Below are 230,686 nucleotides of genomic sequence, written 5' to 3'. Positions count from 1 at the left end.
CGGTTAAATTTTAGCTGCACTTTTGGAAAATTAAAAAAAGAAGAGATAAATATTTTTTTCCAAACACTAAACCCATAAGCAACATATGATGAACTTAAGATTTTTTGATTCTCTATGTTTGGAATAAGTAATTGAATAATATCTTCTAATTCACACTTACTTCCTGTCACAGGATTGACATAACGTGCATATTTTAAATATGCACAAGCAAATAAATGCTCCAAGCTTTTGTGAGTATTTCTCCTTTGATTTAACAAGCTTAATGGTGCGTAAATATCATCTGTTAACCCCCACCCTGCATACCAAGAAACGCCAAAACAATGAACTTTTTTCTCGCAAAGTAGTGCCTCAAAGCCCATTTGAGAACTAACAACATAAACTTCATCGACCTGCTGCAACAATTCAATTGGATTGAAATTATTGGTAAGCACCTTAATTCTTGGATGATTCAGATCTTGTTTTGAGTAATGGGATTTTGCTTTTCCTGCAAGTACATCTGGATGTGTTTTCACCCAAATTTGCGCCTCTGGATGATCGACACACGCACGCTTCAACATACTCTGAAACGTATTTTCATTTGCACCAGCATATTTAATCGATTGATCGCCATAAGTTTGATCAATAACTAAAATATTTTTAACGTGATTAGAAAATTGAGATAAGTCTATGGCTTCAAATTTTTGATTATATTTAGTAATCCCATGCTTGATTATATTATTAATCGCACTTTTGGCACGTGTATTAAATTCATCATCTTCATTACAAGAAATTAAATTTTCTAGTTTTGATTGCTGTGTGGCATCAAAATAAATCCCAACATCATCAACAACAAGAGATAAAGGAGGATAACCATCTTTACCTAAGCCTAAAGAACGAATAAAACCATCTTCCAAACAAATAGCATCAAGCCCATGCTCTTGCGCGTAGGCTTGTGCTTTGAAAAAGCTTTTTTTTCGCCCCCAACCAATAGACTGAAAATTTATGCATTTTTCATTTATTAAAAAATGCATAATATAGGGAATACTTAAAATACCTGTAGGCGATACTAATTCTTTTAGATTACTATTCATAATTAACTATAAAAAGTGGAAAGCCTGCTTAGCAGGCTCTCCATTGAAAATCGTCACACTCTCTTCGAAAAAAAATCTAAAAAGAACTGGTTTGGATCTCTAACTAACTTCTCTACTTTCTTTTTCAAAATGCCTTTTTTTCCAATACTTTCTTCTTTTATTAAATCATTTTTAGAAACTTTCTTTGTATTACCGACAGCCTCCTTAGACCTAACAATCGATTTAGTCTCTTTATTTTTTTCACGAGATAAGTAATCCTCTAATCTATATCTATCAAAAAGATGGCTTGATTTTAGATCAATGAATCGACCATTTTCAGCAAACACTTCATATACTTTCGAATCATCCCATATTCTTATTTCCGTATATTTAATGTCTTTAGAAATAGATAGTTTAGCTTCCTTAGTGTGGTTACGTTCTTCACGAGTCCATGTTGCAAATGAATAAAAATCATTAATTAAAAAAGAAATGAATTTTAGTGATAATTCCTTGTTAAATTGTTCATTATTATTGATTAACAACTTAACAAGACCTTTAGCATCATGAACATTATAACTTAATGGCTCTAATTGATAAAAAGCCTGTCCAAAACAATAAACTGGTTTCCCGTAAGCAGCAGCCAAAACTCCAACACCACTATTAATTAGAGCAACACTATCACATGCTTCCAATATATCCCCAATATGGTACTTATCAACATTAATCGCACCAGGAACTTCCACTTTAGATAAAGAAAGCGGATGATTTTTATAGATAATTTTCCACTCAGTATCCTCCAGCAACACAGACAACATCATGACTTGATTCACAAAATTATCGTACGTTCCGACCTGATTACAGAAGAAATTTGTTATTGTATCACTCGGAGATTGAAATGCAATAAATAATACCTTGTATCCCTTTGTTGAACCAAATACCTCTCTTTTTAAATTATCGCTTCCAATCATTCCAGATTGAGGCTCTAGAGATGCACCTTTAGTTTTCAACTCATTAACATAGTCGACAGTTTTTAAATAGTTTTCTTCAGAAAAATCATGATTTACAAAGTTTAAGTAAGACTTACTTTCAGCACAAAATCCTCCCTGATCTATATATATAGATCCAGGTAAAGCACCTCTCTCAACAACAAAGCATTTTATATTTCTTTCTCTGAAGGCTTCATAAATTGCAAGTCTCTTAATATTTCCATAAGGGTTATTAAATACAACATTTGTTATATTATATTTTAAAATAACATCATCAATATCATTAACCACAAAATCTTTTTCTTCAATTAATAAAGGGTTATCGAATTTTTTAAACACATACTCATTAAATGAATGAGGATTTCTACTTAAAAATAAAGTTGTTTCTTTATTCTGATTCCACAAAGGTGTTAATGCATAATTATTCTTCGAATAATTAATACTATTTTTTAAAAATATTTTATGGTTTTTAGCTCTAATATAATCTGAACGGTGCTCCGCTATAGGATGCCATTTATGGAAGCTATATATCCCTTTTTGAGCACAAACATCAGCAAAAATTCTAAATAAAGTTCTCCAACCTCTCCACTCAACTTGATTATTGTATGGTCTAGTATCTAATTTATAAAAATCTTTCGGTTTTTCAATATCGATATCTCTTAACAGTTTTACCCAAAAATCTGAGTCTTCAAACCCCCAACCTTCAAATGATTCATCATAACCACCAACAAATATTGCTTTGTCTCGTCTACATACCAATAGGGACGATGCCGGTGCATAAAAATCAATTATATCCGAATGATTTGAATCAAAAATTTCAGTTGTAAATAGATCATATTCATATTCATCTAATGGCGACATTAAATCTAAAGATGCTTCTTCTGATAAATATGCAACAGGAACAGCAAAAAAAGGCCATTTTTTTTGAACTAATAGCGTATATATTTGTTTCTTTATTTTATGGTAAAAATCATAATCTGAAACTAAATCTACATCTTCAAATAAAACATAGTCTGCCTCTGAATGTAATAATGCAGCATTTCGTGCTTTCGATGCATTCCATAAACTATTCCTAGCATCTATATATAAATATTTAAACTTATTACTTTCACAAATATTTCTTATTTTTTCACTTTCTTCTTTTTCAGAACCATAATCTACTATTAAATAATTAACTCCTTTAGGCAGTTTATATTCACTTCGTATTAATATTCGCTCACAAACATTATATTCAAGACGGCTTCTCACAGGAACGATTACATCTAAGGAAATGTTATCTATACTTTTTTTCATCATAAAACCCATTTTTTTTAAAAATCCAATGCTACTTTTGCGACTACAGCTATTTGATACAGAATTTGAGAAATACCTCGAACTAACTCAATTCCTTTCGTTTGAATTTTAGGTAAAACTAAAATCTCATCCCCTTGCTGAATTTTTGAACTCTTGCTTACAAGTTCTGCTTTACCATTTTGGTGAATGACAATCACTTTTGACTTATTAGATTTTTGACTAAAACCACCAGCCTGTTCTATATAATCATTTGCCCTCATTCCTTGCTGGTATTCAATACCATTCGGAAATGCGACTTCACCATGTACCATCACTACAGATGTTTTTTCTGGAATATAAAACACATCACCTTGTTCTAAAATGACGTCTTGGAATGTATTTGGATTTAAAACGACTTGCCCTTTCGGCTCAACTAAACGTGCTTTAGCAATAAATTGCTTCACAAGCTCTGCATCTTTTAAACGTAAATTTGCTTCTTCTTGTGTACTTGAACGTGCATTAAGCGTAGCTTCTTCTAACTTATCTAAAGATACGTTAAGCATTTCTTTTTGACGCTTTGCAACAGATGGGCGGAAAAGTTGTAATGACTCTACTTCAGCCAATACGTTCGGTTGTAACTGAACCAACACTTCACTCAGTTTTGTCCCATAAGGTAATACAATGGCATGAGCACCATTATGTGCACCATCTACTCGTACCTGTATGGTTCCTGCATAACGATCTGCCGTAACTGTAACAAGATCGCCATCCTCGACAACAACGCTATTTGCCTGACTTAATGGATAGTACTCACTACGATATTCTGTACCCTGCCTACGTTGAATACTTACATTCGTAGCGCCAGGTTTTAATTTTGCGAAAGATAGTGCTTGTGAAAGCATCATTGTGGACGAGCTGAATTCAAAATTGTTCTGGTTGTAAACCTCACCCATAACATTAAAGGTATGTTTACGTGGTCCAACAACAATGACATCACCATCTCTGAAAGAAAATGGAGCAATACGACCTTGTATTAAAAATTCATATAAATCTACATGTTTTAAAAGTGAGCCATTACGTAGAATTTGAATATCGACATAACTACCTCTTTCGGCATCTACACCACCAGCTCTGTCTAAATATGCAATTGCTGTATCATTTGCCACACCACCATAATTACCTGGTTGATTTACAAAACCTGTAACTAAAACTTTAACTGGTTGTGCCTGCTCTAATGCTGCATAAACACCAACATTGGCAACATAAACTTTACGAACTTGTGACTCAATAAAGCCTTGTAAACTCCCATTGGTCACGCCCAATACATTAATTGGACCAACATTTGGAATGAAAATATTACCTTGTGGATCTACATTCTGAGTGCCAGAATATTGATATGCCCCCCACATCCGCAAATTGATACTATCGCCAGGATTTACGCGATAACTACTATTAAATGTAGATCCTGCTGTACTTGCAAAAGCCCCTTTAAAAAGTTGCGAACCAAACATATTGAATTTAGCTTGAGAGGCATACTTCAAGGAGCTGCTTGGAGATAACTCTGCTACAGACTGACTTGGCAAAATTGTTTGGTCTACATTTTGGGTTTGCTGAGAGTAAGACTGAGTACTATCAAGTCCCATAAAATCTTGTGGAATTGGCTGATTGACATTACTCGCATACGTAAAAGTTGTCGCGACTATAGGCACTAACATAAATATATACTTCATCGCTTATTCCTTATGCTCACGAATAACGGACTGAATCAACAAACCAATACCAAACAAAATATTTAATAAAATAAATGATGTTACTGTGATATAAAATTTGCGTGGATATAACGCATTTTCAGCTAACTGTGGCGATGAAATAACGACTACTTTTTTAATTTTCTAGACGCTTCCAGTCGAGCTTTCTCTAAAGAGGCGATCGAAATTTTGTAAACATCTGTCGCAAATGTGACTTGTGCTTTTAGTTCCTCAAAATCTGCAACATTTTTATTGAGCTTCTTATTGCTAGGTGATGTTAGCTTAGAATTTTCATTGGCAATTTGAGTTTCAACCGATTCAATTTGACTACGAATCGCAATTGCTTGCGGTGCGCTTGAATTTAAATAACTCAATAATGTTCGCTCTTCAGTTCTTAATTGAGCCAAATTACCTTGCAAACCTGCAATAATTGTTGCGACAGCTTTTGCTTGAATTTCAGGGTCATAAATTTCATTTTTATTTTGATAAGCAAGCAATTGATCACGTGCTTTCTTCAACTCTATAGTTGATTCAGCCAATTGTTTTTCAGCAAATTTTTGCTGTTCATACGCAAGACTTTGTGAAATACCATTAATAAATGTTTCACTATTTTTAAGAATCGCTTTATTTAGAGTTAATGAGAACTCAGGACTAAAACCCTGTGATGAAATATCTAGCATCATGGTCTTTTCATCGAGCTCTACTTTTACAGCACGATTAAAATAATCAACAACATCTTCAATTGCAGCATCGTCCGAAAGTGAAAATATTGGATCCTTTGATACAGCAAAAGCATGCCTTAAATTCAATTCCTTATTTAGCTTTTCAATCATATCTCGCGAATGAATATATTCTTTAAGAATATTGGCATCTTCACCACTGGTATTTGCAGTACCAAATAGTGCAGCTATTCCCGATGAATTCATTACAGTTGCATCACCTACCTGCTTCACCAATAAAATTGATGTAGACACATATCTGTCTTTGGCAAAAACCACCAAATACAAAAGAATGATCACAAATGGAAGTAAAACAAAACCACCATATATTTTTGCTAATTTTTTATTAATTTTTATATTCTTTATTTTAGTTTGCATAAGCTTTATAAACCTCTACAGCTTCTTTTACATCATCAAAATATTCGACCTGACTATCTCTAACCAAAAAAGCGACATCACAATTATTTGTTAAGTCATTTAAGTCATGTGAAACCATAATGATGTTCGAGCTTTCCTTTAATTCATTTAATATTTTTTGACTTTTCTTACGGAATGATGCGTCCCCAACAGCACCTACTTCATCTAATAGGTAGTAATCAAAATTAAATGCCATACTCATTCCAAAACCAATTCGACTTCTCATACCACTTGAATAGCTTTTCATTGGCATATCAAAATATTTTCCAATCTCGGCAAATTCTTCGACGTAATTCACAACGTATTCAATCTCTTCAAGTGTATTTACATATAAGCGGGCAACAAACCGAACATTCTGGCGTGCTGTTAAGCTGCTCTGAAAACCACCAGATAAAGCAACAGGCCAAGAAATTGTTTTATCTGTAACTACTTTCCCAGTGTCGGCATAATCCACTCCACCAATAATTCGAAGTAGCGTGCTTTTGCCTGCACCATTTTTACCTAGCAAGGCAACACTCTTATTTTCAGGTAAAATTGCATTTAAATTTTTAAACACATAATGTCGCCCTTTAGGCGTTGCATAAGACTTTGTTAACCCTTTTAGTTCTATCATTTCGACCTCATCATGCGTTTTTCAAAACGCTTATAAAGAAGAAGTCCAATAAACAAAGTCACAATTACCCAACAGATCACATAACCAATGTTAATCCCTGGAACCAAATCATAAGTTGGAGCGACAGCATGTCTCATGAGCTCAAAAACATGGATTAAAGGGTTCCACAGCAAATATTCTCGATACTGAGGTGCAATAATATGAATGGAGTAAAGAACACCTGAAAGTAAATATAAGATTAAGAATAAAACTGAAAAAAACTTTTCTATTTCTTTTGAAAAATCAGTCAAAACCATAAAGATCAGACTAAATGCAACCATAAAAACAAATAAGATGACCCAATAAGCGAGAAGCTCAGGAATCTCACTAAAATTGATGTCGTACCCAAACCAAAGAAAGCTAAAACTAAATGAAATATACGCAATAAATTTAAGAAGTAGTTCTAAAATATTTCGTGCCAACATTGCATCTATTGGCCTAACAGGCTTATAACTAAAAAGTCCTTGGTTAGAACGAACAGCACTCATTGCTTGAGTAACACCCGTTCTAAACATGAAAAATGGAATAATCCCATTAATCAAAAAAACAACGTAATCTATGCCTGGTAAAATTCTTTGCATGATTGCACCAAACAAAAATACCATCACCCCTATTGTGAATAGTGGCTCCAGAAAAACCCATAAGTATCCCAAGCGATATTGACCAAATCTTGTTTGTAATTCGCGCAAAAATAAAGCACGGATAGATGCACTCATTACGCGTGTACTAGATCTAGGCTTTAACCTTGGCAACTTCTGCATATTTATAATTTCTTGTGAATTGTTCATAATTTTTCGACGATATATAAGTTATATTTCAATCAAAAAATCTTCTAAACAATTACATTCGAACACGGGCTTTCATGATTGGATTACACATTAATTATATAGACTTAAAAATGATGTTAGAAATTGTTTACTATTTGTTGTTTTTTGATTTCCAATCAAAAAATAGATCACATTTAAATGAAATTTCAATAAATAAGTCACAATTAGAATAAAAACAAACTTGCAATAACTTATAATTAGTAGTAGCTATTCCTTTTAATTTTTTAATAATATTATTCAAGTGCCTAAACTTTCCTCACAATCATCCTTTTTTCAAACTAAGTCTTCTTCCCTATGTTTTCTATACTGTGTATAACAATGAACCAGTAAGTAAAAACCAGAAGCATAGGCAAAACACGTTAAAAAGCGTTAAACTATGCAACCATTTAATGAATTAAATGTCGTTAATGACTAACAAAAAGGTGAAGGTTGATGCCGCTCAATACAGTTGAAGAGCTTGTAGCAGACATCCGTGCAGGAAAAATGGTTATCCTAATGGATGACGAAGATCGTGAAAATGAAGGTGATTTAGTCATTGCTGCTACACACGTTCGTCCAGAAGATATCAACTTCATGATTACACATGCACGCGGTTTAGTATGTCTAACATTAAGTAAAGAGCGTTGCCAACAGTTAAATTTACCACTAATGGTCGATGCAAATGGTGCTCAACACGGTACAAACTTCACGCTTTCAATTGAAGCTGCGCAAGGTATTTCAACAGGAATTTCGCCTGCAGAGCGTGCACATACAATTCAAACAGCTGTTGCTGCACATGCAAAACCTGCTGACATTGTTCAACCAGGTCACATCTTCCCATTAATGGCACAACCTGGTGGTGTTTTACACCGTGCAGGTCATACGGAAGCAGGATGTGATTTATCACGTTTAGCGGGTTTAGAACCAGCATCTGTTATTTGTGAAATCATTAATGAAGATGGCACGATGGCGCGTCGTCCAGATCTTGAAGTTTTTGCAGAGAAACATGGTTTAAAAATTGGTACAATTGCCGATCTTATTCATTACCGTATGACCAACGAGCAAACGGTAGAACGTATCGACCAACAAACACTTGATACTGAATATGGCACTTTTGAATTATTCCGTTACCGCGAACTAGGTAATCCAGATATTCATCTAGCTTTAGTAAAAGGTGAACCCAAAGAAGGTGTAACAACCGTTCGTGTTCATGGTTTCAACCCTGCACGTGACTTGCTCAAAATTAATAAGCAAGATGGTGAACCTGCTTGGAACCTAGACCGTGCTTTAAAAGAAATTTCGAAGAGCGATCGTGGTGTTTTAGTTTGGATTGGTCAACGTCATTTACAAGACTTAGGTCCTGCTCTTGATGCTTTAACTACACCTAAAAATGTAAAATCGAATTCTGCACTTTCACAGCAATATCAAACGATTGGTGTTGGTGCACAAATTTTACGTGATTTAGGTGTAGAAAAAATGAAGCTTTTAAGCTCACCTTTACGTTTTAATGCATTATCAGGTTTTAATTTAGAAGTGGTGGAATACATCACTGCACAACAAACATCTTAAAAAATAATCGAGGTTGTTATGGCTATTCGCCGTATTGAAGGTATGTTACATCTCGCTAGCGAAGGTCGTTACGCGATTTTAGTTGGTCGTTTTAACAGTTTTGTTGTAGAACATCTGTTAGAAGGTGCAATTGATACATTGAAACGTCATGGCGTATCAGAGGATAATATCACTGTTGTTCATGCCCCTGGTGCTTGGGAACTTCCTGTAGTTGCAAAAAAACTTGCAGCTTCAAATGGTTTCGATGCAATCATTGCATTAGGCGCAGTGATTCGTGGTAGCACGCCTCACTTCGATTTTGTTGCTGGTGAATGTGCCAAAGGTTTAGGCGTTGTTGGTCTAGACACAGGCTTACCAGTAATTAATGGTGTACTCACTACGGATAGTATTGAACAAGCGATTGAACGCTCTGGTACAAAAGCAGGTAATAAAGGTGGCGAAGCTGCCCTTACTGCGATTGAAATGGTTAACTTGTTAAAGGCTATTTAACGCTATGTCGCAAACACTTCAAGCTACTTATGCAGCAAAACGTAAAGCACGTCGCTTTGCTGTACAAGGAATTTATGAATGGCAAATGAGCCACAATCCAGTGCATGAAATTGAAGCACGTACACGTGTTGAAAATGCAATGCACAAAGTGGATCTTAGCTATTATCATGAATTGTTAACTCAAGTGGTTGCCAATCATGAAGCATTGGATGCGCTCTTAATTCCAGTATTGGATCGTGAACTTAACGCATTAGATGGCGTTGAGCGTGCGACCCTTCGTCTTGGCGCATATGAATTGAAAGAACATCTTGAAATTCCATATCGTGTTCTTTTAGATGAAGCAATTGAGCTTGCTAAACACTTTGGTGGTGCAGACAGTCATAAATACATCAATGGTGTATTAGACCGTTTAGCAACTACTTTACGTGCAGCAGAAAAGCAACAATCTTCTAATTAATTTGAAGTAGTTTTGTTGTATGGCTGAGTTTTCCATCATTGACACTTATTTTAATCGAAAGGCTTCTTCGTCTGTCGATTTAGGTGTGGGTGATGACTCAGCCTTGCTCACCCCTCCTCCCCAGCAACAGTTGGTCATTTGTGCCGATACCCTCGTTGCAAGAAGACATTTCCCTCTAGATACAGATCCACATGCTATTGGTTGGAAATCTGTCGCAGTAAACTTATCCGATATTGCTGCAATGGGTGCAAAACCACACAGCATCTTACTCGCATTGAGCCTACCCCAAATTGATCATGACTGGCTAAAAGCTTTTAGTCAGGGTTTATACGATTGTTGCGATCAATTTGGCGTGAGTTTAATTGGTGGTGATACCACTCAAAGTCCTCATTTAACAATTTCAGTTACAGCACTTGGCTGGGTTGATATCGGTCAGGGTGTTCTGCGTTCTGGCGCGCAAGTGGGTGACTATATTTGTGTGAGTGGTCAAGTTGGCGATGCTGCTTTTGGCTTAAATCATCGCGATCATCCACTTAAAAAACGTTTAGATTACCCAACACCACGCTGTGCCTTAGGACAAAATCTTAAAGGTTTAGCAAATAGTATGATTGATGTTTCAGATGGTCTTGCTCAAGATCTTGGACACATCTTAAAAGCATCTAATGTTGGGGCTAAAATTGAACTAAATCAATTGCCTATTGATAGCGCATTAAACGAATTGCCTTTAGAACAACAATGGCAATATGCACTTGCAGGTGGTGATGATTATGAATTGTGCTTTACAATCAGCCCACAGAATCATGCTAAACTTCTGCAACAACAATTAGATATAAACATCAGTACAATTGGACAAATTACAGAAAATAAAGAATTACACTTTGTTCAAAATGGTCAAAACCAACTACTAAAATTTAATGGATATCAACATTTTGCATAAACCTGCAATCAACTTCAAAGAAATGAGTTGGGCAAACCGTATTATCGTCTTCTGTGGCGTAGGTTTTGGCTCAGGCTTAGCTCCAAAAGCACCAGGGACTTTCGGATCTGCTTTTGCTTTGTTATTTGTTCCTATTTGGCTTGCAATTGGTTTTTTTAACTCCATTTTAGCCATGCTAGTGATGTCTTTAATTGGTATCTATATTTGCGGACAAACAGCAAAAGTCATGAATGTTCATGATGATGGTCGTATTGTTTGGGATGAATTTGCAGGACAATCGATTACATTTTTACCGCTTATTTATTTTGGACAAATGAGTTGGTTATGGGTATTAATTGGTTTCGCACTTTTCCGCTTATTTGATATTTGGAAACCATGGCCCATACGTGTTATTGATCGCCAAGTGGGTGGTGGTTTCGGTATAATGTTCGACGATATTATTGCTGGTCTATGGGCTGCAATTTGTATTCTTGTGTACCTCTATATTTCAATGGCTTAAGCCAAATTTTCAAGGTGTATTATGTCAACTTCTGTGATTATTCTTGCTGCAGGTAAAGGAACTCGAATGCGTTCGAGCTTGCCTAAAGTATTGCAGCCACTCGCAGGACGCCCTTTACTTGGTCATGTCATTGAAACTGCAAAAAAATTAGATGCGAAAAATATCATTACTATTTATGGTCATGGTGGCGACTTAGTTCAACAGGCTTTTGCTCAAGAAAATGTGCAATGGGTTGAGCAAACGGAACAACTCGGTACAGGTCATGCAGTTAAAGTGACTTTACCTGTACTACCAAAAGATGGTGTTTCCCTCATTCTTTCAGGCGATGTACCTTGTATTACTCAAGAAACACTTGAAAACCTTCTTACTGTTTCACGTGAAACAGGTATTGGGCTTGTAACACTGACTCTTGCCGATGCGAGTGGTTATGGTCGTATCGTACGTGAAAATAATAAAATTCAAGCTATTGTTGAGCATAAAGATGCCAATGATCTGCAACGTCAAATTAAAGAAATTAACACAGGTATTTACTGTGTAAGCAATGCCAAATTACATGAATGGTTGCCAAAACTAAGCAACAACAATGCGCAAGGCGAATATTACCTGACTGATATCGTTGCGATGGCCATTTCCGATGGTTTAGAAGTTTCTTCTGTTGAACCACAAATGCCATTTGAAGTTGAAGGCGTAAATGATCGTGTTCAACTTGCTGCTTTAGAACGTGAATTCCAAACATTCCAAGCAAAAAAACTCATGCAACAAGGTGTTCATCTAATTGACCCTTCACGCTTTGACTTACGTGGTTCACTGACTGTAGGTCAAGATGTTCGCATTGATATTAATGTGATTATTGAAGGTGACTGCGAGCTTGGCAACAATGTAGAAATTGGTGCAGGCTGTGTGATTAAAAACACAAAAATTGCTGCAGGTACAAAAGTTCAGCCTTATAGCGTGTTCGATAATGCTGTTGTCGGCGAAGATGCACAAATTGGTCCATTTGCACGTTTACGTCCAGGCGCAAAACTTGCTGCCGAAGTTCATATTGGTAACTTCGTTGAAGTGAAAAATTCAAGTATTGGCTTAGGCTCTAAAGCAAATCACTTTACATACCTTGGCGATGCCGAAGTTGGCGCAGGTTCAAACATTGGCGCAGGTACAATTACTTGTAACTATGATGGTGCAAATAAGTTTAAAACTATTATTGGTGATCATGCCTTTATCGGCTCAAACAGCTCGCTTGTTGCCCCTGTTCACATTGGCAATGGTGCAACTATTGGCGCAGGCTCTACCATCACCCGTGATGTTGCAGAAAATAGCTTGGCGGTAGAACGTTCTAAGCAATTTGCGAAAGAAAATTATCAACGTCCACAAAAAATTAAGAAATAAGAGGAATTCACTATGTGTGGTATTGTCGGTGGCGTTGCAGAACGTAATATTAGTAATATCCTCATTGAAGGTTTAAAGCGCTTAGAATACCGTGGCTACGATTCAGCAGGTTTAGCTTTAATTAATCAAGGGCAAGTTCTACGTGAACGTCGTGTTGGTAAAGTGGCAAATCTTGAACAAGCCGTTTTAGCATCACAAGTATCGGGTTCACTTGGTATTGCACACACACGTTGGGCAACCCATGGTAAACCAACTGAAGAAAATGCCCATCCTCATATTTCAGGCAATGTTGCAGTTGTCCATAACGGTATTATCGAAAATTACCAAGAACTTAAAGATGATTTAGAAGCTTTAGGTTATGTATTTACGTCACAAACAGATACTGAAGTTGTTGCTCATTTAATCAATGATGCACTCAAAACAACACCAAGTTTATTAGAAGCAACACGCCAAGTTGTACCTCAACTTAAAGGTGCTTATGCGCTTGGTATCGTTCATACAGATCATCCTGATGAGTTAATTACGGTTCGTGAAGGTTCTCCGCTTGTGATTGGTGTGGGTATTGGTGAGAACTTTATTAGTTCGGATCAATTGGCGCTTCTTCCAATTACCAACCGTTTTATTTACCTTGAAGAAGGTGATATTGCACGTTTAACCCGTAATAGCATTGAAGTTTTTATAGATGGTCAATTGATTGATCGCCCTGTAAAAGAGCTTGATGCGACCGTAAGTAATGCATCTAAAGGCGAATATAAGCATTACATGCTCAAAGAAATTTATGAGCAACCTGAAGCCATTAAACAAACGATTTCTCAAGCTTTAAATGGCAATGCACTACGTGAAGATTTCTTAGCTTCTGCTATTCAAGATTTTGCCAATATTCAACAAGTTCAAATTATTGCATGTGGTACAAGCTACCATGCAGGCATGATTGCAAAATATTGGTTCGAGCAACTGATTGATCTACCTTGCCAAGTTGAAATTGCAAGTGAATTCCGCTATCGCTCACCTGTGATTGTAAACAATACGCTTTATGTATGTATCTCTCAATCAGGTGAAACTGCCGATACTTTAGCAGCACTTCGTGATACGCAAAAACGTGCAGCTGCAAAAAGCTTAAACATCACAACGATGACGATTTGCAACGTCGCAACATCTTCAATGGTTCGTGAAACAAATCATAGTTTATTGACGCTTGCAGGCCCTGAAATTGGTGTTGCATCAACCAAAGCATTTACTACTCAGCTTGCGGCTTTAATGCTTTTAGTGTTGAAAATTGGTCAAATTAAACAAACCATTTCTGATACTCAAATTGCTGAAATTGTGGCTGAGCTTTGGCATACACCAAAAGTTATTTTAGATACATTGCAAAATGATAAAGAAATTTTACGCTTATCTGAACTCTTTGTTGAGAAGCAACATTGCCTATTCTTAGGTCGTGGTACGCACTTCCCTATTGCGCTGGAAGGTGCTTTAAAACTCAAAGAAATTTCATATATTCATGCTGAAGGTTATGCAGCAGGTGAACTTAAACATGGTCCACTTGCACTTGTAGATAACGACATGCCTGTTGTTATTCTTGCACCTCAAGATGACATGCTCGACAAACTCAAATCGAATATGGAAGAAGTTCAAGCACGTGGCGGTGAACTGTTCGTCTTTGCCGATGAAAATAGCGGTATTAAAGCTAAAGATCGTCAGCATGTGGTTTATGTACCAAGCGTAAATGCCATTCTTGCGCCTATTGTTTATAGTGTTCCTGTTCAATTGCTGTCTTATCATGTTGCTGTATTGCGTGGTACAGATGTCGATCAGCCACGTAACTTAGCGAAGTCTGTCACTGTAGAATAATCATTGAATCAAAAGGCTGGAAATTCCAGCCTTTTTTCACATCACTTGGAAATGAAAATGACTAAACTTACTTGCTTTAAAGCCTATGATATTCGTGGCAAGCTTGGCACAGAACTCAATGAAGAAATCGCCTATAAAATTGGTCGTGCTTATGGTCAAATCTATCACCCCAAAACGGTTGTGGTTGGTTGCGATGTCCGCTTAACAAGTGAAGATTTAAAACAAGCAACCATTAAAGGCTTAAATGATGCTGGTGTTGATGTTTTAGATTTAGGTATGACAGGCACAGAAGAAGTCTATTTCGGTGCTTTCCATTTAGATGTACAAGGTGGTATTGAAATCACCGCAAGTCACAATCCAATGGATTATAACGGTATGAAATTGGTGCGTGATAATGCACGTCCAATTAGTGCCGATACTGGTTTAAAAGAAATCCAACTTCTTGCAGAATCGGGCGAATTTAAAGATGTTGCTGAAAAAGGCACATCTAAAAAATATAATATTTTGCCCGAATTCATCGAACATCTGATGACGTACATTGCCCCTGCAAAAATCAGCCCATTAAAGTTGGTTGTGAATGCAGGCAATGGCGCAGCAGGTCATGTTATTGATGCCATTGAAGATAAATTCAAAGCACTTAATATTCCTGTTGAATTTATTAAAATTCACCACGAAGCTGATGGCACTTTCCCAAATGGTATTCCTAACCCAATTTTAGTTGAAAACCGCGATAGCACTCGTGATGTAGTACTTGCACATAAAGCGGATATGGGGATTGCTTGGGATGGTGACTTTGATCGCTGCTTCTTATTCGATGAAAAAGGTCAATTCATTGAAGGCTATTATATTGTCGGCTTATTGGCTCAAGCATTTTTATTGAAACAATCAGGCGAAAAAATTGTGCATGACCCTCGCCTTGTTTGGAATACTTTTGATGTTGTTGAGCAATATAAAGGTGAAGCGATTCAATCAAAATCGGGGCATTCATTTATTAAAGAAAAAATGCGTGAACACAATGCAGTGTATGGCGGAGAAATGAGTGCTCATCATTATTTCCGTGACTTCGCTTACTGCGATAGCGGTATGATCCCTTGGTTACTCGCAGCTTCTGTTTTATCTGAAACTCAAAAGCCACTATCTTCTCTTGTTGAAGAAATGATTGAAAAATTCCCTTGTTCAGGTGAAATCAACTTTAAAGTTACAGATACTCAAGTGACTATTCAAAAGATTTTCGATCACTTTGCAGATCAAAATCCATCTATTGATAAGACTGATGGCGTAAGTTTAGATTTTGGTGCTTGGCGTTTAAATGTTCGTGCTTCAAATACCGAACCCCTTTTACGTTTAAATATTGAAAGCCGTAAAGATAAAAACCCGAAACCGATACAAGCTTATGTTGATGAGCTGACACAATTGATTCAAGCTTAATTTTTAGATTGATCTATCCAATAAAAAAGAGCCTTAAGGCTCTTTTTTATATTTCAAATTTAACGATATCCATTCGGATTTTGCTTTTGCCAATTCCAACTATCGACAAGCATATCTTCCAAAGCAAATTTTGGTGTCCAACCTAACTCTTTCACAGCACGAGCATTATCTGCAAAAGATGTTGCAACATCGCCTTCACGGCGTGGTGCAAATTCAAAAGGAATATGAATACCATTCACTTTTTCAAAAGTTTGTGCAATTTCAAGCACTGAACAACCATTGCCTGTACCAATATTCCAAGCACGGCAACCTTGAGTATTTAAGCGATTATTCAAAGCACATAAATGCGCATTGGCTAAATCGACCACATGGATATAATCACGCACGCCTGTACCATCTACAGTATCGTAATCATTACCAAATATTGATAATTTTTCACGACGACCAACCGCCACTTGAGTGACATAAGGCATTAAGTTATTTGGAATACCTTGCGGATCTTCACCCATTAAGCCACTTTTATGCGCACCAACAGGGTTGAAATAACGTAATAATGCAACTGACCAACGCTCATCTGCAATAGATAGTTTTTGCAATAATTGCTCAACAATAAGTTTGGTATAACCATAGTTATTCGTTGGCATACCCGTTGGCATATCTTCATTGAGTGGTGAAACATTTGCTTCATCATAAACCGTAGCAGATGAGCTAAAAACCAATTTAAATACTTCAGCACGTTCCATGGCTTTTACTAAGCTAATCGAGCCTGAAATGTTATTTTCAAAGTACTTTAACGGCTCTTGCTGACTTTCACCTACAGCCTTCAAACCTGCAAAGTGGATGACGGCATCTATTTGATGTGTTTTAAAAATTTGATCTAAAATTGCATCATCTAAAATATCGCCTTCTACAAAATCGAGTGTTTTAGATGTCAATGTCTGAACACGATTTAAAGACTCTTCAGAACTGTTCGATAAGTTATCGAGTACGACAACTTTATGTCCTGCATTCAGTAATTCGACACAAGTATGCGAACCAATATAGCCTGCACCACCTGTCACTAAAATTTTAGACATGATCCTTTCCCATTAAAATATGAATTAATCCCTGTGTAGAAGCATCTAATACTGATAAATCTGTTTGCTCACCATTTAAAATAGGAAGCAATTGATTGGCAATTTCTTTGCCTTTTTCAACGCCCCACTGATCAAATGGATTGATATTCCAAAGTACAGATTGTACAAACACTTTATGTTCATACATGGCGATCAACATACCTAAACTGTAAGGATTTAGCTCTTGCATCAAGATTGTGGTACTTGGCTGATTGCCATCATATTTTTTATATTCAGGTAAATCTGAAACTTCATTTTGATCCAAAGCTTGATTACCAAAAGCAAGTAAGCGCGATTGCGCCAAGCAATTTGATAATGCCAAATGATGTTGTTCTATTAGCGCATCTGCATTATCGACATAGGTAAATTGCTTAGCATTATAACGGTGTACAGGCGCAATAAAGTCACTACTCACCGACTGTGTACCCTGATGTAACAATTGATAAAAGGCATGTTGAGCATTGGGACCAACCTCACCCCAAACAATTGGGCAGGTATCCCAATCGACCTTTTCACCATTACGCTGAATCGACTTACCATTCGATTCCATTTCTAATTGCTGTAAATACGATGCAAAGTATTTTAAACGACCATCGTAAGGCAATACTGCATGGGTTTGAATGTCTAAGAAATTATTATTCCAAGCACCCAATAAGCCCATAAGCACAGGAATATTTTTCTCAAATGGTGCAGTTTGAAAGTGTTGATCTATTGCATGTGCGCCTGCTAGAAATTGTTTAAAGCCATCGACACCAATGGTTAACGCAACAGGTAAACCAATACATGACCATAATGAATAACGACCACCTACCCAATCCCAAAGTAGAAATTGATTTTCGGGTGCAATTCCCCAAGCGGTCATTTTCTCAGGTTTGGTCGAAACACCAATAAAATGATGTTTTAGAATATGCTGATCTTGCCCAAGCGCTTTTTCTAGCCAAAGGCGAACGGTTTGCGCATTAGATAAAGTATCAATTGTGCCAAACGACTTCGATGAAATAATAAAAAGTGTCGTTTCAGGACGTAATTTGTGCAATAAATCTGAAAGTTGACTACCATCAATGGTTGAAACAAAGTGCGTATTTAAAGGCTTTTGCGTACTCTTTTTAAAGTCCGATAAAGCATGACTCACCATTAAAGGACCTAAGTCTGAACCACCAACACCAATATTCACCACATCTTGAATGACTTCACCTGTTGCACCACGATATTGACCATCATGAATTTTATTCACGAGGCTAAACATACGTTCTAATTGTGCATGTACATGTTCTGCAACTTTTGGATGTTGTTGATCATTTTTAGGTAAACGCAAAGCCCAATGCATCGCTGCACGTTGTTCTGTGTAATTAATTTCTTCACATGAAAATAAGCGTTTGATCCATGGTGAAAGTTCTTGTGCATGCACCCATTGAACTAAATTTTTAATCACCTTTTGATCAACACGATGCTTACTAAAATCATAGACGATAGGATCGAGAGCCACTGAGAAATTTTGAAATCTTTGCTGATCTTCTGCGAATAATTCAGTCAGATGCTTATTTTCAAATTCATCTTTCAACGAATTTAACTGCACGATCACTGAACCTAAATCCTCTATAGGATAAGGATGAACCTTTGCAACCATTATCGCCCTACCCCCATATAAGCAAACCCTTGAGCTTTGACATAACTCGGGTCATAAATATTGCGACCATCTAAAATAAGTGGATGGTTCATTGTTTTTAATAGTTCAACATAATTTGGGCTCCAATATTGCTTCCACGCTGTCAATAAACATAAGGCGTGTGCATCTTTGACAGCTTCATATTGGTCTGTGCAGTAAATCAAATCTGCTCGGTGTCCATATTCTTTTTCTATTTCAGCAAGCGCTTGAGGATCATGCAGTTTAACCGTTACACCTTGCGCCCAGAGTGCTTTCAACATGGCATGAATAGGTGACTGTTGAATACGTGCGGTATTTTCTTTAAACGCAGCACCCCAAATTGCCACAGTTTTACCTGCTAAATTACCATGGTAATAATTCCACAGTTTGCGAAATAAAATCTCTTTCTGCTGTTCGTTAATATCCCAAACTTGCGAGAGCAATTGGCTTTTTGTTCCTGTATCAGAAACCGTATTGGAAAGCGTTAAAATATCGTGAGAGAAGTTTTCACCACCAAAACCTGCCCCTGGATATAAATATGATGCGCCAATTCTACTATCAGCCGCCATACCCTGACGCACATGTTCAATATCAATCCCTAACTTTTCCGCAACAACGGCTAAATCGTTGATATAACTAATGCGCGTTGCCAACATTCCTGAAACACTCAGTTTCGTGAATTCAGCATCCAATACAGGCATAAACAAATATTGCTGTTCACGTGGAAACAGTGGGCGAAGTAATTCTTTAATTTTAATTTGACTAGATTCGGATGAGCTTCCGACAATAAGTTGCTTGGTTTGAACTAAACTTTGTAATGCATTTCCTTCCTGAATGATGTCAGGTAAATACACCCAATCATCTTCAGATAAAATATTTTCAAATTTTTCTGTACCGTGTAAACCTAAGGTCGATGCATTGATCATCAATTTTGGATGAATAATGGTTCGTTGTTTTAATTCTTTTAAAATCTCAATGCCTTGTGCTTCTTCAGTCGGATTAAAACTAAAGAAATAAGCATCTGTGTCTAAAGGAATATCTTTAAAGTTGCAGTATGTTAAAAAACCATTTTTTTGCTGTTTATCTAGCAATTGCTTCACAGCTTCATCTTGAGTATAGGCTTGTTCTAATGTTGGTTTTTTAAGAAGTTCGCACCAAAAAACTTGATGTCCACATTCTGCCAACAAAGCTGCCAATACACCTGAATATAAGGTTTGTCCAAATACTGCAACTTTCATATAAATTCCTAATTTTATAATTCGAGTTCTTTAATCAAATCTTTAAATGCATCACCCAATTTTGGATGATCTAGACCATAATGCAATACCGCTTTTAAGTAACCAAGCTTACTACCACAGTCAAATGTTTGACCTTTCATACGATAAGCTTCAACGGTATCTGTGTCCTGAAGCATGGCAATAGCATCAGTCAATTGAATTTCGTTGCCCGCACCTTTAGGGGTATTTTCTAATAACTGCATAATTTTTGCAGGTAAAATATAACGACCAACTACAGAAAGATTCGATGGTGCAGCATCAATAGCAGGCTTTTCTACAATGCCTTGCATTTGAATACTATGACCCTCTGCAGGCGTCGATGCAACATCAACAATACCGTATTGGTCTACAAGATGATCTGACACAGCTTCAACCATAATCTGTGCCGATTGAGTGTTGTTAAAGCGTTGAATCATCAAACTTAAATCGTTAGTTTCTGATGGATCTTTTACCAATACATCTGGAAGTAATACTGCAAAATCTTCATCACCAACAACTGCTTTTGCACATAAAACAGCATGTCCTAAACCTAAAGGTTGTGGCTGACGTACGCTAATCACGCTGACATGTGGCGGTAAAATTTCAGTAATTTCTTTCAGAAGATCAAATTTCTTTTTATTTTCTAATGTCGTTTCAAGTTCAAAATTACGGTCAAAATAATTTTCAATTGATGCTTTTGAAGAATGAGTTACTAGAATAATTTGTTCAATACCCGCAGCAACAGCCTCACGAACAACATATTCAATTGCAGGACGGTCAACAACTGTAACCATCTCTTTTGGAATTGATTTACTTGCAGGTAAAAAACGTGTCCCTAAACCTGCAACTGGAAGAATTGCTTTTTTAATACTCATAATTTAACTCAAATTTAGTGCTGTAATTAGTTTACCTGAATCCGATCGCCACGTTGATAGCCATCTACATAATGTTCTAATTGGCTGAGTACCCAATTCACATCTTCTTCAACTGCTGTTAATTCGTTGATGTGATCGAACGTTTTAAGAATATCTTCTAAAGGATAATGCTTTTCATAAGATCTTAAAATACGGCTATGCTCTGTTGTTTCCGTGTTTTCTTGGTCAATCAATAGCTCTTCATATAACTTTTCGCCTGGACGCAAACCGGTATACTTAATTTCAATATCACCATCTTCCAATGCTTGATCTTTCACTTTTAAGCCACTGAGTGAAATCATTTGACGAGCTAAATCTTGAATGCGAACAGGTTGTCCCATATCGAGCAAAAATACATCTCCGCCCTTGCCCATTGCACCCGCTTGAATCACCAACTGAGATGCTTCAGGAATGGTCATAAAATAGCGTGTCACCTCAGGATGCGTTACGGTAATTGGACCACCTTTGGCAATTTGCTGTCTAAATAATGGTACAACTGAACCTGATGAACCTAAAACATTACCAAAACGTACAATGCTAATTTGCGTTTGATTTTGCGCTTCTGCCATTGCCTGACAATACAACTCAGCTAAACGCTTTGAAGCTCCCATCACATTGGTCGGGCGAACGGCTTTATCTGTCGAAATTAAAACAAATGTTTCAACACTTTGTTTAACTGCGGCATTTAAGCTATATGCTGTACCCACTGCATTATTTTTCAAGCCTGCAATGGGGTTACATTCAACAAGCGGTACATGTTTATAAGCTGCTGCGTGATACACCGTTTGAACTTGATATTGCTGAATCACACGCTCAAGTTTCATTTGGTCTAATACGGTTCCTAAAATTGGAACGACTTTATCTTGTGAAATTAAACGTAATTCTTTATCTATTTGATATAAAGCAAACTCTGTCATTTCATACACAATCAACAATTTCGGTTGATTTTTAATGATTTGACGACACAATTCAGAACCAATTGAACCACCTGCACCCGTCACCATCACCACTTTATTATGGATATTCTTGGCGAGTAATTCAGGAATGGGTGGAATTGGATCGCGCCCAAGTAAATCGATAATATCAACTTCTTGGATATCTGAGATGCGAACTTCACCATCTACAAGGCGAGTTAAACTTGGTAATTCTGTAATTTTTAAATGTGTAGGTTCTAAGAATTTAATAATTTCGCTTTTACGTTCACGTCCAACTGAAGGTAATGCAATTAAGATTTCATCAACCGTATCTTTTTTTAATATTTTTAAAGCGTGTTTGGCATTATGTACTTTTAAACGCCCAATCATTTGCCCCGATAAAGATGCATTATCATCAATAAAAAATACAGGTAAATGTTCATCCGATTTATTTAACAGTGCCGCTATTTGCTGACCTGCAAAACCTGCACCATAAATCGCAACACGTTTACGCAGTACATCCGACAAAAATTGTGAACGTACGACAAAACGAATCACCCCACGACTAAACCAAATCCATGCAAACATCATGAAACCAAACATGAGTGGAATAGACATTGGAATAAATGCAGGCGTTAAATATGCTAGCAAATACAAAGCAAAAACAGTCACTGATGTTGCAAGCGCTAGTTTTACAATTAATGCTTCGTTAAAAGTACGAACAATAAATTTATAAACGCCACATGCGACCAAAATTAAACTTGCAATCGCAGCCACCCAAAGTGGACCAAATGGAATATTTGGTACAGCATCTACGCCTAAATTCACCAAACGAATGGCATAACACAGCCAAATAAGTACGGGGAAAATTAGAAAATCCATCAACACCAAGAAGCTTTGCTTCACAATACGAGGCGCTGTAGATAATGGCAAAATGATTGATTTCACAGAGTAAGATTCGATCCAAGCATGTGTTGTTCTCATTAAAATGTTCATTCGAATGAAAACAATATTTTAAATGTTATACGCCAAATGATTATACCTGAGTTCATCATTTGGCGAGTTGATTTAGAGTTGAGTAAGTACCTGCTGAATCGCATCTAGCGTTTTTTGAATGCTTTGTTCCGACAAAGTTGGATGTACCAAGAACATTAAGCTTGTTCCACCTAATGCTTTTGCATTTTCTAAAGCTTTTTCAGGACGCCAATGTGTACCATCAAATGCTTTTTCTAAATACACTTCAGAACAAGAACCACTAAAACAAGGCACGCCTAAAGCATTAATTTCCGCCATAATGCGATCACGCGACCAAGCTTCAGGCAAAGCACCTATATTCACTTGCACATAACATTTATAGGCTGCGTGTACATAATCTGAAGATGGTTTTGTGACTGTAAAATACGGACTATTTTCAAATACAGATTGAATACGTGCCATATTGGCATTACGTTTTTCAGTCCAATCAGGCATCTCAATCAGCTGTAAACGACCTATCACCGCTTGCATTTCCATCATGCGCCAGTTGGTACCAAAACTGTCATGCAACCAACGGAAACCTGGTGGATGTTGTTTGTTATAAATGCTGTCGTAGTTTTTACCATGGTCTTTATACGACCACATTTTTTTCCAAAGATTCTCATCATTGGTGGTGACCATACCGCCTTCACCACCCGTGGTCATAATCTTATCTTGGCAGAAAGACCACGCACCAATATGACCAATTGAACCTGCTGGTTTACCTTTGTACATCGCACCATGCGCTTGGGCACAATCTTCAATTACATATATGCCTTTTTCTTCAGCCAATTGCATGATTGGATCCATATCACACATCCAACCTGCCAAATGCACACAAATAATAGCCTTTGTATTTGGTGTAAGAACCTCTTCAATAGTACGACGTGAAATATTTTGTGAATCAAGTTCAACATCGGCAAAAACTGGATTTGCCCCTGCTGTCACAATTGAACTTGCCGATGCTAAGAATGTACGTGATGTGACAATGACATCATCACCTGCACCAATGTTTAGAGCTTTTAGTGCAACATCCAATGATACCGTACCATTCGCTACGGCTACTGCATGTTTTGTCCCTGCAAATTGTGCAAATTCTTTTTCAAATTCACGACATTCTTGACCTGTCCAATAATTCACTTTATTCGACAATAGAACTTTTGATACCGCGTCTGCTTCAGCTTGCGTAAAGCTTGGCCACGGCTCAAATGCAGTATTTAACATGGATTTTTCCTAGTTTGAAATTTATTTCGGCTCGATAATTCGAGCTGGATTGCCCACAACAGTTACACCTGCAGGTACGCTTTTAGTCACAACAGCCCCCATACCCACAATAGCACCTTTGCCAATCACTAAAGGCTGATCTGGAGTACCTTGTTTAATCACGGCGCCTGCACCTATATAGGCATGATCTTCAATATGAATATTGCCGTTACATTTTACGCCTGGTGCAAACGTAACGAAATCACCAATAACACAATCATGTTCAACATAACTGTATAAATTAGCGTGGAAGCATTTTCCAATTTTAATATTTGAGGTAATGCTCACAAAGGGACTAATGGCACAACCTTCCGCTATTTGAGCACCATCCATTAGAACAACATTATCTGCATATACAGACCATAGTGAAATATGATCTTGCACTAATTGGTTTGCTAATTTTTCACGAACTTGACTGTTGGCGATGGCAATGAGTACCGATTTTTGTGATGCATCTTCTTGTAAAAATTGTGCATAGTTCATTGCTCGATGACCATTCACCATCGCAATTTCAGTCAATGCATCATCAATAAATACAATTTCTGATGTCGGATTTTCTGAAACATCTTGTTCACGTGACAGTTGTTGACGTGCTACGGGCATCAAGCTACGCCCGCATCCTGAGACACCATAAACTGCATATAGTTTAGTCATTTTTATGTTCCACAGTGCCCGTGAATTTTGTCATGGTGACTTCACCTTCGGCACTAATATCATCTTTTGCGAGTACTTTTTTGACTGTTTTTAGCATAATTTTAAAATCAAGCCAAAGTGACTGATGTTCAACATACCATGTATCTAGCTCAAATTTCTTTTCCCAAGAAATGGCATTGCGCCCATTTACTTGCGCATAGCCTGTAATGCCGGGACGCACGTTATGACGTTTGGCTTGCTCTTCATTATATAAAGGCAAATACTCCACAAGTAATGGACGTGGCCCAACTATACTCATGTCGCCTTTAATCACGTTCCAAAGTTCAGGCATTTCATCCAAACTTGTTGCGCGAAGCATTTTCCCAAATGGCGTTAATCTTTCGCTATCAGGCAATGGATTACCCTCTGCATCGACTGCATCTTTCATAGTTCGAAACTTAATCATTTCGAAAGGTTTACCATGCAAACCCGGACGTACTTGACGAAATAGCACAGGCGAACCTAAGTTCTTTTTCACCTTGCGAACAACAATAAAATACACAGGTGACAATAAAACCAATGCAATTGATGCAATCACAATATCGAATAATCGTTTGATCATGGCAACATTCCCATCTCTGTCATCATATGCTTATTCACTTGATGTACATCATATTTATTGAGTGCAATTTCACGTGAACGCTGTCCCATATAGCGAATGAGTTTAGGGTCTTCAATGAAATACTGCATGGTTTGAACCAAGTCATCTACCGATTTTACCGCAACCAAATAACCATTTTGTCCATTGATTACCGTTTCACGACAACCCGGTGCATCTGTGGTAATAATGGCACGCCCCATTGCCATTGCTTCCAATACAGTACGTGGCGTACCTTCTCTGTAAGATGGCAAAACGTACACCGAACTTGCTTGAATTGCAGGACGTACATCACTGAGTTTACCCCAATAATTCACGGTTTTATCTGCCACCCAAGTATCTAATTCTGCCTGAGAAATCGCAGATGGATTGTCGTCAATCCAACCCACCAAGTGGAATTCAGCTTCAGGATTTTTTTCTTTCACGATACCTGCAGCTTGTGCATATTCACGTACGCCTTTATCACCCAACAAACGTGCAATCAGTAAAAATGATGCCTTTGCTTCACCTTCGTTATTTTCAGGTAATGGCATTACATCAAAATCTTGAACATTTACACCTGAGCCATTCACCACAACCGCAGGTTTTTTCGCATCGAGTAAATGCATATCTCGAAATAGTTTCAAATCGTCAGGATTTTGGAAAAATACTTTATTGGCATGTTTTAAAGCTTGCGCATACAAACCGTGTACTAATTTCTGGAAGATGCTTCGTTTGCCCGATTCCACATTTTGAAAGGCATAACCCAAACCTGTAATAAGCGCGAATTTGTTCGGAACACCTGCAATCCAAGCGGCTAAAGTGCCATAAATGACAGGCTTAATCGTATAAGACAACACGTAATCAGGCTGAATTTGACGCATCAATGCAACCAAAGCCAATAAGGTTTTCAAGTCCTGAATAGGGTTTGTTCCTGTACGTTGCATAGGTACAGAATGAACGTGATAGCCCAAATTTTGTAATTGATTTAATTCATCTGAAAATTCATTTAAATCTGGTGCGCAAATATGAATTTCAAAGCCCTTAGTATGAATAGCTTCCAATAATTTGCCACGGAAATTCAATACAGATGGCAGAAAACTGCTGATCATTAAAAACTTCATCTGTGTTGTCTCCACATTGCCAAATATTGTTGGCTCACACGTTCAATACCAAAATTTTGTTCTACACGTAAACGTGTCGAGTGTTTTAATTGTTGCTTATCTTCAATAGATGAATTTACATAAGCCAAAATCGCCTGTGCCAAAGCATCGGCATTGCGTGGTGGAACAATCCAACCCTGTTCATTCACAATATATTTTGCATCACCAACATCTGTACTGATACAAGGCAAACCTGAAGCCATGGCTTCAACTAAAACATTCGGAAAACCTTCTGTAATTGATGTCATTAAAAAGGCATCAATTGACCGATAAAACTCAGGCATATCTGATACTTGATCGAGCAATTGAACTTGCTTTTCATCTAAGTTGTACTGTTCAAAATACTGTTTGATTTCGGGGTTTTCTAAATTTGCCCCTGCACCTGCAATTTTAAAAATAATCGGCTGATCTTTTAGTTTTGCAATCGTTTCAAATAAATATAAATAGCCTTTCGCAGGGTGATAACGCCCCGCAAAACCAATCACAATAGGCTCATGAATTTTTAGATTAGACTGATATTTTTCTAGTACCACACCATTGGCAATCACAGTTGAATTGTTATTTTTAAAACCAAATTTTTGATGCTGTTCTAAAGACGAATGCGCACAATAAATAATACCTTCGGGCTTTTTCGACAAAAACTTACTGAATGCCAAAGCCACTTTAGTGCTGATCGATTCATCTTTTGGCGATGCCAATGAATGATGAATTCCCCAAAATATTTGAAGTTTATTCTTCATCTTTAATGTCGCAAGAGAAGTCAACACATTGGCGTGATACATCCAACATTGCACGGTTTGAGGTGCTAATGTTTCTAGTAATTCTCTCAATTTACGCAGTACCGAAAAACTATTTAAACCATTCCATCCCAAAGCATAATGTGATGAACATAAAGCCAAAGCATCTGCATAAACCTCTGATGTTTTCATTAGAGAGATGATGATGTGTTCACATTCATGCTGTGTTTGCTGAATAAGGCGTGACAACATCATTTCTGCACCGCCCACGCCTGCAAAATTGGTAATCACATGAACCACTTTTTGCTTGTTCAAGATGGATTCTCCATCATCTTCAAATAGCTTTTAAGCACATTTTTCTTGTGAAATTGACTACAATGTTGTTCAAACTCAGCATCACTATAATCCACATAATCTTCAAATAAAGCCTTTTGCATGGCAGATGTCATCGCAGTTTCATCATTACATTCGACCAATAAGCCAAACTTAGAATTCACTAAAATTTCCATTGGACCACTTGGACAATTGGTACTTACCACTTTAATTTTTGATGCCAATGCTTGAATTAACACACCCGGCAAACCTTCCCAATTTGAGCTTAAAACAAAAAGATCTGCATACTTAAAATAAGCATAAGGATTTGGATCGAATCCTGCTAAATCAACCATATCTACCAAGTTTAAATCTTGAATTAATTGTTCAAGTTCAGCTCGTAACTCACCCTCACCTAAAATAAGCAATCGAGTTTCAGAATGTGCTTGATGTAGTTTTGCAAATGATTGAATAAGAAAACTAAAGTTTTTCGCTTCAGTTAAACGACCAACTGCCATCACCACTTTCGTGTTTGCTTGATTGTCTGCTTCGAAAAAGCGATGAGATGTCGGTGCTTTTAATTTTTCAAAATAAGCATCATCAATAACAGGGTTATAAATAGTGATGAGATTTTGTTTTTTATAGCTGTAATATTCACGAAAATCTTCTTGCACACCGTTCGACACACAAACAATTTGATCTGCCATTGGATACGTAAAATTGACTAAGCTTTTTAAGATGAATTTCGACAATCCTTCATTTTTCATATTTTTTGAAGGTGTAGATACTTCACGAAAAATCATCTTGGTTTTTACACCTGCTAATTTTTTAGCAAAGGCGCAAATAATATTGGTATGGGTTTGAGTCGCAACGACACAATCATATTGCTGTTTTTTTAGCTGATTTTTTAATGGAAATATGGCATTTGCAACACGTCCACAATCAAAATTGATCAGCTGAATTTTAGAGTTCACTTCAGGCAGTAACTTACCCTTTTCACCATGAATATTACAGACAGCTAAATCAATGTTTAAGCCTTGTTCAACAAAACTGTTGGCAAGTTGAATGACCGTACGCTCTGCCCCACCACCACCAAGCGTTGGTAAAAAGAACATCACTTTATTCAGCATAAAAAGACCTAAAATTTGGGAGATTAAGATTGTTTTTGATTTTGCAGTTCAATGGCACGTTGCACTCGCTCTACATAGCCTTGAACATTAGCTAAGTCTGTATCATTTGCACATGTGGCTTTAATTTTGGCTTGGTAATCTTCAAAGCTAGAAACGACCTTAGCAGGCACACCAATAGCAACAGAATTGTCTGGAATGTCTTTTGTAACGACTGAACCTGCGCCAATCACCACATCAGAACCAATCGTTACACCCGGCATAATGATGCTATTCACACCAATAAATACACGAGAACCAACTGTAATTGGGGCAAATTTTTGATAGCGTTTTCCATGTTCATCTTTGACTAAACACGTACTGCCATCATGCGTGATAAATTTCACACCCGATGTGACTGTGACATCATCGCCAATACTGACCAGAAAAGGCTCTGAACCCCAACTCTTAATGTAGATGCGACAATTATTACCCACATTCACCCCTTTTTTTCTTGCATAAGCAACGCTGCCTTTAGCAAAAAAATAAGCCAAATCAAAAATATGACATAAAATAGCTTTTATAAACTTCATGACAAAAACCTTTGATTTATGGATGGAAAAATAAGAAATTGAAGCTAACTTATTTGTTTAGAATTACGCTATTTTAACTGAAAATGCATCTTTCAGATACGATCTAAACATGGATGAATACACTGTTCAGTAGATTGAGAATCGACTTATTCTTTTAATTTTATGGCAACTCTTTTGGTTTCATCGTTAATTTTTTAACAGGTATTCCCACATAAACACCCGCTTCATTTAAATTTTTAGTCACTAAAGAACATGCACCTACCACCACGTTATCTGTGATTGTTACACCATCTAATACTGTAACTCGTGCACCGAACCAATTATTTTGACCGATCTCAATGCCTTCTTTGGTAATTGCATCTTTAAATAAAATATCAGGATCATCAAACTTATGGTTGCTAGCAATCATAATACTTTGTGTGCCAATACGCGTGTTATCACCAATTTTTAGCCCACCACAACCATTTAAAAATGATTTTGAATTGATGCTGACATCACATCCAATTTCAACTTTTCCACCAAAGCATTTGATATAGCAAGATTCACCAATAAAGCTATTATCTCCAATAATCAGCGATGCACCATTTTCAACAATTAGCGTAACATCATCACCAATATAGACGTTTTTACCAATGTGAACGTGTCCCGAAATATCAAGTTTTGTACGTTTTCCAAAGTATTTAAACTTCGTACCAAATGCCATGTTATATAAGCTTTTTCGACATGCTACAGAAAACCAATTGAGTACTTTTAAGCATTTAAAAAAGATCACTTTGGGTTTCTCCATACCACATATAAAATGGCAAAATTATAGAAAATTAAGGATGCAGGCACAGCCAACAACATATACATTTTATTGTCTATCAACATATACAATGCTGCAAATAATGCAAATTTTATAATAAGTTCAATAATTTGTAATTTAAACAATTGCTGACTATTACGTTTTGCAATCAAATATGCCGAACTTGGGGGATTACAAAATACAGCCCAATATCCCAAGGCTAAAATTTGGAAATATAATGATATACCCACCCAATGCTGTCCAAAAATCATGAGATATAAAGATTCTGGCAACACAAAAAACAGTGCGAAAAATGGCAGTGATATCACACTTAAAAACACACTGCTCTTTAACGCTTCACGCGGTGAATTTGCATGTTTAAATTTGCGAATGAAGAACTGGCGAATAGTTTGCGACATTAAATTAATGGGTACACGCAACGTCCGTTCAACAATGGAATAAAAACCAACGGCTTGATAACCAATAAAATGTGACACGACATAATAAGGTAAATTATGTGAAAAGCTGTTTAATAATGCATGTGGCGTATTTGAAAAAATGAAATCTTTATAATTTTTATAACTGCTCCAACTCACTTGATATAAGCCGTGAATCACAATATAAAACAGCACTGTACATAGCATAATGACTGAACTGACAGCATAGCTATTCACCAAGCTGATGCTCATCAGCAGTGGTAAACCAAGCTGTACAATGACCACAATTAAACTACGATAAATATTTAAAGTGGCACAAGAAAATTCTGCTTCATGCGCAAATTTATAGTTATATAAGCTTTGTAAAACCGTATTTGATAACACGCCAAAACAAATGGCTAGAATCATCGAAATATCAAAAAAGAAACTTAAAACAACTGCCGATAACGTACAGAAAATAAGGGAAAAAACAGATCCTTCGAAGATTAAACTTTTTTGATCTGCATCATCTGCAACAAGTTGTGCTTGGTCTAACCGTAAATTGGCAATGGTCGAAAGTACGCTGACAATTGCAAGTGCAACGCCATATTGACCAAAGTCATGTACAGAATATAAGCGCGTTAAAAAAGGAAGTGCGATAAATGTAATTATCGCACCAACTAATAAACTGGATGTGATTAATCCAATTGACTGATATTTTGAAACAAGCGTTCGAATGCTCATGTCAGATTTTTAACGTACCACTGCATCGCAAGTTGAATACCTTCATCAATTTTGAATTTCGGGTCATAAGCTAAATGATTTTGGATTTTCGCAATACTCGCTTGAGAATGGCGTACATCCCCTGCTCGGAAATCACGATAAACCACATCTTTATGATAATTCACTGAATTTTCAGCCAATGCAACTTTAATTGCATTAAACAAATTATTCAAAGTTGTGCGGTCACCAACAGCCACGTTATACACTTGATTTTTCGCATCATCATTTGTCGTGGTTGCTGCCAAAATATTGGCTTGAACGGTATTGTTGATGAAGCAGAAATCTCGACTTGTTTCGCCATCACCATTAATGAAAACATCATCGCCTGCAATCATAGAAGCAGTCCATTTTGGAATCACCGCAGCGTATGCACCATTTGGATCTTGGCGTTGACCGAATACATTAAAGTAGCGTAAGCCAATAGTTTTAAAACCATATGTGCGTGCAAATACATCGGCATAAAGCTCGTTGACGTATTTGGTTACGGCATATGGAGATAGCGGATTACCAATATGTTCTTCTACTTTTGGCAATGCAGGATGATCGCCATAAGTTGAGCTACTTGCTGCATAAGTAAAGCTTGAAACGCCTGCATCACGTGCAGCAGTCAACATATTTAAGAAACCGCTAATATTGGTTTCATTGGTTGCAATTGGGTCTGCAATTGAGCGAGGAACAGAACCTAAAGCAGCTTCATGTAGAACATAATCCACACCTGCGCATGCTTTTTGGCAATCTTCAAATTTACGAATATCACCTTCTTGGAAAGTGAAATTTTCCCATTGCTCGGCAGAAACCAAACTTTGAACTTCGTCTAAATTGTGCTGATGACCTGTTGCAAAGTTATCTAAACCCACCACTTTTTGGTTCAGTTTCAATAAAGTTTCTAAGAGGTTTGAACCAATGAAACCTGCAACACCCGTCACTAACCAGATTTTTGGTGTTTGTTTTAATTGGTCACAAACAACATCAAATTGGTTCATTTTTAAATTCCTAATTCTTTCAATTACAGACGAATATCTGATTCTGTTTGTGGCAATACATATTTCAAATCATATAAAACATGATTTTCTTTACCTAAAGCACGAATTTTTTCTGCACCTAAAGCCACAAATTGCTCATGTGCTACTGCTAAAATAACAGCATCATATACGCCATTTTGTAGTTCTTGAGTGGTACGAATACCGTACTCATGTTCAGCTTCGTCTGCATCAACCCAAGGATCATAAATATTTACATCAATATGATATTCTTGAAGTTCTTTCACAATATCAATAATTTTCGTATTACGAATATCTGGGCAGTTTTCTTTAAAACTCAAACCAAGTACTAAAACTTTCGCACCTTCAACCTGAATTTTTTTCTTAATCATGCTCTTCACAAGTTGAGTCACAACATAAGCACCCATCGCGTCATTTAAACGACGACCTGCCAAGATAATTTCAGGATGATAACCAATCGCTTGTGCTTTATACGTCAGATAATACGGGTCTACACCAATACAGTGACCACCCACTAAACCCGGACGAAATGGAAGAAAGTTCCATTTTGTGCCCGCAGCTTTTAACACGGACTCTGTATCGATGCCCATTTTATTGAAGATAAGTGCAAGCTCATTAATCAGGGCAATATTCACATCACGCTGTGTGTTTTCAATCACTTTTGCAGCTTCAGCTACTTTAATGCTTTCCGCTTTGTGCGTGCCTGCTTCGATCACCAATTTATAAACTTGATCAACAAATTCAGCCACCTCAGGCGTAGAACCTGATGTCACTTTTAGAATATTGCTTACACGGTGCAGTTTATCGCCCGGATTAATACGTTCTGGGCTATAACCTGCGTAGAAATCTTGGTTGAATGTTAAACCTGATACTTTTTCTAATACAGGAATACATACTTCTTCTGTGGCACCCGGATATACCGTAGATTCGTACACCACGATATCACCTGCATTTAACACCTGACCAATGCTTGTTGAAGCTTTGACTAACGGTGTTAAATCGGGTTGTTTGAATTCATCGATAGGGGTTGGAACTGTAACAATAAAAAAGTTACAGCTTTTTAAATCTTCTAAATTTGCGGTATAACTTAATTGAGTTGCTTGTGCTAACTCTTCAGGTGACACTTCTAATGTATGGTCATGTCCTGATTTTAATTCATCAATTCGTTTTTGATGGATATCAAAACCTACAACGGGCACTTTCTTGCCGAACTCAACGGCCAAAGGAAGACCAACATAACCCAATCCAATAATTGCGATTTTTAGTTCAGCGAGTTGCAACATTACAGAGCCTTATCGTGTTGTGCATATAATAAAAAAGAGCCGTTTTATAGGCTCTATGTATTATAACAGAAATCAGAATTTTCCCGTTATTAAAAGCTTTTGTAAAATTGTGATCAATAAGATAAATATCCGATTGATCACGTTCCTTTTACAAAGCCTATTTGGTTTTAAACTTAAATATCATTAAGACCTAATACATCTTTCATATCATATTTACGCGCTTCACGACCTACAACCCAAGCTGCTGCACGTACTGCACCCGATGCAAAGTTCATACGGTTGGTTGCTTTGTGCGTAATTTCAACACGTTCACCATCTGCAATAAACATTGCTGTGTGTTCACCTACAATGTCACCACCACGAATAGTTTGGAAGCCAATGCTTTGTCGTTCACGTGGCCCTGTATGTCCTTCACGGCAGTACACAGCATCTTCTTTTAAGTCACGACCTAAAGTGTCTGCAATTGCTTCGCCCCACATTAAAGCTGTGCCTGATGGTGCATCCACTTTATGGCGGTGATGTGCTTCAATAATTTCAATATCAACGGTATCGCCAAATACTTTTGAAGCAAGTTCTAATAGTTTGATTGATACGTTTACACCCACTGAATAGTTTGCAGCGTAAACTACGGGTGTTTCTGTTGATGTTTCTTCTAAATATGCTTTTTGTTCGTCATTCATACCTGTGGTACCAATGACAATGGCAACGCCTGCTTCACGGCAAAGTTTAAGATGGTTTGCTGTTGCAACAGGTGCTGTAAAGTCGATGACCACATCGCAGTCTTTGAGTACTTCTTCTAGGCTTCCAACAACTTTTACGCCAACTGCTCCAATGCCTGCAAGTTCGCCTGCGTCTGAACCAATCAAACTGCTTTCAGGGCGTTCTACGGCTGCTGCAAGTTGGTAACCTGCTTGTTGAACGGCTTGAATTAGAATGCGTCCCATACGACCGCCTGCACCTAATACACCAATGCGTGGAGCTGCTGACATATCATTTCCCTAAATTTGATTCTAAATTGTTCTTACTATATCAAATGTGGAGATGAACTCTAAGATGCTGACTATAAAAATGTGTGCTATTTGAAATTTGTTTTGCTGATGATTTTCTATTTTTACTTATTAAATTCGTGGAACATGAAGAATCAACTAAAAAGCCCAAACGGTGAGAATTGGGCTTTTTGATATACGATAAAATCATGATTTATATCAAATAAAAAATAGCATTTCGTATAAGGTGTATTATGTTAATTTTAGGAAAACTAAAAGCTCATGCTGCTAAGAATTCCTTTAAACAGTGTGGCGTATCTGCATACTGGCTTAATTCAGACAGAGTGTTAGCCTTAGTTAACTGTAATTTAATTTTTCCACTTTCTAAAAATACCTCTCTATCAGACTTTTTCCCTCGATCTTGTCTTAAAAGTAATATAAAAGTTCTGAAAAAGTCTAAGTTTTGTTTACCTCTAAAAATCATCTCACTATTCCCTCTAATCAAATAAGACTCTGATATATCCAAATTTATTTCAAAATCTTCAGGTAGTTCAGGGAATAATTCTCGATATTTTTCCAATGAATAAATTTTCTTAACTTCAGTTAAACTAATAGAAACCAACTTATCTATATCAATATTATTAAGATTAAGTTTTGTCTTTAATTCCCCTGAAGCCTCTTTCATCCTTAAATAATGAATCAGTGAATTGAAGTCTGTAATTGCTTCAAGAAACTCTCTCTTTCTATCTTTGAAACATTGAATTGCTCTTAAATAACAATCTGGACTTTCATCATATTCACTTATATTAAATTCTGATCTTAAAATTTTAATAAAAGCACTATCTGATATATATAAGTTTTCAACTGAATAGCAGGGGGTAAGATATACATCAGTTAGTTTCTTAATTTCTTCATTTTGATCAAAGTCAGAATCAATAAAAAATAAAGATTTTTTATCATGATAAGCTTCACTAATTCTGATTTTATCTCTAAGAGAGATCACCTTCTTTTTTCCACCACAGTTTATTCCTACCCACTCAACATTCATTAAATTATCTAGTCTGATGGAATAGTATTTTTCATCTTCGCCTTCAAAAAAAATGGGTAATTTATTATTTGAACAGATTCTCATAAACTCATGATACTTAACCGAAATATTATCTCTAGCCTGAGCCATGTTGTGCACTCTAGACATTTAAATTTCCTTAATATATTCGGCTAAATCAACTGTAAATTCTTCAAGATTATTTTCAAAAATGAATGGTGAATGTGTGGTCGCAAATAAAAATTTACATTTCCCTGAAGCTAGAATGTCAGGTAATAAAGTTTTTTGCCATTCAATAGATAGTGATAACTCTGGCTCATCAAAAAATATTGCCACATCATCTCTTTTTTCTAAATACAGCATTGTGAACAAAGAAATAATCTGTTTCTCTCCAGAAGAAAGAGTATCTATATCTACTTGATTTTTATTTTTTTCTTACAATATTAATTGGGCTATTTGCATTACATGGTTGAAATTAATTCTTCATCCAAATCTTCATCATCACCATATAACTCAACCAAGGTTGGAATATAAGCACCATATTCCAACTTAATTTTATCTTGCTTGGTTGGAAATGTACTTAAACCTTCATCACCTTTGGTTTGTTTTGATGAAGAAGATGGAGTCGTTAAGGTCGTAATAGATCGGGCTACTTTGTTATACAACATTTTTGCTCGAAGTACTTCAAAGGTATAACCACGCCCCATTCGGTTCGCTACTCTTGTAATACCATTATGTCCCTCAGTATAAGCATTCGTAATTCTGACGGGTGCATCCCAATACGTAAATATATCTTCAAAGTTATTATTAACAGTTTTAGCAACATCGCGGAAAGATTTTAAGTGCTTGGGAATATCACTTTCCCAATTGTTAAATCTCTGTATTGCATCGTCTTTAGTCGTTGCTTCATAAATATTATAAAACTGCTCTTTGAGGTCATAGGCTTCCTTAAACTCAGGATGAAGTTTTTCAAGTTGAGCCAAGACTTCTAATTGTTCTTCGGTTAAAGAATTCGGGCGTCTTAATAACAACCATCGTAAATTCTTTTTCATATTCAATCGAGCATAGCGGTTCATTCCACTCTGTAAACTTTTTCGCTCAGTGTCTAAAGCTGCACTAGCCATTCTAACCACATGAAATTTATCAATGACCAATTTAGCATTAGGTAAATGTAGACGAAACGATTTTTTAAATGGTCGCCACATATCACTGCAAATCCATTCTACCTTATCAGCGTCAGGCATATTGGCGAAGTATGGCATCAAGGTATCTTGAGTTCTTTCAGGCAGCATGTCAAACAAGCTATTCATTGCAAGGTTGGTGATGACACAACGATATGTCCCCATCAATTTAAGTTCATCAATACCCATGATTGTTGGGGTTTCAAACTTAACATCTCGCTCTAATTCCTCCACGAAATCGAGCGTAATATTTTTAATGGTATTCACCACCACACCCGTATCTTCGGCAAGCTGTGTAAACGTTCGATCTAAGCAACGCTTGCGTACTTGCTGAATCAGTCGATTGGTCGCTCTACGTTTTTCATCCAAGAAGCTAAGTTGAGGGGTAATCATGCTTTTACATTCAGAACAACGATAGCGTGTTCGCACCACCTCAATTTTAACAGGCTGCATCTGTAACGGGGTATCTGCAAAATGATTGATACGCTGACCGTGCTTGTACAAGCGTCCACCGCATTCAGGGCACGTTTCTAAATGATCTCCGCTTGGCTGTACGGTAATCACAATACAGCCATCTTCATTACGGTAATCTATAGGTTGAACACCATCCAATTGCAGAATATCAATCATACGAATACTCCCTTATGTCAGATGATGTGCATCAATAGTTTCACCGTCTTTCAGTAACTTATACAACACTTTGATCACATTCTGCATCGCTTGAGCATCTGTCTTGAGTAACAATGCTGATAGGTCTTGATGTGATGTAAGGGCTTGGATAATTGCACCTTTTGTTGCAGATGGTAAATTACCTTGCAAAGCCGTTGATTCAGGATTATTTTCAATCTGAGCCATAACGACATCATTGTTGCGTAGAATCGTCACTAAATGGTTGATATAAACAACCTGTTCTTGACGGGTAGATATATCGCCAAAAGTCTGTGCAATCAGATCAATGACTTCTTTGAGATAAGTCATTTTAGTGGGTTGTAAATCACCATTGGTTGTGCCTTTGATGGGTGCTAAAGGGCGTGGATCATCTGCATCAGGATGGTCTGTATCATCATCTGTTTTAAGTTTCTTTTTAAAGATGCCAAAACCCGTTAAGACTAAACCTGAAATATCAATTTCTTTGGCTGACATGCCGTTTAAGCGTTTAGATAATAGCTTGGTAAATGCTGAAAAGTTTTCAAGCTCTGGGTCGCCAAAGTCAATGAGCTGTGCAACATAGGAATATGTACGGCTAAACTTATCTAAATTACCTTTAAAGCGCATTAAGGTTTGCAACTCTACGTCAAGTTGCTTACGTTCAAATTCGGCTTTTTCAGCACCCTCATCATTGCCATCTGCTTTGCCTTGATCGTAAGTGATTTCTTGCAATTCAATTGCTTGTTTCAGCATTTTTAGCTTTTGGTTAAACAATCGGGCGACACGATCTGTTGCTTTGAATAGGTCAGGATGCGTGGTTTCTTTAAAATCATGATTACTAATATCACGGATGGTTTTAAAACGTGCCGCTTTAAATTCTTCCAAATCATCTTCGGTAATCAGGTCTAGTTCTTCGATATTATCTTTGTTGGTATAAACCACATTCGGGTCTTGTACATCAACGATTTTTGCCCCGTTATCGTATTTTTTAAAGCATTCTAAAATCCATTCAGGGTCGTTCACAAAGTCAATCACAAAAGTTTGATCTTTCCCTGTGGTCGTGCGGTTTAAGCGTGACAGGGTTTGTACCACTTCAACCTCATTGGCAATGACCTTATCGAGATACATCGCACAGAGTTTGGGTTGGTCAAAGCCTGTTTGGAATTTATTCGCCACAACCATTAAACGGTATTCAGGACGGTCAAATGCAATGCGTAAATCAGAATTAGGTGCATCGGCATTCATGTTAGCTTCGGTAAATTCAGCTTCATCACCGACCTGAAATAGCATACCGTTTTCGGTATCACCATCAGCTTCATGGCTAATCTGTTTGCCCGTTAACTTACCTGAGAATGCCACTAAGACGCGATAAGCACTATATTCAGGGTTATCTTCAATATATTTTTCTAGGGCAATTTTATAACGTGCTGCCGCAGGGCGTGAACTGGTCACAATCATTGCTTTAGCTTGACCATTCAGTAAGTTGGCAACATTGTAGTGAAAGTGCTGAATAATAAACTGCACTTTTTGCGTGACATTGGTGGCATGTAAAGCCATCCAACGGGCTAAGGCTTTCTTTGCGGCTTTAGAGTTGACTCGTTTATCATCATCTACAGCATCACCGCCGAGTTTAAAAGCAGTTTTATAAGGCACATAGCCTTGTAGTACATCTAAAATAAAGCCTTCGTCAATCGCTTGGCGTTGTGGGTACAAGTGGAAAGATTCGGGTAAATTTTCATCACTTGCAGGCTCCCCATTTTTTGTGCGCCCAAACAGCATTTTTGTAGAATGTTTCGGTGTTGCAGTAAAGGCAAAATGGCTAACATTTTTTGATTGCACACGGGCTTTTTGAATCTGCTCAAGCAATTCCTCAACCGTCAGGTTTGCCATCGCTTCACCCGACTGTAGTGCTAATGTCGCTTGCAGTTTCGATGCCGTTGAGCCTGTTTGAGAAGTGTGCGCTTCATCAATCACAATACCGTAGTTACGGTCACTTAAACTGGTGTTGGTTAGAATCGCTTCCATCACATGCGGGAAGGTCTGAATCGTTACAATAATGATCTGTTTATTGGACAATAGCGCATCTTCAAGCTGTTTGCTTTTCGACTTGCCTGCATGTTCTTTGTCATCACGGTTAATCGCAGCAATTAAGCCTTTTTGATGATCGAGTTGTTGTATGGCTTCCTGTAGCTGATCGTCCAGTACCGTTCGGTCAGTTACCACAATGATGGAGTTATAAAACGGTGTACCGTCCTTGTGACGCAAACGTACCAGTGAATGACACACCCAAGAAATCGTAGAGGTTTTACCTGAGCCTGCACTATGTTCACACAGATAATTCAATCCAACGCCTTTTTCTTGCACATCTACAATGATTTTATTGACTGCATCAAATTGATGGTAACGTGGAAAGATCAGGCGCTCTTGTACTGCCCAATTACCATATAGATCAACTTTGTTTTTCTTTTCCACATAGACAAAGTTATGGAAGATTTTCAGCCAATTATCCCGTTGACAAACATAATCCCAAAAATACGCTACGGGATAGTCTTCACCTTTTGATTTATCCGCTTCGGGGTTGCCCGCTTGACCATTATTGCCTTTGTTAAATGGCAAGAAATAGGTACTTTCACCATCTAAAGCCGTGGTCATGGCAATTTCAGATTCACACAAAGCGAAATGCACAATCGCACCACGTTTCGGGGTCAATAACGGTTCTTTGCGTCTTGTTTTAGGGTCTATCGGCTTACGGTCATTTTTATACTGCTCAATGGCATCTTCTAAAGACTGGTTAAACTCGGTTTTAATCTCAACCGTTGCCATCGGTAAACCGTTAATAAAGAATACGAGGTCTAAAATCCCTGCATCTTTGGATGGATGATATTTGAGCTGTGGTACAACCCGTAAAATATTCGCGTTATAACGCTCAATCACCGCCTGATTTCGCCCATCTTCGGGTGCGCTTTCACTGAGGTCGATTGTGCCTGCACCCGCCATGCTAAAGCCGTTACGGAAGATATGAATTGTACCTTTCTTATTCAGCTCATCATCCAAGCGGTCAATGATGCGTTTTTCGGTATTGCTGCCATTGAGGGCTTGCAGTTTTTCCCATTTTTCAGGCTGAGTGGCTTGAATCCATGTGATTAAATCTTCGGGGTAGAGTGCATACTCAGTGTGATAATTTTTACTTTGTCCAACCACCCAACCTTGTGCTTGTAGTTTTTGCACAATGTAATTTTCTAAATGACTTTCGTAATGGGCTTTATTTGCCAAAATATTCATCCTATTCTCCTTATTCTTAATACTGTTGTAATGCGCTTTGCCAAAAAGGGTCTTGATGCCATTGTTCAGGCATTCCCATATTGGCTTTTGATAGTAATGGATACTGCGCAATTAAATCTTTGAGTCGTTTTGCCCATGTTGAATTTGGACTAATCTTAAAAAGTAGTGTTTGTATTGCCACTAGAACCATGTAGGTACGTTTTTCATAGCGAATAGCTGTATTGGTTAAAATGACTGGTTGTTGAAGCCATTGAATTGTATTTGAGGTTGGAATCTTGATGCTGCGACCATGTTCTTTATTCCACAGTCGGCTATGGTGGGCGCATAAGTTACGCACATCATTGAGGCTTTTTAACCATGACTCTAAGACTTCGGCATGTATCCCCAAGTTCTGAGCAATTTGTTTTTTAGCTTGGTTTGATTTTAGTCCGACATACAAATGACTGAGTTCACCCCAAGTCAGCATTTCGATCATCATCCATGAAGGCAGTAATTTAGGGCTGTCGTATTTAGATAAATAATGACGTAAGAAATTTTCTTTCCGCACTTTATCTTTCAGGACATCTTTGTCAGCTTGTGATAATGGTCGTTTATCAATGGCTTTTTCATCACGTTCTAAACGGCTTTTTTCATCCATCAATTGCCGTTCAATACTGGCAAGCAAGCGCATGTGGGCATAGTTATGGCTAAAATGCTGTTCATCGGTATACCAAAAGGCATTACCCGATTGATCGCACAACACATTGCAAATTTGCGCCCGTATTGCAACTTCAATACGCTCAATCGCATCCATGATCAGAAGCCTGAGTTCCCGATCAAAGATATACAGGTTGAGTACATCATCAAATGTAGTATTGGCTTTAAATTGATGCAATATGCTTGAATGAGCTGTAATCGTTTGCTGAAAAGGAATGGTATATGCAGATAGGCGATAGTAGCCAATAAAGCTCAGGTAACGGTCTGCGCGTACAAAATCAGGAATGATCAAGCCACGGTCTTGCCATGTTTGAAGATGCGCTTGGTTGCTTTTTGCCTGTTTCGTAAATTGAACCATAGTCATTTCTCAGGCAAAAAAAACCTGCCGATTTGTGCGTGAACAAGTGAACTTGAACCTAGGCATGGCAGGTATGTTGGTGAGAATAATGCAATATTTATGCACAGAAGTACATAAATATTGAGTCATGATCGAAAAATCCATTAACAAAACTCCCGTATGTCAATTTTGCCTGTAACAACATGGGAGATAATTGAAGAACGGTATTCTTTGAGTTTTTCGATTAATGTTTTTTGTTTAGTAACTAACGTGTCAATTTTTGAGGTTTCTTGGTCGAGAAACGTTGCTATTAGATTTTGATCAATTAGAGATAAATTGGGAATATAAATATTCTTTAAGTCATCTAACTTGAATCGAAAAACTTTTAGACCAGTCGCATATCTTTGTAAATGTTGGGAGAATGCTTTTGTTGCATAATATAAATACTTGCCATCAGTATTGCGATTAGGCTTTAGTAAAAATTGCTCCCCACCAATTAACCCTAGATCATGGCGAGTATAAAAACATGAATGCCCTAAATCTTCTAATGTTTCTGAGGTTGAAATAAGTACAACATCTTTAAATTCTGCAACCTGAGTATCTTTAAAAAACTCTTGATTGACATAAGAGTTATATGAATTATTGATTTCATCAACTTTATATGTTTTTCCATATTGCAGTGCCACATATTGACCAACAGCTAATAAGTCGCCTTTGGCAAAGGTAGAATTTCCTCTGACTATCTTTGTAATACCATCTAATCTATTAAAGTCCCAATGCTCAGGTACATCACCCAACCATTCCACACCACTATCTTTCATCGGTGTATTTGGATTTAAACCTTTAGTTACTGTATGAGAAATCACAGATTTACGCTGTTCTTCCAAAAGTTTGATTAACTTTTCTTGTTTGCTAATCAGGTTGTCAATTCGGGCTGTTTCGGTGTCCAAAAACTGACTTATAACATCTTGTTCCACTTTTGGAGGAAATGGCACATGAATTTTTAAAAACTCAGGGGGACGAACCGTCTTACGAAGACCTTTGTAATAAGGCTTAAGGGCTTTAGCATCATCTAAACTTTCAAAAAAATAATACAAGTATTGAGTATTAATATTTTTTTTCGATTTAAATGCTGTGTAGGCACTTGTTATCATTCCTTGCTTTGTTGATAGTCCAATAGTACGAGGGGTTTCATCAATATCAAATAAGCAAAATACTAAATCACCAATATCAATAGCTTGATATGTTGAATAGTCAGAATGGGTTTTCCCTTTACCATCGTTGATATCTTTTTCGATAATTCCTTTTTGTGTTAATGAAAGGAGTTGCGTTGAATCCCATAAATCACCGATATTTTCATCTTTTTTAATCAAATATTGTTCAACTCGAACCTGTTTCCAACTCTGAGGAATCTCATTGAACCAATGAATATCACATGGTATATATAAAGGATAAGGCTTAAATTCCATATTTAAATATCCCCAAGCAATTGCGCAACTTCGGTAGATAGTTCTTTAATTTCAGCCATAATCTCATTTGGGTGGCGTGGCTGTTCAAACACATAGAAATAACGGTTAAAGTTAATTTCATAACCCACCACACCGACTTGACCATCTTTGGCATCAGTATAACTTGTATCAATCACAGCATCAGGTGCATGAGGCAACACTTCTTTTGCCATATACGCAGTAATATCTTGATTTAGGGGGATGTTTTCATAGTCAGTAAGCTCACTGTCTATTTGTACTTCACCGTTAATGCTGACCGTTTCAGCATCAGGATTTTGCACACCAAACGCAGCGATTAAGGCATTTTTAAAACCCTTACTGATTTTGCTAAGTGGTAGGCTTTTTAGGAATGTACTCTCAAACCAAGCATAGTCTTTGCTTTCACCAAACTGCTGTTCGATATAAACCGATACTGCATTTTGGTCAGTGTCCGATAACTTTCCAAATTCTTTCGATACTTTAAACGATTCCAGTTTTTCCGCATCAAATTGAATATCAATGCGTAGAGGGCGTAACACTTTAACTCTGCGATAACCAAAATCGGTATAGTCAAAAATCTTGCTCACCGAACTTTCTTCAAAGTCGGCATAGATGCGGCTAATCGCATTAATCGAATCTTGGTCAACAAATTTACGCTTGTTACCTTCATTCTTACGCATTGATGCACCCATACCAGTCGCATCAATAAGTTGTACTTTGCCTTTGCGTTGATCAGGTTTACGGTTCGAGATCAACCAAATATATGTACCAATACCCGTACGGAAGAAAATATCTGTTGGTAAGGCAACAATCGCTTCAAGATAATCATTTTCTAAAATAAAGCGTCTAATTTCCGATTCGCCTGAGCCTGCACTACCGTTAAATAATGGCGAACCCGATAGCACAATCGCACCACGACCACCACCATTTTCAGGAAGTTCTAGCTTAGAAATCAGGTTTTGTAAAAATAACATTGAACCGTCACTGGCTTTAGGCAAGCCTGCACCAAAACGTCCGCTTAAACCCTTTTCTTTATGTTCTAACTGTACGGCTTGAGCATCGTTTGCCCAAGACAGTCCAAAAGGCGGATTGGAACATTGGTAATGAAAACGATGATTTAAGAAATGGTCTTTGCTTAATGTACTGCCTAATTTAATATTTTTAGAAAGATCACGACTTGGGTCAGATTCTAATTTTTTGAGTAACATTGAACCCAATGCGACAGCATGTGTTTCTTCTATCAGTTCTTGACCATAAGGCACAAGTACGGGAGCGACACTATATCTGTCTTTATAACCTTCTACATAGTTCATCATATCGGTTAAAAAACCCGAAGTACCACAGGTTTGATCGTAGATGGTACGGATTAAACCATTCTTTTGCTCAAACAATTCATTATCAGCTTCAAGTAATAGTGTGGCAGCCAAATGCACAATATCACGCGGAGTCATGAAGTCCTCAGACCCCGTACCGACTTCTGCACCGAACTTCGCAATTAAATGCTCATATACATTACTCATAGTACGGTCAGGTACAACACTTGGATGCAAGTCGATGGCAGTGAAATTATTGCAAATACGCAGTAACAGATTGGCTTTGGCTAATTTATTAATTGTGGTATTGAAATCAAACTGTTCAAAGATGATACGTACATTTTCAGAAAAATTGGCGATGTAATCTTCAAGATTAGCTTTGGTTTTTGTACCGCCTAAATTGGAAAGGTTATAGGTTGATTTGTTATAGAACGGATTCGCACTAACATTAGTTAGAATGTCATCAATGGCTAAACCTTGATCTTTAAATTGCGCATAAGTGTTGAGTACAGCTTCTTTAGTTGGCTCAAGTACACACTCCAACCGTCTTAAAATAGTAAAAGGAAAATCACCTTAGCGAAATCTATATGCTGAAAACCACCTCCACGAAGGTCATTGGCATTACTCCAAATAAAACTTGCCAGTGTAGATTCAGTATTGTTTGGTGCAGAAGCCATTTTGTTTTTCAACCTTATTTTGCAATAGCTAAATATTATGCAATTAATGCAAATTTTTCAACCTTGAAATGCAAAATTTAAAATTGATTGGCTTAAAGAGTTTCAACCTTAGATTGCAAAAATTAGAATTTGTTGAGTGAAAAAATAAGGTGAGATTTATTAAAATCCCACCTTAGAATGCAAATAGCCATTAATTGTTACATTACTTTCATCATATATAACTTCTTTATCTCTTAAATATTTGTTACTAACCTTAGTAAAATTCTGAATGGCTTTATCGTTTTCTCTTTGTTGCTCATAAACTTTTAGAAGGTTACTCACGAAGTACAATAATGGATCATGCCCTTCAAAAATATTTTCCGACTTTACCAGCTCTAAAATTTGCTCTTTATGTTTAAGAGAAATATTACTACCTATCCGTTCTAAAACGATTTCAACAGCTTTAGGTTGAGAAATAGATTGCTTCATTTCTTCAGAAATAACAAATCCATTAACTAATTGAGCTAACATTTCTCCATTAATTTTTGAAAACCAAATTGATGAAGAAGTCAAAATCTCATTAGTTATTTTATCAATACTTTTCTTAACATCTGTCATTCCAAAGTTTATAGAGAATTTACCTAAAACAGCTTCACTATCTCCTGTATAAAAACTTCTAATATCTTCCTCAACACGCCTATATGTTGGTAAGTACAAATCTAAGTAAGGGAAATTTTTACGAATATTCTGTAATTTTTGTCTTGTCTTTTGATTTAATTTTATAAATTCTGAAGAATAAATATCTGAAATATAATCTTTCAAAAGGCTACTAGGCATTCTTGATTTTCTTTTTACATCCTGAAAAACTTCTTTTTTTCAATTGTTTCTAAAGGAAATATAGAAGCTGTATTTACTAATTCTTCTAATAATTTACGACCAATTCTCATTTCTAAGTGAGATGCCATAGTATTTTTTGAAAGAACATTAAAATCTAAATTAAAATCTTTTTTATTAAATGAATAATCTTCTCCATTAGCAAACTTAACACCCAATGAGTTAAAAGAAATTTTTCTTAATTTATCTATATCAGAAAACATTAATGCGTAAAAAGCATTCAAAATTGATGTTTTGCCATATCCATTTTCAGCAACAATAATTTTACATTCTGAACTGAAAGATATACTTACATCCTTTCACCATGTAAACCATTTATATAAAATTCTTTTATCATAATAAATACCATTTAAAATTCTTTGTAATTCTAACTTTTTTATGAAAAATAAGCACTTATAGTTAATTTAAAAGCAGACTGCAAAATGATCTCAACTCTCTCAAATTCCCCACAGCCGTCGGGCTGATAGAGCCACGCATCGGTCATCCACGACAGTAGGTAATTGTGCTTTCCTAAACAGGCTGAGATTACGGATTCACACATCGTATCCAGCAGGTTCTATCACATTAAGCTTCTTATGATTTAACATAAAATCTCTTATGCGAAACCTAATTGTAAGTCCCAAATAGAAATGTCCGGTTTCTCCAAAGTAGAAATGTCCGCTTTTAGAATACTCAACTAGAGATTTTCTTAGCGGACGATTTAATATGTTGGTGTCTATGTCGGATAAAGAACTTAAACGATTGTCAGTCTTACAAGAAGTCTGTGATCGACGCATAACGCAATCTAAAGCTTCAGAGCTTTTACAACTCTCAGAACGCCAGATCCGGCGCTTAATTCAAGCCTATAAAGCTCACGGTCCCGCAGCATTGGCTCATGCCGGTCGTGGTCAATCGAGTAATTCTAAGCGATCAGAAGAACTAAGATTACACTGCCTGACTATCATTGCAGAACAACTCTATGGTTTCGGGCCGACCCTAGCACATGAAAAGCTTAGCACTGTACATGGGTTGGATATTTCAGTGGAAACGCTACGTTGCTGGATGATTGCAGCTGGCTTATGGATTCCACGCTCCAAACGCATGAAACGCCCATATCAACCCCGCTATAACCGTGATTGCTTGGGTGAACTCATTCAAATCGATGGCTCATATCATGACTGGTTTGAAGGAAGAGCCGCTAAATGCTGTTTACTGGTTTATATTGATGATGCGACCAGTAAATTACAGCACTTACGTTTCTGTGAAACAGAATCAACCTTTGATTATATGCTTTCGACACGCTGCTATATCGAACAACATGGCAAGCCTTTGGCTTTTTATAGTGATAAACATTCAGTATTTAGAGTGAATCAGAGCAGTAAACAAGAAACTAAAATAACGCAGTTTGGACGTGTGCTGAGTAGATTGAATATTGATATTATCTTTGCCAACTCCCCACAGGCCAAGGGTCGTGTAGAACGCGCCAATAGAACCCTTCAGGATCGTCTGATTAAAGAGATGCGCCTAGAAGGTATCAATAGCATTGCAGAGGCGAACGCCTGGTTGCCCTGCTTTATTGAGCAATTTAATCGTAAGTTTGCCAAAGTGGCATCGAATCCCAAAGACCTACATCGCTGCAGCACTGAAACCCCTCAGGAATTAGATAGTATTTTTACTTGGCGGGAACCACGTAAAGTCAGTAAAAGCCTCACCATTACCTACGATAAGTGCATTTATATTTTAGAAAATATTGAACAAAACCATACTTTGATGGGTAAATATATTGAGTTCTTAGAATATCCAGATGGTACGGTTGGCATTGAGTATCAAGCAAGAAAGATCAATTACAGCATCTTTGATAAATTAAGTCAGCTGAATCAGCGAGAAGTAGTTGAGAACAAGCGTTTAGGGTCTGTCTTAGCGCATATTCAACAACAGCATGAGGAATTAGAACAACAAAACAAACGTAATCGCTCTCAAAAAATGCCAAGCAGACGTGCACAGAAAACAGTAATTCAACAACGAAATATAAATCCTGCGCTTGACTTAGAAATGTCCTTATAGGACATTTCTATTTGGTTATTAGGTAGGACATTTCTACTTTGGAATAACACTAATTTAGCATCCAATTCTATATTTATACCATCCTCCAAACATAAAAAAGGACGCCTCAGCGTCCTTTTTTACAAAACCGAATTAGTCAAAAATACGGTCAAAGAAAGACTTTTTCTTAGGAGAAGATTTATTGTCATCTCCATCCATAGAGGCTTGAAGCTCTTGCAATAATTCACGTTGACGCGAAGTTAAATTCACAGGCGTTTCAACCACAATACGGCAAAGTAAATCACCCGTCATACTCGTACGTACAGGTTTTACACCCTTACCACGTAAACGGAATAATTTACCAGTTTGCGTACCTTCAGGCACTTTCAAACTTACACGACCCTCAAGTGTAGGAATTTCAATTTCTTTACCCAAAGCGGCATCGGCAATTGAAACAGGCACATCCATATAAAGATCTGCACCATCGCGTTGGAAAATAGCATGTTCGCGTACTTGTACTTCAACGTACAAATCACCCGATTGACCATCACGAATCGCTTCACCTTTACCAGATAAACGAACGCGATCACCATTATCTACACCCGCAGGAATAGTCACTTCAAGTGTTTGTTGACGGTCTGCTACGCCAGAACCATGACAAGACTTACATGGGTTCTTAATGGTTTTACCTTGACCGCGACATGTACTACATGTTTGCTGAACAGAGAAGAAACCTTGTTGCATGCGTACTTGACCAGCACCATGACAGGTTTTACAGGTTTCAACATCTTTCGGATCTTTAGCGCCCTTGCCGTCACATGATTCACATGGTGCAGGAGCAGTAAATGTAATGGTCTTTTTAACGCCTTTAACTGCTTCTTCTAGCGTAAGATCCATAACATAACGTAAGTCGGAACCACGGCGCGCACGTTGTTGCTGACGACCACCGCCGCCAAATGCTCCACCGAAAATATCACCAAACTGACTGAAAATATCTTCCGCACTGAAACCACCGTGACCACCGCCACCGCCCATACCACCCTCAAAGGCTTGATGCCCCATACGGTCGTACATACTACGTTTTTCGCCATCAGATAAAATTTCATAAGCTTCGGCAGCTTCTTTGAATTTGTCTTCAGCTTCAGGGTTATCTGGGTTTCTATCTGGATGATATTTCATCGCCAACTTACGGTAGGCTTTCTTAATTTCATCATCACTAGCAGTTTTAGATACGCCTAAAACCTCATAATAATCACGTTTAGCCATGTCAGGCGATGCTCCTCACGGAATTTTATTAATACTTAACTGTGGTCTGAATTGGGGGTCAAACCAAATTTTACAAGAGGAAGTTTGAAAAAAATTACATCTAATTTAGAAAACGGCTTTATTTTTGAAAAACTTAGAAAGACCTTTCAACCATGCATTGAGTAAAAATAGAAATGCAACAATGGCAAAAACCACACCAATGACGGTACAAGCAGTTACCCACATGTAGGTATCCCAATAATAGAAATACAATGGAATAAACCAAACCGAGGCAAATAAAGAAAGGAATATATAAATAACGATGTTACGCATTACCCAAAAAGAATGTGTTTGCAACCAAACTTCTAGGTCTGCGATAACTGACACTTTACGGGCAAACAAATAGGCAAATAGACCAAATACAATTGTAAATAAAGTGAGAAACATAAACACATATGAAATCGTAATATATCGACGACTCTTCGTTATGCTATCCTTTGCCATGTTGGTTATTACCCCATTCTATACATATTTTGTTTTGTAATTTTTAGCAAAATTATGTATTAAATATCCTAAAAATATTAAGGCACTACTATAGTTAATTTTACAATTTTTATCACCTTATATTGACAGAAAATTATGTAGTAATGTTGTTTTTTTTACTTTAAATATTTGTTTGTACATTCATTACAAGAAAACTACGCTAAAAATAACGTAACTTGGTTTTTGTACTAAATGCGTTCATCAAAAAATCAAAATAAAATTGACTTTAAAGATAGTTTTTTATCTCATCAGAACTTCAGTCATGAAATTTTAATTCTTTAGCTTGCGCAATTATCCAAGTATTTTTTATTGAATTATCACAAAAGATATTCTTTAAAATTTTGCTTTCTTTATTTAAAAATTAGCCTTACTAAGCAAAAAATAGACATATGTTCCACGTGAAGTCACGCTTTCTTGCTTCAGCCCACTTAAAGTCATTTCGGTCCAATAATTTTTTTATAACTGCTATTTATGAATCAGCTATTTAAAACATTATTTTTAGCTGAAATGGCACATCAATTGCAGAATTTATCGCCAGTATTTGTGCTACTTTTGTCTGTAGACACCTAGAAATGTCATGTATTCACGGTATATTCAAATTAAGAACAAGCGGGGAATGATTAAAATGATTCAACAAATTGCTGCTCCATTACGCGAAGACGTACGTTTACTTGGGAATTTATTGGGTGAAACCCTCAAGGAGCAAGCAGGACAAGATTTGTTTAATCAAGTCGAGCAAATTCGTGCATTGTCTAAAGGTGCGCGAGATGGACAAATTGAAGCCGAAAGAGAACTCGAAAAACTATTATCTAGCTTAGGCGATGCCGAAATTCTGCCTTTAACTCGAGCATTTACCCATTTTCTTAATTTTTCCAATATTGCCGAACAATATCATGTGGTTCGTAGCCGTCGCCAAAGTGAATTTGATGAAACACTACCATCACCAAATCCACTCGATCATTTATTTGAAAAATTTAAACAAAACCAAATTTCATCAGATGTGCTTTATCAACAAATTTGTGATTTAAAAATTGAATTGGTTTTAACAGCTCATCCAACAGAAGTTAGCCGTCGTACACTCATTCAAAAATATGATGGTATTAATGACTGTCTACATAAGTTTGATCAACAAAAATTAACACCACGTGAACGCCAAACTGTTTTAGCAGATTTAAAACAATTGATTTGTTCCGCTTGGCAAACCGATGAAATTCGTCAAAACAAGCCAACTCCAATTGATGAAGCAAAATGGGGCTTCACAACCATTGAGCAAACGTTATGGAATGCTGTTCCAAAGTTTATTCGTGAACTCAATGGAATGGTGCAAGAACAATGCGGTAAAGACTTACCTTTAACTGTTGCACCTGTTCGTTTTGCGTCTTGGATGGGCGGTGACCGAGACGGGAACCCAAATGTGACGCATAACATCACCCAAGAAGTACTTTGGCTTTCTCGTTGGCAAGCCGCAGATTTATATTTACGTGATATTGAAGATTTACGTTGGGAACTTTCAATTCAGCAATGTTCAGATGAATTAAAACAAGCTCTAGGCAAAGATCATGCAGAGCCGTATCGTGAATATTTACGCGATACACGTGAACGCTTAAAAGCAACACGCTATTGGTTAGCAGAAAAACTTGCAGGTCGTGATGCAGATGAAAGCCTCGTTATTAAAAGTAAAGATGAACTCCTACAACCCCTCCTTCTCTGTTATCGATCATTACTCGAGTCGAATTTACCTGCAATTGCCAATGGTAAATTGCTCGATTACATTCACCGGGTAAATTGTTTTGGTATTGAGCTTTTAAAACTCGATATTCGCCAAGAATCTGGTCGTCATCGCCAAGCCATTTCAGCTATTACGGAATATTTAGGCTTAGGTAATTTTGAAACGTGGACGGAACAAGCGCGTCAAAATTTCTTACTACAAGAATTGCAAAGTAAACGCCCTCTTTTACCAAAACACTTAAATGAGCCTGCAGGAAGCCTAATTGAGCATCCCGATGTTCAAGAAGTATTTGCAACTATGCGTACTTTGGCAGAACAACCGCAAGAGAGTTTAGGTGCTTATATTATTTCAATGGCGGAATATCCAAGTGATGTTTTGGCTGTTCTTCTTCTGCAAAAAGAAGCCGATATTAAGCACCCTTTACGTGTTGTGCCGTTATTTGAAACATTAAAAGATTTAGATGGTGCAGCAGAAACTATGAATACCTTATTTGGTATGCATTGGTATAAACAACATATTCATGGCAAACATGAAGTGATGATTGGCTATTCAGACTCTGCAAAAGATGCAGGCTTTATGTCTGCAAACTGGGCGCAATATCGTGCCCAAGAAGAGTTAACTGCTGTTGCGCAAAAGCATGGCGTACAACTGACCCTCTTCCATGGTCGTGGTGGCTCAATTAGTCGTGGCGGTGCGCCAACACAACAAGCTTTGTTCTCGCAACCACCTGGTTCAATTTCAGGTGCCATTCGTGTGACTGAACAAGGTGAAATGATTCGCTTCAAGTTTGGTTTAGAAGGCATTGCACTACAGAACTTAGAGATTTATACCGCAGCAACTTTGGAAGCAACGCTTTTACCACCGCCTGTTCCGAAAGATGAATGGCGTGAGTTAATGCATCAAATGACCGATTTATCTGTTCAGGTATATCGTAAAACGGTTCGCGATAATGCTCATTTCGTAAAATATCTACGCACAGTAACGCCTGAACTTGAATTGCAAATGCTGCCATTGGGTTCACGTCCTGCAAAGCGTAAAGTTAGCGGTGGTATTGAATCTTTACGTGCAATTCCTTGGGTTTTTGCTTGGACACAAATTCGCTTGATGCTACCTGCTTGGTTGGGAACAGGCGCAGCAATTAATCAAGTCATCGCCAATGATCAGAAAGATCTTTTAGATGAAATGCTAAAAGAATGGCCTTACTTCCAAACGCTCATTGATATGTTGGAAATGGTACTTTCAAAAGCAGATAGTCACGTGGCTTTATATTACGAAGCGCATTTAACACAAGATGAAGATTTGAAAATTTTAGGTGAGGAATTACGCCAACGTCTAAAAGATGCAGTAAAAACTTTGTTAGCACTTAAAGGTGAATCTAAACTTTTAAGCAGCAATGATGTTTTAGATCAGTCGATGAAAGTGCGTAAGCCTTACTTACTCCCTCTACATTTATTGCAAGCTGAATTGATGAAACGTCGTCGTGCATATATGGGGGAAAATCAAGCTGAAGTTACCCCTGTAGATCATGCATTAATGGTGAGCATTGCGGGTATTGCAGCAGGATTACGCAATACAGGTTAATTAATAATCACCTATAAAAAAGCACACTTTAACGTGTGCTTTTTTAATGAACGTTCATTAAAAAAAATTATTAGTGATATCAGTAAAATCACAATGATTACAGACAGAAACAAAACTCTCCTTGTACTCATTAAGTGCTGATTTAATGCTGTTTTTCTACTTAAAAACTTTTATCAGTCGGTAAAAACACATGTAAAGTCAGGTAATTAGTTTGAATCTTTTTTTTGTTAAAGACATTAAAACTTTTTTACAACAAGAGTATGATGTGTTCAATTTATCTTTTGAGTGCACATTTTATGTCCAACTGGTTTCCAAAATGGCGTCCATATGAAGGCAGTATTGATGCACGCCCTGTAGGTACAAATGAATATTTACCTCCAGTACAAAGCGTTGTATTAGGTATACAACATGCTTTCGCTATGTTCGGTGCGACAGTTTTAGCTCCATTCTTAATGGGTTTCGACGCTAACCTTGCCATTTTAATGTCAGGTATTTGTACCATCTTGTTCTTCTTTATCACGGGTGGTCGCGTTCCTAGTTATTTAGGTTCTAGTTTTGCATTTATTGGGGTTGTGATTGCAGCAACAGGTTATGCTGCTTCGGGTACAGGTGCTCCAAATACCAATATTGCGCTAGCCGCAGGCGGAATTATTGCGTGTGGTATTTTATATACCATCTTCGGTTTCATTGTGATGGCAACGGGAACTCGTTGGATCGAAAAACTGATGCCACCTGTAGTCACAGGGGCTGTCGTAATGATTATTGGTCTGAATTTAGCACCAGTGACCATTAAAGGCGTCGCAGGCAATAACTTTAATATGTGGATGGCTTTAGTGACTGTGCTTTGCATGGGTTCAATTGCCGTATTTACCAAAGGCTTGTTACAACGTTTATTACTACTGGTGGGTTTATTACTCGCTTATTTAACGTATTACATTATTTCTAATGTTATGGGTTACGGTACGCCAATTAACTTTGCACCTATTCAACAAGCTTCTTGGTTTGGTTTACCAAGCTTCCATGCTCCAGAATTTAGTGCAAATGCAATGCTAATCATCGCACCAATCGCACTTATTTTAGTGGCTGAAAACTTAGGTCATATTAAAGCTGTAGGTGCAATGACAGGTGAAAACCTTGACCCACATATTGGTAAGGCCTTTGTTGCAGATGGTATTGCAACCACTTTATCTGGTGGTGTTGGTGGCCCAGGTATGACCACTTATGGCGAAAACATTGGTGTGATGGCGGTGACTCGCGTTTACTCAACCATCGTGTTTGTATTCGCAGGGATCTTTGCCATTTTCTTAGGTTTTTCTCCTAAGTTTGGTGCCATTATTCATACCATTCCAACTGCAATTTTAACGGGTGCATCTATTGTTGTATTCGGTTTAATTACTATTGCAGGTGCAAAAATCTGGATTGAAAACAAAGTCGATTTCTCGAAAAACAAAAACTTAATGGTTGCTGCTGTAACTATTATTTTAGGTACAGGTGACTTTGCTCTTCAATTTGGTAGTTTTAACTTAGGTGGTATTGGTACCGCTACATTTGCAGCACTTATTCTGAACTGGTTCTTCAGTTTGGGCGATAAATCTTAATTATTAAATATAAATTTTATAGCAGTCTTCGGACTGCTTTTTTTATGTCTCATTTTTTCATAAGATGAAGCTACATATAAAATGATGATTCGCCATGCGCTTAGATTTGTTCGACCTGCAACTTGTCCTTCATATTGTAGATACAGGAAGTCTCACCAAAGGTGCTGAACGCTCTGCTATTTCTTTGCAAGCGTGTAGCGAACGTATTAAAAAGCTTGAACAATTATTGTCGGTCAGTTTATTTACTCGTTATTCTTCTGGGGTAAAACTTACGCTTGCAGGACAAACTTTTGTAGAACATGCACAACAAATTTTGCAGCAAACAAAACAATTACAACAAGCAATGGCGCCCTTTTCTGAAGGATTAAGCTCAAGTATTACTTTATGGTGTAATTCATCTGCACAAAGTGAATATTTACCCCTATTGTTACCGCAATATTTAGTGGAAAATCCCAATACGCAAATCGATTTAAAAGAAGCTGAATCGAATGATATTGTTCATGCCATTGAAAATGGTTCTGCCAAATTGGGGTTAATTTCGAGTTTTTTTAAGTCACATCAATTACAAACTTTAGAATTTTCAGATGATCCTTTGGTGCTCATTTGCCCTCAAAATCATGAGTTGGCGACACAGAAAAATTTAAAACTTTCGGACATTTTATCGCATGCTTTTGTGGGTTTAATGCAGCATCATTCCTTACAACAATCTATTGAAACTCAGGCAAAATTATTGGGTTGTGCTATTCAATATCGTTTACGTTTACCGAATTTTGCAGCTATTGCACAGGTGATTGCCAATGGTGTGGGTATTGCGATTATGCTGAAACGTGCTGCTTTGCGTTTAAAGGATTTTTATAGTTTTCAACAAGTGGAATTGACAGGTGAATGGGCAAACCGAAAGCTTTTACTAACTGCGAAAAATTTTGATGATTTGCCTGTAGCCTATCAGCACTTTGCGCAGTTTTTAATATCGCAGAATAGTCAGTTGAAGTTAGGATGAACCTACTTTTAACACTAAATCTCACTCAACAGTCATTGTTTCCCATCAAAAAATGAATCACGGTATTATGGCTCTATCTTGAATTTTTAGAGCCTTACTCATGAGCCTACTTGATAACTTAACTAAAAAATTTAGTGTCGATAAAAACACAGTCACATTAAGTGTTCGTGTTACTAATGAAGAAAATGCTGTTCTTCAAGAAATTGCAGATGTAGTAGGTTGCAACCGCCAAGATGTGATTTATCAATTGATTCAGGACTATGCTATTCCTGCATGGCAACAAATGAAAATAGAGAGTGATCTAGATGCTATAGACCCTGAAGACTATTCAGGAACTTCCTATTTTTTGCTAAATACTAATAAAACAAATAGTATTATTGACCATAATATAATATTAGAAAAAGGGATTGCTGCTACATTTGAAGATGATTACATTAATAAAATGAATCGTATAAAGAAAGATGATGTAGTTTTTTTATATGAATCAGGCTCTGGTATCGTAGCTTATGGTATTGCTAATGGTCAGAATATTGATGAACAACATCCTGAAAAAATCAATCATAAATCTATGCGTTATCAAACACTTTCTGATTTTACCCTACTGAAAAAACCATTATCAGCTAGAGATATAAAAAATATATTAAGTAAAGATATTCCTTTTGCTCAAACTTTAAGTAAAGTGAAAGAGGGTTCTCTCCTTTATTCCCACATTTCTAACCTCTAAATTTTTAACTATAATTCTAATTTTTACGTTTTAAGCCTAGAGATGACTCCTAGGCTTTTTATTCCTCATTTAACCATACTGTGTGATACATGACATTTTCCCATCACCGCAAAATCATATAGCTACCCAAAGCAATTAAGCCAAAGAAGAATACTTTACGAAATTTTTGCTCAGAAATACGATAACGAATTTTTGTCCCTAACCACATTCCCACCAAAGCAGGAATCAATGCAATGGCAGACATTCCGTAATCAATAGGCATGTTTTCTACAGGGTTTTGGTGCAAAAATACTGCCAAACAAATGGTCGAAGTTGTAAATGCCAAACCAAGCGATTGAACCAAATCATCACGTTGCAAATTCAAGGTCTGCAAATACGGTACAACGGGAATCACCACCACCCCTGTCGCCACCGTTAAAGCACCGCCCAAATACCCCATAATGGGTGATAACCATGTTTCATGCTTCGACAAATTTGGCATGCTTTTCGCAAACAAACCATACACACCATAAAGCGCGAGCATGCCACCTAAAAGTGCCTCGCTATGAAAATCTGTATGACCTAAAGTTGGAAAAACACTCCAAATAGAACCCACAATAATGCCAAGCAATAACAACCAAAAACGTTTGATTAGTTGTAAAACTCTCCCCTCGGCAAAAAGTTGCCAAAAATTTGTCACCATAGAAGGAATAATCAACAAAGTTGCCGCTTGAAACGGGCTAATCACCATGGTCAACAAACCCATAGACACAGCAGGTAAACCTAAACCAATCGTGCCTTTAATCATGCCTGCGAGCGCAAATACGGTAATAACAAACCAAACCATGTGATAAATCCTTCATCAAGTTTGGCTATGCTAATGAAAAATGCATCTTTTAAAAATCAGTGTTTTATGTAGTAAGCCTCAATTAAATATTGAGGCTTACTTTTAAAAGTACAGGTATAAAAAAAGGCATGCTAAACATGCCTTTTTATGGTCGTATTTCTTTTAATTCACGACGAATGAAATGCTGAATCATTTCTCTATAAATATTTTCAATTAAATCTGGATCTACACCTTGATCAGAGGCTTTAAGTCTAACTTTTTCAATTACTTCATCTACTCGTGTCGGCTTTACATCTTCAAGTGATCGTTTAAAACGAATCGCCTGATCTACATAAAACTGACGTGTCGCCATCAGTTCAATTAATGCATCGTCAATTAAATCTATTTGACTACGTGCAGCTTCCAACGATTCCACTTTTTCTTTTTTCATTTGAACTATTCACTATCCGTATTACTTTCATTTTTATACTTCTCTTCTAACACGTTACTGAAAATACTTTCAATCATCCAAACACGATATAAGCTATTAAATACATAACTTTGTCCATCAACTCTTAACTCAAGCACAGGAAAATTTGGCTGAGATTTCATTTCACAATGGATATCGTTCTGTTTAAGCTTTCCAATAACATCCAAATCCGTTAACTTTTCTAGCTCTAACTCACGCATTAATTCATTTAAATGAGGTGTATAGGATAAGTCTTTTCCTTCCGTCCACACTGCTTTCAAAATACGATGTATTACGTCTATTTGTTGTTCTTCAGGCACGCTATAAAACAGCTTTGCCATATTCACCGTAGTGATTTCGGTTGGTCTACAAAATGGTGTAAATGCAACTTCTGTACGCTTCGACAACCGTGTTGCTAAGCCCCAGTCGAAAAGGTCTCGACCATGGTAACTAAGTGGATAAACATTCAATTGAATATTGTAATAATTGGCTAATTCTTCTTTGATATAAGCAAGTAATAACCACGAAATTGGATCTTCCAAAGCAATATATAAATCTAACTCAGGATCTAGCCCCTGAATCTCATTTAACTCTTCAGCATCACTAATTAAATGCTCTCGCCAATCAATATGATTGATCAAAAATATGGGGTTGTCTGTCAGTAAATTTTGTCTTTTTAAGCGACGAGTGAGACGTAATAAATCATCTACTGCATGATATTTACGTTCACCAAATTGAAAATAGCTTGCAAGAACTTCATCATCATTAAAAATACGTTCTTCAAAGTTTTGAACTTTATGATGACGGCTTGCCATTGCAAACAGTGTCCGTAATTTTCCATTTTGCTTTTGCCAAAGCATGTGAAAAACATCTTCGAGTAAATATAAAAAATCCTGCCCTCTTAATGGGGTATTTTTCAATATAACTTCAGCCTGTTTTAGGGCTTCTTTAGTAGGCTGTTCGGGTGTTTCATGAAAGCTAAAACGATGTTGTTTCGATAAGATTTTAGCATCATTTAAGCAATAATTTTGCCACTCTTTTGCCGACATATGATTTGGGGGTTCAGCCGTCTGGCTAGAAATCACTACTTTTAATGGTTTTAATTCTTCTCTTAAAATTTCTTCTAATTGTGGTAATTGTTGTACCGCTAAATAACTATAAACATCATCTAAGCGCAAATGAATACTTAATCCTTGATCTATAGACAACACCTCTTGGCGAATCGGTTTTTGATAAAACCAACTCGATCTGATTGGATCGAACCAACGGCGCAGCAATGACATGAGATAAGCCTCGAAGAATATAGATTGCCCAATCACACGATTAGACAATCATTTAGTTTTTTAAATAATTAAAAGAGTATAAGCCCGATGAAAAACTTATAGCAATTCAAAACAAAATGTTCAATCTTTTGATAAGCCTAATTTGTTAAAAATCAGTCAGACTTCAACCACTTTAACAGTATTTTTCTCATAAAAAAGCACCCAATAAAATGAGTGCTTTTTTAACGCTAATCTAAAATGATGAGATTATTAGATGTCACGTATCGCGCCTTTCGAAGCACTCGTCGTATGCATTGCATATGCTTTTAATGCTTTTGAAATTTTACGTGGACGATCTTCAGCAGGCTGCCAACCTTTCGCTTCTTGTGCTTCACGGCGTGCTGCCATCACTGCATCTTCTACCGCCAAATGGATGGTACGGTTTGGAATATCAATTTCGATACGGTCACCATCTTCAACTAAAGCAATTGCACCACCTTCCGCAGCTTCAGGTGATACGTGACCAATTGAAAGACCTGATGAACCACCAGAGAAACGACCATCTGTTAATAAAGCACAATCTTTACCTAAACCTTTCGATTTCAAGTAACTTGTTGGATAAAGCATTTCTTGCATACCGGGACCACCACGTGGACCTTCGTAGCGGATCACCACTACATCACCTGCAGTGATTTTACCACCTAAAATCGCTTCTACTGCAGAATCTTGGCTTTCAAAGACACGTGCTACACCGTTGAATTTCAAAATTGAATCATCCACGCCCGCAGTTTTTACAATACAGCCCTCAAGCGCGATATTACCGTAAAGTACTGCTAAACCACCATCTTTAGAAAAGGCATGTTCTGCATTACGAATCACACCATTTTCACGGTCACCATCTAAACGTGTGTAGTAACGATCTTGTGAGAATGCTGTTTGTGTTGGTACGCCACCCGGCGCTGATTTGAAGAACTGATACACGTCTTCATCTTCAGTACGGATAATGTCCCATTTGTCCAAAGCATCTTTTAAAGTTGCTTCGTGAACCGTTGGTACAGACGTATCAAGTAAGCCTGCACGATCTAATTCACCTAAGATAGACATAATGCCGCCCGCGCGGTGAATATCTTCCATATGTACATTTTTTACCGCAGGTGCAACTTTGCACAGTACTGGCACTTTACGAGATAAACGGTCGATATCGTCCATTGTAAAATCAACTTCTGCTTCGTGTGCAGCTGCCAATAAATGTAGAACTGTATTGGTTGAACCACCCATCGCGATATCTAAAGTCATGGCATTTTCATACGATGCTTTAGTGGCAACATTACGTGGTAATACACTGTAGTCATTTTGCTCATAATGACGTTTGGTAATTTCAACAATCAATTGACCAGCTTTTTCGAATAATTTTTTACGGTTTGCATGCGTTGCAAGCGTAGAACCATTACCTGGAAGTGATAAGCCCAATGCTTCAGTTAAGCAGTTCATCGAGTTGGCAGTAAACATACCTGAACATGAACCACATGTTGGACATGCAGAGCGTTCATAGGCTTTTACTTCTTCATCTGTATAGTTATCATCTGCTGCCACAATCATAGCATCAACAAGGTCAATCGCTTGTTCATTACCACGGATTTGAACTTTACCTGCTTCCATTGGACCGCCTGAAACAAATACAACAGGAATGTTCAAACGCATCGATGCCATGAGCATCCCTGGAGTAATTTTGTCACAGTTTGAAATACACACCATCGCATCTGCGCAATGTGCATTTACCATGTATTCCACAGAATCTGCAATTAAGTCACGTGAAGGCAATGAATACAACATGCCATCGTGTCCCATAGCAATACCGTCATCAACGGCAATGGTATTAAATTCTTTTGCAACACCACCAGATGCCTGAATTTGTTCAGCAACCAACTGACCTAAATCTTTTAGGTGAACATGACCCGGTACAAATTGGGTAAATGAGTTGACTACAGCAATGATTGGCTTACCGAAATCTTCATCTTTCATACCTGTTGCACGCCATAAGCCACGTGCGCCGGCCATATTTCTTCCGTGAGTTGATGTTTTTGAACGATAATCTGGCATGGTGTTTTCCAACAATGTATATGCTTGAATAAGTATTTGCCTTATTCTGACGAAATATTCGTATTAATATTCAATATATCAGCCAAAGACTGAGCTTTCATACTATAACTTGTGTTTAAAGCATGATCACTGAACTTTTCATCATCTACATGAATTTTTAGTCAATCTTTAATTCAATATATGATTCTTTTCTACTATACCGCTATATGAATAGATAAAATATAAAACTTATATGAATAATTTTTCAATTTTGCATAAATAAAAGCTATAAAAAGGAGCTCCTAAGAACTCCTTTTTATCGCTTGCTTATTGCTTATTTAAAAATATACCAATACATTGTTTTGCATCTGGATCTAAACAAATTTCTGCAGACTTTTTAGTGATCCATTTTAAGGAAAATGCAGATTTTTGATTTGAATAATTCATTTTATCTCCTCCGCATCCCAATAAACCGTTATCATTTTTTACAACTAGTGAAAGAATATCTAGCTTTAAGTTATCTTGAGAACGTATAACTGCAAATTCTCCATGTAGCTTTTTTTGATTCCCTTCATAGGTAAATGTACCAGGTTTTTTAAACTCATAACTTTCTATACATGATGCTTTTTGATTTAAAATACTCCATTTCCCCCAGAACTCCTTATCTAAGTTTATGGTGTTTTTTTCCATAGCGTATACAGGTGATATGCTTAATAAACCAGCTAATACTAGTGTAATTTTTCTAATCATTAGAATTTCCTTGCTTAAACATATAAGAAAAAATTGCGGTTAAGCAACAACTAACAACCTTTTCCTTTCCAATAATATTTTTCGACTTTTTGATTTTTATCAAAATTAATTCTTAACTGACAACGTTTATACTCATTCTTTTCGATAGCCTTAATATCTAAAACATAGTTCCATTGTTTCACGTTAAAAATACCAACATTAAAATGTGGGTTACCTAAAATTGCTCGAATTTGATCTTTAGTCAAACCACTATCTAACTGCTTAATCTGTGTAATATCGTAGCGACTAATTTGTTTCAAATAACTATCTTTAACATCGGGGAATTCAACTGTATCTGATGCAACTTCCTGAGTATCCAATACCTCTTTTGCATTTACTGTACCTTGAAAAACAAATCCAAGTATTAATAACCCTAATAATTTTTTAATCATTTTACTTATCTCAATATATTCTTATTTAACCATTACTAATATTTATTAAAAAAAGGGAAACGAGTTTCCCTTTTTTATATCACTTCATAAATTAATCAATTACACCACTAATACCGATACGTACACTTGGATCACCTTGTGAAGCTGCTGCTACACCGCCTGTAATAGACCAACGTCCGCTATCTGCTGTTTTACGCAAGGTAACACCAACTGCATTTTCTCCACCATGATATGCAGCACCAACAGAGTAAGTATATTTACCAGCAATAAATGGGGCTGATTCTAAAGCCATAGCTGCAGCTATGCCTGCATTTGCTTTTTTCTCAACACTATCAATACGTTCATTTGTTGAATAAAAAGCTTGATTTAATTCGCCACGTAAATCATCTACTTTCCCGTCCAATGCTGAAATTGCACTTCCAACATCATTATGGCTACCATAACCAGCTATTTCGTATACAGGTGCATTAAAGCTCTTTGTAATGTTGTCATAACCAGCACCACCACCTAGATATTTTGCAACTTCATCAACTTGGCCAACATTTGCTGCATCATTTGGAGTTACGCCTTTTGCTACATTTGAAATAACTTTATTGCCAGCATTAATACCAGTGTCCTTATTAATGACTACATCACCAACAGTAACATTATCAGATGTAATATTCTTAATAGTTCCTTTATCAGCAATAACATCTTTTGCTGTAACTGTATCAGCGGCAACATCTTTTGCTGTAACTTTATCGACACTAATGTCTTTTGCTAATGCAATCGAAATTGTACCTCCACTTACAGTTGTAGAAATGTTGCTATCTGCTCCTTTTATTTCAACTGTAGTACCAAGTTTTGATGTATTTGACCCTGAGTTTCCTGTAAAAGTTAGACCTTTATTTGTTAAATCATTCGTCACATTTGTTACGGCAGTATTCAAATCACCTGCATTTACTGCATTCTTTTCATTAGCAGCTACAGTATAGTCTCCTGCGCTTGCAACATTAGAAAGTTGAGTTCCATTAGCACCACCAGCTAAAACAACTTTGTCCTTATTTACAATTCCATTTGGATCCTTTTCATACTGTACAGCACTATCAGATAGCTTAGTCACTCGATCACTAACACCATCAATAGCCGTTTTATTCGCTGCAATATCCGTCGTATTCTTATCAGCCGTAGTTTTTACTGCTGCAATATCCGTCGTGTTCTTATCAGCTGTAGTTTTTACCGCTGCAATATCCGTCGTATTCTTCGCAATATCTGTCGTATTTTTCGCTACTTGTACCTTCGTAACCGCTACATCAGTCTTGATATCAGAAATATCACTCGCATTTTTAGCAATATCTGTCGTGTTCTTGGCTATAGCAGTAGTATTCGAATCAGTTTGCGCTTTAGTTACCGCAATATCCGTTGTGTTCTTATCAGCTGTAGTTTTTACTGCTGTAATATCCGTCGTGTTCTTCGCAATATCTGTCGTATTTTTATCAGCTGTAGTTTTTACCGCTGCGATATCCGTCGTGTTCTTGTCAGCTTTGGCATCAACAGTTTTTAACTGCGCTAAGTTAACAGCATCTGTATTTGCAACACCAGTTGCAACATTCGAAATGACTTTGCTTCCAGCATTTATACCAGCAACTGTTACACTCGGCCCACCACTAATAGTTAAACCACTATTATTTAGAGTAGCATTCCCAATAATCACTGAACCATTAGCTGTTAAATTCAGGTCTTTTGCCAATGCAATTTTTAAACCGTCAGTTCCTGCTTCTGTTGTAATGTTGCTATTTGTACCAACAATACTCAATGTTTCATCTAATTTTTTAGTTGTTGTTCCTGTTGTACCTGTAAAGGTGATTCCTTTGTTTCCAAGGGCAGCAATGTCCGTCGTGTTCTTATCAGCTGTAGTTTTTACCGCTGTAATATCCGTCGTGTTCTTCGCAATATCTGTCGTGTTCTTATCAGCTGTAGTTTTTACCGCTGTAATATCCGTCGTGTTCTTCGCAATATCTGTCGTATTTTTATCAGCTGTAGTTTTTACCGCTGTAATATCCGTCGTGTTCTTCGCAATATCTGTCGTATTTTTATCAGCTGTAGTTTTTACCGCTGCAATATCCGTCGTGTTCTTATCAGCTTTGGCATCAACAGTTTTTAACTGCGCTAAGTTAACAGCATCTGTATTTGCAACACCAGTTGCAACATTCGAAATGACTTTGCTTCCAGCATTTATACCAGCAACTGTTACACTCGGCCCACCACTAATAGTTAAACCACTATTATTTAGAGTAGCATTCCCAATAATCACTGAACCATTAGCTGTTAAATTCAGGTCTTTTGCCAATGCAATTTTTAAACCGTCAGTTCCTGCTTCTGTTGTAATGTTGCTATTTGTACCAACAATACTCAATGTTTCATCTAATTTTTTAGTTGTTGTTCCTGTTGTACCTGTAAAGGTGATTCCTTTGTTTACAAGTGCCCCACCAGTAGAACCTGCTTCAATTTTATCTTTAAGCTCTTTGGTTAAATCGACTGTATATTCTGTATTTAATGTACTAGAGTCATATACTGAATTAACAGCAATACCAGAATCGGTTGCGGCTTTTACAGAAGAACCCTTAGAGTTTAGCGTATAAGTCATCTGACCATCCGTTGTTAAAACTCCAGAAACAGTAACATTACCTCCTATTGTTGGCTTAACAGCTGTTTGTAAATCTAAAACTTGTCCAAGATTTACACCATCCGTCGCAATCGTACCTGCAGCAACATTCGTAATTTTCTTGCTACTCATATTTAAACTGCTAGCTGTTAGGCTTGGGCCATTTGTAATAACCAAACCACTATTACTTAATGCAGTACCATTCGCAAATGTTATACCTGAATTATTTACAGTTGTACCTGTTGTACCAAACTTCAATGATCCCGCTGTTGTTAGGTCTACATTGTCGGCAAGCTTAATTTTCAAACCATCGGTAGTATTAGCTTCTGTTGTAATATTGCTATTTGCACCAACAATATTCAATGTTTCATCTAATTTTTTAGTTGTTGTGCCCGTTGTACCAGCAAATGTAATACTTTTACCTAAAACTGCCTTAAATGCATCATCGACTGTATTTGCACCTGTAATTCCACCAATATTGGTCGCAGTCATAATACCTGTATTTGCATCTACAACAGCACTTGTTCCAATCACACTTGCAACATTCGTTTGAGCTGCTGTTAACTGTTTTACATTTACAGCATCATTAGCATCTGCACCATCTGCTATATTCTGTAGACGACGTTTTATTGTATCGCTACCAAATGAAACAACTGGATCTGTTGCTGTCACATCACTATTCGTTAGTGCAGATTTCGTTGCTGTTGCTTGCAATGTTTTAGATGATGCTCCAATAGCTACACTATTTTCCAAATCAGAAATAGTGTTTGCACCTAATGCAATCGCACCAATACCTGATGCATTTGCAGAGCGACCCGTAGCAATAGCATCATCTGCAACCGCTACTGATAAAACACCCTGTGCGATTGAACTTACACCTGTTGCACTTGCAGAGCGACCCAATGCTACTGCATCCTTTACTGTTCTAGCACTTCGACCTATCGATATAGCACCAGAATCACTTGCATTCGCACCAAAACCTATAGCTACTGCAGAAGTTCCTAATGCTCTTGCACTATAACCTAATGCGACTGTGTTCGTAGCAGCTGCATTTGAGTTTGTTCCCAAAGCAGTAGCATAGTCTGCTATTGCTGAAGCATTATTACCAACAGCTGTGGTCCAGGTATTAGTACTCTTTGATGCATTACCTACAGCAACAGATGAAGCTCCAGATGCATTAGCTGATGTGCCTAGAGCTACAGCATTACTAAAACTCGCAGTAGAACCTGATCCTATTGCGATTGTATTCGTTGCAGAAGCCGTTGCAAAAGCACCATGTGCAATTGAACTCAAGCCACTTGCTGTTGATCCTGAACCTATTGCAAGTGCATTTTCAACACTTGCTCCTGCTTGTACACCAATAGCAATTGATGTTTTTCCTGATGCTGAAGATATACGACCAATTGCTAAAGCATCATCTGTACTTGCCGCAGCCAATGAACCTAAAGCCAATGAGCTAAGCCCTGTTGCATTTGCTCCAGAACCAAGTGCTGATGCACTATATCCATTTGCGACAGCACTACGACCTATTGCTACAGAGTTTTCACCCGCAGCATTTGCTCCAGTTCCCTGCTCAACGGCATTTACACCAGCTGCACAAACCTCATTCATAGAGACTACAGCACCAACAACAAGGCCAAGTTTCACTATAGACTTTGACGATTTTTTACATCCTTTTGCTAACTCGGATACAGCAACCCAAGCTCCAAGTGCTGAGTTCCACACTAATTTGTATACTTTATTCATATTTATTTATCTCTTTTTGTATTTTTAAAAACATTAATTGTTTTGATTTTTGCAATTATTCACAAAACAATATACACAATCAATACATTTATGATAATTGGATCACATTTTTATTATTGCATTATTGTAATTTCATGTTGCTTATCAAGTGATTGATGTAGCAATTAAATTCACTTAAATAATTATATTTACTTATTTTTTTATTTTTTTATTTTTTTATTTTTTTATTTTTTTATTTTTTTATTTTTTTATTTTTTTATTTTTAAAACACGGTATTACAGTGTGTTTTTTTGTAAAAATACAACTTACAAAAATCTCTAAAATGCTTTATTTTTTTTGTAACTGTGCTCCATAATTTTGGTGAAAACTTATAGCTAGGCTTCTCTTAAATAAATCAATTTCTGTATGAGCTTGTAATAAAATCACTTCCGCTAAAAATTAGACTGCACATTTCCTCCTTTGATTATTAGAGTTATTTTTCGCATATAATTATCATCAATTAAAATTTGAGATTAATCCGTGAAAATCATTTTTGCAGGAACACCTGAATTTGCAGCTTTTGCTTTGACGGCCTTAATAAATACAAATCACGAGATTGTTGCTGTATATACACAACCAGATCGAAAAGCTGGTCGTGGACAAAAATTGACAGCATCTGCCGTTAAACAACTTGCCTTAGAACACAATATTGCTGTGTATCAACCCCTTCATTTCAAGTCTTCAACTGAAGAAGGCTTAGCAGCTCAAGCAGAACTAAAAGCATTAAATGCTGATGTTATGGTGGTTGCGGCTTATGGTTTAATTTTGCCTCAAGTGGTATTAGATACGCCTAAATATGGCTGTTTGAATATTCATGGCTCATTGTTACCGCGTTGGCGTGGTGCTGCACCTATTCAACGTGCAATTGCAACGGGTGATTCTAAAACTGGCGTGACCATTATGAAAATGGCAGCAGGTTTAGACACTGGTGATATGATGTTTAAAACAGTGTGTCCAATCGAAGCAACTGATACATCTGCAAGTTTGCATGACAAATTAGCAGAGCAAGGTGCGCAAGCAATTATGGAAGTTTTAGAATCTGAAGAAAAATTACAACATTATTTAGCAACACGCGAAATTCAAGATGAAGCTTTAACGGTTTATGCACATAAGCTTTCAAAAGCAGAAGCACAAATAGATTGGGCGATTGACGCGAAGCAAATAGATTTAAATATTCGTGCTTTCAACCCATGGCCTGTCGCATTTATTGTTCTAGATGAACAAAATAACTTACGTGTTTGGCATTCACAGGTCTCTACTAGTACAACTAAAAATGCTAAAATAGGCGAAATTATTGCCATAGATAAGCACGGTGTACACATTGCCTGTGCAAATAATAGCGTAATTATTCTGACATCTCTCCAATGGCCAGGGGGTAAACCTCTAAATGCCGTGCAAATTATGCAAACCCAAAAATTGAATATTGGACAAATTTTATAATGAAGCAATCTCCCCACGCCTCAGGTAAAAACCTCAACTTACGTGCTCAGGTTGTTAAAACTTTATTGGCTGTCCAAAATGGTCAATCACTGCAGTCTGTATTGGCTCAACACATCAATATTGTGTCGGATAAAGACCGTGCGCTATATCATGAATTAGTGCTTGGATGCTTACGTCAATGGCATTCGCTTAAACAGTTAACATTACCATTGTTATCTAAACCTTTAGAAAATCAAGTAGTTGAAACTTGTCTTTATCTTGGTTTATATCAATTATTATGTACTCGTGTTGCAGCGCATGCAGCAATTTCAGAAACTGTTGAAGCAGCCAAACAACTTGGTATGGAAAGTTTAAGTGGCGTGGTGAATGCGATTTTACGTCGTGCTACACGTGAAACTGAACAATTTTATGATGTTCTAGAACAAGCACCGGGTTTACCAAGTTGGTTATCTAAGCGCTTGAAAAAAGACTGGCCAGAACAACTTGCTGAAATCAGCTATGAGTTAAAACAAGTTGCACCACTTACTTTGCGTGTAAATACACGCCAAGTTGGTCGTGATGAATACCTTGATATTTTAGAAGATGAAGGTATTGATGCCCATCGTTGTGAAATTTCAGATGTTGGTATCGTCATGGACGAAAGCTTACACATTCCAAGCCTACCAGGTTTTGAGGTGGGTGGTTTCTCTGTTCAAGATGAACATGCTCAATTATGTGCAACATTATTGCCAAACTTAGATGGTAAGTTTGTAATAGATGCTTGTGCAGCACCAGGCGGTAAAACGGCACATATTTTAGAAAGCTTTGATCCTAAAAAATTAATTGCACTTGACCAAGACGAAAAGCGTTTAAAACGTGTTTCTGAAAACTTAGAGCGTTTGCTTCTAGATGGTAAGCACGTCGAAATTATTACTGCAGATGCTGTAACTTGGACAGCTCCTGAACAAGCAGATTGTATTGTTTTGGATGCACCTTGCTCGGCAGTTGGTGTTATTCGTCGCCATCCTGATATTCGTTTACTTCGCCAATCTACAGATATTGCAAAAACTGTAGAATTACAGAAGAGAATTCTTGAAAATATGTGGCAACAACTGAAAGTTGGTGGCACTTTGCTTTACATTACTTGCTCAATTTTAAAAGCTGAAAATGAAAATCAAATGATTGAATTTTTCAACAATCATGCAGATGCTCAAGAAATTAAAATTGAGGCAGATTGGGGCATTGAGCAAATTCACGGACGTCAGCTTTTACCACAAGTTGGTCGTGGTGATGGTTTCTATTACTGCCGTATTCAAAAAGTTTAATTTAAGTTTCATCTAAGTTAAGCCATAAAAAAGGAACCTCGAAGGTTCCTTTTTTTTATTTATTTGTCATTTAATTTAGACAATTATTCTTCATCAGGATGTTTAATCAAGTGCACTGTTGCCCAAATTAAACCACCCCACAGTAAAACTGTTGAAATGACCAACATGATGATTGCTGATGTATTCATCTTAGTTCTCCTCAGAATCGTGATCTTTTAAGCAACTAAATGCAATTGCACCAATAATAAAGACTGCGAGTACCGCACCTGCAACTGGCCATAAAACTTCTGGTGCATAACCGCCATAACCTTCGGTCACAACAGCCTTAAGGGTTAAACCCAAAGCCACTAGTAATGAAAGTGGCGTAACCACTGTTAATAAGAAGTCCCAACCTTTGCCCAATTTAATGCTTGAGTATTGGTTGATATGATCTTTCAACTGAGCCAATAAAGGACGACGGAACCAAGATACCAACACAATAGAAAGTAAACCACCCAATACAATACCAATATTATTGGCAAAGTAATCAATAATATCTACGAAAGTAATTGCGCTGTTTGTAGAGAAAATAAGTGTCGAAACAATTGCAGAACCGCCACCTACAATTGTTACCGCTTTCTTACGTGACCAACCCAATTTATCTTGGAATGATGCAATTGGTACTTCCAAAATACTCACCATAGAGGTAATACCCGCTACAGCAAGTGAAGAGAAGAATAAGAAGCCAAACAAATCACCGCCTGCACCTAAACTTGAAATAATTTTAGGGAAAGCAATAAATGCTAAACCAATACCGCCAGATACCACTTCATTTACAGGAACGCCTGCACTGTGTGCCATGAAACCTAAGGCAGCAAAAATACCAATACCTGCAAGAATTTCAAACGATGAATTTGCTAATGCAACCACAACACCAGAACCCGTTAAGTTGGTTTTTACTTTTAAGTAAGATGCATAAGTCAGCATAATCCCGAAGCCAATAGACAACGAAAAGAAGATATGACCAAATGCGGCTAGCCATACTTTATAGTTAGCCATTGCTTCCCAGTTTGGTGTGAAGAATGCATTTAAGCCTTCGGTTGCACCTGGTAAGCGAACAGCCTGAATTACCATAATTGTAAATAAAACAACCAGTAATGGAATAAAGATTTTATTTGAAAGCTCTACACCTTTCTTCACGCCGCCATACAGAATGAACATGGTAATCGCCCAAACTATCACTAATCCAAAGAATAGTGTTGGTACGAAACCAAATTCTAAGCCACTACCATTTTGTAAGTAGGTATTAAAGAAGAAGCCTTGTGTATCTTCACCCCATTTTTGACCAATGGAGTAGAAAATATAACTACCTGCCCAAGACAGTACACTTGCGTAGTAAATACCAATGATGAGCGTGACCATCACTTGCCACCAACCTAAAGCCTCACTATTCATTAGCTTTTTATAAGCAGTTGGTGGAGCTTTTCTGAATTTATGCCCGACTGCATAATCTAGAAACAATAATGGTAAACCTGCTGCAAAAATTGCAACTAAATATGGAATTAAGAATGCACCGCCACCATTTTCATAAGCAACGTATGGGAAACGCCAAATATTACCAAGTCCAACAGCTGAACCGATAGCGGCAATAATGAAGCCTGATCGCGCAGACCAATTTTCACGAGAATTTGTCATAAAACACCTAAATGTTGGGTACTTCATTGCTGCTTGTTATTAGGATATATACGCAAGCAAGAAAGCTGCCAATTAAATTTTTTTGTCCGATTTAGTTTTACGCCTTTTGAGCATGTTGTTCTAAATAGCAAACAAAACACTATTGAAAATGTCTTGCTTAAAGTCCATTTTTTAATATGTGTCTTATATGAAATCCACAATAACGAGTTTTTACTTATTTTTGTGTATTTTTTGCAATTTTTTTAGTTTTTATAATCAATTCTTTAATAATAGATTAAAAATTATTCGCATTTTGAAAAAACTTTAAAAATTATAAAGTAATTTTATGATAAACCATAGTTTTTGTTATTTTTCACTTAAAGCGATAATGACCTATAATTTTATAATCATACAAAATATTTGTTTCCTGAGTCCCTAAACCAATGTTATGAATGATGAGTGGTGTATCACGAAAAAGTGCTCTTTTATTAGAAACAATACCAATATGAACTAAACCTTTTCCTAAGTCCCAAGCCACAATATCCCCAGCCATATACTTTTGATCTTTCACTTCAAGACCTTTTCTTTTTAGATAAGTTTGAATATTAGGAACGCGTCTGTGATCAATATTCTTATCAGGCGATTTCAAACCCCACTTTTGAGGATAAATTTTAAAATTCTTCTTCATATCTTCATGAATTTCTTTTTGTAAATCTACATCTTGCTTGCGTAAAGCACGAATCACCACATCTGTGCAAACACCTTTATATAAAGGAACATCGCCCATTGGATATTTAAGTTTGGTATATGCAGGATCATATAATAACGTTTTTCCTATTTGGCTTTTGGCATCTTTCACCAATTTTTCATTCGAAAAAGCCCAACTACTAATAGAAACTAAAATTGAAACTGTAAAAACTAAAATTTTATTCATTTGAATTGTCATTATTATTTCTCAATATCTGCAACTATATTTTTCATAGTTGCAGACTTAAATCCTGTAATTTAAAGATTAAAGTTTAATGGCTAATACGCGCTCTTCTTGCATATCTCGAATTGCAGATTGAATGCCTTCACGCCCTAAACCTGAATCTTTCACACCGCCATAAGGCATGCTATCTACACGAAAAGATGGAATATCATTAATAATAACGCCACCGACATGTAGGTTATTCCATGCATACATCATCTTATTCAAGTTTTGCGTATAAACGCCCGCCTGTAAACCAAAACGACTCGAGTTGATTTTATCTATACCTTGTTCAAACGATTTATATTTTTCAATAATTGCAACAGGGCCAAAAACTTCGTCTTTGTATACTTCAAGTGATTCATCTACTTTTTCAAGCAGTGTTGGCTCGAACATCACACCGTTAACATCACCACCAGACAATAATTTGGCACCTTTTTTTACCGCTTTATCGACCCATTTTTTTAAACGGTTTGCCTCTGCATCCTTAATCATCGGGCCTACCATCGTTGTTTCTAAAGATGGATCTGCTGCTTTCACTTTTTTCAATTTCGTAATGAGCTTTTTCTTCACTTCTGCATAAATATCGGCATGAATCAAAATACGTTGAACGCTAATACATACCTGCCCTGCGTGGTTATAAGCACCGCCAATTAAACGATCTATAAAGACATCGGTAATTTCAGTATCGGGTTCTATCAATACAGCTGCATTTCCGCCAAGTTCCAAAGTCACTTTTTTTCGACCTGCACGGGCTTTCATATCCCAACCGACAACATCTGAACCTGTAAAACTGAGCAATTTAAAACGATCATCTGTGACTAAAACATCTGCATGTTCACGAGGGCATGGTAAAACTGAAAATGCACCTTTTGGCAAATCTGTTTCTGCTAAAACTTCGGCGATTTTAATTGCAGAAATAGGCGTTAAACTTGCAGGTTTAAGTACAAAAGGACAGCCTGCTGCAATTGCAGGTGCAATTTTATGAGCCGTTAAATTCAATGGAAAATTAAAAGGACTAATTAACGATACTGCTCCAATTGGTACTTGTTTAATAAAACCTTGATAGCCTGAAGATGCTGCTGTTACAGCCAAAGGAATCAGTTTCCCTTCATCTAATTGCGTAACTGCATCTGCTGCAATTTGGAATGTATTAATTAAACGCTCGACTTCTGCCGCAGCTGCTTTACGTGGTTTTCCACCTTCTGCAATTAAAATTTCGGTCAGTTCATCACGCATTTCATTAAATCGTTTTACGCAATGTAATAAAATTTTTTGCTTTTGAAATGGCTCAAGTTTTGCCATTTCTTTTTCTGCTTTTACCGCAGATTGAATCGCTTTTTCTAATGTTTTTTCATCTGCCAATGCCACACGTGCAAATGTAGTTTGCTTATATTTATCTTCTACATCTAACCATTGTTCGGTTTTGTAAGCCTTACCTGCAACATAAAGTGGATAATCTTTAACGTGTTGATTGCTTTCGGTCATTACAACATCCTCTTTCTATAAAGCATTTATATTTACTTGCCTTATATAATGCGCTTAGTTGGCTCAAGCTTCATTCTTTTTAAGTAACAATTTGATGTTTCAAACATGTACGCTATTTCGTACATTTATTGAGGATAATGTCGAATATTCATTACTTTTAATTTTGTATATGTTTAAACCATACAGAGACAGGTAGGTCTCAATATAAGAAAGAATAAAAAGAAGAAGATAATAGGCAGCAGGATGCTAGGTACAACAGGAGTTTTACCTTTAATTGAATACAAAGAAACCCCGTCAGGATGATGGGGTTTTCTTTTTTTGTTTATATTTATATACATTTCTGATTAATCTAAATATATAAATAAATGACTAATCTTTAATATAGTTTTGGTCAAATTCCTTCAGAATATTTGAATTATAAAATGTCTTTTTACTACTATTAGGATTCGATGGATCTAAAAGCCGTTGATACGCATATTTTTTATCGGACTCTAATTTTTTTCTTAATTCATGATATTTATTATTAACTTTAAAATCCGAATACCTTTTTGTACATCTTGTCGTAAGTACATCATAATTCCAAGGATACTTATCACTAATATCTTCTTCAGAAAGCTGTACAAGTGTTGCTTTAGGATCATTTGTAATTGTTACAGGTAAACCAGATGTACTTTTAACTTTTTGAAATTTTAAATCTATTCTAAGCGTTAAGTTATATTCACCAAAATCTTTATCATCATATTTTTCTTCAGTTTTTTTAATGTAGTTAAGAACATTTTTTTCATTATTATTTAATATCAAACCATTAGCATTTTGAAAGTCTCTAAAAAAAGAAATAGGCATCAAATAAAAATTATATTTTGCTAAAACATTTCCAAACCATTCATTCACTAAATGAAAGTAATTCTGTAGTGCAGCCGTTCCTAGTTCTTGAATCTTAACTGCAATAGTTATGTCATCATTTATGAAATGAATCGAATTATCTCTTATTTCAGTTAAAGCTAGTAAATTATCATGTACTACCTTATTAATTTTCAGTCCAAAGTCGGCAGTAATAATTTTATAAGCTTCAAATAAATTAATGGACATCGGATTACCAGACCTATTCTTTTTAATACTAGCAGTCCCCGATCTAACACCTTTTTTTAAAGTTTTAAACTCCATTTTATATATAGATTTCAATTTATTACTAGATAGATGAAGAACCTGAGCTTTAAGTAATAATTCCCATGAATTAATACACAATACTGAAAAAGTTTCCTCTCTATATTTAAAATCTGGTTTATTGTAAATTTCTATAGCCGATAACATTGCAGCAATAGATTTTTCCAACATCATTCTTGATCGAGATTTCATAGCTTATTAATTTGTTTAATTTTTCAATTATATAAACTTTCTTTAATTTAAATAGCTTTATACGACTAAATGATAATTTTTAATTTTATATACATAAAAAAACACCCCCTGTCATAAGACAGGGGGTGTTTTAGAATTAATGAGCTGGCGATGACTTACTCTCACATGGGTAACCCCACACTACCATCAGCGCTAAGAGGTTTCACTTCTGAGTTCGGGAAGGGATCAGGTGGTTCACTCTTGCTATTGTCGCCAGCACAACTGTTTATGCTTACTCGCTATGGTCTTAATTGCTTTCGCATGCCTAGCTTTCGTCAAATGAGTTATTAACAGATATTTGAGTTAAAGTTTAAGTTCTAGCGTTCACTAAATCAAGCATTTTGCTTTGAAATCTTTCGAAACAACAACTGTTTGGGTGTTGTATAGTCAAGCCTCACGAGCAATTAGTATTGGTCAGCTTCATGCATCACTGCACTTCCACATCCAACCTATCAACGTCGTAGTCTTCAACGGCTCTTTAGAGGACATAAAGTCCTTGGGAAATCTTATCTTGAGGTAGGCTTCCCGCTTAGATGCTTTCAGCGGTTATCCCTTCCGAACATAGCTACCCGGCGATGCGACTGGCGTCACAACCGGTACACCAGAGGTTCGTCCACTCTGGTCCTCTCGTACTAGGAGCAGATCCTCTCAAATTTCCAACGCCCACGGTAGATAGGGACCGAACTGTCTCACGACGTTCTAAACCCAGCTCGCGTACCTCTTTAAATGGCGAACAGCCATACCCTTGGGACCTGCTTCAGCCCCAGGATGAGATGAGCCGACATCGAGGTGCCAAACACCGCCGTCGATATGAACTCTTGGGCGGTATCAGCCTGTTATCCCCAGAGTACCTTTTATCCGTTGAGCGATGGCCCTTCCATACAGAACCACCGGATCACTAAGACCTACTTTCGTACCTGCTCGACTTGTGGGTCTCGCAGTTAAGCGCGCTTTTGCCTTTATACTCTACGCGTGATTTCCGACCACGCTGAGCGCACCTTCGTACTCCTCCGTTACTCTTTAGGAGGAGACCGCCCCAGTCAAACTACCCACCAGACATGGTCCTCGCTCCAGATTATGGAGCAGAGTTAGAACCTCAATATTACCAGGGTGGTATTTCAAGATTGGCTCCATCGCAACTAGCGTCACGACTTCAAAGCCTCCCACCTATCCTACACAAGTAAGATCAAAGTTCAATGTCAAGCTGCAGTAAAGGTTCACGGGGTCTTTCCGTCTAGCCGCGGGTACACCGCATCTTCACGGCGAATTCGATTTCACTGAGTCTCTGCTGGAGACAGCGCCCCCATCATTATGCCATTCGTGCAGGTCGGAACTTACCCGACAAGGAATTTCGCTACCTTAGGACCGTTATAGTTACGGCCGCCGTTTACTGGGGCTTCGATCAAGAGCTTCGCTTACGCTAACCCCATCAATTAACCTTCCAGCACCGGGCAGGCATCACACCCTATACGTCCACTTTCGTGTTTGCAGAGTGCTATGTTTTTAATAAACAGTTGCAGGGGCCTGGTTTCTGTGGCTGTCAACCGCTCAGGAAGTAAATTCCGTCACCGTCGACAGCGTACCTTCTCCCGAAGTTACGGTACCATTTTGCCTAGTTCCTTCAGCAGAGTTCTCTCAAGCGCTTTGGTCTACTCGACCTGACCACCTGTGTCGGTTTCGGGTACGATTCCTGTGTAACTGAAGCTTAGAGACTTTTCCTGGAAGTATAGTATCAGCCACTTCGCTAATAAATTAGCTTGCTATCAGTTCTCAGCATAGAGTACCCCGGATTTGCCTAAGATACATGCCTACAACCTTTCACCTGGACAACCAACGCCAGGCTGACTTAACTTTCTCCGTCCTCTCATCGCATTACACAGAAGTATTGGAATATTAACCAATTTCCCATCGACTACGCCTCTCGGCCTCGCCTTAGGGGTCGACTCACCCAGCCCCGATTAACGTTGGACTGGAACCCTTGGTCTTTCAGCGAGCGAGTTTTTCACTCGCTTTGTCGTTACTCACGTCAGCATTCGCACTTCTGATACCTCCAGCATACTTCTCAATACACCTTCATCGGCTTACAGAACGCTCCCCTACCACTTGCAATAAATTGCAAATCCGCAGCTTCGGCATGTAGTTTTAGCCCCGTTACATCTTCCGCGCAGGCCGACTCGACTAGTGAGCTATTACGCTTTCTTTAAAGGGTGGCTGCTTCTAAGCCAACCTCCTAGCTGTCTATGCCTTCCCACATCGTTTCCCACTTAACTACAATTTTGGGGCCTTAGCTGGCGGTCTGGATTGTTTTCCTCTTGACTACGGACGTTAGCACCCGCAGTCTGTCTCCCGGATAGTACTCATTGGTATTCGGAGTTTGCATCGGTTTGGTAAGTCGGGATGACCCCCTAGCCGAAACAGTGCTCTACCCCCAATGGTATTCGTCCGAGGCGCTACCTAAATAGCTTTCGGGGAGAACCAGCTATCACCAAGTTTGATTAGCCTTTCACCCCTATCCACAAGTCATCCCCTGGCTTTTCAACGACAGTGGGTTCGGTCCTCCAGTTAGTGTTACCCAACCTTCAACCTGCTCATGGATAGATCACCTGGTTTCGGGTCTATGCCCAGCAACTAATTCGCCCTATTAAGACTCGATTTCTCTACGGCTCCCCTATTCGGTTAACCTCGCTACTGAACATAAGTCGCTGACCCATTATACAAAAGGTACGCAGTCACCGGACGCAATGCCGGCTCCCACTGCTTGTATGCATGCGGTTTCAGGATCTATTTCACTCCCCTCACAGGGGTTCTTTTCGCCTTTCCCTCACGGTACTGGTTCACTATCGGTCAGTCAGGAGTATTTAGCCTTGGAGGATGGTCCCCCCATATTCAGACAAGGTTTCACGTGCCCCGCCCTACTCGTCATCATCATATAAGCCCTTTCGTGTACAGGACTATCACCTACTACGGTCGCACTTCCCAGAGCGTTCCACTAAAGCTTATATGACTTAATGGGCTGTTCCCCGTTCGCTCGCCGCTACTGAGGGAATCTCAATTGATTTCTTTTCCTAAGGGTACTGAGATGTTTCACTTCCCCTCGTTCGCCTCATACACCTATGTATTCAGTGTATGATACCTAGCTTATGCTAAGTGGGTTTCCCCATTCAGAAATCTCCGGATCACAGGATATTTGCCGCCTCCCCGGAGCTTATCGCAGGCTATTACGTCTTTCATCGCCTCTGACTGCCAAGGCATCCACCACATGCACTTAATTACTTGACTATACAACCCCAAACAGTCGTTAATCCCTACAAGGAGGATAACAACAGATTGTGTCTTTCAACACACTCATACAGTTTGTTGTCCGTAGATTTAACTACAGTACAGCTTCTATTAGATTCATATACCAAAACGCTTGATTCAGTTAATCGCTAGTTTCTCAGTTCTTCATTTCACTCAACAGTAACAAGTTACTGCTAAATTCAATTCAGTTCTGAGCCTTAAACAATTTATTTCAACTCAAATTAATCTGTTAATGATTGCTCTAGCCTTCGTCAGGTCTAGAAACTGTGATAAATCACAGAGATTACCAAGTCCGCGTATATTAACGCTTATACTTGTTAATCTCTATAAGCTATCTAGCTGTTTGTATGTTTCTTAGCTCATCTTACATTCATTTGACTACCAAGTAGTCAATGATGTGATGGTGGAGACTAGGAGAGTCGAACTCCTGACCTCCTGCGTGCAAAGCAGGCGCTCTACCAACTAAGCTAAGTCCCCAGCTTATCATTAGATTCAATGTATCTTTGCTTTCTGTTTGCTCAGTACTCTCATACTGCGTTAGTCAGATTTGGTGGGTCTGACAAGACTTGAACTTGTGACCCCACGCTTATCAAGCGTGTGCTCTAACCAACTGAGCTACAGACCCTCAGATACATCTTCATGAAGAACAACTTGTTGTGGATTCTTACCAATCGTCAATCTTTCGTTAAGGAGGTGATCCAGCCGCAGGTTCCCCTACGGCTACCTTGTTACGACTTCACCCCAGTCGTCGGCCACACCGTGGTAAGCGTCCTCCTTACGGTTAGACTACCTACTTCTGGTGCAACAAACTCCCATGGTGTGACGGGCGGTGTGTACAAGGCCCGGGAACGTATTCACCGCGGCATTCTGATCCGCGATTACTAGCGATTCCGACTTCACGCAGTCGAGTTGCAGACTGCGATCCGGACTACGATCGGCTTTTTGAGATTAGCATCCTCTCGCGAGGTAGCAACCCTTTGTACCGACCATTGTAGCACGTGTGTAGCCCTGGTCGTAAGGGCCATGATGACTTGACGTCGTCCCCGCCTTCCTCCAGTTTGTCACTGGCAGTATCCTTAAAGTTCCCACCCGAAGTGCTGGCAAATAAGGAAAAGGGTTGCGCTCGTTGCGGGACTTAACCCAACATCTCACGACACGAGCTGACGACAGCCATGCAGCACCTGTATGTAAGCTCCCGAAGGCACCAATCCATCTCTGGAAAGTTCTTACTATGTCAAGACCAGGTAAGGTTCTTCGCGTTGCATCGAATTAAACCACATGCTCCACCGCTTGTGCGGGCCCCCGTCAATTCATTTGAGTTTTAGTCTTGCGACCGTACTCCCCAGGCGGTCTACTTATCGCGTTAGCTGCGCCACTAAAGTCTCAAAGACCCCAACGGCTAGTAGACATCGTTTACGGCATGGACTACCAGGGTATCTAATCCTGTTTGCTCCCCATGCTTTCGTGCCTCAGTGTCAGTATTAGGCCAGATGGCTGCCTTCGCCATCGGTATTCCTCCAGATCTCTACGCATTTCACCGCTACACCTGGAATTCTACCATCCTCTCCCATACTCTAGTCTCCCAGTATCGAATGCAATTCCTAAGTTAAGCTCAGGGATTTCACATCCGACTTAAAAGACCACCTACGCACGCTTTACGCCCAGTAAATCCGATTAACGCTCGCACCCTCTGTATTACCGCGGCTGCTGGCACAGAGTTAGCCGGTGCTTATTCTGCGAGTAACGTCCACTATCCTAGAGTATTAATCTAAGTAGCCTCCTCCTCGCTTAAAGTGCTTTACAACCAAAAGGCCTTCTTCACACACGCGGCATGGCTGGATCAGGGTTCCCCCCATTGTCCAATATTCCCCACTGCTGCCTCCCGTAGGAGTCTGGGCCGTGTCTCAGTCCCAGTGTGGCGGATCATCCTCTCAGACCCGCTACAGATCGTCGCCTTGGTAGGCCTTTACCCCACCAACTAGCTAATCTGACTTAGGCTCATCTATTAGCGCAAGGTCCGAAGATCCCCTGCTTTCCCCCGTAGGGCGTATGCGGTATTAGCAGCCGTTTCCAACTGTTGTCCCCCACTAATAGGCAGATTCCTAAGCATTACTCACCCGTCCGCCGCTAAGTTAGGTAGCAAGCTACCTTTCCCCGCTCGACTTGCATGTGTTAAGCCTGCCGCCAGCGTTCAATCTGAGCCATGATCAAACTCTTCAGTTTAATATTGCTTAGTGCCTTAAAGGGCACCAATCTTGGCTCATCAATTTTCTGACAAATATTTCTCAAATAAACTTCGAGTAATTTCTACCATTCAATCAATGAAAATAATTTCGATCGATCAACCAGTAAAAATCCACACAAGTTGTTCTTCATAATCTCTTAATGATCTTTCTAACACCTCGTCAGTGCTAGAAGCTGGACTCAATATACTCAACAACTCAGCACTTCGTGCTTCGTTCGTTTCCGTCTATCTCGTCGGTATGGGTGCATTCTAGATGATTTCAGAATCATTGCAACCCCTATTTAGCAATATTTTTCACGTATGTATTATTTTTCGGCAAAAAGTAGCATTTTTTTGTTTTTCTAGCTATTTTTTATACGTTTTAGGGTCAAAAACCGATTTTATTTTGAAATTTATTTTCATCTTCTACTTAATTTCCTACATTCTTTTCCTGTATATCCACCTTAATTTTGAAATTTCTCATCATTTTCTACATCTTTCCTAAAGATCAGGCTCAAAACATCGATCTTTCTTTAATAGTGAGAATGCTTATTTGCATATTTTTATAAGTTTGTTTCTATATGAAGGTCATTATTGATGACATTGTAGCCAAATTGCATTTTTGTCATGAAGAATGAGCCGTAATAGCTAGAATTAAGATGGCTTTTATGCAGAGAACATTAGATATATAAGTAGAATCTTAAATTTTGGATAAAAAAAAGAAAGAGATCTCTCCCAAAATCTCTCCCTATAGTTGAATCGGTTTAGGATTCATTCTGTTGTTGTTGTAGTTATCGACTAAAGTTATCTCTTTTAGGGAAGAGAAAAACTTAATAAAGCTTTTTATATTTACCCTCTAGATGTTTCATATATACGAATTTCTAGACTTCTAGAGCTTAAACATCCCTTTCATTAAAATCAACACCTTTAGGTAAATTTAAGTGTCTTTTTTATAAGGTTTTTTTGAAGTTACTTATTCAATATATAGATATAAATAAAAATAAAGCAGACACTTAGTCTGCTTTATATTCAATAGCTTAAATAGCAACACAAAAATATTTAGTCTGTGAATGTCACTTTAGCGATCGCTTTTTTACTTGCTTGGATAATTAAAGTTACATTTTCTTTTACAGAGAATGTTGTATCAATGGTTTGCCAATCGACTTTTACAGCGCCACGACCTAAAGCATCTTTTGCTTGTGCTGCATTTTTCGTTAAACCTGCTTCACGTAAAATTGACGTGATGAACATCTCACCACCAAATTCACCACGTGAAATAGTCACTTCTGGCGTACCTTCTGGTAATTCACCCTCTGTAATTAAGTTACCTGCACCTTTATGTGCATTTGCAGCAGCTTCCGCACCGTGGAAACGCTCTACTAATTCAAGAGCAAGTATCTTCTTCACTTCTTGTGGATTACGACCTTCAGCGACTTCTTTTAATAACTGTTGAATTTCTTCAATTGTTTTGAAACTTAAAAGATCAAAATAACGTTCAATTAAAGCATCTGGCATTGAAAGTACTTTTTGGTACATCGCACCTGGCGCATCAAATACACCAATATAGTTACCTAAAGATTTAGACATTTTATTTACGCCATCTAAACCTTCAAGAATTGGCACAGTAATACATACTTGCGCTTCTTGATCATAACGACCTTGTAACGTACGCCCCATGAGTAAGTTAAAGGTTTGGTCTGTACCACCAAGCTCAACATCGGCTTCTAATGCAACAGAGTCATAACCTTGTACAAGTGGATACAAGAACTCGTGAATCGCGATTGGCTGATGATTGTTATAACGCTTTGTAAAGTCATCACGTTCTAACATACGCGCAACAGTTTGTTGTGATGCTAGTTGAATTAAATCTGCTGCAGATTTTTCTGCAAACCATTCAGAGTTAAAAACAACTTTTGTTTTATTTGGATCAAGAATTTTAAAAACTTGTTCTTGATAAGTTTTGGCATTTTCTAAAACTTGTTCACGTGACAATGGCGGACGCGTAGCGCTTTTCCCAGTCGGGTCGCCAATCATCGCAGTATAGTCACCAATTAAGAACAATACTTCATGACCCAAATCTTGAAATACTTTTAACTTATTAATAAGTACAGTATGACCTAAGTGAAGGTCTGGAGCTGTAGGATCAAAACCCGCCTTAACTTTTAAAGGACGGTTCTCTTTAAGTTTCTTTAACAGATCCTCTTCAGAGATAATTTCATGAGTGCCTCGTTGGATGAGGGCAAGTTGTTCTTCAGCTGGCAGGAAATTTGACATCACAAAACCCAAATACGTCAGTTATTCAATTTGTGCGATATACTAACATTTTTTCAGCACATTGCAGGCTTAAGAATCATCATGACAGCGATCTATATTGGGGTAATGACTGGCACAAGCATGGATGGTGTCGATATTGTTGCTGCTTCTTTTGATCCTTTACAGCTTCATGCCACACTAACTTTGCCATTTGACCCAGATTTACGTGATGAACTGATGGCACTAACGCTGCCCGATGACAACGAAATTGACCGTATGGGAAAAGCAGATGTAGCACTTGCAAACATGATTGGTGCTGGAATTAACACACTTATTCAAGAAAATAATTTAGATAGAACAAAAATCAAAGCAATTGGTTCGCATGGACAAACCATTCGCCACAGACCAGAACATGGTTTTACCTTGCAAATTGGCGATCCGAACATCATTACAGAAATCACAAAAATTCCTGTCATTTCAGATTTTCGACGTCGTGATATGGCAGCAGGCGGTCAAGGTGCACCTTTAGTTCCTGCATTTCACCAAGATATTTTCCAACATGACAGCATCCATCGCGTAATTTTAAATTTGGGTGGAATTGCCAATGTCAGCATGTTACCTGCGGGCAAACCTGAAGATGTATTTGGGTTCGATACTGGGCCTGCAAATATTTTAATGGATGCGTGGTGCCATCGTTATACAGGTCAACCATACGATGAAAATGGCAATTGGGCAGCTTATGGCACGGCTATTCGTAGCTTATTAGACCGTTTACAAGCACATGAATTTTTCTCTAAAGAACCGCCAAAAAGTACAGGTCGTGAAGACTTTAATTTGGAATGGTTAGATGAACAAATTTTAGATTGGCGCAGTGATTTAGAATATAACGAATTAGAAGATACGCCTGAAAATATTCAAGCAACACTCATGAAACTTACCACCCGTGCAATTAAAAAGGCCATTTACCGTTCCGATATGGAAACAGGTGAAGTTTATGTCTGTGGTGGTGGCGCCTACAATTCACATTTACTTGAGCAACTTCGTTGGCGCTTGCGTAAACATGAATGGACTGTTCAAAGTACAGCCGATTTAGGTTTAAACCCAACTTGGGTTGAGGCAACTGCTTTTGCTTGGTTAGCAATGCGTTTTATGAACCAATTAAGCGGTAATTTACCAAGCGTAACAGGAGCTCAGGGTTACAGAGTATTAGGAACTATAACGTCCTTATAATATTAAATGTCTTAAAATAAAATTGAGATATGTAAAATAGATTATTTTATATATCTCATGTATATTTGCGACAAAATAAAACTTTATATTAATTAAAATGAAAAAATTTGTAAGTGAATACAATATTATTCAAAGCATCATCACCAACCAAATTTCAAGAGGTAACTCTCTATCACCCAAAGGTCTTGTTACTCATATTTTTGACGATAACTCTCAGGCTATTCAAGTTCTAGATATTGGCTTTGGTGATGGAAATTTAGGTCAATTAATCAAAGATAATCCTTTAATAAAACATTGGTCTGTTGATGGAATTGATGGTTTTGAGCCAAATTGTAATAATACAGACCTATTTAATAAAAGAATTTATCGCAACGTCTGGCATGGACTTGCACAGAATATTCCATCTGAGCAATTTAAAAAATATGATCTTATTTGCTTATTAGACGTTATTGAACATTTAGATATTGAAACAGCTAAATGGCTCTTACGAACACTATTATCTTCTATGAGAGACGATGCTTTTCTATTTATTAGCACACCATTATGGTTTTTCCCTCAAGACACAATACAAGATGATGACTTAGAAGAACACTTGATAGCTGTTCCTGCAACATCAATGATGGCTTTAATTCCCAAAATGTATTCGATTAACGAACCACTCATCGGAGGATTTGTTCTTGGCAAAATTAGCCTAGACTATATTGATTTTTTTCAACCGATAGCCAATAAAAATTTTAACTATCAAATGGGTTTAAATATTGCAAATCTTATTAACTGCCAATATAAACCCGGCGAATATATCAAAATTTGGTAATTCATTTTAATGATGAAAATATCCTTTTGCTTGTTAAACAGGTGCTCGGTTTAAATGGGATATGTTTTGATTCACATGAAATATTTTATATCGAATCTGATGTATCCCATTTTCATTTAACCGCTTTTCATGTCGCTCAATATAACGTTGAGCATCCACAGGATTCGTAAACAAATAAACCCCTCCTGCTTCATTTAAACTTTGATTTTCCGTCCAAATTTTCCAAATCAGACCTTTTTCTAATGCAATAGATTCTGCCAAAGGTTGCATAAATTGTTCCATATCGGAGCCCCAAGGCCCCTGATATGGAAAATCGACTTGTAAAATATATGCCATATTATTGTCCTAATTTATTCTGCTCAACTTGAGTAATTGCAGTTTCTATTGCTTTATTAATTGTTTCTATTTGCATGTAGCCACTGCCAATTGGCGTCACCTGATTACCAATTCGTAATGCAAAACTTGGAAAGCCCTTAATATTCCAACCGCGGTTTAGTTGAAACTCTTCATACGTTTTATCTTTCATTTCTTCAGATTCAAATTTTTGTGAAAATTGAGCAAAATCAACACCATGTTCTTCACAAATAGATTGATAAAAATTTAATGAAGTTGGATCCTCTCCACCCACATAAAATTTATACTGAATTGCAGAGAAAAATTCTAATAATTTCCGATCATTATCATCTTCACCTAACCATAAATCACGAGCAACATACACAGCACGACAAGAAGGTTCTGTATCGTAATTAAATTCTTCACGATCTAAAATTTTAAAACTGAATGGCTGTTTGGTTGCTTGTTGAATATTGCTCCATTCTTTACGTAAAAAGCGTTTTATTGAATCATTCCATTCATCGCCTCCACCTGGACGTAAACCACCAACAATGACAGAAAACTGAATTCCTTTATCTAATGCTAATTCACGAGCATCTTTTACAATACTTGATGAACCCCAGCACCATGAACACATTGGATCTCCAATATAAATTAAAGACATATCGTGTTTATATTCTCTTTCTTGCATTGATTTTTTAGGTGCTAAATCGCTTACGCTACAAGTACCAGTTTCAACATCACAGCTTAAAGTCATGGTGACTCTCCTTATATCATTCTATCTTTTGATCGGTACAAATGACCGTTTGACATAAGTTAGCTGTTCTATAATGATGTGCATAGACAATAAAAATGAAAGGTCTTGTTCGAAAATATGAACAGCTTACCCTACTCCATAGATGATCTATATTGGTTTGTTTTAATTGCAGAAGCAGGAAGCCTATCTGCTGCTGCAAGACGATATGATATTGCTAAATCGACTTTATCAAATCGGTTATCACGCCTTGAAAGTATTTTGGAAATTAAACTCCTCAACCGAAATACCAATGCATCTTCACTAACCGATGCAGGAAAGCTCTTTTTAAAAGAAATTTCCCCTATCTTTCAGCAAATAGAAACAGTTACTCACGATTTAACAAATTTGGAGATGCAACCCAAAGGTGGTATTCGAATCGCAGCATCGGGAACATTTGGGAAATTAGTTGTTTTACCACTTATTGCTAAATTTCTTCGCGAGTATCCACAAATTGAAATTGATATCGACTTAAATGATAAAAAGGTCGATTTAATTGCTGAAGGTTTCGATTTTGCCATTCGTATTGGTCATTTAACGGACTCTAATTTATATGCGCAACATGTGGGATCTGTTCGACGCATTTTATGCACGAGCCCTCATTATGCAGAAGTTTATGGTATTCCTAACGAACCTGAAGACTTACAAACGCATCGATTAATTTCACATAATTGAACTGTGACTAAAATAAAATTACTTCAAGAACAACAAGTTAAAATCATTCAAACACATAGTCGTTTAACTATAACACCATCTGAACATGCATTGGCTGCAGTTCAAGCCGATTTAGGCATTGCTACGGTCGCTGAAATTCAAGTTGCTACTTTATTAGCACAAAAGCAATTAATACACGTTTTACCCGACTGGCATCTATCTCAAGAAGATGTTTTTATTGTTACGCCAAGTCGTCAATATAGAACATTGGCTTTAAGATTATGCTTAGATTTTCTAAAACAGAAAATTCCAAAACAAATCAATTATTTAAAAATGAGTTAATCTATTTTTTAACTTCAAAAAAAGCCCTCAAAATTGAGGGCTTTTTGCATTTTATATATTCGTTTTTGTATTAAATCGAGAAAGAAGAACCACAACCACATGTTGTTGTTGCATTTGGGTTTTGTACCACAAAACGTGAACCTTCTAAACCTTCAATATAATCGACAACTGAACCAACCAAATATTGATAGCTCAATGAGTCTACAAGCATTTTCACATCGCCATTTAAAAATTCAGCATCATCTTCATTTTGGCTTTCTGCAAAATTAAAACCATAAGAGAAACCAGAACAACCTCCACCCGTTACATAAACACGTAGCATTAAGTCTTGGTTACCTTCACTGTCACGCAATTGGCGTACTTTATTTGCAGCGTTATCGGATAGCTCAAGTGCTTGGGCATTCATGTGGGATTCCTCAATACAATTCAAACGTCTTTAAATAAAAGACTACAAGTTAAGTATAACATACACAATATATGGTCAGTTATCTGCGATTCAATGTTAATTCAGAGTATTTTTCTCAGAATTGTTTATTTTAAGTTTTTACATCATGATTTCGCGCACATTCAAATATTAGATCTCTCCTTATTTATATTTTAGATCATCCATAAGTACATGAATTAATAAAACTTATAAAATTATTCATTGTTCTTTTTGTTTTATGCCCCGCTTCCTTTAGAATAAGCCATCTTTTCGCTTATGTTCAATCTAATCCATGATTCAGTTAGACCAACTTTCTATACGTCGTAGTGGACGTGTTTTATTTCAAAAAGCATCTATGCAACTACATCCCGGTTGGAAAATTGGCTTAACAGGTGTAAATGGTGCCGGTAAGTCGACATTATTTTCTGCATTATTGGGTGGCATGGAATCTGACGGTGGCTCTTTAACACGTCCAGCGGTTTGGACCGTTGCTCATATGGCGCAAGAAATTAAAGCCTTAGATATGAAAGCAATTGATTTTGTATTATCTGGCGATGAAGAATATTGGAGTATTCAAGAAAAATTAGATCATCCTGAAAGCTTAAATGATAATGAGCTTGCAGATTTATATGGTCGTTTTGATGAAATTAATGGTTATTCTGCACCATCAAAAGCATCTCAATTAATGGCAGGTTTAGGTTTTTTTGAACATCAATCTCAACTTGATGTTTCAAGCTTTTCTGGTGGTTGGCGTATGCGTTTGAACCTTGCTCGTACTCTTATGAGCCGTTCAGACTTATTATTACTCGATGAACCAACAAACCATTTAGATTTAGACGCAATTTTATGGCTTGAAGATTGGCTAAAAGCGTATGAAGGTACGTTAATTCTAATTTCACATGACCGCGATTTCTTAGATGCGATTACCGATCATATTTTACATATTGAAAATCAAGAGCTTATTCTTTACACAGGGAACTATTCAACATTTGAACGTACCCGTAGTGAACGTTTAGCACAACAACAACAAGCTTATGAAAAGCAGCTTGAAACACGTGCGCATTTACAAAAATATATCGACCGCTTTAAAGCTCAAGCAACCAAAGCAAAGCAAGCGCAAAGTCGTATTAAACAACTTGAACGTATGCAAGAGTTGTCTGCAGCTCATGTCGATACACCATTTACTTTCTCATTCCGTGAACCAACAAAAATGAGTTCACCACTGTTACAGTTAGAACATGCCGATATTGGTTATGGCGACAAACTAATTGTAACCAATGTGAATTTACAAATCACACCAACAAGTCGTATTGGCTTATTAGGGATGAATGGTGCGGGTAAATCTACTTTAATTAAATCTTTAGTGGCCGATTTAAAACTCATTCAAGGTGAGCGCAAAGATTCAGAACTTTTAAATATTGGTTATTTTGCTCAGCATCAAATGGATGCTTTAGATGGCAATGCGAGCCCAATGTTACAGCTTGCACGTATCGCAGATCGTAAAATTAGTGAAGCATCTTTACGTTCATTCTTAGGTAGCTTTGGCTTTAGTGGCGAACGTATGGATACGCCAAGTGAAAGTTTCTCTGGTGGTGAGCGCGCACGTTTAGCATTGGCTTTAATTGTATGGCAACGTCCAAATGTCTTAATTCTAGATGAACCAACAAACCATTTAGATTTAGATATGCGTCATGCATTAACAATGGCTCTTCAAGACTATGAAGGTGCCGTTGTTTTGGTTTCGCATGAACGTCAATTGGTGGCAAGTGTTTGTGATGAACTTATTTTAGTTCATGGCGGTCAAAGTCGTGAGTTTGAAGGTGACTTAGTTGCTTACGCAGATTGGTTACGCCAAGCTCGTATCGATATGATGAAAAATGGTCAAAAGCCTGCGACACCTGTTAAATCTCAAGTAGAAGTTAAACCTACACTTTCAAAACTCGATAAAGAAGGTCAACGTAAAGAAGCGGCACGTCGTCGTGAATTAGGTCGCCCTATTCGTAAAAATATCGAAAAGAATGAAGCTATCATTGCAAAAACGCAACCTCGTTTAGCTGAAATTGAAGTTCTACTTGGTGATACAGGTTTATATGAAGCAGGTCGTAAAAATGACTTACTTAAACTCATGAATGAACAAACTGAGTTAAAAGCAAAACTTGAAACTGCTGAAGAACTTATTTTGGAATTAATGATGGAATTAGAAGAACTTGAAAGTTCTTTTGAAGACTAAATTTTAGTAAAACTAAAAAACCGCAAAATAAACTCAATTACTTTGCGGTTTTTTATTATCTTTAATATTTACTGTGTAAGTTGATGCTTCTTTTTTAAAAATCTTAATTCTATAATTTTCCAACTACTCACATAAATCCACAGTTCTTGAATCATACTTCGATCTTGCTCAAAACCAATCAAAACAATACATTCATTTTGTTTATCATTATATTCAAATTCTTCGAACTCAATATCTGGATTCCGCGGCTTCCACACACCATTTTGAACTGCATGCGCAATTCTGTCATATCTCATATAATTGCTTTCGATACGACCCTCTTGCTCATAAATAACTTTAAAGTTTTCATCTTCATATTGAGCAAGAACTTCATAGTTTCCTGTAAAAAAAGCATTGGTCCAAGCATCACGACTTTGTTCTAATAAATAATCCACGCTAATATCCCTCCTGTTATTCAGGATTTCTTTTCATCCATCATCATTATGTTGATTAAATAAGTCAATTTTATAAAAGTACATTTTATATTTATTTTGTATTCTGTTTATTAGACATAAAAAAAGCATCCCTAAGGATGCTGTTTTTTATAAGAATATCAATTAAGCATCGATATCTGCATTTAATGCATTTTCTTCAATGAATGCACGACGTGGTTCCACATCATCACCCATTAAGCAAGAGAACATACGGTCTGCTTCAATCGCATCCTGAATAGTAACTTGTAGCATGTTACGGTTTTCAGGATCCATCGTCGTTTCCCAAAGCTGTTCAGCATTCATCTCGCCCAGACCTTTATAGCGCTGAATCATCATACCGCGACGCGAGTCTTGAATAATGTTTTGCCAAACCTGATGGAAGTTTGCGACTGGAATTTTACGCTCACCTTTTTGTAAATACGCACCATCTTCAAGCAGTGTAAACCAGCTCTTCGAATTTTTTAATAAACGAGCATATTCACCAGAACCCAACAAACCAGCATCTAGTAAATAAGAATGCGGCAAGTTATGAACGTAAATCGTAATACGAGGTAAATAAGTCGTAAATTTAGTACCGTCAGCATTTTCTTTCTCAAATGCTTCAAGTGTTAATTCTGGACGTAAGCTTGGTTGAGTTGCTTCGATATGTTGACGAAGTTGCTCACCCCATTGGTGTACATAAGCATCATCTTGAGTTTGGTCAAGCTTAAATGCATCAATTGCCAACAGACCATCAAGCAAACTTGCAGGATAACGTAAAGTTAAACGATGTAAGCTCTTTTGAGATGTTTGATAATCGGCAATCACATTGGCTAAAGCTGTGCCTCGAATTGCAGGTGCTTCACCACTAATATGTAATTCAAGCTCATCAATTGCATTTGAAATTAAGTAAGTTTCAAGCGCATCATTATCTTTAAGATATTGCTCTTGCTTACCTTTTTTCAATTTATACAACGGTGGTTGCGCAATATAAATATAACCACGTTCCACAAGCTCAGGCATTTGACGGAAGAAGAAAGTCAATAGTAGCGTACGAATGTGCGAACCATCGACGTCGGCATCGGTCATGATAATAATTTTGTGATAACGCAATTTGTCAGGATTGTATTCTTCACGACCAATACCACAACCCAATGCGGTAATGAGCGTACCCACTTCTTGCGATGAAATCATCTTATCGAAACGTGCACGTTCAACGTTTAGAATTTTACCTTTCAATGGCAAAATTGCTTGCATCTTACGGTTACGACCTTGCTTAGCAGAGCCGCCCGCAGAGTCACCTTCGACTAAGTACAGTTCAGATAATGCTGGATCTTTCTCTTGGCAATCTGCCAATTTACCCGGAAGACCTGCAATATCTAATGCACTTTTACGACGTGTCATTTCACGTGCTTTACGCGCAGCATCACGTGCACGTGCAGCATCAATAATTTTCCCTGCAATTGCTTTTGCAGCTTGCGGGTTCTCTAAAAGATATTCAGAGAACGATTTATTCATTGCTTGTTCAACAGCAGTTTTCACTTCGCTTGAAACTAATTTTTCTTTGGTTTGCGAAGAGAATTTTGGATCTGGTACTTTAACTGAAACAATTGCAGTTAAACCTTCACGAGCATCATCACCTGAAACAACCACTTTTTCTTTTTTCAGGATGTTTTCGCTATCCATGTAGTTGTTTAAACCACGAGTTAGCGCTGCACGGAAACCAGCTAAATGGGTACCACCATCTTTCTGTGGAATATTGTTTGTAAAACAACGTACATTTTCTTGATACGTATCATTCCACTGCAATGCAACTTCAACACCAATGCCGTTGTCTGCTTCCACAGTAAAATGAAAAATTTCATTTAGATGTGTTTTGCCTTGGTTAATATATTTAACAAACTCAGACAATCCACCTTCATAATCAAAAATATGTTCAAGATTGACACGCTCATCACGAATAACAATGCGAACACCCGCGTTTAAGAACGAAAGTTCACGTAAACGACGCGATAAAATATCGACATTAAAAATGGTTTGGCTAAATGTTTCAGCACTTGGATAAAAACGTACAGTTGTACCAGAAGTATCTGTTGTACCTGTTTCACGTAATTTATAAACAGGGTCGCCATGACGATATTCTTGTTCGTAGGTTTTACCTGCACGACGAATATTTAAAAGTAGTTTTTCAGATAAAGCATTTACAACTGAAACACCTACACCATGTAAACCACCAGAAACTTTATAGCTATTATCGTCAAATTTACCACCAGCATGCAGAATCGTTAAAATAACTTCTGCTGCTGAAACCCCTTCTTCAGGGTGAATATCGGTAGGAATACCACGACCATTATCAGAAACAGAAACAGATTCATCTTCATGAATCGTCACTAAAATCTCATCACAGTGACCTGCTAAAGCTTCATCGATAGAGTTATCTACAACCTCAAACACCATATGGTGTAAGCCTGTACCATCATCAGTATCACCAATGTACATCCCTGGACGCTTACGTACTGCGTCTAGGCCACGTAATACCTTGATGCTAGAGGAGTCATAAGCCTTTTCAGTGGTTTGTTCTGTTTGAGAAGCAGCTTGATCTTCTGAACTCATGGTTTCTCCCTAGTGAAAAATAGGTTTATCTAAACTTGGAAAATTAATGCACAACAACTTGAACTGTACCGTTTTCAACATTGAATAACTGATATGAGATAGACAAATCATGTAAGTGCTTTTGTACTGATTCATGGTCTAGTGTGGTAATAAAAACTTGACTACCAAGTTGGCTCAATCGCTCAATTAAACGTTGTTGTGCGGTTAAATCTAATTCTGCTGTCAGATCATCTAATAATACCACAGTTTCCTTATTGCAATCATGTAGCATTGCAATCTGCGATAGCTTCAGCGCCATAACAAGTAATTTCTTTTGTCCTCGTGAAAGAACAGCATCTGCATCGCCTGTTGGCGTCTTTAAACGTAAATCTGCTTTATGTGGACCAAACTCAGTATAGCCTCGTTCAATATCTTTGTAATGATGATTTGTCAGATCGTTCAGCAAACCTGTTTCTGCACGAAAACCCGCATTGTATTCAAGTTGAATATCTAAATGCGGTAATAATTGTTTTAAATCTTGCTCAAAATATTGCTTCCATTTTTCTACAACGCCTACTCGCTGATTATGCAGAATTTCCCCATATTCACTAAGCATTACATTCCATGGTTCTAAATCTGAAAGCGTTAAACGTCTATTGGCTTTTAATAAACTATTGCGTTGTTTTAAAGCTCTCGAATAATATTGCCACGCATGATAAAACTCAGGTTCCACGTGGAACATCATCCAATCTAAAAGTTGACGTCTTGGTTTTGCACCATAATCTATAATGTCTGAACTTTGTGGATCTATATGTTGTAAAGGTAATATTTTTGCAAGCTGACCTTGAGTTGCAACATTATCACCATTCACTTTTATAATTTGCTCACCACTCATCATTTTTTGCATCCCTATTTTTTCAGTGAGAGATTGGGCAAAAACAAGTGCATCTTGCGTGTTATTTTGAATATAGTTTTTTGGAATATGTGTTCTAAATGAACGCCCTGTTGCCAATAAATGTATGGCTTCTAAAATTGATGTCTTACCTGAACCATTTTGTCCATAAAAGACATTAAACGGCTGCAACTCGAAGAGTGCAACCGCTTTTAAGTTTCGAACACGTTCTATGTTTAAACGCGTAATATGCATAATTGATTCTTAAAAAAATTCTGCAAATTAAACACGCATTGGCATCACAACATAGGTTTGATCTTGTTGTGAAGGATCTTGTACCAATACAGATTGATTTGCTTCTGTCATGGTAATAGAAACATCATCACCATCTAGAACACTTAATACTTCAATTAAATATTGCGCATTAAATGACATTTCTAAAGAAGCATCTGTATACTGAATGGCTAAATCTTCAATGGCTTCATCTTGCTCTGGGTTATTCGCACGGAGTTGTAAAGAATCTGCATTAAAGTTTAAGAATACACCACGCAGTTTTTCATTACTTAAAATTGCCACACGTTGCAAAGACTGTTTAAATACATCATGAGCAATCATAACAATTTTGTCGCCACCACGTGGAATTACACGACGATAATCAGGGAATTTACCATCAATAAGCTTAGTCGTGAAACGAACAGTAATATCGCCCTGCTCTTTATCTCGGTTTGCGATAGTAATGGTCACATTTAATAATTCACGACCAATAAGTAAAGATAATTGCTCATCTTCAATACTTAGTAATCGTTGCAGTTCACCTACAGCTTTACGAGGAACAATCGCCTGAACAGGTTGAGTCACTGTTGAAGATGCTGCTGTTTCACATAATGCCAAACGGTGACCATCTGTTGTCACAGCACGAAGTTGTGTTTGATCAATTTCTAATAACGTACCCGTTAAATAAAAACGTACATCTTGTACTGCCATTGCAAATGCAGTTTTTTCAAATAGACGCTTTAATTCACGCTGAGTTACAGATACTTGTGTACCTTGTGCATTTTCAGTCGCTAAAAGTGGATAATCTTCTGCAGGTAATGTACCCAATACAAAACGACTATTTCCCGACTTAAGAATACAACGTTGATCTTCTGTAATTTGAAGATCGATGATTGCAGCAGTAGGTAAAGATTTACAAATATCGACTAACTTCCGTGCAGGAACAGTCGTTTCACCCACTTGCAAACAAGCACCATCAAGCAAAGGTGTACTTGCAACAAGCTCAACTTCTAAATCTGAGCCTGTAATTGTTAAAGATTCATTAGTTACTTGAACTTTCACATTAGAAAGAATGTTTAAAGTATGGCGACGTTCTACAGCTCCAACAACATGTGATAGAACATTCAATAAACTTTCTTTGGCGATTTTCAAGCGCACGATACATTCCTCTAACAACTGAAGATTAATAATAAATAAATTTTTTAGTAGTCTACTATGCGGTAGAAAATACCGCATTGCAAGAACATAATTTGAACAGATTCAATCAACTTTGCAACAAGCGTTGCAAGTTTTTATAGTCCTCGTTAAAGATCGGATCTTCCTCACGTAGACTAAGTACTTTTTCACATGCATGCATAACCGTACTGTGATCTCGACCACCAAAAGCCATCCCAATTTCAGGGAAACTATCGCCCGTTAATTCACGGGCTAAACCCATTGCTAACTGGCGTGGTCGTGCATAAATACGTGTTCGTTTTGGACCAATCATTTCTTTTAACGGAATACGGAAATATTCACTCACAACACGCTGAATATTTTCAGTACTGATTGTACGAGCTCGAATCGCTAAAACATCTTTCAAAGACTCACGCACAACATCTAAGTCGACTGGTGTTCCTTTAAAACGTGAAATAGCAACAACTTTGTTTAAAGCACCCTCCAATTCACGAACGTTAGCAACCACTTGTTGTGCGATAAATAATGCACAATTACGTGGTAAATCAACATCATTACTTTCAGCTTTTTTCAACAAAATTTCGATACGCGTTTCAATATCTGGTGGTTCAACACCAACAGACAACCCCCACGAGAAACGAGAAACTAATCGTGGATCTAACTCCGTTAATTCTTTTGGATAACGATCTGAAGTTAAAATAATTTGCTTAGATTCATCTAACAAAGCATTAAACGTATAAAAAAATTCAACGAGACTGGCTTCTTTACCTGCTAATAAATGAATATCATCGACTAACAATAAATCTAAAGAACGGCAATTCTTTTTAAACTCTTCAACTTTGCCTTGTTGCAATGACTTCACAAAATCTTGAACAAAACTTTCAGCAGTCATATACATCACACGTGCATTTGGTTTTGCTTGTAATAAAGCATTACCCACAGCATGCATTAAGTGTGTTTTACCCAATCCCGTAGGACCGTATAAAAATAATGGATTATGTTGTGATGCCCCAGGCTGAGTTAAAACCTTACGACATGTTTCAGCGGCCATTTGGTTAGAACGACCTTCAACAAAAAGTGAAAAAGTAAACAACGGGTTAAGTAACCGCTTACGGCTATTTTTACCATTTACTTCTTCTTTTTCTTTTTTAGGTTTTATCACTGGTGCTGTTTCTAAGGCAGCTGTCGTTGTTGCTGGCTGTTCATTTGCAGACAATATCGCACCAGGTCTAGAGTCAACTAAAATTTCAACCTTGCAAACACGTCCTTCAGACAATTGTTCAGCCAATATTGAAATTAACTCTAAATGATGTTCCTGAATATAACGTGTCCAATAAGGATTCGGTGCGTATAAACGTAACGTATCGTTTAGTTCTTCCGCAATTAAAGGTCGAATCCACATTGTAAAGACATTACCAGATAACTCTTGTCTTAAACGAGTTAAGCAGTCTGTCCAAAGCATGCGAACCCCCTATTCGTTCCATGATGTATTAAAAATATTCAAGACCGCAAAAGCGGGTCGCCATTCTAACGAAGTTATCCACATCTGTCATGGCAAATTAAAGTGTATTTGTTAAAAAAAGAATAAAACAAACTATATTTTTAAATTCAAACAAGGTGTGGATAAGATAATCAACAACCTGTGGATAAAATATATCACAAAGTTATCCACAAAGTTTCAGTTTTATAAAAACATAGATATCCACAACATAAATATATAATATTAAAAAAGTAAAAGCATATTTCCACAGAAAAATAAGACACTAATAGTAATAAATTTAAATTTATAAATTTGAATTTAATAATAAGAGCACACTCTTTTGTTAGTAACTTTGGTTAATTTTGAATTTAAATTTAAAACTGAATGTTCTGCTTTTAAAAATATAATCTTGTTGATAAACTTGTGATTAAACCTGTTATTAAGTTTAGTACAGTTTATTATTCAAATAGTTATCCTGTTGGTAACTTTTCATTTTTAAATTTATTTTTTATTTTTTAGTATTTCATTAAAAACATCATTTTTGTTACAAGTTTCATTTTTCATTGACAGCTCAAGCAATGAGCACTAAAATCGCGAACCTTCATAGTAAGATCATTTTTGGAGTTTCAATATGAAACGTACATTCCAACCATCAGAATTAAAGCGTAAGCGTGTTCATGGTTTCCGTGCTCGTATGGCTACTAAAGCTGGTCGTCAAGTATTAGCTCGCCGTCGTGCAAAAGGTCGTCAGAGCTTAACTGTTTAATCAGTTAAGGGATAATTACCTTGGGTGTTATAACAAAACTTTATAGCTTCAGCGCAGAGGTTCGATTACGCTGTGCTGCAGATTATAAAGGTGTGTTTGATGGTGCGCTTTTTAAAGTGCATCAGCCCCACTTCTTATTTTTAGCAAAACATTCCGAATCGCCTAATAGCCGTTTGGGTATTGTTGTTGCTAAAAAGAAAGTGCGTCGTGCACATGAAAGAAATAGAGTAAAACGTCTTGCTCGCGAAAGTTTTCGCCTGCATCAACAGCAATTAGATGATTTAGATATTGTTGTTATGCCTAAAATAGGTATTGATACAATTTCAAACGCTGAATTGCATCAGCAATTACAAAGTGCTTGGCAAAAATTGCAACGCCTTGCCAAAAAGCATTCCAAAATAGTTCCATCCCCACAAAAGTAGAGATGGCCAATGGTTCGTTTACTGCATTGGTTTATTCGTTTCTATCAGATTGCGCTTAGTCCTCTTTTAGGACCTCGCTGTCGTTATATCCCCACTTGTTCTCAATATTCATTGGAAGCAGTCCATACACATGGAGCTGTGCGTGGTGTGTGGCTGGCGACTAAACGTATTTGTCGTTGTCATCCATGGGGAGGATCGGGTTATGACCCAATCCCACCTAAGGTAATTCGTTTTATTTCATTTCAGCAAATAGATTCTCAAACGCTTCACGTTGTTGTACCCTTTCGTGATCGTTTAATGAACCAAAATCACTCTAACCACTTGGGGTAATTGATATGCAACAATGGGCCAGGATTGCCATTCTAGGAGCTATGTTTGTTGTCGCATATTTGCTCATTTTGGCTTGGCAAAAAGATTATGGACATGTGGAACCTAAAGTACAGCAAGCTGCTGTCGCTCAAGTTACACACGAAGTATCTGCAGATTTGCCAAATGGTCAAACGGCTACAGCAGCAACTGCTACTGATGTGCCACAAGCAAATATTGCTACTACGCAACAAACTTCGGATGCTACAGCACCTGTAAGTCAACAACTTATTTCAGTACAAACTGACCTTTATCATCTTTGGATTAATCCTAAGGGTGGTGATATTGTTCGTGTTGAATTACTCAATCATGACAAAAATAAAGACAGCGATGATCCGTTTGTAATGCTGGAAAGCGATGCAAAACGTACATATGTTGCGCAATCTGGATTAATTGGTCTAAATGGCCCAGATAGTAGCCGTAACGGTCGTCCTGTATATGAGTTTGAAAAAGCGTCTTATAGCTTAGCCGACGCTAAAGCAACACAAGATAAAGATGGTAAAGCAGTTAAAGTTTTAACTGTTCCTATGGTTTTCAAAACTGCTGATGGTATTGAAATCATTAAAACCTTCACGTTTAAAGAAGGTGATTACCCTGTTGTTGTTAATCATAAAGTGATTAACCGCAGTGCAAGCAATTGGCAAGGTCAAATGTTTGGTCAACTCAAACGTGACAACTCAGAAGATCCAGGTAAGTCTGACCAAGGTATTTTTACTTTAGGTACATTCTTAGGTGGAGCTTGGGGTACGCCTGAAGAGCATTACAACAAACTTAAATTTGCTAACTTCAATGAAGAAAAATTAAGTGTTGATGCGAAAGATGCTTGGGTTGCTATGGTTCAGCATTACTTTGTTAGTGCTTGGATTCCTGGTGATATCAAACTCACTCAAGGTGAAGGTCAAGCTTTCACAGCAAAACTAGAATCTCGTAAATCTTCTGATGATATGAATATCATTGGTTTTACTTCTCCAGCAATTAATGTTCCTGCGGGTACTGTTGCTGAAGTAGATGCGACTTTCTATTCAGGTCCTAAAATTCAATCTGAATTAAAAGACTTGGCAGTAGGTTTAAACCAAACTGTAGATTATGGTTGGTTGTGGCCAATTGCTAAACTTTTATTCTTAGGTTTGCAATTCTTCCACGGTATTGTTGGAAACTGGGGTTGGTCAATTATTCTATTGACAGTTCTTGTGAAACTTATTCTTTGGCCTTTATCGTCTAAGAGCTATCGCTCAATGGCGAAAATGCGTGTGATTGCACCAGAAATGCAACGCATGAAAGAAGAGTTTGGTGAAGACCGTATGCGTTTCTCTCAAGAAATGATGGCGCTTTACAAACGTGAACAAGTAAACCCTCTTTCTGGTTGTTTACCGTTATTGCTTCAAATGCCAATCTTCCTTGCGTTGTATTGGGTATTGATGGAATCTGTTGAACTTCGCCATGCGCCTTGGTTAGCTTGGATTCAAGATTTATCTGCAATGGATCCATGGTTTATCCTTCCATTGTTGATGGGTGCTACGATGTTCATTCAGCAAAGTTTAAATCCTCAGCCTGCAGATCCTATGCAAGCGAAAGTATTTAAATTTATGCCAATTATCTTCACTGTATTTATGTTGTTCTTCCCAGCAGGTCTTGTACTTTACTGGATCTGTAACAACAGTATTACTATTTTGCAGCAAAGTTTAATCAACAAATCTGTTGGTAAAGACCGTGCAAAACGTGATGAGGCAAATCCAGCAAACTAAGCATTGCTGAATAGCTGAATAAATCCGCTTAAGATGGTAATCTTAGGCGGATTTTTATTTGTCTGTACTTTGAGATTTTTAGGTGAATTTTATGCAAAACAGAACCACAATTGCTGCTATTGCCACACCACCTGGTCGTGGTGGCGTTGGTGTGATTCGCCTATCGGGTCCAAAATCATATGAAATTGCAGAAGCATTTACGCAAAAAAAACTCGATAAAGCACGTTATGCAGGTTTTCGTAAGTTTTATGATGCCAATCATGAGGTAATGGATGAAGGTTTAGCAATTTGTTTTCCAAATCCACATTCATTTACAGGTGAAGATGTTGTTGAGTTGCAAGGTCATGGTGGTCCTGTGATTCAAAATGCACTTTTGGGGCGTTTATTTGAGCTTGGTGCAATTGCTGCAAAAGCGGGTGAATTTTCAATGCGCGCATTTGAAAATGGTAAACTCGATTTAGTTCAAGCAGAAGCTATTGCAGACTTAATTGATGCAACATCGCAAGCTGCTGCACGTTCTGCTGTGCGTTCATTACAAGGTGCATTTTCAACAAAAGTGAATGCAGTTTTAGAACAGCTTATTCATTTGCGTTTACATGTTGAAGCAGCAATTGATTTTCCCGAAGAGGAAATTGATTTCTTGGCTGATGGTAAAATTTTAAATCTGTTGGATGGTGTTGCGATATCTGTAACTGCCGTTCAGCAATCTGCTCGTCAAGGTCAGTTATTGCGTGAAGGTTTACAAGTTGTTATTGCGGGTAAACCGAATGCTGGTAAATCTTCATTATTAAATGCTTTGGCGGGTATTGAACGCGCCATTGTGACGGATATTGCAGGTACAACACGTGATGTTTTACATGAAAAAATTACACTAAATGGTTTACCAATTACCTTAACAGATACAGCTGGTTTACGTGAAACAGGCGATATTGTCGAAAAAGAAGGTATTCGTCGCGCGATTAAAGAAATTGAACAAGCAGATTTATTATTGCTTGTTTATGATTTAAGCCAAGGTGAGGATCCATTAGCACTCGCACAAGAATATTTTGCCGATCATATTGAGCCAAAGCGTTTAATGTTGATTGGTAATAAGTGCGATTTAACAGGAAAATCGGCTGAAATTTTAGATTATCAAGGTTTCCGTCATATCGCTGTCTCAGCTAAACAAGAAACAGGTGTTCAGTCGCTTATAGATGCGATTACAGCACATGCAGGCTTCCAACCTGAAGAAGACACCTTTATTGCAAGAACACGTCATTTAGATGCAATGAAGCGCACTCAGGAATATTTGGCGGAAGCACGTGAGCAACTTGTTGTTTACAACGCAGGTGAATTGGTTGCTGAGTCACTTCGTTTAGCGCAAAACGCTTTAGGTGAAATTACTGGTGATTTTAGTGCAGATGATTTATTAGGGAAAATCTTTGGATCCTTCTGTATTGGAAAGTAATTAGATTTTTAAAAGCCCTCAATTGAGGGCTTTTTTTTATTTTAATAATTCGTCGACTAATTCATTTACTTTAGTTTCGGTAGATCGCCATTTATTAAAAGCGAATCCACCCTTCCCTTTTAAATGAAATTTTGCTTCAGAAACCTGTTTGTTGTCTTTATACAATGTAAATTGAGCGGAGCTTAAATAGGTCACAACATCCCATGTTCGTAAGGCTGTATATGTCATTGTGACATCACAAAATACAGGTTTTGCACTTTCAGGATAAACTTGTGCTTGAATATTATATCTTTTAAAGCTTTGAATCATGGTTGTTTCAAAGCCATCAATAATGACTTTAGGATTGTGAATAATACAAATTTTCTGAAGATGTTTTGCTTGAAAACCTTCAGTGTTATTCACTTGAATAGATGTACAGGCACTTAATCCACCGCATATTAAACTCAAAAAGGTTAGTTTCTTGACCACATTATTCCCTGTTTTTGTATTAATAGTTGAAATTTTATTATCTTAAAATAAATTATATATTTCAATTGCTTAATTTATTTTATCTTGCAATTTTAAGCTTTTATTAAGATGAAAAGTTATTGTTTCACGTGGAACAAAAAATAAATTATGCTTAATGTAGGTTGAGATAAAAAAATCAAACACAGTAGGAAGTTAGAAACGGTAAAATCAAATTAATTTAATAGATGCGAAGACCATAAAATGAAAAAAGCCATACTTCTTGCAACAGCATTCATATCGACGTTTACATTTGCTAATGTAGATACGGTTAAAACAAATTTAGCGAAGAATAATCCAGATGTGAATGTTCAAAATATTCAAGCCACAGAAATGAAAGGGATTTATAGCGGTTCTTTAAATGGGCAAATTGTGTATTTAAATGATGATGCCCAACATATTCTGGCAGGTTCAATGGTTCGTTTGAAAGATAAGCAGAATTTAACCAAAAACTTAGTGATTCAACAATCTAGTTTAGATTGGAAAAAGCTTCCATTGAATGATGCAATTAAAGTTGTGAAAGGAAATGGTAAAAGACAAATTGCTGTATTTACAGATCCAAATTGTCCTTATTGTAAAGAATTGGAAGCAGAACTTAAAAAGCTAAATAATGTCACGATTAATATTTTTGTTTTAGCATTTAAGCCACAATCTGTTGCACCGTCTAAAAAAATATTCTGTGAGAAAAATCCTGCACAAGCATGGGATGATTTAATTTCAAAAGGTTATGAACCAACAGGAAATAAATCATGTGAGAATCCTATTGACCGTAACCTTGCTTTAGCGCGTACTTTGGGTATTAGTGGTACGCCAACCATTATTTTCTCAAATGGTTTTAAAGTTTCAGGTGCTTATCCTGCGGAACAAATTGAACAAATTTTTAAAGAATTTGGTTTATAAAACCTAAATAAAAGATGTAAAAAAAAGCACCTTAAATGAGGTGCTTTTTTATTTTTTTGATTAAGATTTTTTGGCAATCAGGTTGTAAATAAATAAAATAATAATTGCACCAATAACAGAAGCAATAAAGCCTGCACTAGATCCTTCTGGATATAAACCAAGGAAACGTCCGCCGTATGTTGCAAGTAATGAACCTGCAATACCTAATGCAGCTGTCACAAAGAATCCTGCTTTATCTTCACCTGGGTGAATAGCACGAGCAATTAAACCTGCAACAAAACCAATGACGATTGCAACGATAAGTGACCACATAATGGTTCTCCTTGTAATTTATCTTTATTTTATAAAAGTTTGTAAATCTATCATTAAACAAAAAGCATGAAGAGGAAAGAAAAATTTAGCGAAAGTTGTTGTTTTTTTGTTCTCCAAAATGTTTGAATAAAAAAAAGTGGCTTACGCCACTTTTTTATCAAAATTTAAATTAAAGACCAATTTCACCAATAAATGGAAGGTGACGATATTTTTGATCGTAATCTAAGCCATAACCCACAATGAATTTGTCTTCGACTTCAAAACCTAAAAATTTAACATCTAAGTCAATTTCACGGCGTGAAGGTTTGCTCACTAAAGTGCAAAGTTCAATTGAATTGGGTTGGCGTGTACTTAAAATTTCTAAAACTTTGCTTAAGGTATTACCTGAGTCAATAATATCTTCAACAACAAGAATATCTTTACCACGAATTTCGCCATCTAAATCTTTCAAAATTTTAACGTCTTTTGAAGATACGGTTCCACCGCCATAGCTTGATACCGTCATAAAATCTAGTTCATGCGGCTTTGTTATTGCGCGACACAAATCTGCCATAAAAATCACAGAGCCACGTAATAAACCTACAAGTACTAATTCTTTGTCACTGTTTGCGTAGTGTGCATCGATATGTGCACCAAGCTCTTTAACTTTAGCTTGGATTTCTTCTGTGGAAATCATTACGCTCATTTGAACGGTCATGGGTAGATACCTAAAGAGAAAATATAAAAATAAAAAAGGCGTTGACCAGCAACACCTCATATATATCTTAATTTTAATACATCTAGGGTTGAGATGCATCCCTTTTGCCTGTTTGGAATGTAATCATTGTTTTGCAATTTGTGAATTAATCACAAATTAAAATAGAACAATCAGTAAATTTCACCTAACAAACAAAAAGATGAAAGACATTCTTTATTGAGCATTACTTTTGCTATAAGCCAATTGACCAAAGACATAAGTACTATGAATATTGCGGTCATCACCCATGGTCATCAATGCAAATAAAGCATCATCAATGTTTTTAGCACGTGCCTGACGCAAAGCTTGAATTGCTGTTGGTTTTAAATCTAAAACAACAAAATCTGCTTCTTTGCTGACATTAAAATTCCCCAACTTTTCATCTAAATCTAAGGCTTTTGCCCCACCAATAGTTGCATGATAAAGCGCTTCAAATGCAGATAATTTATCGCCTTGCAGTTGTTGAACTTTGTAGGCTTCATTGAGGGTTTGTAATTGGTTGAATGATGTCCCTGCGCCTACATCTGTGCCTAAACCTACTTTTACTTGTTTTTCCCAAGTCTTTTTCAGTGGAAATAAACCACTACCTAAGAATAAGTTTGATGTTGGGCAAAATGCGATTGCAGAATCAGTCTTATGCATACAATCCCACTCTTCATCTTCTAAATGCACACAATGCGCAAATACAGAGCGTGAGCCTGTTAAACCATAATGATGATACACATCTAAATAACCTTTTTGCTCGGGGAATAAATCTTTCACCCATGCAATTTCATTTTTGTTTTCACTTAAATGTGTATGCACATAGACATCTGGGAATTCAGCTTTTAACTTGCCCGCTGCGGTTAGTTGTTCAGGTGTAGATGTTGGCGCAAAACGTGGAGTGATTGCATACAAGTTGCGACCTTTACCATGCCATTTCTCAATGAGTGCCTTAGAGTCTGTATATGCGCTTTCTGCGGTGTCACAAAGTGCTTCAGGTGCATGACGATCCATCATCACCTTACCTGCAATTAAGCGCATTTGGTGTTGTTCTGCGGCTTCAAATAAAGAATTTACAGATTGAGGATGTACGGTACAGAAAACGAGAGCTGTTGTTGTACCGTTTTTAAGCAGTTCATTAACAAAGAATTTCGCAATTTTGTCTGCATAGTCTTTGTCTTCAAACTGAATTTCTGTAGGGAATGTATAGGTATTTAACCACTCTAAAAGCTGTTCACCGTATGCACCAATCATTTCTGTTTGCGGGAAATGAATGTGCGTGTCGATAAAGCCTGGGACAATGAGCTGATCAGGATAATGTTGAAGGTTCATCTCTGAATTAAGTTGAGCCTGCCCTGCTTCCCAAGTGCCAAACCATGTGATTTTTCCATTTTTAGTGATGAGTAAACCATCTTCAATATATCGAACAGCTTGGTCGATATCGGACGCTTTTGAAACTGTATTTTGAATATCGAGAAAACGACCACGAATGGCTGTAGAGGAGATAATTGAAGACATATAAACCCTATGTTTGTACTTTTTTCAGTTGATTGTAACTTAAAAAATGAACTCTTCCATGATTCATCGCATAATCTTTACCAATTGAAAATATAAGATCATGATTTAAAAACTGAGTGAGTATGAAGGTGATGAAAATGGAAGAAAAATATTCTGAAAATTTGAAAGAAATTTTATCTAAAAACCAAACAATCATGCAGATTCTAATGACTTTAAAGATGCTAGAACCACATGCTTATATTGCCGCAGGTATTATTCGGAATACGGTTTGGGCGCATTTACATGATCGGTCTTATGATTTAGAAAATACGGAAGTTGATGTTGTTTTCTACGATGAAAAAAATCCTTTAAATCATGCAAAAAATTTGCAAAAAGAAATGATGCGCATATTTCCCAATATGGAGTGGGATATAACCAATCAAGCCTTGGTACATACTTGGTATAAAACAGATACAGGAGAAAGTATTGCACCTCTAACTTCAATTGAGCATGCATTGTCTTTATGGCCCGAAACGGCAACATCTGTTGCGGTTCGTTTAAATGACAAAAACGAAATAGAATATGTTGCACCTTTTGGATTGGCAGACTTATTTGAATTGAAGTTGCGTTGGAATAAGACGTTGGTCAGTCATCAAGTATTTTTATACAGATTAAAAACAAAGAATTTTTTAGAAAAATGGTCAAAATTAAAATTAATCGATTAAAAAAGCCCTCCAAAAGGAAGGCTTTTATCCATTATATTTTAGGTTTATAAGGTCGTTTCGTTATATTTTTTACTGTGTCGAATCGACAAAAGAGCCGTTACAGTTAAAGTAATAATTATGAACCCAAGTGAAATCCAAATTGGCATATGGAAAACATCAAGCATCAGCATTTTAAAGCCAATAAATACTAAAATCAGACCTAAGCCATAAGGCAAATAATGCATTTTAGATGCCGCGCCAGACAACAAGAAGAACATTGCACGTAAGCCTAAAATTGCCATTAAGTTTGCAGTTAATACAATGAATGGATCAGTTGTTACCGCAAAAATTGCAGGAATAGAATCGACGGCAAAAATAACGTCAGATGCTTCTACTAATATTAAAACTAAAAATAAAGGTGTTGCCCAAAGCATGCCATTTTGACGAACAAAGAATTTGTCTTCTTCTAGCGTTGGTGTAATACGCATGTGTTTACGTAGCCATTTTAGAATCGCCATATCTTCAATATTTGGGTCATCATCTTGTCCTTTTAGGAATTTGAAACCTGTATAAACCAAGAAAGCACCGAAGATATAAAGGATCCATGAGAATTCTTGAACAAACCAAGCCCCAATAAAAATGAAGATGGTACGTAGAACAATTGCGCCTAATACGCCGTATAAAAGCAATTTGCGTTGTAACGCAGGCGGAATAGCAAAGGCTGCGAAAATCATCAGCCAAACGAATACATTATCAATTGCGAGTGATTTTTCGAGTAAGTAACCTGCAAAGTATTCCATGACTTTGGTGTTTGCGACGGTTACACCCGCAATTTGTTGTAGGTATAACCACAAACCGCCACCAAATAAGGTCGCAACAGAAACCCAAGCAAGGCTCCAGTATGCAGCGGTTTTAATTTTGACGTCTTGACCTTGTTTTTGTTTAAAGCCTAAAAAGTCGATAATAAGCATGACAGCAACAATGCCGAAAAATGCTAAATACAGCCATAAAGTACCAATTGTTTCCATGGGGGAATTCTCCACATCTAACAACCAGCCATAAAAAAACCTTGACCAGTCGCCAGATGAAATAAAACATCTGTAACAACATGATCAAGGTCTTGCCTACATCTTTGTATTTATAAAAAGATGCTCAGATACCGACTTTTTGCAAAGTGTAATGACGATATTCTGACACGTTAAATATTCATAAATGATTGTTTAACGTTTGGAGGAGGCTACTCCCCTTGTTCAACTTAATTTTGTTTTGGACGAATCCAAATATGCACGAATAATGACAGATTTTTAATCCATCTGCAAATGCTCACTTGTTAAAATGATTAAACCTTATTTGGCATAAAGTCTGCACGGCGGACTAATATTAAAGCCAATAGTGTCCCTAAAACAGCAATCACACCGCCAATAATACCAATATAACTTAAGCCTAAATGCGTACTGACAATGCCACCTAATAAAGCACCACCACCAATTCCGACATTGTATAAACCTGAATAAATTGCCATGGCAACATCTGTTGCATCGGAAGCTAAATTAAGGGTTTTTGCTTGAAGTGCAAGACTAAAACCAATAATGCCCATGCCCCAAAACATGCAAACCGCGCTGAGAGCAATAAACTCACCTACGAAAGGAAGTAATAACAACATTGCGAGTGCTAAACAAAGGGTACTGAGTGGAATTGCAAGTTTTGGGAATTTTGCACCAAATTTGCCAAATAAATACGAGCCAAAAAAGCCTGCTCCGCCAAATATTAAAAGTAATGCTGTCGTTTGAGCAGAACTAAAATGTGCAATATTCAGTGAGAATGGTTCGATATAACTATATGCCGTAAATTGCGCAGTAATAATGATGATGGTTAAAGCAAAGACCATCATTAAGCTTGGGCGTTTTACAAAGCTCGCTAAACTTTTGATAGAGCCTGAATTTATACTTGGCAATAATGGCAAAGTTTTCGCAAGCGTAATACAGACAGCTGTAGCACAAATGGCGATTAAACCAAATGTATTTCGCCAACCATAGGCTTCACCAATCATTCGCCCAAAAGGAATTCCTAAAACCATCGCTAAAGATGTACCTGTCGCGAGTAATCCTAAAGCTTGGAATTCTTTACCTTTGGGTGCTACACGAACTGCTAAAGAAGCTGTAATTGACCAAAATAATGCATGAGCAAATGCAATTCCAATACGGCTAATGAGTAATACGGTAAAGCTCCATGCAAAATAAGACAGAATGTGACTCACAATAAAAACAACAAAAAGCGCAATGAGTAAAAAGCGTCGTTCGATATTCTTTGTGAGCAACATAATGGGTAAAGAGATAGGTGCAACTACCCAAGCATATAGCGTAATCATCATGCCTACATCGGTGGCGGGCATAGCAAAACTTTTACCTATATCACTTAATAATGCGATAGGTACAAATTCTGTGGTATTGAAAATAAAAGCAGCAAAAGCCAGTGTAATCACGCAAATCCATTGTTTGGATGTTTGTGATTCTGCTTCTATGGGGGAAGTTTTCATATAAAAATAGTGAAGAAGGTTTGTGTGAATTGTAGACTTATTTAATGGTGAAGTTAAGGTTAGTGTTGTATGACTCAAAATTAAGAATGTCTGTGACGTGGCTGATATGCAGATAATAAAAATTAACAGTATGAAAAAAAGAAACGTGGCACTTTCTAAATTAAGAATAATTTAAAGGATAGAAAAGTGTTAGAAATTAAACATGTTGAGAATGGTTCTAAGGGTGAATTTTATATTGGTGAAGAAGGTCATCATTTGGCAGAAATGACCTATTCATGGGCAGGTGAAGATAAGTTTATTATTGATCATACGCATGTGGAAGATGAATTACGCGGGCAAAATGTAGGTCGTCTTTTGGTGAATAGTGCTGTGGAATATGCGCGTGAAAAAGGTGTGAAAATTTTACCTTTGTGCCCTTTTGCTAAATCTGTTTTTAATAAAGATTCATCTATTCATGATGTGTTATTTGGTTAATATATTGGTATTTCATATTTAGTCTTATATTTTAGAGATTCACTATGCAGTTTCAACATGAAGATAATGGTCAATTGGGTGAGTTTTTTGCGGTAGATGATACTGGGGAAAGAATAGCTGAAATTACGTATGTTTGGAGTAATCCACATACGGTTATTGCGAACCATACATGGGTTGATGATTCTTTGCGTGGTCAAGGTGTTGCACGTCAGTTGCTTGATGTTTTAGTGGAATTTGCACGTGAAAAAAATATAAAAATTTTACCTACATGTTCTTATGTTGAAGTGATGTTTAGACGTGATAAGAATTTAGCGGATATTAAATATATATCTTAAATTTTTAATTGCTCATTTACGTTGCAATAAAAAAGAGGTCCTTATTTAAGGACTTCTTTTTTATAAAATACTTATCGCTTTAAAAATCAATAATCACTTTTAATGCATTTTCATCCGCACCATGTTTAAACACGTCGTATGCTTTTTCAAGATCCTGAAATTTAAAATGATGTGTTGCTAGTTTTTCAAGTGGTAATTTGCCCGAACAACATGATTTTAAAAGCATGCCAGTTGTATTTGCATTGACTAAACCTGTGGTGATCGTTAAATTTTTGATCCAAAGTTTATCGAGTGCAAAACTAACAGCTTGTCCATGTACACCAACATTGGCGATATGTCCGCCTTCTTTAACAATGTTTTGGCAAACATTCCAAGTCGCTTCTATTCCGACTGCTTCCATTGCACAATCAACACCGCGACCATTGGTAATTTCTAAAATACGTTGTATTGCATCTTCTTTAGTTGAATTTATGGTGTGTGTAGCACCTAGTTCTTTGGCTAGTTTTAGACGGTTATCATCCATATCTACAACAATAATTTGTGATGGTGAATAAAATTGTGAAGTGAGTAAGCAACCCATTCCAATAGGTCCTGAGCCTACAATAGCAATAGTATCTCCTGGTTTTACATCACCATATTGCACACCAATTTCATGTGCTGTTGGTAATACATCAGATAAAAATACAGCGACATCTTCGTTTAAACCTTCAGGTAATAAATAAAGTGAATTGTCTGCAAATGGTGTGCGAACATATTCTGCATGCGTACCATCAATCATATATCCTAAAATCCATCCACCTTCATTTCGGCAATGCGAATAAAGTTGTTTTTGGCAGTTTTCACATGTACCACATCGGCTCACGCAAGAAACAATGACACGATCACCCTTTTTAAAGTTTTTAACGCCATTACCGACTTCTTCAATAATCCCGATACCCTCATGTCCTAAAATACGCCCATCAAAATGTCCTTGATTTGCTTTCACTGTTTCTTCAATTTCAGGATTTTTCCCTTTCAAAATACCTAAATCTGTACCGCAGATCGTTATTTTTTCTAATCGAATAATGGCATCGGTAGAGTCTATAATTTTAGGGAGTGGGCGTTCTTCAAAACGTAAATTATTGGCACCGTGATATACCATGGCTTTCATTGTGGTTTTAGTCATCATTTTTCTTCCTTATTTATTTGATAAGTGATGTATTTAATCTAATCTATTATTATCTTTATTAAATGATATGTACAAATTAAATACATATAAAAAATAGGGATTAATGCGTGATATTTTTCCTTAAATATTTTAAATTATTGTTAAAACTTATAATAAAAAAAGCCCGCATTCGCGGGCTTTTAAAAAGGCAATAAATTAAGCTTTTAACGCTGTAATCAATTTTTGATGCAAACCACCAAAACCGCCATTCGACATAATCACAACCGCATCGCCCTCACCTGCTTCATTTACTACAGTAGTAATAATGTCATCCAAAGTGCGTGCAATAACTGCTTTATTTGACGCAGCATCAATCACAGGTTGTAAGTCCCAATCTAAACCTTCAGGTTGGTACCAAATCACTTCATCAGCCAAACGAGCCGAATGCGCTAAACCATCTTTATGGCTCCCCATACGCATGGTATTTGAACGAGGCTCAATAATTGCCCAAAGTTTGCGTTCACCTAAACGTTTACGTGCGCCTTCTAGTGTTGTATCAATTGCCGTTGGATGATGTGCAAAGTCATCATAAACTTCAATGCCACGTACAGTGCCTAAAAGTTCCATACGGCGTTTTACACCACCAAAATTAGATAAAGCTTCACATGCAGTTTCAATTGAAACGCCTACATGTTCTGCGGCAGCAATCGTCGCTAAAGCATTCGCTACACTGTGTTGCCCTGTCATTGTCCATTTCACTTCACCTTTTACAACGCCGTGTTGTAAAACCTTAAAGTGAGAACCATCGGCAGATAATTGCTCTGCATAAAGTTCAGACTTTTCATTGGCATCTAAACTTGTACGAACCACAGGTGTCCAACAGCCTTGTTCTAAAACTTCATCGATATTGGTTTCAGTAATAGGCGCAATAATGCGACCTTCACTTGGAATGGTACGGACTAAATGATGGAATTGTTTTTGAATTGCCGCCAAGTCATCAAAGATATCGGCATGGTCAAATTCTAAGTTATTTAAAATGGCTGTTTTAGGATGGTAATGCACGAATTTAGAACGTTTATCGAAGAATGCAGAATCGTATTCGTCAGCTTCTACACAGAAGTATTTACCGCCACCTAAACGCGCACTTTCACTGAAACCTAAAGGTACACCGCCAATTAAAAAGCCTGGCTCTAAACCTGCTTGATCAAGCACCCAAGCCAACATAGTCGTCGTTGTTGTTTTACCGTGTGTACCTGCAACGCCTAATACATGCTTACCTTGTAAAACGTGATCTGCAAGGAATTGAGGACCTGAAATATACGGTAAACCTTCATTGAGCATATATTCCACAGCATCAATACCACGCTTCATGGCATTACCCACAATCACCAAATCTGGATGCGGTTGTAAATGGCTACGGTCATAGCCTTGCATGAGCTTAATGCCTGCATTTTCTAGCTGCGTAGACATTGGTGGATAAACGTTTTGATCTGAACCCGTAACTGTATGACCAAGGTCACGTGCAAGTAATGCTAAAGAACCCATGAATGTGCCACAGATACCTAAAATATGCAGATGCATAATACGTTTTACTCCACTTCTTTTTTTGACACATCACGTTGATTTTTGTGCTGTTGTCATGATTTATTCAATTTAAAAGCAACGATAGCAAGGCTATACCTGAAAAGATAGTTTTTCTTGTATCAAATAGGGAGTTTTTCACAATCAAAAACAGCAAAATTATTCAAAAAAAATCATCAATAAAAGTGCATTAAATCGACACAGAAATTTGTACAATAGCGACAATCTTTTAGGATGATATCTCCGATGTCTTTGCCTTTAATTCTGCTTATTATTTCGAACTGTTTTATGACCCTTGCTTGGTATGGTCATTTAAAATTTTTACATGATGCTCCGCTTTGGCAAGCCATTTTATTTGGATGGATGATCGCGCTGTTGGAATACAGTTTCATGATTCCTGCCACGCGTATGCTTGCGCAACATGGTTGGTCTTTGGGACAAATGAAGATCACCCAAGAGGTGGTAACGCTTTTGGTTTTTGTACCATTTATGATCTTTCTATTTAAACAACCCTTTAAACTTGATTATTTGTGGGCAGGTTTATGCTTATTTGGTTGTGTTTATTTTGTATTCCGAAGTCAGTAGCAAAAAATAGCATTTGCTACTTCCCTATTTTTGTTTAATTTTTTGTAATTTTAATAAAAAAATAATAAAAATCATACTTTGCATTGACCGTTAAATTTTATTGAGATGAAAATTCAGTCTATAATATGTGGCTCTTATTAAAGCTTGGCTCTCTCGTCGAGATTTATCTCTTCTATCTTTAATCTCTGGAAAATTTGCAATGAATGCGGCCGCTTCTCAAGACACTCCTCTCGTTGGAATTATTATGGGTTCTCAATCGGATTGGGCAACTCTAGAACACACTGCCAATATGCTTAAGCAGCTTGGTGTCCCTTTTGAAGCTGAAGTTGTTTCTGCACATCGTACTCCAGATCGTTTATTCGAATATTCTGAAACTGCGCGTGATCGTGGTATTCAAGTGATTATTGCGGGTGCAGGCGGTGCGGCACATTTACCAGGTATGTGTGCGGCAAAAACTGATTTACCTGTACTAGGTGTACCTGTGAAATCATCTATTTTAAACGGTGTCGATTCATTGCTTTCAATTGTACAAATGCCAGCAGGTATTGCTGTGGGTACACTTGCAATTGGTCCAGCAGGTGCAACAAATGCAGCAATTATGGCTGCACAAATTTTAGGTTTAACACGCCCTGAAATTGCAAAAAATGTCGCAGATTTTCGTGCAGCGCAAACTGAAAAAGTAGCGAGCAAAAATATTCCAGGTCAAATTTAAAGCCAAGCTTAATACGGGAAAAACGCTATGAATAAAACCATCGGTATTTTTGGTGGTGGTCAATTAGGTCGTATGATGGCACAAGCCGCATTACCACTTAATATTCAATGTACATTTTTTGAAGCAAGCACAGATTGCCCTTCAGCAGCTTTAGGTCAAGTCATCTCGACAAAGGCTGAAAATGGATTACAACAATTCATTGAAAGTGCAGATGTATTTAGCCTTGAATTTGAAAATACACCATTATCAGATGTAGATGTTTTAACTCAAAGTAAAGCATTGCACCCACCACGTCAGGCTTTGGCTATTGCACAACATCGTCTTTCAGAAAAAGCATTGTTCGATGAGCTAGCTATTCCTGTTGCGCCGTATAACGCAGTAGATTCATTAGAAAGCTTAAAAGCTGCGGTTGCTGAACTTGGTTTGCCTATCGTCTTAAAAACTGCAACAGGTGGTTATGACGGTAAAGGTCAATTTGTTCTTCGTAGTGCAGATCAAATTGATCAAGCTTGGGCGGAACTTGGGCCTGCTGGCTCACTCATTGCAGAAAGCTTTGTAACTTTCTCTCGTGAAGTTTCAATTATTGCAGTACGTGGACAAAACGGTGACGTGAAAACTTGGCCTTTGGCTGAAAACCATCATCACAATGGTATTTTGTCACACTCAATTGTACCTGCGCCAAATAGTGCAGATCTACAACCTGTAGCACAAGACTACATCACTCGCCTGCTGAATCATTTGAATTATGTTGGTGTGTTAACGCTTGAGCTATTTGTGACAGATAAAGGTTTATATGCCAATGAAATGGCACCTCGTGTTCATAACTCAGGACATTGGTCAATTGAAGGCGCAGTTTGCTCTCAATTTGAAAACCATATTCGTGCGGTTGCAGGCTTACCTTTAGGTTCAACAGACGTTGTACGCCCTACGGTGATGGTGAATGTTATTGGTCAATATCCAAAGTCTGAAGATGTTTTGGCACTGGAAGGTGCTCATCTTCACCTGTATAACAAAATTGAGCGTGAAGGTCGTAAAATTGGTCATATTACATTAATGCCAAATGACAGCGCTGAACTTACAACTTTATGTCGTAAATTGGCGAAAATTTTACCGAACCCACTCGCACTTAGCGAAGATATGAGCATTTAAACCAAAGTTTGAATGTTAAAAAAGCGGTCATGTAAATGACCGCTTTTTTTATGCCTACACTTCGGGCATGATTGCGCCTCTTTGAAGGAAGCACACCTTTTGTCGGAAGATGATTGATCTAAAAATAATCAATATATTAAAGTAAATAACAATCTAGAAACCTAAAAAGAAGCTTAATAATTAGAAAAATATTTAAAACACTTCATTTTGATTTAGGCAAAATGAAGTGCGATAAAACTTTAAATTCAAACTTTTGAATTTATAAAACAAGAAATGAATTTAAAGTTATTTGTGTTTTGAATTTAAAACCCGAACTTTGAATTTAAACTGCCTATTTTTGAATTTGAATGCTTAAAAATGAATTTAAAAGGACTGTTTTAAATTTAAAACATTGGTTTTTAAATTCAAAGATGCTGCTCTGGAGTGCGGTTGCTTGTGGATAACTCTAGATATTTAAATTTAATTTCTGAGATTTGAATTTAAAATAATGATTTAAATTCAAAGTTCTTTTCAAAAATACTATTTTTAAATTCAAAAAGGCGCTCTAAACACACGGTTTAAATTTAAAAATCGCAAAAATCTAATTTTTTTGAATTCAAAACTGAAATATGAATTTAAAATGGAGAAAAATGAATTTAAATTTACGATTTATTTCTATTTTTTGCCTTTGATGGTGGTATGTTTAAGTCATAATTTAAATTCAAAAATGCATCGGGATAATATGCGTAATATTGCTTTTCTTTTAGGTTCTACTTTATTCCTAACAACTCAGGTTCAAGCCGATCTTGTCATTAATGGTCAATCTGTTGCTGTAAATACGACGGAGCAAAAAATATTAGATTTGAATGCTTCTAATAATTTTCAAATGTGCATCGCAAATCTAAAAACTCAGGCGATGAATTCTGGTGTTTCTAGTTCTACTTTTGATCGCTATACGCAAAATTTAACTCCAGATTATTCAGTTATTGAAAAATTGAATTATCAACCAGAATTTTCTACGCCAATTTGGGACTATTTGTCTGGTTTGGTTGATATTGAACGTATTGAGCTTGGTAAACAAAAAATCCAACAACATCGTGATGTATTAAACAAAGTTTCTGCAACGTATGGTGTACCTGCTGAAACTGTGGTGGCCGTTTGGGGTGTTGAAAGTAACTATGGCAGTATTTCGGGCAAAAATGATTTATTACAATCCTTAGGTACCTTGAGTTGCGAAGGTCGTCGCCAAAGCTTTTTCCGTGGTGAGTTCTTCGCTGCCATGCGAATTTTACAACGTGGTGATTTAACGCAAGATCAATTGAAAGGCTCTTGGGCAGGTGCATTTGGTCATACGCAATTTATGCCATCTACCTATGAAGAACTTGCAGTCGATTTTGATGGTGATGGTCGTCGTGATTTAGTATCCAGTACGACAGATGCTTTAGCATCTACAGCAAATTTCTTAAAAAAACGTGGTTGGCAAACAGGTCAACCATGGGGTTTTGAGGTTAAAGTACCTGAAGGTTTTTCAATTTCAGGTGAAAGCCGTCGCAATAAAAAATCGCTTTCTTCATGGGTTGAAAGAGGCGTTGTGCGTGCAGATGGCAGTCCTATAATTCAAGCTAATTTAGCTGAAAGTTCACAAGCAGGTTTAATGTCACCAGCGGGTGAAAATGGTCCATTATTCCTGGTGTTTAAAAACTTTGATGCCATTTATAGTTACAATGCTGCGGAAAGTTATGCGCTTGCAATTGCGCACTTATCTGACCGTTTACAAGGTGCAAGTGGCTTTGTCAAAGAGTGGCCAACCAATGATGCGGGTACGTCAAGAACCGAACGTCGTGAAATTCAAGCCTACTTATTGAGTAGAGGTTATTCAATTGGTGATGTTGATGGCTTAATTGGTGATAAAACGCGTCAAGCCATTCGTCAGGAACAAATGCATTTTGGTTTGAGTCCAACAGGTAGAGCGGGGCAACTTATTCTTCGAGCTATTCGTGATCAAAATGCAAAAAAGATGATGAAATAAGAAAACACAAATAAAAAAAAGGTCTGCATATGCAGACCTTTTTTATTTAAACTTTGAATTAAAGTGTCGCATTTGGATCAATTTTTACAGCATCTAATAAATCGAAAACAGCAGATGTGATGTCTATACTTAAATTGCGATTATTGAAAACTTCATAAGCTGTAATTGTTACGTCTGTATCACTTGGAAGTAGGCGTTGTTCTTCTTCTATTAAGTCGTTTATTGGTAATAGTGTTTGTTTGATTTCTAGATGTAAAACATCTTTAAACTCAATGTTATCGTCATCTAATTCAAGGATTTGTTCATTGAAATAAGGTAATAAAATTGAGTGAAGATACGGCTGAAGTTCAACAATATCGAATAGTTCAATATCACGAGTTTCTTCAATCGTGCTGATATGATCGTTTACTTCCAAAATAATATGATAGTAACTCACAGCCTTCTCCTCTAAATAATCTGCCCATACAATAGCACGAATCGTATTATTCAAGAAATTGAAAACAAGATAGGTTGATTCCGTCTTATTTAAGGCTAAATCAATTTATATAAAGTGATTGTGAGTTATATTTTAAATTTTTTAATAGAATAGAAAATAAAAAATAGCCCTAATTTTATAGGGCTATTTCATTTAGAAAATTAATCAAAAATATTGAATAGAATTCGAATATTTATGTGATTTTTTCAATAATACTGATAAAGAATTTAATAAAAATACTGTTTGATATATCAATAATAAATCCACCCACCATAGGTACGATTAGAAACGCTTTATGTGATGGACCAAAAGTTTTAGTTACCGTTTGCATGTTGGCAATAGCCGTTGGTGTAGCGCCCATACCAAAACCACAATGTCCTGCACTAATTACGACAGCATCATAATCTTTACCCATCAATTTAAAGGTAATAAAGCATGCAAATAAGCCCATTACGATTGTTTGAACAATAATGATTAATAGGACTGGCCCAGCCATATTCGCCAATTGGCTGAAGTTTAAAGACATGAGTGCGATTGCTAAATATATAGAAAGAGCTGTACTCCCTAAAACATCAATTGTTGGCTCAGCCACATTTTTCTTGATCAAATGATTGAGTACATTACGTAAGAATATACCGACAAATAAGCACCATACAAAAGTAGGTAAATAGAATGCGCTATCTTTTAATAAGTCACCAATATAAGTACCGACAACAATACAAATACTCAGTAAAAAAATTGTTTCGATAACATTTTTAGTATTAATTTCTCTTGATACTTTAGGTGCTTCGAATGATTCTTCAATTTTATTTTTTTTGATCTTCAGTTGTTTTTGGTACCTTCACTTTTTTTATAAGATGTCGTGCAATTGGTCCACCCATTAAGCCGCCAATAACAAGTCCTAATGTTGCACACGCCATAGCTAACTCTAATGCACCTGTAACACCATATTTTTGTTCTAAAATTGGTCCCCATGCCCCAGCATTACCGTGTCCACCAGAAAGTGTAATTGAACCAGCAATTAATCCCATGAATGGATCTTCATTCATAAGCATTGCCATGCCAATACCAACAATATTTTGTGTGATAATCAGAATTGTGACAATAAACACAAGAATTAACAAAGGTTTTCCACCTTTGAGTAATTTTGAAAAGTCAGAACTTAAGCCAATAGAAGAGAAAAAAGTAATCATCAGTAGGCTTTGTAAAGATGTATCAAATTTGAAAGTGTAACCTGTAATCTTATTAACCAAGAATAAGATAGTTGCAACGATAAACCCACCCACAACCGCTTCAGGGATATGATTGTTGCGTAAAAATTTAGTGTGCTTTACTGCAAGCATGCCAAGTGCCAAGTGCCAATGCAATGCAAGCCATCAGCAATGTATGGTTTGTACTTACTATCATTTCTATCCCTTTAAATATATTAGATACTTTACATGCCTTAAAACGATTGTTTTTTAGGGTTCATGTCGGATCTATTAGACTTATCCGCTATTGATGAATTGTTAAACACATATTTAATTCACTATTTATTGGCCCAACTCCTAATGAATAGTTTTCTTAAATTAGCTGTCGAAATTGATGCAAATTTACAAGGGTTTATTGACATTAAGTAATGAATTCTAATAGATTACCTATAACTATTGGTTATGTGCTCTCTTATGAATCTTAGACACCTAGAAATGTTCTATTCAGTGATGCTTTTTGGGTCATTGACAGAGGCAGCTTCATCGCTATGCATATCACAGCCTGCAGCAAGTAAATTACTAAAACATGCAGAGCAACGTCTTGGTTTTGCACTATTTAAGCGCGTGAAAGGGAAATTACAGCCCACCAAAGAAGCGTATATTTTATATGATGAAATTAAGCCAATTTATGAAAAAATTAATGAATTAAATAAGCTCACACATAACTTAGCGAAGAATACTCAAGGACAAATAACACTCGGATGTTTACCAAGTTTAGGTTTGAGTCTAATACCAAAGTTGACTGCTCAATTTCTTAAAAGATATCCAGATGTATTCGTAAATATCGGCACAGATCATACGCAAGCATTGGAGCAAAAATTATTACAACGAGAAATTGATATTGCAGTCACATTCCAGCCACAAACCCAGCACGGCATTATTGCAATGCCCATTTTAGAAATTCCATTGGTCTATATTGACTCTCAAGCAATACGTTCAAATCAAGATATTCATTCTATTGATGAAAATAGATGGATTAATCCAGATTCAGATTCACTCATGCAAGTGGTTAAGCAGTACAGAACATTTAATAAAAGTATCGTCAATGTGCAAACTTACTACATGGCAAGTGAATTAGTTCGACAAGGTTTGGGATGTAGCATTACCGATATTTATACAGCAGCATACTCATTACCTAAAGAAATGATTCATGAAGTAAAGCCTCGTTTGTACACCACCATCTATATTTTAAGAAATGCTAATGTGAGTACAACAAAGGCAACGGAGGATTTTATTGAGCTGATAAAATCGGAAATTGGGCTAATTACACCTTCAGTTAACTAAAAGTTATGACTACTCGTTAAAAACTCATTTGTTAAAGCAGTTTTCTTCTCTTTTAATGAACATGTTTTTTGGACATGTAGCATGGAACAATGAAAAAGCATGTAGCCGTAATTGGCGGTGGGGTAATTGGTCTAAGTACAGCTTATGCACTTATTCAAGCTGGTCATAAAGTCACAATGGTCGAAGCAAGTGATCAGGTAGGTTGCCAAACAAGTTTTGCAAATGGTGGTCAACTAAGTTACCGCTATGTTGCACCTTTAGCAGATGCAGGCGTTCCATTCCAAGCACTTCAATGGCTAGGTAAAGCACATTCTCCATTAAACTTTAAATTGAATGCTTCACCATTCCAATGGTCTTGGTTATTACAGTTTTTATTTGCTTGTAACCGTAAAGCCAATATTGCAAATGGTAATCACATTTTACGTTTATCACTTTATAGTCAAAGCATTATGTCTAAATGGCGTGATGAAATTGATGATTTTTGCTGGGTAAAATCAGGAAAAATGGTGATTCATCGTGATGAATATGCATTTAAAAAAGCCGCATCAGGTATCGATCTTCAAGTACAAAAAGCATTGAATCGTGATGAAGCTATTGCACTTGAGCCATCGTTAAATGGTATTGCTTCTGAATTGGTTGGTGCTATTTACACACCAGATGATGAAACAGCAGATTGTTATAAATTCTGTTTAGCTTTGTATAAAGAGCTAGAAAAAAGCATAGATTTTTTATGCTTATATGAGCATGAAGTCATAGATTTTATTACTGAGAATAATAAAGTTACGGCTATTGAAACCAATAAAGGCCGTATAGAAGCAGATGATTTTGTAGTTGCTGCAGGTAATGGCAGTACAGCAATTTTCAATATGGTGGGTATTTCTGTTCCTGTTTATCCGTTAAAAGGATACAGCTTAACTTTACCATTCCCAGAACAATCTAATATTGTTCCAAATATGAGCGTGACCGATTACGCGAACAAAATTGTATATGCAAAATTAGGCGATCAACTTCGTATTGCTGCAATGGTTGATATTGGCTATCAAGATGTATATATCCGACAAGAACGTATGGATGCCTTGAAAGATACTGTTCGTAAGACATTCCCAGATTTAGCAGGTGTAGATACTGCTCAAGAATGGAGTGGCTTGCGTCCATCGACACCAAAAGGTCCACCAATTTTAGGTCGTACAAAATACGCAAATTTATGGTCGAATATTGGTCAAGGTAGCTTAGGTTTCACACTTGCAGCGGGTAGTGCAATGGTTATTAGTCAACTCATTAGCCAAGCAACATCGCCAATTGCTTTAGATGGTTTATCTTTGGAGAAATAAAATGAGTAATGATATTCAACGTATTGGTGCAAATGCACGTTTAGCTGGTTGCGTCGTACATAACGGTTTGGTTTATGTATCAGGTCAAGTTCCAACCACTTTAGATGCAGATGCAAAACAACAAACTTTAGAAGTTTTAGCAAAAATTGATGCGTTATTAGAACAAGCGGGCAGTGATAAAAGCCGAATTTTGACGGCTCAAATTTGGATTAAAAACATTGCGGAAGATTTCACAGCATTTAATGAATGTTGGGAAGCTTGGTTGCCTGAAGGTGCTGCACCTGCTCGTGCTGCATTACAAGCAGATTTGGCTCGTCCTCAAGTATTAGTAGAAGTGATGCTCACTGCTGCTGTTAAATAATTTACGGTTCCTCTTTATAGCCAACATTCGTGTTGGCTTTTTTTATTTTTAGTTTTAAAAATTATCGATTTCTAAGTAAAGCTAAATCGGCAGGTAATAGCCTAAAGTTGGTTTGGTCCTGATCTTTCATCATTGGGTGCATTAACGCTCGTGGATCATCATTATGTTTAAGACCTAAAGCATGACCCAATTCATGTGCAAGTGTTAAGCGTAAATCATCTTCAGATTGAAACTCAAAAATATTGATATTGCGCCCGTCAAAATTACCTTTATCGAATAAATGTGGCTGAAAGCTTAAATTAAAATGCTGGATAGATGTACTAATATTCTTATTGAGATTATTCAACTCTCCAACTTGCATATTTAATTGTGCAATTTTTTGATTATATTCATCAATTTCAAACTTTAAAGCATTCATCTTCTGTTCTAGAAATTGTCGCTGTTGGGCAAATATTTCTCTCTGAGATGCAGGCGCACCACCATTTTGATTGACCATGGCAACTTGCTCATTATAGTGCTGCAACTGCATGTCATATTCAACTTTCTTAGCGTTGAGTAGGGCATCGTTCCTATCAATTTCATTGCGTAAAGCATTTACTTCCTGATTTTTAGCATCCCAGTATGCTTGATCATTTTTAATGTTATTTTCATGTGCTAAACGGGTTGTGGTTTCTTGTTGGCGTTCATCATAGTGAAAATGAATGGTGAGTTTGGCTTTTGGATCATATACAAAAAATTCTTTTCCTGTACCTGTTGTCCATATTGCGGCAGCTTCTTGGCTCAGTTGAATGGCTTTCTCATGGTTGATGCCAAATCGTGGATCTACTTCTGCAATACGATATCGTAAACGTGTATCTGTCGGATGTAGTATCCGATCAATAGGGGAGTTTAATCGTACTTGAGGTTGTTTATTATTTTGATAAATAAAAAAGAATAAAATGAGGCTGAAAAAGATGAGTATATAAACACGCATTTTTTAAAATCAAAGAGTTATTTGAATAATAATGTAGCTTAATTATATGAATTTTAGAATAAAAAAACCGCGCTTTCGCGCGGTTTTTTTGACTATTCTAGTCAGTTAAAGTGACAAATTATTTTTTGTCGTCTTTAACTTCTTTGAACTCAGCATCTACAACGCCATCGTCTGCTTTTTGAGTAGCATCGCCACCGAATGCATTAGGATCGAAACCTTCCGCACCGCCTTGACCTTGAGTTGCTTCATAAGCACGTTGGCTAATTGGCATGATGATGTTTTGAAGTGCTTCAGTTTTCGCTTTGATGTCTTCTACGTCATTTTCTTTTGTAGAAGCTTCAAGTTCAGCTACAGCAGTTTCGATTGCAGTTTTTTCATCTGCAGTTACTTGCTCGCCTAAATCTTTCACTGCTTTTTGAGCAGACGATACAAGCGCATCAGCTTCGTTACGTGCTTTTGCTAATTCTTCGAATTTACGATCTTCTTCAGCATTCGCTTCAGCATCTTTAATCATCGCTTCAATTTCAGCATCGCTCAAACCAGAGTTTGCTTTAATTTGGATTGATTGTTCTTTACCAGTGCTCTTGTCTTTCGCAGACACTTTCAAGATACCATCAGCGTTGATGTCGAAAGATACTTCAATTTGTGGCACACCACGTGGAGCAGGTGGAATATCGCCTAATTGGAAGTTACCCAATAATTTGTTTTGCTGAGCCATTTTACGTTCACCTTGGAACACAGAAATGTCTACAGCAGGTTGGTTGTCAGCAGCAGTTGAGAACACTTGAGATTTCTTCGCAGGAATCGTCGTGTTTTTCTCAATAATTGCAGTTAACACACCACCCATTGTTTCGATACCAAGTGTAAGCGGAGTAACGTCAAGAAGAAGTACGTCAGTTTTGTCACCTGAAAGTACAGCACCTTGAATCGCAGCACCCATTGCTACAGCTTCGTCAGGGTTCACGTCTTTACGTGGCTCTTTACCGAAGAATTCTTGAACTTGTTGTTGAACCATTGGCATACGTGATTGACCACCAACCAAAATTACGTCAGAGATGTCAGAAGTCGAAAGACCAGCATCTTTAAGCGCAATACGGCAAGGCTCAATTGTACGAGCAACTAAATCAGCAACTAAACCTTCAAGTTTTGCACGTGTAACGTTGATCACTAAGTGTTTAGGACCAGTTGCATCTGCAGTGATGTATGGAAGGTTAATTTCAGTTGCATTTGAAGAAGAAAGTTCGATTTTCGCTTTTTCAGCAGCTTCTTTTAAACGTTGAAGTGCAAGCGGATCTTGTTTCAAGTTAACGCTTTGCTCTTTCTTAAATTCTTCAACAAGGAATTCAATTAAAGCGTTATCAAAATCTTCACCGCCAAGGAATGTATCACCGTTTGTAGACAACACTTCAATTTGTTGGTCGCCATCAAGGTCCGCGATTTCAATGATTGATACGTCGAAAGTACCACCACCCAAGTCGTAAACCGCGATTTTACGATCGCCTTCTTTTTTGTCCATACCAAACGCAAGTGCAGCAGCAGTTGGTTCGTTGATGATACGTTTAACTTCTAAACCTGCAATTTTACCTGCATCTTTAGTTGCTTGACGCTGAGCATCGTTGAAGTAAGCAGGAACAGTAATTACTGCTTCAGTTACTGTTTCGCCTAGGTAATCTTCAGCTGTTTTCTTCATCTTTTTCAAGATTTCAGCAGAGATTTGTTGTGGCGCTAATTTTTTATCGTTTACATCAACCCAAGCATCACCATTGTCTGCTTTGATGATTTTGTAAGGAACAAGACCGATATCTTTTTGAACCGCTTGGTCTTGGTACTTACGACCGATCAGACGTTTGATCGCGAATAATGTGTTTTTAGGGTTAGTCACTGCTTGACGTTTAGCAGATTGACCTACAAGAATCTCGCCATCTTTATACGCAATAATAGATGGAGTTGTACGCGCGCCTTCAGCATTTTCAATTACTTTAACTGTGTCGCCTTCAAGTACTGCTACGCAAGAGTTTGTAGTACCTAAGTCAATACCAATGATTTTAGCCATTTGGATGTTTCCTCTAAAATTCTTTTATTCCCAAATCTTTCCCTTTATCAAAGGGAAATTAAAAGGGATTCATTTGTTATCCGATATGAGAGCCGTTCAATTTTTTTCAAGTATTTTTTTCAAAAAAAATCAAAAACTCTCGAATTTGTAGGCTTTATGCGCCAACGAGTACCATCGCAGGGCGTAATAAACGACCTTTTAATGTGTAGCCCTTTTGCAATACTGTGCCAATTTCATTTGCTTTCGCTTCAGGTGCAATACCTACGGCTTGATGTAAATCTGCATTGAAGCCATTTGCTGTATCGACAACAACAACACCAAATTTTTCTAAAGTGTTAAGAAGTGATTTAAGCGTCAGTTCTACACCTTCAGATAAACCAGATTTTTCATCGCCTGCAGCAGCAATAGCGCGCTCTAAGTTATCTACTGAATCTAATAATTCTTTAGCGAATTTCTCAAGCACAGTATCTTTATGCTTTTCAGATTCACGTTGAATACGTTCTACGCTTTTTTGAGCTTCATACACCGCGTTTGCAGTGCGTGCTTTTTCAAGCTTTAAGTTTTCAGCTAATGTTTTAATTTGCTCTTGTAAATCTTCAACTGAAACTTCAGCTTGCTCATTTTCAGCTTGAGTTAGCTGTTCTGCTTGCTCTTGTTGAAGATCTTGAGCTTCTTGATTTTGCTCAGTCGCCATTGATTTACTCCGTTTAAATGGGTTCTTAAACATGTACAGCCCTTTTAGGCATCAGTGCTAACTGTGTTAATGCTGAACTGCCATGCCTTTGCTAAATGTCATGATTAATAAAGAAATCGGGGCGAGCTAGAAAAATTCAAGCGATATGAATAATTAAATTTATTTAATTTTTTATCTTGGGTTTATTTTTTTAAATAATCCATGACAAAAGCAATGAATTCCTGCGTTTTTTTAGGTAAATGACGTCGAGAAGAATAAACCACAGAAAGTGCTAATTGAGGGGGTTCATAATGATTTAAAACAGGAATTAATGTTTCATCTTTCAAATCTCTTTCAACCATTACTTTAGGAAGCATCGCAATCCCCATTTTATTCAAACACATTTCATGTAAAGCATGAGCATCGTTACTTTGAGCGACAATTCGAATGGGGTAGTTTTGTGGTTGTTGTTGATGAGTAGATAGACTCCACGTATTTTGCATGCTGTGATGGGTAATACATGCATGTTGTAGGAGTTGATCTGGATGAACGATTTCACTTGATGTTGCCAAATAATCAGCATGTGCGCAAAGAACTGAATCTACCCGATCTAAAGGACGGGAAATTAATCCATCAGCCACTTTTGTGGTAATGCGAAAAGCCAAGTCAATTTGAGATTCAACTAAATCTAGGGTTTCTTCGGTAATTAAGATATCAAATCGAATATGTGTGTATTTTTGCTGAAACTCTTGAATGGCTTTAGCCAATCCATTTTGCAGTATAAATAAGCCACATGTTAAACGAATTGTACCTGTGTATTGTTCTTCTACAGATAGTTCTTTGAGTAATTGCTGTTGTTGAAGAATATTTTGACAATAGAGTATGGCTTTTTCGCCTGCACTCGTTAAAGAAATATTACGTGTGTTACGGTGTAATAAACGTGTAGAAAAATGATTTTCTAAATGCTCTAAATATCTTGAAACCATTGCACGAGAATAACCAAGTTGGTCTGCTGCCTTAGTAAGGCTGCCATTTTTTTCAATGCAAACAAAAACTTGTATTGCTTTTAAAGTATCCATATTTTTATGATTGTTGCAATTTATGCAACAGTTTATCTTAAAAATGGGTGTTTATTCATCTTGATTTGCAATTTAAAGTGTACTTATTAAATTTAGAGACAAACAAAAATGAAAGTTTTAAAAACAACAGCAATTGCTTTAACTACATTAGCACTTGGCATTCATACTGCGATGGCGCAAGATTTAAAAATTAAAAACTATATTGCAGCACCCGAACATTTTGGTGTGACTTCAACACTAATTGAAGGCGATAAAGACGCAATTTTGGTGAATGCTCAATTCTCAAAATCTGAAGCATTACGTATTGCTGCTGATATCTTAGATTCAGGTAAAAACCTAAAAACAATTTTCGTAAGTTATGGCGATCCAGGTTTTTATTTTGCTTTAGATGTTTTTAAAACATATTTCCCGAATGCTCAAATTGTTGCTACACCTGAAACGGTAAAACATATTCAATCTACATATAAATTGAAAATGGATTATTGGGGACCACAAATGGGTGCTAATGCACCAAGCAATATTATTGTTCCAGAAGCTTATACATCTAAAACATTAAAGCTTGAAGATTCAAATATTGAAATTAAAGGCAAAAATGAACTGACTTATTTATGGATTCCACAAGTTAAAGCTGTAGTAGGCGGAATTCCTGTAACTTCAGGCTCTCATTTATGGATGGCAGATTCAGCAACAAAACAAGATCGTGATACTGTTGTATCTACTTTAAAAGATATTAAGAAGCTAAATCCTGAAATTGTTGTACCTGCGCATACATCTGTAAATGCACCACAAAATTTAGCAGCAGTGAACTTTTCATTAAACTATTTAGCTCAATATGAAAAAGCTGTTAAAGCGACAAAAAATTCAGCTGAATTAACTGAGCAAATGAAACAGAAATATCCTGAATTGGCAGGTGATTCTAATCTTGAGCTTGGTGCTAAAGTTGTAAAAGGCGAAATTAAATGGCCTTAAGCATAGCGCTTAAAACTTAAAATTAACTATCGCAATATGTGATAAGCACAATGAAATATATCGTTTTTACGAAATAGAATTTCATCGATATTATTTCTCTTATACGCAGCAATTGTATTTTGAGGAGAGAGCTAAATACAATTGTTGCAGTATACTCGATTACTCTTTTGGCTGAGCCTTCTCCAAGACTCAGCTTTTTTTGTTAAAATCAACTTAGATATAAAAACTATTAGTATTGAATTAATTTTGTATTTCTCTTTATAGTTTGAATTGAATATTATTTGTTCAGATTCATAACGCTGTATGTTTCTTCTTTTTATTTACTTTTTAAGTTTTAAGGCTTATCCGTCCTATGGGTGGGCCTTTTTTTTATACCCTTGATCATTTTTAACCGCTTTCTTGTTGAGAAACAAAAAGAAGTGTTATTAAAGTTGATCTCTCCCAAAAATAAACCCGAAGATAGCCTATATCTTCGGGTTTATTTTATTCTAGTTTCTAATTGCATCGTTTTTATGGTTTTATTTCAATGAGTGTAAGGCCTCATTTTTTTGCTATGACTATATATAAGATGTTTAAGCTGAAGTGTAGATGATATAAATAGAGAGAAAGTTGGGTTTTAAAAAAGGTAGGAACTGTGCGTATTCATTCGCTAATAAGAGAAAAAATAGAAAAAAGACAAGGAACAGCAGCACGATTGTTGGATCGGACTCCTCGTATTATTCAAAATGCATTAGTGAACGTTTTATCTTATCCATATCACTATCCAGATCTTGATCCTTTTATAAAATGTATGATGGCGGCACAACTCAAACAGGGAAAAGCTGGCTTTATTGGTACAGATGTTGAAGCTTCAAGAAAAGCTTTCGAATCTCAGATGTGTTTAATTGGTATAAAACCGACATTTGTGAAGCGTGTAGAGAATATGCGTCTACCTTTAATCAGTGGAACAATTCAGGCTAGACATTATCATCCTGCACCACATAAAAAATTACCTATGATGGTGTTCTATCATGGTGGCGGTTTTGTTGTTGGTAGTATTGATACGCATGATGAAGCATGTCGTCTATTGGCAATTCATGCAAAGGTTCAAGTATTAAGTATCAATTATCCACTTGCACCAGAAACAAACCCAGCTCAAATTATTCAATGTTGTGAAGATGCTTTAGCTTGGGTCTATCAAAATAGACGTCATTTCAAAATATTAAAAAATAGAATTGCGGTTGCGGGAGATAGTGCCGGCGGAAACATAGCAACAGTTGTTGCACAGCGTACGAAAATGAAAGCATATGCACCAGAAGCACAACTTCTTATTTATCCAACTGTAGATTTAAAAAGTCGTCATCCATCTTTCTTTGCTTATAAAGACGGACTGATTTTGACTGAGTCTGATATTGAAAATGTTGTTGAGTTTTATGCAAAGCAACATGATGTTGATTTGGATGATCCTTTGGTTTCTCCAACAAATGGAGATTTAAAGAAATTAGCACCTGCCTATATATTAACAGCAGGGCATGATGTCTTGCATGATGAAGCGGAAATCTACGCGCATAAAATTAGACAACAAGGTGTAAAGATTTTATATACAAACTATTCTGATCAAACGCATGGCTTTATTAATTTAACTTTTGTTTCCAAGCGCGCTAAAAAAATCACAATAGAAATTGCAAAGAATTTTAGAAGGTTTTGGGATAAACAACACTAACTAAAGAATTGAATAAAAAATGTTCCACGTGAAACGAGTCGAAAATACATATAGATGTAATAACTAACTATATGTGCGTTTGTGTAGTCATGCCGTTATATTTAGAAAAGTTAAGCAAAGAATAAAGATTTAATCGTCGTGAGCGAATAATATACGCTGTATGAAATGTCCGTCTAAATATAAAGGTACGAAATGTTAAAGCAAATAATTTTGGCAACAACGTTGAGTTTGGCTAGTTGGAGCGTCATTGCTGCGAACACAACTGTAGAAATGAAAACCTCTTTAGGTCTTGTTGAAATAGAACTGTTTAATGACAAAGCACCTATTTCAGTAGAAAACTTTAGTCGCTATATAAAAAGTGAATTTTATAATGGCACTATTTTCCACCGCGTCATTCCAGGGTTTATGATTCAGGGTGGCGGTATGAACAAAGATATGACAGAGAAAACAACACAAGCACCAATTACAAATGAATCGAGTAATGGGGTGTTGAATACGCGAGGTACTTTAGCTATGGCGCGTATGAATGATCCTGATTCTGCATCAAGTCAGTTCTTTATTAATTTGGATGACAATAACTTCTTAAATAAAAGTCAAAGAAATGCAGGTTATGCTGTGTTTGGTAAAGTCACTAAAGGAATGGATATTGTCGATAAGATTGCAAAAGTACCTACGGGAAATGTAGGTTCTCATCAAGATGTTCCTAAAAATGTAGTAGAAATTATCAATATGAAGATAAAAGCATCAACGAATTAAAAAATGAATATAAATATGTATTTTAATTAAAAATACATATTTATGTGGAATATTAATGGGTTGGGTGTGTTTTTGTGTGCTTTTGCATCAAAATAGTGCATAAAAATACAACACTCGTTAAAACAAGACGTTAAAAGCGCTTGCACGTGTAAGAAATTGCCCTATAATGAGCCCATACCGACGAGATAGACGGAAACGAACGAAGCACGAAGTGCTGAGTTGTTGAGTATATTGAGTCCAGCTTCTAGCACTGACGAGGTGTTAGAAAGATCATTAAGAGATTATGAAGAACAACTTGTGTGGATTTTTACTGGTTGATCGATCGAAATTATTTTCATTGATTGAATGGTAGAAATTACTCGAAGTTTATTTGAGAAATATTTGTCAGAAAATTGATGAGCCAAGATTGGTGCCCTTTAAGGCACTAAGCAATATTAAACTGAAGAGTTTGATCATGGCTCAGATTGAACGCTGGCGGCAGGCTTAACACATGCAAGTCGAGCGGGGAAAGGTAGCTTGCTACCTAACTTAGCGGCGGACGGGTGAGTAATGCTTAGGAATCTGCCTATTAGTGGGGGACAACAGTTGGAAACGGCTGCTAATACCGCATACGCCCTACGGGGGAAAGCAGGGGATCTTCGGACCTTGCGCTAATAGATGAGCCTAAGTCAGATTAGCTAGTTGGTGGGGTAAAGGCCTACCAAGGCGACGATCTGTAGCGGGTCTGAGAGGATGATCCGCCACACTGGGACTGAGACACGGCCCAGACTCCTACGGGAGGCAGCAGTGGGGAATATTGGACAATGGGGGGAACCCTGATCCAGCCATGCCGCGTGTGTGAAGAAGGCCTTTTGGTTGTAAAGCACTTTAAGCGAGGAGGAGGCTACTTAGATTAATACTCTAGGATAGTGGACGTTACTCGCAGAATAAGCACCGGCTAACTCTGTGCCAGCAGCCGCGGTAATACAGAGGGTGCGAGCGTTAATCGGATTTACTGGGCGTAAAGCGTGCGTAGGTGGTCTTTTAAGTCGGATGTGAAATCCCTGAGCTTAACTTAGGAATTGCATTCGATACTGGGAGACTAGAGTATGGGAGAGGATGGTAGAATTCCAGGTGTAGCGGTGAAATGCGTAGAGATCTGGAGGAATACCGATGGCGAAGGCAGCCATCTGGCCTAATACTGACACTGAGGCACGAAAGCATGGGGAGCAAACAGGATTAGATACCCTGGTAGTCCATGCCGTAAACGATGTCTACTAGCCGTTGGGGTCTTTGAGACTTTAGTGGCGCAGCTAACGCGATAAGTAGACCGCCTGGGGAGTACGGTCGCAAGACTAAAACTCAAATGAATTGACGGGGGCCCGCACAAGCGGTGGAGCATGTGGTTTAATTCGATGCAACGCGAAGAACCTTACCTGGTCTTGACATAGTAAGAACTTTCCAGAGATGGATTGGTGCCTTCGGGAGCTTACATACAGGTGCTGCATGGCTGTCGTCAGCTCGTGTCGTGAGATGTTGGGTTAAGTCCCGCAACGAGCGCAACCCTTTTCCTTATTTGCCAGCACTTCGGGTGGGAACTTTAAGGATACTGCCAGTGACAAACTGGAGGAAGGCGGGGACGACGTCAAGTCATCATGGCCCTTACGACCAGGGCTACACACGTGCTACAATGGTCGGTACAAAGGGTTGCTACCTCGCGAGAGGATGCTAATCTCAAAAAGCCGATCGTAGTCCGGATCGCAGTCTGCAACTCGACTGCGTGAAGTCGGAATCGCTAGTAATCGCGGATCAGAATGCCGCGGTGAATACGTTCCCGGGCCTTGTACACACCGCCCGTCACACCATGGGAGTTTGTTGCACCAGAAGTAGGTAGTCTAACCGTAAGGAGGACGCTTACCACGGTGTGGCCGACGACTGGGGTGAAGTCGTAACAAGGTAGCCGTAGGGGAACCTGCGGCTGGATCACCTCCTTAACGAAAGATTGACGATTGGTAAGAATCCACAACAAGTTGTTCTTCATGAAGATGTATCTGAGGGTCTGTAGCTCAGTTGGTTAGAGCACACGCTTGATAAGCGTGGGGTCACAAGTTCAAGTCTTGTCAGACCCACCAAATCTGACTAACGCAGTATGAGAGTACTGAGCAAACAGAAAGCAAAGATACATTGAATCTAATGATAAGCTGGGGACTTAGCTTAGTTGGTAGAGCGCCTGCTTTGCACGCAGGAGGTCAGGAGTTCGACTCTCCTAGTCTCCACCATCACATCATTGACTACTTGGTAGTCAAATGAATGTAAGATGAGCTAAGAAACATACAAACAGCTAGATAGCTTATAGAGATTAACAAGTATAAGCGTTAATATACGCGGACTTGGTAATCTCTGTGATTTATCACAGTTTCTAGACCTGACGAAGGCTAGAGCAATCATTAACAGATTAATTTGAGTTGAAATAAATTGTTTAAGGCTCAGAACTGAATTGAATTTAGCAGTAACTTGTTACTGTTGAGTGAAATGAAGAACTGAGAAACTAGCGATTAACTGAATCAAGCGTTTTGGTATATGAATCTAATAGAAGCTGTACTGTAGTTAAATCTACGGACAACAAACTGTATGAGTGTGTTGAAAGACACAATCTGTTGTTATCCTCCTTGTAGGGATTAACGACTGTTTGGGGTTGTATAGTCAAGTAATTAAGTGCATGTGGTGGATGCCTTGGCAGTCAGAGGCGATGAAAGACGTAATAGCCTGCGATAAGCTCCGGGGAGGCGGCAAATATCCTGTGATCCGGAGATTTCTGAATGGGGAAACCCACTTAGCATAAGCTAGGTATCATACACTGAATACATAGGTGTATGAGGCGAACGAGGGGAAGTGAAACATCTCAGTACCCTTAGGAAAAGAAATCAATTGAGATTCCCTCAGTAGCGGCGAGCGAACGGGGAACAGCCCATTAAGTCATATAAGCTTTAGTGGAACGCTCTGGGAAGTGCGACCGTAGTAGGTGATAGTCCTGTACACGAAAGGGCTTATATGATGATGACGAGTAGGGCGGGGCACGTGAAACCTTGTCTGAATATGGGGGGACCATCCTCCAAGGCTAAATACTCCTGACTGACCGATAGTGAACCAGTACCGTGAGGGAAAGGCGAAAAGAACCCCTGTGAGGGGAGTGAAATAGATCCTGAAACCGCATGCATACAAGCAGTGGGAGCCGGCATTGCGTCCGGTGACTGCGTACCTTTTGTATAATGGGTCAGCGACTTATGTTCAGTAGCGAGGTTAACCGAATAGGGGAGCCGTAGAGAAATCGAGTCTTAATAGGGCGAATTAGTTGCTGGGCATAGACCCGAAACCAGGTGATCTATCCATGAGCAGGTTGAAGGTTGGGTAACACTAACTGGAGGACCGAACCCACTGTCGTTGAAAAGCCAGGGGATGACTTGTGGATAGGGGTGAAAGGCTAATCAAACTTGGTGATAGCTGGTTCTCCCCGAAAGCTATTTAGGTAGCGCCTCGGACGAATACCATTGGGGGTAGAGCACTGTTTCGGCTAGGGGGTCATCCCGACTTACCAAACCGATGCAAACTCCGAATACCAATGAGTACTATCCGGGAGACAGACTGCGGGTGCTAACGTCCGTAGTCAAGAGGAAAACAATCCAGACCGCCAGCTAAGGCCCCAAAATTGTAGTTAAGTGGGAAACGATGTGGGAAGGCATAGACAGCTAGGAGGTTGGCTTAGAAGCAGCCACCCTTTAAAGAAAGCGTAATAGCTCACTAGTCGAGTCGGCCTGCGCGGAAGATGTAACGGGGCTAAAACTACATGCCGAAGCTGCGGATTTGCAATTTATTGCAAGTGGTAGGGGAGCGTTCTGTAAGCCGATGAAGGTGTATTGAGAAGTATGCTGGAGGTATCAGAAGTGCGAATGCTGACGTGAGTAACGACAAAGCGAGTGAAAAACTCGCTCGCTGAAAGACCAAGGGTTCCAGTCCAACGTTAATCGGGGCTGGGTGAGTCGACCCCTAAGGCGAGGCCGAGAGGCGTAGTCGATGGGAAATTGGTTAATATTCCAATACTTCTGTGTAATGCGATGAGAGGACGGAGAAAGTTAAGTCAGCCTGGCGTTGGTTGTCCAGGTGAAAGGTTGTAGGCATGTATCTTAGGCAAATCCGGGGTACTCTATGCTGAGAACTGATAGCAAGCTAATTTATTAGCGAAGTGGCTGATACTATACTTCCAGGAAAAGTCTCTAAGCTTCAGTTACACAGGAATCGTACCCGAAACCGACACAGGTGGTCAGGTCGAGTAGACCAAAGCGCTTGAGAGAACTCTGCTGAAGGAACTAGGCAAAATGGTACCGTAACTTCGGGAGAAGGTACGCTGTCGACGGTGACGGAATTTACTTCCTGAGCGGTTGACAGCCACAGAAACCAGGCCCCTGCAACTGTTTATTAAAAACATAGCACTCTGCAAACACGAAAGTGGACGTATAGGGTGTGATGCCTGCCCGGTGCTGGAAGGTTAATTGATGGGGTTAGCGTAAGCGAAGCTCTTGATCGAAGCCCCAGTAAACGGCGGCCGTAACTATAACGGTCCTAAGGTAGCGAAATTCCTTGTCGGGTAAGTTCCGACCTGCACGAATGGCATAATGATGGGGGCGCTGTCTCCAGCAGAGACTCAGTGAAATCGAATTCGCCGTGAAGATGCGGTGTACCCGCGGCTAGACGGAAAGACCCCGTGAACCTTTACTGCAGCTTGACATTGAACTTTGATCTTACTTGTGTAGGATAGGTGGGAGGCTTTGAAGTCGTGACGCTAGTTGCGATGGAGCCAATCTTGAAATACCACCCTGGTAATATTGAGGTTCTAACTCTGCTCCATAATCTGGAGCGAGGACCATGTCTGGTGGGTAGTTTGACTGGGGCGGTCTCCTCCTAAAGAGTAACGGAGGAGTACGAAGGTGCGCTCAGCGTGGTCGGAAATCACGCGTAGAGTATAAAGGCAAAAGCGCGCTTAACTGCGAGACCCACAAGTCGAGCAGGTACGAAAGTAGGTCTTAGTGATCCGGTGGTTCTGTATGGAAGGGCCATCGCTCAACGGATAAAAGGTACTCTGGGGATAACAGGCTGATACCGCCCAAGAGTTCATATCGACGGCGGTGTTTGGCACCTCGATGTCGGCTCATCTCATCCTGGGGCTGAAGCAGGTCCCAAGGGTATGGCTGTTCGCCATTTAAAGAGGTACGCGAGCTGGGTTTAGAACGTCGTGAGACAGTTCGGTCCCTATCTACCGTGGGCGTTGGAAATTTGAGAGGATCTGCTCCTAGTACGAGAGGACCAGAGTGGACGAACCTCTGGTGTACCGGTTGTGACGCCAGTCGCATCGCCGGGTAGCTATGTTCGGAAGGGATAACCGCTGAAAGCATCTAAGCGGGAAGCCTACCTCAAGATAAGATTTCCCAAGGACTTTATGTCCTCTAAAGAGCCGTTGAAGACTACGACGTTGATAGGTTGGATGTGGAAGTGCAGTGATGCATGAAGCTGACCAATACTAATTGCTCGTGAGGCTTGACTATACAACACCCAAACAGTTGTTGTTTCGAAAGATTTCAAAGCAAAATGCTTGATTTAGTGAACGCTAGAACTTAAACTTTAACTCAAATATCTGTTAATAACTCATTTGACGAAAGCTAGGCATGCGAAAGCAATTAAGACCATAGCGAGTAAGCATAAACAGTTGTGCTGGCGACAATAGCAAGAGTGAACCACCTGATCCCTTCCCGAACTCAGAAGTGAAACCTCTTAGCGCTGATGGTAGTGTGGGGTTACCCATGTGAGAGTAAGTCATCGCCAGCTCATTAATTCTAAAACACCCCCTGTCTTATGACAGGGGGTGTTTTTTTATGCATATAAAATTAGAAATTTAAAAAATAAGAGATGTTAATGGAATTATGAATATTGAGAGGAGATATCTTAATAAAAGTATAAATATTCATCGTTATATTCTAATAAATATGTGACCTCTTTATTTAAATAATGAATTAAATATATATTTTTAAAGGTTTTTTTAGACTATGGTTCAATTGTTTATTATTGATTTTATGTAAAAATTATAGTTTCTCTCCCAATAGCAAAGTGTGGTTGATAGATATATAAAAATAAAATGCTTCTCTGTATGGACTGCTATTGGATTAATTGAAACACTGAACTTACAGGAAGTAAGGAATGACTCATCAAGTATTAAACGTTAATCAAATTATTGATCACGCAAAATTTACTCCATTTCATTTTAGGGTTGTCGCGTGGTGCTTACTTATTATTCTTTTTGATGGCTATGATTTAGCAATTAACGGTGTGGTTTTACCATTATTAATGGATGATTGGGGATTAAGTGCAGTGCAAGCAGGTATGTTAGCGAGTACTGCTTTAGCTGGTATGATGTTTGGTGCAATGATTTTTGGCTCATTAGCAGACAAAATTGGTCGTAAAAAAGTCATCATGATTTGTATTGTACTTTTTAGTGGTCTAACTTTTGCAGGTGGATTTGCATCGAATCCTACAGAGTTTGCTATTTTACGTTTCTTGGCGGGTTTAGGCATTGGTGGAGTTATGCCAAATCTAGTTGCATTAACTTCTGAATATGCACCCCAAAAAATGCGTAGTACCTTAGTGACCACTATGTTTAGTGGTTATGCTGTAGGTGGTGTGATGGCTGCACTATTGGGGTCATGGTTTACACCAAGTTTTGGTTGGGAAATTATGTTCTTTATTGCAGGGATTCCATTATTTTTACTCCCTATAATTTGGAAATTCCTTCCAGAATCTTTAACTTTTATTGTGAAAGAAGGCAAACAGGCACAAGCACGTCAAATTGTGCGTAAATTGGCACCTAAGGTGACAGTAAAAGAAGACACAACATTTGAATTACATCAGGTTGATGTACCTGAAGCTGCGAATGTTGCAAGCTTATTTAGACGTGGTCGCGCTAAAAACACTTTATTATTTTGGTTGGCATTTTTTAGCTGCTTATTAACAATGTATGCATTAAGCAGTTGGTTGCCTAAGCTTATGATGGCTGCTGGTTATTCAATGGATAATAGTTTGATGTTCATGCTAGTAATGAATGTTGGCGCTGTTGTTGGCATTGTGGGTGGTGGAATTTTAGCAGATCGTTTTCATTTAAAGCCTGTATTGATGTTTTTGGGCATTATGGGGGCGATTGTAATGAGTTTAATGGGTTTCCAATCTAATCAAATCTTACTTTATATTTTAGTATTCTTAGCAGGTGCCGCTTCAATTGGCTCACAAATGCTTCTATATAGCTATGTGGCTCAGTATTATCCACTTGCAGTACGTTCAACAGGAATTGGTTGGTCATCGGCAATTGGGCGTATGGGGGCAATTGTAGGTCCAATTTTAATTGGTGCATTACTTGGTATGAGTTTACCTGCTCATTTTAATTTTATAGCTGTAGGTTTACCTGTATTAATCACGGCAATTGCTGTTGCATTAATTATGCATGATGATGAACCTGCAAAAATTGAAGTGATTGAAGCAGTTCCGGTTAAAGCATAATTTTTCATTTATTTGTATTAAAAAACATCTCTTTATTTAAAGGGATGTTTTTTTTGATGAATGGAATGCAGGATAAAAAATATTTGTTCATGACAAGTGTTAAAATCTATTCGAAATTTGATATGAAATTCGACAATATGTTTTTTAGGCTCATAAAGTATCTTTTAAGTTTATACATATTATGTGTGAGCACAGTTACTTTTGCAGAAGTGCATATATTGAATTTTGATGCTAAAAATTCTACGACCTTGGCTGGAAGTTGGGAGTATTATCCAAAGCAATTAAGTCTGACGGGAACTTTAAAAGAGAAACCTATTTCTGTAAATTTACCCGCTTCATTTTTAAATATCACAGGTCAAGTGAGTGATCACGGTGTTTTTAAAAAGCAATTCTCAATTCCAGATCATGCGGTAAATCAGGTATTGGCATTAGAAATACCTTATCAATATGGTGCATATCGGCTTTATATTGATCATAAGCTAATGGTTGAAATTGGTACAGTTGGTGACCGTCAGCAACATCAAACAGTGATGTCACCGAAGCTTATAAATTTTGTATCAGCATCAAAAAACATTGAAGTTGAAATTGTATTTTCAAGTTATCAGCAGATACGAGGTGGTTTAGAAAATCCAATTTACATTGGGTATGATCGTCAAATAAGAAAAGATTTTTATAAAAATATGATTTTAACAATCTGGGTGAGTGGCATGCTCATTATGATTGCTTTGTTTATGATTTTATTTTCGATATATCGTTTGTCGAGAGGGCAACAGGTATTAAATTTACTGTATTTAGGGTTGTTTATATTGTGCCTTAGTTTAAGGAGCTTTTTTGCAGTTCCTTTCACCTACACTCTATTCACGTCTATTAATTGGGTTTTAGGAACTAGATTAGAGTATTTTTTAACTGAATTAGTGTGTTTTTTTTTCTCACTTATTTACGTTTAGCATTGCCAAATTTTGTAAACCGGTTCGTTTATCAATTGCTTACATTGGTTATAGGTTTAAATATTTTAGTTACACTGACCCAACAGCCAATTATATTTCAAAATTTATTTTTTAAATCTTTTTCACTGTCTATTTTATTATTTTTGAATATGTTGCACGGTATTTACCTGTTATATCGAGATAATATTAAATTTTCAAAAGTAAATGCATTTGCTATTTTTATTGTCTGTTGTACTTTTATTCACGATTATTTATTGGGTTTGAATGTCATTCACTCTGTTGAAATTGCATTTTATACATCATGTCTTTATTTTATTTTAGTCACTTTACAGCTGAGCCGAGATTATGCAATTCAAAGTGATAATGTTATTTTATATAACCAACAGTTAATTAAGCTCAACCGTACATTAGATCAAAAAGTTATAGAGCGTACCCGAACAGTCGTTGAGTTAAATAATAAATTACAATTACAGGTTCAATTAGATGCCTTAACTGGTGCTTTTAACCGTTATGCATTAAATAATGAAATCCAGAAAAGATTTGAACGTGCTACTAAGGAACATAAAAATTTTGCATTTTTCATGTTAGATGTCGATTACTTTAAAAAATATAATGATGGCTATGGGCACTTAAAAGGCGATGACGTTCTTAAAAAGTTAGTTGAAACTTTAAGAAAAGAGCTTCCAAAAAATGGATTTATCGCACGGTATGGCGGAGAAGAATTTGCTATTCTTATCGACGATATGAATATAGAAATGGCTAGAGAATTTGCAAATCAATGCCTAAATGCAGTAATTGATTTAGAGTTAGAGCATTTATATCGTGTAGATGAAAAGCAAGTTGTGAGTTTAAGTATTGGTGGTGCAGTTCTTGATAGTGAAAACACTTATTCTAATATTGAAATGCTCATGAAAACTGCAGATCAGCATTTGTATCAAGCTAAATATAAGCGTTCATGTGTTGTTGTGAAATAAGACATGAATAGAAAAGATGTATTTTTTAATAGAAAATTAAAGGTCTATTTAATCAATATATTTAGATATTTATAGACGATAAAATCGGTTTAAATAGGATGATATTTTTATGAAACTTAACTCATTTTCCCCAATTCCTGAAGATGATGAAGAACTACATCTTCCTGAACTTGTGTATTGGGCTTCACTTGGTGAATTAGCTGAGGTTGAAAAAAGCTTAGCAAATGGTTCCGATGTAAATACAACAGATGATGATGGTTATAGCGCATTACAAGCTGCCGCAGAAAATGGCTATTTAGATGTTGTGATGCTTCTAGTCAATAAAGGTGTAGATATTGCTTATAAAGGGCAATATACCGCTTTAGAGCTTGCAGAAATGGCTGGAAATACTGAAATTGTAGATTATTTAAAAGCTCAAAAATTATAGATATAAAAAAAGAAACCCCAACATCCTGTTGGGGTTTCTTTGTATTTCGTGTTCTAGGTATAACTCCTGTCGTACCTCACGTCCTGATGCTCAAACTTATTATTTTAGTTTTTTGTTTGGGAAACTTCCTGCTTCCTGATGATTTAAATATAGCTTGAAAAAATAAGCCTGAATAGCGACAAATCTCATCAAACCATGTAAGCATAAACGTACGATTATGCTTAAAAATAATACAAATTATGCGCTAACATATTGAACTAATTTATCAAATGCAGCTTTTAGCGCTCGCTCATCAAAAGTATTTGGTTCAAATTCTTCAGTTTGATTACGTGCAAAAATATCACGAATTTCTATAACTGCATTGCTATCGACTAAACCTAGTTGCGTTGCAACTTGACGAATTTGATCAATAGAACGAGAGCCATTTGAACCGCCATAACTTACGTATGCAGCAGGTTTTCCTGCCCACTCTTTACCTAGATAATCTAAGGCATTTTTAAGTGCAGGGCTGTAACCATGGTTATATTCAGGGCTAATGAAAACAAAAGCATCGCCTTGTGCAATTTTATCTGCCCAAATTTGTTGTTTAGGTTGGTCATAAATGCCGGTCATTGGAGGGTGTGCACCTGCAAAAATAGGTAAATCCCATTCTTTTAAATCGACAAGTTCAACTTCTACAGTCGAAAAATCATAAGATTCGATGCTTTTTTGAATCCAACGTGCAATTTTAATTGCAGTACGACCTTCACGAACACTTCCCACAACAACTTGAATTTTCATTTATAAAGCCTATGTTTTTTAATGAATGTTTATGAAATTATTATAATAACTATTTGGTGTGTATGGGGAATTTGTATCTAATATCATCAGATATAAAAAAAGCTTCCGAAGAAGCCTTTTTATTTAAATTGAATTACATCAATTTCACGCCTTGTTGACCTGCAGGAGTTACTTTGAAAATTTCAACTTCAAAAGTAATGTTTTTACCTGCAAGAGGGTGGTTAAAATCGACTTCAGTAATAACGTCACCTACAGTTTTAACAACACCATATAAGCTTTGTTTTGCTTTGTCTTCAAACTCAATCATATGACCTTCAACAGGACGTTGTTCGAATTTAACCGTGTCAAACTTTTGTACGTTTTCAATGTTCCAAGGACCAAATGCATCTTCTGGTAAAAGACTAACAGTACGACGGTCACCGGCACGTAAACCAAATAATGCTTTTTCAAAACCAGGTAATAAGCTGCCATCGCCCATCACCAAACTTACAGGTTCTTCTCGGTTACGCGTATTGTCAATTTCTACACCATTTTCAATGGCTACAGAAAAGTGTAAAGCTACTTTTGAGCCATCTTCAATGCGTGTTTCTTCATTTGGATTGATAAAATCAGTCATTTTTTTGCACTTCAGCACGTTGAATACGTTGTTTCTCTAAGAAAAATGTATCCACTAATAATAAAATGGTGCCAAGCGTAATGGCACTGTCTGCAATATTAAATGCAGGAAAGTGATTATTGTTGTAATAAACGTGAATGAAATCGACCACGTAGCCCAAGCTTACACGGTCAATTAAATTACCAATTGCACCACCTAAAATAAGGGCAATCGCAATGGGTAAAACTTTCACAGTTTTTGGCATTCGCATGAGCCAAAATACAAAAACAACAGACACTAAACCTGCAAGTGAGGTAAAGAAATAACGTTGCCATCCACCAGCATCGGACAAGAAACTAAAGGCTGCGCCATAGTTATGTAGTAATGTCCAATTTAAAAAGGGCAGGACCGGCACAGGGTCTGCATAATTGAGACTTGTACTGGCAATCCATTTTGTCCATTGATCGATAATAATCGCCACAATAGATAAGCCCACCCACACTAAATTGTGCGGGTAGAATTGGAATAAGCCCTTTTTATTTTGTGGATTAGGCATATTTTCTCTCTTCGCCTTGACCTGTAGGAAGGTTGATAATACAACGAGAACAAAGACCTGGATGTGCAGAATGTGTATTTACATCTGGAAGCACATGCCAGCAACGTGCGCATTTTTCACCATCTGCAGCAGAAACTTTCACACGTAAACCTTCAAGTTCAGATGCTTCACCTTGTGCTGCATCAAACTCATTCACAATCACTTGTGAAGTAATCATGACAAAACGAAGTTCATCATCTAAACGATCTAGAACAGCTTTTAATTCTGGAGTTGCCCAAAGCTCAACTTTTGCAGATAGATTCGAACCTACAAGTTTTGCATTACGTGCTGCTTCAATGTGCTTATTCGTTGCAGATTTAACGGCAATTAATGTTTGCCATTGTTCTTCTGAAATTAAGTTCGCAGTTGATGCTACAGGAATGTCATACCATTCAGTTGTGAACACATATTTCTCTGATTGCTCAGGGATTAACGGCCAAGCTTCTTGTGCAGTGAAGCTCAAGATTGGCGACATCCAACGTACAAATGCTTGTACCAAGTGATACAACGCAGTTTGTGCAGAATGACGCGCTGCTGAATCGGCTTTAGTTGTGTACTGACGGTCTTTAATGATGTCTAAGTAGAAACCACCTAAGTCGTTGATACAGAAGTTAGTCAAGGCATTGGTGACGATATGGAAGTTCATATCTTCGTAGGCTTGTTGAACTATTTTTTGAACTTCTGCGGCACGTTGTAAGATGTATTGATCAAGTGCGATCAATTGATCTACAGGCAATGCATCTGTTGATGGTTTGAAGCCATTCAAGTTAGCAAGCAAGAAACGTAGTGTGTTACGGATACGACGGTAGCCATCAGATGCACGGCTAAAGATTTCTTTACCAGCCGTCATTTCATAACGGTAATCTGCAGATGCAATCCAGAAACGTAGGCCATCTGCACCCATATCTTTAATGATGTCTTGCGGTGTGATTACGTTACCGATTGATTTCGACATCTTACGGCCTTTTTCATCGACCACGAAACCGTGAGTCAACAAGCCTTTGTAAGGTGCACGTTCATTAATCGCAATAGACGTTAACAATGAAGATTGGAACCAACCACGGTGTTGATCTGAACCTTCAAGGTACAAATCGGCAGGATCTGTTAAGTCTTCACGTTCACGAAGTACAGCAAAATGTGTTGTACCTGAGTCGAACCAAACGTCTAGCGTGTCGCGTACTGCATTGTATTGTTCAGCATCAGCACCAATGAACTCAGAAGCATCACGGTTATACCAACCATCAATACCTTCTTGCTCAATGAGTTTTGCAACTTCTTCAATCAATTCAGGTGTACGTGGGTGAAGTTCATTCGTATCTTTATGGACAAAGAATGGGATTGGCACGCCCCATGTACGTTGACGTGAAATACACCAATCAGGACGCCCTTCAATCATAGATTGAATACGGTTTTTACCCCAATCTGGAACAAAACTGATGTCATTTTCAATTGCATTTAATGCATTTTGACGTAGACCTTTTGCATCCATGCTGATGAACCATTGCGGTGTCGCACGGAAAATAATAGGTGTTTTATGACGCCAGCAATGCGGGTAGCTATGTTTAATAACAACATGTGCCCAAAGTTTGTCTGCTTCAGTTAAAGCAGCAATAATTTTAGGATTTGCTTTGTAGATGTGTTCGCCTGCAAATAACGGAGACGTTGGTAAATACACACCATTACCACCAACAGGGTTTTCAACTTTTAAGTTGTACTGTAAGCCAACTTTGTAATCGTCCACACCATGACCAGGTGCTGTATGTACTGCACCTGTACCACTGGTTGCAATCACGTGTTCGCCTAAAATGACAGGAACTTGACGCTCAGTAATTAAAGGATGTTGCAGAATAAGATTTTCAAGTTTTGCACCTGTGAAATCTGCAAGTACTTCAAATGCAGTGAAGCCATAACGTTCAGTTGCAGAAGCAACGAGGTCTTTTGCAAGAATGAAGTTTTGTGCAGCTTTTTCTTCGCCAGTTGCTTTAACAAGTTGATATTCGATATCAGCATGAAGTGCAACAGCTTGGTTGGCAGGCATTGTCCAAGGTGTTGTTGTCCAAATCACGATGTCAGTACGATCAGCTACTTCAATACCTAAACGTGCAGATAAATCTGCTAAATCAACAACTGTGAAACCAACGTCGATTGCATCTGATTTTTTATCTTCGTATTCAACTTCAGCTTCAGCGAGTGATGAACCACAATCTAAACACCAGTTAACAGGTTTAAGACCTGGCTCGATGTGACCCGCTTTTGCAATTGCGCCAAGTGAACGAACGATGTCGGCTTCTTGTTTGAAGTTCATTGTTAAGTATGGGTTGTCCCAATCACCGAACACGCCCATACGCACGAAGTCTTTCTTTTGAAGTTCAACTTGTGTGTAAGCATATTCGCGGCAAGCTTTACGGAAAGTAGATGCATCTACTTTTACGCCAACTTTACCCACTTTTTCTTCTACTTTCAGTTCAATTGGAAGACCGTGACAGTCCCAACCTGGTACGTACGGTGCATCAAAGCCATCCATCACACGGCTTTTAATAATAATATCTTTGAGTACCTTGTTAACTGCATGACCTAAATGGATTTGACCATTTGCGTATGGAGGGCCATCGTGAAGTACATATTTTTTCTTGCCAATACGCGACGCACGAATCTGCTGATAAATGTTGTCGGCATACCACTCTTCTAACCATTTAGCTTCACGTACTGCCAAATTTGCTTTCATTGCAAATTCAGTACCTGGGAGGTTTAGCGTGGCTTTGTAATCCACTGCATTTTCAGGAGTTTGCTTATCGCTCATGCAAGTTTTCTTCCAAATTTATCAGCCTTAGACTGACGCGTTTTACAATAGAATAATGGGGGGTTTAAAACGGGAAATGGGGGTGATTACTTCGAAACTCAAGGAGTTCCTTTGTATCATCATCAATTCCTGCTTTGAGTGCTTCAAGCGAAGGATAATTCTTTTCGCCATGTAAATAGTTTAAGAATGTCACCCGCATTAATAGGCCATACAGATTAGCAGAAACATCGGGAAAATGTACTTCTAATCGCCATTCAGGATGTTCTTGTTGAATGGCAGGACGAGTGCCGACATGACCCGCACCAAATAATGATGTTGGGGTATAGCCTGCAATCCCTAATTTTTGAGGATTTTCATTTTTAACTTTATCTTTCAAAGATGTAGTTTCGCATATTACATCTACGCCATAAATGCCATGTAAACATGGTTTGTGGCGGTTAAGTCGAACATTAATGGTTGGAAAATTAATGGTTCGACCAATTTGATCACCATATTGCACACGACCTGTGATGCTATATGGGCGACCTAATAATTTGGCAGCAAGCGCTAAATCGCCTGATTGTAAGGTTTGACGAATACGTGTTGAACTTACACGTTCGCCATCAAGTTCTACCGTATTTAAGTTGGTGACTTGAAAGCCATAATCTTTTAAGAATTCGCTATTACCTTGGCGGTTTTTGCCAAAGTGAAAGTCATCGCCTAAAACTAAGCTCGTCGCATTGAGTTTGTTTTTGAGTAAAGATGCAAACTCTTCTGCACTTAAGCTACGAAAGGTATTATCGAACTTTGCGACAACAATATAATCGATACCAAGTTCAGTTAAATATTCTACTTTTTCACGCAATGAACTAATACGTGGAGGTGCATCATAGGCTTTAAAAAATTCTAAAGGCTGTGGCTCAAAAATCATCACTGCTGTTTTTAAATTTTGTTGTGATGCAATGCTTTTTAACTGAGCAATCATAGCCTGATGCCCAAGGTGCACGCCATCAAAATTGCCAATGGTCACAGCTGTTTTTGGCAATTGATTATTTGGTGCTAAAGCATTCAGGCGGAGTAGCTTCATGACTAAATTAAAAGGTTTAAATTTATGAGGGCTATATATTGCCATATTCTCACGATTACGTCTTGTTGTTCTGTTTTTACTCAAGAGATTTTTGAGTTAAATTAAAATACATATCAATATTACTTATACTTAAAATAATAATTAATCAATTTTTCTTATTTAAAATTCATCGTAGAATGATTTTATCACCACTCAATGAGGATTCAGTGATGCAAAAACCATTTTATCAACTTCAGCAGATGCATGACGTGATTCGTCATTTTACACCAAATTGGTTCACCGCAGTGATGGGAACGGGTGTGGTTGCATTAATTTTGCCTGAATTTCCAATTGCTGAATCCTTCACTTGGGTTTTAGGAACTGCATTGTGGCAGTTCAATATTCTGTTATTTAGTGTGTTCAGCGTTTTATATATTTTGCGTTGGATCATGTATACAGATGAAGCCAAACAAATATTTAAACATCCTGTAATGAGTTTGTTCTTAGGCGCAATTCCTATGGGACTTGCCACCATCTTAAATGGATTTTTAAAATTTGGTATTCCTTTATATGGTGATGTTGCTGTAGATATTGCACATGCACTTTGGTATGTCGATGTATTTTTAGCTGTGGCAATTGCTTGGATTGTTCCATTTTGTATGTATAACCGACAACAACATCAGCTAAATAATATGACTGCTGTTTGGTTACTTCCCATTGTGGCTTGTGAAGTTGCTGCAACTTCAGGTGGTTTGTTATTGGGACATATTGATGCAACACAACAAGCAGTAGGTATTTTGTTCGGAAGCTATATGTTGTGGGGGATTTCTGTTCTGCCTGCATTTGCAATTTTAACCATCTTAATGTTGCGTTTGGCATTACATCAATTACCTAGTAAAGAATTGGCAATAAGCAGTTGGTTGGCTTTGGGCCCTATTGGAACAGGTGCTTTAGCTTTACTTGTATTAGGCGAGCAAGCTCCACAAGTTCTAAGTGTCATTGGTATGGAAAGTTTAGGTCTATTTGCACAACAAGCAGGTTTAATTGCGAGCTTAATTCTCATTGGCTTTGGTTTGTGGTGGTTAGGCATTGCAGTTTTAACAACTTTAAAACATGCACAGCGAGATTTACCATTTAACTTAGGATGGTGGGGTTTAACCTTCCCATTGGGCGTATTCACCTTAGCCATTTTAAATTTAGCGCATCAAACTCATTTACATTTCATTTATGTATTTGGTTATGCTTTTGCCACAGCTTTAGTAATGTTATGGATTATTGTGGCAAGTAAAACATTTAAAGGTTTTTACCAAGGACATTTAATTTTTTCACCTTGTTTAAAAACATATTTAGAAAATAAGTAAAAGACGGCTGTAAATCTCTCCCCATTAAAATCCTGATCTTTCACAAGATCAGGATTTTTTTATATTTCAAAGATGCGCATACATTTGCACGGATGCTATGAATCCTCTTTAATGAGCAACAATTTAAATAGGTAATGAGATAAAAATGACTTCAGATTTAGCACTGATTATGGCTTTACCCAATGAGTCAAAAGGATTATTTGAGCAAGCTGGAATTGAAGTTCATTACAGTGGAATTGGTAAAATTAATGCTGCTTTTAAAGCATTTGAAGTAATTCAAAAAACGGGCTGTAAAACCATTTTGAATTTGGGTACGGCAGGCAGTTCATATTTCGATGCACATGCACTGGTTGAAGTTACGCAATTTGTTCAACGTGATATGGATGTTTCACCACTTGGTTTTAAAGTTGGTGTGACACCTGTAGATACAGATTATCCTGCGGAAATTACTTTAGAACCTTATTTTGAGCATTTAGCTAAAGGTATTTGCGGAACAGGTGATAATTTTGAAACGGGTCAGCCGAAAGTGCCTTGTAACTTGGTTGATATGGAAGGCTACGCGCTTGCGAAAGTCTGTAAAAAACTAGGCATACGTTTAATTTCAGTGAAGTACATTACCGATGGTGCAAATGATACAGCGCATTTAGATTGGGAAGAAAATTTGTTATTGGGTGCAAAAAAATTATTAGAATTATATAAAACAATAAAGGAATAGAAAGAGGGTCGGCGACCATAGAGGCTATGGACGTATGCCAATCAATGTTTAATGGGACTAACTTACTTTTTCAGGACGTGGAAGAATGCCGTAAAGTATCATATGAACAGTGTGTTGAATAATACGCTGTTGCATACTACGGTTACGTAAGGTTTTACCCGTTACCATTTCCATTTGTATTGAAAAATCTGCATAGTTTTGAGTAATTGACCAGATATTTAAAATTAAAAGCTCTGGGTCAATATCAGCAGAAATCTTACCTTGCTCTTGCCACATGATAATCACTTTCGCTTTACGCTTAACAAGCTTTTTCAATGGCCCTTTTAAGATCTCAAGAATATGTGGTGCACCTTGAATAATTTCGAGGGCAAACAAACGAGATGCTTTAGGTTGAGTGCGAGAGACTTCAATTTTCTGCATTAAATAGTTGGTAATTGCTTCATCTGGCTCAAGTTCAGATTCAAGGGTTTGTAAAGGCGCAAGCCATTTTTGCAGAACTGTGGTTAACACCTCTACGTACAAAGCCTCTTTATTTTCGTAGTAGTAGAAAATATTCGATTTATGCATTTCTGCAATTTGAGCAATCTCATCTAAACTAGCGCCGCTAAAGCCGTAGACTGAGAATACGTCCAACGCTGCACTAAGTAGCTGTTGACGTTTTTGAGTACTCTTTTTTGTTCCATTAGCAAACTTAAAACAATGAAAAAAGGGGAATCGTTAATTGTACGGCAAATCATCAGATTTGTGGATAATCTAAATTTGTATTTTGCGTATAAAAAGAAATTAATTTTAAAGGAAATCTATTAAATTGAGATGGAATCGACATATTTAACTGATACTTTGACAAGTGAATATAAAAAGAAAATTTCATTTTTATACATATGTTTCAAAGAGCTTAGTGATTTTCAAGAGTTTTTACTCTAAAAAACCAATTTTTCATTTTAAATATTTATTAAATAGTCAAATTACATGTTACAAACAAAAAATCTTCTAAATTCAACATGAACTTAGAAGATTCAGTTTTATTAGGTTGCTAAAACGGCATTGAGAACATGTTGTTCTAAATGAGTGAAGTCAATTCCCTTTTGGCGAGGTCTTGCTAAATCAACTTTAAACTCTTTGGCAATGTGTCCTTTGTCTAGCAAAATAATACGGTCTGCCAATTGAACGGCTTCACTAACATCATGTGTAACTAAAATTGCAGTGAAACCTTGTTCAGTCCAAAGCTTTTCAATGAGGTTTTGCATCTCTAAACGTGTTAAAGCATCTAATGCACCTAAGGGTTCATCTAATAATAGAATTCGTGGCTTATGTGAAAGGGCACGAGCAAGCGCAGCACGTTGACGTTGACCACCTGATAGCTGAGTAGGCCACAAGTCTGCTTTTTCCTCTAGCCCCACTTTTTTGAGAAGCTCTGAAGCATTTTCATGACGCTCTTTAGGTAAGCCTAGTTGTACATTTTTTTCAATGTTTCGCCATGGTAAAAGCCGTGGATCTTGGAACATGACACGAATATCATCACTGGTAATGCCTTCGCGAAGATGACGAGCAGATTTAAATTTAATTTCACCGTAACTTTGTTGTTCCAAATCTGCAATTAAGCGAAGTAGGGTACTTTTACCACAACCACTTCGACCTACAATTGCAAGAAACTCACCTGGCTTAATGTGTAAATCTAAGTCTTCTATAACTTTAACTTGACCATAAAATTTATACAGTTGCTCTATGAAAATTTCTGCCCCAATCACTGCATTTGGATTAATGTCAGCAGAGTTTGGTTTATGTGTTTCAGACTCGCTTACCTGAAGTTCAATACTTAAATCTGTCATCATCTTTTCCTTATTATTTTTGATAGCCTGCATGCCAACGCAATAAATACTTTTCTAAACCTACAGCCAATACATCTGCTAATTTGCCCAAAAGTGCATAAAGTAGAATACCGACAAGTACAATATCTGTTTGTAAGAACTCACGTGCATTCATGGTCATATAACCAATACCTGATTGTGCTGAAATAGTTTCTGCAACAATTAAAAGCACCCAAACAAGACCTAAAGCAAAACGCAAACCTACAAGAATTGATGGCATTGCACCAGGTAAAATAATTTCTTTATATAACTGCCAACGTGTTAAACCGTAGCTTTTACCCATTTCAATGAGTTGTGGATCTACAGAACGAATTCCATGATAGGTATTGATGTAAATTGGGAAAAATACACCAATTGCAACAAGGAATAGTTTTGCTGTTTCATCAATGCCGAACCAAAGGATAACCAATGGAATTAATGCAAGTGCAGGGATGTTACGAATCATCTGTAAAGTAGTGTCTAGCAATGTAGATGCAAATTTAGATGAGCCATTTAATAAGCCTAAAAGTAAGCCTAAGCCTCCGCCAACAAATAGACCGAGTAATGCACGACCTGCACTGACTTTAACGTGTTCCCATAGTTCGCCACTTGCAAGTAATGTCCAAAAAGCAGTAATGACAGCTGTTGGAGCAGGCAAAATTCGACTTTCTAAAAGTCCTGTGCTTGATGCAATTTGCCAAATTAAAATAAGTGCAGCAGGGAACAACCAAGGCAGCAAACGCTGCCCAAAAATTGTTCCACGTGAAACCTTTTTGTCAATTAAGGTATCAACGGAGATCTTCTTAGACATCAAGCCGGCTCCTTATTTTTAATTTCTTTTTTCGCTTCATCTGCAACATAGTTATTTGCCACAATTTCACCGAAAGGACCTGTCAAATTCGGTTGAGCAAGTTTTTTACGCGTTTCTAAAGGAAGAAGAGGGAATACAAGTTCAGCAAAACGAATTGATTCTTCTAGGTGTGGATAGCCTGAGAAAATGAACGTGCCAATACCTAAGTCTGCATATTCTTGAATTCGAGCTGCAACAGTTTCTGGATCGCCTACTAATGCTGTACCTGCACCACCACGAACAAGACCAACACCTGCCCATAAGTTAGGTGAAACTTCGAGTTTAGTTCGATCACCATTATGCAGTTCTGCCATACGACGCTGACCAACTGAATCCATGGTTTTGAATTTTGCTTGTGCTGCTTGAATGGTTGCATCATCTACATATTGAAGAAGTTCTTCAGCTGCTGCCCAAGCTTGTTCGTTGGTTTCACGGACAATGACATGTAAACGAATACCGTAATTTAGTTCACGACCTTTTGCTTCAGCTTTTGCTTTAACAACAGCAATTTTTTCTTTTACTGCTGCAGGTGGTTCACCCCAAGTTAAATAGGTATCTACTTGGTCTGCAGCAAGCTCAATGGCATCTTCAGATGAACCGCCAAACCACAGTGGAGGATGTGGTTCTTGAACTGGTGGATATAGAAGTTTTGCATCATCTACGCTTAAGCGTTCGCCGTGGAATGTAAAAGATTCACCCGTATGTGAACGTGTCAAAATTTCACGCCAAATTTTCGTGTACTCAGCGGCTGTTTTATAACGTGTAGCGTGGTCTTCATATAAGCCATCACCACGAAGTTCCTGTTCATCGCCACCTGTTACAAGGTTAAGCAAAACACGACCATTTGAAAGACGGTCAAAGGTAGATGCCATACGAGCTGCAAGTGCAGGCGTTGTTACACCTGGGCGTAAAGCCACTAAGAATTTAAGATTTTTTGTTGCATCAATTAGGCTTGCAGCTGTAATCCATGGATCTTCACAAGAACGACCTGTTGGAATTAAAACACCTTCATAACCTAGGTTATCAACTGCTACAGCAATTTGTTTCATATAAGCATGATCAACTTGACGAGCACCTTTGCTCGTACCTAAATAACGACTATCGCCATGTGTTGGGATGAACCAAAAAATTTTCATGTCAAATTTCCTTGCTTAATATTTAAAAAATTAGTGACTAGATTCAGAATTCAAAACAGCATCCTGAATTTTGATTTGTTTAGGAATGAGTTTTTCTGCAAAAAATAGATCTGCAATCTTCTGTTGAGACTCAATGATCTCTGCATTTAATGTACGAATAGGAGATGGTTTTGAGCGACGGTCAAAAGAGTGTTGTGCAATTTCTTGACTTAGACCTGTGTTTTTAGCAAATAGATCAACAGCAAGCGTTTGGTTGTTTAAAATCCATGTATCGGCATTGTTTAAGCTTTGAATAACTTTTTTCGTTGCTTCAGGATGTGCCGTTGTAAATTTAGGATTCGAAATAAAGTACGAATAAGTTTTAGGGAAGGCTGAGCCGTCGATCAGTACTTTGACTTTACTTGTTAATTCAACTGCCGATAGGTACGGATCCCATACAGCCCAAGCATCAACAGAACCTTTATCGAAGGCAGCTCGAGCGTCTGCAGGTGGTAACCAAATAGGTTGAATGTCTTGCCAAGTTAGACCTGCTTTTTGTAGAACCTTGGTGACAAACTCATGTGCGCTTGAGCCTTTTTGCAGAGCAATGCGTTTACCTTTTAATTCACTAAGATCTTTAATTTTCGAGTCATTTGGCAACACTAAACCTAATGAGCTTGATGGATAAACTTCGTAAGCGGCATAACCTAAATCTTTATTTGCTGCCTGAGCAAAAATAGGAGGAATATTTCCTACTGCACCAAAATCTACAGCGCCAACAGCTAGGGCTTCTAACATTTGTGGGCCAGCAGGAAATTCACGCCATTCTATTTTGGTATTTGGAAATTCTTGTTCCAAAAACTTTTGTTCACGAGTCACCAACAAACCTAAAGAAGATTTTTGGAAACCAATTTGTAAAGTTTTAATTTCAGGAGCGACGTCTTTATTTTCTGATGAATTTACTTCTGTTTTAGCGGTTTCTTGTTTTTGGCATGCAGTAAGCCCAAGACTAATTGTAGCTAATCCAATAAGTGCAGATGTTTTTAATGGGCTCATTATTTTTTCCTTATTATTGAGTGCTGTTTAAAACAGCATCTTGAATGTTGATTTGTTTAGGAAGAAGTTTTTCTGAATAAAATAAGTCAGCAATTTTTTGCTGAGATTTAATCACTTCTTCATTTATTGGATAAACCAAAGAGGGCTTTAAGCGTTTGTTCAGAACAATTTGAGCAATTTTTTTATCAAGACCTGTGCTTGCCATATAGGTTTTTAACGCTTCATCAGGGTTTTTAATAATCCATTCATCGGCTTGATTTAAGCTCTTAATGACTTTTTTAATCGCATCAGGATGTGCCTGAGCAAAGGTTGGATGTGCAACGTAATACAAGTACGTTTTAGGAAAAACTTGTCCATCGATGAGTGTTTTTGCCTGAGTTGTTTCAATGGCTGTCGTTAGGTTTGGTTCCCAAATTGCCCATGCATCTACTGATTTTTTATTAAAAGCAGCGCCCGCATCTGCAGGTGGTAGCCATATAGGCTCAATATCGCTCCATTTCAAGCCTGCTTTATTTAAAACATTGGCAAGAAATTCATGCATATTTGAGCCTTTTTGTAGCGCAATACGTTTGCCTTTTAAATCTTGAATATTTTTGATTGAGCTATCTTTATGAATAAGAATTGCTTGGTTAACGGTTGGCTGAACTTCATAACCAACATAGGTTAATTCTTTACCTGCTGCTTGAGCGAAAATTGGTGGCGTATTTCCTACTACACCAACATCTACTGCACCTACAGATAAAGCTTCTAATAATTGAGGCCCTGCGGGAAAATCTTTCCATTCAATTTTAGTTTGTGGAAATTCTTGCTCTAAGATTTTCTGTTGGCGAGCGACTAAAAAGTTAGCTGCCGACTTTTGAAATCCTAAAGTTAATGTTTTAACCTCGTCATTTACGGTGTTTGTATTTTGGCTGCTTGTATTTGCTTCTTGTTTTTGGCAAGCAGTTAAACTCACACTTAGTGCAGTAACACCAATAACACCAAAAGTTTTAAATAGCCCCATTTTTCATCTTCCTATTTTTTATTTTGAGCTACTTAAAATAGCGGCTTGAATGTTCAGTTTATTTGGAATGAGTTTTTGCTGATAAAACGCATCTGCAACGTATTGTTGTTCTTTAGCCACTTCTGTTGAAATTGGCTTCACACCAAATGCCATACGTCCAATAGATGTTTTTAAAACATCAAGTTGTAGCCCTGTTGGTTTTTCTAATAATTTCGCTGCTTCATCTTGATGATCTTTCACCCAAATAGTTGTGTCATTTAGTTGTTTCACAACGCTTTCTAATACTTTCGGGTTTTGCTCTGCAAATTTACGATCTGCTAAATAGAACTGATGATTACTCACGATATTTTGACCTGTCGCTAAAACACGAGCGCCAATTTGATGTTCAGCTGCTGCAAAGAACGGATCCCAAATCACCCACGCATCTACAGCACCGCGTTCAAATGCAGCGCGAGCATCAGATGGTGGTAGGTAAACCACTTCAATATCATTGAGTGTTAATTTGTTTGCTTCCAAAAGTTTTAAAAGTAAATAATGAACGTTTGAGCCTTTATTTAAAGCAACACGTTTGCCTTTTAAATCTTGGATATTTTGAATTTTAGAATCTTTTTGAACAATTAAAGCTTCTGCTTTTGGCGCAGCAGGTTGGTTCGCAATATAAACAATATTAGAGTTAGCCGCTTGTGCGAAAATTGGAGGAGCTTCGCCTGCTTCACCAAATACAACGCTACCTACATTTAACCCTTCAAGTAATTGTGGACCAGCTGGAAACTCGACCCATTTAACATTTACACCTTGATCTTTTAATGTGGTTTCTAAAGAACCACGTTCTTTTAAAATTGGTAAAATGCCATATTTTTGAAAACCAATATTTAAAGTAACGGTTTCAGTTTCCTTTTTCCCACAAGCAGTCATCATCATTGCACTTGCAACTAGAGAAGAAAGAAGAAGTCCTTTAGTCAAAAATCGTGCATTGATGTTGCTCATGGTGAATCTACTCCGAAACAATAAAATGATAGGGATGGGAATGAGCACCTAAACTAATCATTTTTCTTTTTCGGAAAAAATAACTATTCGGGAATTTCTAATGAAAAAAAAAGATAAATAAAAATGAGCAAAGCTTATTCAATGAATGAATAAACATTCATATCGAAAATTTATGTGGAAAAATCACAAGATATTGAAATTTATAAATAAAAAATATCATGTGAAAAGGTGAGGGTATTTTTATTTGAGTGATTTAGTGGGAGCGTAATATTTGTACGCTTTTTCTATGATTAAGATATGAGAAATAAAGATATATCGAAAATTAAAAAGCCACTTTTAAAGTGACTTTTTACAAACAATTGAATTACGTTGATAGTTATAAAGTGCTTGTCGCGTATTAGGTAAATCATCAACACTTGCATTTTCAAAGCCTTGTTCTAAGAACCAATGTGCAGTACGCGTCGTTAAAATAAATAACTGTTTGATGCTCATTGTTTTTGCTTTTGCTTCAAGATAATGCAAAATTTGGCTACCACGGTTCGACTTTCTATAACTAGGATGAACCGCAACGCATGCAATTTCAGCAGATTTAATTTCATTTTCTGCTGTTGGGATTGGGTATAAGGCAGCGCAAGCTAATATTGTTCCATCACGTTCAATGACAGCAAATTGCTCAATTTCATTTTCTAAACGTTCACGTGAACGGTAAACCAAAATTCCTTCTTCTTCGAGTGGGCGGAGTAGGTTGATCAACCCCCCGACATCATGAATGTTTGCCATACGCACTTCTTCATAATGCGCATCGGTAATCATGGTGCCTGAGCCATCACGAGTGAATAATTCCTCTATTAAAGCACCGTCATAACTATAAGAAAGAAGATGAACACGGTTTACACCATTAAGCGATGCTAGTTTTGCACCTTTTAAATGTAATGCCCGATTTGGACTTTGCTCTTGGTATTGCTGAATAAATTGATCTATTTGATGAGGTAAAACTTCACGTAATAATTGTCCATTTTCATTAGATAAACCATGATGTTTACCTAAGAAAATGAGTTTGTCTGCTTTTAAGCTAATCGCTGCTTTTGTTGCAACTTCTTCTGCAAGTAAATTAAATACTTCACCTGTTGTTGAATATCCTGTTGGGCCAAGAACTACAATATTTTGATTATCTAAATGGCGATGAATAGCTGCTGTATCGAGTGTACGAACTTCACCTGTAAGTTGATAGTCGACACCATCACGAATGCCATAGGGTTTGGCTGTAACAAAATTACCTGAAACGACATCTATCCTTGCACCAAACATGGGTGAATTGGCTAATCCCATAGAAAGTAAGGCTTCAATTTGTAGGCGAATTGAACCAACAGCATTCATAATTGAATTTAGAGATTCACGCGTAGTGACGCGCTTATTGTTATGGAATGGTGTATCGATATTATTTATTTTTAGGTTTTGCGAAATTTGTGGGCGTGCACCATGAACCAACACAAGGCGAATACCTAACGAGTGCAAGAGAGCAATATCATGAATAATATGTTGAAAATTATCGTGTTGAACGGCTTCGCCATCGAACATAATGACAAAAGTTTTATTACGATGAGCATTAATGTAGGGTGCAGAGTGTCGAAACCAGTGTACATATTGCAACGTCAGGCTGTGTGAAGTTTCAGATGTATTGACGGTCATACCCATCTCAATTAATTTGAATAATTAAAGTATCTTCGATTTTGACTAAAAATAAAATATATTGAGAAATTAAAAAACCACCAATAAAAATATAATGGTGGTTTTTGAAATAAATTACGTTAATTTACTTAAGGATTTTTAGAATTTCATAATCATCATCAGCTAAAACATAATCGCCATTTATACGATACCACTGTTCGTCAGAACCAACAGAATACAAGCGTGGAGAGTCATTGCTTTTTACTTGATAATATTCAGATCTGAATTGCGCTGGAAGATCTTGACCAACTTTCCAGTCCCACGATGGTTTGGGTAAAGTCCTATCAATTCGTTGATCATTGTTATAGACGTAGCGATTATTATCATAAGATGAGCTACTATAATTTTGGTTGCTATTATAACGATCATCTCTGATTTCAGTATAAGTGCGTGTCTCATCATCATAGATGAACTTTTTTGCTATAGAAGATTGCGCTGATATTAAAGTCGTTAAAGATAAAAGCATTATAGATAAAAATTTATTCATATTTTATACACCTCTTGTTATATGAGGTGATTTTATGAGTTGATAAAAAATTAAAATATATCAGATATGTTAATAAAAGTTACTTTTTGAAAATAAAAAAATATTATATTTCAATGATTAATAGCAAAAATGCTTTAACTTTTATGAGAATGTTTATATGAATAAATCTTAATTTTATGCACTAACTTACTACAAAAGTATTTGGTCAATGGAGACCAAACACTTTCACAAAAAAAATGATTATATGATTTGAGCAATAGTATTTTTATTTGAATTTACTAAAACATAATCACCATTAATTTTAAACCATTCCTGATGGCGTTTAGGCTTACTTAAACGCTTTACATCGCTATAGTCGATTTTATAATGAGAAGAATTATATGCGCGGGGAAATGGTTGCCCTACACGCCAATCTCGGCTTGGATTGACATGATGATTGTTATATTTATTGCCATTATTCCAATGTGATTGACTAGGATGTTTTTCGTTTGAATTCCAATGTGTCGGTGCAGGCGGTTGATGATTGAATCGTGGATCATGTTGTGGAGCAGCCATTGCTGAAGTCGCAATAAGGGCACTTAAAGAGAGAGTAATCATTGTTAGATTTTTTTTCATTTCATCCACCTTTATTCGTTTGGAATGTGTTCTGTATAGCTTTAAATTAACGAAGAAGTAGCGAGAAAAAATGAGAGAAATATAGTGGAATTGTGAAGTAAATGAAGAAATTAAGAAGAATCAATGATTATGTAAAAAAAGCCCAAACATCTGTTGGGCTTTGGAAATTTAAGATTAATCTACGATACTTGTAATCGTGTTGCTGTCAGTATTGACTAGAATGTAGCTATTATTAATTTTATACCACTGCTCATTTCGAGACGGCTTTTCTAGATTATTATCTTTATAATCAATTTTATAGCTATTTCCGCGATAATGTTGTGGCATGACATAACCTTCTTGCCATTTTAACTGTTGTAAGCGTTGAACGCCACGTTCTTCACGCATTCGTCTTTTTTCAAAGCGTTTGTCATTATTTTCTGAATCGCGATATTCACGTTTAGTTTGCATATCGCGTGGTCCATTATAACCACGATCATCATCATGATGAGGTGCAGCAGCAGTGAGACTACTTGCCATCAAAGCACTGAAAGAAATTGCGAGAATAGACAAAATCTTTTTCATGTTTAACCCTCGTAAATTATTTTCACTATGATGTTACTCTACTGAAAAAATGCAGAGAAACTGTGAAGAAAGATGAACTTTTTATTTTAAAGCCATATATATATTAAGGTATTATGATACATTTCGGAAATTTATAAAATTTGAATTACATATCAGAACAATTATAAAAATAAATTTTCAGTTGGATATTTTTAATGAAAATAGTCCAGCATAGGACTATTTTTTTACTCAAATTAATTCCATTGTTGTTCTAGTTTTTGTAAGGAGTTTATGGCTTCGACAACGTATTCAGCTTGTTGAGCATCATCTAAAGCGGTAATTAAATCTTTAGAAAGCTGTAATTTGTTAATTGAACGAATCATTTCAACTTTACGTTTTAAATCAGTCACAAATGGCTCCTTATCTCGTGTTTTCTATGGAGAATATTGTAAAGAATTTAACTTGATTATAAAAACCGAATAATATAATGATATTTATATAAAAAAACGATTCAATGGGCGTTGTTATTTTTTATCTTTAGATTAAAAAGGCAGTTGAGCTGCCTTTTATTTTGATATTTTGGCTTTTAATAGATATTAATAGGCATATTTCATGTCTGTATAATCTGTTAAAGATTTTTGAACATGCGCATTAATGAATTCACGGACATCTTCAGGGCTTAATGGTTCGCCTTGTTTAGTGATGACATGTTCAAAAGGTGCTTGTTCAGGAGCGACAATTTTGTAGACGAAATTGGTCACAATACGGTAAGTATCATCTTCTTTAATAACGCTTGTAACGTAATGATAAGAATGCTCAAAGTTTAAATCTGTATGTGAAAAAACAAATTGATCGAACAGCTTAATATTTTTGCCGTTTTCTAATGCTTGAAGTTCTTGAATAATTGTTGCTTCAAATTTCATGCCGTATTTTTCAGAAATTGGTTTTCCATCTACAAGTAAAGAAACCATTCCATCTTCAAGGTGTGTAACGCCAATATTGTTAAAATCAGACATGTGAAATCTCAGAATGTTTAAGTGATATGTGTTTAGTATGAGTAAAATACAGTTAAAAACAATGCTAGAAAATTTAGCTGTATATAGAATAATCAAAATAAAAAAAGGGAGCATATGCTCCCTTAAATATTATATTTGATTCGTTGAAAAACTAGTCTTGTGCATCAATGCTTTGACCATTCAAAGCAAGACTATCATCACCCATTAAATATAAGTATGCAGGCATAATCATTTCAGGTGTTGCGAGTGTTTTAGGGTCTTCATTAGGGAATGCTTTTGCGCGCATTGCTGTGCGTGTTGCCCCAGGATTAATACAATTAAAACGTAAATTTGGATGTGTATTTTCTTTAGCAAATAATTCGCTAACGGCTTCAATTGCAATTTTTGAAACCGAATATGCACCCCAACGTTCGCGAGTTTCACGTCCTACACCTGAACTTGCAAAGACAACAGATGCATTTTCAGATTTTTTTAATAAGGGAAGTAACTCTTGAGTTAGAACAAAAGGAGCACGTAAATTCACAGCCATGACATCATCCCAAACATCGGCAGGATAATTTTCAAGTTCTGTGCGCTCACCCAAAATGCCTGCATTATGCAAAATTCCGTCTAAGCGACCAAATTGCTTTTGCAGAGTATCGACAAGAAGCTCGTAATCTCTAGGCGATGCGCTTGAAAGTTGTAAGGGTAAAATAGCAGGTTGAGGTGCACCTAAACTTTCAATTTCATCATAAATGACTTCAAGTTTATTTAAGGTTCGTCCATGTAACACTACAGTCGCGCCATGTAATGCATAGCTGAGCGCTGCTGCACGACCAATACCATCACCTGCGCCTGTCACAAGAATGACACGATCTTTCAGTAGGTCTGGGCGAGGCTTATATTCTGAATATTTCATGTTCGAACCTCCTCAATTTTATATAGTTATGAAGTGCATTTTTATTAAGACTTAATCACCATTTTACGAATGACTTGATGTAATTCATCTACATTGTTCACTATACAATCTGCTTGCCACGCTGTTAAGTCATCTTTGTGTTCGATTGGTAAATAACCGTATGCAGCTAAAATAGTGTACATGTTGGCATGACGTCCTGCATCAATATCTCGTGGATGATCACCGACATAAATGCAGTCTTTGACATCTGTATTAATTTGCTTTGCCGCAAGATACATTGGCTCAGGATCGGGCTTAGTATTAGTCACATCTTCAGGGCAAACCAAAACAGCACATCGTGATGTTAAGTTAAGCGCTTTAAGTAATTCTTCACTTAACCAACGAGGCTTGTTCGTCACAATTCCCCAAGGAATATTGTGGCTTTCCAACTCTTCAAGCAGAGGGTACATGCCATCGAAAAGATCTGTATCTACGGCAATATCTGCACCATATAAATCTAGAAAGCGCTGACGATGTGCAAGGAAAATAGGGTCTGTGACTTGAAGTTCAGGATAAACCAGTTTCACCATGGCACGTGCGCCTTCAGACACTTGAGTGCGAATCAAATCTGCTTCAACAACATCTTTGCCTTCTTCACGGCACATGTCTTGAATAATGCGAATAAAATCCGCTGCGGTATCAATTAATGTGCCATCTAAATCAAATAATACAGCTTTCATTACACGCCTTCTTTTTGTGTATACACCATGTAGTTCACATCTACATTTGGCGCTAACCAATAGCGTTTTGTGATTGGATTGTAATGTAAGCCAGTCATGTCTTTGAGTTTTAAGTTTGCACTACGAATGTCGTTTGCAAGTTCAGATGGTTTAATAAATTTACTGTAATCGTGTGTGCCTTTTGCAAGCATACGGAGCACATATTCGGCACCAATAATGGCAAATAAGTAGGCTTTTGGATTACGGTTAATGGTCGAGAAAAATACGTGACCACCTGGTTTTACAAGCTTTTGACAAGCAAGAATAATAGATGCAGGATCTGGAACGTGTTCAAGCATTTCCATGCAAGTGACAACGTCGTATTGTCCTGCTTGTTCATCAGCAAGTTGTTCTACAGGAATTTGGCGATATTCAATATTTTGAACGCCTTCTTGTTCTGCATGAAGACGAGCAACATTTAGTGGTGCTGCTCCCATGTCGATCCCTAAAACATTTGCACCACGACGCGCCATACTTTCAGCCAAAATACCGCCACCGCATCCTACATCGAGTACTTTTTTGCCTGTAATGCCACCTGAATGCTCATCAATCCAATTTAAACGTAATGGGTTGATCATGTGTAAAGGGCGGAATTCAGAATGCTGATCCCACCAAATGGCTGCGAATGCTTCAAATTTGGCAATTTCTTGTGGATCAACATTTAGTTGCGACATCGGGTTCACCTCAAGCAAGTCGTTATAATTCAAAAAACTTAGTATCTTCTTAGTGTAGCGTTTATTATAAAAAAAGCGATAAAAGCCTTAAAAAAGTTCACAGAATGAAAACGAAAAAGGCTAAATTGATTTATAGTATTTGCATAAGCTAATCATAATATTTTTGAGGCAAATAAGTTCAATGAAAAAAATTCTTTTAGGTAGCCTCGCTACTGCGATGATGGCAATTTCAAGTGGTGTGATGGCAGCAGATTTTGTTGCGGGTAAAGATTACACTGTTCTTGCAAATCCGGGGAAAGTAGAAGTTCCTGGAAAAATTGAAGTGCGTGAATTCTTTTGGTATGGCTGTGGTCATTGCCATAACTTAGAGCCACATATGCAGGCTTGGATTAAAAAAATGCCCAAAGGTGTTCACTTTGTTCGTACGCCTGCGGCAATGAACCCGACTTGGGAACAAGGTGCTCGTGGATACTATGTATCTGAAGCCTTACAAATTCGTAAAAAAACACATTTGCCATTGTTCCATGCCATTCATGAAGAAGGTAAGCAAATTTTCGATCAGCAATCACAAGCGAAATTCTTTGTGAAATATGGTGTGCCTGAAGCGAAATTCAATAGCATGTTTAATTCCTTCCCAATTTCAGCAAAAATTGCTCAGTCAAACCAACTTGCAAGACAATACCAATTATCAGGTGTGCCTGCGGTTGTGGTGAATGGTAAATATGTGGTTCAAGGGGAAGATGCTAAAGTGCCTCAAGTTGTGAATTACTTAATTGAAAAAGAGCGTAAAGCAAAATAATTTATATTAAATTTTTAAAAAAGCCACTTCAAAGAAGTGGCTTTTTTTTGATTTTTAGCTTTTTATATTTTTTTCCCAGTTTGAAATTCCATGGAAGAGTAAACGAACTTGAGTGACAGCTTGTGCTTTAAAAATTTGTTGCTGTTGTTCTAAAAGCGGTTGTTTAAATTGACGAGAAAGATCAATCCACGTCATAACCCAGTTAAAGGCTAAATTAATGAGCAATTGTGCTAATACTTTTAAATCATCTATTTGTTGAAAATGTTGAATACTCGGTAAGCGATGAAGATCGATTGCAAAGTCTTCAACAAGATATTCGATTTCTCGTTTTATTGCTTTACGGATGGGCTGTGATCCACCCCAACGTTCAGAAATAATGAAAATCCACTCTTCAGTATGCTGATCGATAGTTTGAAAAAATAGCGCTAAGCTCTTTTGTATTTTTGCTTCAGGTTGATATAAATAGGTTTGTCCTAGCTGATGTAAAGTACTTTTTAAATCTAAGGCAATTTTATCTACCAGCTCTAAGCCTAATGTATCCATATCTTTAAAATGTCGATAAAAAGCTGTAGGTACTAATCCAATTTCACGGCTGATTTCTCTTAAACTGATACTGCTGAAAGAGCGTCCTGAAGTGCTTAAGCGAAGTACGGCATCTATAATAGCTTGGCGACTTTGTCGTTTTCCTTCCTCTCGAATAGACATGCCAAATGTATCCCTACAATTCTTGTAAGGTTTAGTTTAGCAAAAAAAAGTACACAAATATGAAAGTTATTTTTGAATCATTTCAAAACAACTTAGTTTTAATTTCTTAAGATTTAGATGGTTTACTCAACAGCTGTAACAAAACCTTTGTATTCGCTTCTGCTATACTTAGCCGCAATATATTTGAGTTAAAAATAAGGACAAATTATGCGTATTGACCAACGTACTTTAGATCAATTGCGTGATGTTAAAATCACTCGTAACTACACTCGTTATGCAGAAGGTTCTGTACTGGTTGAATTCGGTCATACAAAAGTCCTTTGTACAGCAAGTATTGATCATTCTGTTCCTCGTTTCTTAAAAGGTCAGGGACAAGGTTGGGTAACTGCTGAATATGGTATGTTGCCACGTTCTACACATACTCGCAGCGATCGTGAAGCGGCTCGTGGTAAACAAAGTGGTCGTACACAAGAAATTCAACGTTTAATTGGTCGTAGCTTGCGTGCAATGGTCGATCTTAAAAAGCTTGGCGAAAATACAATTACAATTGACTGTGATGTAATTCAAGCCGATGGCGGTACACGTACAGCATCTATTACGGGTGCAGCGGTTGCCCTTATTGATGCTATGAATGTATTGCTTGAGAAAAAGAAAATTAAGCAAGATCCATTAAAAGGTTTAGTTGCTGCTGTTTCTGTTGGTATCTTTAAAGATGAAGTACTTCTAGATTTATGCTATGAAGAAGATTCTAACTGCCAAACTGACTTGAACGTTGTGATGACTCAAGCAGGTGAGTTTATTGAAATTCAAGGGACTGCGGAAGAAAAACCATTTACACGTGCACAATCAAATGCAATGTTAGAAATGGCTGAAAAAGGTATTCAAGAGCTTGTTAAAAAACAGCAAGAAGCTTTGGGTTGGTAAGTTTTAAAACCTAAGTTTTATAAAAAAGCGCCGTGAAAATGGCGCTTTTTTTATGCCTAGAAATTACAGGAAAAAATATAAAAAACACGAATAGGGCGTTTTTCATACAATGTTATAACATGAGTCATTTTTTTCATCACATTGAGTGCTTAGCATAAGAGGTATCGTGTAATTGCTTGAAAAAGGGCAAAGAAATGAATGTTATTTTTATTGCTTCAATGATTGGCGTATTCCTCATCAGTATTTGTGCACCTCGGGAAAATGAGAAGTTAGATGTGCATTCTGTATGGAAAATTGAACATTTGCAGAGTGATCTTTCTAAAGAAAAATCATCTCCGCAAAATACTCAAAACAATGATTTTAATACTTAGATTTAAGCATTAAAACGCATCGATAAATCAACCGCTTTTACATCTTTGGTTAAAACACCCATCGAAATATAGTCCACGCCAGTTGTTGCAACTTCACGTAAATTATCAATGGTGATATTGCCTGAGGCCTCTAATTTACAACGACCTGCAACGTGTTTTACGGCATCAATCATTTGTTGCTGACTAAAATTATCAAGCATGACAATATCTGCACCTGCTTCAAGTGCTTGATTCAATTCATCCCACGTTTCAACTTCAACTTCAACAGGTTTGTTGGGTGCAATCACGTGCGCTTTTGCAATAGCTTGGGCAATGCCACCCGCTGCCATAATGTGATTTTCTTTAATTAAAAATGCATCGAATAAACCTAAGCGATGATTTTGACCACCACCAATAGCCACCGCATATTTTTGTGCAATGCGTAATCCTGGAACGGTTTTGCGTGTATCGAGTAATTTTGTATGTAGTCCATCTAAATGCTTTACATATTCAGCTGTTTTTGTGGCTACAGCAGAAAGTGTTTGCACAAAATTCAGGGCAGGGCGCTCTACGGTCAGTAAGCTACGAGCGGAACCTGAAAGCTTTAAAAAGGCTTCATTTGCAGCAACAACATCACCATCATTTTTAAGCCAAGTCACTTGAACATTAGAATCATAAGCTTGAATTAAAGCATTCACCCAAGGCTGACCTGCAAGCACCATATCTTCACGGCTAATGATTGTCGCAGTCGCTTGCTCGTCTTCATGTGTCAGTAAAGCGGTAATATCACCATCACCAATATCTTCTTGTAATGCTTGTTGAATATTGATTTGAATAGACTGTTCTAATAAAGCTTGTGAGATGCTCATGGCAATATCCGTATAGTGAGAACCCATAAAAATTGTGCGCTATATTAGCATTGTTCAATAAAAAAACGCATTTTTTAACCAAGTTACATCACTAAGTTTGAGATTTGGAAGTGAAAGTTTTAGGATGGAAGAGTAGCCAAATTTATTTTAAAAAATTTCAGGACAGATTTATGCAACAAGGATCGTCGTTTCAGGTCGTTGATGGACAGCTTAAAGGCGCTCAACACATTCCTTCGCCAAATTTTAATCAGCGTCCTGAAAATACAGACATTGAATTGGTTGTTGTCCATAATATTAGTCTGCCACCATCGCAATTTGGTGGTGGATATATCGAAGATTTTTTTCAAAATAAATTAGATTGGTCGAAGCATCCTTATTTTCAGACGATTGAAGGCATGCAGGTTTCAGCTCACCTTTTAATTTTAAGATCGGGAAAAATCATTCAATTTGTAAACTTTAAAGATCGTGCTTGGCATGCAGGTCGTTCAAGTTATTTAGCGCAAAAAGAATGTAATGATTATTCTATTGGAATTGAATTAGAAGGAAGTGATGATCTACCTTTTGAAGAAGAACAATACGAAGCTTTAGCCAATGTGGTGGCAACATTACAAAAAGCCTATCCAAAAATTAAACAACATATTGCAGGACATTCAGATATTGCACCGGGTCGAAAAACAGATCCAGGGCCATTTTTTGACTGGGTAAAATTTAGAAAGCAACTAAAGCAACTAAAAAACCTATAAATTGTTAAATTGTAGAATGATTAAACAATGAAACTTCACAGAGAGTTTCATTACAATAGCGACTTGATTTTAGACTAGGTGGTTCCGATGGCGCTTTGGCGATCGACCGTGATTGTAAGTGCAATGACGATGTTATCTCGTGTACTGGGTTTAGTACGAGACATCGTTTTGCTAAATGTATTTGGTGCAGGCAAAGACTTCGATACTTTTGTCGTGGCTTTTCGTATTCCTAACTTCTTTAGGCGATTATTTGCAGAAGGAGCGTTCTCACAGGCTTTCATTCCTGTATTAACGGAATATAAAACAAGTCGCACACATGCAGAAGTTCAAATACTGATTAGTCGCGTATTTGGTTGTTTAGCAACAGTCATGTCTTTATTGACTTTATTTGCCATGATTGCGGCACCTGTCATTATTTATGTCTATGCACCGGGTTTCCACGATGATCCTGCCAAATTTGCTTTGGCAACGGATATGTTCCGCCTAACTATTCCGTATTTATTATTCATGTCACTTACTGCTTTTGCGAGTAGTATTTTGAACAGCTATGGATCATTTACTACACCTGCATTTGCACCCGTATTACTGAACGTTGCAATGATTGCCGGCGCATTATGGTTCACGCCATATATGGATACGCCAATCATGGCTTTAGGTTGGTCTGTGGTAGCCGCAGGATTTTTACAATTAGCCATTCAGATTCCTGAATTGTGGCGTAAAAAATTACTCATTCCACCAAAAATCGACTTTAAGCATGAAGGCGTAGATCGCATCATGAAATTGATGCTTCCTGCACTTTTTGGTGTGTCTGTTACTCAAATCAATTTATTGCTCAATACAATTTGGGCATCGTATATGCAAGATGGTTCAGTGTCTTGGTTATACAGTGCAGAACGTATGACAGAACTGCCATTAGGTTTAATTGGTGTTGCTATTGGTACTGTGATTTTACCGTCATTGTCAGAACGTATTGCAGAACAAGACCAAGGTAAATTCCGTGGCATGATGGATTGGGCAGCGAAAGTGATTGTGTTGGTTGGTGTGCCTGCAAGTATTGCTTTATTCATGCTTTCAACGCCAATTATTCAAGCATTATTCCAACGTGGCGCATTTACGGTAGAAGATACGTATATGACAGCTCTTGCACTACAATGTATGAGTGCAGGGGTTATTTCATTTATGTTAATTAAGGTTTTTGCACCAGGCTTCTATGCACGCCAAGATACCAAAACACCTGTACGTGTCGGCTTAATGTCGGTTGCTGCCAATGCCATTTTAAACGTGATATTTATTGGATTCTTTAAATTGATCGATTGGCAGGCAGAACATATGGCGCTTGCATTAGCATCTTCAGGTTCTGCTTTGGTTAATGCAGGTATGCTGTATTTCTATTTACATAAGCGTGATATTTTCAGATTTGGCGCACATTGGAAAAAGCTGATGCTTCAATTTGCGATTGCCAATATAGCGATGGTTGCCGCTTTATGGTACGGCTTAACGTGGTACAACGGTGATGCGACTCAATGGATGCGTGTAGTCGAGCTTATTGGGCTTTGTATTGTTGGTGCAGTCGCTTATGGCATTGTATTAATTGCAGCAGGCTTTAGACCACGTAATTTAAAACCATAAAATTTCAAAAATAAAAAAGACCGCAAATGCGGTCTTTTTTATTTTTAGTTTATTGTGGAGAAACTTCTAAAAGTTCAACATCAAAAATTAAAGTACTATTTGGCTCTATAGCATCGCCTGAACCAATTTGACCATAAGCCAATTTAGCTGGAATATAAAAACGATAGGTTGAACCTTCTTTCATTAACTGTAGACCTTCTGTCCAACCTGTAATGACTTGGCTCACCATAAATTCAGCAGGTTGTTGGCGTGCAATTGAACTGTCAAAAACCGTATTATTCAATAAACGACCTTCATAATTTACTTTTACTTTTGAAGATGCTTTAGGTGTTTTACCTGAGCCTTGCTTAATCACTTCATACTGTAAGCCAGATTTAGTGACTTTAATATTAGGTTTTTTCGCATTTTCAGCAAGAAATTCAGCACCTATTTTTTCATTTTTATCCGCTAAGTTTTTATGTTCTATAAGCTGTTTTGCTTCAGCATTTTTTTTGAATTGCGTTAAAACTTTCGACATTTCTTCATCTGTTAAAGCCGATGATTGGCCTTTTGATGCTGCTTTTAAACCATCTAAAAATGCATCTAAATCCATATTTTTTAAGGCATCAGCATTGCCCCGTCCCATAATATAACCAAAGCTGTAGCCAACTTTATCTTCATAACTGCTTTTATTATTTACTATTTTTGCAGAAAGACCAGTACTACACAGTGCTAAGCACAATAATGTCATTTGAATTTTCATTATATTTCCTTAAAAAATAAGGAGAGCAAAGCTCTCCTTATTTAAAAATTATTTAACTTGGATAAGCTCAACATCAAAAATTAACGTGCTGTTTGGTGGAATTGTACCTGGAACACCTTGTTCGCCATACGCTAAGTTAGAAGGAATATATAATGTTGCTTTTCCGCCTTCTTTCATCAGTTGTAGACCTTCAGTCCAACCAGGAATAACTTGGTTAAGCGGGAACTCAATTGGTTCACCACGTTCTACAGAGCTATCAAATACTTTGCCATCTACAAGTTTACCTGTGTAGTGTACTTTAACTGTTTGAGAGCCTGTAGGTGCTTTACCTGTGCCTTCTTGCGTGATTTTATACTGCAAACCAGAAGCTGTTGTTTTTACGCCAGATTTTTTAGCATTATCACTCAAGAAAGTATCATTTGAGCTTTGAACTTTTTGAGTTTCAGTCACTTGTTTTTGTTGCATTTCTTGCTGATATTGCTCAAATGCTTTTTGAAGTTCTTCTTCTGTATATGCAGGTTGCTTACGAGCATGTGCATCACGAATACCTGTTACAAAGCTATTAATATCAAGCTCTGGAGGAGTTTGGTGTGCAACTTCAAAACCTAAAGCATAGCTAATTTTCTCAATGCCAGAAGCATTTGCAGATGATTTTGCCGTTTGCGTTGCTGGAGCTTGAGTTGCGTAGTAAACAGGAACAAGTGCAGCACCGCCTAGAATTACAGCTACAGCGATGGGTAAGGCTTTACTCATAAGTTTTCTCAAATTCATTTTATAGTTTAAAAGTTGCCATTATTTTAGCAGACTTTTGGGTAAAACACGGGCATTTGAGTCACGTGCATCTTTGCTATTAATATATTCTTATCACATGAAATATTCTATAACAGTCTGAATATATAAAACATTTTTTATACAATAAATACTAGACTTAGGAGAGCCTATTTAGATTGATAGCATTTTAATTTTAGGTGAATTTAAGTTTAATGATCAGGTTTCTGAATATTTAAACGCACAATCATCTTCGTGATCATTGATCATGCCAACCGCTTGCATGAATGCATAACAGGTTGTAGGTCCTACAAATTTAAAACCTTTTCTCTTGAGTTGTTTAGACATTAAAATGCTTAAATCTGTTTGAGCAGGTGCTTTTTTATAATCAGGGACATCATTAATAATGGTTTTTTGTTGAACGAAATCCCACAACCAAGCGACCACATCTACATTATCTTTTTTAAGATTTTGCCATGTAATGGCATTATCTCGAATGGCTTTTAATTTACCGATATGACGAATTAAGCCCGTATCTTGAACTTTTATTTCTAAATCGGCATCACTGAAGTTTGCAATATCAGCAATAGAGTATTGAAAGAAATGTTCACGATAACATTCACGTTTTTTGAGTACGGTAATCCAAGACAAACCTGCTTGTTGACCTTCTAAACAGAGCATTTCAAAAAGATGTTGTTCATCTTGAACAGGGCGACCCCATTCTTGATCATGATAATTGATATAAATAGGATCGTTAGAGCACCAACCACAGCGTTTCACTGTTAAAGACGTCATGGAAATGCTCCTTTATTTTTATAAGAATTAAAACAATAGATTAAATTTTAAATTCAGCCCATTGGTCATTTTTGTTGTCCCAATAGAACAATTCAGCTTGTTGAATATCTTCAAAAGAAATCCAATTATCTTTGCCAACTTTGTCTGAATAGCCTGTACTGATGAGTAAAGCTTCTTCGGTAATTTCCATGACCCAACCCTGATGACTCTGTCCTGCTACCACAATTTTTTGTTGATTGCCCGATTCAGCAAATTCTACCAGACGATTGATCAACGCTTCTGACATGAATAATTCCTAAAGAAAATTAACGTAAATATGGATAGGGGTTAACGGCTCCACGCCCTTTTCCACCTAAATAAATTCCATAATGTAAATGTGGTGCGGTATGGCGAGCATTACCCGTATTGCCGACATAACCAATTAGATCACCTTTTTTGATGTAATCACCTACGCGTAAACCACGTTTATGACCATCTAAATGTGCATAATAATGCCAGCTACCATTAGGGCCTAAAACCCAAATGACTTTCCCGCCCAAATTGTTGTTGCGTAAGTCGGCAATTAAGCCTTCTGTTGCACTAAACACTTTTGTTCCACGAGACGCCATAATATCAACGCCTTCATGTATTCTACCACTGCTTCGTGATGCGCCCCATGTATCTGTTAAATTATTGCTTTTAACACCTTGTACAGGAATTGGGAGCTTGTTTGGCAAACTCATATTTTTGAGTTTTTGAACCGCGGCAGCGTTTAATGGTTGGCTTGGTTTTTTCGGTGCGGTGCTACATGCGGAAATAAAAATAACAGCAAAAATTAAGATTAAAATAGAACGAATGCGAAGCACGAAGAATTCCTGTCTTTTATTTTATGAATAGTCTTATCTAGCACCTGACTATGTCATAAATTTACGGCAGAGATCAATTTTTTCATGGCTGTTGGAATGCCCATTTGTGTAGCAATTTGTGATGAATACCAATCACCACCCAACTCAATTGCTAAATGTTCTTTTGAATCTTCATCAATTTCAAAGCACACCGCTTCTAATAACCACGTGAAGTGCGTAAAACTATGAGAAATCAGTTCTTTTTTGATAATTTTTTTCAAACCTAAACTTTGCGTTCTTTCTAAAAATTCAACTTCATTTTCAATAATTGGTAAGCACCATAAACCGCCCCACAAACCTGAATTAGGGCGTTGTTGCCATAACCATTGATCGTTGCATTGAATAAGTAAAACCTGAGCAGATTTTACGGGGACTGCTTTTTTGGGTTTCTTAAAAGGGAGTTCAGTTTCTAAACCTTGCTGATGTGCTTTGCAATGTTGTTGCATTGGGCAATACAGACACAATGGCTTTTTAGGTGTACAGACTGTTGCACCTAAATCCATAATGGCTTGCGTGTAATCATGATTGCGTTCAGTCGGGCATAAATCTTCGGCAATTTGCCACATGGCACGTTCATGAACAGGTTTGGATAAATCATCTTCAATAGCGAAGAAGCGTGATAAAACACGCTTAACATTGCCATCCATAATGACGCCATATTGGCGTAAACCAAGCGACATCAGCGCGCCACCTGTAGATGGTCCTATACCTGGAAGTTCAATCCATTCTTCTAAATTTTGAGGAAAATGTCCTTTTTGCGTAACAATTCCTGCTGCTTTATGCAAATTTCTTGCACGTGCGTAATAGCCTAACCCTGCCCAATAGGGAGCAACATCATCCCAAGATGCAAGACCTAAATCTTCAATTGTAGGAAAGCGCTCAATAAAACGATCAAAATATTGCAGAACTGTTTTTACTTGAGTCTGTTGCAACATAATTTCCGATACCCAAACTTTGTATGGATCATCTGCAATTTGCCAAGGCAAATCATGACGACCATGTTCATCGAACCAATTTAGAAGGGCATTAGAAAAAGAAAATTCAGGCATTGAAATGAAGTAACAACAAATAAGGCTTGAGTATAACTGAATTGAACGATGAACCTTTGAGATAAATGGATACACCTTATTCAAAAGGAGTACTTAAAAATTAAGTGTTGTACTTTATTTGAAAATTTAACAACAAAAAATGATGCCGAAGCATCATTTTTTTAGTGAATTTATTTAAATTTGACCACTCATACCCCAGCGGGAATCAAGCTGTAAAGCTTGTCCTTCATAGCGAGGAATAATGTGAATATGGACGTGTTCAGATGCTTCGCCAAAGACAGAACCATCATTAAAACCAACATGAAAACCAGAGGGTTGATGGCGTAACTTAAGCTCATTACGTGCAAGTTCAAGCAAGGTTAAAAGGCTTTTGCGCTCTTTATCGGTTACATCAAAAAATGAACTTACGTGACGTTGAGGAACAATTACACAATGTCCTTTAGATAGTGCATTTGGTTCGGGTAAAATCACGCCGAAATCATTTTTTGCAATGATGTCATATTCATCAAAGTTACAATAGATGCAGTTATTTTCAGTCATTTGATTATCCTCTTTTCATTTTATTACTTACCTATTCACGTGAATAAATAGGCAATTTAAAGCCTTACGCTTTTAAGTGATGAGCGAGCAATTCATACATCGCTTCGAGGCTTTGCTTTTCTGCTTCAGCATTGTAGCCAAGATCTACACCATTGGCTTTGGCTCTTTCATCGGCTAGTGGGTTTGAAAAGCCATGTTTAGCATCTTCAAAAATAATCACTTCATGATTTACTTTTACGGCATGCATTTCTTCACGGAAATTTGCGACATCTTCAAAGGAAACCATACTGTCTAATTCACCATGTAGAACAAGAATTTCCGCCTGTACTTTGCCTTCTTCAGCAGGTGATTTTGGTGATAAATTAGCATGGAATGTGGCAACAGCTTGAAGTGGAGCACCTGCACGAGCTAAATCTAGAATAACTTTGCCACCATAGCAAAAGCCAATTGCTCCGAGTTTAGCTTGATTTACTTCTGTTTGAGCAGCTAAAGTTTCTAAACCTGCAAACGCACGAGTCACAATTGTTTCAGGGTCTTGGAATGTTTCAGTCATCCATTCATTTGCTTGAGTAGCTTCAGTGGTTACTTTTTTGTTGCCGTACATATCAATAGCTAAGGCTGCATAACCATGTTCTGCTAATTCACGTGCACGCTGTTCGGTATATTCATTGCGTCCCCACCATTCAGGAGATACGATTACACCTGCAACAGGCGTTGTAGATTCAGGAGCAGCAAAGTAGCCAATTAAGGTAGAACCATCTTTTGCTGTGTATTGAATTTCACGTGTTTTGATTACAGAAGTCATGCACAATCCTTGAAGCTTTAATTATGATTAACTCGATTAAAGCACAAAAATATTGCAGATGTTTTGAAAAGAAATAAATGAAATAGAAACAAATGTGAAAAATTATGATTTGCTTATCACAAATTAAAAAAGAAGGGTCTAAGCCCTTCTTTTTGATGGTATAAAAATAATGTGTTTAAACTTTTCCGCGAGAGAGAAAGCCAACAATTGCAAGAATGACCGCAACAACAAGTAGAATGACGGCAAAGTCTTTAGATAAGCCTGCAACACCACCAAAACCAAGTAAACTTGCGATTAACGCGATAACAGCGAATATAATTGCCCAACGGAACATTGGAATTCTCCCTTCAATTTTTTTGATTATGAATTTAGTATAAAGATGATAATTACAATAAATGTGATGTATTTGTTTGTTTTTTGTACAAAAGTGAAGTGTTTTAATGAAAGAAAGTCATCTCTCTTATTGATCACTCAAGCCTGATATAATGCCAAAGCTCTTCTTTTTATTATGTATGAATATGTCTGAACTGTTACGCCCACAATTTTGGAAAAACTATACATTAGCAGAGTTAAATACTGCTGAATGGGAAGCGTTGTGCGATGGTTGCGGATTATGTTGTTTAATAAAATTAGAAGATGATGAAACCAATGAAGTAGCGTATACCAAGGTTTCTTGTAAATTACTAGATTGTAAAACAGGACATTGTTCAGATTATCCAAATCGTATTGAACACGTACCAGATTGTATTCAACTAACACCTGAAAAATTAGAAAATATTCATTGGTTGCCATCTTCATGTGCGTATCAACGCATGAGCGAAGGCAAAAGCTTACCTTCTTGGCATTATTTAAATACAGGTACACGAGAAAGCGTTATAAAAGCACGAAAGTCGGTTGCAGGGCGCTGTGTATCTGAAGCCGATGTCGATGAAGATGAAATTGAAGACTACATTGTACGTTGGGTTCGTTAATGAAAAAGTGATTTATGCAATAACGCTAATCTAACGATTTTAAAAAATCATCTTCCGAAATTACCTGAAAACCATGTTGGCGTAACAAGCTTGCAGTAATGCCTAAGCCTGAAATTTTTGTGCCTGAAAATGTACCGTCATAAATAAAATTCGAGCCGCAAGACGGACTATTTTCTTTTAAAACAACTATCGAAACCTGATATTTTTTCGCAATTTCCAAAGCTTTCTGTGCACCATCAATAAATGCTTGTGTGACATCATTTCCTTGAGAGTCGATTACTTGTGCTATGCCATTTAAAACATCTTGAGCCGTGCCATTTACAATTTCTGCAGCTAAACGAGGCGTAGCTAATCCACCTAATATTTCGGGACAAACAGTAATGGCTTGCTGGTTTTGTAAAAGCTCAGAAATTTTTTCAAAATAATATCCTTTACCATCATAACGAACAGGTAAATTAGCCAAGCAGGCACTGATTAAATATTTCATATGGCAATCTTCACATCTGTAAATTTTGTCTTTAAAACTATTGCCTAGAGACATGAATAACATAGTAGACTAAGTGAAAGCTTAGTAAAGTAATAACAAGATGTCAGATAGCAATATTCCACTTCCTGAACGCCTACGTCCACGAGATTTGTCTGAAATTATTGGACAAGATCACCTGCTTGGTGAAGATGCACCATTGCGTCAAATGATTGACCAAGGGCATTTACCCTCTATTATTTTTTGGGGACCGCCTGGGGTTGGGAAAACCACAATTGCCTTATTACTAGCACAAGCCATAGATCGACCATTTGTGAGTTTATCTGCGTTAAATACAGGCGTGAAAGAATTAAGAGAAATTATTTCAGATGGTGGTGATTTAATGCCACCAGTTGTATTTATTGATGAAATTCATCGTTTTAATAAAAATCAGCAAGATGCATTATTGAATGCTGTCGAAAAAGGCAAAATTACGCTTGTTGGTGCAACAACAGAAAATCCTTCATTTGAAGTAAACAGTGCATTACTTTCTCGTTGTCAGGTTTATACCTTAAATGCTTTAGATGAAGATGCGATTCAAACACTCATTAATAATGCGATTCAAAAAGATCAATTTTTAAAAGATCGTTATATCCAAATTGAAGAGTTTGATGCACTTATACAATTTTCTGCAGGCGATGCTCGAAAAGCTTTAAATTTACTCGATTTAATTGCAAGTACATTTGAACCAGATTTAGAAAATATCATCACCAATGCAGTGGTTGTAAAAGTTGCACAGCAGAATATTGCACGTTATGACAAAGCAGGCGAACAGCATTACGACTTGGTTTCTGCATTTATTAAATCTATTCGTGGAAGTGACCCAGATGGTGCGCTGTATTGGATGGCTCGAATGCTCAAAGGTGGTGAAGACCCTGTATTTATCGCGCGCCGTATGTTGATTGCGGCATCTGAAGATATTGGCAATTCGAATCCAAATGCATTATTACTTGCAGGCGAATGTTTCCGTTCAGTTCAAGTTATTGGTATGCCTGAATCACGCATTATTTTGGGACAATGTGCCGTTTATTTAGCGACAAGTGCAAAAAGTAATAGCACGTATTTAGCCATTAATAAGGCGATGGATTTAGCTGAAAAAACAGCAAACTTACCTGTGCCGTTACATTTACGCAATGCACCAACCAAGCTAATGAAAGAACAAGGATATGGTGTCGATTATCTATATCCGCATAATTACCCTGAACACTTCGTATTGCAGGAATATATGCCGCCTGAATTAAAAGGTACAAAATTATATGAGTCTGCACGTAATAAGCGTGAAGTTGAAGGTGAGAAGTTGCAACAACGTCGTTGGCAACAACAGCAGCAACAGCAATAACATATATAAAAAAACCCAACTCGGGAGAGTTGGGTATAAATGGATGTTTCTTGGGGAGATAACATCCAGAGGGTAAACTGGTCGGCAACGTAGAGCGAAAGCGGAGATATTTTCTACGCTGCCTAGTATGAAATTAATAATAGAAAGAAACGCTTAGAAAGTAAAAATGGCGATTTTGATGATGATCATTCAATTATTCGATAATAACTTCAAAAAACTCTAATTTTTAAATAATATCTTTATTATTAGAAATTTAATTTAACTTTAATTTTTATTGTTTCAATGAGATAGCAAAAAATAAATTCGAACTATTTAAACTTCTGGTTCGGAAGGATTTTCATCATAAAAGAAAACTGTATAATGTTATGTTATAACGTAATATAAAAGATGAGAGTATGAACAATTCACGACTATTAATTTTACTATTTTTGCTTATAAAACAGGTTGAAGCAGCGGAAACAGACTCAAAGCAATACTTAAAACCGATTAAACTGACTGCTGAAGAAAATATTCGCGCAGAACATAAAGTCGAGAAGCAATTTATTGAAAAAGCGAATACTTTAGGTGATGCAATTAAACATGTATCGGGTGTTCAAAGCAGTTCATTTGGACCCAATTCAGGTGCGCCCGTAATCCGTAGTTTGCAAGGGCATCGTGTAGGTGTGTTTGAAAATGGGACGTCAATTCAAGGTATTAATTCAATTAGCGGCAACGTAAATATTCCATTTGATCCGATATTTACTGAATCTATCAAAATCAATAAATCTAATAATAGCGTCAGATATGGCGATCAATCTTTAGGGGGGAGTGTAGAAGTCGATAGTGGTCTAATTCCGAACAAACTAAATGAAAAATCTCGGGAAATAGATTTGATTTATAAGAATGGTTGGAATAGTTTTGATGCCAAAGGTTTGAAGCTACAACTGAATAATCAAAAAAATTTAGCTACAAATATTCAATTTTCTAGACAAGAAATAAAGTCTTATAACATTCCAGGTAAAAGCAAAGCGCAAGTTTGCGATAGTGATATTTTCATAAATGGTGGCGTAAATAGTACTTTGGCTGATATATGTCAAAAAGATGCAAGAATTAAAAAAACGTATAATAAAGCATCACAAAAATATATGAGTCAGATCATAATTAATAATCCTGATTGGGCTGATGGTGATTTTTCATTTTATTCGGACGATCCAATTTCTCGAGCAGGTGGGAGGGAGTATCAAAACCCATTAAATCCTGATTATGTTGAAGGTACAGAAAAAAATAAAATTGATCATATTAATAACGATGTAACACCAAACTATAATAAAAAATTAGGAAATAGTTATGCGAGGAATGACAATATTGCAGTGGGAACAACGTATTTTTTAAAGAATGGATATATTGGTTTTAGTGCCGATTATAAGAAAAGTGAGTATGGCGTTCCGGGTTTTTCTTTGGAAAATAAGTCATTCCAAGAAAATTATGATGATGGATTACCTGTAGGTGTAAAGACAGAACAAAATAAGTTTATGCTTGATAGTTTGTTCAATCAGCCAGTCATTTTTTTAGATAATATTCAATTTAAAGCATCAAATTTTGTTAATAAATCAGGTGAATATATTGGTGCGAGTGAAGCAAATTTATATAAATTTGAACAAAATTTCGTTGAATTGGTATTCAAACAAAAAGATTTTGGCTATTTATCGGGTGAAATCGGTCAAAGTTGGGGAATCAGAGATGTCGATGGAAAAGGTCATGCTCGATATCTGCCCAATGTAAAAACCACAAGGAATGCATTTTTTATTCAAGAAAAATTAAATTTTAAACCTGTATATTTTGAAGCAGGCTACCGTCGAGAAAATGTTGAGCATCAGATTCAAGATCATACTTTTGTTGGGTCTCGTAATGCATCTAATGGAAAATTAGAAGATCGAAATTTTGATTTATCACATTACTATTTAGGTGGTGGTTTTTATTTGGGAGATCATGTTCATATTCATGCTAAATACAGTAAATCTGAAAGAGCACCCGAATTAAACGAGTTATATGCGAGTAACCCGCATTATTCAATTATGACTCAAGAAGAAGGTAATCAAAATTTAAAGAAAGAGAAAGTGAAATCGATTGAATTAAATACAGATTTAACTTTCGAGCAAAGCAAAATAGCTTTGTCTTTATATCAAATGAATTTTAATGATTATATGTATTTGTCACATTCAGGTATGGCTATGCGTAATCGACTTCCATTGCAATACTGGAAGCAAACGGATGTGAAAATTGAGGGATTTGAGATTGATCTAAGTCATCGCTTTTTACTTGATAAGTGGGGTGATTTAACCCTAAGTACCTTTGGTGATTTTGTTAAAAATCGAGTAACGAATAAAAATCTTATTCAATCTTCAAATGATGGCGAATATCCAACCAATATGCCAACAAACCGTTATGGTGCAAGCATAGAGTGGGAAAAAGATGATTATCATCTTAGGTTATCTAATGTTTATTATGCTCAAGCGAAATACTTAGGGAAGAGTGTAAACTCTGAAATTCCTTTACCCGCTTATCATTTATTAGACTTATCTTTAAGTAAAAAAGTGGCATTAAAAAATGCAGATTTTGAGTTTTATTTAAATGGAACAAATTTGCTTAATGAAGAAGCGAGACCTCAAAACTCACCTTTAAAATACATTGCGCCTTTACCTGGGCGAGGGTTTCAGTTAGGCATAACAATGAGTTTGTAGTATTTAAAAACTCAAATTTCAGTAAATAAAAAACCGAGCGATTAAGCTCGGTTTTTTTGAAGATCAGACGATATTAGATGTCTGAAAGGTCGATACCAATACGAGCAGCAACTTCTTCATAAGCCTCAACAACACCACCTAAACCTTGACGGAAGCGGTCTTTATCAAGTTTTTTCTTCGTGTCTTTATCCCATAGACGGCAACCGTCTGGAGAGAATTCATCACCAAGAACGATGCGATCGTGGAACACACCAAATTCAAGTTTGAAATCTACAAGAAGCATATTGCCTGTAGCGAATAATTCTTTAAGAACATCATTTACTTGATAAGTAAGTTCTTTCATACGCGCAAGCTGTTCAGCTGTAGCCCAACCTAAAGTGATTGCTTGAGACTCGTTAACCATTGGGTCACCAAGTGCATCATCTTTAAAGAATAATTCGAAAGTAGGCGGAACAAGTTCTTTGCCTTCTTCAACACCTAAACGACGACATAATGAACCTGCTGCATAGTTACGAACTACACATTCAACAGGAATCATGTCTAATTTTTTCACTAAAACTTCAGTAGGAGAAAGAAGTTTTTCGAAGTGAGTCTCAATGCCAGCAGCAGCCAGTTTTTCCATGATAAAGGCGTTAAAACGGTTATTAACCTTACCTTTTCGATCTAGTTGTTCGATTTTTTCGCCATTGAATGCAGAAGCATCATCACGAAAGACTAAAATCAGATGGTCTGCATTATCTGTTTCATAAACAGATTTTGCTTTACCAGTATAGAGCAAGGTTTGTTTTAACATGGAGGGAACCTTTTTCAAAAAAAATGCCTAGAAATGTCTAGGCTGGCCAATTTTGGTAAATCTGGGCTAACAATTCTGCAGAAACTTGTTTGTCTGCAAAAGTGTTGTCAGTATTGAACACAGCGAGGCTATTACTTGAACCAGCAGATGTAAGTCTTAACACATAAGATTTTTGATCAATCTTAATTGTTACGTCAGTCGCATTTTTGCTTTGACCTACAATTGTGTGATTAAGGCTACTTAAAGTGGCAAGTGTATATTGCCAAATTGTAGCAGAATTCCCATCAATTTTGAGTAAAGGATTTTGATTACCATCAGTTATTTGCTGTGGTCGACCAATAGATCCTTCACTCTGATCATCTTGCGTAGTTGCTTGAGTAAATGTGGTTGGTCTAGGAAGCGCAAAACGGTTACCACGATCATTTTCATATTGTGGAGCATTTGCAATTGCACGAGGATCAACAATAGGAGCTGGATACAAAGGCGTTGCTGGTCTAACCATTGAACCTTCAGGATATTGTAAAGGTTCGATTGTTGCTGTCTTTTTATAGTCTAAAGAACCATTGCTGATACCAAATGAACTACAACCAACCAAACTTAAAGCTGAAAGCGCAGTGACTAAACCAAAACGTATTTGCATAATGTTAAGCTCTTTTATTTAATGATGCCTGCCGCTGTGAGTGCTTCACGAAGCGTAGTGCGATATTGTTCTGCAAGTGGGGTAAGTGGTAAACGAATCCCTGTACCAATAAGTTTCATTTCATGAAGTGCCCATTTCACAGGAATTGGGTTCGATTCACAGAATAAAACGTCGTGTAAAATAGCAACTTTACTATTTAATTGTTCTGCTTTTGTTGAGTCACCAGCAAGTGCTGAAGCACATACTTCGCTCATTTCTTTAGGTGCTACGTTTGCAGTAACAGAAATATTACCTTTTGCACCTAAAGCAATAAGTTGATAAGCCGTTGCATCATCACCAGAGTAAACCGTCATTGCTTTGTCTTTTAAGCCTTCAATCAGCTTTTGACCACGAGCAACATCACCTGTGGCATCTTTAATACCAACAATGTTTTTGATGTCTGCAAGACGAATAACTGTTTCATTCTGCATATCAACGCCAGTACGACCTGGTACGTTATAAAGGATAATTGGTAGCTCTACTGATTCAGCAATAGCTTTATAATGCTGATATAGACCTTCTTGTGTTGGCTTGTTGTAATAAGGGGTTACCAACAGGGCTGCGTCTGCGCCAAGTTCTTTTGCTTCTTGCGTAAGTTCAATGGCTTCGCGTGTTGAGTTTGCACCAGTACCAGCAATAATCGGAATGCGTTTGTTTGCTACACGAATGATTTCTTTAATCACTTGTGTATGTTCAGCCATACTTAATGTTGATGCTTCACCAGTTGTACCAACTGCAACAATGCTGTTCGTGCCTTGTTCTATGTGCCACTCAACGAGCTTTTCTAGACCTTTCCAATCTACGCTGCCATCTTCTAACATTGGGGTGACAATTGCGACAATTGAGCCTTGAATGGTCTGTGCTTGCTGAGTCATTTTTTAAAAATATCCTATTTTCCCATCCACGTTATGTAGAAAAACAGAGAAGGTGGATGGTTGCAGTATTTTGATTTGAGTCAAAATTCAATAAGTCATCATTGAATAATGCTTATGCAAATTATGACTGATTCAGTGTGTCAGAACAATATCCTTTAGTCAAAGCAATAACAAAGTTTTTAAAAATAATAAAACTTTATAGAAATGATGAAGTTGATTTTAAAATAAGGTGCTTTCTATGGGGGATAATCTGTGTTGTAAAATCGTTATAAAACGCAGTATTTGTGATGTTTTCAGTGTTTTTTACTTTTAAATGATGAAATAGATCATTCAAAATATTTTATAGATGCTGAATAGATTTGATGTTGGCATCATTCATTTATAAATATCACTTTCATTATTTTTTCCTATTTCAGATGTAAATTCTTCCATCCAATGTAAAAAGCTCAAAATACATTCGCTTTTTTTTATGGTTATTTCAATGGAAAATATGATTAACTATTTTCAAGGTTTAAAAGGATTTCGATATAAATGCAAAAAAATACAGCCTTAATTGTTGTGGATGTTCAAAATGGTTTTACGCCAGGTGGCAACTTAGCTGTTGCAAATGCAGATCAGATTATTCCAAACATTAATCATATCGCAACGTATTTTGAAAATATTGTCATCACACAAGATTGGCATCCTGAAAATCATATTTCTTTTGCCCAAAATCATGAAAATAAACAGGCTTTTGATACTGTAGAGTTAGATTATGGTACGCAAGTTTTGTGGCCTGCACATTGTGTACAAGGAACACATGATGCCGAATTACATCCAAACTTAAAATTACCAACCGCTCAATTAATTATTCGAAAAGGTTTCCATAGTCATATTGATAGTTATTCGGCATTTATGGAAGCTGACCAAAAAACAACAACAGGTTTGGCGGGTTATTTAAAAGCGCGCACTATTGATACTGTATTTATTGTGGGAATTGCCACAGATTTTTGTGTGGCATGGACAGCCATGGATGCTGCAAAGTTAGGTTTTAATACTTTTGTGATTGAAGATGCAACTAAAGGCATAGATTTAAATGGTTCTTTACAATATGCATGGCAAGAGATGTCGGCAGCAGGTGTGAAACGTATTTATATGAAAGATTTAATCGAACAATGTGCTTAAATACACCATATATTTCATGGGAATAATACAAAGTTATTCCCTTTATTTTTGCCCACTCAAATCAATGATATAGGAGTAGGCAGATGTCTATTCTTCTTAAATTTACACAGTTCATCCAAAAGACCTTTGCCATTTGGGTCATTCTTTTTTCAGGACTTGCACTTTATAGTCCAGAAACATTTGTTTGGTTAAAAACCTATATTACATGGATGCTTGGCATCATTATGTTTGGTATGGGCATGACCATGACGTTGGGCGATTTTAAAGGTGTTTTACACAACCCAAAAGCAGTTACGCTTGGTGTTTTTGCGCAATTTTTAGTGATGCCTGCTTTGGCATTCTTATTGTGTCAGCTTTTTAACTTACCAACAGAAATTGCCATTGGTGTTATTTTGGTAGGGTGTTGCCCTGGTGGAACAGCATCGAATGTGATTACCTTTATGGCGAAAGGAAATACTGCACTCTCCGTTGCATGTACTTCAGTTTCAACGATTCTTGCGCCAATTCTTACGCCTGCAATTTTTTATGTTTTGGCAAGTCAGTGGATTGATATCAATGCAATGTCGATGTTGAAATCTATTCTACAAGTGGTTTTATTTCCAATTGTTTTAGGTTTGCTTGCACGTGCTATTTTGAAAAATAAGGTCGATCACTATATTCAAGTCATGCCTTTAATTTCTGTAGTTGCCATTGTGGCAATTGTTGCTGCGATTATTGCAGGAAGTAAGGCACAAATTTTAGAATCAGGTTTAATGATTTTGGGCGTTGTCATCTTACATAACGGTTTGGGTTTGCTTTTAGGGTATTGGGTAGGGCGAATGTTCAAATTACCCTATGCAGATTGCAAAGCCATTTCTATTGAAGTGGGTATGCAAAATTCAGGTTTGGGGGTGGCATTGGCTGCGGTACATTTTGCTTTATCACCAATTACTGCTGTTCCAAGTGCTATTTTTAGTTTATGGCACAATATTTCGGGTTCTGCACTTGCAACGTATTGGGCGGCAAAAGCAGATAAAACTGAAAAATAAAAAAAATTGGATTAAAAAAGCCTGACATTAAGTCAGGCTTTTTATTTCAACACTGCATTTTAAGATGCACGAGATTGTTTTGCTTTTAAAATTTCAGTACGAATGGTTTGCGCTAATTCCGCATGTTCACTATCCATACCATTAATCATAAATGCATGGCGAGTTAGAACATTGGTTGGATTAGGCAGATTAACCAATTCGTAATGTTCCGATAGCTCTTTCAAAAATTCATTAGGTAAATAAATCGCGCTTTCTTTTGCTGAAAGTTGATTCACCAAACGTTCTGCTGCTTGAACTGAGTTAAGTTGCATCGCTTCAACAGAAGTGGCTACGGCACTGCGTGTTTGAAGTACAAAGCGTTTGTCTTCGCGGTAACGTTTATAAAGTACTTCTGAAAGCAACTGGAAAACGGTGCCAATCATAGCCAAACATTCTGCAGCATTTGGCTTTTCAGATGAAATTGTCAGGGTTGCACCATTTCGACTGAACGTCTGTACAGTTGTAATGTCAGAAACATTCAATTTGTAATATTGAACACAAAGCTCAATACTTTTTGTTAAAAAGATTTGGCACAAATTAAAGTAAGGTGTAGAAACTTTATCTGTAATTGAGTCGAGCAGTTGTTTCGGGTCGTAGAACTGAATATTCAAAGCAATAGTGTTTTGATTTGGGACTTCACTGTTCAATTCTTTGATTTTTGGTTGAGCTTTAGCAAGATGCTGAGATTGTGCCAAAGTTACCGCAGAATGATGCTTTTCTTGTTCTAATGCTTGAGTCAACATTTGAAGTTCGTGTTTTAAACGTGCTTCATTATTTATATTTGCCAAATATTCTGTACGGCTAGGTCGTGCAATTGCACGGTAAGCAAGCCACAACAAGCCATGAATGAATAATGAAAATAGAATAGCCATCCATTGAGTACGTAAAATTTCACCAATACTTGGTTTAATTAGCGTAATTTCAATTGTTCCGACTTTCTTTTCATTTTGTAACGCATCTCTAACAAAAATTTCGCCCTGACGCGTTTTTGACATACCACCAGTTGCAAGCACCTGATTATTGGTATCTAAAATACGAATAGATGCAATATTGGGGTTGGTTGCATAACGATTCGCCAATAAAGCAAGAGACACGGTATTGGCAGGATCTAGCTCAGATAAGCTGTCCGTAACCAATTGCGTTGTCATCAATTGACCTTGATTGGTGCGGTTTTCATTTAATTGATGTGTCGTTGCAAGTACCAATAAAAAGGTATGCAACGTAAAGCTTACAATCAGTAGGCTAGCAAATAGCCCTTGTCTAGGCGCATTCAACGTAAACTTCCAAAGTAATTCTACTTAAATTCGATTATGATTCTTACAATAGTTGTAGCTCAGACCCGAGTCAATTCATGCGAGAAATCATTCTTATATCATTTTTAGGACCTGACCAACCTAATCAGTTTACTCGATTAATGCAGGTGTTGTCCGCTTATTCCTTACAAATTCTAGATGTTGGCCAAGCCGTCATCCACAACCAGCTCACATTAGGTATTGTTGTTGCCTCTGAAGATCAGACTGCGACAGCATTAGCCATGAAAGAGATTTTAATTTTAGCACATGAAATTGGTTTAACTGTTCGCTTTAAACCAATCTTGGCAACAGATTATGATCAATGGGTAAGTGAAGGTGGTCGTACGCGTTACATCGTAACAGCGCTAGCACCTGAATTAAAAGCTTCGCACTTACAAGCAGTGACTCAAATTGTATCTAGTCAAGGCTTTAACATTGAAACAGTAACACGTTTGTCTGGCAGACCAACTTTAACAGGTGAATCTACTGAGCCTAAACGTGCTTGTGTAGAGTTTGGCTTAAAAGGACAAATGCTAGATGCTGCAGCAATGCGTGCAGCATGCCTAAAACTATCAAGTGAACTAAATGTCGATGTTGCAGTTCAGGAAGATAATGCTTATCGCCGTAATCGTCGTTTAGTTTGCTTTGATATGGACTCAACGTTAATTGAGCAAGAAGTTATTGATGAACTTGCAATTGAAGCAGGCGTGGGTGAGCAGGTTGCTGAAATTACAGAACGTGCAATGCAAGGTGAACTTGATTTCCAAAGCAGTTTCCGCGCACGTGTTGCTCTTTTAAAAGGTATGGATGCATCTGTACTTGCAAGTATTGCAGAACGCTTAACCGTTACAGAAGGTGCTGAACGTTTAATTTCAACACTGAAAGCATTGGGTTATCGCACCGCAATTTTATCTGGTGGATTCCAATATTTTGCAGAATATTTACAAGCAAAATTAGGTATAGATGAAGTACATGCAAACATCTTAGATATTCAAGATGGCAAGGTGACAGGTGAAGTTAAAGGTCACATTGTAGATGGTGCACGTAAGGCCTTACTTTTAACTCAAATTGCTGAAGAAATGGGTATTTCACTTGAGCAAGCCATTGCAGTAGGGGATGGTGCAAACGATTTACCAATGCTTTCAATTGCGGGTTTAGGTGTTGCATTCCGTGCGAAACCTCTAGTTCGCCAAAATGCGAATCAAGCCATTTCTAGCGTTGGTTTAGATGGTGTACTGTATTTACTTGGTGTACATGATAAAGATTTAAACCGTGGATAATGGTTGAGTTTTTAAAAAAATACGGCAAATTTGCCGTATTTTTTATTTATAAAGGCATAAATAATGAGACTAAAGCCGTGGATGAATGCAAGAAAAAAATAACGATAAATACCATCGGTAAAAAAATTTTTTAGTTAAAAAATGCAGATGTTTTTTTTGTAATGACACGCGAAGAAAGGACAGGCTTTACTTCCCGAAAAGTTAAAATCAAAAAAAATGTAATTACAATATAATATTGCGACAATGTATGTCGCATAACCAGATAACAAGTCTTTTTTTATGCAAAAAACTGCTCATAATGCTTTTCATAGCGTTTAAATACATATAGCCCATTAATCTAATTAAAGGTATTCGCGTTAGAACGATGCTTTATTTAAAAAGCTAGAATCTAACATTAACGGAGGTTTTTATGGCAACAGCGAATTTAGCAAGCATTGTCGGCATCAGCTTATTAGCAGTTGCTTTGATTGCTGTTTTCTTCTCGCCTTATCGCCGCTGGTTGAGCTTTATGATGGCTGGAATGGTTTTTTGGGGATTACTCGAGATTGTACGTTTAAGTGTGCAAACAGTCTTTGAATTCCCAGTAACTTACAGTTATCTAGCTGCGATTTCATTTGCAATGGTGATGATGACATTATTGCTGTTAATTGAAGATCGTCGAGCGGAACGTGCAGCAATGGCAAAGCGTCGTTATATTGAACATACTCCAGTATATGAAGACGATCAGCAACAATATTCTAGCCATTAAGAGAAGACTGATCTTTTTCGAAAAATGCACATTGATGTGCATTTTTTTTGTTTGAAATTTATGATTATTATGCAAAGCAATACTGCAAAAAAAATAAGCTATGGTAGGATGTCGTAGTTCAATTTTATACAATTACAATAGGCTTCGATGTCATGAAATTTCCTTCACTACCTGTCGTAAAATTACCACTTGTTGATGTGAGTACAGACCCGCTTGACCTTATGGTTGCAGGTTTAGTATTGCGTATGAAGCAATTGGCTCGTACAAGTCCTAAATTTATTGAATTGATTCATGATCGTCAGTTCCGTATTCAAATTGGTACAGACTTGGGTGTTACGCGTCAAATTATTGTAAATAATGGACAAATCGATACAGTTTCAGGAAGTGCAGAACCTGCAGATTTTACTTTGCAATTTGCAGACAGTGAACAAGGTGTAAAGACGTTGGTTAAAGGCGATCCATCTGTATTTATGACAGGTATGCAAAATGGCACAATTAAAATGGAAGGTGATTTCAGTTTGTTGGTGTGGTTTAACCGTGTTGCTAAACTTATTCCGCCAAAATTGCCAAAACCTGTGAAAGAAAAGTTGTCTTTTGCGCGTCAATTCATCAAAGAGAAGACAGGTAAATAATCAAAAATCTTTCATCGAGCCTTTTCTTTCTCCCTTTGGGAGAAATACAAAGAGGCTATAAGTATGAGTGATAGATTTGACCAAGAAAAGCCCTCAATCGAGGGCTCTTTTATATGTATAAGATTTCAATTATTCAATTTCTAAGTTAAATGTTACAGGTCCATCATTGACCAAATGAACTTTCATGTCTGCAGCAAAAATACCTGTTTGAACATGGCTAAACTGAGATTTTGCATATTCAACTAGTTGTTCATAAAGTGCTTTGGCTTCACTGGGCGGCATTGCAGGACCAAAGTCAGGACGTAAGCCTTTTTGTGTTTGTGCCATTAAAGTAAATTGTGAAACAAGCAATAAACCACCATTGGCTTGGGAAATATTCCATCCCATTTTGCCTTGTTCATCATCAAAAAAACGATATTTTAAAATTTTATCAATCAGCTTTTTACCTTTTTCAAAGTCATCTTCCTTGCCTAAACCTAGAAAAACTAAAATTCCTTTTTCAATTTCTCCAGTTGTTTCACCATCTACAACTACTTTTGCTTCAAGAACTCGTTGCAATAAAGCACGCATAACACAACCATTTATGATGTTTTTTAATTCAAATGAATTGTAGCAAATATCTCTACTCAATATGATGTGGTGAGTTTGTTGTTGTGTAAGTATTTAATAAATATTGAGTTTAGATAAGTTTAAAAGTGTTGATCTAATAAAACGATTAAAACTATAAAAATTAACCCTTTTACCAATTTAAATGAAAAATGTAACTTAGCTCGTGCAGGAAAGGTATGAATTGAGAGAAAACATCATGTTTAAGCGTTCTTTATTAGTTGCAATGCTTACAGCAGCAACTGCAGCGACACAAGCTGCACCATTAACAAAAGATAACGGTGCTCCAGTGGGTGATAACCAAAACTCAATCACCGCAGGTCCAAATGGTGGCACTTTGCTACAAGACGTTCAATTGGTACAAAAATTACAACGTTTTGGTCGCGAGCGTATTCCTGAGCGTGTTGTTCATGCACGTGGTACGGGTGCTTACGGTGAATTTGTTGCAACTAAAGATTTATCAGACTTAACTGTCGCTTCACTTTTTAAAGCAGGTACAAAAACCCCTGTATTCTTACGTTTCTCAACCGTAATTCACGGTAAAGGTTCACCTGAAACTTTACGTGACCCACATGGTTTTGCAATCAAATTCTATACGCAAGAAGGTAACTGGGACTTAGTAGGTAACCAATCTCCAGTATTCTTTATTCGTGATGCGATTAAGTTCCCAGATTTCATTCACGCAATGAAACCAAGCCCAATTAATAACGTTCAAGATGCAAACCGCGTTTTTGACTTCTTATCTAGCCAACCATGGGCTGTGAACATGTTGACTTACGTTTATGGTCAGCAAGGTGTTCCAACGAGCTACCGCGAGCAAGATGGTTTTGGTGTTCACGCATACAAGTTGTACAACGACAAAGGCGAATATAAATACGTGAAGTTCAACTTCCGCTCTAAACAGGGCGTGAAAGGTCTTAACGTGAAAGAAGCGGCTGAGCAACAAGGTAAAGACTTCAACCACTTAACGAACGATCTTTACAACAACATCAACAAAGGTAATTTCCCGAAATGGGATCTTTATATCCAAGTATTGGATCCTAAAGATTTAAATAGCTTTGATTTTGATCCGCTAGATCCAACTAAAATCTGGCCAACAGACTTAGTTAAAGAAACGAAAGTAGGTACGTTAACACTTAACCGTATGCCTAAAAACTTCTTTAATGAAACTGAGCAATCAGCTTTTGCTCCAGGTAATTTAGTACCAGGTATCGAGCCATCTGAAGACCGTTTATTACAAGGTCGTGTGTTCTCTTACTCGGATACGCAAATGTATCGTTTAGGTGCGAATCATCAGCAAATTCCTGTAAACCGTCCAGTTGTGAATGTAAACAACAACAACCAAGATGGCTACATGAACGTTAGCGAACGCGATTCTGATGTTAACTATGAACCAAGTCGTAAAGAGCCTAAAGCTGCAACTGAAAAAGCACGTGCAGTTCAAACTCCACTTTCAGGTACAGTTCAACAAGTTGGCGTGAAAGAGCAAAACTTCAAGCAAGCTGGTGATCTTTACCGTTCATACACTGCGAAAGAAAAAGACGATTTAATCATGAACTTAGCTGCTGATCTTGGCAATGTGAAAGATTCAGAAACTAAGCACATCATGTTGTCTTACTTCTACAAAGCAGATGCGGACTACGGTACGCGTATGACTAAAGCGGTGAACGGTAACTTGGCAACTGTTAAAGCGAAAGCAGCGAAATTAAAAGACTAAGTCTTTTAAATGGTCAATATAGATTGATCGGCTGAATTGGTGACTAGGGCGTAGGAAGTCACCTCAAGAAAGTCCTGTAGAACTCAATTCCTTTCCTGCACCCTAGGGGAGTTTTACAGGCACTCTTTTTTACCAATATCAAATTTTCATATTATGAAGTAAGTTCGATTTCTGTTGGAGTTCATCATGAAAGTTATGCAACATATCGTTTTAGCTAGTATTCTCGTGCTTGGTTCCGCATTCGCAAACGTGACTGTCGCGAAGAATATCTCCCCCGTTAAAACTGTTGCAAACGATCAGATGAACTCACAACAGGAATTGATAGCTCTTTTCTTTGCTGCTGCAAGAACGGGTAATGAAGACGTCATCAACGAGTTTTTAAAATATGGTTTTCCTGTAGATACGCGTAATGCAGATGGTTATACACCGTTAATGATGGCTGCATATTATGGTCATCAAAATATTGTTACGACATTAATTGCGTATGGTGCAGATCGTTGCGCACGTGATAATAAAGGTAATACTGCATTAATGGGTGCAATGTTCAAACTAGAATGGTCGATTGTGAAACAACTTCGTAAAACAGATTGCGATGTGAATGCAAAAAAACAGGTCAAAAAACCGTTGAAGAATTTGCCAAAGTGATTGGACAAGATAAAAAATTTAAGCAACTTAAGGATTAAATGAAGCCTTTGATTCAGAATCTATTGCTCATTTTTATCTAACAAAGCTATATAAAATGAATGAATAATAAAGACTCAATCTATATTGGGTCTTTTTATTTTGTCTAAAACCATTCAACTCTTCTTAAAACTTTCAATTTTTATTTAAAAAATATGCTTTAATGCAATAAGCACAGCGAAATACATAAAGATATGGCTCCAATCATTCAATCTTTGCTTGATACAGATTTGTACAAATTTACAATGCTTCAAGTGGTTCTGCATAAATTCCCACAGACGCATAGTGTCTATCATTTCCGATGCCGTAATTTGCAAGATACGGAATATCCATTAACGGAAATTTTAGATGATTTGAATGAACAATTAGATCATCTTTGCCAATTAAAATTTAAAGAAGATGAGCTTCTGTATTTAAGAAGTTTACGTTTTATAAAAAGTGACTTTGTCGATTATTTAGAACTCTTCCAATTAAAACGCCGTTTTATTAAAGCGGGAATAGACGAAGAAGGGCGTTTGGATATTTGGGTAGAAGGCCCAATGGTTCAAGCGATGATGTTTGAAATTTTCGTTCTTGCTATAGTCAATGAGCTTTACTTCAAACGTATTCGTTCAGATGAAGTTCTTGCCGAAGGTGAACGTCGTCTTTTAGCGAAAGTTGAATTACTTAAAAAATACGAAGCAGAACAAAATCCAAATGATCCACCATTTTTAGTTTCAGATTTTGGCACACGTCGAAGATATAGCTTTGAATGGCAAAAACACGTTATTGAAGAATTCCACAAAGCTGCACCCTACATTTTCCGTGGTACAAGTAATGTATTGATTGCAAAGGATTTGAACATCACACCTATTGGTACAATGGCGCATGAATTTCTACAAGCCTTTCAAGCTTTAGATGTTCGTTTACGTAATTTCCAAAAATCTGCGCTGGAAACTTGGGTGCAAGAATACCGTGGCGATTTAGGAATAGCACTGACAGATGTTGTGGGAATGGATGCTTTCTTACAAGATTTTGATTTGTACTTTGCAAAACTGTTTGATGGTTTACGTCATGACAGTGGCGACCCGTATGAATGGGGTGACAAAGCTTATGAACACTATAAAAATTTAAAAATTGATAGTAAAACCAAAATGCTCACGTTTAGTGATGGTTTGAATTTAGAAAAAGCATGGTCATTGCATAACTACTTTAAAGATCGCTTCCAAGTGAGCTTTGGGATTGGCACAAATTTAACAAACGATATGGGACAAACACCTTTAAATATCGTGTTGAAACTTGTGGAATGTAATGGACAATCTGTAGCAAAAATTTCGGATAGTCCAGGCAAAACCATGACGGATAATGACACTTTCTTGGCATATTTACGTCAAGTTTTTGATATTACCGAAGCATAGAATTGGACTAAATTTAGAAAATGCTGAACATGATGTTTGGCATTTTTTTTGATTAAAAAATGAGTTTACTTATCTAAAATTATGCTAAATGAATACTATAAATCCACAGATTACTAAAAAGTAAGTATGCTAATATTTAAGATATTGGACTAAATATAAAATGCAAAAGATGGCTAAATTTAACTTTGATTTCAAACTATTAATTGAAGTTGAGGACTTGGTTCCTCATCTAGGAAATACCAATTTACGTATTGTCGATTTAAGCCGAAGTTCGGTTTATGAACAATTACATATTCCGCATGCAATTCATTTGAAACCAAAGCTTTTAGTACGTCAAGAAGACAATACATCGGGTTTATTGCCAGAAGTGGAAGGCTTAGAAGAGCTCATTCAATATTTAAATATTTCGCCCGATCACCATGTGGTTGCTTATGATGATGAAGGTGGTGCATGGGCAGGGCGTCTAATTTGGAACTTACATTGTTTAGGTTTTCATAATACAAGTCTGTTAAATGGCGGTATTCACGCATGGTTAGGTGCGGGTTTACCCACCTCAGCAGAAGTAGAAAGCTTTGAAACTGTAACAAATTTAGTCCAAGTTAAATTAGATGAAACATATCGTATTCAATATGATGAATTGCTTGAAAAGGTGAAAAACAAAGAGATTCAGGTTTGGGATTGCCGTACAGAAGATGAATATACAGGCCTCAGATTAGCCGCTAGACGTGGCGGTCACATTCCAGGGGCAAGACATTTTGAATGGAGTACTGCCCTAAACCGTGAAAATCATTTAAAATTGCGCCCATTACAAAACACGCAACAACGTTTGGAACAGTTAGGCTTCAATTTAAATGAACCTGTCGTGGTGTATTGCCAATCGCATCACCGTTCAGGTCTGGCTTATATTTTAAGCCGTTTATTGGGTTGGAAAGTTCAAGCGTATGATGGGGCGTGGAGTGAATGGGGCAACTGCCTCGCTAGTCCTATTATTACTGGAGAGTCGCCGTCTTGAGCCTCACATCACGTTTAAAAAAACAACTTTTCATTCAAGCACAACGTGTTGTGCCACAGCACCAATTATCTCGTGTTGTAGGTAAGCTTGCGGCAAGTGAAACGCCTATTATTAAAAACACTGTTATTAGTGCTTTTAAAGCGCAATATGGCATTGATATGTCGATTGCAGAGCAACAAAATGCATTGAAATTTAAATCATTTAATGAGTTTTTCACACGTTCTTTAAAAGATGGCGTACGTGAAATTGACAATGATGCAACGAGTATTGTTTCACCTGCTGACGGTGCAATTTCACAATTAGGCAAAATTGAAGCGGGTGAGATTTTTCAAGCCAAAGGTCAAAGTTTTACAACTGAAAACTTAATTGCAGATCCATTACTTGCAGAACCATTTAAAAATGGTCAGTTTGCAACAGTTTATCTTTCACCAAAAGATTATCACCGTGTACATATGCCTTTTGCAGGTACATTAACTGAAACTTTGTATGTTCCGGGTGAATTGTTCTCTGTAAACCAAACGACTGCGGAAAATATTCCAGGTTTATTTGCACGTAACGAACGTATGGTGTGCTTATTTGATACTGAACTTGGTCGTATGGCGGTTGTTCTTGTTGGTGCGATGATTGTTGCAGGCATTGAAACTGTGGCAACAGGAAAAGTTAAACCATCAGGTCGTTTAGAAGTGAATCAACATAATCTGTTCTTGGAAAAGGGTGCAGAATTAGGTCGTTTCTATTTAGGTTCAACTGCTGTAGTTTTATTTGAAGAAAATAAAATGCAGTGGGATGCTGAATTTAAAGCGAATTCTACAGTTGAAATGGGTAAAGCTTTAGGTCATACCCTGTAAGTTTTATTTTGAATGATGAAACTAAAAAAGCACCTTTCGGTGCTTTTTTTATATATTAACTTGAATGGTATAAACGTTCTTTAGGGAAAACCGCCTTAAAAATTGAGCCCTGATTTTCTTTAGATTCAACATCTAAATATGCGTTATGTTGCATAAGAACGTGCTTCACAATGGCTAAGCCCAAGCCTGTTCCGCCTGTTGCTCGGCTACGTGCACTGTCTACACGGTAAAAACGTTCGGTTAAGCGTGGCAAGTGTTTAGGGTCAATCCCAATTCCTGTATCTTCTACAGTGAAGTAGCCATGCGTGCCATCATCATGCCAACCAATGGTAATGGTTCCACCTTTTGGTGTGTATTTAATGGCATTGGTAATCAGGTTACTAAAAGCACTCGCAAGTTCCATATCTGAACCAATAATTTCGCAGTGGCTGTCGATATCTAAATTCAGTGTGTGACCATAATCGACATTGTAAGCTTGTGCATCATCAAATAATTGATTCATTAAACTCGGCATTTCAATGATTTGATTTTTGGCGATACTTTTTTCATTTTCTAAGCGTGACAATAAAAGCAAATCATTGACCAAAGCATTCATACGACGTGTTTGCGATTGCATTTGATCAAATGCACGTTTCCAACGAGGGTTAATATCTTCTTGATCTGTAAACGTTTCAATGTAACCACTGAGCACGGTTAATGGTGTGCGAAGTTCATGTGAAATGTTATCTACAAAGTCTTTACGCATTTGTTCTAAGTTATGCATGCGCGTTACGTCATAGGCAACTAAAAGACGGCTTTCACCACCAAAACGCGTCATTTTGACTTGAACATAATGTTCTTCATAGACCGTAGATTTCATTTTCAAACCATCAGGTGATTCATCTATATGGTTGAAATATTCAATGAAATTTGGTTGACGTAAAATACTTAAAATATTACGACCACGATCATGTGTCTGAAAGCCTAGAAGATGTTCAGCAGCAGGATTCCACCATTCAATTTGATTGTTATCATCAATAAGAACAACGGCTTCTGCTAAGGCAACAAGCGATGATTGTGCTCGATCAATGAGTCCAACCATTTCTGCTTGAACAATTCGTTCTTGGCGTTGTGCTCTGTAAACATTAAAGAGTAAAGCACCCCAAATTCCCCCTAAATTAGGCGGAACATCATAAGGTCGGTTGGAAATCCAATCGTTGACTAAATAAAGTGAACGTAATTGTATGATGCAGAAAATGGCAAATGCACAGAGGATGCAACTCCAAAAATACCCAACGCCTAATCCAATAAATGCCGCAATCACAATCAAAAATGTGAGGAGTCTTAAGTCTTGCTTGGAAAAGGCCCATAAGCTGCTATAGCGAAACTTTTTATGTTCTCTTGCAAGCTCAGGAACGGGGTATGGTTCATACATAAATGCTAATTAACCTAATGCAACATCTGCTCGAGTAGAAAAACGGTAGCCAGTTCCACGAACAGTTTGGACATAACGATCTGCACCAAAAGGTTCTAAAACTTTGCGTAATCGACGAATATGAACGTCAATTGTACGGTCTTCAATATATACGTTTCCACCCCATACTTGGTCAAGTAATTGTGCACGTGTATATGCACGTTCAGGATGGGTCATGAAAAATGCCAATAAACGGTATTCAGTAGGTCCCATTTCTAAAATGTTAGCACCAAAGCTGACACGTTGACTGACTGGATCTAATAATAAACCATTTGCATCAATTGATTTTTCACCGCTTAAAGCATTTGAACGACGCAAAACTGCTTTTATACGAGAAACCAATTCACGTGTAGAAAAGGGTTTAGTCATGTAATCATCTGCACCAGCATCTAGACCTTGAACTTTATGGTCTTCTTCTCCGCGCGCAGTAAGCATAATGACTGGAATTTCAGATAAGTTTTCATCTTTTTTCAAGCGACGGCATAAATCGACGCCGCTTACGCCACCAGGCATCATCCAATCCAATAAGACCAAAGAAGGACGTTGATCGACAATCATTTGATGTGCTTGGCGCGCATCTTCAGCTTGTAAACAATTAAAACCTGCCATATCTAAAGCGGTATGGATCATTTCCCGAATAGGGAGCTCATCATCAACAATTAAAATGTAGTCATCTTTCACAGCGCAATACCCTATTAATATAAACGGTTGTCCGTTTTTGTATTTATGACAGGCTTATTACAAAGATTAATTATGACAGTATCATTGCAAAATGGAAATTATGACAATTCTAAAACCAAATTGTGACATTCTCTTGATGATTTTATGACAGTTTTTAGACCTCAAGTTGGTATCAGTTCAGCATTTGGCAAGATATTAAGTTTATAAAAATTAAAGTTACAAAATATTGGAAAAACTATGCTTCATCTGGATCTTGATTAAATAATGCTAAAAATGGCCAGTAACATGCAGATAAAACGTCTTCTTTGGATTGTTGGAAATTGTTCATTACCCAACGAATTGCAATTTGAGTCACATAACCATTTAAACCTGAAGCAACCAATGAAATTTCATATTCTGTTCGGTGATTATTTGGTTTTGCAATCATGAGAATATGATGAATCATACGATCGAATCGTGCCAAAGTTTCTTGAAGAGTAGCTTGGTTATTTAATTCTTGAACGAGCAGTCCATCGATATAAATAATACGTGCCATCTTCGGATTTTCATGCAAAGTATTGAGTAAAGCCATTAAGCCTGCTTCAATCATTTTTTTAGGATTTTCAGCATTTTGCTCTGTAGCTTCTAATACATTTTGGCGTAATTCTTCTACCAATTTTAAAAAAATAGTTTGAAATAGTTGCTCACTTTTTTTAAAAGATTCATAAAAATAACGTTCGGTTAATTTTGCTTCCAAACAAATATCTTTTACCGTTGCAGCGAAAAAGCCACGTGTTCCGTAAACTTGAATTCCTGCTGCTATAAGTTTTTCCAACCGAATTGCTTTGCGTTCTGAAAGAGATACGCCCTTAAATTGTCTTTCTTTCGCAGGTTTTTGTTCTGTCATAAGTTGTGCATCAATAAAAATAAGGTTTGTCATATAAAAAATACTGAGTTCATGATCATAAAAATTACGAACTTCGTTTTGCCATAATTTTAGAAAAATAGCTTAAATATTGAGCTGAAATTACATGCGATTTTGTCTTAAAAATAGTCAATATAAATAAAATAATATTAAAAGATTGCAATGTAAAGTTTTACCATTTGTTAAATATTTAGCAATTTAAAAATAAAAGTGTGAATTCATAATGCACCCTTGGTGTAACTAGATTGTTAATGATTGTTTAGTAATTGTTTTTAATAAAGTATTAAATACATATATTTTGTATGTGATTAAGGTGTTGTAACACTATCATTGAGTGATTTTATCCTTTTTTTTATTAAGTCAATGTTGTTTGTCGGATTGATTTTGAATCATTTATTAAGTTGAAATAAAGAATTGTCAAGTTTAGTATTTGCTTAATTTTTACCATTTGGAAAATATTGTGAAAGCAAAATTTAACATTCTGACTTTGTCGATCCTATCTTCTTTAGCAATTACAACTTCAATGTCAACTTCAGCAGCTGCATTTTGTCAGGCTGGTGTGACCGCGTCTTATTGGGGAGGGGGAACGCTAGAAGATCGTACATTAGGTGAACAGGATTGTATTGAGATTGGTGCTAGTGGTGGAACAAACCCTTATGCTGGAACAGCTACAAATTTAGTTTTAGACAGTGGTTCTCAATTAAGTATTTTAGGGTACTTCCAAGATTCAACAATGAATAGTGGTTCTGAGGTGACAATCGGTAAGCTTCCTCAAATTGCAACAGGTTCATATAATGAATCAATCCCTGCTATAGGTTCAAATATAACGGTTAATGAGGGTGCATTAATCCGTGTACATGCTGGCGGAACATTAGAAAATTCTCATATTAATGGGGGAACAGTTTATGTTAACTCAGATAAACACCCAGAAGATCCAAGTCAATCTTTAAATAACACTGTAAATGCTGACGGCAAATTATTCGTTTATCTTGATGCTCAATCTTATGGGACTATCATCAATAAAGGTGGTGCTGAATACCTACAATCGAGAGGTCAATCTTTCGGCTCAGTGATTAATGGTGGTCGACAAAATGTGATGTCTGCATCAACGGCTAATGACACCGTAATTAATAGTGGTGAGCAATATGTTCTTGAAGGGTCTATCGCAAACGGAACAATTATCAATAGTGGTAATCAATCTATTTGGGATAATGGTCAGGCAAATAACACTATTGTAAATGGTGGTGTTCAAGATGTTTTAGCGACTGGTACAGCAACTGGCGTTAAATTATATAATAACGGTGTTCAAAACATTCGAGCAAATGCAACTGCGAAAGATGTTGAAATTCATGATAATGCAATTTCATGGATTGCAGCAGAAGGTAAGTTATTAGGTTCAACTCAAATTTATGATCAAGGTCAGCTACAAATTGTTGCCGCAGCATCGGGTAAAGAAGCTGTTGTCGAATCGGTTACTTTAAATGATGCTTCATCGAGTGTATTTATTTTAGCGGGTAAACAAGATGATTTAGGGTCTCACATTGGTCAGCTAGATGGTAATGGTCGTATTGTATTTAAAACAGGTACAAACGAAACAACGGGTGAAGCTACATATGCTCATCTGAACATTGATGAGCTTTCAGGAAATCAACATTTCCATTTCAACACATCTATTCAAGATGGTCGTGGTGATTACTTAACAATTCAAAAAGGTAGTGGTCAGCATCAAGTTTCTGTAGCAGATTCAGGCGCGGAAATTACATCTCCTTTTGATAAAAATTTAGACTTAATTACAGATGTAAGCAAAGGTTCTGAATTTGAACTTGCCAATATTAGTGGTCTAAATATTAATGCGGTAGATGGTGGTACTTACATGTACGAACTAAAAAACCGTGAAGATGCCAATGGTCAAACTTGGTACTTAACCACAAAGCAAGATGAAAATGGCAATGAAATTACAACACCAGGTGTAGATGCTGTTTTAAGTTTAGGTAGTGCGGCTATTTTTGCATTTAACAATGAACTTAATAATTTACGCTTTCGTAAAGGTACGTTAAAAAACAATGAAGGCGCTGCAGGTGTTTGGACACGCGCAACAGGTTCAAAAACAAATGTAGCAACAGGTAATACGCATTTTGATTTAGAACAAATAGGTACAGAGGTTGGTATCGATAAGCAAATTGCTGTAAACAAAGATGGTGTTGCATTTGTGGGTGGTTTTGCAAGCTATGGTAAAGCAGATGTAAAACATGACCGCGGTGGTACCAGTAACATCGATAGCTATAGTTTTGGTGTATATGGAACGTATTTCCATGATTCAGGCTTATATTTGGATGGTACTTTGAAATATAACCGCTTCGCGAATGATTTAAGTGCGCATTCAACAAATGGTCAATCTATTACAGGTGACTACAACCAAAATGCTTGGGGTGGTGCGGTAGAAGGTGGTTTTAATACTCGCCTTAAACATAATACATGGGTAGAACCGTTTGTTCGTCTTTCATATGTTCAAACTCAAGCGAAAACACTGAACTTAAACAATGATATGAAAGCTGATATTGGCGCACAAAAATCTTTAGCATCTGAAGTTGGTATTCACTTAGGTAAAGATTTTACTGTAGCGAATAACAGTACATTATCGCCATATATTAAAGCGGCTTGGAGCCATGAATTTATGGATAACAATAATGTATGGGTGAACGATACCAATAAGTTTGAAACGAATTTTTCTGGTGATGTAGCAAAACTTGGTCTAGGTTTAAATGCTCAGATCAATAAAACCTTTAGCGCCTTTTCAGAAATGAATTATGTAAAAGGTTCTAAAGTTGAAACACCTATTCATGCAAATATTGGTGTTCGTTATAACTTTTAATGACTGAAATTTTTAGTGAATAAATGAAGAGGAAATTCCAAGTGAGTTTCCTCTTTTTTATTTAAGAGCGTTTCTATTTAAACATTAGAGTAATAGATTGAATATTAACTATGATTCAATACGTGCTATTTTAAAGTTTAATCAAGATTCAAAATGAAGTCTGTATTGCGACAGTGTTGGAAAAGGGAAAACGATGAATAATTTTCAAAATAAAGTTGCAGCAATTACAGGTGCAGGCTCAGGTATAGGTCAACAACTTGCAGTTTTACTTGCCAAAGAGGGATGTCATTTATCTTTAAGTGATGTGAATGAGCAAGGCTTAATTGAAACTGTTGAAAAACTGAAAGAAACCGATGTGCGCGTTACCATCAAAAAACTAGATGTGTCAGACCGTTTTGCTGTTCAAGAATGGGCAGAAGAAACTGTAAAAGATCATGGTTCTGTAAACATGATTTTTAATAATGCGGGCGTAGCTTTGGCATCTACTGTTGAAGGTGCTTCTTATGAAGAACTTGAATGGATTGTCAATATTAACTTTTGGGGCGTTGTTTACGGCACAAAAGCATTCTTACCACTCATTAAGCAAACAGGCGATGGTCACATCGTGAATATTTCTAGTTTGTTTGGATTAACCGCACAGCCAACACAATCTGCATATAACGCCACTAAATTTGCGGTACGTGGTTTTACAGAATCACTTCGTCAAGAATTGGATATGGAAAATTGTGGCGTGAGTGCGTTATGTGTACACCCCGGTGGTATTCGTACTAATATCGCAAATGCTGCAAGAACCAATGAAAGCTTAAAAAGCTTAGGGATAAATCCTGAAAAATCGGCAAAATCGTTTAATAAATTTTTACGTTGTCCACCTGAAGAAGCTGCTCGTCAAATTTTAGAAGCAGTGAAAAAAGATAAGCGACGTTTATTAATTGGTAATGATGCCAAAGCTTTAGATCTTTTACAGCGTTTACTCCCTGCTGGCTATCAAAAAGTCATTGCCTTTGCGAGCAAATCGGGTAAGCCTAAAAAATAGCTAAAATTGAAGTATAAAAAGCCTGCAATGCAGGCTTTTTATTTTTTAAAGATGATTAAGATGCTTCAGCCGCTTTGTTTCGTTCCGTAAGAACGTATTGATTTTCAGGTCGTTTAAGACCTAAGTTTTCACGTAAAGTTGTTCCTTCGTATTCTTTTCGGAACAAGCCTCGACGTTGTAATTCAGGCACAATAAACTCGACAAAATCGTTTAAACCTGTAGGTGTGGATGGAGGAAGCACATTGAAACCATCAGCCGCTTCATTTTCAAACCATTCTTGTAGTTGATCGACAACTTGTTCAGGTGTGCCAATAAGTGTCCAATGTCCACGCGCTGAAGCAATATATTCGTAAAGCTGACGAATGGTAAAATTATGCTCTTTGGCAATATCAATCATAAGTTGTTGACGACTTGAGAAGGTCAAATCTGCATCGCTAATTTTTGGAAATGGTGCATCTAAATCATATTTAGATAAGTCAATTCCACCTGCTAAACCTGCAAGTAAACCGCGTCCTACGTCAGGAAGAATCAAGCTATTGAGTAAGTCATATTTGGCTTTGGCTTCTTCTTCAGTTTGAGCAACAAAAATTGAAACACCTGGCATAATTTTTAAGTCATCTGCATGGCGACCATATTTTACTAAGCGACTTTTTACATCACGATAAAAGCCTTGAGCATCAGCTAAACTTTGTTGCGACGTAAAAATAACCTCAGCATGTTTTGCTGCAAGTTCACGACCATCTTCAGATTGTCCCGCTTGCACAATAACAGGATAGCCTTGTGGTGGACGAGGAACGTTTAAAGCACCTTGTACGTTAAAATATTTACCGCTATGAAGTGGTTCATGGCTTTTTGAAACCTCAAAGAATTGACCTGTTTCTTTGTCATATTTAAATGCATCATCTTCCCAAGAATCCCAAAGTTTTTGAACAACTTCAATAAATTCATCAGCACGTTCATAGCGTAAAGCAGGGTCTGGATGTTGTTGTAAACTGAAATTTCGTGCTGTTGATGCTGCACTTGTTGTCACAACATTCCATGCTGCACGACCTTTGCTAATATGATCTAAAGATGCAAATTTTCGAGCAAGTAAGTATGGATCTTCATAAGTGGTTGATGCTGTCGCAATGAAACCAATATTTTTTGTGACTGCTGAAATTGCAGCAAATAAAGTCACAGGTTCAAAACCAACGGCTTTATCTGTATAACCAAGCGTATGAGAATCTTTGCTTGCACCATGACTCCAACTTACTGAAAGTCCATCGGCAAGAAAATAGGCATCAAATAAGCCTTTTTCTGCGGTTTTAGCGAGTTCAATAGCGTAGTCGATACTTAGATGATCTTGTGGGCGCGATTCAGGATGGCGCCATCCTGCTGCATGTTGCGATGTTGTTGGAATGAATGCGCCAAGTTTTATTTGTCGTTGTGCCATGAGAACAGCCTATACATTTTTTAATTTATGTATAGCGTTATAACAACTCAAGAAATGGATGAAAAATAAGATAAAAATAATACCTTATACAAAATATGGAATTGTGATCTTTATCTATGTTTTAACGGTTATTAAATTAAAACTTTGACCGTTTTTTTCTTCCAAACAAATTGGTAATACAAACCTTGCATAATGCATAAGCAAACGAATGCGAGTGCATAGCCATACCAAATGCCTTCTAATCCCCACCAATTACTAAAGGTATAAGCAGCAGGAACTTCAATACAAACAATTGCGAGAACATTAATAATCATTGGAATAGTCACAGTTCCACTTGCTCGCATAATTGAAGCAAAAATAGCACTCGCACCAAAGAATAAAATTGACCATAAAACAATAAATAAAAGCTGTTGACCTAAGGCAACAACATTTGGATCTGTAATGAATAAAGCCATTAAATATTTAGAAAATAGGTAGGCTAAAATGACCAATGTTCCCGTGAATATGATATTCATTCCAAGGGCTGTACGTGTCACTTTCGCAAGTAAATCTGACTTACCTGCACCAATGGCTTGAGCTGCAAAAATAGAAGCAGCAATGGCAATAGAAAGTGCAGGGAATTGAATGTAATTCAATACCTGATTGACTGCACCATAGGCAGCGGTTGCATCTGCACCATGTCGATTGACTAAACCTACAATCACCAAACCTGCTACAGAGGTTGTAACCATCTGTACACCTGTTGGAATGCCTAAACGTAAAATAATTTTGCTCAGTTTCGGTTGATGACGAATGTTTTTAATCAGTTGCCAATCGGGCTTTAAAGGGTGATCTTTTTTATTTAAATAGACGGTTAAAAAGATTAATACCGTTAACATCCCCAAGCTTGTCGCAATGGCAGGGGCAATAATGCCAAGTTTTGGAAAGCCAAAATATCCTGCAATTAATACAGGTGTTGTAATCACTCCAACACCAATAGACATGGTCGATGCTAGAAGTGGCGTTCGACTATCGCCTACACCACGTAAAATTGAAGTGTAAATAATATAGATAAATAACAGTGGGCTACCTGCAAGCATCCATTGCACATAAGGCAGAGATAGATGCATGACTTCATCATCTATACCCAAAGCCATTAAGATGTGTTTTGCATATAACACGCCAAAAATAGCAATCAGCGAGCCACCAATAAGGGTCATAAATAGCGTTGAACCCACGACACAGCGTACTTTCTCTAAATTTTGCGCCCCCCAAGCTTGTCCAACTAAAACCGTTGCACCTGCGGAAAGCCCAATAACAAAAGCCATTAAACAAAATAAGATAGGAAAGAAAACCGACACAGCCGCAATGGCATGAACCCCAAGCATTTGACCCACAAAAATGGTGTTAATGGTGCCTGAAAGGTTTTGCAAAATATTAGTCGCAATTAAGGGCAAAAGGAAAACCAAAAAGGTTTTCCATAAATTTTGTTGCGTGACTAATGATTGCTGATGTTGCGACATGTATGCGTCCGTTTCACTGTATTTTTATGATTTTCAATATATTTTAGACTACATGAATGCATTAAAAAATGCCTTAGTTATTCAGTAACAAAGGCATTTAAAGTACTTATTTTTATACCTTAGATAATATTTGTGCTGCTTGAATAAGCGTTTCGTCTTTTTTGGCAAAACAGAAACGAATCATCTTTAAATCTTTGGGTGCATTTTTATAAAATACAGACACAGGAATGGCAACAATACCGTGTTCTTCAGCAAGATATTGGCACATTTCAACATCGGTTAAATCTGGACGAATATCGCTGTAATTTAAGTTTTGGAAATATGTTCCTGAAGATGGCGTAAATTTAAAACGTGAATGCTTTAAACCTGAATTGAATAAATCGCGTTTTGCTTGGTAGAAACTTGCAAGTTGTTCGATATGTTCAGGATGTTCTTGCATAAAGTTAGCAAGTGCAACTTGAACAGGTGTAACACCACAAAAATTGGCAAATTGATAAACCTGACGGAAAATGGTCATCAGTTCAGGTGCGGCAACGCAATAACCTGTTTTCCAACCTGTAACATGAAAAGTTTTACCAAATGAACCGACCACAAAACTACGATGACGCAATTCAGGAAATGAAAGTGCTGAATAGTGTTTTTGACCATCGTAAATAAGGTGTTCATACACTTCATCTGACAACACAATAATATTTTTATCTTGAATAAGCGCGATTAAATTGAGCCAATCTTGTTTACTCCAAATTGCGCCTGTTGGGTTATGTGGCGTATTCACAATCACTATTTTAGTTTTAGCAGAAATAGCATCTTTCACTTTATTCCAATCGACCGAAAAGTGGGGTGCTGTGAGTGGGATATGAATAGGCATTGCACCTACAAGCTGAATACTTGGCGCATAACTGTCATAACTTGGGTCAAAAATAATGACTTCATCACCTGCATGAACAAGCGCTTGAATAGCACTGAAAATGCCAATAGTCGCTCCGGGTGTAATTGTCATTTCAGTGATCGGATCAAGATGGACATCATCTCGTTTTAAAAATTGTTGAGCCAATTGTTCACGTAAATTGAGCAGACCATCGCCTGGTGAATATTGATTAAAACCATCTAAGGTGGCTTTGCTTAATTCTTCTAATAAAGCAGATGGTGCGGGAAAATCAGGAAATCCTTGAGATAGGTTTAAAGCATTTAAGCGTTGTGCCAAAGCCGACATCACGCTAAAAATAGTGACACCTTGAGAGGGAAGTTTGGATTGGATTTCGATCATGACCGCACTAAATATTTAAATTAATGAGAGTTCTTAACATAGCATGGGCAATGATGTTAAATGAATAAAGATCAAATTTATTAACTAAAAATCCCCCAATCTCTTTTAATAAACCAAGGGTTCTTAGATATATCCCAAGTAATAATACTACTCGGTTCAAAAGGTTCATTTGTAATTAAAATATTAGTTACCTGACCATCAACTAATGAAAGAACATGATTTTTTTTATCGCTTTCATAATCCCAAAAATGATAGCGGTCAGATTGGTCGTGATATTTTCGACTCGGGCCAATATCAAATGGAGCACATAATCGTTCAATTATTTTATTGTCTTCCTTTGAGAAGAATGAAATTTTAACCTTTTTCTTATTCGTAATTGCATCTTTCATTACAGTATCAAACTTCATTAATTATTATCCTTTATATGATTTTGTAATTCTTTTTTAATGCAAATAGATACCATATTCAAGCGATTAATATGATTTTAAAATGCATAATCAACAAAAGCTCGAATTAAACCTAAACCAAAACCAATAAAAGCACCAACGACCACGCCATTCACACGAATCATGTGTAAATCGCCACCGACTTCATTTTCAATTTTATCGATCATTTCACTAGAGTCCCATTCGTGAATTTTTTCACTAATAAAACGAATGACTTTTTCACTATATTGATCAGATAAATTAATGGCAACGGAACTCATTTTGTCATTTAAAAGTTCACGAACAGCTTGGTTTGAAATGATACTTTCACCCACTTGCTGAATAGCAATACGAATATTTTGTGCAATGCCTGAATTTGGTTTTTCTAAGTCATCTTTAATTGCATTACATAAAATAACCACGGCACCACTTATAAAATTAAGAACTTGAGGGCTTTCTAATAATGCATTTTTAGTGTCGTTTAGTTTGGTGCTCGCATGACTATTTTTATCTGCAAGCTCAAGCATCAGCTGTTGACCAAACTCTTCTATATGGTTGCGCCAAGGGTGTTCAGGGTCCGATAGCATTGCCTCAATTCGTTCTATAAGTGAATCGATTGAACGCTGTTGAACATCGATGCCAATCCAACTTGCACCTTTAGCGAGTTTCCAAACCCCCATTTCCTTAAATAATCGTTTGCTTATTTCCTGTATTTTTTCAGGATTTTGCAGCATCCATTCGTGAGCAACATCTAAACCGCGTTGTAAAACATCTTGATGGAAATCATTTTCCAAAACTGCACGAAGCATTTCACTTGCAAGATGATTAATTTCGGTATTTTTTACCCATTGAACGCTGTTGGTTTGAATGAACTTCCCAATTTGATCTTGCCCAATAAACTCAAAAATTTTGGGTGCAGATTGTTGAATAAGTTGCGTGATTTGTAAGTTGTTTTGAGGGGTTGCAAGCCATTGCCCAAATGCTAAAGAAAGGTCTGTATTCGCTAAACTTTTTTCTACCACTTGAGGCGATAAAAAGTTTTCCTGAACAAAGCGTCCCATAGATTCTGCAATACGGGCTTTATTTCGAGGAATAATTTCTGTGTGGTCACGTAAAAATTTAGGAATGGGCATTTTCCCAAAAGGATTACGAAACAAAACGGTAATGGCATACCAATCGGCTAATCCACCCACAACGCCTGCTTCTGCCGAAAGCATCAGAATATGAATGAGCCAAACATATTCAGGCAGAAGTTTTGCAGCAACCATTAATGCAAGCCAAATTAGCACAGCAATAACAAGTGCCAGAGCTGCAAAACGTTTACTACGTTGTAAGTTTGGCGATATTTCGCTGTTTGGTTCTGCCATAAAGTTTCCGTTATTTATTTGCTAGGCGTGGTTGCAGCTTGCGGTTGTAATACTTCACCTGTTGCACTCAAGCCGTATTTATTGCCTAAAGATTTTAGAATCAAAGTAGCATCAAAAGCATTTTGAGGGGCAGATTTTTGATCTTTAAAGCATTCAATTGTATAAGAAACTTGAGCTGGTTCTACATTCACCACTTGTGGCGTGTCATAGAATGGGTCAGGCCAAAAAGCAGGATGACGACGGTAATAACCATATGGACCGTACATTGGCGGTGTTGGATAAACCACGGCTTGACGAGGTGGTTTTTGCGAACGGTTACTTGGATCATCCATCACTTTAAAGAAGCGGAAACCATTTTTAAGCGTGGTTTGTGCTGCTTTGACTAAAGTAATTTCTTCGGCTGTGCCATAGCTCATATTTGTGTCGGCAACAAAACTAATGCGATAGGTTTTTGCATTAAGTGGCGTTTGGCTAAATTGACCTAATTGATCAAACGTACGTGGTTTGCTTGGTAATGTTGCACAACCCGTCATGGTAAGCGTAGCAGCCATTGCTAAGCCCGTGAGTATTTTCTTCATGCTAAACCTCCTAAGAGTGTAGCTAGATAGCAAGGGGAGAGTATTAAAAACTGCTATTGGGTTGTGTTAAAAACTCAATTTCTTCTGCAGTAGATTCACGACCTAAAATGGCGTTGCGATGCGGATAACGTCTAAATTGATCGATAATCACTTTATGTTTAGTTTCAAAGTCTAAATTAATCGGATTTCCTAAATCTTGAAAGAGTTTTAATGCTTGTTCATGTATGATTTTTGATTCGCTGTGCATGAATGGCATGTATAAAAATTTACGATAATCTTCAGGTAATTTTTGGTCTAAACCTAAATGAATTGCTTCTTGAGCCAATGCTAAGGCTAATGAATCTTGCGCAAAGGCTTGTGGTAAATCTCTAAATAAATTTCGTGAAAATTGGTCAAGTACAATAATTTCAGCTAAACGACCTTCTGCCGTTTCACGCCATTGCCATAATTCTGCTTGAGCCGCTTGTTGATGAATGCTTTTAAAGTTTTTGAGTATCAACTGATCAAATTCATCACTTTTTGCAAACCATAGCGGTTGTGTTTTTTCACTAAACCAAAAATTTAGAATCTCTTGATAATTCATTACTTTTATATCTCTTTATCGTTTATTTGTTTATAGAAACACAATTTTTCTATGTCTAAAAGGCTAAGTTTGTGATAAAAATTTGCCCAAAATATATAATCCGTTTCGAGTAAAAACTAGACAGCTTGTGTGGAGCAGTAACTCAAACCTAGTATATTGATATAAACTTATGATTTTATTTATGTAGTTTCTTCCAAAAGCGAGATAGAAATGAGTCAACCTGAATCGACCTCTCAAGAACAATTACCGACTTGGGTGGATTCTTCGCTGTTCAAAGGAATGTTACGTGGCATAGAACGTGAAACTTTACGTATGCAAAGTAACGGATTCCTCTCCCAAGGATCACATCCTAAAGCGTTGGGTTCTGCATTGACGCATCCGCATATTACGACAGATTACTCTGAAGCTTTAATGGAGTTTATTACGCCTCCAAAAGAAAGCATTCAAGAAACATTAGATTATTTAAGAGATATTCACGCGGTTGCACATCGTCATTTAGAAAATGATGAAAAGCTTTGGCCACTTTCAATGCCATGTATGTTAGATGATGCCGATGAAAACATTCGTTTGGCGCAATACGGAACATCAAATATTGGTTTGTTTAAAACCTTATATCGTCGTGGTTTAGGTGTACGTTATGGTCGTCGTATGCAGACCATCTCGGGTGTTCACTATAATCTTTCATTTCCAGATCAGTTGTTTGAAGCACTGCAAAATCATGAAACAGATGAAAAACTAAAAGCATTAAGTGCGCAAGATTATCGTAGTCATCGTTATTTGGGTTTAATTCGTAATTTTATTCGTTTAACACCTTTAGTTATGTTCTTGGTTGGGGCGAGTCCATCGGTTTGTAAGTGTTTTATGACTGGGCGTGAACATCAATTGTTACCCTTATTGAAAGGTACGCTGTATTTGCCATTTGCAACTGCATTACGCATGGGACGTTTTGGCTATCAAAATTCTGCGCAAAAACAGTTGGGTATTCACTACAACAATTTGCCAGATTATTTAAATGGTTTACAAAAAGCTGTGAAAACATCATATGAACCATTTAGTCGTTTAGGTTTAAATGATGCCGATGGTGAACCGCTACAAATTAATGATCATGTGCTTCAAATTGAAAATGAATACTACAGTTTAGTTCGCCCTAAACAAGTTCCTAAAGATGGCGAAACACCATCTGAGGCATTGGCAAACCGTGGTATTGCTTATGTTGAATTGCGTGCGGTAGATGTGAACCCATATAGTCCAATTGGTGTTGATGAAAACACAGCAGGTTTCTTAGAAGTATTGGCGTTACATTGTTTGTTAACAGACAGCCCAGAATTACTTGAACAAGAACAAGATGTGATTGAAAAAAACCAAGCGGAAGTGGTGAATCGTGGTCGTGCACCAAATGCTACAATTTGGGAAAATGGACAGGCGTATTTCATTGAAGATTGGAGCCGTAAATATTTAAACGGTATGCAACCTTTAGCTGAATTATTAGATGATAGTTATCAAACCGAAATCTATTCAGAAGCTTTAAATCTAATGAAAACTCGAATAGATGAAGTAGATGAAACATTATCTTCTAAAATGATTGCAGATACCGTAGCACAAGGTGGAACTTGGAGTTTTGGTAGCTATCTAGCATTACAACATGCCGAAGCGTATGAAAAACATCAGCTAAGCAAAGAAAGAGTAGCTTATTTTGAAGACGTTGCAAAAGCATCTTTGGAAAAGCAAGAGCAACTTGAACAAGAGACTACGCAAACTTTTGCAGAATATCTTGCTCAATTCCGATAAAAATTAAAGAGGATTTACCATGAATTGGAGTCGTTATCGCTTCGTGAGTGGTTTTTTATTTTTAGCAAGTGTCATTGGTATGGCATTCGCTTTGTATTTAGAACACGTGCAAGGGCTTGAACCTTGTCCATTATGCGTATTTCAGCGCGTAGGCTTAATAGCTTTAGGTTTGGTTTCACTTATTGCGTTTATTCATAATCCTGCTTCAAATATCATGAAGCGTGTTTATGCATTACTTGGAACGATTGGTATTTTGTGGTCGGCAGGTGTTGCTACACGTCATGTGTGGCTACAAAATTTACCCCCCGATCAAGTACCAAGTTGCGGACCAGGTTTAGACTACCTAGTAGATGTTTTGCCATTAAAATCTGTTTTAGAACAAGTTTTAAGTGGTTCTGGTGAGTGTGCAGCTATCGACTGGACATTACTAGGGCAGTCTTTACCTGTATGGTCGCTGACTTTCTTTGCTGTTTTAGCGCTAATTAGTTTGTGGCAGTTATTTAGAAAATATCCTGCATAAACTTAAAATTTAAGATGCTCATTTAAAATAAAAAAAGCCAGTTCAAACTGGCTTTTTTTTGTTTCGTTATTTTAGATAAACAAATTTAAGTAAGTGCAATGCCATCATAATGATCTAGATGAATAAAATATTCATGTACCTGTTCATCTGAAACATCTTGGTTAAATGGATAAAACCAAAGCGCAATTTGTTCAGCAACACTCGAATTATGATGAATTCTAAAATGGCTTAAACCATAGAAAATGGCTTTATGAGAATCTGGCACATTCAATTGTGAACGAGAGTTAGGATGCTCACCTAAAGCACTTTGTATACTCACCAAATAATCACCAAAAAGATGACGCGAGTTTTTGTTTTTTTTCTCACGTTCAATTGAACCTGCAATTAAATAGGCGTGAATATGAGAAGGTAGTGGTGCAGGTTTTCGATGATCATCTACAAAGCCAACTCGAGCATCGTTATATTCCCAGTCATCATCTCGAATGCTGCCATGACGCAAATCTAAAATGCCATTGCTACGAATATTAAATAAATGACCGAAAAGCTTTGCGACAGGAAATCTGCCGAGTTTATTTTGTATGTTAAAGCTAAAACGCTCTAATGCAGCGCCGTGGTGCGGTGAAGCAATACACACTAAATTTTCAGTCAAATGTAACCATTGATATAAATTTTGCTTTGCGTAAAAAAGAGCGCTACGTGCGACTAATCCACCCATGCTGTGACCAATTAAACTTAGGCTGGTAATTTTAGGGTTGCGCTTAATTAAGTCCTCAAGGGTATTTGCTAAGCTACGTCCGTTCGATGAAATACGACGACCTGTGTTGTAATTTAAATACAACATAGTGTTGTGATCACGTTGTGCTAGAAGCTTTTCACCAATGCCGCCAAATTGATGATTCGACCAATCTAAATGGTTCATGCATAAGCCATGAATAAACAAAACGACATGTCCATTCAATTCACCTTTTTGCACGCTTCCATAATGATCATAAATGACCATGGGCAAGCCAATTGGGTTGTGTTGCTTTAACAAATAATCTCCACACACGCCATTTAAAGCACCCACAAAATAATGTTGTTTAGGTGTGAGAGGAGATGCATGCAAATTTGGAAATTTGGTAATAATTTGACGTAAACCAGGCGCAACAAATTGACTGCCGTAATTTTGAATAGTGTCGAAAGAATATTGATAAAATTTTTGAATATTTGAATTGTTTTTCAGTTTTGTCGATTTTTTACGACTTATTCCAAAAACACTGGAAATAACTTCGTGTTGAATAGTTTGAATCAGTTCACGAGCAACATTGTTAAAGGGCGTACTTACTACTTGAGCAAGACCTTCTAGTACATCTGCTTGACTTGGAGGCGTACGATCCCATTTACAATATGTTTCATGTAGCGGTGTTAAACTTGTCATACTTTTGCACCTCTTGAGGTGATCATTTTATTAACTCTTTATTTTTAATCGTGATCGCGGTATAAATTTGTACAATTCGTGAAGTTGCTGATGAAGAACAACTTTAAAAATACAGGGCGAGATCGCTATTTTTTAGCTATTTTGTCTGACAATTATATTTAAAATACAAATTTAAACATTGGTGATCAATATCACCTAAAATAGTTTAAATTGATTTTATGAAACAAGCAAAAAATTGATGAATCTTATTTACTTACATGGTTTTCAAAGTGCGCCAATGTCAATGAAAGGACAGTGGTTAAAAGATTATGTAGAACAACAACATAATATTAAGATACATCTTCCAGATTTAAACATGCCACCGTTGGATGTCATGAGAGATATGGAAAATTTAATCAAAAAATTAGACCATGTTGCATTGGTTGGAAGTAGCTTAGGTGGTTTCTACGCGACGCAGTTGGTCGCAAAGTTTGCAGTGCCTGCTGTTTTGATTAACCCAGCTATGCGACCATGGCAATTGTTTAAAGACTTATTTGGGGATGAGCAGATTCCGTACAAAGTTTGTGATACATGGACTTTAGATCATGCTCAATTGAACGATTTAGAACAACTTGCTGTACCGTTTGTGCAAGATGCAGACAAAATAATGGTGTTATTACAACAAGGCGATGAAGTTTTGGATTATCGTGAAGCAGAACGCTATTATAAGCGATCTTTGCTCATTAGCGAATCCAATGGAAATCATGCAATGGATGATTTTAAAACTAAAATCCCAATGGCACTGCGGTTTTTATCGGACAGCATAAAATAAAGGAAATAGTACAACGTGTCTCAATATACGGCTCAATCACTTGAAGTTCTATCTGGTTTAGATCCTGTACGCCGTCGTCCCGGCATGTATACAGATACCACTCGTCCAAACCATTTGGCGCAAGAGGTTATTGATAATGCTGTCGATGAGGCACTTGCAGGTCATGCCAATCAAATTACGGTAACTGTCTATAAAGATGGTTCATTGTCTGTAGATGATAATGGTCGTGGTATGCCTGTCGATATTCATCCTGAATATGGACAAAGCGGTATTGAAATTATTCTGACTAAGCTTCATGCAGGCGGTAAATTCAGTACAGATAACTACCAATTTTCAGGTGGTTTACATGGTGTCGGTATTTCGGTGGTAAACGCCTTATCTACACGTGTAGAAGTTGAAGTAAAACGCCAAGGTAACCTTTATAAAATGGCATTTGAACAGGGTGAACCTGTTGCGCCACTTGAAGTTTTAGAAGGCAAAGCACCAAAACGTGCAAGCGGAACAACTGTTCATTTTTGGCCTGAAGTTAAATATTTCGATTCACCAAAATTTGCATTAAAAGCGCTTAAACATAATTTAAAAGCAAAAGCGGTATTGGCTGCAGGTTTGCAAATTACCTATGTAGACCAAATTAACGATGAAAAAATTGTTTGGCAGTTTGAAAATGGTTTAGTCGATTATTTGATGGATGAATTGGAAGATCGTGAGATTGTTCCACATCCTGCATTTGTGACTATGGGCGAAGCAGATCGTGCAAGTGCTGAATTTGCTATTTGTTGGAATGTTGAAGGTGGCGAAAGCATTCAAGAAAGTTATGTGAACTTAATTCCAACAGCGCAAGGCGGTACACATGTGAATGGACTTCGTTCAGGTGTAACCGATGCAATGCGTGAATTCTGTGAGTTACGTAATTTATTGCCACGAAACCTCAAACTCTCTGCAGAAGATGTTTGGGACAGTGTGAACTACATTCTGTCGTTAAAATTTCAAGAACCACAATTTTCAGGGCAAACGAAAGAACGTCTTTCAAGCCGTGAAGCTTCAGGCATTGTTCAAAATATCGCGAAAGACGCTTTTGCATTGTGGTTGAACCAAAATTCAGACGTTGCTATGCAATTGGCTGAAATGATGATTAGCAAAGCAGGTCGTCGTTTAAAAGCAGCGAAAAAAGTAGAGCGTAAAAAGATTGTTTCGGGCCCAACACTTCCGGGTAAATTGTCAGATTGTGTGGGACATACTTTGGAAGAGTCTGAACTTTTTATTGTGGAAGGTGATTCTGCGGGTGGTTCGGCTAAACAAGCACGTGATAAAAACTTCCAAGCAATTATGCCAATTCGAGGCAAAATTCTAAATACTTGGGAAGTTTCATCAGATGAAGTTTTGGCATCTCAAGAGGTTCATAATATTGCGATTGCCATTGGTGTGGACCCAGGCAGTGATGATCTTTCAGAACTTCGTTACGGTAAAATTTGTATTCTTGCCGATGCCGATTCAGATGGCTTGCACATTGCGACATTGTTATGTGCTTTGTTTGTGAAGCATTTTACAACGTTGGTGGAAGAAGGGCATTTATTTGTTGCGATGCCACCATTGTACCGAATTGATGATGCAAAAGAAGTTCATTACGCTTTAGATGATGCTGAACTTGAAGGTATTTTGAAAAAGTGTAAAACCAAAAATCCTCAAATCACTCGATTTAAAGGTTTGGGTGAGATGAACGCAAGTCAGCTTCGTGAAACAACGTTAGACCCAGATACACGTCGTTTGGTTCAGCTTGATTTAGATGATATGCAATTTACAGCAGGGTTGTTGGATAAATTACTCGCGAAAAAACGTTCGGGCGACCGTAAAGATTGGCTTGAGCAAAAAGGTAATTTAGCCGATTTGGTTGTTTAAAATTGATAGAAGAAAAGCCCATGTAAATCATGGGCTTTTTTATTTTGTGGTTTTCACTCATAGTCATTTTTCAATATTTGTTCTTTGATTAAGGGCTATTTTTTCATCCCTTTGGATGAGGAATATATTCCGTAAGAGGATGAGGGCTTTTGTTATAAAAACCTCTCCCTAGCCCTCTCCTATAAGGAGAGGGAACTTCTATTATGACTTTGATAGAACTAAAAAATAATTTATGAAAGAGTTTATTATTTAAGTATCGATAGCGGGAAAGTAGTTTTATAAAGTCTATTTGAGTGTTTCAACTTTTATATACGTTCCACCTGCAGAAACATTGCGTCCAAAACCACAGCCACCTTCACCAGTGTTTTCAGAAACTTGAATGTGTTGTCCAAGCTTCGTATTAAATGCAAAATTTAGGTTAATTTTACAATCCTCATAAACATAAGTTGCTTTTTTAGCAGATGAAGACATTGAAGTTCCAAACTCACCCATATTAGGGCCATAAATTAAGCCATAAACACCAAAATAATAGCCTTCATAATCAATTTCATATTTGTTTTTATTTTTCTTAACGTGAATCGTATCCCATTGACCAAAACCACTTCGGCTTACATAAGTACCAGATAAATCATTCGATGCTTTAGGTACGGGTAACTTACTTAAATTAAATTGGCTCGATTTAGTATCTTCATCACGTAAAAACCATGCCTTTGCCCATTGTGGTTTATTTAATTTTGCATAGCTTAAACCCACATTATTATTTGCAATTTCAATATCTCGTTCAGAAAGCTTAATTCCACTCACTTCATCATTCAATAAACAAAATGAAGTCCATGCAGCTTGGTCTTTAAACTGATTTAAGGCTTTTGAATATTGTTTTTGATCGTAATGTTTTTTACCTAATTGTGCATATTGCTTCACCTTAGAACAACCATCCTGAATTTCTTCATTAGTCGTTAGATCTGCATAAGCATAAGAATTTAAGCCAAGTAAAACAGCAGCAAAAATCATTTTATTATTCATTTAGGCATCCAATTTTTAGAAAAAATAATGGTGAAAATACAAAGCTAAATATCATCAAAAATTAAAACTATCACACATGATAGTGATTGTTAAGGTGGAAAAGGCTTATGCTCATTTCAACATCAAAAAACAAAATTTAGGTAAATAAAATGAGTAAAACAGCAGAACAAGTAACACTCGATAAAATGTATGCAGCATTTGGTTCACAAAATGTAGAAGAAGCGGTAGCAACCGTATCCGATGATTCGGTTTGGATTCATCATGGAACGCAAAAATTACCTTCATTACGCTTTGAAGGAAAAGAAGGTGTAAAACAGTTTTTCCAAGCAAACTTTACCACTTTAAAAGTTGAATATTTTGATATTTTAAGTGCCTTTCAACAGGGAAATACCATTATTGTGACGGGTAAAGAAAAATTCATTAAGGTAGAAGATAATATAGGACTTACGCACTGTTATTTATAGACTCTCTGTGGTAGCAGATGATTTTTATCGAGAATAAAGTCATCAATGAAGTTTTTGATCATTGGTCTAAATAACTTCTTCTGCCAACGATATACATTTTCAAAGATCCGCTCAAACTGGTTCTTTTGTATCTCAACATAGGCCATCAAGGCTGAAAAAATATGATTCGAAATCAGTTTAGATCGTCTTACTTGAAACTTTTCAATATGACAAACCTGTTTAATCACTCGGTGATATTGTTCTATTTTCCAATGACTTGAATGTAATTCATGAAAACCCTCAAAGGACAATAAATCATCTTCATCTTGATGCACAATATAAAACCTCTGCTGTTCTTTTAACTGAGTCTTAAATAATTGTACAAAGCCAAAATCTTTGAGCCAGACCACTTGACCCTGATGGAAATTTGGCAATAAACGCAGTTGAAACCATTGTCCTTTTTCTGGGGAAACCTTACGGTTACAGTCGATACCAAACATAAATCGAATACCATGTTTTCTTATGGTTTTTAGATTTCCAGTCGATGAATACCAACTATCACCTGTAATAAATTGAATCTTTGCACCCCAACTGAGTACTTCACTTAACATATCCATAAAGTAATCATTCTTGGTTTTACCTTCAGATTTGTCATAAATTCGGAAATTAATTGGAATATTTTGACCATTTTGATCTGTCGCATACAAGGTAATGAGATTAATACCCTTGACGGATCGGTGGTGTTTGCCTGACCAAAAATAGCTAACTAAGTCCATATGCTGACTATATGGTTTATCTAAAACAGTATCATCAATACTGACTATAAGTTTATTATTATCAATATGTTGAATTGCTTCTTGATATAGGTCGTGAGGTGTGTAGTCTTCACGTTCTAGAAAGCGATTTACACTATCATGCGAGATGTTATAAGTCTCGGCAAGTTGTGTGCAGCTAATAGAGTTCGGTTCTGTCATGAGAAAGCCCATATAAATGGGTAGAGTACAAGTTGCTGTAGAAGCATTTTTAATTCGTCTGATCACAGATACTTTATAAAGTATTTTAATACTTTTTTGAATCCGTCAATGCGTAAGTCCTATAATTTTTCTTTTTATCCAATTTAAAATTAGGTGCGTACACGGCCTCAACATTTCAATAAAGTACAAAAGGTGTTTGCGTAGGCAATAACCTTACTTTTGATAAGCCAAAAGAAAGCAAAAGCCTTTGTTACCCATACATAACATCCCTATTATGATGGATAACGTGTGGCATCCCTGCCACACTCGTGTATCCAAACGTTGCTTAAATTAAACTATGTAATAGTGGCGACATAAAGGTGCTCTTATCGCTATATATTAAAAACTTAGTGGAACACTGTTTCTAAAGCTTTTAAACCCACTTTGGGATCAAGTAGACCGTTGTAAATTTCAGGGATTTCACGTTCCACCCCCAAAAATTCATAAATGGCAAGCATCGCCCCACGAACTGAATATTCCACAGTAAAGACCACGTCATCTTCAATTTCCACAAACTGTCCAAGGAAAGCAAAGTTTTGTGAGCCTTGTGGAATTACCTGTGGACGATCCCCCGGTTTACGGCAGGCGAATAGGGCAGAGGCGTATGGCATCATGGCGGTAGTAACATCAGTCGTTGCCAAAACATGATCTAAAATGTCGTCAAAACCGAGCTGTTTAATCAGTTCTGTTAGGATTTCTTGCCCCGTGGCTTCGGACATTGGTTTTTTGATGTAATCGCCTATATGGTCAATTTGGAAACCGTAGCCCCATAAGGTATATAAACCTTCAGGTAAGTCGGCAAAGTGTGGCTGTGCAGGAACCACGATGGATAAATGCCAACCCGACTCATACCAAGTCATGAGTGCGCCTGTGCCTGGTTCATTGCCTGTATAGTCAATAATACGTTTAAGTAGCACGTCATCTTTCATGGTCAGAGTGAAAGACTCCCACTTATGTTCATCGACATTGCCATAAAAAGTCATTGGACGGCCAAAGTCTGGGGCTTTTTGTGCCAGCGTTTCCCAAAGCGTCCAGCCATGATCTTCTCGATGACGAATAAGGGCAGGCACGTCATGATTACCGCCATAACGTGAGTCTGCTGTAATAGAGCCTAAAGTGAAAATAGCTAAATCATTGGCTTTCAGATTAATTTGCTCTGAGCCTTCAGGCAATTGTACATATAGGCGTGAAGCGTAGCGTTCTTGAGTTTCAGCATTGGTAATGAAGTCTGCATCTGTGACATAGTGTCCAAAACGCACATCGACGCCTTGTGCGACTAACCAACGCTGTAGGGGCAGAATCATCGAGTCATATTGGTTGTACTTGGTACGTTTCACACCCGCTAAGGTATGAATGCGTGGCAATTCTTGAATAAAACGCAAGAAATAGCGTCTTAACTCTGCCGCACTGTGCCATTTTTGAAAAGCGAAAGTGGTGCGCCACATGCGCCAGAAATTGGTTTCAAAAAAGGCCTCATCAAAAAACTCATCAATGCGGCGGCTACCAATTTTTTCTTCTTTTGAAGCCAATAGGCGCAGCATCTGTGCACGATGTAGTGTATTCAGACCAAGCTTTGCTGCATCCGCAATGACATGTTCGGCATCAATTAAACGTGCATTGGCGTGGGTTTTCACTTTTTCATTAAACTCACGACATTCTTCACGAACGGAAATGTCTGGATTTTCCAAAGATGGAATACTGGAAAATAAGTCCCATAGGCACAAATAAGTTTCATCGGTCAGCATTCGCCCACCACGTGTCACCCAAGCTTGCGCGGCATGTGGAGTATCTCCACCATCCATTGAGCCACCTGAAATATCGAGTTCTTCTAAAATATGGATATTTTTGGCAGGGACTTTGGCATCACGGATTGCAAATGCAGCAGCAGCCATACCTGCGATACCACCACCAATAATCCAAAGATGGGACTGTTGCGCGTCTAATGGGGTGCGCTTCTTATTTTGCATGGTTCACCTTTAATTATGAAGTAAAAAAATTGGTTTAGAAAAACCTTAAAAATAGTATGTCTTTTTATATATGAAAAATGTATGAAAAGGGAAGCAATTCCCCCATTATATTTTGTAATCAAAAATAAGCACATGATGGCTATCTTTAATACACATTTGTCTTTTTATTAAAATTGAATATGATCTAAATATCTGATGTTGCAGTTTATTGTTGAGTAATTGCTCTAGTATTGTTTTCACTATGCCCTATGCTAAATTTCCTAGGACTTACGCATTGACGGATTCAAAAAAGTATTAAAATACTTTATAAAGTATCTGTGATCAGACGAATTAAAAATGCTTCTACAGCAACTTGTACTCTACCCATTTATATGGGCTTTCTCATGACAGAACCGAACTCTATTAGCTGCACACAACTTGCCGAGACTTATAACATCTCGCATGATAGTGTAAATCGCTTTCTAGAACGTGAAGACTACACACCTCACGACCTATATCAAGAAGCAATTCAACATATTGATAATAATAAACTTATAGTCAGTATTGATGATACTGTTTTAGATAAACCATATAGTCAACATATGGACTTGGTTAGCTATTTTTGGTCAGGCAAACACCATCGATCCGTCAAGGGTATTAATCTCATTACCTTGTATGCGACAGATCAAAATGGTCAAAATATTCCAATTAATTTCCGAATTTATGACAAATCTGAAGGTAAAACCAAGAATGATTACTTTATGGATATGTTAAGTGAAGTACTCAGTTGGGGTGCAAAGATTCAATTTATTACAGGTGATAGTTGGTATTCATCGACTGGAAATCTAAAAACCATAAGAAAACATGGTATTCGATTTATGTTTGGTATCGACTGTAACCGTAAGGTTTCCCCAGAAAAAGGACAATGGTTTCAACTGCGTTTATTGCCAAATTTCCATCAGGGTCAAGTGGTCTGGCTCAAAGATTTTGGCTTTGTACAATTATTTAAGACTCAGTTAAAAGAACAGCAGAGGTTTTATATTGTGCATCAAGATGAAGATGATTTATTGTCCTTTGAGGGTTTTCATGAATTACATTCAAGTCATTGGAAAATAGAACAATATCACCGAGTGATTAAACAGGTTTGTCATATTGAAAAGTTTCAAGTAAGACGATCTAAACTGATTTCGAATCATATTTTTTCAGCCTTGATGGCCTATGTTGAGATACAAAAGAACCAGTTTGAGCGGATCTTTGAAAATGTATATCGTTGGCAGAAGAAGTTATTTAGACCAATGATCAAAAACTTCATTGATGACTTTATTCTCGATAAAAATCATCTGCTACCACAGAGAATCTATAAATAATAGTGCGTAAGTCCTATAATAGTATTTTGGCTCAAAAATGGGTGCAAATTTATACATTTGAAAATGGCTTAATTACACGTATGGAAGAGTTTGCAAGCTCTGCTGCCGATGAAGAATACATTGTAATTTCTTAATTTTTCTCAATAAAAAAGCGCATTAATTTGCGATTTTTTATTGAGTTTTATTCACTTTTTAGCATCAGTTGCATTAAGACCAAATCTCGCCATTTACCAAATTTTTGTCCTACTTGAGGCATATAGCCGGTTTGCACAAAACCCAATTTTTTATGGAGTTCAATTGACCCAATATTTTCATGATCAATGCCTGCAATCATCACATGCATATTATTGAGTTTTGCATGTTCAATAAGATGATGCATAAGGCGTTTGCCTAAACCTTGTTTTGCATATTTAGGTGAAATATAAACTGAATGTTCAACGCTGTATTTATAGCCCGAAAAATTTCTAAAAGATGCATAATCTGCGTAGCCTGCAACTTTATTTTGAATTGAATCTTCAACAACAAAGACAGGAAAATTTTGTTGTTCTAACTGTTTAAGCCATTTTTGGAAATGTTCAATGTCGTATGGTTGTTCATTCCAAGTTGCCAAGCCATTTAAAATTTCAGCATTATAAATATTGAGAATTTCAGGTAAATCTTGCTCTGTCGCAAGGCGAATAATAAAAGACATAAACATCATGAAATATGGAAACTATAAATTGAATCATGCATGTTTAGGCATAAAAAAAGCAAGGCTTAAGCCTTGCTTTTTTGGACTTCAAATCAATTAGAAGTGGTACTTAATTAAAGCACTTACGTCATGTTGATCTAAACCTTTAATACCGTATTTGTTGTTCCACACAGAGTGTTCAACACCTAGGTATAAACGTGTATCTGGAGAAATATGTTTACCTACATTCCATTTCCACTGAGTCGTCCAGTTCAATTCACTTGCATGGTCTTTTTCAGCAGTTGACCAGTCAAGGAAACCATCTACAAGAAAGTCTTCAGCACCTACTTTAAACGGAACGCCATAAGTAAATGTCATTTGATAATCATCTGCATTCAAATCATTATCAGCTCTGTAGAAGTTCAATTGAGCATATTGGAAGTAAGGAATTGCTAAGTCAAAACCAATACCATAAAGATAGTTGTTAAAGTCAGTACCTGGAGCATTTGAGCTGTTGCCTTCCCAAGTTGTTGCAATTAACACATCTTTAATTGGACCAAGTTCAAGTTTTTTACCTGTTACAGCACCAAGGCTTAAACGAGGTGAAATCTCGAAATAAGTACTATTTTCAAAGTCATTGTGTGCACGGTCTGCAAAAGCAAAGAAGTCACCATAAGTTAACTTTGCTGCATATTCTGCAGTAATCGTTGTTTGTTGGTTGTTATCTTTACCATTTACAGGGTGTGCATAGTTTTCGCCATACAAACCAGTAAGGCTAAAGTCTTGCCACACAGGAGCTGCTTGAGTGAAAGCCGCAGTTGTTGCAAGAACAGTTGCAGCAGCAATTTGATTAAAGTTCATGAAAGTTCATCTTCCCCAAGAAAACGTGTAAAGAATACAGGTTATTAAGCAAAAATAAAGCCAAAAAAGATGATTGGTCTGCGCTTTAAAAGAGTAATTTATCTTTTGTTATAAAAGTAAAAGCCTAAAAGATTTGATTCCTAAAGAAATATATCGATATAAATATCTAATTGAGTATTAAAGAACATTTAATTTATTTTCTATTATTTTTTATCAAAAGGTTTAAAAATAACCATTATTTTAAAAAGCCAAATTGCTTACTAAATCTTCATCAAATTATGACTCATCCATTTTAGGTGTGAGCATTAATTTAGATGACATTTTTTAGTTAAAACTTCAGATTGTCATAAAACATTATACTTTTGCTATTTTTGCAAATATCACTTGCAATATTTCGAGTTAGGCCCGATATTCGAAGTATAAGGACACGGTTCTGCAGACCTCATTAGTGTTCATCATTCAACGTGGAGGATCTATTCCAAAATAGTTTGAAGGTGTTCTAGTACTGCTTATAGCAGTAGGTTAATAACGTGCCAAGATAATAATTTTGTGCAAAAAGATACAAATAAAGAAGAGGATGGAATTGTATGAATATTGAACTACGTACAGACAAAAACATTCAAAATAGTGACAGACTCATTACCTATGTGCGTGAAGAGCTACATCAAGAATTCCAACGTCACAGCGAAAAAATAACACATTTTTCAGTTCATTTAAGCGATGAAAATGGTCCTAAAGGCGGTGAAGCCGACATTAAATGTATGATCGAAGCACGTCCTGCAGGTTTAAAACCAGTGGTTGTGAACCATAAAGGTCATAATGTTGATACTGCAATTCATGGTGCAATTGATCGTTTAAAAAGAAGTCTTGAACATACATTTGAAAAAAATGAAAAACCTCGTAGTGCTCAACCTGCTTTTGTTGATGCCGATGAAGGTGTTGTCGATGAAGATTTAGATGACGAATAATTGTTATTCATTTCGTCTCAAAAAGCCCTTCGGGGCTTTTTTTATCGTCTTTTTGAGGAATTAAAAATGTTGTTTGCACATTTAATTTAAACAAATGTGTAAATATTCTGCATAATACAGATAAATTAAATTGATGAGAGCTTTCTCTATGTTAACAGCGCAGCAACAACTCTTGGTGCAAGCATTAGAAGAATCAAACCTTGCGCAAGTGAAAAGCCTTTTAGCAGATGGTCTCGATCCAAATTTCATTGATGGCGAAAAAGGTCCTGCAATTTCTGTATGGTCTGATGGCTTATTCAAATGGTGGGAAGAAATTTGTGAAGCGCATGAGGCAGGTCAGCCTTTAAGCACAGAACAAAAACAAGCAAATTTAGCAGTACATTTAGAAATTCTAGAAGCTTTAATTCAAGCGAAAGTAAACGTTCACTTGTGGGATTCAGAAGAAGTTTATGGTCCACTTTGGGATGCTGCGAGTTCTGCATGCGTACCTGCTGTAAAACGTTTATTAGAAGAGAAAGTTAATCCAAATACAAAAGATGAAGAAGATTTAACAATTCTTTCTTCAATTAGTGATTTATTCTTCGATTGTGATTTCGATGAAATTAATTGGTCAGAAGCATTGGAAGAAGAAAAGCAGACTTTGGAACTTCTACGTGCTCATGGCGCAAAAATGACAAAAGAATTGGTTTAATTACTTGAGATAAAAACGATGTCAGCATTAAAAACTTTAGGGTTCACTTTATTGGCAGGTTTAAGTGCAAATGCAGTTGCGGCTGAATTTTCATTTGACCACACGGGTTCTGGGGTAGGAACAGGTATTACACCTGTAGGCAAACTTGCTTGGGAGCAATCTTTACCTAGCTATAGTTATACTGAATCCAAATCGGAAGATGGTAAGCAAAAAAAATCGACATATAGTGCCGATGTATTATTACGTACAGGTTTAGCTGAAGGTCTAGAATTACAATTAGGTTGGGATGGTCCACAGTGGACACAATCTAAAATTGGCAAAACTAAAGAATCTACACATGGTTTAGGCGATGTGAGCATTGGTTTGAAAAAAGCCATTGAGCTAGATGATGACAAAATGTCGATGGCAGTTTTGGCACAAGCTGTGATTGCAACAGGGAATAAAGATTTTAGTAATGATAAAGATATTTATAGCTTAGGCTCAGTTGTTGCTTACGATTATAACGATCAGCTGACAACATCTATTTCTATGATCTATGAGTTACAAGATAGTCATTGGGCTGTTACTGCTGTTCCAACAGTTGAATATCTCATTGCGGGTAACTGGTCAGGTTTTTCTGAGTTGGTTTATCGTAAGCAAGAAGGTCAAGACGTTGAATATAACTTAGGTTCGGGTGTAATTTATGCCATTAGTGAACGTGCCCAAGTTGATGCAACAGTTGGTTTAGACCTAAATGGAAAAGATAAAGGTTATCAAGCAGGATTTGGGGTTTCTTACCTATTCTAATTTGAAGAATCTATGACAAAGCATCTTCTAGAAAATAAGTTGAGTTTGAATATCATTTTGAAGTGGATGTTGAGCGGATTTTTATTACTTCTCTCAACCCTTTTATATGCTCAAACTTCCTTACGTTCAGCAGAAGATGCTTTTGCATTTTCAGTTGAATCTATAAATTCAAAACAAGTCCAATTAAATTGGGAAATTCCTGAAAATTACTATCTGTATCAACATAAATTTGAAGTTAAAAATAATTCAAAAATACTTCCTTTAAATTTACCTAAAGCTGAAAATTTACATGATGAGAACTACGGTAAAACCCAAGTTTATTATCAAAATGTTCAGTTCAATATTCCTGTAGAAGCCTCAAAAAAATATCAAGTGACTTGGCAGGGGTGTGCCAAAGATCGAATTTGTTATCCACCACAACATATTGAGTTTGAAACGGATGTTGATGGATTGGTTGCACTAAAAAATCAAGCATCAGCGTCAAAAAGCTTTTTAGATTTAGCAAAAACTGCTCAAAATACTGAAAATGAAAATAAGACAAATTTAAATACAATCCAACAAGATGTTTCATCAAATAGCGAATCTGCCAAAGACCAAATGTGGTCGGAAAAACTTGCAGATAGTTCATTTATTTATGGATTATTACTGTTCTTTGGTTTGGGTGTTTTACTTGCTTTTACGCCATGCTCATTACCGATGATTCCAATTTTAACCTCACTTATTGTTCGTAATAATAAAGGGTTAAAAGCATGGATGATTGCTTTGGTATTCGTTTCTAGTATGGCGACTGTTTATGCCATTTTAGGGCTAATTGCATCATCGGCAGGATTGAACTTTCAAAGATGGTTGCAACAACCATCTACATTAATCGCTTTTAGCTTATTGTTTGTAGTCTTCGCTTTAAATTTATTTGGCGCATTTGAGCTTAAATTACCTCAAGCTGTAGTGAATAAACTTGATCATGCACAAGCCATGCAACAGGGTGGTAGCCTTGTTGGTGCAGCAGTTATGGGAATGATTTCAGCCTTGTTGGTTGGTCCTTGTATGACTGCACCATTGGCAGGTGCGTTACTCTTTATTTCACAAACCCAAAGTCAGTGGCATGGAGCAGTGCTACTATTTACTTTAGGTTTTGGTATGGGAACGCCACTTCTTATTGCCAGTATTTTAGGTTCTAAAATTTTGCCTAAAGTGGGCACATGGATGAATCAAATAAAAGTGATATTTGCTTTTATTATGTTGGCTTTGGCACTGTATTTTGTTAGACCATTACTGTCTGAAACTTGGCTACAATGTTTAAGTCTTGTTTTAGGGATAAGCTTTATTGCTTATGTTCTTTTCCGCTTTATGTGGAATAAAACTAAATGGAAATGGGTCTATATTGTCATCCTAATTTTGACTGCGCCATATATGGTTTATAGCCAATATCAACAAAGCCAAAGATTCTTTATTTCAAATACTAACTCATCTTCAGAAGTGCTTTGGCACATTGCTCATACAGCAGCTGAATTTAATCAAATATTGTCACAAGCACCGAAAAATCAAGCCATTATTATTGATGTATATGCAGATTGGTGTGTGGCATGTCAGCCAATTGAACAGCGTATTTTAAAATCTAACCACGTAAAAAATGCGTTAAAAGATTTCTATTTAATTAAGCTCGATTTAAGTGGGTACGATGTAGGTCATCAAGCGTTGTTAAATGAACGAGATATTTTAGGACCACCAACCTATTTGTTCTTAAATGATCAGCAACAAGAAATTCGAGGTTTGCGTTTAACAGGTGCATTTTCAGAACAAGAATTGCTCACTCAAATTGAAAAATTTAAACAACATTTAGAGGATTAACCATGATGCAACTTTATATCGCCAACAAAAATTATTCGAGTTGGTCGATGCGTCCATGGTTGGTGCTCAAGGCGTTTAATATTCCGTTTGAAGAAGTGATGATTCCTTTTGCCAAAGAGCGAAATACAGGCACATTTAAGCAAGATGTTTTGGCAGTTAATCCAAATGGGAAAGTTCCTGCACTTGTAAGTAATGATCTCTTAGTTTGGGATTCTTTAGCAATTTGCGAATATTTGGCAGAACAATATCCTGAAAAATCTTTATGGCCCATCGACGTGAAATTACGTGCTAGAGCGCGTTGTATTTCAGCGGAAATGCACAGTGATTTTCCAAATATTCGTAACCTTTGTGGCATGAATATTCGAGCAAATTTAGCCGAAAAAGGTGCTGAACTTTGGCAAGAGCATGAAGCTTTGCGTGCGGATGTTGCACGTATTGAGCAAATTTGGTCAGAACGTCCACATGTCGATGGTTTTTTATGTGGTGATTTTTCTATTGCAGATGCCTTTTATGCACCTGTGGTGACACGTTTAAAAACCTATGCGTTGCCTGTAAGTGAAAAGACGCAAATTTATATGAATACCATGCTTCAACACCCAGCTTTAAAAGAATGGATTAATGGTGCTTTATTAGAAGATGCGTGGGTAAATTATTTAGAGCCCTATCAGACAGAGAAATAGAATTGAAAAAAAGAAGATATATATCTTCTTTTTTTGTCGTTTATTCACCGTTTAATCTTTATCTTGTTCATGTGCAAATTCAGCTAAATCTGCCAAGGCTTTTTTGCCTTCTTCAAACCAAGAATGAAACATTTGAAAGTTGTGCCACATGCCTGTGTAAATTTTAAATGTAACATCTACACCTGCTTCTTCGGCTTTTTCTTTAAAACGATTAGCATCATCTAATAAAAGCTCTTTTGAACCAACTTGAACCAAGGTGGGTGGTAAATCGTGTAGGTCATCAAAAATAGGGGAAACTCGAGGATCACCGACATCTACATCATTAGGTAAGTAATGTTTAATGCCTGTTTGAATGGTTTCGACAGAAAGCAAAGCATCATGTTTTTGATTAAAGCGAATTGATTCACTAGTAAGTGTTAAATCTAAGAATGGTGAAAGTAGCATTAGACCGCTTGCTTGAGGCAGTTTTTCATTTCGAATTTTTAAGGCAAGAGCTAAAGCTAAATTTGCACCGCAAGAATCTCCCGACAGAATAATATCTTTGGCTTGAATACCTTGTGTAAGTAATTCTTGATAGACATCAAATAATGCATTTAAAGCAGTAGGAAAGCGATGTTCAGGAGAAAGAGGATAATCGACATGAATCACTTGCATTTGCGTGTGAGCCACAACATGTGTGAGAAATGCACGATGTGTGTTGAGTGAACCTAAAAAGAATGCGCCACCATGTATGTGAAAAATCAGTTGCGTGGCTTCATCTTGCGGTTTTATTTCTTCAGCTTTTAATCCTGCTAAAGATATTTTACGAATGTTTACGCTTGAATCTTTAGGGAAAAGTTTGCACATTTGTTCAAGTGAAAAACGAGTCGAACCAATAGGAATGTTAAATTTGCTTGGAGCTTTAATTGCAGTCCTAAGAAACTGCTCTGTTAATAATTGTTTCCACATTGGCAGTCTGTCCATATATACTCTATATTGATTGTTATTTAGACACTTTTTATTAAGTTCAACAATATAAATTACAAAGTTACACCAAATGGTCACATTCATAAATTGCTTTATTTTAGCGATTTTTTGATACTAGGCTTGTAATATTAAAGATACATCAGGGATATGAAAAATGAAAAAAATTGCAATGGTATTTGGTATGTTGAGTCTTGCTGGATTAGCTCATGCAGCAGACCCACTAAATGGTACAGTTTGGAAAACAATTGATGATAAAACTCAACAGCCAAAAGCGGTTGTTAAGTTCACAGAGCAAACAAACGGTACTTTGACCGCATCAATTCAAAGCGTTTTGACGCCAGGTGAAGAAAACTCTTGTACAAAATGTGAAGGTACATACAAGAATAAATCACTTAAAGGTGTGACAATTGTACGTAACCTTAAAAATGTAGGTGGTACAAGCTACGACAACGGCACAATTCTTGATCCGAAAAACGGCAAATCTTATAGCCTAAAAGGTAAGTTAGCTGATGGCGGTAAGAAACTTGAGCTTCGTGGCTATATTGGTGTTGCAGTATTAGGTCGTAACCAAACTTGGATTCGCGCTAACTAAGTTTGATGAATTTAAAGTTATAAAAAAGCCTGACATTTGTCAGGCTTTTTTATGTTTGGAGATATTTATTTTAATGTACGAATGGCATCTTCATCAAAACCCACAATAAAGCCATGACCTAAGTCGATGATTGGACGTTTGATCATACTGGTGTGTGTGGTAAGTGTTTCAATGATATTTGCTTCACTAGCAAGCGCATGCTGCTGTTCTTCTTCGCTGAGTTTTTTCCAAGTTGTGCCTTTTTTATTGAGCACAATATCTTGCCCAATTTTGTCTAGCCAAATTTTTACAGTTTCAGCATCAATTGCTTGTTTTTTATAATCGTGGAATTCATATGACAAACCAAGTTCGGTTAATAAATCGAATGCTTTTTTCATCGAATTACAATTTTTAATACCATAAACCTTGAGCATGATGACGCCTTAATGAATCTAAATTTTATATAGATTAGCTTAAAATAAAACAAAGCTCTATGCGAATTCAAAAAATGGATATTTCACATGATTGATACGAAATCTTCATATTTTTGTCATAAAAATAATTGAGAATATGAGGTGTAGATAAGACGAATAAAAACTGAATAATAAAAAATGATGACCTAGAAAAGAGAAAACCCACATTTAATCATCCTGATCATGTGGGTCTCGCTACAACGTCCAATGTCTTACATCCTTGAGAACAAAATTAATTGTTCCTGCTTCATCCTACGGCTTCTAATCCTTTTGTTGTCATCCTGACAGTGTCCCTTTGCCGTGGAGCCATAATGCGCTGAATCGATGTGGAGATAAATACGCAAATACGACATGTCGTGTAGGATAATAAACTACATTCAGTGAGCAAATGTAAACTGAAAATTCTTTCAGATTTTATAGTCAATGATTACAGGGGCGTGGTCGCTGAACCATTCTTCTTTATACACCCATGCATTCACAGTACGTTCTTTCCAATCTGGTGAGCATGCTTGGTAATCGATACGCCAACCTACGTTTTTCGCACGTGCTTGCCCACGATTAGACCACCAAGAATACACTTCGGCTTCTTTACGCACTTCACGGAAAGTATCGACATAGCCTAAATCATCGTAAATGTGATCGAGCCAAGCGCGTTCATGTGGTAAACAGCCTGAAGCTTTTTGGTTGCCCGACCAGTTTTTAATATCAATACGTTTATGTACGATATTGTAGTCACCACAAACAATGATTGATTTATTTTCATCGCGCCATTGTTTTAGAATTTTTTTGTATTCATCTAAAAAGTGGTCTTTACGTGCTTGAGCTTCATCGCCAGATGAGCCAGATGGAAGATATAATGAGCAAATATGCGCAGTTTGATCTAATCCAAGATCAAATTCGGCTGAAATAAAACGACCTTGTGAATCGGCAAGTTCAAAGCCTAAGCCATCGGTAACCGATACAAAGGGTAAGCGACTGTAAATTGCTGTACCTGCATAGCCCGATTTTTCCGCAGGGAAAAGATGAGTATGCCATCCTTCAGGTTTGAATTTGTCTGTCCATTGTTCGTGAGTAATACGTGATTCTTGCATGCAAATGACGTCAGCATCGGATGTTGCCATCCAATCGAAAATGCCTTTTTTTTCAGCTGCACGTAAACCGTTTACGTTTATTGACACTACTCGTAAAATTTTTTGATCACTTGGATAGCTACTCTTTGGTATCATGCGCAGTCATAACCTTTTCTTTATGAATTTTGGAGCACCTCATGACATCGCCAGCTCAGTTTAACCCTCAAGCTTTTATCGAACTTGCATTATCACGTGGTGTGCTTAAATTTGGTGAGTTTACTTTAAAATCGGGTCGTGTGAGTCCTTATTTTTTCAATGCAGGCTTATTGAACGACGGTGAAGCTTTAACCGTATTGGCTTCTGGCTACGCAGATAAATTAACACAATGTGAAAATGTTGATGTAGTTTTTGGCCCTGCGTATAAAGGTATTCCTTTTGTTGCTGCAACGGCTGTGGCTTTATCGCAAAATCATGGTGTGAGTGTGCCTTGGGGCTTTAACCGTAAAGAAGCGAAAGATCACGGTGAAGGTGGTGTTTTGGTAGGTGCTTCTGTTGAAGGTCAAAAAGTTTGGATTATTGATGATGTGATTACTGCGGGTACGGCTATTCGTGAAGTGGTTACAATTTTGAAAAATGCAGGCGCTCAAATTGCGGGTGTTTTGGTTGCGCTTGATCGTCAAGAAAAAGGTCAGGGCGAACTTTCTGCCATTCAAGAAGTTCAAAAAGAGTTAGAAATTCCTGTTCATGCATTAATTACCATGAAAGATTTGATGGATTATTTGGATGCGAAAGGCGAGAAAGAAGCTTTAGCGAAAATGGAAGCATACCGCGTTAAATATGGTATCTAAGATTTTTTAGAGATGTAAAAAAGGAAGCTGAGGCTTCCTTTTTCTTTATTTGATAAATAGACGATTAAGAATTTAATTTGTTGACTAAATATTAATCAGACTTATAGTGATTAGGAGTATTATTAATAGAATAAATTTGGGATTTTTAATAAAATGTCAAAAAATCAATTATGTACAATCATGACGTTTTCTAAAAAAGATGTAATAAGAGCTGGTGTTTCTTTAGCAAGTGATGAGTTAGTACATGATGATGATTCTTTTCAAAAAACAATGGATATATTGACATATTGGAGAGATAGTCATATTCAATCATTAAATAATGCTCATAAATTGTTAAATACATTCATACATAAAGTTGATAAAAATGTGTTTGTAGCGAAGAGACTAAAAAGATTCGACTCAATTAAAAAGAAACTACAACGTTTTGAACAGATGCAATTGAAAAATATGCAGGATATCGGTGGTATAAGAGTTGTTGCAACAACTTTAGAGCATGTTGATTCTATTTTTAAAATATTAGCCCAAGAGAGTTGTTTTTATAATAATGGGCAATTCATAAAATTCGATAATTATATTGATCAGCCTAAGGATGATGGTTATAGATGTTTACATATAGTTGGTAGGTTTAATAATAATGATGGAGATGAAAGAAAAATTGAGTTTCAATTAAGAACTAAGCTCCAACATAGTTGGGCAACGAGCCTAGAAATTGTTGATATTTTTACTGGGCAAAATTTGAAAGGCAATTCAGGTTTTTTAAATTATCAAACTTTTTTTAAAAGTGTTAGTGAACAATTTCAAGTAATGGAGAATTTACAAGGATTTAAGGATGATGATAAAGAAGCATTTCTGAAGCAATATTTGAATAGTGTTGTTAGTTCTCCTGCAGTTATTAAGCAATGTTATATAATTACGGAATTTCTCAATCGTAAAATAGGTACTAATAGCATTGAGAATCAATTAAAATATTACTGTGAAACAGCAAAAAAAATTAATATAGATTTATCTTCAGGGGCATATTCTGATGGGTATGTATTAATTCAA

At 37.1% G+C, this 230,686-nt stretch carries 200 protein-coding genes, 4 tRNA genes, 6 rRNA genes and 7 pseudogenes (2 of these 217 running past the window's edge); 84 read left to right on the top strand and 133 right to left on the bottom strand.

The features are described from left to right. The 6 genes from GTK57_RS06255 to GTK57_RS06230 all read right to left on the bottom strand — a co-directional run. Positions 1–1,070, bottom strand: partial view of a capsular polysaccharide biosynthesis protein gene (locus GTK57_RS06255; RefSeq protein WP_228720293.1) — the 5' portion only. The gene continues 934 nt to the left of window position 1, outside the view; 1,070 of the gene's 2,004 nt are visible here — the first part of the coding sequence; it begins with the start codon at positions 1,068–1,070; the stop codon falls past the left edge of the window. 53 nt (positions 1,071–1,123) lie between these two features. Next, positions 1,124–3,328, bottom strand: a complete 2,205-nt coding sequence (locus tag GTK57_RS06250) for a capsular polysaccharide export protein, LipB/KpsS family (protein WP_163121962.1) — start codon at positions 3,326–3,328, stop codon at positions 1,124–1,126. A 17-nt stretch (positions 3,329–3,345) separates the two neighbouring features. Then, on the bottom strand, positions 3,346–5,037 hold the full coding sequence (locus GTK57_RS06245) for a polysaccharide biosynthesis/export family protein (RefSeq protein ID WP_163121960.1): 1,692 nt from the start codon (positions 5,035–5,037) through the stop codon (positions 3,346–3,348). A gap of 146 nt (positions 5,038–5,183) precedes the next feature. After that, the gene (locus GTK57_RS06240; protein WP_228720292.1) at positions 5,184–6,152 is read right to left on the bottom strand and encodes a capsule biosynthesis protein; all 969 of its coding nucleotides are present in this window, start codon (positions 6,150–6,152) and stop codon (positions 5,184–5,186) included. Further along, entirely contained in the window at positions 6,142–6,804 is a 663-nt protein-coding gene (locus GTK57_RS06235; RefSeq protein ID WP_163121958.1) for an ABC transporter ATP-binding protein, read from the bottom strand. The genes GTK57_RS06240 and GTK57_RS06235 overlap by 11 nt, the downstream gene beginning before the upstream one ends. After that, the gene (locus GTK57_RS06230) at positions 6,801–7,631 is read right to left on the bottom strand and encodes an ABC transporter permease (protein WP_228720291.1); all 831 of its coding nucleotides are present in this window, start codon (positions 7,629–7,631) and stop codon (positions 6,801–6,803) included. The genes GTK57_RS06235 and GTK57_RS06230 overlap by 4 nt, the downstream gene beginning before the upstream one ends. Positions 7,632–8,102: 471 nt before the next feature. Between GTK57_RS06230 and ribBA the strand changes: the two genes are divergently transcribed. Genes ribBA through GTK57_RS06190 form a run of 8 tightly spaced genes read left to right on the top strand, consistent with a single transcriptional unit; the run spans position 8,103 to position 16,265 of the window. Then, positions 8,103–9,218: a bifunctional 3,4-dihydroxy-2-butanone-4-phosphate synthase/GTP cyclohydrolase II gene (gene ribBA, locus GTK57_RS06225; RefSeq protein WP_152873951.1), complete on the top strand. Its 1,116-nt coding sequence runs from the start codon at positions 8,103–8,105 to the stop codon at positions 9,216–9,218. An 18-nt stretch (positions 9,219–9,236) separates the two neighbouring features. Next, the gene (gene ribH, locus GTK57_RS06220; RefSeq protein WP_152873952.1) at positions 9,237–9,707 is read left to right on the top strand and encodes a 6,7-dimethyl-8-ribityllumazine synthase; all 471 of its coding nucleotides are present in this window, start codon (positions 9,237–9,239) and stop codon (positions 9,705–9,707) included. A 4-nt stretch (positions 9,708–9,711) separates the two neighbouring features. Then, positions 9,712–10,164 (top strand): transcription antitermination factor NusB, encoded by a 453-nt coding sequence (gene nusB / locus GTK57_RS06215; RefSeq protein ID WP_152873953.1) that lies wholly within the window; start codon positions 9,712–9,714, stop codon positions 10,162–10,164. A gap of 19 nt (positions 10,165–10,183) precedes the next feature. Further along, complete coding sequence (gene thiL / locus GTK57_RS06210) at positions 10,184–11,101, top strand: thiamine-phosphate kinase (RefSeq protein ID WP_152873954.1); 918 nt, start codon at positions 10,184–10,186, stop codon at positions 11,099–11,101. Then, positions 11,079–11,600 (top strand): phosphatidylglycerophosphatase A family protein, encoded by a 522-nt coding sequence (locus tag GTK57_RS06205; protein WP_152873955.1) that lies wholly within the window; start codon positions 11,079–11,081, stop codon positions 11,598–11,600. The genes thiL and GTK57_RS06205 overlap by 23 nt, the downstream gene beginning before the upstream one ends. A 21-nt stretch (positions 11,601–11,621) precedes the next feature. Next, positions 11,622–12,986 (top strand): bifunctional UDP-N-acetylglucosamine diphosphorylase/glucosamine-1-phosphate N-acetyltransferase GlmU, encoded by a 1,365-nt coding sequence (gene glmU, locus GTK57_RS06200; RefSeq protein WP_152873956.1) that lies wholly within the window; start codon positions 11,622–11,624, stop codon positions 12,984–12,986. Between the two features lie 12 nt (positions 12,987–12,998). After that, the gene (glmS, locus tag GTK57_RS06195) at positions 12,999–14,837 is read left to right on the top strand and encodes a glutamine--fructose-6-phosphate transaminase (isomerizing) (protein WP_152873957.1); all 1,839 of its coding nucleotides are present in this window, start codon (positions 12,999–13,001) and stop codon (positions 14,835–14,837) included. Between the two features lie 57 nt (positions 14,838–14,894). Then, entirely contained in the window at positions 14,895–16,265 is a 1,371-nt protein-coding gene (locus tag GTK57_RS06190) for a phosphohexomutase domain-containing protein (protein ID WP_152873958.1), read from the top strand. Positions 16,266–16,324: 59 nt separating this feature from the next. Here GTK57_RS06190 and galE read toward each other — a convergent pair whose 3' ends face one another. From galE to GTK57_RS06060, 27 genes and pseudogenes are all read right to left on the bottom strand, one after another. After that, positions 16,325–17,341, bottom strand: a complete 1,017-nt coding sequence (gene galE / locus GTK57_RS06185; RefSeq protein WP_152873959.1) for a UDP-glucose 4-epimerase GalE — start codon at positions 17,339–17,341, stop codon at positions 16,325–16,327. Then, complete coding sequence (gene pgi / locus GTK57_RS06180) at positions 17,334–19,007, bottom strand: glucose-6-phosphate isomerase (protein ID WP_163121956.1); 1,674 nt, start codon at positions 19,005–19,007, stop codon at positions 17,334–17,336. The genes galE and pgi overlap by 8 nt, the downstream gene beginning before the upstream one ends. Beyond that, on the bottom strand, positions 19,007–20,263 hold the full coding sequence (locus tag GTK57_RS06175; protein ID WP_152873961.1) for a nucleotide sugar dehydrogenase: 1,257 nt from the start codon (positions 20,261–20,263) through the stop codon (positions 19,007–19,009). Before GTK57_RS06175 ends, pgi begins: the two co-directional genes overlap by 1 nt. 14 nt (positions 20,264–20,277) lie before the next feature. Further along, positions 20,278–21,156, bottom strand: coding sequence for a UTP--glucose-1-phosphate uridylyltransferase GalU (gene galU, locus GTK57_RS06170; RefSeq protein ID WP_163121954.1), 879 nt, complete (start codon positions 21,154–21,156; stop codon positions 20,278–20,280). Positions 21,157–21,182: 26 nt separating this feature from the next. Further along, on the bottom strand, positions 21,183–23,057 hold the full coding sequence (locus GTK57_RS06165) for a polysaccharide biosynthesis protein (protein ID WP_163124627.1): 1,875 nt from the start codon (positions 23,055–23,057) through the stop codon (positions 21,183–21,185). A gap of 120 nt (positions 23,058–23,177) precedes the next feature. After that, positions 23,178–24,347, bottom strand: coding sequence for a DegT/DnrJ/EryC1/StrS family aminotransferase (locus tag GTK57_RS06160; protein WP_163121952.1), 1,170 nt, complete (start codon positions 24,345–24,347; stop codon positions 23,178–23,180). Positions 24,348–24,368: 21 nt separating this feature from the next. Beyond that, complete coding sequence (locus GTK57_RS06155; protein ID WP_163121950.1) at positions 24,369–25,040, bottom strand: NeuD/PglB/VioB family sugar acetyltransferase; 672 nt, start codon at positions 25,038–25,040, stop codon at positions 24,369–24,371. Continuing rightward, positions 25,033–25,641 (bottom strand): sugar transferase, encoded by a 609-nt coding sequence (locus GTK57_RS06150; protein WP_163121948.1) that lies wholly within the window; start codon positions 25,639–25,641, stop codon positions 25,033–25,035. Before GTK57_RS06150 ends, GTK57_RS06155 begins: the two co-directional genes overlap by 8 nt. Then, positions 25,638–26,780: a glycosyltransferase family 4 protein gene (locus GTK57_RS06145; RefSeq protein WP_163121946.1), complete on the bottom strand. Its 1,143-nt coding sequence runs from the start codon at positions 26,778–26,780 to the stop codon at positions 25,638–25,640. The genes GTK57_RS06150 and GTK57_RS06145 overlap by 4 nt, the downstream gene beginning before the upstream one ends. Then, positions 26,777–27,871: a glycosyltransferase gene (locus GTK57_RS06140; protein WP_163121944.1), complete on the bottom strand. Its 1,095-nt coding sequence runs from the start codon at positions 27,869–27,871 to the stop codon at positions 26,777–26,779. Before GTK57_RS06140 ends, GTK57_RS06145 begins: the two co-directional genes overlap by 4 nt. Next, a complete protein-coding gene (locus GTK57_RS06135; protein WP_163121942.1) occupies positions 27,868–28,998 on the bottom strand; it encodes a glycosyltransferase in 1,131 nt (376 codons plus the stop codon). Before GTK57_RS06135 ends, GTK57_RS06140 begins: the two co-directional genes overlap by 4 nt. Positions 28,999–29,021: 23 nt before the next feature. Then, complete coding sequence (locus GTK57_RS06130; protein ID WP_163121940.1) at positions 29,022–29,567, bottom strand: acyltransferase; 546 nt, start codon at positions 29,565–29,567, stop codon at positions 29,022–29,024. A 160-nt stretch (positions 29,568–29,727) separates the two neighbouring features. Further along, positions 29,728–30,339, bottom strand: coding sequence for an acyltransferase (locus GTK57_RS06125; protein ID WP_228720290.1), 612 nt, complete (start codon positions 30,337–30,339; stop codon positions 29,728–29,730). Further along, positions 30,336–31,511, bottom strand: a complete 1,176-nt coding sequence (locus GTK57_RS06120; protein ID WP_163121938.1) for an oligosaccharide flippase family protein — start codon at positions 31,509–31,511, stop codon at positions 30,336–30,338. Before GTK57_RS06120 ends, GTK57_RS06125 begins: the two co-directional genes overlap by 4 nt. Further along, positions 31,508–32,533 (bottom strand): NAD-dependent epimerase/dehydratase family protein, encoded by a 1,026-nt coding sequence (locus GTK57_RS06115; protein WP_163121936.1) that lies wholly within the window; start codon positions 32,531–32,533, stop codon positions 31,508–31,510. The genes GTK57_RS06120 and GTK57_RS06115 overlap by 4 nt, the downstream gene beginning before the upstream one ends. A gap of 23 nt (positions 32,534–32,556) precedes the next feature. Continuing rightward, positions 32,557–33,834, bottom strand: a complete 1,278-nt coding sequence (tviB, locus tag GTK57_RS06110; RefSeq protein WP_152873974.1) for a Vi polysaccharide biosynthesis UDP-N-acetylglucosamine C-6 dehydrogenase TviB — start codon at positions 33,832–33,834, stop codon at positions 32,557–32,559. Between the two features lie 173 nt (positions 33,835–34,007). Further along, the gene (dapB, locus tag GTK57_RS06105) at positions 34,008–34,823 is read right to left on the bottom strand and encodes a 4-hydroxy-tetrahydrodipicolinate reductase (protein WP_152873975.1); all 816 of its coding nucleotides are present in this window, start codon (positions 34,821–34,823) and stop codon (positions 34,008–34,010) included. 277 nt (positions 34,824–35,100) lie between these two features. After that, positions 35,101–36,015, bottom strand: a complete 915-nt coding sequence (locus GTK57_RS06100) for a DUF4435 domain-containing protein (protein WP_163121934.1) — start codon at positions 36,013–36,015, stop codon at positions 35,101–35,103. Beyond that, positions 36,016–36,285: pseudogene (locus tag GTK57_RS06095) on the bottom strand (AAA family ATPase); the annotation flags it as partial. It lies immediately after the preceding gene. A 41-nt stretch (positions 36,286–36,326) separates the two neighbouring features. Further along, positions 36,327–37,676, bottom strand: a complete 1,350-nt coding sequence (locus GTK57_RS06090) for an ISL3 family transposase (protein WP_163121932.1) — start codon at positions 37,674–37,676, stop codon at positions 36,327–36,329. A 12-nt stretch (positions 37,677–37,688) separates the two neighbouring features. After that, positions 37,689–40,976, bottom strand: a complete 3,288-nt coding sequence (locus tag GTK57_RS06085) for a type I restriction endonuclease subunit R (RefSeq protein ID WP_163121930.1) — start codon at positions 40,974–40,976, stop codon at positions 37,689–37,691. A gap of 16 nt (positions 40,977–40,992) precedes the next feature. After that, entirely contained in the window at positions 40,993–42,030 is a 1,038-nt protein-coding gene (locus tag GTK57_RS06080; protein ID WP_163121928.1) for an Abi family protein, read from the bottom strand. 143 nt (positions 42,031–42,173) lie between these two features. After that, entirely contained in the window at positions 42,174–43,478 is a 1,305-nt protein-coding gene (locus GTK57_RS06075) for a restriction endonuclease subunit S (RefSeq protein WP_163121926.1), read from the bottom strand. 2 nt (positions 43,479–43,480) lie between these two features. Further along, positions 43,481–45,352, bottom strand: coding sequence for an HsdM family class I SAM-dependent methyltransferase (locus GTK57_RS06070; RefSeq protein WP_267313484.1), 1,872 nt, complete (start codon positions 45,350–45,352; stop codon positions 43,481–43,483). 5 nt (positions 45,353–45,357) lie between these two features. Next, positions 45,358–45,486, bottom strand: a complete 129-nt coding sequence (locus GTK57_RS14790) for a hypothetical protein (protein ID WP_267313483.1) — start codon at positions 45,484–45,486, stop codon at positions 45,358–45,360. 159 nt (positions 45,487–45,645) lie between these two features. Further along, positions 45,646–46,302 (bottom strand): hypothetical protein, encoded by a 657-nt coding sequence (locus GTK57_RS06065; RefSeq protein ID WP_163121924.1) that lies wholly within the window; start codon positions 46,300–46,302, stop codon positions 45,646–45,648. Between the two features lie 14 nt (positions 46,303–46,316). Continuing rightward, entirely contained in the window at positions 46,317–46,646 is a 330-nt protein-coding gene (locus GTK57_RS06060; protein ID WP_163124621.1) for an AAA family ATPase, read from the bottom strand. Between the two features lie 430 nt (positions 46,647–47,076). Between GTK57_RS06060 and GTK57_RS06055 the strand changes: the two genes are divergently transcribed. Next, the gene (locus GTK57_RS06055; RefSeq protein WP_171522146.1) at positions 47,077–48,402 is read left to right on the top strand and encodes an ISNCY family transposase; all 1,326 of its coding nucleotides are present in this window, start codon (positions 47,077–47,079) and stop codon (positions 48,400–48,402) included. Positions 48,403–48,534: 132 nt separating this feature from the next. Here GTK57_RS06055 and dnaJ read toward each other — a convergent pair whose 3' ends face one another. Then, positions 48,535–49,647, bottom strand: a complete 1,113-nt coding sequence (dnaJ, locus tag GTK57_RS06050; RefSeq protein ID WP_163121922.1) for a molecular chaperone DnaJ — start codon at positions 49,645–49,647, stop codon at positions 48,535–48,537. A gap of 105 nt (positions 49,648–49,752) precedes the next feature. Then, entirely contained in the window at positions 49,753–50,130 is a 378-nt protein-coding gene (locus GTK57_RS06045; RefSeq protein ID WP_163121920.1) for a hypothetical protein, read from the bottom strand. A 664-nt stretch (positions 50,131–50,794) separates the two neighbouring features. On the opposite strand from GTK57_RS06045, the gene ppc reads away from it, so the two are divergent. The 4 genes from ppc (at position 50,795) to GTK57_RS06025 (ending at position 56,801) form a co-directional block, all read left to right on the top strand. Continuing rightward, entirely contained in the window at positions 50,795–53,479 is a 2,685-nt protein-coding gene (ppc, locus tag GTK57_RS06040) for a phosphoenolpyruvate carboxylase (RefSeq protein ID WP_163121918.1), read from the top strand. A 296-nt stretch (positions 53,480–53,775) separates the two neighbouring features. Continuing rightward, on the top strand, positions 53,776–55,077 hold the full coding sequence (locus GTK57_RS06035) for a solute carrier family 23 protein (protein ID WP_152873767.1): 1,302 nt from the start codon (positions 53,776–53,778) through the stop codon (positions 55,075–55,077). 94 nt (positions 55,078–55,171) lie between these two features. Continuing rightward, positions 55,172–56,077, top strand: a complete 906-nt coding sequence (locus tag GTK57_RS06030; protein WP_163121916.1) for a LysR family transcriptional regulator — start codon at positions 55,172–55,174, stop codon at positions 56,075–56,077. 100 nt (positions 56,078–56,177) lie between these two features. Then, positions 56,178–56,801: a hypothetical protein gene (locus GTK57_RS06025; protein WP_163121914.1), complete on the top strand. Its 624-nt coding sequence runs from the start codon at positions 56,178–56,180 to the stop codon at positions 56,799–56,801. 103 nt (positions 56,802–56,904) lie between these two features. Here the strand turns inward: GTK57_RS06025 and GTK57_RS06020 are convergent, their stop codons facing one another. The 8 genes and pseudogenes from GTK57_RS06020 to GTK57_RS05990 form a co-directional block, all read right to left on the bottom strand. Then, positions 56,905–57,627 carry a sulfite exporter TauE/SafE family protein gene (locus tag GTK57_RS06020; protein ID WP_163121912.1) on the bottom strand — a complete coding sequence of 241 codons (723 nt, stop codon included), beginning with the start codon at positions 57,625–57,627 and terminating at the stop codon, positions 56,905–56,907. A gap of 145 nt (positions 57,628–57,772) precedes the next feature. After that, complete coding sequence (locus tag GTK57_RS06015) at positions 57,773–58,057, bottom strand: chorismate mutase (protein ID WP_152873770.1); 285 nt, start codon at positions 58,055–58,057, stop codon at positions 57,773–57,775. A 5-nt stretch (positions 58,058–58,062) separates the two neighbouring features. Further along, positions 58,063–59,358, bottom strand: coding sequence for a hypothetical protein (locus tag GTK57_RS06010; protein WP_163121910.1), 1,296 nt, complete (start codon positions 59,356–59,358; stop codon positions 58,063–58,065). Between the two features lie 249 nt (positions 59,359–59,607). Continuing rightward, positions 59,608–61,437 (bottom strand): dihydroxy-acid dehydratase, encoded by a 1,830-nt coding sequence (gene ilvD / locus GTK57_RS06005; RefSeq protein WP_152873772.1) that lies wholly within the window; start codon positions 61,435–61,437, stop codon positions 59,608–59,610. Between the two features lie 306 nt (positions 61,438–61,743). Beyond that, positions 61,744–62,166 (bottom strand): hypothetical protein, encoded by a 423-nt coding sequence (locus GTK57_RS06000; RefSeq protein ID WP_152873773.1) that lies wholly within the window; start codon positions 62,164–62,166, stop codon positions 61,744–61,746. Positions 62,167–62,216: 50 nt separating this feature from the next. Continuing rightward, positions 62,217–62,597: an outer membrane protein assembly factor BamE gene (locus GTK57_RS05995; RefSeq protein WP_163121908.1), complete on the bottom strand. Its 381-nt coding sequence runs from the start codon at positions 62,595–62,597 to the stop codon at positions 62,217–62,219. A 91-nt stretch (positions 62,598–62,688) separates the two neighbouring features. Further along, positions 62,689–63,195, bottom strand: a pseudogene (locus GTK57_RS14840) (YadA-like family protein); the annotation flags it as partial. 891 nt (positions 63,196–64,086) lie between these two features. After that, positions 64,087–66,987 (bottom strand): annotated as a pseudogene (locus GTK57_RS05990) (ESPR-type extended signal peptide-containing protein); the annotation flags it as partial. A 519-nt stretch (positions 66,988–67,506) separates the two neighbouring features. Here GTK57_RS05990 and fmt point away from each other — a divergent pair. Together fmt and rsmB are read left to right on the top strand one after the other, a co-directional pair. Next, positions 67,507–68,466, top strand: coding sequence for a methionyl-tRNA formyltransferase (gene fmt / locus GTK57_RS05985; RefSeq protein WP_163121904.1), 960 nt, complete (start codon positions 67,507–67,509; stop codon positions 68,464–68,466). Then, on the top strand, positions 68,466–69,770 hold the full coding sequence (gene rsmB, locus GTK57_RS05980) for a 16S rRNA (cytosine(967)-C(5))-methyltransferase RsmB (RefSeq protein ID WP_163121902.1): 1,305 nt from the start codon (positions 68,466–68,468) through the stop codon (positions 69,768–69,770). The genes fmt and rsmB overlap by 1 nt, the downstream gene beginning before the upstream one ends. Before the next feature lie 83 nt (positions 69,771–69,853). On the opposite strand, the gene GTK57_RS05975 is transcribed toward rsmB, so the two are convergent. The 11 genes from GTK57_RS05975 to tyrS all read right to left on the bottom strand — a co-directional run bounded on the left by GTK57_RS05975 (position 69,854) and on the right by tyrS (position 83,074). Beyond that, positions 69,854–69,958, bottom strand: coding sequence for a methionine/alanine import family NSS transporter small subunit (locus GTK57_RS05975; RefSeq protein WP_152873779.1), 105 nt, complete (start codon positions 69,956–69,958; stop codon positions 69,854–69,856). A 1-nt stretch (position 69,959) separates the two neighbouring features. Continuing rightward, positions 69,960–71,444, bottom strand: a complete 1,485-nt coding sequence (locus GTK57_RS05970) for a sodium-dependent transporter (RefSeq protein WP_152873780.1) — start codon at positions 71,442–71,444, stop codon at positions 69,960–69,962. 352 nt (positions 71,445–71,796) lie between these two features. Further along, positions 71,797–72,357, bottom strand: coding sequence for a DUF1287 domain-containing protein (locus GTK57_RS05965; protein WP_228720289.1), 561 nt, complete (start codon positions 72,355–72,357; stop codon positions 71,797–71,799). Positions 72,358–72,435: 78 nt separating this feature from the next. After that, positions 72,436–73,881, bottom strand: a complete 1,446-nt coding sequence (locus GTK57_RS05960) for an aldehyde dehydrogenase family protein (protein ID WP_163121898.1) — start codon at positions 73,879–73,881, stop codon at positions 72,436–72,438. Between the two features lie 369 nt (positions 73,882–74,250). Then, positions 74,251–75,216: a DUF3644 domain-containing protein gene (locus tag GTK57_RS05955; RefSeq protein ID WP_199287349.1), complete on the bottom strand. Its 966-nt coding sequence runs from the start codon at positions 75,214–75,216 to the stop codon at positions 74,251–74,253. A 163-nt stretch (positions 75,217–75,379) separates the two neighbouring features. Beyond that, positions 75,380–75,494, bottom strand: a 5S ribosomal RNA gene (gene rrf, locus GTK57_RS05950). A gap of 165 nt (positions 75,495–75,659) precedes the next feature. Further along, a 23S ribosomal RNA gene (locus GTK57_RS05945) occupies positions 75,660–78,555 on the bottom strand. Positions 78,556–78,977: 422 nt separating this feature from the next. Then, a tRNA-Ala gene (locus tag GTK57_RS05940) sits at positions 78,978–79,053 on the bottom strand. A 71-nt stretch (positions 79,054–79,124) separates the two neighbouring features. Continuing rightward, positions 79,125–79,201 (bottom strand) — tRNA-Ile (locus tag GTK57_RS05935). Between the two features lie 61 nt (positions 79,202–79,262). Beyond that, positions 79,263–80,799 (bottom strand): 16S ribosomal RNA (locus tag GTK57_RS05930). 1,060 nt (positions 80,800–81,859) lie between these two features. Further along, a complete protein-coding gene (gene tyrS, locus GTK57_RS05925) occupies positions 81,860–83,074 on the bottom strand; it encodes a tyrosine--tRNA ligase (RefSeq protein ID WP_163121893.1) in 1,215 nt (404 codons plus the stop codon). A gap of 81 nt (positions 83,075–83,155) precedes the next feature. Here tyrS and GTK57_RS05920 point away from each other — a divergent pair, with 81 nt between their 5' ends. Continuing rightward, a complete protein-coding gene (locus GTK57_RS05920) occupies positions 83,156–84,283 on the top strand; it encodes an anhydro-N-acetylmuramic acid kinase (protein ID WP_152873064.1) in 1,128 nt (375 codons plus the stop codon). Between the two features lie 97 nt (positions 84,284–84,380). After that, a complete protein-coding gene (locus GTK57_RS05915; RefSeq protein ID WP_163121891.1) occupies positions 84,381–85,097 on the top strand; it encodes a methyltransferase domain-containing protein in 717 nt (238 codons plus the stop codon). A gap of 33 nt (positions 85,098–85,130) precedes the next feature. On the opposite strand, the gene GTK57_RS05910 is transcribed toward GTK57_RS05915, so the two are convergent. Together GTK57_RS05910 and GTK57_RS05905 are read right to left on the bottom strand one after the other, a co-directional pair. Next, positions 85,131–85,433: a monooxygenase gene (locus GTK57_RS05910; RefSeq protein ID WP_163121889.1), complete on the bottom strand. Its 303-nt coding sequence runs from the start codon at positions 85,431–85,433 to the stop codon at positions 85,131–85,133. A 1-nt stretch (position 85,434) separates the two neighbouring features. Next, positions 85,435–86,187: a DsbA family protein gene (locus tag GTK57_RS05905; RefSeq protein ID WP_163121887.1), complete on the bottom strand. Its 753-nt coding sequence runs from the start codon at positions 86,185–86,187 to the stop codon at positions 85,435–85,437. A gap of 117 nt (positions 86,188–86,304) precedes the next feature. Between GTK57_RS05905 and GTK57_RS14660 the strand changes: the two are divergent. Continuing rightward, positions 86,305–87,219: pseudogene (locus GTK57_RS14660) on the top strand (LysR family transcriptional regulator). Between the two features lie 70 nt (positions 87,220–87,289). Here the strand turns inward: GTK57_RS14660 and erpA are convergent. Next, positions 87,290–87,625: an iron-sulfur cluster insertion protein ErpA gene (gene erpA / locus GTK57_RS05890; RefSeq protein WP_152873054.1), complete on the bottom strand. Its 336-nt coding sequence runs from the start codon at positions 87,623–87,625 to the stop codon at positions 87,290–87,292. A 310-nt stretch (positions 87,626–87,935) separates the two neighbouring features. Between erpA and GTK57_RS05885 the strand changes: the two genes are divergently transcribed. Then, positions 87,936–89,873 (top strand): ATP-binding cassette domain-containing protein, encoded by a 1,938-nt coding sequence (locus tag GTK57_RS05885; RefSeq protein WP_163121881.1) that lies wholly within the window; start codon positions 87,936–87,938, stop codon positions 89,871–89,873. A 68-nt stretch (positions 89,874–89,941) separates the two neighbouring features. On the opposite strand, the gene GTK57_RS05880 is transcribed toward GTK57_RS05885, so the two are convergent. The 5 genes from GTK57_RS05880 to dnaA form a co-directional block, all read right to left on the bottom strand. Further along, positions 89,942–90,307: a hypothetical protein gene (locus GTK57_RS05880; RefSeq protein WP_163121879.1), complete on the bottom strand. Its 366-nt coding sequence runs from the start codon at positions 90,305–90,307 to the stop codon at positions 89,942–89,944. Positions 90,308–90,469: 162 nt separating this feature from the next. Continuing rightward, positions 90,470–92,938, bottom strand: a complete 2,469-nt coding sequence (gyrB, locus tag GTK57_RS05875; protein WP_163121877.1) for a DNA topoisomerase (ATP-hydrolyzing) subunit B — start codon at positions 92,936–92,938, stop codon at positions 90,470–90,472. 43 nt (positions 92,939–92,981) lie between these two features. Further along, complete coding sequence (gene recF / locus GTK57_RS05870) at positions 92,982–94,064, bottom strand: DNA replication/repair protein RecF (protein ID WP_163121875.1); 1,083 nt, start codon at positions 94,062–94,064, stop codon at positions 92,982–92,984. A gap of 27 nt (positions 94,065–94,091) precedes the next feature. Beyond that, the gene (dnaN, locus tag GTK57_RS05865; RefSeq protein WP_163121873.1) at positions 94,092–95,240 is read right to left on the bottom strand and encodes a DNA polymerase III subunit beta; all 1,149 of its coding nucleotides are present in this window, start codon (positions 95,238–95,240) and stop codon (positions 94,092–94,094) included. Between the two features lie 106 nt (positions 95,241–95,346). Continuing rightward, on the bottom strand, positions 95,347–96,720 hold the full coding sequence (gene dnaA / locus GTK57_RS05860; RefSeq protein WP_163121871.1) for a chromosomal replication initiator protein DnaA: 1,374 nt from the start codon (positions 96,718–96,720) through the stop codon (positions 95,347–95,349). Positions 96,721–97,369: 649 nt separating this feature from the next. On the opposite strand from dnaA, the gene rpmH reads away from it, so the two are divergent. From rpmH to mnmE, 5 genes are all read left to right on the top strand, one after another. Continuing rightward, positions 97,370–97,504 (top strand): 50S ribosomal protein L34, encoded by a 135-nt coding sequence (gene rpmH / locus GTK57_RS05855; protein WP_067662597.1) that lies wholly within the window; start codon positions 97,370–97,372, stop codon positions 97,502–97,504. 29 nt (positions 97,505–97,533) lie between these two features. Beyond that, complete coding sequence (rnpA, locus tag GTK57_RS05850; RefSeq protein ID WP_163124619.1) at positions 97,534–97,926, top strand: ribonuclease P protein component; 393 nt, start codon at positions 97,534–97,536, stop codon at positions 97,924–97,926. A gap of 9 nt (positions 97,927–97,935) precedes the next feature. Beyond that, positions 97,936–98,256, top strand: a complete 321-nt coding sequence (gene yidD / locus GTK57_RS05845; RefSeq protein ID WP_152873042.1) for a membrane protein insertion efficiency factor YidD — start codon at positions 97,936–97,938, stop codon at positions 98,254–98,256. Positions 98,257–98,261: 5 nt separating this feature from the next. Further along, on the top strand, positions 98,262–100,037 hold the full coding sequence (gene yidC, locus GTK57_RS05840; RefSeq protein ID WP_152873040.1) for a membrane protein insertase YidC: 1,776 nt from the start codon (positions 98,262–98,264) through the stop codon (positions 100,035–100,037). Between the two features lie 91 nt (positions 100,038–100,128). Beyond that, a complete protein-coding gene (gene mnmE / locus GTK57_RS05835) occupies positions 100,129–101,484 on the top strand; it encodes a tRNA uridine-5-carboxymethylaminomethyl(34) synthesis GTPase MnmE (protein WP_163121870.1) in 1,356 nt (451 codons plus the stop codon). A 36-nt stretch (positions 101,485–101,520) separates the two neighbouring features. On the opposite strand, the gene GTK57_RS05830 is transcribed toward mnmE, so the two are convergent. Beyond that, positions 101,521–101,952, bottom strand: a complete 432-nt coding sequence (locus tag GTK57_RS05830) for an Sbal_3080 family lipoprotein (protein WP_171522138.1) — start codon at positions 101,950–101,952, stop codon at positions 101,521–101,523. Positions 101,953–102,192: 240 nt separating this feature from the next. On the opposite strand from GTK57_RS05830, the gene GTK57_RS05825 reads away from it, so the two are divergent. Then, entirely contained in the window at positions 102,193–102,888 is a 696-nt protein-coding gene (locus GTK57_RS05825) for a DsbC family protein (protein ID WP_163121868.1), read from the top strand. A gap of 60 nt (positions 102,889–102,948) precedes the next feature. Here GTK57_RS05825 and GTK57_RS05820 read toward each other — a convergent pair whose 3' ends face one another. The 3 genes from GTK57_RS05820 to guaD form a co-directional block, all read right to left on the bottom strand. Continuing rightward, on the bottom strand, positions 102,949–103,200 hold the full coding sequence (locus GTK57_RS05820; RefSeq protein WP_152873024.1) for a GlsB/YeaQ/YmgE family stress response membrane protein: 252 nt from the start codon (positions 103,198–103,200) through the stop codon (positions 102,949–102,951). Between the two features lie 169 nt (positions 103,201–103,369). After that, the gene (gene hpt / locus GTK57_RS05815) at positions 103,370–103,897 is read right to left on the bottom strand and encodes a hypoxanthine phosphoribosyltransferase (protein ID WP_152873022.1); all 528 of its coding nucleotides are present in this window, start codon (positions 103,895–103,897) and stop codon (positions 103,370–103,372) included. A 213-nt stretch (positions 103,898–104,110) separates the two neighbouring features. Continuing rightward, positions 104,111–105,436 carry a guanine deaminase gene (guaD, locus tag GTK57_RS05810; protein WP_163121866.1) on the bottom strand — a complete coding sequence of 442 codons (1,326 nt, stop codon included), beginning with the start codon at positions 105,434–105,436 and terminating at the stop codon, positions 104,111–104,113. A 137-nt stretch (positions 105,437–105,573) separates the two neighbouring features. On the opposite strand from guaD, the gene GTK57_RS05805 reads away from it, so the two are divergent. Continuing rightward, positions 105,574–106,140 carry a nucleotidyltransferase family protein gene (locus GTK57_RS05805; protein WP_228720288.1) on the top strand — a complete coding sequence of 189 codons (567 nt, stop codon included), beginning with the start codon at positions 105,574–105,576 and terminating at the stop codon, positions 106,138–106,140. Between the two features lie 44 nt (positions 106,141–106,184). On the opposite strand, the gene GTK57_RS05800 is transcribed toward GTK57_RS05805, so the two are convergent. Beyond that, positions 106,185–107,147, bottom strand: coding sequence for a TerC family protein (locus tag GTK57_RS05800; RefSeq protein WP_163121864.1), 963 nt, complete (start codon positions 107,145–107,147; stop codon positions 106,185–106,187). A 311-nt stretch (positions 107,148–107,458) separates the two neighbouring features. Next, the gene (locus GTK57_RS05795) at positions 107,459–108,655 is read right to left on the bottom strand and encodes a sugar transporter (RefSeq protein WP_163121862.1); all 1,197 of its coding nucleotides are present in this window, start codon (positions 108,653–108,655) and stop codon (positions 107,459–107,461) included. Positions 108,656–108,841: 186 nt separating this feature from the next. Here GTK57_RS05795 and GTK57_RS05790 point away from each other — a divergent pair, with 186 nt between their 5' ends. Both GTK57_RS05790 and GTK57_RS05785 read left to right on the top strand, forming a co-directional pair. Continuing rightward, positions 108,842–109,129 carry a GNAT family N-acetyltransferase gene (locus tag GTK57_RS05790; protein ID WP_163121860.1) on the top strand — a complete coding sequence of 96 codons (288 nt, stop codon included), beginning with the start codon at positions 108,842–108,844 and terminating at the stop codon, positions 109,127–109,129. Positions 109,130–109,173: 44 nt separating this feature from the next. Further along, entirely contained in the window at positions 109,174–109,464 is a 291-nt protein-coding gene (locus GTK57_RS05785; RefSeq protein WP_163121858.1) for a GNAT family N-acetyltransferase, read from the top strand. Positions 109,465–109,543: 79 nt separating this feature from the next. Here the strand turns inward: GTK57_RS05785 and GTK57_RS05780 are convergent, their stop codons facing one another. Next, complete coding sequence (locus GTK57_RS05780) at positions 109,544–110,632, bottom strand: zinc-dependent alcohol dehydrogenase family protein (protein WP_330221019.1); 1,089 nt, start codon at positions 110,630–110,632, stop codon at positions 109,544–109,546. Positions 110,633–110,827: 195 nt separating this feature from the next. Further along, positions 110,828–112,192, bottom strand: a complete 1,365-nt coding sequence (gene mpl, locus GTK57_RS05775; RefSeq protein WP_163121856.1) for a UDP-N-acetylmuramate:L-alanyl-gamma-D-glutamyl-meso-diaminopimelate ligase — start codon at positions 112,190–112,192, stop codon at positions 110,828–110,830. 234 nt (positions 112,193–112,426) lie between these two features. On the opposite strand from mpl, the gene GTK57_RS05770 reads away from it, so the two are divergent. The 4 genes from GTK57_RS05770 to GTK57_RS05755 all read left to right on the top strand — a co-directional run bounded on the left by GTK57_RS05770 (position 112,427) and on the right by GTK57_RS05755 (position 116,646). Next, positions 112,427–112,777 (top strand): DMT family protein, encoded by a 351-nt coding sequence (locus tag GTK57_RS05770; protein ID WP_171500267.1) that lies wholly within the window; start codon positions 112,427–112,429, stop codon positions 112,775–112,777. 199 nt (positions 112,778–112,976) lie between these two features. Beyond that, positions 112,977–113,489, top strand: coding sequence for a 5-(carboxyamino)imidazole ribonucleotide mutase (gene purE / locus GTK57_RS05765; RefSeq protein ID WP_152874596.1), 513 nt, complete (start codon positions 112,977–112,979; stop codon positions 113,487–113,489). A 27-nt stretch (positions 113,490–113,516) separates the two neighbouring features. Continuing rightward, positions 113,517–114,638 (top strand): 5-(carboxyamino)imidazole ribonucleotide synthase, encoded by a 1,122-nt coding sequence (locus GTK57_RS05760; protein WP_152874593.1) that lies wholly within the window; start codon positions 113,517–113,519, stop codon positions 114,636–114,638. A gap of 721 nt (positions 114,639–115,359) precedes the next feature. After that, entirely contained in the window at positions 115,360–116,646 is a 1,287-nt protein-coding gene (locus tag GTK57_RS05755; RefSeq protein ID WP_163121854.1) for a lytic murein transglycosylase, read from the top strand. 58 nt (positions 116,647–116,704) lie between these two features. Here the strand turns inward: GTK57_RS05755 and GTK57_RS05750 are convergent, their stop codons facing one another. Beyond that, positions 116,705–117,082, bottom strand: coding sequence for a hypothetical protein (locus GTK57_RS05750; RefSeq protein ID WP_163121852.1), 378 nt, complete (start codon positions 117,080–117,082; stop codon positions 116,705–116,707). A gap of 232 nt (positions 117,083–117,314) precedes the next feature. Beyond that, a pseudogene (gene gltS, locus GTK57_RS05745) lies at positions 117,315–118,464 on the bottom strand (sodium/glutamate symporter). A 321-nt stretch (positions 118,465–118,785) separates the two neighbouring features. On the opposite strand from gltS, the gene GTK57_RS05740 reads away from it, so the two are divergent. The 3 genes from GTK57_RS05740 to GTK57_RS05730 all read left to right on the top strand — a co-directional run bounded on the left by GTK57_RS05740 (position 118,786) and on the right by GTK57_RS05730 (position 121,347). Beyond that, complete coding sequence (locus GTK57_RS05740; protein WP_152874590.1) at positions 118,786–119,655, top strand: LysR family transcriptional regulator; 870 nt, start codon at positions 118,786–118,788, stop codon at positions 119,653–119,655. Positions 119,656–119,744: 89 nt separating this feature from the next. After that, entirely contained in the window at positions 119,745–120,986 is a 1,242-nt protein-coding gene (locus GTK57_RS05735; protein WP_163121850.1) for a D-amino acid dehydrogenase, read from the top strand. Position 120,987: 1 nt separating this feature from the next. Further along, a complete protein-coding gene (locus GTK57_RS05730) occupies positions 120,988–121,347 on the top strand; it encodes a RidA family protein (RefSeq protein ID WP_152875490.1) in 360 nt (119 codons plus the stop codon). A 61-nt stretch (positions 121,348–121,408) separates the two neighbouring features. Here GTK57_RS05730 and GTK57_RS05725 read toward each other — a convergent pair whose 3' ends face one another. The 4 genes from GTK57_RS05725 to GTK57_RS05710 all read right to left on the bottom strand — a co-directional run bounded on the left by GTK57_RS05725 (position 121,409) and on the right by GTK57_RS05710 (position 126,125). Further along, positions 121,409–122,320: a matrixin family metalloprotease gene (locus tag GTK57_RS05725; protein WP_163121848.1), complete on the bottom strand. Its 912-nt coding sequence runs from the start codon at positions 122,318–122,320 to the stop codon at positions 121,409–121,411. Between the two features lie 118 nt (positions 122,321–122,438). Further along, entirely contained in the window at positions 122,439–124,373 is a 1,935-nt protein-coding gene (gene dnaK / locus GTK57_RS05720) for a molecular chaperone DnaK (protein ID WP_163121846.1), read from the bottom strand. Between the two features lie 154 nt (positions 124,374–124,527). Next, entirely contained in the window at positions 124,528–125,067 is a 540-nt protein-coding gene (gene grpE, locus GTK57_RS05715; RefSeq protein WP_152875495.1) for a nucleotide exchange factor GrpE, read from the bottom strand. 182 nt (positions 125,068–125,249) lie between these two features. Beyond that, on the bottom strand, positions 125,250–126,125 hold the full coding sequence (locus GTK57_RS05710) for a LysR family transcriptional regulator (RefSeq protein WP_163121844.1): 876 nt from the start codon (positions 126,123–126,125) through the stop codon (positions 125,250–125,252). Positions 126,126–126,233: 108 nt separating this feature from the next. Between GTK57_RS05710 and GTK57_RS05705 the strand changes: the two genes are divergently transcribed. The 12 genes from GTK57_RS05705 to GTK57_RS05650 all read left to right on the top strand — a co-directional run bounded on the left by GTK57_RS05705 (position 126,234) and on the right by GTK57_RS05650 (position 139,475). Next, positions 126,234–127,094 (top strand): MBL fold metallo-hydrolase, encoded by an 861-nt coding sequence (locus GTK57_RS05705; RefSeq protein ID WP_163121842.1) that lies wholly within the window; start codon positions 126,234–126,236, stop codon positions 127,092–127,094. A 634-nt stretch (positions 127,095–127,728) separates the two neighbouring features. After that, a complete protein-coding gene (locus GTK57_RS05700) occupies positions 127,729–128,796 on the top strand; it encodes an alpha/beta hydrolase (RefSeq protein WP_163121840.1) in 1,068 nt (355 codons plus the stop codon). Between the two features lie 192 nt (positions 128,797–128,988). Continuing rightward, on the top strand, positions 128,989–129,552 hold the full coding sequence (locus GTK57_RS05695) for a peptidylprolyl isomerase (protein WP_152875501.1): 564 nt from the start codon (positions 128,989–128,991) through the stop codon (positions 129,550–129,552). Positions 129,553–129,988: 436 nt separating this feature from the next. Next, positions 129,989–131,525: ribosomal RNA gene (locus GTK57_RS05690) — 16S ribosomal RNA — on the top strand. A 61-nt stretch (positions 131,526–131,586) separates the two neighbouring features. After that, positions 131,587–131,663, top strand: a tRNA-Ile gene (locus GTK57_RS05685). Between the two features lie 71 nt (positions 131,664–131,734). Continuing rightward, positions 131,735–131,810, top strand: a tRNA-Ala gene (locus tag GTK57_RS05680). Between the two features lie 422 nt (positions 131,811–132,232). Continuing rightward, positions 132,233–135,128, top strand: a 23S ribosomal RNA gene (locus GTK57_RS05675). Positions 135,129–135,293: 165 nt separating this feature from the next. Next, positions 135,294–135,408 (top strand): 5S ribosomal RNA (gene rrf / locus GTK57_RS05670). Between the two features lie 369 nt (positions 135,409–135,777). Further along, entirely contained in the window at positions 135,778–137,127 is a 1,350-nt protein-coding gene (locus tag GTK57_RS05665; RefSeq protein WP_152874757.1) for an aromatic acid/H+ symport family MFS transporter, read from the top strand. Between the two features lie 56 nt (positions 137,128–137,183). Further along, positions 137,184–138,074 (top strand): hypothetical protein, encoded by an 891-nt coding sequence (locus tag GTK57_RS05660; protein WP_163121839.1) that lies wholly within the window; start codon positions 137,184–137,186, stop codon positions 138,072–138,074. Positions 138,075–138,223: 149 nt separating this feature from the next. After that, the gene (locus GTK57_RS05655; protein WP_163121837.1) at positions 138,224–139,048 is read left to right on the top strand and encodes a GGDEF domain-containing protein; all 825 of its coding nucleotides are present in this window, start codon (positions 138,224–138,226) and stop codon (positions 139,046–139,048) included. Positions 139,049–139,157: 109 nt separating this feature from the next. After that, positions 139,158–139,475, top strand: coding sequence for an ankyrin repeat domain-containing protein (locus GTK57_RS05650; protein ID WP_163121835.1), 318 nt, complete (start codon positions 139,158–139,160; stop codon positions 139,473–139,475). A gap of 237 nt (positions 139,476–139,712) precedes the next feature. Here the strand turns inward: GTK57_RS05650 and GTK57_RS05645 are convergent, their stop codons facing one another. From GTK57_RS05645 to ribF, 5 genes are all read right to left on the bottom strand, one after another. Continuing rightward, positions 139,713–140,255 (bottom strand): NADPH-dependent FMN reductase, encoded by a 543-nt coding sequence (locus GTK57_RS05645; protein WP_163121833.1) that lies wholly within the window; start codon positions 140,253–140,255, stop codon positions 139,713–139,715. A 133-nt stretch (positions 140,256–140,388) separates the two neighbouring features. Beyond that, positions 140,389–140,871 (bottom strand): FKBP-type peptidyl-prolyl cis-trans isomerase, encoded by a 483-nt coding sequence (locus tag GTK57_RS05640; protein ID WP_152874752.1) that lies wholly within the window; start codon positions 140,869–140,871, stop codon positions 140,389–140,391. Continuing rightward, a complete protein-coding gene (lspA, locus tag GTK57_RS05635) occupies positions 140,864–141,406 on the bottom strand; it encodes a signal peptidase II (protein ID WP_152874751.1) in 543 nt (180 codons plus the stop codon). Before lspA ends, GTK57_RS05640 begins: the two co-directional genes overlap by 8 nt. Beyond that, entirely contained in the window at positions 141,399–144,245 is a 2,847-nt protein-coding gene (gene ileS / locus GTK57_RS05630) for an isoleucine--tRNA ligase (protein WP_163121831.1), read from the bottom strand. Before ileS ends, lspA begins: the two co-directional genes overlap by 8 nt. Positions 144,246–144,309: 64 nt before the next feature. Further along, positions 144,310–145,311 (bottom strand): riboflavin biosynthesis protein RibF, encoded by a 1,002-nt coding sequence (gene ribF / locus GTK57_RS05625; RefSeq protein WP_163121829.1) that lies wholly within the window; start codon positions 145,309–145,311, stop codon positions 144,310–144,312. 209 nt (positions 145,312–145,520) lie between these two features. On the opposite strand from ribF, the gene GTK57_RS05620 reads away from it, so the two are divergent. Together GTK57_RS05620 and GTK57_RS05615 are read left to right on the top strand one after the other, a co-directional pair. Further along, entirely contained in the window at positions 145,521–146,651 is a 1,131-nt protein-coding gene (locus tag GTK57_RS05620) for a TDT family transporter (protein WP_163121827.1), read from the top strand. Between the two features lie 145 nt (positions 146,652–146,796). Continuing rightward, the gene (locus GTK57_RS05615; RefSeq protein WP_163121825.1) at positions 146,797–147,366 is read left to right on the top strand and encodes a 5'-methylthioadenosine/S-adenosylhomocysteine nucleosidase family protein; all 570 of its coding nucleotides are present in this window, start codon (positions 146,797–146,799) and stop codon (positions 147,364–147,366) included. Positions 147,367–147,423: 57 nt separating this feature from the next. On the opposite strand, the pseudogene GTK57_RS05610 reads toward GTK57_RS05615, so the two are convergent. The 16 genes and pseudogenes from GTK57_RS05610 to ubiG all read right to left on the bottom strand — a co-directional run. Further along, positions 147,424–148,041: pseudogene (locus GTK57_RS05610) on the bottom strand (TetR family transcriptional regulator C-terminal domain-containing protein); the annotation flags it as partial. A gap of 350 nt (positions 148,042–148,391) precedes the next feature. Beyond that, a complete protein-coding gene (locus GTK57_RS05605; protein WP_163121821.1) occupies positions 148,392–149,195 on the bottom strand; it encodes an ABC transporter ATP-binding protein in 804 nt (267 codons plus the stop codon). 13 nt (positions 149,196–149,208) lie between these two features. Next, a complete protein-coding gene (gene ssuC / locus GTK57_RS05600; RefSeq protein ID WP_163121819.1) occupies positions 149,209–150,024 on the bottom strand; it encodes an aliphatic sulfonate ABC transporter permease SsuC in 816 nt (271 codons plus the stop codon). After that, on the bottom strand, positions 150,024–151,199 hold the full coding sequence (ssuD, locus tag GTK57_RS05595; RefSeq protein WP_163121817.1) for an FMNH2-dependent alkanesulfonate monooxygenase: 1,176 nt from the start codon (positions 151,197–151,199) through the stop codon (positions 150,024–150,026). Before ssuD ends, ssuC begins: the two co-directional genes overlap by 1 nt. A 30-nt stretch (positions 151,200–151,229) precedes the next feature. Continuing rightward, a complete protein-coding gene (locus GTK57_RS05590) occupies positions 151,230–152,234 on the bottom strand; it encodes an aliphatic sulfonate ABC transporter substrate-binding protein (RefSeq protein WP_152874742.1) in 1,005 nt (334 codons plus the stop codon). Positions 152,235–152,247: 13 nt separating this feature from the next. Next, entirely contained in the window at positions 152,248–153,237 is a 990-nt protein-coding gene (locus tag GTK57_RS05585; RefSeq protein WP_163121815.1) for an aliphatic sulfonate ABC transporter substrate-binding protein, read from the bottom strand. Between the two features lie 18 nt (positions 153,238–153,255). Beyond that, on the bottom strand, positions 153,256–154,224 hold the full coding sequence (locus GTK57_RS05580; RefSeq protein ID WP_163121814.1) for a sulfonate ABC transporter substrate-binding protein: 969 nt from the start codon (positions 154,222–154,224) through the stop codon (positions 153,256–153,258). Positions 154,225–154,560: 336 nt separating this feature from the next. After that, positions 154,561–155,913, bottom strand: a complete 1,353-nt coding sequence (gene argA, locus GTK57_RS05575) for an amino-acid N-acetyltransferase (protein ID WP_163121812.1) — start codon at positions 155,911–155,913, stop codon at positions 154,561–154,563. A 124-nt stretch (positions 155,914–156,037) separates the two neighbouring features. After that, the gene (locus GTK57_RS05570; RefSeq protein ID WP_163121810.1) at positions 156,038–156,439 is read right to left on the bottom strand and encodes an RcnB family protein; all 402 of its coding nucleotides are present in this window, start codon (positions 156,437–156,439) and stop codon (positions 156,038–156,040) included. A 240-nt stretch (positions 156,440–156,679) separates the two neighbouring features. Beyond that, positions 156,680–157,054: an RcnB family protein gene (locus GTK57_RS05565; protein WP_163121808.1), complete on the bottom strand. Its 375-nt coding sequence runs from the start codon at positions 157,052–157,054 to the stop codon at positions 156,680–156,682. Between the two features lie 174 nt (positions 157,055–157,228). Further along, on the bottom strand, positions 157,229–157,618 hold the full coding sequence (locus tag GTK57_RS05560; RefSeq protein ID WP_163121806.1) for an RcnB family protein: 390 nt from the start codon (positions 157,616–157,618) through the stop codon (positions 157,229–157,231). Positions 157,619–157,851: 233 nt separating this feature from the next. Continuing rightward, positions 157,852–158,007 (bottom strand): hypothetical protein, encoded by a 156-nt coding sequence (locus GTK57_RS14565; protein ID WP_171500287.1) that lies wholly within the window; start codon positions 158,005–158,007, stop codon positions 157,852–157,854. 186 nt (positions 158,008–158,193) lie between these two features. Continuing rightward, entirely contained in the window at positions 158,194–158,613 is a 420-nt protein-coding gene (locus tag GTK57_RS05555) for a hypothetical protein (RefSeq protein ID WP_163121804.1), read from the bottom strand. A gap of 151 nt (positions 158,614–158,764) precedes the next feature. After that, positions 158,765–159,511, bottom strand: a complete 747-nt coding sequence (locus tag GTK57_RS05550) for a YciK family oxidoreductase (RefSeq protein ID WP_152875218.1) — start codon at positions 159,509–159,511, stop codon at positions 158,765–158,767. 44 nt (positions 159,512–159,555) lie between these two features. Continuing rightward, a complete protein-coding gene (locus GTK57_RS05545) occupies positions 159,556–160,230 on the bottom strand; it encodes an HAD family hydrolase (protein ID WP_163121802.1) in 675 nt (224 codons plus the stop codon). Next, positions 160,230–160,943: a bifunctional 2-polyprenyl-6-hydroxyphenol methylase/3-demethylubiquinol 3-O-methyltransferase UbiG gene (gene ubiG, locus GTK57_RS05540; protein ID WP_152875214.1), complete on the bottom strand. Its 714-nt coding sequence runs from the start codon at positions 160,941–160,943 to the stop codon at positions 160,230–160,232. The genes GTK57_RS05545 and ubiG overlap by 1 nt, the downstream gene beginning before the upstream one ends. Positions 160,944–161,124: 181 nt before the next feature. Here ubiG and GTK57_RS05535 point away from each other — a divergent pair, with 181 nt between their 5' ends. Beyond that, positions 161,125–161,742 (top strand): thiol:disulfide interchange protein DsbA/DsbL, encoded by a 618-nt coding sequence (locus GTK57_RS05535; RefSeq protein ID WP_152875212.1) that lies wholly within the window; start codon positions 161,125–161,127, stop codon positions 161,740–161,742. A gap of 54 nt (positions 161,743–161,796) precedes the next feature. On the opposite strand, the gene GTK57_RS05530 is transcribed toward GTK57_RS05535, so the two are convergent. Further along, on the bottom strand, positions 161,797–162,447 hold the full coding sequence (locus tag GTK57_RS05530; protein WP_152875210.1) for a TetR family transcriptional regulator: 651 nt from the start codon (positions 162,445–162,447) through the stop codon (positions 161,797–161,799). A 207-nt stretch (positions 162,448–162,654) separates the two neighbouring features. Here GTK57_RS05530 and rph point away from each other — a divergent pair, with 207 nt between their 5' ends. Together rph and GTK57_RS05520 are read left to right on the top strand one after the other, a co-directional pair. Next, positions 162,655–163,371, top strand: a complete 717-nt coding sequence (gene rph, locus GTK57_RS05525) for a ribonuclease PH (RefSeq protein ID WP_152873785.1) — start codon at positions 162,655–162,657, stop codon at positions 163,369–163,371. A 194-nt stretch (positions 163,372–163,565) separates the two neighbouring features. After that, positions 163,566–163,742 carry a hypothetical protein gene (locus GTK57_RS05520; protein ID WP_163121800.1) on the top strand — a complete coding sequence of 59 codons (177 nt, stop codon included), beginning with the start codon at positions 163,566–163,568 and terminating at the stop codon, positions 163,740–163,742. 2 nt (positions 163,743–163,744) lie between these two features. On the opposite strand, the gene nadC is transcribed toward GTK57_RS05520, so the two are convergent. Then, positions 163,745–164,590 (bottom strand): carboxylating nicotinate-nucleotide diphosphorylase, encoded by an 846-nt coding sequence (nadC, locus tag GTK57_RS05515; RefSeq protein ID WP_152873786.1) that lies wholly within the window; start codon positions 164,588–164,590, stop codon positions 163,745–163,747. A 170-nt stretch (positions 164,591–164,760) separates the two neighbouring features. On the opposite strand from nadC, the gene ampD reads away from it, so the two are divergent. Next, the gene (gene ampD / locus GTK57_RS05510; RefSeq protein WP_163121798.1) at positions 164,761–165,333 is read left to right on the top strand and encodes a 1,6-anhydro-N-acetylmuramyl-L-alanine amidase AmpD; all 573 of its coding nucleotides are present in this window, start codon (positions 164,761–164,763) and stop codon (positions 165,331–165,333) included. An 87-nt stretch (positions 165,334–165,420) separates the two neighbouring features. After that, positions 165,421–166,962, top strand: coding sequence for a murein biosynthesis integral membrane protein MurJ (gene murJ, locus GTK57_RS05505; protein WP_163121796.1), 1,542 nt, complete (start codon positions 165,421–165,423; stop codon positions 166,960–166,962). A gap of 49 nt (positions 166,963–167,011) precedes the next feature. On the opposite strand, the gene GTK57_RS05500 is transcribed toward murJ, so the two are convergent. From GTK57_RS05500 to GTK57_RS05460, 9 genes are all read right to left on the bottom strand, one after another. Beyond that, complete coding sequence (locus tag GTK57_RS05500; protein ID WP_152873789.1) at positions 167,012–167,704, bottom strand: FKBP-type peptidyl-prolyl cis-trans isomerase; 693 nt, start codon at positions 167,702–167,704, stop codon at positions 167,012–167,014. A 48-nt stretch (positions 167,705–167,752) separates the two neighbouring features. Next, positions 167,753–168,457, bottom strand: a complete 705-nt coding sequence (locus GTK57_RS05495) for an FKBP-type peptidyl-prolyl cis-trans isomerase (protein ID WP_152873790.1) — start codon at positions 168,455–168,457, stop codon at positions 167,753–167,755. A gap of 234 nt (positions 168,458–168,691) precedes the next feature. Next, a complete protein-coding gene (locus GTK57_RS05490; protein WP_163121794.1) occupies positions 168,692–169,267 on the bottom strand; it encodes a DNA-3-methyladenine glycosylase I in 576 nt (191 codons plus the stop codon). 40 nt (positions 169,268–169,307) lie between these two features. Beyond that, positions 169,308–169,553 (bottom strand): hypothetical protein, encoded by a 246-nt coding sequence (locus GTK57_RS05485; RefSeq protein ID WP_152873792.1) that lies wholly within the window; start codon positions 169,551–169,553, stop codon positions 169,308–169,310. A 19-nt stretch (positions 169,554–169,572) separates the two neighbouring features. Next, entirely contained in the window at positions 169,573–170,112 is a 540-nt protein-coding gene (locus GTK57_RS05480) for a M23 family metallopeptidase (protein WP_163121792.1), read from the bottom strand. A gap of 53 nt (positions 170,113–170,165) precedes the next feature. Further along, positions 170,166–171,200, bottom strand: coding sequence for an A/G-specific adenine glycosylase (gene mutY, locus GTK57_RS05475; protein ID WP_163121790.1), 1,035 nt, complete (start codon positions 171,198–171,200; stop codon positions 170,166–170,168). Positions 171,201–171,374: 174 nt separating this feature from the next. After that, a complete protein-coding gene (locus GTK57_RS05470; RefSeq protein WP_152873794.1) occupies positions 171,375–171,740 on the bottom strand; it encodes an HIT family protein in 366 nt (121 codons plus the stop codon). A gap of 64 nt (positions 171,741–171,804) precedes the next feature. After that, a complete protein-coding gene (locus GTK57_RS05465; protein WP_163121788.1) occupies positions 171,805–172,545 on the bottom strand; it encodes a dienelactone hydrolase family protein in 741 nt (246 codons plus the stop codon). A 175-nt stretch (positions 172,546–172,720) separates the two neighbouring features. Continuing rightward, positions 172,721–172,879: a DUF1328 domain-containing protein gene (locus tag GTK57_RS05460; protein WP_004656956.1), complete on the bottom strand. Its 159-nt coding sequence runs from the start codon at positions 172,877–172,879 to the stop codon at positions 172,721–172,723. A 184-nt stretch (positions 172,880–173,063) separates the two neighbouring features. Between GTK57_RS05460 and GTK57_RS05455 the strand changes: the two genes are divergently transcribed. Then, entirely contained in the window at positions 173,064–173,516 is a 453-nt protein-coding gene (locus GTK57_RS05455) for a YcgN family cysteine cluster protein (RefSeq protein WP_152873796.1), read from the top strand. Between the two features lie 25 nt (positions 173,517–173,541). Here the strand turns inward: GTK57_RS05455 and GTK57_RS05450 are convergent, their stop codons facing one another. Continuing rightward, positions 173,542–174,003 carry a DUF523 domain-containing protein gene (locus GTK57_RS05450; RefSeq protein ID WP_152873797.1) on the bottom strand — a complete coding sequence of 154 codons (462 nt, stop codon included), beginning with the start codon at positions 174,001–174,003 and terminating at the stop codon, positions 173,542–173,544. A 100-nt stretch (positions 174,004–174,103) separates the two neighbouring features. Here GTK57_RS05450 and GTK57_RS05445 point away from each other — a divergent pair, with 100 nt between their 5' ends. Both GTK57_RS05445 and GTK57_RS05440 read left to right on the top strand, forming a co-directional pair. Then, on the top strand, positions 174,104–175,378 hold the full coding sequence (locus GTK57_RS05445; protein WP_152873798.1) for a replication-associated recombination protein A: 1,275 nt from the start codon (positions 174,104–174,106) through the stop codon (positions 175,376–175,378). A gap of 395 nt (positions 175,379–175,773) precedes the next feature. Continuing rightward, positions 175,774–178,098, top strand: a complete 2,325-nt coding sequence (locus tag GTK57_RS05440) for a TonB-dependent receptor domain-containing protein (RefSeq protein ID WP_163121786.1) — start codon at positions 175,774–175,776, stop codon at positions 178,096–178,098. 73 nt (positions 178,099–178,171) lie between these two features. Here GTK57_RS05440 and purC read toward each other — a convergent pair whose 3' ends face one another. The 3 genes from purC to dapA are packed head-to-tail and all read right to left on the bottom strand — an operon-like array spanning position 178,172 to position 180,445. Further along, positions 178,172–178,891, bottom strand: coding sequence for a phosphoribosylaminoimidazolesuccinocarboxamide synthase (gene purC / locus GTK57_RS05435; protein ID WP_152873800.1), 720 nt, complete (start codon positions 178,889–178,891; stop codon positions 178,172–178,174). Between the two features lie 37 nt (positions 178,892–178,928). Beyond that, positions 178,929–179,531 (bottom strand): lipoprotein-34 precursor (NlpB), encoded by a 603-nt coding sequence (locus GTK57_RS05430; protein ID WP_163121784.1) that lies wholly within the window; start codon positions 179,529–179,531, stop codon positions 178,929–178,931. Between the two features lie 14 nt (positions 179,532–179,545). Further along, positions 179,546–180,445, bottom strand: coding sequence for a 4-hydroxy-tetrahydrodipicolinate synthase (gene dapA, locus GTK57_RS05425; protein ID WP_163121782.1), 900 nt, complete (start codon positions 180,443–180,445; stop codon positions 179,546–179,548). Between the two features lie 531 nt (positions 180,446–180,976). Here dapA and pncA point away from each other — a divergent pair. Together pncA and GTK57_RS05415 are read left to right on the top strand one after the other, a co-directional pair. Next, the gene (gene pncA / locus GTK57_RS05420) at positions 180,977–181,609 is read left to right on the top strand and encodes a bifunctional nicotinamidase/pyrazinamidase (RefSeq protein ID WP_152873803.1); all 633 of its coding nucleotides are present in this window, start codon (positions 180,977–180,979) and stop codon (positions 181,607–181,609) included. Between the two features lie 83 nt (positions 181,610–181,692). After that, positions 181,693–182,637 (top strand): bile acid:sodium symporter family protein, encoded by a 945-nt coding sequence (locus GTK57_RS05415; protein WP_163121780.1) that lies wholly within the window; start codon positions 181,693–181,695, stop codon positions 182,635–182,637. Between the two features lie 59 nt (positions 182,638–182,696). Here GTK57_RS05415 and GTK57_RS05410 read toward each other — a convergent pair whose 3' ends face one another. Continuing rightward, positions 182,697–183,950 (bottom strand): hypothetical protein, encoded by a 1,254-nt coding sequence (locus GTK57_RS05410; RefSeq protein WP_163121778.1) that lies wholly within the window; start codon positions 183,948–183,950, stop codon positions 182,697–182,699. 77 nt (positions 183,951–184,027) lie between these two features. On the opposite strand from GTK57_RS05410, the gene serB reads away from it, so the two are divergent. The 3 genes from serB (at position 184,028) to GTK57_RS05395 (ending at position 186,628) form a co-directional block, all read left to right on the top strand. After that, positions 184,028–185,248, top strand: a complete 1,221-nt coding sequence (serB, locus tag GTK57_RS05405) for a phosphoserine phosphatase SerB (protein ID WP_163121776.1) — start codon at positions 184,028–184,030, stop codon at positions 185,246–185,248. A gap of 409 nt (positions 185,249–185,657) precedes the next feature. Further along, positions 185,658–185,996 (top strand): ciprofloxacin tolerance protein AciT, encoded by a 339-nt coding sequence (gene aciT, locus GTK57_RS05400; protein WP_152873807.1) that lies wholly within the window; start codon positions 185,658–185,660, stop codon positions 185,994–185,996. Between the two features lie 152 nt (positions 185,997–186,148). Further along, positions 186,149–186,628: an SCP-2 sterol transfer family protein gene (locus GTK57_RS05395; protein WP_163121774.1), complete on the top strand. Its 480-nt coding sequence runs from the start codon at positions 186,149–186,151 to the stop codon at positions 186,626–186,628. Between the two features lie 129 nt (positions 186,629–186,757). Here GTK57_RS05395 and dtd read toward each other — a convergent pair whose 3' ends face one another. Further along, positions 186,758–187,198 (bottom strand): D-aminoacyl-tRNA deacylase, encoded by a 441-nt coding sequence (dtd, locus tag GTK57_RS05390; RefSeq protein WP_152873809.1) that lies wholly within the window; start codon positions 187,196–187,198, stop codon positions 186,758–186,760. 235 nt (positions 187,199–187,433) lie between these two features. Between dtd and GTK57_RS05385 the strand changes: the two genes are divergently transcribed. From GTK57_RS05385 to asd, 5 genes and pseudogenes are all read left to right on the top strand, one after another. Next, entirely contained in the window at positions 187,434–188,951 is a 1,518-nt protein-coding gene (locus tag GTK57_RS05385) for a catalase (RefSeq protein WP_152873810.1), read from the top strand. A gap of 186 nt (positions 188,952–189,137) precedes the next feature. After that, a pseudogene (locus GTK57_RS05380) lies at positions 189,138–189,634 on the top strand (ankyrin repeat domain-containing protein). A 192-nt stretch (positions 189,635–189,826) separates the two neighbouring features. Next, positions 189,827–191,029, top strand: a complete 1,203-nt coding sequence (gene pncB / locus GTK57_RS05375; protein WP_152873811.1) for a nicotinate phosphoribosyltransferase — start codon at positions 189,827–189,829, stop codon at positions 191,027–191,029. Between the two features lie 169 nt (positions 191,030–191,198). Beyond that, positions 191,199–192,041 carry a sulfurtransferase gene (locus tag GTK57_RS05370; RefSeq protein ID WP_163124609.1) on the top strand — a complete coding sequence of 281 codons (843 nt, stop codon included), beginning with the start codon at positions 191,199–191,201 and terminating at the stop codon, positions 192,039–192,041. After that, on the top strand, positions 192,038–192,889 hold the full coding sequence (gene asd, locus GTK57_RS05365) for an archaetidylserine decarboxylase (protein WP_163121772.1): 852 nt from the start codon (positions 192,038–192,040) through the stop codon (positions 192,887–192,889). Before GTK57_RS05370 ends, asd begins: the two co-directional genes overlap by 4 nt. Positions 192,890–192,944: 55 nt before the next feature. Here the strand turns inward: asd and phoR are convergent, their stop codons facing one another. From phoR to GTK57_RS05350, 3 genes are all read right to left on the bottom strand, one after another. Further along, entirely contained in the window at positions 192,945–194,303 is a 1,359-nt protein-coding gene (phoR, locus tag GTK57_RS05360) for a phosphate regulon sensor histidine kinase PhoR (protein WP_152873813.1), read from the bottom strand. 9 nt (positions 194,304–194,312) lie between these two features. After that, a complete protein-coding gene (phoB, locus tag GTK57_RS05355) occupies positions 194,313–195,023 on the bottom strand; it encodes a phosphate regulon transcriptional regulator PhoB (RefSeq protein WP_163121770.1) in 711 nt (236 codons plus the stop codon). A 235-nt stretch (positions 195,024–195,258) separates the two neighbouring features. Continuing rightward, entirely contained in the window at positions 195,259–195,942 is a 684-nt protein-coding gene (locus GTK57_RS05350) for a TetR/AcrR family transcriptional regulator (RefSeq protein WP_163121768.1), read from the bottom strand. Between the two features lie 445 nt (positions 195,943–196,387). Between GTK57_RS05350 and GTK57_RS05345 the strand changes: the two genes are divergently transcribed. Continuing rightward, entirely contained in the window at positions 196,388–198,799 is a 2,412-nt protein-coding gene (locus GTK57_RS05345; protein WP_163121766.1) for an autotransporter outer membrane beta-barrel domain-containing protein, read from the top strand. 193 nt (positions 198,800–198,992) lie between these two features. Next, complete coding sequence (locus GTK57_RS05340) at positions 198,993–199,832, top strand: SDR family NAD(P)-dependent oxidoreductase (RefSeq protein WP_163121764.1); 840 nt, start codon at positions 198,993–198,995, stop codon at positions 199,830–199,832. A gap of 55 nt (positions 199,833–199,887) precedes the next feature. Here the strand turns inward: GTK57_RS05340 and GTK57_RS05335 are convergent, their stop codons facing one another. The 7 genes from GTK57_RS05335 to GTK57_RS05305 all read right to left on the bottom strand — a co-directional run bounded on the left by GTK57_RS05335 (position 199,888) and on the right by GTK57_RS05305 (position 206,986). Further along, positions 199,888–201,264, bottom strand: a complete 1,377-nt coding sequence (locus GTK57_RS05335) for an LLM class flavin-dependent oxidoreductase (RefSeq protein WP_163121762.1) — start codon at positions 201,262–201,264, stop codon at positions 199,888–199,890. Between the two features lie 131 nt (positions 201,265–201,395). Continuing rightward, the gene (locus GTK57_RS05330) at positions 201,396–202,766 is read right to left on the bottom strand and encodes an MATE family efflux transporter (protein WP_163121760.1); all 1,371 of its coding nucleotides are present in this window, start codon (positions 202,764–202,766) and stop codon (positions 201,396–201,398) included. Positions 202,767–202,878: 112 nt separating this feature from the next. Beyond that, a complete protein-coding gene (locus tag GTK57_RS05325; protein WP_163121758.1) occupies positions 202,879–204,033 on the bottom strand; it encodes a methionine aminotransferase in 1,155 nt (384 codons plus the stop codon). An 80-nt stretch (positions 204,034–204,113) separates the two neighbouring features. Then, positions 204,114–204,440, bottom strand: a complete 327-nt coding sequence (locus GTK57_RS05320; RefSeq protein ID WP_163121756.1) for a hypothetical protein — start codon at positions 204,438–204,440, stop codon at positions 204,114–204,116. Positions 204,441–204,517: 77 nt separating this feature from the next. Beyond that, the gene (locus GTK57_RS05315) at positions 204,518–205,825 is read right to left on the bottom strand and encodes a DUF445 domain-containing protein (RefSeq protein ID WP_163121754.1); all 1,308 of its coding nucleotides are present in this window, start codon (positions 205,823–205,825) and stop codon (positions 204,518–204,520) included. 14 nt (positions 205,826–205,839) lie between these two features. Beyond that, positions 205,840–206,403: a CC0125/CC1285 family lipoprotein gene (locus tag GTK57_RS05310; protein ID WP_163121752.1), complete on the bottom strand. Its 564-nt coding sequence runs from the start codon at positions 206,401–206,403 to the stop codon at positions 205,840–205,842. Positions 206,404–206,446: 43 nt separating this feature from the next. Next, the gene (locus tag GTK57_RS05305; RefSeq protein ID WP_152873822.1) at positions 206,447–206,986 is read right to left on the bottom strand and encodes a DUF924 family protein; all 540 of its coding nucleotides are present in this window, start codon (positions 206,984–206,986) and stop codon (positions 206,447–206,449) included. Positions 206,987–207,196: 210 nt separating this feature from the next. On the opposite strand from GTK57_RS05305, the gene gshA reads away from it, so the two are divergent. Both gshA and GTK57_RS05295 read left to right on the top strand, forming a co-directional pair. Further along, a complete protein-coding gene (gshA, locus tag GTK57_RS05300) occupies positions 207,197–208,774 on the top strand; it encodes a glutamate--cysteine ligase (RefSeq protein WP_163121750.1) in 1,578 nt (525 codons plus the stop codon). A 19-nt stretch (positions 208,775–208,793) separates the two neighbouring features. Beyond that, positions 208,794–209,294, top strand: a complete 501-nt coding sequence (locus GTK57_RS05295) for a disulfide bond formation protein B (RefSeq protein WP_152873824.1) — start codon at positions 208,794–208,796, stop codon at positions 209,292–209,294. 85 nt (positions 209,295–209,379) lie between these two features. Here GTK57_RS05295 and GTK57_RS05290 read toward each other — a convergent pair whose 3' ends face one another. Further along, positions 209,380–210,711, bottom strand: coding sequence for an alpha/beta fold hydrolase (locus GTK57_RS05290; RefSeq protein ID WP_152873825.1), 1,332 nt, complete (start codon positions 210,709–210,711; stop codon positions 209,380–209,382). A 238-nt stretch (positions 210,712–210,949) separates the two neighbouring features. On the opposite strand from GTK57_RS05290, the gene GTK57_RS05285 reads away from it, so the two are divergent. Then, complete coding sequence (locus tag GTK57_RS05285; protein WP_163121748.1) at positions 210,950–211,522, top strand: YqiA/YcfP family alpha/beta fold hydrolase; 573 nt, start codon at positions 210,950–210,952, stop codon at positions 211,520–211,522. Positions 211,523–211,537: 15 nt separating this feature from the next. Continuing rightward, complete coding sequence (gene parE / locus GTK57_RS05280; protein ID WP_163121746.1) at positions 211,538–213,418, top strand: DNA topoisomerase IV subunit B; 1,881 nt, start codon at positions 211,538–211,540, stop codon at positions 213,416–213,418. Between the two features lie 285 nt (positions 213,419–213,703). Here the strand turns inward: parE and GTK57_RS05275 are convergent, their stop codons facing one another. Continuing rightward, complete coding sequence (locus GTK57_RS05275) at positions 213,704–214,441, bottom strand: hypothetical protein (protein WP_163121744.1); 738 nt, start codon at positions 214,439–214,441, stop codon at positions 213,704–213,706. 149 nt (positions 214,442–214,590) lie between these two features. Between GTK57_RS05275 and GTK57_RS05270 the strand changes: the two genes are divergently transcribed. Next, a complete protein-coding gene (locus GTK57_RS05270; RefSeq protein ID WP_163121742.1) occupies positions 214,591–214,905 on the top strand; it encodes a nuclear transport factor 2 family protein in 315 nt (104 codons plus the stop codon). On the opposite strand, the gene GTK57_RS05265 is transcribed toward GTK57_RS05270, so the two are convergent. Both GTK57_RS05265 and GTK57_RS05260 read right to left on the bottom strand, forming a co-directional pair. Beyond that, the gene (locus GTK57_RS05265) at positions 214,896–215,924 is read right to left on the bottom strand and encodes an IS701 family transposase (RefSeq protein WP_082188993.1); all 1,029 of its coding nucleotides are present in this window, start codon (positions 215,922–215,924) and stop codon (positions 214,896–214,898) included. The genes GTK57_RS05270 and GTK57_RS05265 overlap by 10 nt on opposite strands. Positions 215,925–216,244: 320 nt before the next feature. Next, positions 216,245–217,864, bottom strand: a complete 1,620-nt coding sequence (locus tag GTK57_RS05260) for an oleate hydratase (protein ID WP_163120774.1) — start codon at positions 217,862–217,864, stop codon at positions 216,245–216,247. A 317-nt stretch (positions 217,865–218,181) separates the two neighbouring features. On the opposite strand from GTK57_RS05260, the gene GTK57_RS05255 reads away from it, so the two are divergent. Further along, positions 218,182–219,210, top strand: coding sequence for an IS701 family transposase (locus GTK57_RS05255; RefSeq protein WP_163120773.1), 1,029 nt, complete (start codon positions 218,182–218,184; stop codon positions 219,208–219,210). Positions 219,211–219,212: 2 nt separating this feature from the next. Further along, entirely contained in the window at positions 219,213–219,344 is a 132-nt protein-coding gene (locus GTK57_RS14785) for a hypothetical protein (RefSeq protein ID WP_267313482.1), read from the top strand. Positions 219,345–219,391: 47 nt separating this feature from the next. Here GTK57_RS14785 and GTK57_RS05250 read toward each other — a convergent pair whose 3' ends face one another. Further along, the gene (locus GTK57_RS05250) at positions 219,392–219,901 is read right to left on the bottom strand and encodes a GNAT family N-acetyltransferase (protein ID WP_152873844.1); all 510 of its coding nucleotides are present in this window, start codon (positions 219,899–219,901) and stop codon (positions 219,392–219,394) included. A 96-nt stretch (positions 219,902–219,997) separates the two neighbouring features. Continuing rightward, positions 219,998–220,741 (bottom strand): outer membrane protein OmpK, encoded by a 744-nt coding sequence (locus GTK57_RS05245; RefSeq protein ID WP_163121740.1) that lies wholly within the window; start codon positions 220,739–220,741, stop codon positions 219,998–220,000. 587 nt (positions 220,742–221,328) lie between these two features. Here GTK57_RS05245 and GTK57_RS05240 point away from each other — a divergent pair. From GTK57_RS05240 to GTK57_RS05220, 5 genes are all read left to right on the top strand, one after another. Continuing rightward, a complete protein-coding gene (locus GTK57_RS05240; protein ID WP_152873842.1) occupies positions 221,329–221,709 on the top strand; it encodes an HPF/RaiA family ribosome-associated protein in 381 nt (126 codons plus the stop codon). A 148-nt stretch (positions 221,710–221,857) separates the two neighbouring features. Continuing rightward, positions 221,858–222,400: an ankyrin repeat domain-containing protein gene (locus GTK57_RS05235; protein WP_152873841.1), complete on the top strand. Its 543-nt coding sequence runs from the start codon at positions 221,858–221,860 to the stop codon at positions 222,398–222,400. 18 nt (positions 222,401–222,418) lie between these two features. Continuing rightward, on the top strand, positions 222,419–223,186 hold the full coding sequence (locus GTK57_RS05230; RefSeq protein ID WP_163121738.1) for a transporter: 768 nt from the start codon (positions 222,419–222,421) through the stop codon (positions 223,184–223,186). Between the two features lie 66 nt (positions 223,187–223,252). Next, positions 223,253–225,034, top strand: a complete 1,782-nt coding sequence (dsbD, locus tag GTK57_RS05225; protein WP_228720331.1) for a protein-disulfide reductase DsbD — start codon at positions 223,253–223,255, stop codon at positions 225,032–225,034. A 2-nt stretch (positions 225,035–225,036) separates the two neighbouring features. Then, a complete protein-coding gene (locus tag GTK57_RS05220) occupies positions 225,037–225,714 on the top strand; it encodes a glutathione S-transferase family protein (protein ID WP_163121734.1) in 678 nt (225 codons plus the stop codon). Positions 225,715–225,765: 51 nt separating this feature from the next. Here GTK57_RS05220 and GTK57_RS05215 read toward each other — a convergent pair whose 3' ends face one another. Further along, positions 225,766–226,677, bottom strand: a complete 912-nt coding sequence (locus GTK57_RS05215) for an alpha/beta hydrolase (protein ID WP_163121733.1) — start codon at positions 226,675–226,677, stop codon at positions 225,766–225,768. A gap of 157 nt (positions 226,678–226,834) precedes the next feature. Between GTK57_RS05215 and GTK57_RS05210 the strand changes: the two genes are divergently transcribed. Beyond that, positions 226,835–227,272, top strand: a complete 438-nt coding sequence (locus GTK57_RS05210) for a DUF2147 domain-containing protein (protein ID WP_152873836.1) — start codon at positions 226,835–226,837, stop codon at positions 227,270–227,272. A 65-nt stretch (positions 227,273–227,337) separates the two neighbouring features. Here GTK57_RS05210 and GTK57_RS05205 read toward each other — a convergent pair whose 3' ends face one another. Both GTK57_RS05205 and GTK57_RS05200 read right to left on the bottom strand, forming a co-directional pair. Then, positions 227,338–227,685 carry a Spx/MgsR family RNA polymerase-binding regulatory protein gene (locus tag GTK57_RS05205; RefSeq protein ID WP_152873835.1) on the bottom strand — a complete coding sequence of 116 codons (348 nt, stop codon included), beginning with the start codon at positions 227,683–227,685 and terminating at the stop codon, positions 227,338–227,340. Between the two features lie 446 nt (positions 227,686–228,131). Continuing rightward, positions 228,132–228,950 carry an exodeoxyribonuclease III gene (locus tag GTK57_RS05200; protein WP_152873834.1) on the bottom strand — a complete coding sequence of 273 codons (819 nt, stop codon included), beginning with the start codon at positions 228,948–228,950 and terminating at the stop codon, positions 228,132–228,134. 41 nt (positions 228,951–228,991) lie between these two features. Here GTK57_RS05200 and pyrE point away from each other — a divergent pair, with 41 nt between their 5' ends. Both pyrE and GTK57_RS05190 read left to right on the top strand, forming a co-directional pair. Further along, positions 228,992–229,642 (top strand): orotate phosphoribosyltransferase, encoded by a 651-nt coding sequence (pyrE, locus tag GTK57_RS05195; RefSeq protein WP_163121731.1) that lies wholly within the window; start codon positions 228,992–228,994, stop codon positions 229,640–229,642. A gap of 153 nt (positions 229,643–229,795) precedes the next feature. Beyond that, positions 229,796–230,686 carry the 5' portion of a RelA/SpoT domain-containing protein gene (locus tag GTK57_RS05190; protein WP_163121729.1) on the top strand. The gene runs 282 nt beyond the window's last position, so only the first 891 of its 1,173 coding nucleotides appear in the window; its start codon is at positions 229,796–229,798; its stop codon lies off the right edge, out of view.

The organism is Acinetobacter portensis, from assembly GCF_010646905.1.
GTDB lineage: Bacteria > Pseudomonadota > Gammaproteobacteria > Pseudomonadales > Moraxellaceae > Acinetobacter > Acinetobacter portensis.
This window is presented reverse-complemented; position numbering and strand designations above follow the sequence as displayed.

Bases quoted from the DNA above. Each gene is read 5' to 3' on its own strand.
- GTK57_RS05655 (WP_163121837.1), top strand. From the start codon at position 138,224: ATGTTGCACGGTATTTACCTGTTATATCGAGATAATATTAAATTTTCA.
- GTK57_RS06080 (WP_163121928.1), bottom strand. From the start codon at position 42,030: ATGGTTCAATTTACGAAACAGGCAAAAAGCAACCAAGCGCATCTTCAA.
- GTK57_RS06075 (WP_163121926.1), bottom strand. From the start codon at position 43,478: ATGGAATTTAAGCCTTATCCTTTATATATACCATGTGATATTCATTGG.
- grpE (WP_152875495.1), bottom strand. From the start codon at position 125,067: ATGGCGACTGAGCAAAATCAAGAAGCTCAAGATCTTCAACAAGAGCAA.
- GTK57_RS06190 (WP_152873958.1), top strand. From the start codon at position 14,895: ATGACTAAACTTACTTGCTTTAAAGCCTATGATATTCGTGGCAAGCTT.
- ileS (WP_163121831.1), bottom strand. From the start codon at position 144,245: ATGAGCGATAAGCAAACTCCTGAAAATGCAGTGGATTACAAAGCCACG.
- GTK57_RS05315 (WP_163121754.1), bottom strand. From the start codon at position 205,825: ATGGCAGAACCAAACAGCGAAATATCGCCAAACTTACAACGTAGTAAA.
- GTK57_RS05430 (WP_163121784.1), bottom strand. From the start codon at position 179,531: ATGCAAATACGTTTTGGTTTAGTCACTGCGCTTTCAGCTTTAAGTTTG.
- erpA (WP_152873054.1), bottom strand. From the start codon at position 87,625: ATGAATGCCCAAGCACTTGAGCTATCCGATAACGCTGCAAATAAAGTA.
- GTK57_RS06085 (WP_163121930.1), bottom strand. From the start codon at position 40,976: ATGAATATTTTGGCAAATAAAGCCCATTACGAAAGTCATTTAGAAAAT.
- GTK57_RS06250 (WP_163121962.1), bottom strand. From the start codon at position 3,328: ATGAAAAAAAGTATAGATAACATTTCCTTAGATGTAATCGTTCCTGTG.
- GTK57_RS05665 (WP_152874757.1), top strand. From the start codon at position 135,778: ATGACTCATCAAGTATTAAACGTTAATCAAATTATTGATCACGCAAAA.
- nusB (WP_152873953.1), top strand. From the start codon at position 9,712: ATGTCGCAAACACTTCAAGCTACTTATGCAGCAAAACGTAAAGCACGT.
- GTK57_RS05545 (WP_163121802.1), bottom strand. From the start codon at position 160,230: ATGAAAGCTGTATTATTTGATTTAGATGGCACATTAATTGATACCGCA.
- GTK57_RS05440 (WP_163121786.1), top strand. From the start codon at position 175,774: ATGAACAATTCACGACTATTAATTTTACTATTTTTGCTTATAAAACAG.
- GTK57_RS06135 (WP_163121942.1), bottom strand. From the start codon at position 28,998: ATGCTGAATAAAGTGATGTTCTTTTTACCAACGCTTGGTGGTGGTGGG.
- GTK57_RS06230 (WP_228720291.1), bottom strand. From the start codon at position 7,631: ATGAACAATTCACAAGAAATTATAAATATGCAGAAGTTGCCAAGGTTA.
- GTK57_RS05620 (WP_163121827.1), top strand. From the start codon at position 145,521: ATGCAAAAACCATTTTATCAACTTCAGCAGATGCATGACGTGATTCGT.
- GTK57_RS05570 (WP_163121810.1), bottom strand. From the start codon at position 156,439: ATGAATAAATTTTTATCTATAATGCTTTTATCTTTAACGACTTTAATA.
- gyrB (WP_163121877.1), bottom strand. From the start codon at position 92,938: ATGAGTTCAGAAGATCAAGCTGCTTCTCAAACAGAACAAACCACTGAA.
- GTK57_RS05305 (WP_152873822.1), bottom strand. From the start codon at position 206,986: ATGAATTATCAAGAGATTCTAAATTTTTGGTTTAGTGAAAAAACACAA.
- GTK57_RS05520 (WP_163121800.1), top strand. From the start codon at position 163,566: ATGAATGTTATTTTTATTGCTTCAATGATTGGCGTATTCCTCATCAGT.
- GTK57_RS05785 (WP_163121858.1), top strand. From the start codon at position 109,174: ATGCAGTTTCAACATGAAGATAATGGTCAATTGGGTGAGTTTTTTGCG.
- GTK57_RS05885 (WP_163121881.1), top strand. From the start codon at position 87,936: ATGATTCAGTTAGACCAACTTTCTATACGTCGTAGTGGACGTGTTTTA.
- ribF (WP_163121829.1), bottom strand. From the start codon at position 145,311: ATGAAGCTACTCCGCCTGAATGCTTTAGCACCAAATAATCAATTGCCA.
- GTK57_RS05725 (WP_163121848.1), bottom strand. From the start codon at position 122,320: ATGCGTGTTTATATACTCATCTTTTTCAGCCTCATTTTATTCTTTTTT.
- GTK57_RS05555 (WP_163121804.1), bottom strand. From the start codon at position 158,613: ATGTCTGATTTTAACAATATTGGCGTTACACACCTTGAAGATGGAATG.
- argA (WP_163121812.1), bottom strand. From the start codon at position 155,913: ATGACCGTCAATACATCTGAAACTTCACACAGCCTGACGTTGCAATAT.
- GTK57_RS05645 (WP_163121833.1), bottom strand. From the start codon at position 140,255: ATGAAAATTCAAGTTGTTGTGGGAAGTGTTCGTGAAGGTCGTACTGCA.
- tviB (WP_152873974.1), bottom strand. From the start codon at position 33,834: ATGTTGCAACTCGCTGAACTAAAAATCGCAATTATTGGATTGGGTTAT.
- GTK57_RS05465 (WP_163121788.1), bottom strand. From the start codon at position 172,545: ATGACTTCTGTAATCAAAACACGTGAAATTCAATACACAGCAAAAGAT.
- GTK57_RS05230 (WP_163121738.1), top strand. From the start codon at position 222,419: ATGTCAGCATTAAAAACTTTAGGGTTCACTTTATTGGCAGGTTTAAGT.
- GTK57_RS05290 (WP_152873825.1), bottom strand. From the start codon at position 210,711: ATGACAAGTTTAACACCGCTACATGAAACATATTGTAAATGGGATCGT.
- GTK57_RS05385 (WP_152873810.1), top strand. From the start codon at position 187,434: ATGTTTAAGCGTTCTTTATTAGTTGCAATGCTTACAGCAGCAACTGCA.
- gshA (WP_163121750.1), top strand. From the start codon at position 207,197: ATGAGTCAACCTGAATCGACCTCTCAAGAACAATTACCGACTTGGGTG.
- GTK57_RS14790 (WP_267313483.1), bottom strand. From the start codon at position 45,486: ATGGCTTCTGCACCAAACAATACTGAATCTACACTGGCAAGTTTTATT.
- GTK57_RS05485 (WP_152873792.1), bottom strand. From the start codon at position 169,553: ATGTCAGAAGCGTTGATCAATCGTCTGGTAGAATTTGCTGAATCGGGC.
- GTK57_RS06235 (WP_163121958.1), bottom strand. From the start codon at position 6,804: ATGATAGAACTAAAAGGGTTAACAAAGTCTTATGCAACGCCTAAAGGG.
- GTK57_RS06025 (WP_163121914.1), top strand. From the start codon at position 56,178: ATGAGCCTACTTGATAACTTAACTAAAAAATTTAGTGTCGATAAAAAC.
- GTK57_RS05705 (WP_163121842.1), top strand. From the start codon at position 126,234: ATGAAAGTTTTAAAAACAACAGCAATTGCTTTAACTACATTAGCACTT.
- GTK57_RS05760 (WP_152874593.1), top strand. From the start codon at position 113,517: ATGAATAAAACCATCGGTATTTTTGGTGGTGGTCAATTAGGTCGTATG.
- GTK57_RS05310 (WP_163121752.1), bottom strand. From the start codon at position 206,403: ATGAAGAAAATACTCACGGGCTTAGCAATGGCTGCTACGCTTACCATG.
- mnmE (WP_163121870.1), top strand. From the start codon at position 100,129: ATGCAAAACAGAACCACAATTGCTGCTATTGCCACACCACCTGGTCGT.
- rsmB (WP_163121902.1), top strand. From the start codon at position 68,466: ATGAAGCAATCTCCCCACGCCTCAGGTAAAAACCTCAACTTACGTGCT.
- mpl (WP_163121856.1), bottom strand. From the start codon at position 112,192: ATGCATCTGCATATTTTAGGTATCTGTGGCACATTCATGGGTTCTTTA.
- GTK57_RS05450 (WP_152873797.1), bottom strand. From the start codon at position 174,003: ATGAAATATTTAATCAGTGCCTGCTTGGCTAATTTACCTGTTCGTTAT.
- GTK57_RS05245 (WP_163121740.1), bottom strand. From the start codon at position 220,741: ATGAACTTTAATCAAATTGCTGCTGCAACTGTTCTTGCAACAACTGCG.
- GTK57_RS05215 (WP_163121733.1), bottom strand. From the start codon at position 226,677: ATGGACAGACTGCCAATGTGGAAACAATTATTAACAGAGCAGTTTCTT.
- GTK57_RS06055 (WP_171522146.1), top strand. From the start codon at position 47,077: ATGTCGGATAAAGAACTTAAACGATTGTCAGTCTTACAAGAAGTCTGT.
- GTK57_RS05320 (WP_163121756.1), bottom strand. From the start codon at position 204,440: ATGAAGTTTGATACTGTAATGAAAGATGCAATTACGAATAAGAAAAAG.
- GTK57_RS06015 (WP_152873770.1), bottom strand. From the start codon at position 58,057: ATGAAAAAAGAAAAAGTGGAATCGTTGGAAGCTGCACGTAGTCAAATA.
- GTK57_RS05470 (WP_152873794.1), bottom strand. From the start codon at position 171,740: ATGACTGAAAATAACTGCATCTATTGTAACTTTGATGAATATGACATC.
- mutY (WP_163121790.1), bottom strand. From the start codon at position 171,200: ATGCCTGAATTTTCTTTTTCTAATGCCCTTCTAAATTGGTTCGATGAA.
- GTK57_RS06160 (WP_163121952.1), bottom strand. From the start codon at position 24,347: ATGTTAAATACTGCATTTGAGCCGTGGCCAAGCTTTACGCAAGCTGAA.
- GTK57_RS06000 (WP_152873773.1), bottom strand. From the start codon at position 62,166: ATGATTAGAAAAATTACACTAGTATTAGCTGGTTTATTAAGCATATCA.
- GTK57_RS05240 (WP_152873842.1), top strand. From the start codon at position 221,329: ATGAATATTGAACTACGTACAGACAAAAACATTCAAAATAGTGACAGA.
- GTK57_RS05235 (WP_152873841.1), top strand. From the start codon at position 221,858: ATGTTAACAGCGCAGCAACAACTCTTGGTGCAAGCATTAGAAGAATCA.
- dtd (WP_152873809.1), bottom strand. From the start codon at position 187,198: ATGCGTGCTTTATTGCAACGAGTTCTTGAAGCAAAAGTAGTTGTAGAT.
- GTK57_RS06175 (WP_152873961.1), bottom strand. From the start codon at position 20,263: ATGAAAGTTGCAGTATTTGGACAAACCTTATATTCAGGTGTATTGGCA.
- pyrE (WP_163121731.1), top strand. From the start codon at position 228,992: ATGACATCGCCAGCTCAGTTTAACCCTCAAGCTTTTATCGAACTTGCA.
- GTK57_RS05580 (WP_163121814.1), bottom strand. From the start codon at position 154,224: ATGAGCAACATCAATGCACGATTTTTGACTAAAGGACTTCTTCTTTCT.
- rph (WP_152873785.1), top strand. From the start codon at position 162,655: ATGCGTATTGACCAACGTACTTTAGATCAATTGCGTGATGTTAAAATC.
- ampD (WP_163121798.1), top strand. From the start codon at position 164,761: ATGCAACAAGGATCGTCGTTTCAGGTCGTTGATGGACAGCTTAAAGGC.
- murJ (WP_163121796.1), top strand. From the start codon at position 165,421: ATGGCGCTTTGGCGATCGACCGTGATTGTAAGTGCAATGACGATGTTA.
- dsbD (WP_228720331.1), top strand. From the start codon at position 223,253: ATGTTGAGCGGATTTTTATTACTTCTCTCAACCCTTTTATATGCTCAA.
- yidD (WP_152873042.1), top strand. From the start codon at position 97,936: ATGGTTCGTTTACTGCATTGGTTTATTCGTTTCTATCAGATTGCGCTT.
- aciT (WP_152873807.1), top strand. From the start codon at position 185,658: ATGGCAACAGCGAATTTAGCAAGCATTGTCGGCATCAGCTTATTAGCA.
- tyrS (WP_163121893.1), bottom strand. From the start codon at position 83,074: ATGTCAAATTTCCTGCCAGCTGAAGAACAACTTGCCCTCATCCAACGA.
- GTK57_RS06115 (WP_163121936.1), bottom strand. From the start codon at position 32,533: ATGAACCAATTTGATGTTGTTTGTGACCAATTAAAACAAACACCAAAA.
- GTK57_RS05445 (WP_152873798.1), top strand. From the start codon at position 174,104: ATGTCAGATAGCAATATTCCACTTCCTGAACGCCTACGTCCACGAGAT.
- GTK57_RS05340 (WP_163121764.1), top strand. From the start codon at position 198,993: ATGAATAATTTTCAAAATAAAGTTGCAGCAATTACAGGTGCAGGCTCA.
- dnaA (WP_163121871.1), bottom strand. From the start codon at position 96,720: ATGCTTTGGACAGACTGCTTAACTCGTTTAAGACAAGAGTTATCTGGT.
- GTK57_RS05500 (WP_152873789.1), bottom strand. From the start codon at position 167,704: ATGAAAATTCAAATGACATTATTGTGCTTAGCACTGTGTAGTACTGGT.
- glmS (WP_152873957.1), top strand. From the start codon at position 12,999: ATGTGTGGTATTGTCGGTGGCGTTGCAGAACGTAATATTAGTAATATC.
- ribH (WP_152873952.1), top strand. From the start codon at position 9,237: ATGGCTATTCGCCGTATTGAAGGTATGTTACATCTCGCTAGCGAAGGT.
- GTK57_RS06020 (WP_163121912.1), bottom strand. From the start codon at position 57,627: ATGGTTTGGTTTGTTATTACCGTATTTGCGCTCGCAGGCATGATTAAA.
- dapB (WP_152873975.1), bottom strand. From the start codon at position 34,823: ATGTCAGCAGCTCCACGCATTGGTGTATTAGGTGCAGGCGGTCGTATG.
- GTK57_RS05585 (WP_163121815.1), bottom strand. From the start codon at position 153,237: ATGGGGCTATTTAAAACTTTTGGTGTTATTGGTGTTACTGCACTAAGT.
- GTK57_RS05535 (WP_152875212.1), top strand. From the start codon at position 161,125: ATGAAAAAAATTCTTTTAGGTAGCCTCGCTACTGCGATGATGGCAATT.
- GTK57_RS06035 (WP_152873767.1), top strand. From the start codon at position 53,776: ATGTCCAACTGGTTTCCAAAATGGCGTCCATATGAAGGCAGTATTGAT.
- GTK57_RS05530 (WP_152875210.1), bottom strand. From the start codon at position 162,447: ATGTCTATTCGAGAGGAAGGAAAACGACAAAGTCGCCAAGCTATTATA.
- GTK57_RS05220 (WP_163121734.1), top strand. From the start codon at position 225,037: ATGATGCAACTTTATATCGCCAACAAAAATTATTCGAGTTGGTCGATG.
- recF (WP_163121875.1), bottom strand. From the start codon at position 94,064: ATGCATATTACGCGTTTAAACATAGAACGTGTTCGAAACTTAAAAGCG.
- GTK57_RS05490 (WP_163121794.1), bottom strand. From the start codon at position 169,267: ATGACGTCTTTAACAGTGAAACGCTGTGGTTGGTGCTCTAACGATCCT.
- ribBA (WP_152873951.1), top strand. From the start codon at position 8,103: ATGCCGCTCAATACAGTTGAAGAGCTTGTAGCAGACATCCGTGCAGGA.
- GTK57_RS05975 (WP_152873779.1), bottom strand. From the start codon at position 69,958: ATGAATACATCAGCAATCATCATGTTGGTCATTTCAACAGTTTTACTG.
- GTK57_RS06145 (WP_163121946.1), bottom strand. From the start codon at position 26,780: ATGAAGTTTTTAATGATCAGCAGTTTTCTGCCATCTGTATTGAATTTC.
- GTK57_RS05250 (WP_152873844.1), bottom strand. From the start codon at position 219,901: ATGTCTTTTATTATTCGCCTTGCGACAGAGCAAGATTTACCTGAAATT.
- GTK57_RS05730 (WP_152875490.1), top strand. From the start codon at position 120,988: ATGAGTAATGATATTCAACGTATTGGTGCAAATGCACGTTTAGCTGGT.
- GTK57_RS05780 (WP_330221019.1), bottom strand. From the start codon at position 110,632: ATGATGACTAAAACCACAATGAAAGCCATGGTATATCACGGTGCCAAT.
- GTK57_RS05275 (WP_163121744.1), bottom strand. From the start codon at position 214,441: ATGAATAATAAAATGATTTTTGCTGCTGTTTTACTTGGCTTAAATTCT.
- GTK57_RS05960 (WP_163121898.1), bottom strand. From the start codon at position 73,881: ATGACCGAAAGCAATCAACACGTTAAAGATTATCCACTTTATGTTGCA.
- GTK57_RS06065 (WP_163121924.1), bottom strand. From the start codon at position 46,302: ATGCCTAGTAGCCTTTTGAAAGATTATATTTCAGATATTTATTCTTCA.
- GTK57_RS05910 (WP_163121889.1), bottom strand. From the start codon at position 85,433: ATGGCATATATTTTACAAGTCGATTTTCCATATCAGGGGCCTTGGGGC.
- GTK57_RS05605 (WP_163121821.1), bottom strand. From the start codon at position 149,195: ATGACAGATTTAAGTATTGAACTTCAGGTAAGCGAGTCTGAAACACAT.
- GTK57_RS06045 (WP_163121920.1), bottom strand. From the start codon at position 50,130: ATGGCAAAGGATAGCATAACGAAGAGTCGTCGATATATTACGATTTCA.
- GTK57_RS05205 (WP_152873835.1), bottom strand. From the start codon at position 227,685: ATGCTCAAGGTTTATGGTATTAAAAATTGTAATTCGATGAAAAAAGCA.
- GTK57_RS05260 (WP_163120774.1), bottom strand. From the start codon at position 217,864: ATGCAAAATAAGAAGCGCACCCCATTAGACGCGCAACAGTCCCATCTT.
- GTK57_RS05330 (WP_163121760.1), bottom strand. From the start codon at position 202,766: ATGTCGCAACATCAGCAATCATTAGTCACGCAACAAAATTTATGGAAA.
- glmU (WP_152873956.1), top strand. From the start codon at position 11,622: ATGTCAACTTCTGTGATTATTCTTGCTGCAGGTAAAGGAACTCGAATG.
- GTK57_RS05965 (WP_228720289.1), bottom strand. From the start codon at position 72,357: ATGAATAAAATTTTAGTTTTTACAGTTTCAATTTTAGTTTCTATTAGT.
- phoR (WP_152873813.1), bottom strand. From the start codon at position 194,303: ATGTATGAACCATACCCCGTTCCTGAGCTTGCAAGAGAACATAAAAAG.
- GTK57_RS05995 (WP_163121908.1), bottom strand. From the start codon at position 62,597: ATGATTAAAAAATTATTAGGGTTATTAATACTTGGATTTGTTTTTCAA.
- GTK57_RS05660 (WP_163121839.1), top strand. From the start codon at position 137,184: ATGAATGGAATGCAGGATAAAAAATATTTGTTCATGACAAGTGTTAAA.
- GTK57_RS05550 (WP_152875218.1), bottom strand. From the start codon at position 159,511: ATGAAATATTCAGAATATAAGCCTCGCCCAGACCTACTGAAAGATCGT.
- GTK57_RS05455 (WP_152873796.1), top strand. From the start codon at position 173,064: ATGTCTGAACTGTTACGCCCACAATTTTGGAAAAACTATACATTAGCA.
- GTK57_RS05590 (WP_152874742.1), bottom strand. From the start codon at position 152,234: ATGAGCCCATTAAAAACATCTGCACTTATTGGATTAGCTACAATTAGT.
- GTK57_RS06245 (WP_163121960.1), bottom strand. From the start codon at position 5,037: ATGAAGTATATATTTATGTTAGTGCCTATAGTCGCGACAACTTTTACG.
- GTK57_RS05755 (WP_163121854.1), top strand. From the start codon at position 115,360: ATGCGTAATATTGCTTTTCTTTTAGGTTCTACTTTATTCCTAACAACT.
- GTK57_RS05285 (WP_163121748.1), top strand. From the start codon at position 210,950: ATGAATCTTATTTACTTACATGGTTTTCAAAGTGCGCCAATGTCAATG.
- GTK57_RS05460 (WP_004656956.1), bottom strand. From the start codon at position 172,879: ATGTTCCGTTGGGCAATTATATTCGCTGTTATCGCGTTAATCGCAAGT.
- GTK57_RS05770 (WP_171500267.1), top strand. From the start codon at position 112,427: ATGATATCTCCGATGTCTTTGCCTTTAATTCTGCTTATTATTTCGAAC.
- GTK57_RS05325 (WP_163121758.1), bottom strand. From the start codon at position 204,033: ATGATCGAAATCCAATCCAAACTTCCCTCTCAAGGTGTCACTATTTTT.
- GTK57_RS05955 (WP_199287349.1), bottom strand. From the start codon at position 75,216: ATGTTGGAAAAATCTATTGCTGCAATGTTATCGGCTATAGAAATTTAC.
- GTK57_RS06240 (WP_228720292.1), bottom strand. From the start codon at position 6,152: ATGCAAACTAAAATAAAGAATATAAAAATTAATAAAAAATTAGCAAAA.
- dapA (WP_163121782.1), bottom strand. From the start codon at position 180,445: ATGACTCAGCAAGCACAGACCATTCAAGGCTCAATTGTCGCAATTGTC.
- ilvD (WP_152873772.1), bottom strand. From the start codon at position 61,437: ATGCCAGATTATCGTTCAAAAACATCAACTCACGGAAGAAATATGGCC.
- yidC (WP_152873040.1), top strand. From the start codon at position 98,262: ATGCAACAATGGGCCAGGATTGCCATTCTAGGAGCTATGTTTGTTGTC.
- GTK57_RS05565 (WP_163121808.1), bottom strand. From the start codon at position 157,054: ATGAAAAAAAATCTAACAATGATTACTCTCTCTTTAAGTGCCCTTATT.
- GTK57_RS05210 (WP_152873836.1), top strand. From the start codon at position 226,835: ATGAAAAAAATTGCAATGGTATTTGGTATGTTGAGTCTTGCTGGATTA.
- GTK57_RS05805 (WP_228720288.1), top strand. From the start codon at position 105,574: ATGGAAGAAAAATATTCTGAAAATTTGAAAGAAATTTTATCTAAAAAC.
- GTK57_RS06010 (WP_163121910.1), bottom strand. From the start codon at position 59,358: ATGTCATTGCTGCGCCGTTGGTTCGATCCAATCAGATCGAGTTGGTTT.
- rpmH (WP_067662597.1), top strand. From the start codon at position 97,370: ATGAAACGTACATTCCAACCATCAGAATTAAAGCGTAAGCGTGTTCAT.
- GTK57_RS05740 (WP_152874590.1), top strand. From the start codon at position 118,786: ATGAATCTTAGACACCTAGAAATGTTCTATTCAGTGATGCTTTTTGGG.
- GTK57_RS06030 (WP_163121916.1), top strand. From the start codon at position 55,172: ATGCGCTTAGATTTGTTCGACCTGCAACTTGTCCTTCATATTGTAGAT.
- purE (WP_152874596.1), top strand. From the start codon at position 112,977: ATGAATGCGGCCGCTTCTCAAGACACTCCTCTCGTTGGAATTATTATG.
- GTK57_RS05295 (WP_152873824.1), top strand. From the start codon at position 208,794: ATGAATTGGAGTCGTTATCGCTTCGTGAGTGGTTTTTTATTTTTAGCA.
- GTK57_RS05335 (WP_163121762.1), bottom strand. From the start codon at position 201,264: ATGGCACAACGACAAATAAAACTTGGCGCATTCATTCCAACAACATCG.
- GTK57_RS06205 (WP_152873955.1), top strand. From the start codon at position 11,079: ATGGATATCAACATTTTGCATAAACCTGCAATCAACTTCAAAGAAATG.
- ssuD (WP_163121817.1), bottom strand. From the start codon at position 151,199: ATGAAAATTTTTTGGTTCATCCCAACACATGGCGATAGTCGTTATTTA.
- GTK57_RS05395 (WP_163121774.1), top strand. From the start codon at position 186,149: ATGAAATTTCCTTCACTACCTGTCGTAAAATTACCACTTGTTGATGTG.
- pncA (WP_152873803.1), top strand. From the start codon at position 180,977: ATGCAAAAAAATACAGCCTTAATTGTTGTGGATGTTCAAAATGGTTTT.
- GTK57_RS05735 (WP_163121850.1), top strand. From the start codon at position 119,745: ATGAAAAAGCATGTAGCCGTAATTGGCGGTGGGGTAATTGGTCTAAGT.
- GTK57_RS05825 (WP_163121868.1), top strand. From the start codon at position 102,193: ATGAAAAAAGCCATACTTCTTGCAACAGCATTCATATCGACGTTTACA.
- GTK57_RS05615 (WP_163121825.1), top strand. From the start codon at position 146,797: ATGACTTCAGATTTAGCACTGATTATGGCTTTACCCAATGAGTCAAAA.
- GTK57_RS05560 (WP_163121806.1), bottom strand. From the start codon at position 157,618: ATGAAAAAGATTTTGTCTATTCTCGCAATTTCTTTCAGTGCTTTGATG.
- GTK57_RS06130 (WP_163121940.1), bottom strand. From the start codon at position 29,567: ATGAAGTTTATAAAAGCTATTTTATGTCATATTTTTGATTTGGCTTAT.
- ppc (WP_163121918.1), top strand. From the start codon at position 50,795: ATGATTCAACAAATTGCTGCTCCATTACGCGAAGACGTACGTTTACTT.
- GTK57_RS06120 (WP_163121938.1), bottom strand. From the start codon at position 31,511: ATGAGCATTCGAACGCTTGTTTCAAAATATCAGTCAATTGGATTAATC.
- GTK57_RS05270 (WP_163121742.1), top strand. From the start codon at position 214,591: ATGAGTAAAACAGCAGAACAAGTAACACTCGATAAAATGTATGCAGCA.
- GTK57_RS05970 (WP_152873780.1), bottom strand. From the start codon at position 71,444: ATGACAAATTCTCGTGAAAATTGGTCTGCGCGATCAGGCTTCATTATT.
- lspA (WP_152874751.1), bottom strand. From the start codon at position 141,406: ATGCCTAATCCACAAAATAAAAAGGGCTTATTCCAATTCTACCCGCAC.
- GTK57_RS05795 (WP_163121862.1), bottom strand. From the start codon at position 108,655: ATGAAAACTTCCCCCATAGAAGCAGAATCACAAACATCCAAACAATGG.
- GTK57_RS05370 (WP_163124609.1), top strand. From the start codon at position 191,199: ATGGCTAAATTTAACTTTGATTTCAAACTATTAATTGAAGTTGAGGAC.
- purC (WP_152873800.1), bottom strand. From the start codon at position 178,891: ATGTTAAAACAAACCTTGCTCTATACTGGTAAAGCAAAATCTGTTTAT.
- GTK57_RS05710 (WP_163121844.1), bottom strand. From the start codon at position 126,125: ATGGATACTTTAAAAGCAATACAAGTTTTTGTTTGCATTGAAAAAAAT.
- ssuC (WP_163121819.1), bottom strand. From the start codon at position 150,024: ATGTCTAAGAAGATCTCCGTTGATACCTTAATTGACAAAAAGGTTTCA.
- GTK57_RS05920 (WP_152873064.1), top strand. From the start codon at position 83,156: ATGACAGCGATCTATATTGGGGTAATGACTGGCACAAGCATGGATGGT.
- thiL (WP_152873954.1), top strand. From the start codon at position 10,184: ATGGCTGAGTTTTCCATCATTGACACTTATTTTAATCGAAAGGCTTCT.
- pgi (WP_163121956.1), bottom strand. From the start codon at position 19,007: ATGGTTGCAAAGGTTCATCCTTATCCTATAGAGGATTTAGGTTCAGTG.
- hpt (WP_152873022.1), bottom strand. From the start codon at position 103,897: ATGACCGTTCAAATGAGCGTAATGATTTCCACAGAAGAAATCCAAGCT.
- GTK57_RS05200 (WP_152873834.1), bottom strand. From the start codon at position 228,950: ATGATACCAAAGAGTAGCTATCCAAGTGATCAAAAAATTTTACGAGTA.
- dnaK (WP_163121846.1), bottom strand. From the start codon at position 124,373: ATGGCTAAAATCATTGGTATTGACTTAGGTACTACAAACTCTTGCGTA.
- GTK57_RS05915 (WP_163121891.1), top strand. From the start codon at position 84,381: ATGAAAAAATTTGTAAGTGAATACAATATTATTCAAAGCATCATCACC.
- guaD (WP_163121866.1), bottom strand. From the start codon at position 105,436: ATGTCTTCAATTATCTCCTCTACAGCCATTCGTGGTCGTTTTCTCGAT.
- GTK57_RS05820 (WP_152873024.1), bottom strand. From the start codon at position 103,200: ATGTGGTCACTTATCGTTGCAATCGTCATTGGTTTTGTTGCAGGTTTA.
- GTK57_RS06100 (WP_163121934.1), bottom strand. From the start codon at position 36,015: ATGTCTAGAGTGCACAACATGGCTCAGGCTAGAGATAATATTTCGGTT.
- nadC (WP_152873786.1), bottom strand. From the start codon at position 164,590: ATGAGCATCTCACAAGCTTTATTAGAACAGTCTATTCAAATCAATATT.
- pncB (WP_152873811.1), top strand. From the start codon at position 189,827: ATGGCTCCAATCATTCAATCTTTGCTTGATACAGATTTGTACAAATTT.
- GTK57_RS05905 (WP_163121887.1), bottom strand. From the start codon at position 86,187: ATGACTTTAAGCTGTGATGTTGAAACTGGTACTTGTAGCGTAAGCGAT.
- GTK57_RS05800 (WP_163121864.1), bottom strand. From the start codon at position 107,147: ATGGAAACAATTGGTACTTTATGGCTGTATTTAGCATTTTTCGGCATT.
- galU (WP_163121954.1), bottom strand. From the start codon at position 21,156: ATGAGTATTAAAAAAGCAATTCTTCCAGTTGCAGGTTTAGGGACACGT.
- GTK57_RS06155 (WP_163121950.1), bottom strand. From the start codon at position 25,040: ATGACTAAACTATATGCAGTTTATGGTGTCTCAGGATGCGGGCGTAGC.
- serB (WP_163121776.1), top strand. From the start codon at position 184,028: ATGCGAGAAATCATTCTTATATCATTTTTAGGACCTGACCAACCTAAT.
- GTK57_RS05350 (WP_163121768.1), bottom strand. From the start codon at position 195,942: ATGACAAACCTTATTTTTATTGATGCACAACTTATGACAGAACAAAAA.
- dnaJ (WP_163121922.1), bottom strand. From the start codon at position 49,647: ATGGCTAAACGTGATTATTATGAGGTTTTAGGCGTATCTAAAACTGCT.
- GTK57_RS06090 (WP_163121932.1), bottom strand. From the start codon at position 37,676: ATGATTGATATTCTGCAATTGGATGGTGTTCAACCTATAGATTACCGT.
- GTK57_RS05640 (WP_152874752.1), bottom strand. From the start codon at position 140,871: ATGACTGATTTTATCAATCCAAATGAAGAAACACGCATTGAAGATGGC.
- GTK57_RS06150 (WP_163121948.1), bottom strand. From the start codon at position 25,641: ATGATCAAACGATTATTCGATATTGTGATTGCATCAATTGCATTGGTT.
- GTK57_RS05695 (WP_152875501.1), top strand. From the start codon at position 128,989: ATGTTAAAGCAAATAATTTTGGCAACAACGTTGAGTTTGGCTAGTTGG.
- GTK57_RS05415 (WP_163121780.1), top strand. From the start codon at position 181,693: ATGTCTATTCTTCTTAAATTTACACAGTTCATCCAAAAGACCTTTGCC.
- GTK57_RS05495 (WP_152873790.1), bottom strand. From the start codon at position 168,457: ATGAGTAAAGCCTTACCCATCGCTGTAGCTGTAATTCTAGGCGGTGCT.
- galE (WP_152873959.1), bottom strand. From the start codon at position 17,341: ATGTCTAAAATTTTAGTGACAGGTGGTGCAGGCTATATTGGTTCGCAT.
- ubiG (WP_152875214.1), bottom strand. From the start codon at position 160,943: ATGTCGCAACTAAATGTTGATCCACAAGAAATTGCCAAATTTGAAGCA.
- GTK57_RS05650 (WP_163121835.1), top strand. From the start codon at position 139,158: ATGAAACTTAACTCATTTTCCCCAATTCCTGAAGATGATGAAGAACTA.